Genomic DNA, 173586 nt, shown 5'->3' with positions numbered 1-173586 from the left:
GTAGTGGGCGTGCTTGTCCTCGACGAGGAAGCGCGCGTGGGCGGTCTGCGAGTGGAGGGCGTCGAAGGTGACCACCGTGCCGTGCAGGTTGAGCGGGGCAAGCAGGGGCTGGAAGACGGTGATCTCGTTGGTCGTGGCGTCCACCTCGCGCTGGGCGGTGACCAGGCCGGTCCCCGTCATCGCGGCGAGCAGATGGACCTGGGTGCCGTCGGTGCGGCGGGCACCGCGCACGGTCTTGCCGTCCACGGCGAGGGAGGGCAGGGGCCGCCGGTCGCTGTCGTTCACCTCCTGGCCGACGGCGCGTTCGCGCCCGGCGAGCCAACTTCCGACGGCTGTGTCCAGCGCGTCGCCGTCGATGCGTTGGAGGACACGACGCACGTGGCCTCGGCCGGGGCGACGGGGCCGCGGTCCGGCTCCCGGCATGGGCCACCGAGCCGGGCCAGGGCGTTGGGCGGGCGTCGGCGGCCCACTCCGCGATCGCGGCCAGGGACTTCGCTCCGGCCAGGACCGCGCACGCGGCCAGGGAGAGGACGAAGGCGAGCGGGTGGCGTCGGCCCTGGTCCCGGCGGGGATCGGGCACCTGAGCCAGGCAGGTCAGCAGGCCGGGGAGGTCATCGGGGACGGTCGGCGCGGTGTCGGCGAGTTGGCCCAGAGGGCGCGGGATGAGCGAGGATGAGCGGGCAGGCACGGTCTTCCGTCGTGGTGATCAGGGACTCGACACCTCATGATCACCGGAAGTCGTGCCTGCCTCCGCGTCAGCCCCCGCCGACCACCCCGCAGTCCTGCCCCAGCTCCTGAAGCCCCATCAACCCGGATGCACCGCCGGAACGACGCCGCCCTGCCCGCGTACCCCGTCGGTCACCGTCATCGTGGCGCCGACGGGGTACGCCCGTCAGCCGCGAGCGGAGTGCGACTTCAGCGGATGCGGTGCTTCCGCCAGAAGGGGCCGAGGTCCCTGTGCGTCATCGACTGTGCGGCCTTTTTGAAGCCGGCGGTGGTGGAGACGCCGTACCAGTGGTCGTGGGCGTACTTCTTGATCAGGCGCGCCATGGTGTCGGCCCCGAGGACGTGCTCCAGGTCGGCCAGGACGCAAGGGCCGATCCCGTACACGACCTGGAAGTACTCGCCATGGTGTGTAGACCAGTAGGCCATCGAGTTGGTGAGCGCGGCGGTGGCGCTCGGCCAGGAGCCGTCCGGCGAGCACTCGAACCCGTCCCAGTGGTAGTAGCGCGCGTTGGCGTACTGGGCGAAACTCTCGTCCAGCCAGGGTGAGTTGTACTCGTCGTTGCCCACGATGCCGTACCACCACTGGTGGGCGATCTCGTGGACGGCGGCGCCGCCCTCCTCCTCGGTGCCGAGGATGACCAGGCCGGGGTACTCCATGCCGCCGGCGAACCCAGGGGTCATCACGAGGTCGATCTCGCCGTACGGATAGCGGCCGAACTCCCTGCCGAACCGGTCGATGGCGGCGACGCCGTCCTTGCGGTTGAGGCGGACACCGGCGGCGGGCGTGTTCGGCGACCAGTACGACTTCACGCGCACGCCGCCGGGCGAGGTCTGGGTCGCGGTGCGGAACGGGCCCGCCGCCCATGCGAAGTCCCGCACCCGCTTGGCGACGCTGTGGGTGACCGTACGCCCGGTACCGCCGGGGCGGGTCCATGTGCTGCCGGTCGCCGGGACCTTGAGGGCGGACGGGTGGTCGAGGCGCACCCGGAAGTCGCTCGCCAGGGTGTAGAAGCTCTCGCCGTACGACACATACGGATCGAGGTGCCACCCCCTCGCGTCGTGCACGGCGAGGACCGGCAGCGCGTTGCCCAGGAAGCGGAACGCGCCTTCGCGGCCGAAGCGGTTGTTGCGTGCGGGCACGGTGAGGGCCACGTCGAAGGAGACGGCCGTCCGCTCGCCGCGTGCGAGCGGCCTCGGCAGAGCGATGCGCAGCGCCGTGCACTTCACGCCCGGGCGGCTCGGAGTGCCGCCGCGCACGTGGGAGACGCGGACGGGGGACGGTCTTCCCGATGTCCCGCAGCCGTCCTCGCCATTGCCCCACAGGCGTATGTACACCTCACGCAGGGGCCGGCTGGAGGCGTTGCGGAAGGACACCGTCTGCCGGCCCGCCCAGTGGGAGCCGTCGGCGTCGGCGCGCAGCTTCACGTCGTAGCTGGGGCGGTCGGGCGTAGCGGGTTCGGCCACCGCCCTCACCGCGGCGCCGGGCACCGGGCCGGACGGCGTGCCGGCCTCGGCCGCGGTGGAGCCCGCTGTCGCGAGCAGCGCGAGCAGGGCGACCAGCAGACGGCGACCGGTTCTTGAGGGGCCCGTGGGCGACGAAGGCAACGAAGGCATGGCAGACGACATGACGGATGACATGCCAGCGGATCTTGTCACAGGGTTCCCCACGGCCGACACAAGCCCGCGCGAAGAGGGGAGGTCGGCTCCGCTTGGGCGGCGAAAACGCCAGGGTACGCAGGGGATGTTCGCTGTACGCGCACAGTCAGGATCCCGGTTCAACCCATCCGCAGTTCATCCCCTTCCATGAGGCCTGGCCACGTGTTCCTGACCACCACCACCGGCACCCCCGAACGCCCCGCGACGACCTCGGCTTGCTTGCCCCGCTCAACCTGCACGGCACGGTGGTCACCTTCGACGCCCTCCACTCGCAGACCGCCCACGCGCGCTTCCTCGTCGAGGACAAGCACGCCCACTACATCGCGCTGATCAAGGGCGATCAGCCCACCCTGCACCAGTGTCTGAAGGCCCTGACATGGCGGGAAGTGCCCCTCCTGGCCATCGAGAACAAGATCCACCACGTCAGGGACACCACGTACGCCGAGGACGCCTCCCGTGTACGCACCGGCACCGCTCCACGTGCCATGGCGTTTCCTTTACGGAACGATGACGAGGGGGCGAGGCACAGCATGGACGCAGTGGTAGCGACCAGCTTGATGCGCATGGCCGCTGCAGACCTGTCGATGTCGCCCTGGCAGCGCCCCTCGGACGCCTATCTGGTCCAGCTGGGACTGGACGCCCTGGTGGCTGGCATTGAGGCTCCCTCGCTTCCCCTGCTTGCTGGGCTCGGGCGCGGTGAGCACGCCCAGGCCCGCGAGATGTTCGATCTTGTGCTGGAAGAATTGGGTCTACTGCCGCTGACCTCGGAAGATCTGGCCAAGGCGCGATGGACCGCGGCCCGTTGGTGGGCGGTCCAGATTGTGGCGCGCCAGCTCGATCCCCTACACGGAGCCAAACTGATCTGTGAGGAAGCCGCAGCCGAACTCGACTACCCCGACGTGCTGCAACCCATGGTTGATCTGGCGAGAGGAATCGACCTGCTGAACGACCAGACTCTGGAACAGCAGCGCTTTGACGAGGTCACCTCCGCAGCGCGAGACCTACTTGCCACAGACGCATACCGAAACACCAGCCTTTGAACGGCGTCGCATGACCCACTGTGACCGGTTCACGGAAAGCGAGCCAGAACCCCTTCCCGTGGACAGAGCCAGGACGGGCAGCGCCCTCCTGGAGTTAGCGGGCGCGGCGGGCGGCGGTGAGGAACCGTCGGATGGTCTCCACGACGGCGGCGGTGTCGGCCCGGAAATCGCGGCGGCCGGAACCGTCGTGCAGAACGACCGGATGGGGGGCGTCGGTGGCCCAGCGCGTGACCTGCGTCAGGAGCGGGGGCGCGGCATGAGGTTGACCGCGGCTGTGTCCTGTTCAGGATCTGCACCACCGAGGGCTGCCGTGAGGTGAGTTACGTGATGGGCAAGGCAGACACGACGAACCGCATGCCACTGCCGAAGTGGCCGAACGCTCAGGCGTCCGACGATGACGCGAGGGAGGCGGCGAACTCGTAGCCGGGGCTATCTCCAGCAAGCGCAGCGGCAGGCCGCAACGCTTAGTCGTGCAGACCTGCTTGCGGTCGAAGGACAACTGAGCTTCCTGGATCTGGGCACAAGAGGCATCGCGTCCGGCCCGATGCACTGTTCCGCGGTGGACTTTGCCCTACTTCCGGTCCGGCCTCGGGAATCAATGGACCCGTGGTTGGCGCTGAGATTGATCACGGGGGTGCCGGCCGCACCCCCTCGGCCACCCGCACAACATGTCGCACGACGCGCCGCCCGGATCGATTCCGGGCGGCGCGTCTCAACAGGGCGAACGTTGCCTAATACGGGCACTAGGCCTCCGTCCGGAGCCATGCCCAGGTATTGGCGCCGACAATGCCGTCGGCAGTGATCCTTTCCGCAGTCTGGAAGCGCTTCACAGCGGACTCCGTGGCAGCTCCGAAGTAGCCGTCCACGCCGGTGGAGCCCACCGAGTAGCCGTGGTAGATCAGCAGCGCCTGGACCTCCTTCACCTTCGCACCGGAGTCACCGCGGTCCGTGTAGGCGTTGCTGCGGTCGTAGCCGCAGAAGACCCCGTCGAGGGTTTCCTGGCAGTTCGCCGCCACCGCAGTCGGTGCTTGAGCGGTGCCGGGTGTGGCCAGAGCGGCACTGGCGGAGCCGACAGGGAGAAGGGCGGCGGCCAGTACGGCGGACGCAAGCAGGGAAAGTCTCACGCGCTGAGGCAACTACAAGTCCTTCGAACGGGGCGGGGCAGCCCGCCGCTGGATCGGTTGAGCGCGAACATATCCCTGTATCGGCCACCAAGGCAGAGCGCACTACGGCGTACGGGGGAGCGCGCGAAGCCCGGTCAGAAGCACCCGGCGCAACGGCTGAGCGTAAAGGCCCCGCCGCCCGCACCGTGCAGGCATTCGCCGACTGTCGGCTCGGGACGATGCCGTCCCGACCCTGATCGGCACCCGCGCCGCCGCCCCAACCGCTGTCCAGCCGTGATCAATCTCAGCGCCAACCACGGTTCATTGATCCCCGCGGCCGCAGTCAACCCAGCCACTCGGACTCGACCGGGTCGTCCCGGGACACGTTCTCGACGCGTCTCACCAGCCCACAGGCGACCCGGATCAGACCGTGATGGGTAGACGGGACCTGGACTACTGCATCGAGGCCGGATGGCTTGTGCCCGTCAGCCACGTGCACCGCCCGGTGTGGTCAGGCGACCGCGGTCACCGGAAGGTGGTCGAAGTGCCGAGGTACCAGGTCGGGGATCTGGACGCGCTCAAGGGCATTTCCTTCGTACAGCGGCTTGCTGCCGCCGAAGCGCGCCAGGGACGTGCGGCAGGCTCCAGGACTGCTCGCTGCGGGCGCCGCCGTGCCAGTACACCGTGTTGAGGTGGGTGCGCTCGTCGAGCAGGCAGCTGTTCAGACGAAGGCGACCGTGTCCGGGTCGCGGGGCCGGTCGGAGCGCAGGTCCACGATCAGCGCCCGGGCGCGGGAGGCCAGGGTGAGCGCGGCGCTCAGCGGTTCGGCGGCCCACTCCAGCGGAAGCGGCATCGGTGCCGGCTCCCCCACGGCGACCCCAGGGCCGAGCAACTCCAGCCGGGGTGTACCGCCCGGCGAGGTGTCGAAGTCCCGGCGCATGGCGTCCCGGGTGGCCGCCCCCTCGGCAACGAGGTACAGGCCGACCGCCGCAAGTCCTTGAGGCCGCCGACGCCGAACGCAGGCAAGAGGGGTGGGCTCATCTGGCTGTGGCCCGGCTCGCCTTCTCCCAGTCCCATGGTTCGGCTGGGGCCCCGCCGGGTTCGCGGCCCCAGCGGAACTCGTCGGAAGTCTCCGGATCACGGCGGAAGTCGGTGAAGCGCCCGGCGGCTACCAGACGTCGCAACAGGTGATCGGCCTGATCCGCGGCGCCTGCGGCGCGGAGCTGCTGCACCAGGAACAACACGTCGTCCCGCATGTGGTTGTGAGCGTAGCTGATGGAGACGTGGGTAGCGGGGTCGCGGGCGAGGAGCCGGGTGACGAGGTCGCCGGTCGGTAGGGATTTGAGGAGAAGAGCGGCGCCGTACGCGTCGTCAAGGGGGGCGCTGGTGGCCGCGCGGGACGCCAACTGGACGGAGATGTCCTCTGCGCCGATTTCGCGCAGCTCGGCGATCAGGGCGGCGACCGCGTAGGTGTCGGCGAGCTCGACCTGCTCGGCGGGGTCGCGCGCCAGCAAGAGCTCCAGATGGGGTACCGGGTTCGGCACCACGACGCCGCCGCCCACGGACTCGATGTACTGAAGGGACGAAAGCAAGCCTCGCAGCCGTGCAGGGTCACCCAAGGGAAACTCCCGGGCGATGCGCTGCGCCAGGGTGTCGTACTGCTCGTCAGCGCCCAACCGGCGCAGCGCACCCAGCAGCCCTTCGGCGGACTCGACCGTGGTGTGCGCGGACGGGTTCCGCGAGAGCAGAGCGGTGACATAGTCAGGGGCGTCGTTCATCGCCAATGCTCCGAGCAGGTTGGCGAGCCCGAGCGCGGGGCGCAGATCCACTCGGGTGGCGGGGACCCGGTTCAGCAGGTCCGGAACTCGGTCCCGAGCCCCGGTCGCACGGAGAATGAACAACACGCGAGCGAGGGCGCCGGGATCGCCGGTGTCCGCCAAAGCAGCCATGCGCGCGTGCAGAACCGCGATCTGCTCATGGGCGCGGACCCGCTGCAGGGCATCTGCCAGGGCCTCCAGGCCGCCCTCACCGTCGTCGCGGACGTGTTGGGCCGGGTTGCGGAGCAGCAGGACGTGGATCGCCTCGCTTGCACCGAGCGCTTGGAGTTCGTCGAGGACGCAGGCAACGGCCTTAGGGGCGTCGACGTCGGTGAACGACACTTCGGCTGCAGCACGGGCCGCGAGGGTTGCGGCGTGTTCGTGGGCGCCGACGGCGCTCAAGGTGCCGAACACCGAGTTGCGGTACAGGAACCTGAAGGTGACGGTGGCGGCACCCCGCCGGGCAAGGTGGTCGACCTGTCCGGCGGCGCCGAGTCGATGCAGCGTGGATAGCAATTCGACCAGGCCGTAGCGGTCGGCCGCGTCGACATGTGAGGCAGGGTTACGGGCGAGCAGCAGGTCGACCTGGTCCTGTGCGCCGAGCTCGTCCAGTGTGCTCAGCAGTCGTTCGACGGGCGACGGGCGGTCGAGCGGGGCCCGGGACGCCGGGTTGCGGGCCAGCAGCGCCGTCACCGCCTCCGAGTCGGCGGAGCGCAGCAGCGCATCGACGTCGTAGGCATTGTCCAGCGAGCAGTACGCTGCCGCCCAGCGCCTCGGACGCGGGTCGTCGGGGCTCAGAGTGTCCATCAGCCGAACGGCGTTGACCGCCGCGCAGCCCATGTACCTCCGGTCCCGGTCGACGGTGCAACTGCCGCGTTCCGTCGCATGGACGTAGAGCCGGACTGCGTCGCAGAGCATGCCACGAGCTCGTGCAGCGTCGGCCAGCACCACCATCTCACCTGGGTCGGCACGCGTGGCCGCAGCCCAGAAGCCCTTGGGCGGCACCAGATCCGCAAAGAGCCGACGACCGAACTCATCGAGGTAGTCGGCCAGCCGGTACACGGGTCCACCGTGGCTTCTGTCGGCGAGGGGCGGCCGACTGCCTGAACGCGGGCGGATGCGGGTGACCGGTCCCCGTACGCCCTTGCACGGGGAGGATGTGTAGGCCAGGGCCTGTTCCACCCAGTCGTCGTCGAGCTGCTCCCACTCGATGTCGAGTAGATACGCCTGTGCGGCCGCCTCAAGAAGTGCACGGGGTAGGGCGTTGCCATGTCCCATACGGCGAAGATCCATCGCCGCACGGATGACTGCCTTGGGCGCCGGCGGGGCAAGGCTGAACCGCTCGATCAGCTCCGGACCGCCGGCCAGGTACTGGGTGACCTGTGCGGCATCGGCGCGTTCGGCCGCGATGGCCAGGCGGCCGTCTACTGCGGCGGCCTGCCGTAGGGCGGCCAAGTCGGCGCCGGTGAAGGCGTTGGGCACCTCGATCATCCTGTAGCCCAGCACCAACCGCACCTGCGAGCCGGGCCGCTGGAGCAAGGCCGCGTAGTCCTGGGGCCACAGCGTGCCCAGTACCAGCACCGGCGCCCGGGCCTGATCGGTGAGCAGGCTGCGCAGCTTGGCCGCGACCCGTTCCCCGAGCGCGCCGTCGCCCAGGTACTCCTGAGTCTCGTTCAACCACACCACAGTGCGTGGCCCCACACGGTCCAGCCCCTCGAGCGCCGCCTCCGGCCGAGTCGGATCATACGGATGCCACAAGCGCCACCCGCCCGCCTCCCGCAGCGGCTCCAGCGCCTCCCAGCAGGCCCGGGTCTTGCCGGTGGAGGATCCGCCCACCAGCACCGCTATCTGACTGGCACCGGTCCGAACGGCGTCGAGCACCGCGCGTAGTTGTGCGTCGTGCTCACGTCTCACGTAGGCCGGGAGCGGACCGAGTCCCGGTCCCTCGCCGACTTCGAGGCAGGGGTGAACCTCCAGGTCGTCCAGCACCAGATGATCAACGTACTCGGACATCGGCCGTCCCACGGGCCTGCGCCCGGACCGCGGAGCACGAACCGGCTGGGCTCGCTCTACCAGGTTTCGCCAGTGACCCTCGTCCGGGTGCTCGTCTCCGGCCCAATCGGACCACAACCGAACCAGCGCCCACACCGCGTCCGCGTCGTGAGGAACTTGAGCCTTCACGACGTCGTCCGGGACCCACTCGCTGATGGCCTGGCCCCGGAATTTGATCGAATAGGGCGGCCGGTCGAGCGCCTTTTCGATCTCGCGCTGTGAGAACGGCTGACCGGCCGCGTGTCTGCGAGTCTCGGCCCGACCCCGTAGCGCGCGCATCTCGTCGTACAACCTGCGCGCGTCCCCCGTGGCGATGACGGCCCCCTCGCTGCTGCCCGGCCTGGCCGCGCCCGGTGCGGGCAGTGCGGGCACGGCCTGTCGCCAGCAGCCTAGGGCGTTTTTGCCCGCTCCGCCCGCACTTCCGGACGGGCAGCCGGCTCCTCAGGCATGTTGCTCTGCGCACCGGTACAGGCCAGGCAAAACGAGGGAGTTATCCATGAAGAAGGACAACAGCACCGTTCGGCGGCTCGGTCGTGCCGCTATGTTCAGCGCCGTACGCGGTCTGGCCTCGGCGGCGGGAGCCGCGTTCCTGACATGGATCATCTGGTGGGCCGAGAGCCGCTGAAGACGAGCCGGGCGGGAGGCGCGTACGCGGGCATGCGGTGGCCCCAGAGTGTTGGCGCGCGGGCGGCGGTGAGGAGAGCGGCGGCCGCGGTACCGGGCCCGTACGGAGGGCCTGGCCCGGGGCGCGGAACTCCTCGGCCCGCCACGGCTCCAAAGGCCGCAGCTCGGCCCCGTCCCCCGGAGAAGTCGCGAACATAGCCATCCTTCGAAGTACGCCCGCGTATCCGACCGTTGGATCTTCGCACGCCGTCCGCGTGCTGCGGACGGTAGTGGAGGTTGCCATGTCATAGGGGGTATGGGGACTTGTCCGGCCGATCATGTGACTACTCCGTTCTCGAGTCCTGTCACCACAACCGCAGCGGCCCTGGTCATCTGGCTCCGCACGTGATCGTCCGGTGAGGCCTGGTCCTGCGCAGAGGCCCCCGTGCCGCGCAGCTCACCTCACGCCACCTCCAGGACCGCCTTTCCGGAGACACGACGCCCGCGGAGGGCCTCAGCGGCCTCGGCGAAGCGGTCCCAGGGTCCTTGCCAGCCAATCTCGATCGTGACGGCCCCCTCAGCGGCCAGCTCGGTGAGCACGGCCAGGTCCTCGCCGGCGTCGCCGTCGATGACGAAGGAGGCCAGCGATTTGGCCGGGCCGACGGTCGCATACGGCGGAAAGACCGCCGGCTCCCCGGAGGTCCAGCCGACGCTCTGCACGCTGCCCCCGGGAGCGAGCAGGTTCCATGCCGCGACCAGTTGAGGGCCGCCAACGCTGTCGATGACCACGTCGACCGGTCGCTGGAGTCCTTCCAGACCGATCAGCACCTCGTCGGCGCCCGCCTCGGCCAGCCCGTCCCCGCGGCCGGCCGAGCCCACGGACGCGATCACGTGGGCACCGGCCCGCGCTGCCAACTGGACGGCGAACCGGCCGACTCCGCCGGATGCGCCGGTGATCAGCACCCTCTTGTCCGGTCCGAGCCCGGCGGCCCGCAGCGAGCGCAGTGCCGCAACTCCGGCGACCGGCAGAGCCACCGCCTGCGCCAGGTCCAAGCCCTTCGGCACCTCGGCGAGCGCGCCCACGTCGATCGCGACGCGCTCGGCGAACGCCCCCGAGGTCAAAGCCACCACCCGGGTGCCCACCACCGGACCGGTTCCGTCGGCTGCGGCCCGAACGACCACTCCGGCGGCGTCCGCACCGAGCACCGCACCCACAGGGACCCGACCGGAGCGGGCGTCGTTGAGGTCACCGTAGTTCAACGAGGCGTGGGAGACGTCCACCAGGACCTGGCCCGGCCCGGGCACGGGGTCGGGCACGTCGGCGAGGCGGACGGCGGTGGATGCGGACGGATCGACGACGAGAGCGCGAACAGACATGCCATTCCCCCTTGGTTCACGACTTGTAACAGCACTCATCATCGATAACCTTGCTGCTCATCGGAAGGAGGCACTTCTATGTCACGCAGTCACACCCGTGTTACCGAAGCGCTGAGGGACGAAGCCTGCCCGGTCACCGAGGTACTCGACCGCGTGGCGGGCAAGTGGAGCATCGGGATCCTGATTGCCGCCGCCCACGGCCCGGTCCGCTTCACCGAACTCGAACGCGCCATCAACGGCATCAGCCGACGGATGCTCACCCTCAACCTGCGAAGGCTGGAGCGGGACGGCCTGCTCGTCCGCACCGTGTATCCGACCGTACCGCCCAAGGTCGAGTACAGCCTCACGCCCATGGCCCGGGAGCTTCACGCCTCGCTGACCGAGCTGGTGGGCTGGGCCGAGCGGCATCGGGCCGCCATCGCCGAGGCCCGCGCCGCCTACGACACCGCGGCGGAGCAGAGACCCGACGCCGACTGAACGAGCCCGGACCGGCTCACGGGCTCCTGCGATTCAGCGACAGCCGGCGGGGATCCAGGGCCTGTTGCGAAAGTGGAGCGTCTGTCAGACCTGCCTGGGATGCTCTGAGCATGGAGATGACAGTGCAGCTGACGATCGACTGTTCCGATCCGCAGAGAATGGTGGCCTTCTGGGCCGAGGCCCTGGGCTACGTGCCTGAGCCTCCGCCGGGCGGACACGCCACGTGGCGTGCCTACTGGGCGGCGGTCGGGGTGCCCGAGGAAGAGTTGCCGGCCGGTGCCGGGGATGTTCCGGAGTCGATCATCGATCCTGCGGGACGTGGACCGAGGGTGTGGTTCCAGGAGGTTCCGGAGCCGAAGGTCGCCAAGAACCGGTGGCACTTCGACCTGAAGGTCGGTGGGGGCCGTGACGTCCCACTGGACGTCCGCGCACAGAGGGTCAAGGCTACGGTGGAACGGCTGGTCAAAGCCGGTGCCACCGTGCTACGGATCAAGGACGAGCCGGACATGGGGCTCTACGCCGCCGCCATGCAGGACCCCGAGGGCAACGAATTCGATGTCGTCTGAGACCCGTTGACGGGGAACACCGAAAATGGCTCCGGCCGCCATTTCGTGCGTCTGCGGATCGCCCACCACCAGGATCGCTGTCTGCCCCCACCAAGGAGGAGTCAGGCCACCTGGCTCCTCACGGGGCGTCGACTCCGAACTACTCTTCGGCCCATGGCTTTGCGACCTGACGAGTTCTACGACCACGCGCTTGCCGCTGCGGATGGTGCGTGTCGGCTCCCGCTCGCGCGCATGACAGGGTGGGAAATCAGCCCGTTCGAACCGGAAGGACTGCGCGTCGCGCCCCTGCGACCTCCGGTTCTGCCTGAGCCTCCGCGACACGGCGAGGACCCGTCGAACTGCGCGGCGTGCCGTGAGCGAGGCGACGGGATCTGGTTCAACGACACTTGGCGGCTCACTCGGATCACGGGAGTTGGCGTGCCGCTGGTGCTCATGCTGCATCCGCTTGAGCACCATGACATGGCCGACCTGCCCGATGAGCTGGCAGCCGAGCTGGGGATCCTGTCCGCTCACATCGTCCGCCACATGCAGGCCCTGCCATACATTTCGCGTGCCCACGTCTACCGCATCGGAGATGGAGGCGCACACCTGCACATCTGGTTCTTCGCCCGGCCGGAGGGCCAGACCCAGCTGTACGGATCATGGATGCCCGTCTGGGACGATCTGCTGCCGGAATACCCAGCAGATGTCGCAGAGGCAGACGCGGCGATCGTGGCAGACGCATTGGTCGCCTCCATCGGGGGGCGTCGTTCGGCTGCCGGCGAATCCCCGCACGACTGATCTGCCGGCGGACCCAGCGCTCGATCTCGACACTCACTTGCTGACGTACGGTCATGTCCGGCAAGTCCCGTCACCGCCAAGCGGCTTGACCGACCGCGGGCGGTGATCGGCTCATCCCGTGTGGGCGCGTCACCCCACTGCTGCTGGCGTGTCCCGATGCCTCGCGGCGAAACTCACCGCCGAGGCTTCACCCGTCCGAGACGATCACCGGCCGTGATGCCGACTCCCAAGCATCGAACCACTACCGGGCAGGACGGCGGCGGTGGCGTTCATGCGGGACAGTTGAGCGGTGGACGTCCGGCTAGGGTGACCGGCATGCGTGAGATCGAAGGCGTCAGAGCCACACCCGGGGGACGTGTACGCGTCCAGTTCCATGACAACGGTTTCGTCGTCAGACGCGACCGGCTCGCCGGCCGCATCGCTGAAGCATTGCTCGGCGATACGGCCGGGTGTGTCACGGTCTTGGTGCTGCTCGCTTCGGTGGGCCTCCACAGCCTGCTGAACAAGGTCGGTGCGCCGCATGTCGTCGCCGTGGGTTGCCTCTGGGTGTTCATCATCTCGGCCTGCTACGCGGTGCTCCTCGCGGTGCTGCGGTGGGCGGCTGGGGTGGTGGGGAACATCGTGGTCTTCGTCATCGTCGTGGTGACCCTCCCGGGTCTGTTGTTTCCGGGGTATCGGCGGAAGGTGCTGCGCCGATGGCGTGGTGGCGGCCCGGAGTCCGAGGCGGGGTGGGTGCCTGCCACTGCCCTCGGCGGAGTGTGGCTGGGCCAGGAGGATCCGAGCACCGGCGCCGTGGTGACGCTCCAACTCGTCGACGGATCCGTCGTCGCCTACACCGCCTCGCCCGACAAGTCCCGGGAGCTGCATGGCGGGTTCGACGCGCTGCTGCGCACCCACCGCCCAGCACCCATGGCGATGCCGCATCAGCAATCTGCGCCAGGAGCCGTGCCGTACCAGTCCTGGCGTCCGGGGCCACCCCACAGCTGACCACGATCGGCGTCGCCGCGCGTGACAGTCCCGTCCTCGACTCCCCCCTTTTTCGGAACCGATACGACCATGTCCTTCTTCAGCAAGCGCCGTACCATCCGACTCTCCCAGGACCGTACGGCCGACAGCCCGTTCGGGCCGATACGTATCAGCTACAACTCCGGGCTGACCGTCATCGCGCTCGTCCAAGGGCCCGGCATGCCACCCGTCACGGTCGTGCCCGGCCGTGACCGCGGCACCCTCAGCATCAACCAGCAGGTGATCCCCACACGGCGCGGGGACGACAGCCGCTGGGCCCTGCGCCGCAGAACGCGCACCCGCACGGCCCTTGTGGGCGACCGCAGCTATGAGCTGCGGCCCATCGGGCTCTGCCGGGCCCGGCTCCTCCGAAACGGCACCCCCATCGCCGAAGCGCGTGGCACTCTGCGCTCGTACGCCTGTCTCCGTGACATTCCCGGCATCGACGCCAGGTTGACCTGGTCCCACGGCCTCGACCCCACCGACGTGGCGATCGGTCAGGCCATGGTGTTCGCCTTCGGCGCGGGCGCCCCCGGCGCACTCGGCTCGATCGTCTCCTTCTGCCTCGACGTGATCACCTGACGGACGACCTTGAAAGTTCAAGGACCTCTATCGCCTTGCCACGGCTGGTGCCGGCTACTCGTTCACGGCTGCGACCGGCACAGTCGCCTCGTAGCGGACGGAGAGCCTGTCGTACCTCGTGGCCACTGCACCTCGCCGTCGAATCTGGGCAGCCGGCCGCCGCGAGAGCCCGGCTTCTTGCGGTTACGTGCCCGGTCGGCCTTGTCCGGGATGTGCAACGGATGCCGCGTCGGCGCAGGTAGGCGCGGCTTCTGCGGGAGGCGTACGCCTTCTCAGTCCTCACGCGATCAGGCCGGACACGTGGTCGGCCCGGCCTGATCCGGACCTTCTCCAGCGCGGGTTCGAACTGCGGCGAGTCCCCGCGCTGTCCAACGGTGATCACGAAGGACATGGGCTTCTGTCCCTGCTCGACGGCCAGGTGCAGCTTGGTGGTGAAATCCGACCCCACAGCCCGCACTCAACAGGGGCGTCGCTCCATGGAACACCGGTACGAACCCGGAACCGCATACCGTCGATGAGCTGCCGCCGGGACCAGATGGGCGGCCGCCCTGACTTCCTCCCCCTTCGGCGACAACGGCTCCGACACCGCCCACTGCGTATCCGTGAGATCTCCCCGCGCGGTGACAGTGATCGTTCATCACTAAGAGCATGTCTTATGGGGGGAGTGCCGCGAGCTTCTTAGAGCAGGTCAGGGCTGCTGCGAGGCCAAGGAAGGCGACGAAGTGGGAGCCTTTTCGCTCATATCGGACGGTGAGGCGGCGGTAGCCGAAGAGCCGGGCGATCGACCTTTCGATCTTCCAGCGGTGCCGGCCGAGCCGTTCACTCGACTCGATGCCCCGGCGGGCGATACGCGGGATGATTCCGCGTTCGCGCAGCCAGGCGAGGTGCCCGGCGGAAGAGTACGCCTTGTCGGCGCGGAGTTTGACCGGTCGGCGCCGACGTGGGCCGCGCCGGGAGCGGATGGCGGTATGCCGCGGACCAGCGGCTTGAGAGCCTGGCCGTCATGCGTGTTCGCGCCGGACACAGCGACGGCGAGCGGGATGCCCTGGGCCTCGGACAGCACGTGCGGTTTGCTGCGCTTCCTGCCGCGGTCGACAGGATTCGGCCCGGCCAGCGCCCCCCCATTTCGCCCGCACCGACACCGCGTCGACGATGACCGAGGCCCAGTCCAGCTCGCCCCGGGCACCGAGTTCGTCCAGGACCGCCCGGTGCAGCCGCCGCCACAGCCCCGCCTTCGTGAGACATCCTCTAAGAGCGACCGAGCGCGTACAACAAGCCGGGTGTCTATCTCGCGCGCGCAACTAGGTTCTGTCTCTTTGGTCAGCGTCGGGCCCAGATGAGGATGCCCGCGACGTGCAGGGCTGCCTGGTAGGCAATCGCGAGCTTGTCGGTTCGTGTGGCCAGGCCGCGCCACTGTTCGAGGTGGTTGATGCACCGCTCGACGGTGTTCCGCTGCGTGTATGCCTCGCTGTCGAAGCCGGGCGGGCGGCCTCCGAGACGGCCTCGCCTCAGGCGGTGGCCAACCTGATCGGACGGCTGTGGAAGGACAACGCGGATACCCCGACGCCGCAGGTGGATACGGATGGCGCGTGAGGAATACGCACGGTCAGCCAGGACGGCGGGGCCGGGTTCGTGGCCTGCCCGGGCCGCTGCGGGGCACACGGATGCCGGACATCACCGTCTCGAAGGCGGGTGCGTCACCGGCCTGGCCTGCGGTGAGGGTGAAGGCCGGGGGTCGTGCCCGGCCGTCGGCGGCCAGATGAACCTTCGTGCTCAGCCCGCCGCGGGAACGTCCGACGGCGTGATCGGCGGGTTCGGCCCAGTCGGCTGCCCCTTTTTGAGTGCGCCAGCGGCGTGCTGATGGGCTCGGACGATGGTCGAGTCGACCGACACGGTCCAGTTGATGTCGTCCTCGGCATCGGCTGCGGCCAGGAGGGCAGCGAGGATGTGTTCCCAAGTGCCGTCGACGGCCCATCTGATCAGGCCCTTGTGAGCAGTCTGGAACGGGCCGAGCTCGTCCGGCAGATCTCGCCATGGCGAGCTGGTGCGGTACTTCCACGCGATGGCCTCGAGTGTGCGGCGGTGGTCGGCCCACCGCCGCCCGCGAACCGGATCGGCCGGCATCAGCGGCGCGATCCTTTCCCGCATCGCATCAGTGATCACCAATCGGACAGACACATTCAGTCAACTGAGCAACTGGCCAGGCGGACACGTGTTAGGACTGCCCATCCCGAGCCGGAAGTTCGGCGGCGGTAACAATGCTGCGGACGCCCAGGTCCGCCCGCCGGGCCGGGACCGTCTGGTCAACGACGACGGAGCAGCCGGCCCACCGCCCGCCGCACTCCTCGACCATCGACCGCACAGCCGACGCCTGGCTGCCCGTCTCGATCCAGTCGTCGACCAGCAGCACCCGGTCCTCGCGGCCCACCGCCGCCCGCTGCAGACGCAGCTCCTGGCGAGTACTGCGGTAGTCGGGGTCGCTGCGCCGGGTGACCTTCTTCCCGGGGAAGATCCCCTCGCCCTTGCGTACCGCGATGAAGCCGGCACCGAGCTCGACGGCCGCTGCAGCGCCGAGCAGGAAACCACGAGACTCGATGCCGCAGACGGCAGTGACGCCGTCTTCCCGGAACGGCCCGGCCAGTCCGCGGACCACCGCAGCAAGCGCCTCGGGGTCACGGAAGATCTGCCAGACGTCGGCGTGGCCGTCGATCCAGCGGAAGCGTTCGAGGACTAGGCCGCGTGCGTGAGACATCATGATCGTGAGTCTGCGGACGGACTGGCAGTCCAGGCAACCGGATTCCCCGTTCGGGGAATACGGACTGGCGGGCGGCACTCCGCCTTCGCCGCGATCCTCATGTGAGCCCGATGCTGACCACAGAGACAGAACCTAGTCGGTCGGGCTGGTCGAGAGACACCGCAGACCGAGGTGGATCGTATCTCTCAGATGCGATCGCAGAGGCCGTGGACAGCTTCCTTCCTGCCCCGGCGCGGGCCTGGGTACTGACGGGCCGGAGGAGTCGTCACCGGCCCTGATGAAGGCGTCGTCGAAGGGCCGCACGGCCTAGGGGCACCGTCACCGGGTCGATGGCGGTGCCCACCACGGCGCCGGCGCCCTGTCGCCTGGCATGGGTTGCCCGGGGCCGCGGAAGGCGGTGAGCCGCTCGCGTCACGCGGTGGCGTAGTCGGACAGGGCGGGTTCCAGCAGGCCGAACGCTTGGGCGGCTTCGACAGCGATGATGCGAGCGATCTCGTCGTCGGGCTGCCCGGCGAGGGTGAGCGTCTGGATGCGGTGGAACAGCACGCGGTGGACGGTGCCCAGCAGGCCGGCGGCGGTCTGGACGGTGATGTCGTCGGGGCCGGTGCCGGTGACCTCGGCCAGCGCCTGAGCGAGGTGGTGTTCGCGCTGCTCGTGCAGGCCGTGCAGACAGGTGGTCAGGGTAGGGCTGTCAGCGACCATGCGGGCGAACTCCCGGCCGGAGAATCCGGCGACCGGGTCCTGGGCGACCACGGCGTCGTCGAACGCGCGGCGCAGTGCGGCCAGCGCTGATTCGCCCGGGTGCCGGGCGGCGACGGCGTGGGCCAGGGAAGTGGCGAACTCCTCCTGGTGGTCCAGGGCCAGGTCTTCCTTGCGAGCGAAGTAGTTGGTGACGGTCTTCTTGGCGACGCGGGCGGCAGCGGCGATCTCGGCGATGGTCGTCCGTTCGAAGCCCTGCGCGATGAACAGCCGGGTGGCGTGGTCGGAGATGACCTGCCGCGTCTCCTGCTTCTTCGCCTCCCGCAGCCCGGTGACCGGGGCGGATGTCTGAGTGGCCATGGAGCAATCTTACCGTCGTAGCATTTTTACCTTGACCCCTTCAGAAGTCTCAGGCTAAGTTTACAACCGTCGTAAGTTTATGCCGATTAAACGCCCCGTGCCGTCCCGCCCTACCCAGGGAGACCCCGTGCAGTTCACCGCCTCCACCGTCTCGCTGACCGTTGACGACGTCGCCGCCTCTCAGGCATTTCTCTCCACCCACCTGGGCTACACCGTCCAGCAGGCCGCCGAGGGGTTCGCCTCCCTGTCGCGGCCCGACGCCGTCGATGTCGTCCTGCTCGCACGCGGTATCGAGGGGCTGCCGCCCGAGCAGCGCGACCGTCACGCCGACGGCCTGATCCTGGCCTTCACCCTCGACAGCGGCCTGGAAGAGCAGGAGAAGCGACTGCGCGACGCCGGAATCGAGATCACCATGCCGCTGCGTCAGGAGCCCTGGGGCGAGCGCCTGTTCCAGGTCACCGACCCCAACGGCCTGATCATCCAGTTCGTCGAATGGTCCACCCCCGAGCACGGCTGACCCGCCCGGAAGGTGGTGGCCAGGACGTCGACACCGCGCGCACATTCCTGGCACCGCGAACCGTTCGGTGCACTCGCGACGGCCGCGGTGCGGAGTGCCGGTCAGCCGGCAGCGGGATCAGCCGGTCGGCCACTCCGGAGCGGTGATTCCGGCGAGGATGAGAGCGATGCCGGCAGTCTGCTGCTGGGCGCCGGAACTCACCGCCCTGATCACGGAAGGCGAGACCGCCCCGGTCCCGCGCGCCCTGCACGCGCTGCCGGTCGACCACCGCTGGGACCGCGTGCCCGGCGTGACGCCGCTCGGCGACGCCGCCCACCTGACGGCCCGGCCCGGTGAGGGAGCCGGCCTCGCCCCGTACGACGGCCCCGAACGCGGCGACGCGAAACCGGCGTGGATCCGGCCGCTGCCGAAGCGACGGTCATCGAGCGGGCCCTCGACCGGTGGACGCAGCGTCGGCCGGTGACCGGGGACAGGAAAGCTCCCACCTGACCTCGCCCTCATGCCAGTGACCGGTGGGGGCCAGACCGACTGCGGCGGCAACAGCGGCGGATGCCCGGTGATCTGGATGGATGTGGGCGCGGATCGCCTGCACGCCTTGCTCCTGCAGCCAGACGACCAGTCCGCGCGCCGCCTCGGTGGCGATGCCCCGCTTCTGCCACGGTGTTCCGACCACCCAGGCAACCTCGGCCGCATACCCGTGCTCAGCAGCAGTGATCGTCGCCTGCACCGTCCCGGTCAGGCATTTCTCCTCGCGGAGCCTGATCACCCAGTTCCACCACCTCTGGGAGGGATCGGGTGAGCCGGCCACCAGGCGTTCATACCGTGCTCGCAACGCCTGCGGGGAGTGCGGGGCACCGCCGATGAAGACGTGCAGAGCCGGGTCGGAGAGCACCTCGGCCATCTCGTCCGCGTGCTCGACGGCGAGCGGCACGAGGCTCAGCCTGCCGGTCTCGAGAGCCCCGAGGTCCATGGCGTTCACCCTGCCTCCTGTCCCACCGCTCTGAGTCGCATCGCGGTGGACCTACGTAGTGAACTGCGTGATTGCACGGATGCGGGGACACGCCCCGTCCAGCGTACGGTGCACCGGTGAGATCCACATCGCCAACGGACCGAGGCCATCTCATCGCTGGACGGCCGAGATCCTGGCGTCGGAGAGGGACCTCCACAGGTTTTGTACCGGATTTGTGCGCCGCACACGTCAACAGGGCCCCGCTGGAAGCGACTTCGGCGGACCACTTTCGACAACAGGGGAGATTCATATGCGTATACAGGTCAGAGCCGCCGCTGTTTCCGGTGCCGTCGTGGTGTCCGCGCTCGCTCTTCCGGCAGCCGCCCACGCGGCGGAGCGTCCGGGAGCGTCGGCGAAGCTCGGGGCGTTCGCCGCGGAGAGCGTCCACCCGGACACGTCGCTGGGCAACATCACCTTCTCGAAGGCCGTCATCAACGGCGGCCAGGACATCGTCCTCGGGGTCGCCACCCGCAAGTCCGTCACCGTCACCTATACCGCGACCAGTTCCAGCGGCGTGGCCCTCACGGAAGCCTTCCTCTGGCAGGGCACCGACCCCTCCAGCACGGACACCATCACCGGCTCCCTGGGCACCGACGACGACCCCAGCTGCACCGAGTCGACCACCCGGACCGGCGTCTACAGTTGCAAGGCCGTCTTCCACATCAACGCGGCCTCCGATCTGAAGAAGAACGGTGCCGCCGGAACCTGGAAGCTGTTCCTCGGCGGGTACGACCTCTACGCGAACGCCAGCTACAACGACGACGTCGCCACCACCAAGATCAAGAAGGCTGCCCAGCTGACCCTCGACGCCACGCCCGAGCCGGTGCAGAAGGGCAAGGCCATCACCGTCACCGGCCGGCTGAAGCGCGCCGACTGGAACGCCGGCACGTACTCCGGCTACTCGGGGCAGAAGGCGCTGCTGCAGTACCGCAAGAAGGGCAGCCGCACCTACACCACGCTCAAGACGGTCACCAGCGGCACCGGCGGCTCGCTCAAGACCACCGTCAAGGCCACCGCCGACGGTTACTACCGCTTCTCCTTCGCGGCCAGCACCACCACCGCCGCTTCCACGTCGGCCGGCGACTACGTCGACGTCAAGTAGCTGCGGCGCAGGGGCTTTGGCCGACACATGAAACACGGCGCGCCAGTGGTGCTGTAGGGACGACGCCGCCGGGCTGACTCCGCCCGCGCCCGGCGACGGACGGGCGCCGGCGGCGGGCGGTCCGTGCGGCGTCCCCGGGCGGCACCCGAAGTCGCTCGGTTCGGGGACGCCGCGGGCCGACTACACCTCACCGGTGGCGAACAGCTCCAAGTGCCCGCACTTGGGGCAGCGGAACGCCTCGATCTGCCGCCGGGGTCGGCCCAGCCGCTTGGCACCCCCGAAGACCCCCCGCTCCAAGGCACCTTCGATCCAGCGCGCGTACCCGCGCGAGTGCTCGCCGGCGTCCTCGATGAAACCTTCCATCAGGCCGACGGTGCCGCAGTGGGTGCACGTGTGGTTGCTCATCCGGCAAGTGTAGGACGGAGTCCGAGCGGCATCCGGACCGGCGGCGGGCCCAGCGGGTGGCCGCGCATGTCTTGCCTTTGGATGAGGTGCAGGGAATGCTGTGTCGGCCGCGATCCGCACCTAAATTGACATGCCCTTGACAATCTAGGGAGAGCCGGACATGTTCTTCCTGCCACGGCGTAGCCGATCCACCCCTCACACACCCCGGCGCCTCACAGGCACGATCTCCGCGCTCGGTGCCGTCCTTGCGGCGCTGAGCGTGGCCACCACCGCCGCACCGGCGTCGGCCTTCGACCTGCCCTGGTGGCCGGGGCCGTCGACGCCCGCGTTCAACAGCCTCACCAGCGTCAGCAACCCGGACTGGATGCGCCAGATCCCCGACTCGACCGGTCTGGGCCAGATGCCGATCCCCGGCACCCACGACACCATGGCCGTTCACGGCGGCGCACTCGCACCCTGGTACTACCAGACCCAGGAGAACCACGGCGACAGCGCCGACACTCTGACCGCCCAGCTCGATGCCGGTATCCGCGCCATCGACATCCGCGTCCGCATCGTCAACGGCAACACCGCCTTCGCCATCCACCACACGAACGTCTACCAGAACGCCAACCTCGACGACGTGCTCAGCAAGGCGCGGGCGTTCCTCACCGCCCACCCGCAGGAGACCGTCCTCATGAGCCTGCACGGCGAGTGCGACGGCGACACGACCGAGGGCGGCACCGGGGGCCTGCAGATCGGCAAGTGCGTCGACGATCCGTCCAACGCCACGGGCGCCGACCGCGTCCGCATCTTCGGCACCTACGTGGACCGCTACCCGGGTCTGTTCTACGCCCCCACCGTGACCGGCACCAGCACGGCCGACACACCCACACTCGGTCAGGTACGCGGGCACATCGTGCTCACCGGCTTCAGCGGCCCCCGAGGACAGGTGTACAGCGGATTCGGGCTCACCCGGTTCCTGCCGACTCCCTTCATCCCGTGGAACGAGTGCAACCTGGACACCAGGTGGTCGCTGGTCACGGCCAGTCTCCAGCAGGTCGCCGCCGACAGGACCAACACCATGGGGAGCACCGGGTTGTCGGCCAGCTGTCCGCCGTTCGGCGCAACCTACACCCAGGTGGCCAACGGCTACGGTGGGAAACAGGGCATGAACCAGCGGCTGCTGGACCACCTGCAGACCCACCCGGGTCACACCGGCGTCATCAGCACGGACTGGCCCGGCGGCCGGCTCGTCGACGCCATCATCAGCCACAACACGGCCGGCGGCACCGCGGTGCCGTAACGCATCCTCAGAACCCGGGAGCGGCGCCCGGCCCCCACCGGGCCCATGAGGACCGAGCGCCCGCCCCCGTCGGGCCCCGCTCAACCGACCGATCAGCTCAGTCCCACTGCTCGGCCGCGAGCGAGCTCACCGGCTGCGGCTTGCCGATGACGGCCAGCGCGATGAAGAAGTTGATCTGACCGATCGCGATCGTCAGGGTGGCCAGCGCCTTCTCGTCGTAGTGCTTCGCCGCCTCCGCGTACAGCTCGTCGGAAACCCGCTCCTTCCCACACTGCGCCAGCTGCAAGGTGGCCTCCACCAACGCCAGCGCGGCCCGTTCGGCCTCGCTGAAGTACGGCGCGTCCTGCCACGACGACACGGCCGTGATGCGCTCCTCGGACACCCCGGCCTTCCGCAGGAAACCCGTGTTCAGAATCGTCAGGTAGGTGTTACCCACGATCTGTCCCGCACGCAGATGCACAAGACTCATCGTGGTACGCGGCACCGAACGGTTACCCGTGGCCCGGAACAGGGCCGCGCTGACGTCAGCCAACTCGGGCACGAACTCAGCAGGATTCGGCATCCGGGAGATCGAGGGGTTCGAGGGGTTCGTCATGACCGCACTCCTTCACATCGGCTTCGCATCGGCCTGGTCGGCGACTTCACAGCACTGACGGACCGACCCACCCAGATGTGACGGCCATCCGGAGGATTTTTCTCCGATGCGCCCCGGCGGACCGCGATCCGGCCGTGGACCACCGATCCGGGACCCGGCCGGTGTGTCGCGGTGGTGCCCGGACGGTGCCACGGTATGCACAGGGGAGGGGGTCTCTCGGAAGCCGGACGAAGAAGGCGGTGGCGGCGATGGAACTCCCGCTGGTTGTGGGCGTCGACGGATCGGAGTCCAGCCTGCTGGCGGTCGACTGGGCTGTGGACGAGGCGGCACGGCACGGGCTGCCGCTACGTCTGATCCACGCCTCCCTGTGGGAGCGGTACGAGGGAACCCAGCCGGCGCTCGGCACCGACCGTCCCGCGGGGACGGACATGGCGCAGCACATCATCGCTTCCGGCGTGGAACGTGCCCAGCTCCGCAATCCCGAGGTGAAGGTGTCGGGCGACGTACTGCACGATGACGCCGTGTCCGTCCTGCTGCGGACGGGGCCCGAGGCGTTCGCCCTGGTCACAGGTGCGCGTGGGCGTGGCGAGGTCGCCGGGCTGCTGCTGGGGTCGGTCAGCCTCGCGGTGGCGGCCCGCGCGGTGTGCCCGGTCATCGTGGTCCGTGGCGCGGTTCCGAACCGGCAGGGATCGTTCGACCGTGTCGTGGCAGGGGTGAGCGACTCGGCGGGCGGCGTGAGCGCCGTACGGTTCGCCGTCCGCGAGGCGGAGAAGCGCGGCTGCGCCCTGACGGCCGTACGGGCCTGGCGGACCCCGGCCCAGGAGCCCGTGGACCGTGTGGTGATCGCCGACGACGATCCCCGTCTGGGTGAGGAACGGGCCTCAGCCGGTCTCGACGACGCCCTGCGCGAGGCCACACGGGAACTCCCGGCCGTCGACATCCATCGCCGACCGGTCGAGGGCCCCGCCCACCGGGTGCTGCTGCGGGCATCGGCCGAGGCCGACCTGGTCGTCGTCGGCGCTCGCCGTCAGCGGGGACAGCCAGGCCTGCAGCTCGGTAGGGTCGCGCACGCCCTGTTGCACCGGTCGGACTGCCCGGTCGCCGTGGTCCCCGAGTCGGCCTGAGAGCTCATGGGAGCGGACGAGGTACGACCTGCCGTCGACGGTGTCGGTCACGGTTCCTGCTTGACCGGGAGTTCCAGGCGAAGTCGGTAGCCGCCGTCGGGGGTGGGACCGCAGGTGACGGTCCCGCCGAGGAGGGCGGCGCGCTGGTGCAGGGCGATGAGGCCGTAGTGCGCGCTGGGAAGGGGCAGGGCGGGCCGGGTCGGGGCGGTGTTGCTGATCGTGACGCGGACGGTGTCGCCCTCGAAGCAGGCGCGTACGTCGGCGGTGGCCCCCGGGGCGTGTTTGCGTACGTTGGTCAGCGCTTCCTGGATGGTGCGGTAGACGGCGCGCTGGAGAGTCGGCGGAAGGTCGCCGGGCAGGTCCGTCGTCAGCTCCGTGTCGATGCCGCTGGTGTCGATCAGCCTCCGCAGGTCGGTCAGGGACGGCTGGGGGGTGAGTTCCGTGGGCCGGTTGTGCGAGCCGCGCAGCACGTTGACCATGTGCCGTAGTTCGTTCAGTGTCTGCACGCTCAGCCGGCGAATCGTGGCCGCGGCCTGCTTGGCCTCGGCGTCCTGGGTGGCGACCTGCAGGGCTCCGGCCCGCACCGCGATGAGGCTCACCTGGTGGGAGACCACGTCGTGCATCTCGCGGGCCAGCTGTGCGCGCTCCTCGGCCAGGACGGCCTGCGCGCTCAGCCGCCGTTCGTGGTCGCGCGCCTGGGAGATCTCGGTGAGCCGCAGCGACAGGTCACGCCGCGCCTGGACGAGCTGGCCCAGGAAGACCGGGGCGGCGGCTGTCGCCGCGGTGTAGCCGAGGGTGATCAGGGCCGAGGGATTCCACAGGTCGAGATGCGGGGACGGCGTCCACCGGGTCATGTCGCTGAGCGTGTACGCCATGGCGCACACGGCCAGGAGCGTGCGGCGCCGGGTGATCGTGGCCAGGGTGTACAGCGCCGCCAGGGAGGCGAAGATCGCGTCGGAGAGGAGGACGGAGGGCAGGGTGAGCAGGAAGGTGAGCAGCGGGAGGCGGCGGCGCAGCAGAAGGAGGCTGGCGGCGGCCAGGGCGACCGCCATGCGCAGTGGCTCGTCCGAGGTGACATGGACGAAGACGTCGAGCAGTGCCGCACCGAGGAGGGTGGCATCGCGCAGTGCGGTGGCCAGGGGGCGGGACATCATCCCGGCTCCAGGCTTCGGGGCTGTTTCAGAAGGCCCGCGCGTTCGGCGACCAGCGCCGCCTGGACGCGGCTCGAGACCTCAAGCTTGGTGAGGATGGCGCTCACGTGGTCCTTGACCGTGCCGGTGCCCAGGTGCATCCGCGCGGCGATGTCGGCGTTGGACAGTCCCTCGGCGATCAGGACGAGCACGGCACGTTCGCGATCGGTCAGTCGGTCCAGGCTGCGAGGGGCGGGTCCCTGTCCGCCTGCCTCGAGGTATCCGTCCACGACGGCCCTGGTGACCTTGGACGACAGCACGGTGCCGCCGTCGGCCAGGGCGCGCACGAGGAACGGCAGCTCCACCGGGTCGGTGTCCTTGAGCAGGAAGCCCGCCGCTCCGCAGCGCAGGGCCGTGGCCACGTAGTCGTCCATGTCGAACGTCGTGAGCATCGCCACCACAGGAGGCTCCCGCAGCCGGCGCAGATCGGTGAGGACGGAGAGTCCGTCCACGTCCGGCATGCGGATGTCCAGCAGTACGACGTCAGGGTGGGTCTCCTGCGCCGTGCGGACCGCCTCCGCGCCGGGAACGGCCGCCACGACCTCGATGTCGTCCGCGGCGTCCAGGATGCACCGGAAGCCCGTACGGATGAGGGCCTCGTCGTCGACCACCAGTACCCGGACCACGTGTGCTCCCGTTCGCCTTCGGATCACTGTCCGTGGTACCACGCCGGCAGGCGCTCCGCTTCCGCACGCGAAGAGGCCCCGGGTGGCGGGGCCGGCACCAGCCGGTCGGCGGGGACGTTTCGGACTCCTGCCGGATGGCTACGGGAGGAGGGTTCATCAACCCTGAACTACATGGCGCCGAACGTGGCGACCGCCCATGGCCTGCGACGTCGAGCCGGTGGGCATGCCAAGCCGCACGCTGCCGCCGGAGGGACGTCATCGCGACCCGGCGGGCCGGAAAGGAGCGGAGCACCATGACGATCCGCCTGACACTCGTGTGCGCGCGCCCCGCAGACACCTTCGCGGACGCCGTCTTCGGCCACGCGCTGGACAGCGAGTACGACCCGCAGGGGGCGGGCGCCGCGCCGGCATCGCTTCGCCCGCACTCGTGGGCCGTGCGCTCACCTTCGAGCGGCTCCGCGCTGACCGCCGCGGCCCTGGGCCTTGCGGCCACCTCGGAGCCCGTACTGCGCGACCTCGACTACGGCGCGTGGCGCGGCGGCGCAGTGGCCGACATCGTCGCCGCGGACCCGCACGGATACAGTGTCTGGCTCACCGACCCGGATGCGGCGCCGCATGGCGGAGAGACCGTACGCCAGCTCTGTCGCCGGGCCGCGGCCTGGCTCGACGGTCTGCCCGCGCAGACGGACGCTGCCCTGGTCATCGCCGAACCCGCCGTCATCCGGGCCCTGCTCGTGCATGCTCTGTCCGCACCGGCCCGTGCCTTCTGGACACTCCGGGTGCCGCCCCTGTACACCGTATGTCTCACTCGGCACGGTGACCGCTGGCACATCCGGTCGGCCGACGCTCCGTCCGACCAGGGCGTGGTGTGGCGCGCGCCCCTCCCCCGGCGTCCGCTGTCCGGGCACGGGCGACCGGTGAGTCGTCGCGGGACGTACGCCTGCGGGCACAGAGCCACGTCGTTCGGGGGCGATGGCTCTCAACGGCGGGGAACCGCGGCCTGACGTGATCGCATCCCTGTGACGGCGATGTACGCAACCTGTCACAGGGCTCGTACCGCCAGGTGCCGCGGCTTCCCACGAAGCCCCGTCGGATGGGATGTTTACCGGCCGGAGCGGCCCGAAGTGGGCCGCCGGGAGGGATCGGGGTAGACACCTTGACGCACCGACGACACCGCGCCGGCAACGACAGAACCGCCGGAACGGCTCGAAGAACCGGCACGGCCGGTGACATCAGCTCACCGCGGCGCCGCCTGGCGGCGGTGGCCGCGACGGCGCTCGCCATGGCCGTACCACTGACACTCGGCGCCGCGGGAGACGCCGGGGCGGCGGTGGACCACTCGATCGTCTTCGCCCGCTACACCGCGACCGCGCCCGTCGAAGACCTCTACGCGGTCTCCCCCGGTGGCGGTGCGCCCGTCAAGCTCACCCACACGGCCGGCGTCAGCGACGTGATGCCCAGCTGGTCCCCGGACGGCAAGCGGGTGGCCTTCGTGCGCTATGGATCCGGTGGCGCGATCGACGGCATCTGGACGATGACGAGCACGGGCAGCGACCTGAAGGCCGTCCCCGGTACGAAGGGTGCCTCCGACCCCGCCTGGTCCCCGGACGGCAAGCGGATCGCCTACGACAAGCCGGTCGGCACCCAGCGCGAGATCTATGTGGCCGACATCGACGGCACCCCCGCCACCCGGCTCACCCACACCGCGGCGGACGACCTTCATCCGACATGGTCCCCGGACGGCAGGTACCTGGCGTTCAACCGCGCGGACGCGGGCGGACACAGCAGGGTGATGCGCATCCGGCTCTCCACCCTGGCCCAGACGGCGGTCACCGCCTCCGACTCCCACGACTGGGCCCCCGACTGGTCGCACGGCGACCGAATCGCCTTCAGCCGCGTGGACTCCTCGGGCTTCGCCCGCCTCTACCTCGTCCGCCCCGACGGCACCGGACTGCACCGGATCACCACGGCCCGCCTCAACGACAAGAATCCCTCGTGGTCCCCGGACGGCAGCCGCCTGGTCTTCACCAGGGGCGGTGGCGACGACGCGGACCCCGAGCACCTCTTCCTGGTACGGGCCGACGGCACCGGACTGACCCAGCTGACCAAGACCGACTCCCATGACCTGGAGGCCGACTGGCGCCCGTGAGGCACCCGTCAGCGGCCGGCCCGGCCGGGCCAGGCCAGTGACCTGAGCCGGATTCCCTGCCTGTTTCTGTGACATGGGGCCTCCCTCGTCCGCTGCGGCCTTCACCGACGGCCGCGGCGGACGAACCGCTGGGAGGGCTCACCACCGACACTCAGGTGCACGAGCCGACCTCGGTGGAGATGTCGGGCTCCAGCACCGCGCCCTGGGGCTTCAGTCGGTGCACACCACGACAGCATAGAGCTGCCGCACTTCCGGATCCTCCGATCGCACACTGATGCTCTGGCCGAAGTGGGTCACCGACGAGGTGACCAGCTCGTTCACCGTGTCGGTGTGGTACCCGCCCCCGGCCTCCTCGCTCGCTGAACCCCTATCGGCCGAACTCTCCTCCGAGATCGGCCCACCCGTGGTTGAGCCCGGACCACGCGTTGTCGAAAAAGTTCCCGGCTGTGTCGTATCCATAGCTCCACCAGGAGTTCCGGACGGATTGACCGGTGAAATTCAACCGGAAGAGGTCGATCTTGGTCGCCAGATACTCCTCAGCTGCTTGTGTCGGGCCCGCGACCGCGGCAGGCACGGCAAGCGCACCTGCTACGAAAGTCCGCCTACTCAGCATCCACGAGTCCCTCTCGACTCCGACCAGCCGGTAAGTGGTCGCCGAATGACGGTGTTTCACCGACATCTCACGGACGACACTTCATCCCCCGCGGCCGGATTCCCTACTCGCCCCGCGCAGAACTGTCCTGATCCCGTTCACGCACCCCGGCCCCCGAGAGAATCGAACACAGGCGGATCCGGCCCCGAGCCGTGGCGTGAATACTCGCCGCTGCCATCTGAGATGATTTGACGATGATTCTGGTGACTGGCGCGAGCGGGAACGTCGGAACGGCTCTCCTCGCTCGTCTTCGTTCCGATGGCGTGGCCGCGCGGGCGGCTTACCGTGATCCGCGCACCACGGCTCAGGTGATCAAGGCAGGCGGTCAGGCGGTGACGCTCGATCTGGACATGCCGGACACGATCGGTCCCGCACTCGACGGCATCGAGACCGTGTTCCTTCTCGGCGCGACGAGCCCCGCACAGACGACGCACGAGCTCAACATGCTGGCAGCCGCCCGTGTGGCGGGTGTCCGGGTGGTCAAGCTGTCGGTCTGGCGGGCCGACGAAGGGCTCTCGCCCATCGCCCGGCTGCATCAGCCTGTCGAACAGGCGCTGGTTGCGTCCGGGCTGCCCTGGACGATCCTGCGGCCCAACTTCTATCTGCAGAACTTCCTGCGCCAGCCGTCCATCCGCGAGGCCGGGGAGTTCAGCTTTCCGTTGATCACCGCGCCCATCAGTTTCATCGACATCGGCGACATCGCCCGTGTCGCGGCGAAAGTTCTCGCCACCGAAGGCCATGACGGCTGCGTCTATGACCTCACCGGGCCGAAGGCGCTGACCTACACCGAAGCCGCCGATGAATTCTCCGACGTCCTCGGCAAACCGGTGCGCTACGTGGGCCTGCCGGACGCCGAAGCGCGGGCGGCCATGCTGCGGCGCGGGATGCCGGGGTTCTCCGTCGACGCGCTGATGGGAGTTGCCCGCGCTTACCGCACCGGCGGTGCCGAGACCGTCACCCCCACCGTGGCCGACCTCACGGGCCGTGCGCCCCTGGGCTTCGCCGATTTCGTGCGCCAGAACCGTCACTTCTTCGACTGACCATGGCCCTCGTCCGGTCAGCCCCTGACCACCGCTCGGACGGGATAGGGCGCCGGGCTGACGTCGATTTCCTTCATGTACCCGGAGTACAGCCGGTAGCGGCGCCGTGCCTCGCCATGGCGGCCGGCCTCCGCCAGTCGGCAGACCAGGGCGAGGTGGGTGTCCTCGTCGTAGGGATCGCGCTCCAGCAGTCGGAGCCTGTAGTGGATCTCCGCGTACGTGTCGCGGTTCTCGGCAGCCGCCGCCGCGAGCCTGGCGAGCAGTTCCGCATGGGCCGCCTGGGCTTCCTCCCGTAGCGCCGTGGCCCACTCCGCGTAGGGATCGTCCGCCAGGACGTCGCCGCGGTACAGGCCCTCTGCGGCGGTCAGCGCCGCGAAGGCGTGCTCGGCCGACCGCTCGGCGACACCCAGCGCATGGCGTGCGGTGGCCAGGAACTCCTGTACGTCCACGTGCAGCCGGGCGAGGCCCACCACCTCCTTGTCCGCGACGATGAAGTGGTCCTGTGCCATCCGCCGCTGTGGATCCAGGACCAGGCGGAGGATGGACAGGGCCACCGACAGCCGGTTTCCGCACCGGGCCGGATCCTGTTCGGGCCACAGGGCCTCCATCAGCAGCTCGCGCGGTGTGGGCAGGCCTCGTCTGGCGACCAGGAGCTTGAGCAGGTCCCGTGCCTTCTTCGACTGCCACTCCTCGGCCGGGACCGGGCAGCCGTCCCGGACGACCTGGAAGCCGCCCAGCACCCGTACGGTCGCCGACGGACGCAGGCTTGCGGCCGCCCGGTTGAGCAGCCCCGCCGCGTCGCCCGCACCGGCGCCGACCCCGAACTCGCCCAGCAAGGCGGTGGCCTCACGCACCCGTGTCGCGCCGGCGCCCTCCAGCCGCGCCCGCGCGACGGTGACCCGGGCCACGGCGATCGGACGCTGCGCGGTGGCCCACATCGCCTCGGCGTCCCGCAGCAGTCCTTGCCGTGTACCAGGGTCGGCGGCACACATCGCCTCCAGTTCCAGCACTTCGGCGAACACCGCCCGGCAGCCCTGCGCGCCCGGCTCGTGCGCCGCCTGCCAGGCCGCCTCGACGGCCGCCTCACGGCGCCCGCCCGACAGGGCGATCCAGCCGCCCGCCAGCAGGGCACGGATCCGCGGCGGGCCGGCGCAGCCCTGCGCGGCCCGGGACGCCAGCACCGCCGCCGACTGGGGTTCGCCGGCCCCCCGGGACACGGCGAGCCCGGTCAGGGCCGAGGACAGCGTCTGACGGTCGCCGGACTGTTCGGTGAGGACCACGGCCTCCTGGTAAGCCGCCCGGGCCGGCCCCAGGTCACCGCGTTCCCGGTGGACGTCGGCGACACCGAGCAGCGCCTGCGCTCCCACGGCCAGGCCCATGCCGTCCCCGAGCCGGTGGTATTCCATGAGCACACCGGTGAACTCCGCTGCGGCGCGGTCGAGTTCGCCGAGCGCCAGCAGCGCGGCGGCCCGGCGGCACCGCGCCGACAGCACCAGGGGAACCGTGAGGGCGGCGTCCCCGTCGGCCACGGCCAGTGCGCTGTCCAGCTCGGCGAGTACCTCGCGGGGCTCCCCCCGCTCGATCCGCTGCTGCGCCGTGCCCGTCACCGCCAGCAGCCGCAGCAGGGGGTCGCCCACCGCACGGGCGGTGTCCTGCGCGCACTGCCGGTGGTGCTCGGCGGCCGCACAGCGGCCGTCCGCGGCCGCCACGACCGAGGCCGTGGTACGCACCGCCACGCAGGCGTACGGATCACCGCAGCGGTCCAGCGCGTCCACGGTGCGTCGGGCGAGGGCCTGGGCCTGTCGTAGCACGCCCCGGGCGCAGTGGGCGGCGGCGGCCCAGGCCGCCGCCGTGATCTCCTCCGCCGTGCGCAACTCGCCGGAGGTCAGGCGCCGGTGGGCGGCCACGGCCCGTTCCGGTTCGCCGAGCAGCTGGTAGACCGCGACCAGCCGGCCGTCCGTGCCGGCGCGGTCGCGCAACAGGCGTGCGACCGCCGTACATCGTGCCTCCTCACGGTCGGGTGACCGGTGCCGCGGTGCTGCCGTCTGTGTGGTGGTCATCCTCGCCCCCTCCGCGCCGCCCGCCGCGGCGCTGCCACGCTCACCGCGACCCGGCACCGCCGGACCGCCCCGCGACGAGTGTGCTCGGCCGCGCGCGGGCGGCGAATCCGGGCGCCCTCTGTTCCTGTATGGAGGTTCTCCGCCATTCCGGACGGAGGCATGCGTGCTGTACAGCGCAAAACGGTCAAGCGACACTTGATCCATGGCGGTTGAGGACGCACGGGGCATGCGTGTCCTGGCGGTCAGCGGTGGACTGGGGCTGCTCTACGCCGTTGCGCTCGGGGCCGGGCTCGCGGCCTCGCGGACGCTTCCCTGGGCTCTGGGAGCGGTGCTGCCGTGTTATCTGGCGGGGCTGTCGCTGTGCTGGAAGGCGCCGGGGCATCCGGTCGCACGACGGTTGCTGGCGGTGGGATCGTGGGCGGCCCTGGGGCTGGTGGTGCGGTTCACCGTGGCGTTCCTCGGCTCCGCTGCCGGCTGGGTCCCGGGGCCGGCCGTCAGCTGGCCGCTGCTGTTGCTGGCGCGGATGGTCGACGTGGTGGCGGCCGTCATGGTCGCCCGGCTGCTCGCGCTGCTGCCGGACGGACGCGAGCACCACCCCTACGAACGCGTCGCGCTGCGCTCTCTGTGGCTGCTGCTCGCGGCTCCCCTCGTGGTGATGCTGGTGCCGATGCCCCTGTGGCTGCGGCTGCGGCTGCTGGTCCAGCCGGAGGCATGGATGCCCGCGGTGGGGGCGGGTCTGTTGGTGGTGCGGTCGGTGCTGGACACACGGCGGTCCGGTGCCCGGAACGCGGGCCGGTGGCGGACGGTCGCGGCGGCGGCCTTCGCCCTGTTCGCCGGACGCGGCTCCATGAGGCTGTTCCGGATGTGGCAGGGAGACGACGGGCCGGCGTACTTCATCGGCTGCGCCCTGGGCGCGTTGCCCTACGTCGTGGTCTCGGCGGGTCTGGTGTACGGGGCGTTCCGGCACCGGCTGCCGGGACTGGACTTCACCGCCCGGCGCTCCACCGTCTACGGACTGCTCTGGACCATCATCGGCGGATGGTACCTGGGCATGGTCACCGCCCTCGGGCTCACCGCGAGCCAGTACCTGCCCATCAGCGCGGCGGTCCTGGTCGCCGTGAGCGTGACGATGCTGTGCCAGCCCCTGCGCCGGCAGGCCAACCGGCTGGCCGCGCGACATGTGTTCGGGGTGCGCCCCTCCAACTTCGAACTGCTGGTGCAGTTCGGCACGACCCTTGAGCACGCCTACGACCTGACGCTGCTGGCACCTCAGCTCGCCGTCAGCCTGCAGGAGTGGCTGGATCTGCGCTGGGTGCGCGTCGAGTTGGGCACCTCCGGGCCGGGCCGGCTGCCCTCTGCCGACGGGACGGCGGGTGTGCCGCCCGACGGCGCGGGCTCGTCACGGACCAGGGTGGGGCTCTGCTACGGCGACGACGCTCTCGGCTTCATCGAGTACGGGCCCAAGGACGAGGGCCGGTTCACCCCCGAGGACCGTGACCTCGTGGAGACCCTGGCCCGGCAGGCGGCGCTCGCGGTGCACAACGCACGGCTGAACGCCGAACTCTCCATCCGTATCGAGGAAGTGCAGCGTCAGGCCAGCGAGCTCAACGCCTCCCGCACGCGGCTCGTGCAGGCCCAGGACACCGAAAGACGCAGGATCGAACGCCAGCTCCACGACGGGATCCAGCAGGAACTCGTCGCGCTCGTGGCGAAGCTGCGGCTCGCCCGCAACCAGCTGTGCCGCAACGGCGACACGGTGTACACCACCCTCACGGAACTGCAGGACGACGCCTGCCGCGTCATCGACGGGCTGCGCGAGCTCGCCCACGGCATTCATCCCCCCGTGCTGACCGACCAGGGCCTGGCGGCGGCCGTGATGTCCCGGGCCCGCAGGCTGCCGATCCCGGTGACGGTCGAGATCGAGCCGTCCGTGCGTCCGGCGCGCTTCACGCCCGACATCGAGGAGGCGGCGTTCTTCCTGGTGTCGGAGGCGTTCACCAATGTCCTCAAGCATGCCCGGGCGGGCCGTGTGACGGTGCGGATCGGACGCGCCGGCGGATCGCTGCTGCTGGACGTGAGCGACGACGGGGTGGGGCTGTGCCCGACGACCGGGCCGGGCTCGGGGCTCACCGGGATGCGGGACCGGATCGAGGCGGTCGGCGGCGAACTGTCCATCATCAGCCGGCCCGGTGACGGGACCACTCTGCGGGCACGTATCACCGAGACGCGACGGGAGACCACCGATGTCTGAACCGATGTCCGGCAGGATGCGCGTGGTCATCGCCGAGGACCACTACCTGGTACGCGAGGGCACCCGACGCCTGTTGGAGGACACCGGCGAGGTCGTCGTGGTCGCGGCCGTCGGCACGGCGGACGAACTGCTGGACGCGGTGCACCGGTTCCGTCCCGACGCCGTGATCGCCGACATCCGGATGCCTCCCGACCACCACACCGAGGGCATCACCGCCGCCCACGCCATCCGCGCCGCCCACCCGGGCATCGGCGTGGTCGTCCTGTCGCAGCACGCCAACGAGCAGTACGCCTTCGCGCTGTTCCAGCACGGCACCGACGGACTGGCCTACCTGCTCAAGGAACGCATCGGCGAGCTGGAGGAGCTGCTACGGGCCCTGCGGGAGGTCGCCGCCGGACGTTCTGTGATCGACCCGCGTATCGTGGAGGTCCTGGTGGGCAGTCTCACCCGCACCACGGACGCGCCGTTGTCGCAGCTGACACGCCGGGAGCTCGATGTGCTGCGGCACATGGCCCAGGGCAAGAACAACCGGTCCATCGCGGAGTCCCTGTCACTGTCGGAGTCGACCATCGAGAAGCACGTCAACTCCACCTTCGCCAAGCTGGGCCTGGCGGAGGAGACTCAGCTGCACCGCCGTGTCACCGCGGTGCTCACCTACCTGCGGTACGGCCCCGAACCGGCACCGTGACGGTCCGCCCGCCGGCCGCCGCTCCCGCACACCTGCCCCACATCGACCCGCTGGCCCCGGCCGACGGTGACCTCGGTGCTCCCCACACGGTGTCCGGCCCGGTCCGCACAGGTCAGCGTGTACGCCTCGGTGGGGCCGTGGACCGTGGGCAGCGGTGACCGGAAGTCGACCCGGCCCGTCCAGGCGTCCGGGCTGGCGGGGTCGGCCTGCTGGAAGTCGACCACCACGGCGGTGTACCGGCCGGGCGGCGGGTCGAACATGACGACCTGCTGGGAGTCGGTGTCGCCCACCACCGACTCGCCCACCGTCTTCCCGGCCGGGTCCAGGACGTACAGGTCCCATTCGGTCTTCCGGGACCGCCAGTTGATCGACACGGTCATTCTGCCGTTGTCGGCCCGTGGCGGTCCTTCCACGGTGAACGGGACCCGGTCCGCCGCCGGATCGGTGGGGTAGTCGGTGTTCACCGGAGGCAGGGCGGACGGGTGGCCGAGGAGGAAGGGCGGCTGGACGGGTGCCTGCGGCTCCCTTCCGTACCGCCCTGCCACGTAGGGCCGGGTGGAGGGGTTGACCGACCAGGTGAACCCGCCGCCCGGGGCGAGAAGCGTCGAATCGAGCGTGTCGGCCACCGTGAGCGGCGGCCCCTGCGAACCGTCCGGCCGCCGGACCGGCGAGGTGGGGGTCCGGAAGGACTTGTGCAGCCGCAGCCGGTATCCACGCGGCGCCGTTCCCGTCACCGTGGCGTGCGCCGCCGGGTCGGCGGTGTCGGCGAGCATCTCCAGCAGCGCCGCGCGGTTGCCGCCCTTGCCCGCCCCGGCCGCGGGCGCCGTACCGTTGTACTCGGCCACCACCCCGTCCGCGTAGGGGGGATGGGCGGTGCGCGGGCCGATCTCCAGGGTCAGGCCGAACCCTCCGGTGGCCCAGTACGACCAGTCCTCCGTCATCCCGGTCGCCTCGTACAACTCCCGCGCCGGGATGCTGCGGTAGCCGTTGTGGGAGGCCAGCCGGTCGCTCAGGGCCCGGTACGCCGGTTCGTCCAGCGGCGGTTGGGTGTCGTTGGAACCCGGCGGGCGCACCACGAGGTCGCCATAGGTGTGCAGGCTCACCAGGTCCGTGACCTGCCGGGTGGAGACGAGGGAGCGCACATCGCGGGTCTCGGGCTCGGAGAAGGGCGCCGAGCCGCGGTAGTGGTCGTCGTCCCACAGGGGGGAGGCCCCGGCGCCGCCCCAGAAGCCCGCGTAGTTGCGGTTGAGGTCCACCCCGCGCATCCGTCCGGCCTGGTTGGCGGAGCACGGCCCCGTGCGGTACTCCGGCGGCGAGTCCCCGGCCTCGCAGTTCTTGCGCTTGTCCTCGTAGTCGAAGCGGGAGAAGTCGCCCTTGGGTGCCGCTGTGCGGGAGACGGCGAAGCCGTCGGGGTTGACCACCGGCACGATGACGCTGCGGGTCCGGCGTACCAGCGCACGGATCCGGGGATCGGTGCGGTAGCCGGAGGCCAGCTCGTACGCCCACTCCATGGCGATCTCCCCGCTGGGCCACTCGGAGGCGTGATGCAGGCCGAGGGTGAGCATCACCGGCTTGCCGTCCTCGGTCCGGGCCGGGTCGGTGGACACTTCCACCCCGGACACCTCCCGCCCCTCGGCGGTGAGGTAGGGCAGTGTGATCGACGTGACCAGGGATGGATGGGTACGGGCGAGTTCCTTCAACTCGTACTGGTACTCGTACAGTTGCCGATACGTGGTGCGGCCGGAGGGCAGGGCGGAGGGGGGCGTCGGCGGGGTGGCAGCAGGGCGAGCGGGAGCGGGCTGCCCCTGCGCGGGCACGACCTCGACCTCCAGCGAGACCGTGCGGGCCCGTCCGGCATAGCGGCAGCCCTGCACCACCAGCCGCTGCCCTCGGGTGACGGTGCCCTCGGCCAGCTCCCGGCTGTGCGGCCCGGAGGAGGCGTCGACCAGGGTCCCGGAGGCCTTGTCGAACACGGCCAGGTCCCAGTCTCCGGTCGCGTCGCCCCGTAGTGTCAGCCGCGCCCGCAGCACACCGTCCGCCGGCGTCGTCACCTCGCGCACCGAGACTCCTGGAGCACCCGGGCGGAGGACGGCCGAGTGACAGGGCCTGGACACGGCCCGGTCGGTGGAGAGCACGGCCCGGTCAAGGGAGGAAGGTCCGGACGCCGGCGTGGGCGTCGGTGCCAGCAGAGCGGCCAGGACGACGGCTCCCGCCGGGGCGGCGAAGAGCGGCCTCAGTGCCCTGCCGTGGGCCCGTCGTGTCCGCATGGTCTGCCCTTCCCGGTGCCTGGTCGGTGGTGTGGGTCGGTCACCGCCCCCGTCGGAGCGAGGGCGGTGACCTGGTTGCGGCCGCAGCCGTCAGAAGGTGCTGCAGCACGAGCACCGCGTCGGCTCGGGCCAGGCGCCGCTCTCGGGCTCCTCCTGCTCCAGAACCTGCAGGGCGTTCACGTCGAACTCCATTGCCATTCACCTCCTTTCGTCATCGCGGGTCGTCGGCCGGTGCGGGAGCGGCATGGGCCACCTCCGCGCCGGAGTCCTCGGGTCCGGCTGCCGTCAGCGCCCGCGGCAGCCACATCCGCGGGCCGCCGTGCGCGAGGCGCGTCAGGAAGGCGACCACTCCGGAGAGCCCGGTGTTGAAGTCGGCCCAGACGGCCGTGCCCGTGTCGTCGGGGACGACCATGCGCCCGTCCCGGACGACATGGCGGACATGGATGCCCGCCGCGAGCTCCTCGGCCCAGCCCCGGTATGTGCCGTCACCGGTGGTCTGAGCGAGGTCGAGCAGGAACTCGCCGTCGCCGGCGAGGCCGTGGCACTGGGTGGGCCCTTCGTGCCAGCGGGTGCGGCGCACGGCCACGGCCGCCTGCCGTGCCACCGTCAGAAGATCCTCGTCGCCGGTCTCCTGCCAGGCGTGCAGCAGGAAGGTGCCCGCCCCCGAGGAGCCGCTGCACCAGTGGGTTTTGCGCGGGCTGCCCGGCTCCCCGGTCCGCCAGTACGCCGCCCCGTCCTCCACCTCGGCCACGCCGAGCAGCGTCCGGGAGGCCTCGACGGCCAACTCGGCGTACGCGGCCGTGCCGGTGGCCCGTGCGGCTGCCAGGAGGAAGGCGCCGACACCCGCCACGCCGTGCGCGAACCCGTAGTGGGCGAGGTCGTCGGAGCCTGCCAGCACCTCCCGGGGAATGGGCCACAGCAGCAGCCCGTCCCGGCGCGCCGCCAAGGCCGCCACCGCCTCGGCCGCCCGCCGCGCCCGGTCCAGGAACCGCGGCTCCCCGGTGGCCTCCCAGAACCGCAGCTGGGTCAGCCCGGCCCCGGCCACACCGTGGCAGACATCCGGTACGGGTCCCTCCAGCGGCGTCCCCTCGGCCAGGCCCATGGCGTGTGCCAGCAGCGCGGTGTCCTCCAGCAGCCCGGCCGCGTCCAGCAGCGCCCAGGCGGTACCGGACCGCCCGTAGTACAGCCCCGGCAGACAACGCGGTTCGCGCCCCACCAGCCCGCTGATCCAGTCCGCCGCCGCGCGCACCGCCGCACGCAGGGCCGGCTGCGGTTCGAGCCGATGGGCGTGGACCAGGACGCCGAGCACTCCTGCGGCGCCGTGCTGGACGTTGAACGGGTCCGACGCGGTGCCGACGGGGCCGGAGGGCCACAGCCGGTCGGAGCGCCGTGGGTCCATGGTGGCGAGCAGATGGTCGAGACCGTCCGTGACGAGCTGCTTGAGCTCGCCCTCCCCGATGGACCGTGACACCGGAGCCGGACCGGACGGCGCCCGTTCGGTGTCCGCCTCGCGCAACCGGTGCAGGACCTCGTCCAGGGCGGGACGTGCCGCTGGGTCGTCGTCGAGCAACGCCCGTACGAGCGGGGCGAGGCGACGCGCGGCCGGGTTGCCCGCCGACAGCCGTGCCAGCCAGGAGGCCAGCCGCTCCTTCTCCGCGCCGACGCCGCCGTCACCGGCGGCGAGGAGCGGATCCACTCCGGTGGCCAGATAGAACAGGGTGGCGCCGAGACTGTACAGGTCGGACTCGATCCCGGGCGCGAGATCGATGCGTGCCGCGTTGACCTGCTCGGCCGCCGCGTACCCCGGGGTGTGGACGCGCAGCACGGGTTCTCCCGGCCGGGCGAGCGTCTCCAGGTCGACCAGCCGCAGGATTCCGTCGTCGGTGACCATCACGTTGTTGGGGTTGAAGTCCCGCAGGACCCAGCCCCTGTGGTGTACCGCACGCATCATCTCGGCCAGCCGGCGGGCCGTGGCGAGGGTCTCGTCAGGATCGGGTCCCCATGTGTCGCCGTCGTCGAGGGGCAGCCGGTCGAGCACCCAGCGGCGCAGAGTGACACCCGTGAGGGCTTCCTGGACCAGGAACAGGTCACCCTGCTGCTCGAACACGGCCACCGGGCGCGGGGTGAAGCCGCTGTCGGCGAAGTCCTCCAGCATCCTCGCCTCGTGACGCCGTAGATCGCGGGCGTCACCCCCGGCGAGCGTGGCCGCCGCGTGACGGCGCGCCTGCTTGATGACGACCGCGTCCCCGGTGTCCTGGTCCACGGCTCGGTAGACACCCCCGGCGTAGGCGTGCCGGATCACCGCGCGCACCAGGAACCGCCCGTGGAGCAGCACCGGTGCGGGCTTGGGTGGTTCGGTGCCCCGTTCGGGCGCGAACGGATCGCGTGGGGCCCACGGCGGCGGAGCGAACCAAGGCCGGCGGCTGTCGCGGACGAGTGCACCGTCCGGGGCGATGAGCATCGCGGCGCGCATCCCGTCGCCGTCCAGCGTGCTCACCCCACTGAAGACGCCGTACCGGTAGTGCACCAGGCTGTGGGGGAAGCACGGACGGTCGGACAGGATGCCCGGCCCGGGCAGCCCCAGGGTCGCCCGGTGCAGCTCGCCGGCCAGGTCCCGCAGCCAGTCGTCGTCGCCTTCCGGGTAGACGGTGAGGAACTTCCCGCCGCCGCCCCGCTCGTAGTGCCGGGAGATCAGCTCGCCGGCACGCTCAAGGGTCCCGGCGAACTTGAACCGGCAGCCGCGGCGTACCAGCACCTCGGCGGCACGCGACAGGACGACGGGGGCCGACAGCGGCGTCGCCGAGAGGTGCAGCTTCCAGCCCTGTGCCTGTCGTGACTCGCGCGGCGGGGAGACGTAGCACCAGAAGTCCCCGGCCCGTACCCGCCACTCGCCGAGAGGGCCCGCGTCGCCGTCCCCGGCGCGTGCGAGTACCGCTGTGACGACGTCGAACAGCACCGTGTCCTGGTTCATGTCACCTGCCTCCGTTCGAGCCGGCGGGACGGACGGTCAGGTCGGGGCGGCGGGTGAAACGGGCGCGGTCGGCGTCCGTGCCGAAGCGGTGGTCCATGAGCCGTACCGCTTCCGCCCAGTCGGCCATGGTGCGGACCGCGGACAGCGTGCGGGTCACGAACGGGTCGTCCCACCGCTGTAGAGCCCGCCGCCAGAGCACGTCCACCGGCTCGTCGAGGACGTTGCCGACCGTGCCCTCGTACACGGGCATCGCCCGCACCTCGCCGTCCGGCTCCACCTGGATGACCTGGAAGCCCAGCCCACGCGCCACCTGGTCGGGAGCCATCCGCAGTTCGAGGTTGTCCGAGGTGAGCACCAGCACGCCCGGCGGCGCGAGAGCGGCGAGACGCGTCCGCTCCTGCTCGCTGCCCAGTCGGCGCACCTGCTCGTCGTCCGGCAGTTCCCGCTCGACGAATCCGGGCCGGCTGGCGAGCCCGGCGGGAATCACCGCCTGGAACGACAGGATCCGCATCTCGGGGAAGCGGGGGGCGATCCGGGTGCAGAACGCGTCGAGGTGGTCGGCGTTGCTGCGCACGACGACGCACTCGGTGCCGAACTGAAGTGGTTTCAGCCCTTGACCGCGGCGCGCACGGGAGACCTCGTCCAGCAGTTCCAGCGTGCGCAGGGCCCGGTCGAACGATCCCGCCCTGCCCCGGATCGCGTCGTGCACCTCGGCGTTCGGTCCGTCGAGGCTGACCACGAAGCGGTAGCACACGTCCGCGAGCCGTTCCACCATGGCCCGGGTGACCGGCCAGCCCCCTGTGTAGAGGAGTACCTTGACGCCGCTGTCGGTGAACCGTCGGGCGACCTCGTCGATCCAGGGCACCATCAGCGGCTCGCCGCCGCCGAGCGACACCACGCCCGGGCGCAGCGCGACGATCGCGTCGGTGATCCGCAGCATCCGGTCTCGGTCCGCCTGCCGGGTGGGGCGCCGGCCCGACTCGGAGTAGCAGTGCGTACACCGCAGCGGGCACGCGTAGGTGATGTCCCAGATGACATCCCTGGGACCGTCACCCGTCTGTGCCGTTCGGTCCATCGTCGCCTCCGGCGTTGCTGTTCCTGCCTTGGCACCATCCTGGCCGGGGGTCTGTCGGTGGCCTTAGTCCCGTCTTGCGGTCGTCGCCGGCCGTCGGCCGGCAGGCCTGCGAGGTGTGGCACCGGCTGCGTCGTGCGGGCGTATGCCCTCCATGTCGAGCGTGGCCCGCCTCAGTCGGGAAGCTCGACGGGCTCTGCGAGTACGACGTCCGCCGCCCGCTGAGCTCGACGGGGACAACATCCGAATCCGCGCCCCTGCAGGGCGACACGGCCTTCTGGTAAGCCCAGTGCGCGAAGATCGAGCGAGCCGCCGGAGCAGCGGTCTCGGGCGGGTGACGTCGCCATGAGGCGCGGTGGGCCAGCACCGGCGAGCCCGGAGTTTGCTGTCTGAAAGGGTGCCGTATCGTAGCGGCCCATGTGGCCAGGAGAGCAGTCGTCGGGGAGCGGGCGGAATCCGCAGCAGCCCCCGGTCGGACACCAGTCGAACCCGTACCAGCAGCCTGCGCAGCCGAACCCCTACCAGCAGCCTGGCCCCGGCCCGTTCCAGCCGAACTCCTACGGGCCGCCTCAGCCCTGGCAGTTGCCCACCCAGCCCAGCGGCCAGGCACCCGTGCCGCCGCCGACGGGCGGCCGCCGGAACCGGGGCGGACTCGTCGCCGTCATCACCGCGGCAGCCGTCGTGCTCGCGGCCGGCGTCACCGGATTCCTCGTGCTCGGAGGGAACAAGCAGGACGGTCCCGGCCCGAAGCCGACCGACACCGCGTCGCCCTCGCAGAGTTCCGCCAACCCCAGGGGAGACGGCACCCGGACCGCGACGATCAAGGGCTGGCAGGTCGTGACGAATCCGACCCAGGGAATCGCCTTCGACATCCCGCCCCGATGGGAGATCCAGTCGGCCGACTGGGTCACCTACGTCTCCAAGGACGGCGATCCGGACGACAAGCCGCTCATCGCGATACGCAACGTCGCGATGCTCCAGAAGAAGTGGTGCTCCTCGGACGACAACCGGGACGGCACGCCGGCGGACACCCCCCTGGCCCAGGTGGGCACGAGGGGCAACAACGGTTACCGCAGCACCCGCGAGATAGCCGGTTCCGACCCCAAGACCTGGGTTTACGGGGGGTACACCCAGCCGGACAAGTCGAAGGCGAAGGCCGGGGCCGTCGAGGCGTTCACCACCAACTCGGGCCTCAAGGGCACTCTTGGCACCGCGTGGTCCGCGGGTGTGAAGAAGTCGAAGAAGTGCACCACGGACGGCAAGGCATGGACCTTCGCCTTCAAGAACAGTGCGGGGGATCTCGTCTCCTGGTCGTTCTTCGGCGCCAAGAACGTGCCCGCCGAGGTCCCGGACGCGACCGTACGGAGGATCGCCGGCACGGTACGGCTCTACAAGGCGCCGTCTGACTCCTGAGGCAACGTGGCGGGCGCGTCAGGCCTCCCGCCGAAGCCGAACAGGCGCTTCACCTGGAGCACGGTGCCCCAAGGTGCGCGCCGCGGGCCGAACAATGGCCGGGCACGCCCTACTTGAGCGGTGGAGACGCTGCGTAGCGTGGCTGGTCCGGAAGCGGCTCAGCGGGGTGAAACTGTGGCGGGACGTCGTGAAGTGCCGGTGGATCCCGGAGCGGGCCCGGTGCAGCGGTTCGCGTTCGAGTTGCGCAAACTGCGGGCGGAGGCGGGCGGGATCACCTACCGCGTGCTGGCGCAGCGGGCCGGGTACGGGCCCACGACGCTGTCGCAGGCAGCGGCCGGCGACCGGTTGCCCACCCTGTCCGTGACGTTGGCCTACGTGCGGGCCTGCGGGGGCGACCCGGCGGAGTGGGAGGCCCGCTGGCGGCAGGCCGTGGACGAGGTTGCCGCCCTGGGTCCCAGGGACGGCGACGAGCGTGGGGAGCCTCCGTACAAGGGGTTGGCACGGTTCGAGGCGGGCGACGGCGGTCTGTTCTTCGGCCGCGACCAGCTCACCACCGAGCTGCTGGAACTGCTGCGTCGACGGCGGTTCGCGGCGGTGTTCGGCCCGTCCGGCAGTGGTAAGTCCTCCCTCCTGCGCGCCGGCCTCATCCCCGCCCTCCAGCACACCCAGGACCCCGGCCTGCGCCTGGCCGCGATCCGCATTCTCGCTCCCGGCGACCGTCCGGCCCACACCCACGCCCGCGTGTGCGAGCCCGGCGACACCTCGGCCGGCGCCGGCACCGCGGCGGCGGACACGCTCATCGTGGTCGACCAGTTCGAGGAGGTCTTCACCCTCTGCCAGGACTCCGGAGAGCGTGCCCGTTTCATCGACATGTTGCTGGCCGCCCGTCGGCCCGAGAACCGGCTGCGGGTCCTCATCGCCGTGCGCGCCGACTTCTACGGCCGCTGCGCCGAGCACCGCGACCTCGCCGACGCCCTGCGCGACGCCCACCTGCTCGCCGGTCCCATGAGCCCCGCCGAGTTGCGTGAGGTCGTCGTCGGACCCGCTGCCGCCGCCGGCCTGACCGTGGAACGGGCTCTGACCGCCCGGCTGGTCCAGGAGGTGGCCGACGCCCCGGGTGGCCTGCCCCTGTTGTCGCACGTGCTGCTGGAGACCTGGCGCCGCCGCCGTGGCAAGGCACTCACCATGGGGGGATACGAGGCTGCGGGTCGCCTCGCCGGCGCCATCGCCAAGACCGCCGAGGACGTCTACCGCCGGTTCACCGAGGAGCAGTCCGGCGCGGCACGCCGCGTCATGTTGCGCCTGGTCGCCCCGGGCGATGGCACACCCGACACCCGCAGGCCCGCCGAGCGGCGAGAACTGCAGAACATCGGGGGACCCACGACCGCTCAGGTCCTGGAGGCCCTCACCCGCGCGCGACTGCTCACCCAGGACGACGACACCGTGGACCTGGCCCACGAGGCCCTGCTGACCGCCTGGCCACGGCTGCGCGGCTGGATCGAAGCCGACCGCGAACGCCTGCGCACCCACCGGAAGCTGACCGAAGCCGCCCGGGCCTGGGAGGATTTGAGCCGCGACCCGGGTGCTCTGTATCGCGGCAGCCGCCTGACCACCGCCCACGAGCACTTCGGTCAACAGCACCGCGGGGACTTGACCGAACTGGAACACGCCTTCCTCACCACCAGCCTGCAGGCGCGCGAGCACGAGGAACACGCCGCCGCGCGGACCACCCGACGTCTGCGCACCCTCACCGCGTCCCTGTCCGTCCTGCTGGTCCTGGCAGTCGTCGCCGGGCTGGTCGCGTGGCAGCAGAGCCGGATGAGCGACCGGCAGAGGCACGACGCGGATACCGCACGGCAGGTGGCCCTCTCGCGTCAGCTCGCCGCACAATCCGCCGGTCTCGTCGGCACAGACTCCGACCTCGCTTCCCTGCTGGCCATCCGCGCCTACCGGACCAGCCCCACGCCCGCAGCCCTCGAAAGCCTCTACGCCGCCGCCGCGGTTCCCCTGCGGTACCGGCTTCCGGCCCGGCACGGGGCTGTGACCTCGGTGGCGTTCAGCCCGGACGGGCGCACACTCGCCACCAGTGTCGAGGGCCGCGACGGCGCGGTGCGGCTGTGGGACACCGGGACCGGACGTCTGGAAAGGAGTCTGACCGGGCACCCCGCGTGGGTGTGGGCCATGACCTTCAGCCCGGACGGACGGACCCTCGCCACCGCCGCGCTCGACCACGGGGTCCAGTTGTGGAGTCCGGCCACCGGCCGCCTCCGCACCGGCCTGCCCGGCCCCAGAGACGCCTTCTCCCTGGCCTTCAGTCCTGACGGCCACACCCTTGCCACCGCCGGCGACGACCGTGGGGTGGAGCTGTGGGACACGGCATCGGCTCACCTGCGCAGGACCCTTGGTCCACCGACCAGCGAGATGCTGTCGGTGGCGTACAGCCCGGACGGGCGCACCCTCGCCACCGGCGGAAAGGGCCACGAGCTGAAGCTGTGGGACCCGGTCTCCGGCCGTCTCCGAAGGAGCCTGCCGGCGCAGCCGTCGGGGGTGTCTTCCGTGGCGTTCAGCCCCGACGGGCGCACCCTCGCCACCGCTGGTCCCGACCGCACGGTCCGCTTGTGGGATCCGGCCGACGGCCGCCTCCGCACCGGTCTGCCCGGACCTGCCGATGACACGGCTCCCCTGGCGTTCAGCCCCGACGGGCGCACCCTCGCCACCACCGGTCCCGACCACACGGTACGACTGTGGGACACCGCCACCGGCACCACACGGACAACGCTCACAGGTCACACGGACACCGTGCTCGCAGTGGCTTTCGGCCCGGACGGGCACACCCTCGCCACCGCAGGCCGCGATCAGAGCGTGCGCCTGTGGGACACGGCGGACGGCCCGAACCGTGCCGTCCTTCCCGGGCCCCCGGGGCAGACACCCTGCGTGGCGTTCGGTCCGGACGGACAGACCCTGGCCGCCGCCGGCCCGGGCCATGGGGTGGACCTGTGGAACACGGGCGACAGACGCCGTCGCAGGACGCTGACGAACGGCCTGAAGGACGTGACGTGGGTGGTGTTCAGCCCCGACGGACGCACCCTCGCCACCCTCGGCCGCGACCGAGGAGTAGGGCTCTGGAACGCGGCAGCCGGACGTCTGCGCAGGAGGCTGTCCGGCGACACCGGTGACGTGTTCCGGATGGCGTTCAGCCCGGACGGCCGCACCCTGGCCACCCGTGGCGTGGAGAGGGGGGTGGAGCTGTGGGATGCCGGCACCGGGCGCCTCCGCACCACGCTGCCCGAATTCGTCGACGGCACCGGCTCGTTGGCCTTCAGCCCCGACGGGCGGAGCCTGGCCACGGGCGGCGACAACGGTCCGGTGCGCCTGTGGGACACGGCCACCGGCCGCCTGCGCACCCATCTGCCCGGCCACGCCGACAGCGTGGAGTCGTTGGCCTTCAGCCCCGACGGACGCACCCTCGCCGTCGCCGGCGACGACGGCACGGTACGGCTGTGGGACACGAAGACCAGACGTGTGCGCACAAGCCTGCCCGGCCGCGCCGCCCCCGGCTTCGCGATCGTGTTCAGCCCGGACGGACGGACCCTGGTCACCGCCGGCAGCTCCGCCAGCACCGTACGGCTGTGGGACGCCGCCACCGGAAACCCGCTCGCCACACTCGCCGGGCACACCGGCACCGTCCTGTCGGTGGCGTTCAGCCCGGACGGGCGCACCCTCGCCACCGCCGGCGGCGACCGGACCGTACGGCTGTGGAACGTCCTCCTCCCCACCCCCGCCGCGGCCATCGGCAAGCTCTGCCGAGCCCTCGGCCGCGACCTCACCCCGCAGGAACGCTCGACGTATCTGCCGGACCAGCCGCCCCATCCCACGTGCCCGGCGTGAGCCGGAACCCGGTGAACGACCACTCCCCGGCGCACTCGCGGCCGCGCACGCGTACGCCGAAGGGCACGGGACGCCGTGCGCGCGGCTCCGGAAGAACCGCCTCCGGCCATTGATTGCTCGCCGGGACGCACTGCCGAACAATGCGCCGATCCGCTGGGATCAGTCGTACGAACCCACGGCACGCGTCCCGGGAGTGAACGGCGGACGCCTGCGGGGCTCGGTGGAGGCACAGGTGCGGTCGGACGTCATGGGCCCGCTGGTCCGCACCGGTCGCTTCCGCTCTCGTCGAGCAGACACCGAAGGGAACTTCACATGCTGAACCCCGCCCGCCGGACGCCGGTACGGCGCCTTCTCGTGACCGCAGGGGCGCTCGCCGCCGTGGCGCTGTCCACGGCCCCGTCGGACGCCGCGCAGCCTGCGTTGCGGTCCGCGCCGGCCGACTGCCCCAAGTACTACTTCTGCGGCTACAAGGAGGCCAACTTCCAGGTGCTCGGATTCAAGTACAAGGACTGCAAGAGGCACGAGATCCCCGACGGCATGGGCAGCGGCGGCTCCTGGTACAACAACCAGAGCCGGTACACCGTGACGGAGATGTTCGACAAGGGCAAGTACCGGATCTTCACCACCGACGGCGCCCCCTCTTCGGACCCCCACGGACGCTGGAAGCCGGTCTGGTACGTCCAGAACATCTGCTGAACGCACATCTGGCGAACCCGTCGGGACCCGGCCGAGACACCGGCACCGGTCACCAGCCGGAGGGTCCCGGTTGACTCTCACGGCTGCTCCTGCGCGGGGGGCAGGAGCAGCCGGCCCCACCGAAGCGGACGCCCGTCCTCCTCTACGGCAGGCCGGCGCGCTTCGCCATCACGTGCAGCGCCTCGGCCAGCGCCTTCCGTTGCTTCTCCGTCAGCCCGGCCATGAGCTCCTCGTCCAGGGTCCGCGCCATGGACGTGCAGCGGTCGAGCAGGCGCTGCCCCTCCTCGGTGAGTGTCAGTACCTGCCGTCGACGGTCCCGCGGATCCCGGACCCGCTGAACCGCGCCGAGATCCTCCAGGTGGTCGGCCAGCGACACCATCAGACTCGGCGCGACCCCCATGCGCGCGGCCAGTTCCTGCTGGGACGCCACGGCAGCACGGCCGAGCGCGGCCATCAGGCCGACGTGCTTGGGTTTGAGGCCCAGCCCCTCGATCTCCCGTGTGAACCGGTCGGTGACCACCGTGCCGAGAGTGCCCAGCCTGAACACCACGGTCGAGGTCAGGCCCGAGGCATCGCCGGCCGTCGCACCCATAGCTTCGTTCATGCCGAGAATGGTAGCCTCCCCCAAACCATTCAGGACCAGAATGATTCATGGGGAGGTACAACTCGCCTACGGAGCCCGGGCGATCCCCCTCGCCGCCGTCACCCTCGCCCTGTTCGCCATGGGCGACCAGCAACGGCGAGAGGTGACCTCCGCCGATCAACATGGGTTTCCCGACTCGCGTACGGTGCGCCGAAGTTCGGCCGTGTGGACGCCGGGCGGGCGCTCACGGGCCAGTGCCCGGGCGTCGGCGAGGGCGGCGCCGAGTGGCGCACGACGGTGACCCGGCCACCGTCGGGCCACTTTCCGTCGATATGGCACCCTGCGGGCTCAAAGAGACAGATCCTGGCCCTGCCGCCCCTCGACAGTCGGGCGCCGGCGCCATGGGCCGCGGGCAGCGTCACCGCCGGACGTCAGGGCGCGACGCAGCGGAAAGGCCGTGAGCAGCACGAAGATGCCGAAGAGGGTGATCGGCAGCAGCCCGACCGGCCGCAGGTATGCCGCGGGATGCGCCAGCACGGCTCTCCATTCGGTGTCCCAGTTGCCGACCAGGTCCGCGAGCATGACCGGGGCAGCGAGCAGCGGTCCACCCGGGCGGGCCCGAACGATCGACAGGGCGACCAGCGGATCCAGCAGCAGGAGCGCGTGGAAGAGCAGTTGGATGAGCAGGGGCGCGTAACTGTAGGCGTGCAGCCCGCCGGCCGCCAGAGAGTACGCGTGCCAGCCTGTCCCTTCGAGGAACCCGATCACGTACGCCGCCGCCACGCATCGGACCCACACCGGACGATCCCCCCATCCCATGAGGGTCACCATATAGCGATCCGGCCCCCGGTGGCGCCTGCTGGAACGGACGGCGATGCAACCATACGGCTCGGCCAGGTGTCCCCCATGGTGAAAGTACTGTCCCCTTCACAGAAAGATCGGGGGGCGACATGCAACACCACTCCCGCCGTGCGGTCGTCGCCGCCGGCCTCCTTCTCACCGCCGCCTGTGCCACGGTTCCCGCCTCGGCCGCCACCCGGACCGGGGGCACCGGGCAGGCCCCGGCGACCTCGCTCGTCGTCGACGCCCGGTGGGGCGGGCACTGCACCTTCGACCGGCTCGTCATCGACGTCCGCGGCGCCCTGCCCTCCGTCACCGTGAGCCCCGTCAGGGAACTGCGCTACGACCCCTCCGGGAAGGCGGTCCCCCTTCCCGGCGAGCACTTCCTGCAGATCAGGCTCTCTCCGGCCGCCGCGCACAACACGGCGGGATTGCCGGTCTATCAAGGACCCCGGCTGGCGAAGATCCGGCTTCCCCAGCTCAGGGGCCTCGCCCTGACCGGTGACTTCGAGGGCGTGGTCGGCTTCGGGGCCGCCTTCCACGCCAAGCCCGTCTACCACGCCTTCAGGCTCCACTCCCCCGAGCGTTTCGTCCTGGACGTCCGGCACGCCAACCGTTGTCCCTGATCCCAGCGTCGGTCGTGGTCGCGTTCGAGGTACGCCGGGAGTGCGACCACACCGCCGTCCGGTGTGCTCGTCCACGGGCCCGCACGCGTCCCGGCCGGTCCTTCAGACCGGGCTCGACGGGTTCACGGCCGTCGAGGACCGGGGCGGCCAGGTGCCTGATGAGAGGATGCCGAGCACATAGGCCCGGGCGACCAGCGCCGGACGGGTCGCGGCGTCGAGGAGAACGCGCAGCCTGCTGAGGTGGTAGTCCAGGGTCTGCCGTGAGAGGTGCAGCGTCGCCGCGATGTCCGCGTTGCTGTGCCCGGCCGCCAGCAGGGCGAGGATACGCACCTGGGCCGCCGTGAGGTCCGGTCGGTGCTGGTGGCGCAGGCCGAGGTGGGTGCCGACGACCCACACGCCGGACACACCGCGGGTCCTGCCGCACACGGTGCTCAGATGGAGACGGACCCGGCGCTGCCAGCCCTCCTGATCGACGAGTACCGCACAGGTGCGCGCACTCCGGCGCCGGCCGCTGATCAGGTCGTCCCAGATCCGGTGCAGGGCGCTCCGTTCGGGGTTCTGCGCGAGCAGGGTGTCGGCCGGCAGGCCTATCAGGTCCGGGAGGCGGACGCGCAGGACGTCGGCGACCGCGGTACCGGCCTCGCTCACCCGTCCGTCCGGGGTCAGCCGCAGGCAGAGCAGTCCGCTGTGGTCGCGCAGGGCCTGTAAGTCGGCCTCGGCCTGGTGCCGTTGGTCCAGCACCCGGGTGTAGTCGGTGACGTCGACGTAGATGCCCGCGACGCAGCGTGCCGCGCCCCAGCGGACGGGAAAGCGGTAGCCCGCCGCGTGCCCGGGGCACCCGTCGACGCGCCGGTAGGTGAGGCTGTGCCGTACGGGCCTGTCACGGGTGAGGACCTCCTGGTCCAGGGCGAGGAACCGGGTGATGTCACCGGCTTCGTCGACTTCGGCGAGGTGGCGGCCGATCACGGCGTCGCGTGTGGTGCCGTACAGGTGGGCATAGGCGTGGTTGGCCCATACGTAGCGGCCTGTGGCGTCGCGCACGAACGCCGCGGCCGGGGCCAGGTCGGCGAACGTGGCGTAAGGGTCGTCGTCCGGCCGGTCGTCCACCTCGATCGCCACTCCTCTGCTGCCGTGCCGGCCCGGTCCGTCCCCGACGTCGGGCCAGTGCACATCGAAGGTCCGGCCTTCGAAGCACGTGCGGTAGGGGCCGTAGCCGGGCGGTCCGGACAGGCCGCCGCCGTCCGCGAGGAGGGCTTCGAGGAAGCGGCGGGTGGTGCGCTGGTCGTCGAACGCGGCACCCCCGCTGTCGACCACGCTCATGCCGCTGTCGGCTTCCCACCAGGACACCGCGAGGGGCGCGAGCAATGCCTTGAAATCAGCCTCGTCCACGGTCCAACTCCTTCAACCCTGCACCAACATCACTTTGGGTGATACCTCATGCGTATCCCGTAGCGGATGGGGCATGCGAGGGGGCAGCCGCTGCGGCTGCCGCGTCGGCGGGCTAGCGCACGGCCGGGGCTGCCCATGGCATCAACGGGCGTGGACAGTAAGGCATTTGCCTGAGTGGTTCGCGGATCTCGGCGTCCTGGAGCCGGGACGGTGCTGGTTCGCTTGAGGGAGACGGCGTGACGGTGGTCGAGGTACTGACGCAGCCGCGGACCACGGACGGGCAGCGACCCCGGCCCGTCCGATGACATCAGAGGAGTTGGAGTTCCGTGAGCAAGGTGCTGTACGTGCATGCCAAGGGCGGGCCCCCGGTGGGTCATGCCCTGACGCGGGTGGCCGCGAGGTCCGCGGTGCACCTACTGGCCCTCAGCGAACTGCCCGCCCCCGTGGCTCATGACGCGGCGAGGCTGTGCGCATCGGTCGTCGCCGCCGTCGACGCACCCGGTGGCGACCTGGTCGAGCTCATCACCACCCGAGCCCGGGAGGTGGGGGCGGATGCCGTCCTGACCTTTTCGGAGTACGCGGTGGTCGCGGTCGCCGAGGCGTCGCGGCGGCTCGGCCTGAAGGGCGCAGGGCCTGCCGCCGCCCTCGCCCGGGACAAACGCCTGATGCGGGCCGCGTGGGAGCGTCGCGGCATACCGCAGCCGCGGTTCCGCTCCGTCACCAGCGCCGCCGAACTGGAGCAGGCGACCATCGAGTTGTCATGCCCACTCCTTTTGAAGGCGGCCTGGAGCGCCGGCTCGACCGCGCACCAGATCATCGAGCGGCCCGGGGACGCCCTGGACGCCTGGCAGCGGTCGCGCGCGGTGATGGCCGAGTCCGCGCTGCTCGGATTCGCGGAACTGCACGTCCCCGGCGCCTCGGAGGACTTCATCGTCGAGGAGATCGTCAGCGGTTGCGCCGAGGAGTGGTTCGACGGCCCCGGCTGGGGTGACTACGTCAGCGTCGAGGGTGCGGTCGTCGACGGCGTTTTCCGCCCGGTCTGCCTGAGCGGGCGGATGCCGACCGTGGCGCCCTTCACCGAGCGCGCCGGCATCACCCCCGCCGCCGTGCAGAGCGAGGCCCAGCGCACCATCGTGGACCTCGCCCGGCGCGCCGTGGACGCCCTGGGCCTGGAGAACTGCGGCACCCACACGGAGATCAAGCTGGGCGGGGAAGGCCGTATGTGGGTCATCGAGACGGCCGCGCGGTTCGGCGGGGCGATGACGGTGCCGCAGATCGAGGAGGTCTTCGGCCTGGACCTGGCCGGTATGTTCACCGACCAGCTGCTCGGCGGCTCACCCGGCTGGCCCGCACGGGCGTTGACGCCCGAGGACGCGACCGGCGCGGCCGGATCGCTGGTGGTCCTCGCCGTGCAGGCCGACGGCAGCCCCTGGCCCCGCCGCCATCGATGGGACTCCTCGGCGGTCGTCCGTTCGGCGCCGGTCGGCGCCGGCAGCACGCTGTCCGTCGTCCGCGAGAGCTCCCTGCCGGACGGATGCCCCGTGCCGGTCTACGACCCCGCCGCCGGGGCCAACACCATGGCGGGACTGTGCCTGTTGTCGGCGGACCGGCCGCAGTCCGTCGTCCGTGACTTCACCGCCCTGGTCGACGCGCTGCCGCGCATCCTGCCGACGGACGTCACCGAGGGGGCCCGGCCATGACACACGCACCGCGCGCAGCCGGGGTCCCCGACGTGGCGGGCGATCGTACCGTGGTCGGCGGCAACCTGTCGCTGCCGTTGTTCCGCGCGCTGTCCGGCGTGCTCGCCGGGCACCCGTACCTGAAGGTCGTGGTGGACAGGGCCGAGGACAGCTGGCACCTGCTCGACACCCGGGTACACCCCTTCCACGTCGACTACATCGCCACGCGCATCCTCGGTATGAGGCCGGACGAACTCGACAAGGATCTCGACGCGTTCAACGCCTCCGTGTACATGGCGCCTGACCGCCGCTTCCTGCTCGGGGTGCTGTCCCTGCACAGCGACGAGGACACCGACGGCTCCGAGCGGCCCTTCCTGGTCCTGGAGACGACCGAGGCGGACACCATGCACGCCGCACTGCTGGAGGAGTTCTACCACTACGTCCGCACAAGGGTGGACGGGCGCCTCCCGCTGCTGCTGAAACCGGCGAACCACGGTCAGGAGCACGAACTCGCCTCGGTCAGCGAGGCACGCGTACCGCGCATCCTCAGCCAGGAGCTGTTCGGCAACCGGATCCGGACCTGCCTCAATCCGGGCGTCGCCGAAGGCCGGCTGCGCTACTTCCGCAGTCCGGAGGAGTACCGCGCCGCCGCACAGCCCGGCTGGGCGGACATCGTCGCGATGTCCTGCCTGCCCGATGACATACCCCGGGTGGCCGGGTTCATCAACACGGCGCCCACCACGCCGCTTTCGCACACCAACGTCCTGGCCTCGGGCTGGGGCATCCCGAACGCCATCGTCCGTGACCTGGACGCTCTGGTGCGGCGAGAAGGACTGGACGGCGCCTGGGTGCGCTACCGGGTGTGCGAGGACGCCGTCACCCTGGAGAGGCTGTCCAGCGCCCCGGTGCTGGAAAGGCCGGTCTGGCACCAGCAGCGCATCCGCATCGACGCGCCCCTGCTCGACGAGGCGCCGGTCATGGCGCTGCACCGGCTGCGGCGCTCCGACCGCGACAGTTACGGCACCAAGGCCGCCAACCTCGGCGAACTGCACCACGTCCTGGACAGCCGCACGGCGGACCTGACCGCGTTCTACGCGCGTCCGCGGCCGCCGCGGCCCGATCTGCTCACCCACCTGGCCTTACGGCTGGGGGAGCCGGGAGCACCCGTGGAACGGCTGCAGGCCGCGGCGGCCGAACGCGTGGCGGGCACCGTCCGGGCGCCCGAGGGGGTGGCACTCCCGTTCCGCCTGCACCATCTCTTCCTGACCTCGTCGGCCGCGCTCCAGCAGGGCATCGGAAAGCTGAAGATGGCGCTTGAGCTGGAGGCGCTCGACGTGATCGACTCGCTGTGTCTGGACCTGCAGCGACTGATGCACAGCACACCGATCCCCGACGAGGTGGCCCGGGCCGTCACCGGCGCGGTGCCGGGTCTGCTGGCCGACGGGCGTCGTCTCGTGGTGCGCTCGTCCTCCAACGCCGAGGACCTGCCGGGATTCTCGGCGGCCGGGATCTACGACTCGGTGACGACGGTGCGCGGCGAGGAGCAGTTGATGGACGCCGTGCGGCAGGTGTGGGCATCACTGCTGTCCCCGCGCAGCGTGCGTCTGCGGCACGAGGCCGGCATCGTGCTGGACGACACCTACATGGGCGTGATCATCCAGGAGTATGTGCCGGCCGGCCTCGGAGGTGTGCTGGTCACCTGCAATCCGACCCGGCGCGAGGACTTCCGCAACGTGTACCTCAACTGCACGACCGGTTCGCCCGAGCGGGTGGTCGACGGCAGGGTCCTGCCCCACCAGTACCTGTACAACACGGTCGAGGGCGGCGGGCGCACGGTGGACGTCGGCTCGGCGGGTGAGGACCTCCCGGCGGACACGCGCACGTCGCTGGGGGAACTGGCGCTGGCCGGGCGCCTGTTGCAGTCCCACTTCAGTGCGGGCGACCCCGACGACGCCCTGGACATCGAGTGGCTCATGACCGCTGAGGGGGCGTTCCATCTGGTCCAGATCCGCCCCTACGCCCGGTGAGGCGCGCCGTGTCCTCGCTGTGGCCCCGTTCTCCGGATCCGCGGATGACCCCGGCCGCCCGCCGCATCATCCGCCTGAACAACGGGTTCCAGCTGCTGTTCAACCTGTTGTGGTGGATGCCCGTGTTCTACGCCTACCAGCGTGCCGCGGGCTTGTCGGACGGCCAGATCTTCGGCATCCAGAGCATCTACTACGTCGCCTTCTGCCTGTTCGAGGTGCCGACGGGGGTCGTCGCCGACCGCGTCGGTGCCCGCAACTGCCTGCGCGCGGGTGCGGTGGTCATGACGGCGGCGAACATGGTGCCGGTGCTGACCCCCTCGTACACCGGCTTCCTCGTGCACTTCCTCGCGATCGCCGCGGGTCGCTCCCTGACGTCGGGCGCGGCGAGCGCCTGCCTGTACGACGGGCTGCGGGCCGAAGGAGCGGACGCCCACTACCTCAGGGCGGAGGGGACGGCACGTGCCCTCGGGCTCGCCGCCAAGGTCGTCTGCTGGCCGCTCGTCGGACCGCTGATGTCCGTGGCTCCGCAGTCCCCGTACGTGCTCAGCGCGGCGAGCGCGGCCGGCTCTCTCGGCTGCGCACTCGCCCTGCCCCGGATCGCCGCTGCTGGTACGGGCGACGGGCGGGGCGCTCCCCGACGGCGGGGCGGAGCCCTGCTGCGTGACATGCGGGCCGCCCTGCGCGCCCTTCGGTCGTCACCGTGGCTGGCCCTGCTCATGGTGCAGGGCGTGGCGGTCTTCACGCTGTCGCGGATCTGCCAGGTCAACCTGTTCCAGCCGGTGCTCCTCCAGCACGGCATCGCGGAGAGCACCCACGGCGGTGTCCTCGCGGCGATGACGGTCGCCGAGGCGGTGGCCTCCGCCCGGCCCCAGTGGCTGAGCCCGCGCCTGTCGCCCGCGGCCTGGGTGTCCCTGCTGAGCGTCCTGCTCGCCGCCGCACTCGCGGGCACCACCGTCGGCGGCCCCTGGGCCGTGGTCGGGCTGTTGTGCGCGTTCGCCGCGATCACCGGGTTCGGCTATCCCGTGCAGCGCAAGCTCATCAACGACGCCATCCCGAAGGGGGCGCCGCGTGCCACGCTGCTGTCGGTCGAAAGCATCGTGGACCGTGGTGTGTGTGCGGTGGCCGCCATCGCCGCGGGCGCGTATCTGGCGGCGGGCCGGCTCGACACACTGCTGTGGCAGTCCGCCGCCGTCACCTGCGTGCTGATACCGGTGCTTCATCTGGTCCTGCACCGCATGAGCCCGCTGTCCCCCGCGCGGGGGACAGGTGGAGAAGGTGCCGGCGTGGTCTCCGCCGCAGCGGGCACACGGCCGGCGGAGGAGCCCGTCGCACTGCCCGTCGACGAGGGCGTGGCGCCGCACCCCTGATCCGGGGGGGTGTCCCGCTCCGGCACGGCTCGGGACGGCAGCCGGGATGAGTCCCGGCTGCCGCCCCTGGCCTGCGGTGGGTCAGCTCACGTTGACCGCGGACCAGGCCGCCTCGACCGCCTTGTACTCGGTGCTGGAGGCGCCGTAGAGGTCGGACGCCGCCTTGAGGGTGCCCGTGCGGGCGCCCTTGTAGTCGGTCGTCGAGGTGAAGTACGTGGTCAGCGCCTTGTACCAGATCTGCAGCGCCTTGTCCCTGCCGATACCGGTGACTTTGGAGCCGTCCTTGGTGGGCGAGTCGTAGCTCACGCCGTTGATCGTCTTCGCGCCGCTGCCCTCCGACAGCAGGTAGAAGAAGTGGTTGGCGACGCCGGACGAGTAGTGCACGTCCAGGCCGCCCACACTGGAGGACCAGTAGTCGGCGGAGCCGCCGTCCTTGCTGGGCTTGTCCATGTAGCGCAGCGGCTTGCCGTCGCCGTTGATGTTGATCTTCTCGCCGATGAGGTAGTCACCGACATCGGTGGAGTTGTTGGCGTAGAACTCCACGCCGGTGCCGAAGATGTCGGAGGTCGCCTCGTTCAGGCCGCCGGACTCACCGGAGTACTCCAGGCCCGCGGTGTTGGCGGTGACGCCGTGACTCATCTCGTGCCCGGCGACATCGAGCGCGGTCAGCGGGTCGGCATTGCCCTCACCGTCGCCGTAGGTCATGCAGAAGCAGCTGTCGTCCCAGAACGCGTTCACGTACGAGTTGCCGTAGTGGACCCGCGAGTAGGCGCCGACACCGTCGTTCTTGATGCCGCTGCGGCCGAAGGTCTTCTTGTAGAAGTCCCAGGTCTCCTGCGCGCCGTAGGCGGCGTCGGCGGCGGCGGTCGCCGCGTTCGAGACCTTTCCGTCGCCCCAGGTGTCGCTGGACTGCGAGAACAGCGTGCCGGTACCGGAGGTCGCGTGGTCGAGGTTGTAGGTCTTGTGGCCACCACGCGAGGCGTCGGTCAGGGAGTACGACGACCCGGACTGCGCCGTCGTCAGGTCCACCTTGCCGCTGTACTGGGTGTTGCCGACGCCGGTCTCGATGCCCTGGTACTGGAAGAGCTTCTTGCCGGTGGCCGCGTCGGTGATGACGTGCAGCTGGTTCGGGGTGCCGTCGTCCTGCAGACCGCCGACGACCGTCTCGTAGGCGAGCACGGGCTTGCCGCTCACGGCCCATATGATCTTGCGCGGAGCCTGGTCCGCGGCTGTCTTCGCCGAACCCGCCGTCTTGGCCAGGCCCAGAGCCTGCTTCTCGGCCTGGGCGGCGGCGAACCGCGGCTTGAGCGAGGCCACCTTGATGGCCGCCTTGGTCGCTCTGGTCACACCCTCGGTCTTGCCGGACTTGGCGGTGTGGACGACGAGGTCGCCGCCGAGCACCGGCAGGCCCGCGTAGGTGCGCTCGTAGCGGGTGTGGACGGTGCCGTCGGCGTCCTTGACGACGTCCTTGACGACCAGCTTCTCCTTGGCCCCCAGGCCTATCTGCTGGGCGGTCGCCGCGGCGCCGGCCTGCGCCTTCTGGATCAGGGAGGTGCGGGCGGCGGCCGACAGCGTGACCGGAGCCGCGGTCAGGCGGGAGGCGCCGTCGGCGGGCTGGGCGGTGGCCGTGGTGGTGAGCGTGGTGCTCATGAGTGCCGCGGCTGCGGCGACGGCAGTGGCCGCGGCCAGTGCGGTACGCCGGTGATGTGTGTAACGGGAGGTCACACAAGCTCCTTTGTGGGGGGAATGTCCGGCCGGTATGGGGCCGACCGGGACAGTTGTGGACGTTGTCTTGCTCGTGCGGCAGTGGGAGAGAGACTGCCATGAATGACATGCTCATGTCATCCGGTTCAAGGTGGTGTTGATGACAAACCGCCAATCCGCGAACGAGGACCGAGGCCGCGCACATACCGTGCCGCGGCATGGGAGAACTCCCCTCGGCGGTCGGCCTGGCAGGACACGATGTGTCACTCACGGACCGCCCGTTCCCACGCACGGAACGGCACGGCTGAAGGACTGGGCGGCGACACACACCCTCTCGGGCGGGCAGCCGGCGCAGGTGTCGAGCGGGAACGACATGGCCGACTTCTCACCGTCGGCACCGCACCGACCCGCGGAGCAGGTTTCGGCACCGGAGCGCCACACCTCACGGAGAGACCATGTGCTCCATGGCGGCCTCGGTGACATCGGGACGGTGGTGTCGTCGTGGACCGGAGTCGCGGGAGTCGCCGCTCCTCGCATGCGGCGTTCCCACGGCGAGGACGGCCGGCTCAGCGCGGGCGGCCGCCCTCACAGGGGGGCGCGGGGGGCTCACCCGGGAAAGGAGCGGCACCTGCCCTGATCGGGAGCAGAGCGGTGGCGGGCAGCCCGAAAGCGGCACTGTGCATGAAGTCTCCATGGAACGTGGGGGGTTGGAGATACACCTACGAGAAAACCCCAGCCCCGGCAGCATCCGCTACGCGCGTGGACCAGATACGACAACTCCCCCACCCCGCCTTCACCAGCAGAGCACACACTGAGTGAGGCAGACCGGACCGTACTCGTGGACCGGGCATGAGGACTGGGCGCCCTGCACGCGTTCCCCCTGGTCAGCGGCGCTCGTTGGACGTTCCGCCGAGGGCGTCCCGCGTGCCTGGTCGGGAAGGCACATTGCACCCGGAGAAGTTGACAGCTGGGATGGCCCAGGTCAGGGCGGCGAGGTTGCTCCCGGGCACCGGAAAAGGGGAAGGAAACAGATGGTCTCCATGCTCGACGGCTGCACGCCCTGGCCCGAGGAGTTCGTCGACCGCTACCGGGCGGTCGGGCACTGGCGCGGCTTCACGCTGGACGACCTGCTGCGCGGCTGGGCCCTGCAGTACGGACCGCGGACCGCGCTCGTGCACGCCGATACCCGGATCACGTACGCGAACCTGAACCGGCGCGTGGACCGCATGGCCGCCGGATTCCGGTTGCGCGGTCTTCGGCCCGGGCAACGGGTCGTCGTCCAGCTGCCGAACGTTCCCGAGTTCGTCATCACCGCGTTCGCGCTGATGCGCGCCGGTGCGGTCCCCGTGTTCTGCCCGGTCTCACTCCGCGCGCCCGAGGTGTCCCACGTCGCGCGGGTCACCGAGGCCGCCGGCTACGTCGGTCCGTCGACGTACCAGGGCTTCGACCACACGGCGATGGCCGCGGACATCGCGGCCCAGGGGCCCTTCCTGCGGCGGGTGTTCACCCTGGAGACGGCCACCTCGTTCCCGTGCGGCGGTCTGAGGACCGACCCGTCGGGCTGCCACTACTTCCCGCTGAGCTCCATCGACGCCCCGGCCGAACGGCCCCTCGCGCAGAGCGCCGGCCAGGTGGCCTTCCTCCTGCTCTCCGGCCGCTCGACCACCGCCCCCAGGCTCGTTCCGCGCACCCACGACGACTACGCCTACCAGGCGCGGGCAGCCGCCGAACTGGTGTCACTGACCGAGAGCGACGTGTATCTCGCCGCACTGCCCGCCGCGTTCAACTTCGCCTTCGGCTGCCCCGGCATCGTCGGCACCCTCTCCGTCGGCGGCACCGTCGTCCTGGTCGAGAACCCGGAACCCGCCGAGTGCCTTCCCGTCATCGACCGGGAGCGGGTCACCGTCACGTCGCTGGAACCCGCGGTCACCCAGTCGTGGCTGGACGTACTGCCCACGCTCCAGGCCGACTTGGACGGTCTGCGTCTCCTCCAGGTCGGTGGTGCGCCCTTGCACCGGGCGACCGCCGAACGCATCGGCCCGGAACTGGGCTGTCGCCTGCAGCAGCTCTTCGGCATGGCTGAGGGACTGCTCACGCTCACCCGGCCCGACGACCCGGACGAGACCGTGCTGACCACGCGGGGCCGCCCGCTCTCGCCCGACGACGAGATCCGCGTGGCCGACGCCGACGGCAAGGACGTGCCCGACGGGGAATCCGGCGCACTCCTCACCCGGGGCCCGTACACCCTGCGGGGCTACTACCGGGCGCCCGACCACAACGCACGCGCCTTCACCCCCGACGGCTACTTGCGCACCGGCGCCGTCGCGCGTCGCACCCCGGACGGCAACCTGGTCGTGACCGGCCGGTGCAAAATCGGTACCCGGGCGGGCTCATCGTCGCGATCATGGAGCGGTCACAGTGCCGCGACCACCGAGGAGCCCCTCGTCATGCCCGTGCCCGCCGATCCGACGGTCCTCCACCCGATGCCCGAGCAGCCGCGGGTGGTGCTGCTCAAGCCGCTGGTGAAGTCCCCGCTGATCGAGGTCGGAGAGTACTCCTACTACGACGACCCGGACGACGCGACCGCGTTCGAGACACGCAACGTGCTCTACCACTACGGGCCGGAGAGGCTGGTCATCGGCAAGTTCTGCGCGCTGGGCACGGGGGTGCGGTTCATCATGAACGGTGCCAACCACCGCATGGACGGGCCCTCGACCTTCCCCTTCCCCACCATGGGCGGCTCCTGGGCCGAACATTTCGACCTGCTCACCGGCCTGCCCGACCGAGGTGACACCGTCGTCGGCAACGACGTCTGGTTCGGCCACGGCACCACGATCATGCCCGGAGTACGGATCGGACACGGAGCGATCATCGGCACCGGCGCCGTCGTCACCGGCGACGTACCCGACTACGGCATCGTCGGCGGCAACCCCGCCCGGCTCATCCGCACCCGCTACGACGACCGGGACATCGCCCGGTTGCTGGCGGTGGCCTGGTGGGACTGGCCCGCGGAGCACATCACGGAGCACGTACGGACCATCATGTCGGGCAGTGTCGCCGACCTGGAAGCCGCCGCCCCGCACACCCCGTGACCCGGAGGCCTGCTTGCCAGGCCCGCCCCTCGGCGGGGACGGCCTGCCGCTGGCCACCTCCTCCGCCGCGCGGCCCTCGGCGGCACGCCGGAAAACGGAAGCTCGGGTTCTATGGCGTCGGTCACAGCGCTTCGCCCATAGAGGGGCACGCTTAGTAGAGGCGATATGGCAGACATTCAAGCATTTGTCCGTCTTGGTCTGGATGTGGCTCCCGCCGCGCGTCCTGGGATTCCCCCGGTCGGCCCGCACACGCCCGTCGCCCCATGATGTAAGGCTTCTGACGCCGCGCCAGCTTTCCCTCTCGCCCCCTCCGTGCGGACCGGAGGCCCGTACACAGCCCTGGCGAGGTTCCGGGACCTACGAGGCGATGTAGTGGCGGGGACCCGTTGCGCTCCCTGTCGAGCCGTTCTAAGAATGACGACCCACAGGACGTCGCCGCAGTTCGGAACCGGTGTTCACACAGAGTCGACCGCACACCGGGGGCTCGGCGTCACCGAGTGAGTAGGAGCCCCCCACATGAAGTCGTCCCGAACGTCCGCGAGACTCCTCGCCCTCGCTCTCGGCCTGGGTCTGGCCTCCAGCGCGCTGGGCGCGGCGGTGCCCGCCAGCGCCCAGACGGCCGAGGCCCCTTCCGGTGCCACCGGTACCTCCGCGGCGCAGTACACCGGGTCGGTCGAGGAGGCCGCGAACAACAAGGCGTTCCTCGAGGCCGTACTCAAGTCCGTCGCCGAGAAGCGCGCCGCCCAGCCGAACGCGCGGGCGGTGACTCTCCACTACAACGCCTCCCAGGCACCGAGCTTCCGTTCGCAGATAGCGAGCGCCGCCTCGATCTGGAACAGCTCGGAGTCCAACGTCAAGCTCCAGGAGACGTCAACGGGTAGTGCCGACTTCTCCTACCGCGAGGGCAACGACCCGCGCGGTTCCTACACCTCCGCCAACGGCCACGGAAGCGGCGTCGTCTTCCTCGACTACACCCAGAACCAGCAGTACGACTCGGTCCGCGTCGTGACCCACGAGACCGGGCACGTGCTGGGTCTGCCGGACGACTACGGCGGGCCGTGCAGTGAGCTGATGTCGGGCGGCAGCGCCGGCCCGTCCTGCACCAGCCGTTACCCGAACGCCACCGAGCGTTCGCGTGTCGACCAGCTGTGGGCCACCGGCCTCGCGCATGCCCCGGGCACGGCCCCCACCGGGCCGCCCGCCGGCGGTGTCGCCGGTGGGGGCGGGCAACCGGTCAGCGGCGGTGCCCAGGTCCCCGGCACGCCCGCGATCACCCCGCCGGCACCCGGACCCGTACTGATCCGTATTGGCTGATCCACGGCAAGCCGCCGCCTCCCCGACCGCGTCAGCCCGCGCCGAACGCCCCGCCCGGGGCTGTGGGCGACGCGGCTGAGGGTCTGGCGTCGCGCGGCGTCTCACGCGAAGCTGGGCGGACACATCGGTGTGCGGCGGTGCTGGTCCGGGGGAGGCGCTGTGCGAAGACCGTACGGGGTGTCGGCGGCAGCGGGCCTGCCGGTGGGGCTCGGGGGCGGCGCCCTGCTCATCCTGAGCCTGCGGAGCTACGAGGCCTGGGCGTACCCGCGCAGCGACAGCTGGGTGGTGTACGGCGCGCTGATCGGGGGCGCCCTGGTCGGCCTGGTGGCCTGGGCGGCGACCGGCACGGAGTTCAGCGGCGCGGGATGGGTCATGGGCCTTGCTTTCGTGCTGCACTGCTTCTGCGGAACCATCCTGGCCGAGCAGCAGGCGCTGCACGACCACGGCCGCGAAGCGACGGTCACCTTACGGACGGAGCACGCGCACCGCGACTACAACGACATCGGCGTGCAGACAGGGATCTCGTACACCTACGGCGTGGCCGTCCCGCCCGGTCTGCCGCACCGCCCGCTTGACACGGCGGGGTCCCGACTGGCGCCGGGGCAGCGTGTTCTGGCGACCGTCGACCTCAAGGGGCACGCGGACTGGCAGCTGGGCGGCCGCCCGAACGTCAGCCACTTCACGGCCTCGACGGTGCGGGGCTGCGAACTGCTGATCCTCGTGGCCGGCACCGCTCTGGGGGGCGTCGGTGGGGTCATGCTGCGGGAACACCTGCGCAGCCGCCCGCGGTCCGGCGGGCCGGATCGGCAGCGCACCGGCACCACCACACAGGACGTGACGGCGACCACCGACGGTGCCACGGACTGACCTGGGCCGCCCGGGACGGGAGCGCGGCGGCCCGGATGTCTGGGATAGCGTCCCTCTCACTCCGGAACAAGTGAGAGGGACGTCGTGCAAGTCGAGGTACGCGGGCAGCGTGGCCGCCGGTGGGTCGCCTTCGGGTTGATCGGGTTCGGGTCGCTGTTCTTGGTCATCGGGCTGATCCTCGCGGGGCTGTCGGTCTCGTTCCTGACGGATGCGAAGCGTGCCCGCGGCACGGTGGTCGCCCTGGAGTGGCGCACCGACCACCACAGCACGTCTCACGGGAGGCGGGTGAACGACAAGCCCATGGCCTACCCGGTCGTCAGGTTCACGTCGGCGGATGGCACACCGAGGACGTTCCGGGACCCCACGGGTTCCAGCCCACCGGCGTACGAGAAGGGTGAGCGGGTCGAGGTTCTCTACCGGGCGGACTCCCCCGAGGACGCGCGGATCAACGGGTTCGCCTCGCTGTGGCTGCTGCCGCTGATCTTCAGCGGGCTCGGACTGGGTGTCGCGGGGGTGGGGACGATCATCGCGGTGGTGACTCGGAAGCGTTCCCGGGCTGTGCATCCGACGCGGCCGATCTCCGCACCAGCCGTACCGCGAAGGTAGCGGCACGTCGAACGCCGGCCCGGGGCCACGGAGTGCCGGCCCGACGGGGGCTTCCGTCAACTGTCCACGGTTCCAACTGAACAGGTGGTTTCTCCCGCCACTCCCTGTATCGGCGTTTTTCCGCCGGGCGTATGGAGAGCTATCGGTCGATCGCCCTCCCTACGAAGGAGAACACCATGCGTGTACGCCCTGCTCTCGCCGCCGCCGCTCTCGCCGCCACCGCAGTCCTCGGTGGGGCAGGCGCCGCAGCCGCTGACGCCGGGACCCAAGGTGTTGCCTGGGGCTCTCCCGGGGTCCTGAGCGGAAACCTGATCCAGGCACCCGTACACGTGCCGGTCAACGCATGCGGCAACAGTGTCTCCGTCGTCGGGATCCTGAACCCCACGTTCGGCAACACCTGCGCGAACCTGTAGGCCCGCACGGCCCGCCCGCACTCAGGTGTCGGAGCTGAGCCAGACGCGAAGGGCCCACCACAGGTGGGCACAGTGGACGAGGGAACCGGTGAGCTCGTGGCCTGTGAGGTCCCGCAGGCGGCGGAGGCGGAACTTCACCGTGTTCGGGTGCACGTGCACGGCGGAAGCCGTGGGCCCGATGCGGGCACCGTGGTCGAGATAGGCCACGGCCGTACGGGCGAGCTCCCGGTGGAAGGGGTCGGCCGGGTCGAGGGCGGGCAGGAGTTCCGCTGCCAGCAGGCGGCCCAGTTCGGGTTGCGCCGCGAGGGCCGTCGGCAGCGCCAGCGCCGTCAGCTTCCGCGGGCCGCCCTCCGTGGCGGCCCGCAGCGCTCGGCGGCACACCTCGTACAGGCCGGGCAGGCGCGCGGGTGGCACGGGCGGCGAGACGACCAGCGGCGGCAGGCCTGCGGGCAGCTCGGGCATGTGGTGCAGTACGGCGGCGAGCGTTCCGTCGACCATGCCGGTCAGCCCGGCAGACCCGAGTACGGCCTCCACGTGCCGCGCCGTCGTAGGGTCGCTGATCTCACTCACCACGCAGTGGTAGGCACGGCCGGGTTCCAGTGGCCGGTCCACCGGCTCGCCGCGCAGGAGCGCCCGCAGCCGCTGGGCGGTGCTCTCCCGGGCCGTCCTGGCCAACTCCAGCTCGGTGATCCGGTGGGCGTGGACCATCCGGTGTTCCAGGGCCGTGGTGATCGTGTCGATCCGGGTGACCGCGTCCAGCAGGGCGTCGGCTGTCATCTCGGCGGCCCGGCCGCGCTCCACGACCGTCCGCACCAGCCAGGACCGACCGGCCTGGAAGCCGTCCAGCAGCGCGGCGACCGGCACGCCTTGCAGGGCCCGGTCGGTTCCCAGCCGGTCGGCCGCGGCGAGGTCGTCCTCGTCGGGCCCGCCCCGCACCAGGGCGGCGGACACGGCTTCGAGGACGGCCTGCGTGTGCCGCCTGACCTCGTGCTCCGGCAGTGCACCTACCTGCGGCGACCTGGCACGCGCGGTGGCCACCGCCTCCTCCAGCAACGACCGGTCGTCGCCGGCCAACCGGATCAGTTCCTGCACGCCCTCGCTCGTCACCCCGCCATTGTCCGCGACGCACAACGCCACGCCGTCCCGCTGGCCCATCGCTCCTGTGCGCGAGGCCCGGCGCTCTGGTTGGGTTGCCCAGGTGGCCGGAAGTGCGAAGTGAGCGCGAGGCCCGGCAGCATGGGAGACACCAGATGAATCTCGCCCACTGGATCACCGGTGGCACCAGGATCGAGCTGAACGGCCACCACCTGTTCGTCCGCCAGGACGGAGAAGGCATACCCGTCACGCTCCTGCACGGCTTCCCCACCTCTTCGCACGACTGGGCGATGACCGTCCCGCACCTGGTCCAGGCCGGATGCCGGACGACCACGCTCGACCTGCTCGGATTCGGTCAGAGCGACAAGCCCCGCCACCACCGCTACTCCGTCCACGAGCAAGCGGACCTGGTCGAGGCCGCCTGGGAACGGCTGCACATCGGCGAGACCGCACTGGTCGCCCACGACTACGGTGTCTCGGTCGCCCAGGAGTTGCTGGCTCGTGCCCCCGGCCGTGTCACCCGCACCGCCCTGCTGAACGGCGGCCTCTACGCCGACCTCCACCGCCCGATCCCGCTCCAGCGCCTCCTGCACAGCCGCGTCGGCCCGCTCCTGGCCCGCCTCACCGACGAGAGGAGATTCACCGCGAACCTGCGCAGCGTCCTGGCCAAGCCCGTCCCGGACGAGCTTCTGCACGACATGTGGACGTCCGTCGTCCGAGACAACGGCCATCACCTGGCCCCACGCCTGTTGCGGTACATCGACGACCGCCGCACCCACTTCCACCGCTGGACCCGCTCCCTCGAACAGTACGAGGGCCCACTGCTGTTCGTCTGGGGTCCCGACGACCCCGTCAGCGGAGCCCACGTGCTGGATCGCCTCCGCCGACGACTCCCCCACGCCGCCTTCACCGTGCCGGCCGGCATCGGCCACTACCCGCAGGTCGAAGCACCCGAGGAGACGGCACGGGCACTGGCCGCCTTCCTTGCGGTCTAGGCCGCTTCCGCCGGCTCAGCGCTCGGAGCGGACGAGAACGCCTGCCAGGTGGCACACGTGCGCACAGACGTTGCACCCAGGTGATTTCCTCCATGAACAGGCCGTATCGGTGCCGCCGTTCGCTAGGGTCATGGCACCGGCCGCCGTCGTGCCACCCCCGTCACCGGGACGGTTGGCCGTCGGCCATGAGGAGCTCGTATGCACTACTACGACCTCGGCAGCCACGGACGGCGCGTGACGACGTCGTCCACCGAGGCGCAGACGTGGTTCGACCGTGGGCTGAACTGGACGTACGCCTTCCACCACGAGGAGGCCGTCCGCTGTTTCGAGGCCGCCGCCGCGGCGGATCCCGACTGCGCCATGGCCGACTGGGGCGTGGCCTACGCGCTCGGGCCGAACTACAACAAGCCCTGGGAGGCTTTCGACGAGCGGGATCTGGGACGGTCGGTGGAGCGTGCGCACGCGGCCGTACAGCGCGCCCATGCCAAGGCTTCCGGCGCCAGCCCGGTCGAACAGGCCCTCATCGGTGCGCTGCGTGCCCGCTACCCACGAGCCCAGGCCCCGGATGTCGAGGACTGCTCCGTGTGGAACGCGGACTACGCCGACAGCATGCGGGCCGTGCACCGCTCGGCGGCCGACGACCTCGACGTGGCCACCCTGTACGCCGACGCCCTGATGAACCTCACGCCCTGGCAGCTGTGGGACATCCGCACGGGCGGTCCGGCCCGGGGCTCGCGCACCGTCGAGGCCAGGTCAGTGCTCGAACAGGCGATCACGACGGAGGCCGGCGCGCGCCACCCAGGCCTGCTCCACATGTACATCCACCTGATGGAGATGTCACCGACACCCGAGGCGGCTCTGCCCGTGGCGGACCGGCTGCGCGGTCTGGTGCCGGACGCGGGCCATCTCCAGCACATGCCGTCACACCTCGAAGTGCTCTGCGGCGACTTCCGCCGAGTGATCTCCGACAACACCGCGGCGATCGCGGCGGACGAGAAGTTCCACGCCAGGGCCGGGGCGATGAACTTCTACACCCTCTACCGGTGCCACAACTACCACTTCAAGATCTACGGTGCGATGTTCCTCGGCCGCTTCCAGGACGCGACGGAAACGGCGGACCGGCTCGAAGCGGCTGTGCCCGAGGAGCTGTTGCGTGTGGAAAGCCCGCCCATGGCGGACTGGCTGGAGGGCTTCCTCGCGATGCGGGTGCACGTACTGATCCGCTTCGGACGCTGGACCGACATCCTGCGCCTTCCGCTGCCCGCCGACGCCCAGCTGTACTGCGTGACCACGGCGATGCTGCGCTACGCGCGCGGGATCGCCCTGTCGGCCACGGGCCGCATCGACGAGGCCGACACCGAACGTGCCCTCTTCCACGACGCGGCCTCCCGTGTCCCGCAGACCCGGACGCTGTTCAACAACACCTGCGCGGACATCCTGGCTATCGCCGCGCAGATGCTGGACGGAGAGCTGGACTACCGCAAGGGGAGGTACGAATCGGCCTTCGCGGCGCTGCGCCGGTCGATCGAGCTGGACGACGGCCTTCCGTACGACGAGCCCTGGGGGTGGATGCAGCCCACCCGGCACGCCTACGGCGCACTGCTTCTCGAACAGGGCCTGCTCAAGGAGGCCGAGGCCGTCTACCGCGCCGACCTCGGACTCGACGACACCCTGCCACGCCCCCTGCAGCACCCGGGGAACGTCTGGGCCCTGCACGGTCTCCACGAGTGCCTCATGCGCCTCGGCAGGCGGGGAGAGGCGCGGATCGTGGCCCAGCAGCTGAAGTTCGCCGCCGCGATGGCCGACGTACCGATCGAAGCGTCGTGCTTCTGTCGTCTGGAGGCCTTCGCAGACCCCACGCCCCGGCACGGCTGCTGTACCGGACAGCAGTGAGCATGACGGGGCCTCAGGGGAGCGGCCGGGCCGCTACCGGTCGGACCGGCCCAGCACGGTGCGGCAGTGTGCCCAGGCCGGCTCGGACAGCAGTGGCCGCCATCGGGTGAACAGGCCGAGCAGGTCCGCCCCGTGGCGTGAGCGGGCCTCCGGGCTGATGGCGGCGATGTCCAGCTCGTTCGCGGCGGTGAGCTCGGCGAAGTCCCGACGCGCTGCCAGGCTTGGATGCGTGTGCGTTCCGGTGAACCGGTCGACGAACGCGCCTGCGTCATCGGTCAGGCCCCGGTAGGAGGATGTGCGGTCGCAGGATGCGTAGAAGTAGACGAGTGCTTCCGCCTCGACGCCGATCGCCTCGACCAGTTCCGCCCGGCGTCCCAGGTCCAGCAGCGCGACGGGGAACCCGTCGGTCCCGTAGAACGCGTGACAGAGCCCGGCCGACACCAGCGCCGGACGAGCGCCCCAGGCGGCGAGAAGGGCGCTCACCCGCTTCAGGTGGGCCAGCAGTGTCCCACCGGGATGCTCGATCTCTTCGGCTCCGGCCGCCTGCAGGATTGCCAGCGCTTCTGCGGTCATCTCGACATCACCCGTCCGAACGATCGCCGTCTGATGTGAAGCATGCCCGATGGCAGGCCGCCGGCCGGCCGCTCACTTCGGGGCGGGGACAGCGGTCGCCTGCCGGTGCCGGGCCAGGCTTCGCGCGATCCGGCGTTCGAGCCCTGCCCGGCAGTCGGGCCACTCCTCCGCGGTGATCGAAAAGATCGCAGAGTCGCGCAGCCGGCCGTCCTCACCGGGCACCCAGGACCGGGACCAGTTCCGCAGCACGCCCTCGAACCGTGCGCCGGCCGCCTCTATCGCGGCCCGCGACCGGCTGTTACGCGCGTCGGTCTTCAGGTCGAGGCGTGCCACCGCCCAGTGCTCGAACGCGTGCCGGAACAGCAAGTACTTGGCCTCGGTGTTCACCCCCGAGCCCTGGGCCGACGCCGCGAGCCAGGTGAACCCGACCTCGATGGCGCTCAGACCTTCTCCGTCCAGCCACAGCCTCGGATCCCAGTAGGCCGTGGTCCCGACCGCCCGCCCTGACGCCCGGTCCACCTGCGCGTACGGGGCGAGCTTGCCGGCAGCGGCTCGCGCGAGCTGGGCATCGATGTACCCGTGGACCTCGTCCGCCGTGGGAACCCAGGTGAACCGGTACGAGCTGCGGTCCTCCTCCGCCGCCACCGCCAGGTCCGCCGCATGCCCGTGATCAAGAGGCTCCAGACGCACCAGCGCGCCTTCCAGAACCGGTCCTTCCAAGACGAAATCCATCGCTCGCCACTCCCGCGTCGGCACACGCTCGTATCCGGGCCGAAGGGCCCGAGCCCGCAGCGTTCCAGAAGCATCGCTCGATGTCGCGCGAATTCCTCACGCGCGTGGGAGGGAGGTGCTGCGCGGCGCGCTCCGCAGGCGCCACACAGCTCCCTCCTCATCATGTGCCGACAGGGCGTGTACGAGAGCCGGCGCGGCCCCGTCGGCCTGCACGGGCCGGTGAAGCAGCGGCGGATGGGAGGGTCCACCGGGCCACGGCACGAAAGGGCTGTGGCCGACGGGGAGTTCTCCAGTCGATCATGCAGGCCTGCCGGCCGGAGTCCGTGGCGGCGCTGCGGGACGTGCTCTCAGCCGCTCGACCGGCCGGGCAGGTCCGGTGCCCTGTCAGGAGTCGGCCGTGGTCAGCTGCTGGTCAGCAGTTGCCGGACGACGTATCCGGCGGAGTCCACGCCGGAGCTGCCTCCTTCGACCAGGGCCGCGACCGCCGTGTGGGAGTCGTACGCGGTCAGCCACCCGTTGGTGTGGTCCCCCTCTTCCGCTGTGCCTGTTTTCGCGCCGACACCCGGCAGCCCGCCGAGGCGCGGGGCCGCGGTGCCGGTGGAGGCCGCGCTGCGCATCATCGTCTGGAGGTAGCCCGCGGTGCGGCCGGTGATGGGGCGGGGGGCGCTCTGCTGGTGCTGACCCGGCAGGATGACGGGCTGCTTGAATCCGACGCCTCGCACGGTGGCCGCCACGGACGCCATGAACAACGGCGTGGCCGTGACCTTGCCCTGGCCTATGAACTGGGCTGCCTGGTCGCCGCCTTGGGCGTCGGCCGGGATGCTCGGATCGGTCGTGGCCACTCCGCCGCCGATGGACCAGCTGCCCATGCCGAAGACGTTGACGGCCTCGTCGTGCAGGGCGGAGGCGTCGCCGTTATGCACGAGATAGTGGAAGCCGTCCTTGATGAAGGAGGTGTTGCAGGACACCGTGAACGCCTGGGTGAGCGTGGAGCCGGGGTCGGCCCTTACGCCCGGGTCGTTGTGGAACAGCTGGCTGTTGGCCGTCAGTGAGTCCGTGCAGGGCGCGGGACTGTCCGCGGTGAGGCCCGCCTGGTCGAACAGGGCCGCCGAGGTGATGATCTTCATGGTGGAGCCCGGTGACTTGATGCCGTTGATGGCGATGTCGCCGTCGTCGCCCGTGTGCGCGATCGCGAGGATGTGGCCGTTGCTCCAGTCGAGCGCTACCGTACCGGCCGGCTTGTTCTGCAGGTGAGCGTCCGTCACCGCGTGCTCGGCCACGGTCTGCAGGCGGGCGTCGATCGTCGTCCTGATGACCGGGGTCCGGCCCTTGGAGAAGACCTCCAGCGTCTTGATCCCCGCGCCTTCGCCATCGACCACCGCGACACCGGTACCCGCGGCACCGCCCTTGGGCTTGACCTTCTGGCGGATGGTCGCCGCGATGTCCCGCAAGGAGGAGAACGTGGTCAGGTCGGTCTTGCCGTCGCTCGCCACCACCTTCGCCGAGCTCGCACCGGCGGGGAGCTTGCCGGCGGTGAGTGACTGGCCGTCACCGAGGCCGGGATAGAGCACCGAGTTGTTCCAGTGCACCGCCGGCACGCCGTTCGTGCTGCGTACCACCGCCGCGGCGCTGGGGTAGGTCCACGTGCCCCCCGCCACCTCGGCCCGCACGTCGAAGGTGACCTTGGTGGCGCCCGGTGTCACCGTGGACGGACCTGCCGATTCCACGTGGTCGAACGTCAGCTTCTTCAGACGCAGGCCGTCCTTGTAGGAGTGCAGCGCTCGCGTCGCCGTGGCGGGAGTGTCGGTGTCCCCGGCGGCCCCCTCGAAGCGCTGCTCGGACCAGCTGTCCAGGAAGGCACGCGTCAGCTTGACCGCTGTGGCGTCCGACGGAGGCGTGCTCGACAGCGTGGACGGGTCGAATGTGCGGGCCGTGTCGGGGCGGCCGTCCCCTGTTGCGCCACCGGTCAACCCGCGGACGAGGTTGTAGGTGCCGATTCCCCCGGCGACGAGCAGTGCCGTGCATGTCCCGGCTATGCCGAGCTTCACAGGTCTGTTCATGTGGGGATTCTGTCGTTTCGGGGCCGGGGTGGCCTGAGTACGCGTACTCAGGCCACACTGATCAACAAGCCCTACTCTTCGGCTGATCGACACACTCTTGGATGCGGGACCAAGCGGGGGAACACACATGACATATCGGCGTGCGGTGATACCGGCACTGGCCGGGGGCCTGCTGATCACGCTGCTGCTGTGGTGGGCGGGGGCGAGCGCGCAGGCGCTGGAACTGCGCGGCACGACGGGCGTGTTCGACGTTCAGTCCGCGGCCGAACTGCGAAGGTGGCTGCTCCCGTGGTCGTACGAACCCCCGACGGGGCTGCTGTCCGACGGGCCTGCGGCCACGGGCACCGGCGGCACCGCCTTGAGCGGGGGCACGCAGTACGCCGATCTGTACCACACCGCGATGCAGATCAGGTTCGTGGCGGTCTTCGTGTTCTTCGTGGCCGGCGCGCTGCTTCTGGTCCGCAGGCTTCCGCCGGTTCAGCGCCGTACGCCGGCCACCCTGCTCGCGCTGTGGGCCTGGGGCCCGGTGGCCGGAACGCTCGCCGTGACGGTTTCCGCGCCGTGGCTGATCGCGTCCGGGGGGCACGGCAGCTACCGGGTCCTGCCGCAGCTGGCGGTCGTGGTCGCCTCAAGCGGTCCGGTCGTCGTCTTCACGGCGTTGTTGACCGCTCTGCTCACGGTGTTCATGGCGCGCGTCACCGCGAAGGGTGCGGATCCGCTGCCCCGGCGGAGTGTGCCGCCTCGCGCCGCCCGCCTCGCCGCGAGCGTCGGGACCGCCGTCGTCGCGCTGTCGCTGGTGGTCCTGTCGTACCAGTCGGTGGCGGCTCGGATCCAGACCTCGTTCGGTGGTGGAGGGATGCTGTCCGAGCCGGGCGACCTGCTGCGCGAGTGGCTGCTGCTGGGCGGCTGGTCGGGCCCGGCGAGCACGCCGCTGGGCCACTGGCTGCTGTACCGAGCCGCCGACGTGGTCATGCTGGCGGTGGTGTGGTGGGCGCTGCGGCTGCTGCCCGGTCTGCTCACCCGGACCACGGTGCCGGCGATGGCGGTGGGCGCGGTCTGCGCGACCGTGCTGGGCCTGTTCGCGAGCCAGGTGCTGCACATGGCCATGGACGACACCGCCAGAGTGTGGGGATTCATGTACCTGTTCGCCGATCTCGGTGACGGCGTCCCGGCCGCGCTCACCTTCGGCGTCACGGCGGGAATCGCGGCCTTTGCGACCCTGCGACTGGCCGAGGGCCGTGGCGCGAGCCGGTCTGGAAGCTGAGGACGGCGGCAACGCCGGGCAGGGTGCTCCCGCGCCCGGCGGGCCGGCGTGGCATCCGGCGGGTTGTCGTGGAGCCACCTGCCGGCCGCCCGTCCCCGCAGCGGTCCCGGCCGGGAGGGGCGACGGGCCCGGCACCGGTGCGTCCGTTGTTCATGGTGCCGCGCGACGGGGCGTATACCGAAGGGGACTCGATGCCCTCCGAGGAGACCGCCTCAACGACCGGTCCAGGGCCTGACGCGGTGTGACTCATGTGACGGGATCCGGCGATCCGCGGCCGCGCCGGGTGGGCGCGGGTGGCGGAAGCGATGCCGCAGGCAGGCATCGGCGGGGCCCGAGGGCCCGGCCGCGTGCGCGCCGGGATGGTGTGTCACACCACGGCGAGCCGGTCCACGAGCAGCTCCAGCCTCTGCTCGGTGTACTCCGGCGGCAGCCGTCCCGACCGGGTGAGGGTCGCCACCCCGTGCAGGGACGCCCAGAACACCTCGGTGAACAGCCCCGGGTCGACGCCGTCCCCGGCGACCTCGCCCAGGCTCTCCAGCAGTGCGGCGAAGGCGTCCTTGAGAGGTTCCGGGGTGTCCTCCTGTGCGTACGCGAGACCGCCGTCGAGCTGGAAGAGGGCGTCGTAGACCGCCGGGTTGCGCGCGGCGAAGTCGAGGTAGGCGCGGGCGAGGGCGTACACCCGGGCGCGCGGGCCGTCCGCCGCGGCGGTCGCGGCCCGCACCGCCACGGCCATCTCGGTCGCGCCCTGGAGGGCGACGGCGCCGATGATCTCGCGCTTGCCGCGGAAGTGGCTGTAGAGGACGGGCTGGCTGTACTCGATGCGCTCGGCCAGCCGGCGTGTGGTGACGGCGTCCCAGCCCTGCTCCTCGGCGAGTTCACGGGCCGTCGCCACGATGAGGCGCTCGCGCTCCGCCCGTTCGCGCTGCTTGCGTTCCTGTACCGACATGATTCGATCCTAGCACCGCTAGACAATCGAGCGGCAGAAGCACTAGCGTTGCCTCATCGGCTAGCAACGCTAGACACCCGGGAGGGATCATCATGCTCAACGCGCTCGAGATCGTCACCACCGTGGTCGTCGGCGTGATGGTGGGGGTGGAGTTCTCCGTCGCCTTCGTCATGAACCGGATCCTCAACGCGCTCCCGGAAGACAGCGCCCAGCTCGGCCACGCCCACGGGGGCCGGATGCTCGGCGCCGTGATGCCGGTCTGGTACATAGGCTCGCTCGTCCTCGCCGCCATCTGGGCCATCGCCAGATGGCACCACCACGGCACCAGCCTCGTCGTCACCGCCGCCGCGCTGTTGATCCTCAGCGTGATCATGTCGATCCTGCTGCTCGTCCCGATCAACAACCGGAACAAGACGTGGACCCCTGACAACCGGCCCGCCGACTGGAAGCAGCAGCTGAACCGCTGGGAGCGCTTCCACTACGTCCGCGTCGCCGTCATCATCGCCGCCTTCGCCCTGCTGGTCACCGCCCTCACCTGAACCCACGGGCTCACCCGCCCGATCCGACCGACAGCGAGAGGAAGTGCCGAGAATGGCCGAGCGTCGTCTCCCTGCGGATACACAAGGGACGGCGGACAGTCAGCTCCTGATGAACGTCCCGGTCTGGGAGCCGGCCGAGGAGCTCGCCACGGCATTCGGGAGCCCGGAATTCCAGCGCATGGCGGCCGAGTTCCCCGACGACATCGTGTCGTAACCGCACGTCTTCGAGCAGATCGACGCATGACACGGCAGCTGTAGCCGGAGGAGGGCAGCCGCCGGAGAAGCCCTGCCCTCCCGGTCGCTCCAGCGACCACCACCAGGCTGACGAAGAACCCCAAGGAGAAGAACAATGTCGCTGAAGAAGATCAACACCATCCTGGCCGCCGCCTTCATCCTCTTCATCCTCTGGTTCGGGACGGAGTTCATCCTGAGCCCGGAGACGACGGCGCCGGGCTTCGGCCTGCCGAGCTGGCCGTCCGGCGACGGCGGCGGCTTCCTGATCGTCAAGGGAATCCGCGACGTCGTCCTGGCCTTGGTCCTGGGCATCCTGCTGGTGACGGGCCACCGACGGGCGCTGGGCTGGGTACTGCTGGTGGAGGCCCTCGCCGCGTACGGCGACATGGCCACCGTGCTGGCCCACCACGGCTCCGTGGCCACCGCGCTCGGCGTCCACGGCCTGACCGCGACACTGATGGTGGTCAACGGCCTGCTGATGATGCGCGAGACCCGCGAGGTCGCGGCCGCTCCGGCAACGCCCGCCCCGCAGCCCGCCTAACGCCGTCCCCGCTTCTCCGGCAGGGCGCCGCGCCGCCCTTGCCCGATACTCGTCGGCAAGATCATCCCTTGGCGCCCACCGCTGTTCCGCCGTGCCCGGGGCCAGGGCAGGGTCACGGACATGGCGGGCGGTAGGGGGAGCTCCCGACCAGACGGCTCCAGTCCTGCTGGGTCAGGGTTTGGCCCGTGGCCGCGCAGATCCGGCGGATGGCACGGCCGGCGTCGAGGTCCCACAGCCGTGTCGTTCCGTCGTCGCTCGCCGTCGCCAGAATGCGGTTCCGGGGGCTGAACACGGTGGTGCCGACGGTGGAGGTGTGGCCGATCAGCGCGTCACCCAGGCCGGAGGGGCGTGCCGGGTCGCTGATGTCCCACAGCCGGACCGTGCCGACCGTGGTCGCGGTGGCCATGGTGCGCCCGTCGGGGCTGAAGGCGATCGCGGATGCCGAGCGGTCGGCGTCGACGGGTGGTCCCAGTGGTCCGGGATGCGCCGGGTGGGCGGCGTCCCACAGGCGCACGAACCCGTCCCCCGCAACGGCGAGCAGGTGACCGTGCGGCGCCATGGCCACCGCATCACCGTCCAGCGCGTCGGTCGCCAGGACGACGTGCCGGGGGTCGCGGATGTCCCACAGCCAGATGGAGCCCCCGGACCCGGTGGCAAGGGTCCGGCCGTCCGGGCTGAGCTCCATGTCGGCAAAGTCGACCTTGACAGCCGTGCCCCGTCTCCGGGGCCGTAAGGGATCGTTCACGTCCCACAGCAGGAACTGCGGATCGTCGGCGGCGCCGAGCGAGGGGGTGCCCTCGTCCTTCTCGGCCAGGATGCGGCCATCTCGGCTGAAGGCCAGGGAGGTGATCATGTGGTCGCCTCGCGTTGCGATCCGGCCCCGGCGACGGGGATGCGCCGGGTCGGTGACATCCCACAGCCAGGCACCTCCACGGGGGCCGGCGACTGCGAGCAAGTGTCCGCCGGGCGCGAACACGGCGGCCCGCCCGGGCAGACTGCTCAGGGATCCGCCGGCGCCGGGATCGGCCACCTTCCACAACTGGACGCGTCTGAGACTCCGGCAGATCGTGGCCATGGTGTGCCCGTCGGGGCTGAACCCCGCGACAGCCGGCTTCGGGCAGCCCAGTTGGACAGTCGCCGGAAGACTCCATACCCGCATGGTCCCGTCATGCGTGATGAGCTGTCGGTGGCCGGGTCCGAAGAGCAGTGCGGTGCCGTGCGAAGACCGCTGCGCGAGAGGTTCACCGAGTCGTTGCGGCCTCTGGCCGTCGGCCATGCTCCACAGCTGTGCGCCGCTGTCTCCCGCGACGGCGGCCACGCGGCCGTCTGGGCTGAAGGCAACTGCGGTCGGTCCGCTGCCATCTGCGGTACGCAACGGCCGGGGCAGGCGTCGTGGCCGCTTGGGCCGGCCAACGTTCCAGAGCGGGACCTGCCCGTCGACCAGGGCGGTCGCGGCGATGCCCAGGGTCTGCCCGTCCGGGCTGAAGACGGGGCCGCCCTGATCGGTCAGGGCACTGAGCTCCTTGATCCGGGCCGGTCGCGTCACGTCCCACAGCCGCACGGCCTCGTTCTGTTCGAAACTCCCTGTCGCCAGCACATGCCCCCGCGGGCTGAACGCGGGTGCATCGCCCGGGAGGGTACGGGCGAGCCGCTCGGGGTGCCTCCCGTCGTGGACGTCCCACAGGTGGACGCGGTCCCCTCCGGCGGCGAGCAGATGTCCGTCAGGGCTCAACGCCATGGTGCTCGGGGACGACTCGCCGGGCATCCGGATCGTAGTGAGTCTCGTGGGGTGGAACGGGTCAGAGGTGTCCCACAGGCTGATCGAGGAGACGGTGTCGACAGCCAGCCGGCGTCCGTCCGAGCTGAGGGCCACGTCGTAGCTCTTCAGTGAACGGCCCACGCGCCGGGGATGGAGGAAGTCACGGGTGTTCCACAGACGCACCGTCCCGTCGGCTGTGGCGGTCGCCAGCAGCCGGCGGTGGGCGTCGGCCGCTACTTGGACGGTGTCCCTCCCCACGCCGTCGGCCTGACTGCCGTCGCCGGGAATCTCCGTGAACAGGGGGGTGTTCGCGTCGTTGATCACATGCGTGTAGGTGCGTGCCGACGGGTGCATGCGGTACGAGGCGATGTCCAACTGCGCTGCGAGCGAGATGTTCTGCACCCGTCCCGGCAGTGTCGTACCGCGCAGCTGGTCGGCCTCGGTGTCCATCCGGCGGGACACGGCGACCGCGCGCTCGGCACGTGCCGCGTCGCGCTGCCGGACGGAGACCAGGGCTGCGGCGCAGGTCACGAGCGTCAGTGCCGTCAGACCGGCCAGCAGGGTCTGCAGGCGGCGGGTGGTCCGCGCGGCTGCCCGTTGTTCGTCTCGGCGTGCCTTGAGGCTGGCCGTCAGGAACGCCGACTCCCGCGCGCTCAGGTCCTCCCGCCGGGTGAACGCCTCTTCGGCGTCCGACAGGCGTGTGCCCCGGTAGAGCGCGCCGGGGTCGTGGTCGAGCGCCTCCCACGTCCGGGCCGCCTCGGTCAGCCGGCGATGGATGCGCAGTCGCTCGCGATGCGTGTCGATCCAGCCGCGCAACCGGGGCCAGCTGGTGATGAGCGCCTCGTGGGCAAGGTCTACGGTGTCATGGCCGAGGGTGATCAGCCGGGCGCGGGCGAGGCGTTCCAGGACGGTCCGAAGGTCGGGGTCGGCCTCCAGTGGGAGATCCTCTCGGGCGAGGGGCCGGCGCGTGTCCTGCGTGCCGTCCCCCGGGCTGATCAGTCGGAGGAGTAATCGCTGTGCCACCTGGGCCTGGTCGGGGGTGAGCCGACCGTGGACGGCCTCGGCGGTGTGGGTGACGGCGCCCTGCAGACCGCCCGCCGCCTCGTAGGCCGCCAGGCTCAGGGCACGGCCGTTGCGGCGGTTCCAGGTCTCCAGCAAGGCGTGGGACATCAGCGGCAGGGCGCCTGGCTCACCCTCGACGTCGTCGAGAATGCGTGCGGTGAGAGCGCGTTCCACGATCAGGCCCGCGGCCTGGGCGGGCTTGGTGATGGCCTCGCGCAGCTGGTCGCGGCTCATCGGGCCGGCCAGCACCGTCCCGTCCTGCAGTACGGCGGTCAGCGCCGGGTGTTCGGCGCAGTGGCCGAGGAAGTCGGCGCGGACGGCGATGACGACGCGGAGCCGGCTCGCGGGGTCGGCGGCGGCCAGCAGGCGGTCGATGAACCGGTCGCGTTCGCCGCGGTCCGTGCACAGGGTGTAGAGCTCTTCGAACTGATCGATGATCAGCCAGGTGTCTCCGTCACCGGCCTTCGGCACCAGGCGCTGCTCGTGGGTGCGCAGCGGGTGCTCGCCGGGGGTGAGGACCCGCACGGCCAGTGGCCGGGGGTCCCCCCGGTCCGGGGCACGGAGGCGGGGGATGAGGCCGGCGCGCAGCAACGACGACTTGCCGCTGCCCGACGGACCGAACACCGCGCTGAACCGGCGGGATCGGGTCAGCGTGAGCAGGCGGTCGGTGAGGTCGTCGCGGCCGAAGAAGAGGTCGGCGTCGCCGGGTTCGAAGCGGGCCAGTCCGCGGTACGGCGGCGCGGCATCCGCGTCACCGGTGCGCGGCTGGGTCGCCGCTTCCGCGGCGGCCTCGCGCCACCGCGCCTGCCACAGCGTCTCATCGCCGCCGCAGGCCCGGACGTAGGCCAGCAGGACCGGGAGCGTCGGCAGCCGCTCCCCCGCAGCGGCCTGGGACAGGGTGCTCGCTCCCTGCCCTGTGCGCTGTGCCATCGCCCGGTAGGTCGGGCTTCCGGCTTCCGCCCGCAGTGTGCGTAACTCGCTCGCGAACCGCGCGACCGGACCCGCACCCGGATCGAGCGGGCTCTCTGGACGTCCTGCCATCGACGACTCCCCCTGTGGCCGCGGCGCATGGCTGGACAAGGTATGCCTGCTTGCAGCGCGAGGGCAATCCGCAGGCGTCTTCTGTGGGCATCGCCGGCCGCCGGGCCTGTGACCTGCGAAGTCTGCCATTGATCAGGGTGGCGGAACCGGCTGTCCGATCAATGCCGGGGCAGGAAGAGTCATGGCCCGGGTCCGGCTGCCGGCCGGCACGAGGGGAGCGGCCGGCAGCCAGGCCCCGCGGCGGCCGGGACGGCACCCGCCGGTCGCCGCTGGTGCGGACGCACCGGGCGGCGGCGTGCCCGCGACGCCTGCGCACGCGGCCGACGGCGGTGCGATCGGGTCGGCGCTCGCTCAGGCTGCCGCCGTGCACCGCCGTACTCCGCACACAGCGCTCCGCCGTCGGCTGTGCGTGGGACCGGACGGGCCCTGCCGCGGTCCTCGCGGGGTCAGATCCAGCGGTAGTTCGTGTCGTCCAGAGCGGGCAGGAAGGCCTGGACGACGTCGAGCGGCGCGGTGGGCGTGGTGAGTTCGGCGAGCGGGACCGGAGGGAACAGCGGCTTGCCGGCGGTGTCCTTGTAGTGGCTCCAGGTGAGGTGGCCCGCGCCGGCGGTGTCGTCGTGCTCGACGGTGCGCAGGCGGGCGCGGGTGGAGTCGGCGATGTGGACGCGGAAGACCAGGTGGAGCTTGCGGGGTGGGGTGCTGCCGGGGCGGGTGACCATCGCGTCCTGGATCCAGGTCAGTCGCGGGACGCCGATGGCATCGGTCAGGTCCAGGCCCAGCTCCTCGTCGAGTTCCCGTGCGAGGGCCTGTGGGATGGGTTCGCCGGGTTCGACGTTGCCGCCTGGCAGCGTGTACTGGTCCTGGCCGTTCCTGGTGCGGTGGATGAGGGCGATCTCGTCGCCGCTGAACAGGGCCGCGGCGACGCGGATCTTGATGCGTCCGAACGGTTCGGCGTCGGTCACCGGGAGGCTCTCCCTTCTCACGCGTGCACCTCGAAGCCGCCGCGGCCGTCGAACCGCACCTCGCGCACCCCGTCGAATCCGTCCGACCGCGACGGCTTGCGCAGCCGCTTCAGCGTGGCCAGGACGCCGACGTCCGGGACGCGCTCGCGGCCCTCGCGGACGGCGTTGCGTCGCAGCGAGCCGGCCACGTCGGGAGGGAACCAGTAGGCCGTCACCGTCGCCCCGTGGATGTGGGCCACCTCGATCAGCGGGGCCCACTCCTGTGGCGAGGGATTGGTGTTGTCCACCGCCACCGGCCGTTCGGCCGCCAGGTGCTCCGCCACCAGCCGCTGCTGCCTCACCTGCTTGTTCCTGGCGCCCCGCGGAAACAGATCCTTGCTGACCAGTGCGTACCGGTCGGACAGACACTGCGCGTAGAACGTGGACTTCCCAGAGGCCTGCAGTCCGACCAGCACGGCCACCTCTACTCCGGTCTCCATGCGAGCCACGGTGACACGCGGTCGGGGGAGGGACGAAACCTCGTGTCCGGCCGGCGGGCGCCCTCTGGTGGAGAAACGTCGAAAACGGGCACATCGGAGACGGCCCGCCGTCCGGCACACAAGTCGCGGGAGCACTTCTGGTGAACGTCGTGAGGGAGCGGCCATGGACCGCGCGGACAGCGTGACCGTGGGCGTACTCGGCTCCTACGGGGGCCGCAACGTGGGCGACGAGGCGATCCTCACCGCCCTGCTGGACCGGGTCCGGGCGGGGCGGCCGGAGACGCGCTTCGTGGTCTTCTCCCGCGATCCCGGACACACCCGCCGCGTCCATCCGGATGTCGAGGTCGCCGGCTGGGAGGGTCTGTGCAGGGAGGGTGTCTCCGCGTATCTGCGCCGGCTGAGTGCGCTGGTACTCGGCGGAGGCGGGATCCTCTACGACACCGAGGCGCGTCGGTGCCTGCGGATGGCCCGCACCGCACAGGATCTCGACGTACCCGTCTTCACCTATGCGGTGGGGGCCGGTCCGCTGACCGACGAGGTGGACTGCGCCCGGGTCCGTCCGGTGCTCTCCGACGCGGTCGAGGTCACGGTGCGGGACGAGGAGTCGAAACTCGTCCTCGAAGCGGCCGGACTCACCCGGCCCGTCTCCGTCACCGCCGATCCGGCGCTGCTGCTCGCCCCCGGTGATCAGGGCGGGGAACTCCTGCGGGCGGAGGCCGTGCCGCGCGGGGTCCGCCTGGTGGGGATGAGCGTACGAGAACCCGGGCGCGCGGCGGAGCATCTCGACGAGGACGGCTACCACCAGCTTCTGGCCGGTGTGGGCGATTTCCTCGTTCACCGGCTCGACGCCCACATCGTCTTCGTCTCCATGGAGCGCGGCGACATCAGGCACGCGCACGCGGTGGCGTCCCGTATGGCCTCGGCGGACCGCTGCACGGTGCTGCGCGGCGACTACGCACCGCAGCAGGTGCTCGACATCGTCGCCCCGGCTGGACCTCGCCGTCGGCATGCGGCTGCACTTTCTGATCTTCGCCGCGCTCTGCGGCATCCCGCTGCTGCCCCTGCCCTACGCGGGCAAGGTCTTCGACTTCGCCCAGCGGATCGGCGCGCCCGCCCTGCGCGGGGTGATCCGGGAGACGACGGGGCTGCTGCTGGCGGAAGTGGACCGTCTGTGGGACGAGCGGCCCGGTCGGGCCGCCGACACGGCCGCGCGTACGGCACAGCTGCGGCTTCGGGCGGCCGAGACCGCTGAGCGGCTCCTCGCCTGGCTGGAGGAGATCGCTCCGCACCACGTCGCCCGCGAGAGCACGCCGGTGCCCGCCTCCACAGCGGGCTGAAGCCGGCGGCCACCGTTCCCGAGGGAGTCACCGTGTCCTATCTGACGCCGCCCCGCATCCCCAGGAAGGTGGAGCTTCCGCCGCGTCAGGCCCTGCACGCGGGATCCCCCCAGGTGCTGGTGATCGGTGGCGGGCCGGCCGGCATCGGCGCGGCCCTCGGCGCCGCGAACGCGGGCGCCGAGGTGGTCCTCGTCGAGCGCTACGGCTTCCTCGGCGGCAACGCCACCGCGGCACTGGTGATGCCGCTGATGAGCTTCCACAACGAGGTCAAGCAGGCCGTGGCCGGCGACACCGCCCGCCTGCTGCCGCCCGACCACGGCGAGGGCGAGCCGGTCGTCGGCGGTGTGCTGTGGGTACTCCTCGACCAGCTCGTGCGCGCGGGCGCGGCGATCCGTCCCTCACCGGAGACCGGCTACACCGTGCCCTTCGACGCGGAGCTGTTCAAGCGGGTGGCCTACGAGCTGTTGGCGACCCATGAGGTGCGGACGCTCCTGCACGCCTTCGCCTCCGACGTCCTCAGCCTGTCCGACCGCGCCCGTGCGGTGTTCGAGACCAAGTCGGGCCCGCTCGTCATGGACGCCGACGTGATCGTCGACTGCACCGGGGACGGGGACATCGCCGCGGCGGCCGGGGCGGCGTACGAGGTCGGACGGCCCGAGGACGGCTGGACACAGCCCATGACGCTGATGTTCCGCATGGTCCGCTTCGACCACGAGGAGTTCACCGCCTACGCCCGCGCCCACCCCGACCAGTGGAAGGGCGTGCACGGGCTGGGGGACCTGGTCCGTGCCGCCACGGACGCCGGGAACTGGACCTGCCCCGCGAGGACATGCTCTTCTTCGCCACCCCGAACGCCGGCGAGGTGGCGGTGAACTCCACCCGGGTCACCGAAGTGCTCGGCACGAGCGTCTGGGACCTCACCCGCGCGGAGTTCACGGCGCACCGCCAGATGGCGCAGATCGCCCGTTTCCTGCGCGACCGCGTGCCGGGCTTCACCGACTCCTACGTCGTCCAGAGCGGCGTCCAGGTCGGGGTCCGTGAAACGCGCCGGATCCTGGGCGAGTACCAGCTGACCGGCGACGACGTGCTCACGGCGCGCAAGTTCGACGACGCCGTCGCGCGGGGCGCCTACCCGGTGGACATCCACAACCCGAGCGGGCGCGGCACCACGCTCAAGCGGCTGCCGCGCGGCGAGTCCTACGACATCCTGCTGCGCTGTCTCCTCCCCCCGCGGCCTGGACCGGGTTCTGGTCGCGGGCCGCTGCATCTCCGGCGACCACGTGGCGCACTCCTCCTACCGCGTGATGCCGATCTCGATGGCCACCGGGCAGGCGGCGGGCGTCTGTGCGGCCCTGGCGGCAACCCGGGGCCGGCAGCCCAGGGACGTCCCGGCGGCTGCGGTCCAGCGAGAACTCCGCGCACAGGGTGCAAGCCTCCACTGACACCCGCCCGCCGGACCGTCCTTCCCTCGCCTCCCGGGGTCAGCCCGCCCGGTGGGCTGGGGTGAACGTGACCGGAAGCCGCACCGGGCCGCGCAGACCGCCGGGCCGCCAGCTCAGCTCGGCCGGCGGCACGGCCAGGGCCAGGCCCGGCAGCCGGCGCAGTGCCGTTCCGATGGCGATCTGGCCCTCCAGCCGGGCCAGAGGCGCCCCCAGGCAGTAGTGGATGCCGTGTCCGAAGGCCAGATGGCCGTTGTCCTGCCGGGTGATGTCCAGCCTGTCGGGCTCGGCGAACCGAGCCGGATCCCGGTCGGCGATCGCGGACGCGACCAACACCGTCGCCCCGCGGGGGACGGTCACGCCCGCGATCTCGACGTCTTCGCGTGCGAAACGGGCGATGCCCGGGTTGACGGGGCCGTCGTAGCGGAGGAACTCCTCGATCGCGTGGGGCAGCAGCTCCGGACGTTCCCGCAGCAGGGTGAGCTGGCCGGGGTCGGCGAGCAGCGCGGCGATGCCGCCGCCGATCAGGTTGACCGTCGTGATGTACCCGGCCACCAGCAGCAGGAAGGTCATGGCGATCAGCTCGTCGTGGTTCAGCCGCTGTTCCTCGTCATGGGCGCTGATCAGCGCGCTGAGCAGGTCGTCCCCGGGCCGGGCCCGCTTGGTCTCCAGGTGCGTGGTCACGTATGCGCGCATCCGCTGCCACGCCTCGTTGACGACGGCCGGGTCGGGCATCCTCTCCCCGCGCACGATCATCGTGTCGGTCCACCGCTGGAAGTCGTGCCGGTCGTCCACCGGAATGCCGAGCAACTCGCTGATGACGGTGACCGGCAGCGGCAGCGCGAAGTCCGCCACGAGTTCGGCCCGGCCGGCCGGCAGCACCGCGTCGAGCAGCCGGTCGGTGATCTCCTGGACTCGGGGCCGCAGGTCGGCGACCCGGCGCGCCGTGAACGCCTTCGACACCAGGCGGCGCAGCCGGGTGTGGTCGGGCGGGTCGGAACGCAGCATGTTGCTCATCATCGATTCGCGCTCGAACTCGGGCAGCTGGGCGATGAGGCGGGGGTCCGAGGCATCGCGGACATCGCTGCTCAGCCGAGGGTCGGACAAGGCGGCCAGTCCGTCCTCGTAGCGGGTGACCAGCCAGGCGTCCAGGCCGCCGGCGATGACCGCGCGCCGGACCGGGCCGTCCTCACGGAGCTGTCGGTACAGCGGGAAGGGGTCCGCCACGAAGGCGGGGTCGTCGTACGGGAGAAGGACCGGCTGCTGGCTCATCATGCCTCCCGGACATGCGTCGACCGGCACGTGCAGCTGTGCTGACGTCCAAGGGCGTACACCCAGATTGTCCGATACGGCGGCGATCATCGCCCTCCTCGCCGACCGCACACCCGCGCCGCCCCGCGCCCCGATGCCAGCCGCCCGGTCCGCCCGACCGACTGGTGAGGTCGGCCATGATGCACGGCATGTCACTGCGGGGAACCGAGGCCCACCGGGACGACGACGCACTGCCCGCGCTGGTCCGGCGGGCCGTCGGGGCGGCGCGCGGGCACGGGTTCGCGTACTCCTGCAGACCCGAACAGGGGCGGCTGCTGCAGGTGCTCGCCGCGGGCGCACCCCACGGCATCGCCGAGACCGGGACGGGCTGCGGCGTCGGCCTTGCCTGGCTGGCCTCGGGCTCCCGTCCGGGCACCCGCCTGATCAGCGTCGAGCGGGACGCGGAACGCGCGCGCATCGAAGGGTACGGCCCCTACGACCTGCTCGTGCTGGACGGCGGAGGCCAGGCCAAGGGCGACGGGGCCGCGGACCCGGCGCGCCTGCTCGCCCCGGGCGGCACGGTCGTGATCGATGACTTCACCCCGGCCACCCCATGGCCACCCCGTTTCGACGGTGTACCCGACCAGGCCCGGCTGCACTGGCTGGAGCACCCGGAGCTCCGGGCCACTGAACTGCGCCTCGCAGCAGACCTCAGCGTGATCGTCGGCATGCGACTGCCGGACGACCGAGACTATGTCGTATAGCGGAAATATAATGCCGCGAAGCGGAAGAGTCTGGTTGTGGGGTGGGGTATGTGGCGCCAGGTGGGGATGCGGGTGCTCGGTCGCGGTGAGGCGTCCAGGGAGGGGCCGGGCGGGCGGGCGTCGACGCGTCCTCGCTGGTGGTCCTCGCCCGGCGGTCCGGGTTTCGGGGTGTTCGTGCTGCGCGGCGTGGCCCAGGTCGTGTTCCTCGACAGCGCTTGGGCAGGCGCCGTCTTCGGCCTCGCGCTGTTGACAGCGGACTGGCGGTACGGCACCTACGCCGTAGGGGGCGCCGTCCTCGGTACCGGCACCGCGCATCTGCTGGGGGTGGCCCTCGACCGGGTGCGAGCGGGGCTGGAGGGCTTCAACTCCTGCCTGACCGCGCTCTGCTGCGCGGTGTTCCTGGACCCGGGCAGGCTCTCCACGGCACTGCTCGCCGCCGCGGCCTGCGTCGTGGTCACCGTCGTCGCGGCGGCCGTTGTGCGGCTCCTGCACCTGTGGGCCCTGCCGGCGCTGACCAGCCCCTACTGCCTGCTGGCGGGCGCGATCACCGTGGCCGCGCCCGCGTTCGGGCGGATCTGGCCGCAGGGCGCCGCCGGCGCCGCGCTGCCCCACGCCGCCTCCGGATCCACCGTGCTCGCACCGGCCGACGTGGTGGCGGCGTTCTTCCGCAACGTGGCCCAGGTCTTCTTCCTGAACCAGTGGCACGCGGGGGCGCTGCTGCTCGCGGGCCTCTTCCTGGCGAGCCGGTCGGCGGGGTGGGTGGCCTGCGCCGGCAGTGCCACAGGCATCCTGACGGCCTGGGCGCTCGGGGTGCCGGCCGCGCGGATCACCGACGGGACGATGGGCTACAACGCCGTGCTCGTCGCGCTGGCGCTCTGCGGGGTGTTCCTGTCCCCCACTGCGGCGACGCTGTTGTACGCGCTGCTGGGCGCCGCGACGGCGACGACCATCACTCCGGCCCTCGCCCATCTGCTCACCCCGTCCGGCGGCCACCCGCTCACCTGGCCGTTCGTGCTGACGACTCTGGGCTTCCTGCTCGCCGCCCGCTCCTTCCCCCGCGTGACCGGCCGCCAGGATCCCGCAGCGGAACGGCCCGGACCGCCGACCCGTTCCGCTGCGGCCGGGCAACCCCAGGCGGGGCGGATCGGCTCCGGCTGACCGAGATCCGGCTCGGCCGCCGGCGGCACCCGCGGTCAGTTCCGTGCGCGGTTCTTGAGGTGGCGGTTGTCCCGCTCGCGTTCTTCGGCGTGGCGGGAGATCGCGCGGAGCAGTTCGCGCCGGATGTAGCCGGCGCCGCCGGCGCGGATGAGCAGCCAGTAGCAGGCGAGTGTGCGGCGCACGGTGGCGTCGGTGGCCTGCAGTCGGGTCTCTGCCGCCAGGAGCGTGCGCCCGTCGGGGAGCGGGGAGAGCTGGAAGCTCATCACCGCCTTGCCCCATCCGGGTTCGGCGAAGGCGGCGAAGCCCTCCGGGGTGGTGCTCGACTCGGGGCCCGGTACCGGGCGTGGGTACCAGAACTTGGCCACCTTGCCCGCGACGACCTCGCGGGGTTCCTCCTGGCCGAGCAGGGGCATGGGGGATTTCTGCAGGAGCGGGCCGGCGTCACCGGTCCGGCCGAGGTGACGGATCGACATGAGGAGCCGGGTGGCCGGCAGTTCGTCGTGGGTGACCGAGTGCAGTGCCGCCCAGACCGTGGTGGGGGCGGCTGCGATCTCGCGGGTGTAGCGGGTGCGGAAGTCGTAGGCAGGCAGCAGGCGGTCGATGATCCAGTCCATGACCACACTCCGTTGTAGACGGTGGCGTACAGAAACGTACTGTACGGTAGCGTCCAGAATGCTGCCGAGGAAGGTGCCTGATGCCACGTACCGCCCGCTTCAGCCGAGACGACTGGGCCGAAGCCGCTTTCCTGGTGCTCTGCGACAGCGGTCCGGCGGCTGTCGCGGTCGAACCGGTCGCAGCCAGGCTGGGCGCCTCCAAGTCCAGCTTCTACTGGCTGTTCGAGAACCGGCAGTCCTTGCTGGAGGCGGCGCTGGAGCGATGGGAACAGCATCAGACCGCGGCCGTGCACGCGGCGCTCTCCGCGGTCACCGACCCGGCTGAACGGCTGCGGATGCTCGTACGTCATGCCCATACGGCAACGCAGGGCGCGGATCTGGCCCTGCGGCTGCTGACCGAGTCGGCCGATCCGGTCGTGCGTCCGGTCGTGGAGCGGGTCACCCGGCGACGGCTGGCGATCATCGAGGCGGCCTTCGCCGAACTGGGCCGTCCCGCTGATCAGGCCCGGCATTTCGCGAGCATGACGTATGCGGCCTATCTGGGCCTGGCGGCACTGCGCCGGGTCGACGCCGCCCCCGCCGACCATGAGGAATACATCGCCGACCTACTGGCCGCCTTCGGTGTGGCACCGTAGGGCTTTTGGCGACGGCTCATGGGGGAGCCGAAATCCGCCGTCGTGACGTCCGACGTCGCCGCGCAGAATTAATCCACTCTCGTGAATTGTGCATCTGGCCGTTCGACGCCGGGCGCCACTAGCGTGATGCGAACAGTTGCCGGCCGTAAAGCGAGGAATTCCACGGCCGGTGTGCCACGGTCTCGCCGCACCGGGGCCATGGCATTCCGCACCACACCGTTTCTCCGCCTCCGCCCCCGAGTGTCGTGCCCAGGTGACCCGACGACGGAAGAGAAGGAATGGGAGAGGACGGCATGCCCGAGCAAGCCCCGCACCCGATGCGGCTGCCCCTGACCGCCGGACAGCACGGGATCTGGTTCGCCCAGCGACTCGCCCCGACGAACCCGACCTACATCACGGCTGAATACGTCGACATCCACGGCCCTGTCGACGTCGAGGCGCTGCGCGGCGCGGTGCGCCGCGCCCTGGCCGAGGCGCGGTGCCTGCACATCCGGTGCGGAGAGGACGGCACAGGCCCCTGGCAGATCGTCGACGTGCCCGAGGACATCCCCGTCACGCTCCTCGATCTGAGCACGGCCTCCGACCCGCAGGCCGCTGCCGAACAATGGATGCGCGACGACCTGGCCACCCCGATCGACATATACAGCGGACCCCTGTTCACAGAGGCCCTCCTGTCCCTCGGCGGGGACAGGCACTTGTGGTATCAGAAGTTCCATCACCTCGTCATGGACGGCTTCTCCCACTCGCTCATCGCCCGGCAGGTCGCCGACCTCTACTCGGATGTGACGTCCGGCCGGGAACCCGCCCCCGCCGACTTCGGACAGCTCCAGGATCTGGTGCGCGACGACGCCGACTACCAGGCTTCACCCGCGGCACGGACCGACCGGGAGTTCTGGCGGGCGACGATGTCGGGCGTGGAGCGTGTGCCGTCCCTCTCCGAGCGGAGAGCGGCCATGGCCCACAGTTCTCTGCACGACACCCACTATCTCCCGGAGCCGGACCTCGCCCGGCTGCGTACCGCGGCACGGTCCCTGCGCTCCCACTGGAACGGCCTGTTCATCGCCGCGCTCGCCGCGTACACCCACCGCGTCACCGGAGCGGAGGACATCGTCCTCGGCCTGCCCGTGACCGCGCGCAGGACACCGGCCGCGCAGCGCACCCCCGGCATGGTGTCCAACCTCGTCCCGCTGCGCCTGAGCGTCTCCCCCGGCATGACGCTGTCCGAGCTGGTCCGGCACGTCGTCGCCCAGACCCGGCTCGCCCTCAAGCACCAGCGTTACCGCTATGAGGACATCCGCCGGGACCTCGGCCTCCTGCACGACGGGGGCGCCCTGTGCGGGCCGCACATCAACCTGATGCCCTTCGACTACGACCTGGCCTTCGGTGACGCCGCCGCGGTCTCCCACGCCCTGGCCACCGGGCCGGTGGAAGACCTCACGCTCGCCGTGATCCCCCGCGAGGGCGGCCTGCGCCTCGTGCTCAACGCCAATCCGGACCGGTACACCTCCGCCGAACTCGCCGGACACCTCAAGCGCTACCTGACCGTCCTCGACACCTTCGTGACCGACCCCGAGCTCCCTGTGGACGACATCGACATCCTGGACCCGGCAGAGCGGCGGCAGTTGCTGAGCTGGGCCCGGTCCGGCGGCACCGCCGCGACCGCCCCGGGCGTCCTGCCCGGGGCGTTCGAAGCCCAGGCCCGCCGGTTCCCGGAGCGCACCGCGGTGACATGCGAAGGAACGGAACTGGGTTACGGGGAGCTCAACACCCGGGCCAACCAGCTCGCACGCCGCCTGACGGAAGCCGGGGCCGGACCGCACCGCCACGTGGCCCTCGCCCTGCCCCGCTCGCCCGACCTCGTCATGGCGCTCCTCGCCGTCCTGAAGTCGGGTGCGGCCTACATCCCGGTCGACCCCGACTATCCGTCCGACCGCATCACCCACATCCTCGGTGACGCGCGGCCCCAGCTGCTCGTCACCACCCGCGCGCTGGCCGCACGCCTGCCCGACGACGGTCGCCCGCGTCTCCTGCTCGACGACCCCGGCACCCGCGCGGCGCTCGCCTCGTACCCCTCACACGACGTCCAGGACACCGAGCGCACGGCTCCCCTGGCCGCCACGCACCCGGCCTATGTGATCTACACGTCCGGATCCACCGGCACGCCCAAAGGCGTGGTGGTGACGCACCGCAACGTGATGAGCCTGCTCTCCTCCACCCGGGGTCTCTTCGGCTTCGGCCCGGACGACGTGTGGACCCTGTTCCACTCCTACGCGTTCGACTTCTCCGTCTGGGAGATCTGGGGGGCGCTGCTGCACGGCGGACGGCTCGTGGTCGTCCCCGGAGCGGTGGCCCGGTCCCCCGAAGCCTTCCTCGCCCTGCTCGCCACGGAAGGGGTGACGGTTCTCAACCAGACGCCGTCGGCGTTCCACCAGCTCATGCAGGCAGAACAGGACGCTCCGGACCTGGCGGAAGAACTCGCGCTCCGCTACGTGATATTCGGGGGCGAAGCCCTGGACCTGGGGCGGCTCGGCCCCTGGTACGAGCGGCACACCGACGAGTCACCCCGCCTGGTCAACATGTACGGGATCACCGAAACCACCGTCCACTCCACCCATCTGCCCCTCACCGCGAAGCTGGTGGCGGACGACCCCGGCAGCGTCATCGGAGTCGGCCTGCCGAATGTGGAGGTGTACGTCCTCGACCGTGCCCTGCGTCCGGTCCCGGCCGGGATCACCGGCGAGATCTACGTGGGCGGGGACCAGGTGACGGACGGCTATCTCCACCGGCCCGAGCTGACGGAACAACGGTTCCTGCCGCATCCTTTCGGCCCTCCCGGGGCGCGCCTGTACCGGACCGGGGACCTGGCCCGCTGGCTGCCGGACGGCCTGCTCGAGTACCGGGGGCGCGCGGACGACCAGGTCAAGGTCCGCGGCTTCCGGATCGAACTGGGCGAGGTCGAAGCCGCGCTGAAGGCGCTGCCCGAGGTCGCCGACGCCCGGGCCCTCGTGAGCACCGACGCCGTCGGTGACGCGGTCCTGAGGGCCTATGCGATACCGGCCCGCGGCGCTTCCCCCGGGTCCGGGGCGTTACGCACCGCCCTCAGGGACACCCTGCCGGGCTACATGGTGCCCGCCTCCGTCGTCGTCATGGACGCGTTCCCGTTGACCGCGCACGGAAAGCTGGACCGTGCCGCCCTTCCCGCGCCCGCCCCGGCGGTCTCCCGGACACCGACACCGGCCAGGGATCCGCTCGAACGGCAGATCGCCCGGGCATGGAGCCTGGTGCTCGCCGGCACGGCCCCTGGCGACATCGGCATCGACGACGACTTCTTCGACCTGGGCGGCGACTCCTTCAAGGCGGTGAGGGCCGCGCGGGACATCGGCCATGACGCGTCGGCGATCGACGTCTTCAAACACCCCACGCCGCGCCGTCTCGCCGCGCATCTGCGCACGACGGCCCGGGAAGCCACGGTGGAGCGCTGGCTGCACACCCTGACACCGGCCAGGCCCGCGGCGCCGCGGCTGTCCCTGATCTGCATCCCCTACGGGGGCGGGAGCGCCACCGCGTTCCAGCAGCTCGCCACCTGCCTGCCCGCGGACGTGGAACTGCGCGCCGTCGCACTCCCCGGGCACGATCCGGCCCTGCCCGCAAAGGACGGTCCGGCGCTGCGGGAGGCGGCCAAGCGCCTCGCCGAGGAGATCACCGAGACCGTGAACGGCCCGTTCGCCCTGTACGGACACTGCGTCGGCACCGCCCTGACGATGCTCACGGCGCGGGAACTGGAGGACCGGGACAGCGCCCTGCGGACCGTCCACCTGGCGGCGGCCCTGCCGGACCCTGATCCCCGCCGCTCCCTGGCCGCGCTCGAAGCGCGGACCGATGACGCGCTGTACGCCTATCTGCGGTCCCTGGGTGGTTTCAACGGCGTCCTCGATGCCGGAGATCTGCGGCGCGTCCTGAAGCTGGTCCGCCATGCGATGGTTGAGGGAGCGGCCTTCCAGATCGAGGCCGTGGACCGGTGGGAGAAGCTGCGCACCCCGGTCCACGTCGTGGTCGGAGACGCGGACCCGGCGACCGCGGGGTACGAGGACGGCTACCTCGGATGGGGACGGTACGCGCACCACACGCGTCTGTCGGTGCTTCCCGGCGCCGGCCACTACTTCGTCAAGGACCGGCCCGAACCCCTTGCCGCGCTGCTGGCTGCCGCCGACGCGCACGCCGTGTGACGGTGCGGCGGGGGGACGGCGCCCCGCCGTGACGTTCCCGGGTGCGCACCACCGCCTCCTCGGGGTGGGCGGTGGTGCGCGACCCCTGGGCTGGTGACACGGTCCGGCCGCTGACGGCTCAACCCGCGCACGCTCTGGGCCGATCGCCGACCGGCTGCCTCAGAGTATGCGCCAGCGCGCGCAGCACCACGAGAAGACGCCGAACGCGGCCAGGCCGAGGGCGATCACGGCGAGCACCGACGGACCGGCCGGCAGATCACGGAAGGCACGCAGCGTGTCATCCATGCCCTTGGCCTCGCCGGGCCGGTGTCGGACGGCCGCGGTGACGGCGAACACACCGGCCCCGGCGAAGACCACACCACGCGCCACACCGCCGCTCACGCCGAGCAGGTCGGTGGTCCGCCGGGTCCTCGGCGACATGGCGCCGGTGCGCAGGGTCTGCCGGAACTTCCTGCGCAGGGCCCGTATCGAGATCACCAGTCCGGTGACCACCACAGCGGCACCGGCGACGCCCACCAGCCAAGGGCCGCCCGGCCATCTCAGGGCCATGGCGGTGACGTCGTCGGTGCGCCGGTCGGAGGACCCGCTGCCGCTGCCCCGGTCCCCGGCCGCGTAGGACAGCACCGAGGAGCACGCGAAGACGTAGAAGACGCACCGGCCGGCCGCCGCCGCACGCTTGGACGGCTTGGCGCCGTTCGGTCCCGCCGCGCCGAACACCGCCTCCGACAGCCGCCACAGCGCCATGCCGGCGAGCGCGGCACCCACCGTCGTCAGCGCCGCCGCCCCGAAGGGCTTGCCGGCCAGTTCCTCCAGGGCGCCGCCCCGGTCGGCCTGGCGCCCGCCCCCGTCCCGGCCGACGGCGATCTCCAGGGCGATCAGGCCCACGAGAACGTAGATGAGTCCGCGGGCGGCGAATCCCGCCCGAGCCGCCACGGCCATCGCCGTACCGTCCGCCGCGCGGCGCGCACGGCCCCGCCCCCGCAGTGCCCATGACTGTGCATCCATATATCGCCGTTGCCCCGGGTTCCGGGGGTGACACCTCGGCGGCTCTTCGGCCGCAATCCTGCAAGGACCTGAGTCGTGTTCCGGCCGCATTTCGTCGCGCCTCACCCATCGCTTTCCATAAGGCGCCCTTCACGGACATCCAACGAGCCGTTATGCACGGCCGACCTGATGTGACCACCGTCTCCGCAACCCGAGGAACCGAGGGGCTCCGCAATACGTCCACAAGCCCTCAACCCCTTTGTCCACATGGCCGGTTAGCGCAAGTCCGTCCCGCATGGTGAGATATCGTGGTGCACCGGACGCTCCGTTCACCACGGGAGCGCCGCTCTTTCACACCCTCAACGACACGGTCCAACCCGCCATGGGGGACCGGCTCCGTCGTACCTCGCCGGTGATGTACGTGCCGGCGGTTCACGCCTTCGAGCAGGAATTGATGCCCGTTCAAGCTTTTGCGGAACTCGTATGTTTCGCCCGCAACAACTCGCCTTTCTATCGTGAGCTCTACGCCCGGCTTCCCGAGCGCGTCACCGGGCTCACGGACCTTCCGGTGGTACCCCAGGCCGACTTCTGGCGGGCCAATTCGCCCCGCGACAACCGGCTGCTGACCGCGCCGCTGGACGAAGCGGTCGTCTTCCGCAGCGGCGGGACCACCGGATCGCCGAAGTTCTCCTACTACACCCGCACGGAGTGGCGGGAGTTCACGACCGCGTTCGGTGCCGGGCTGGTCCGTGCGGGGCTGCGGCCCGGTCACCGGGTGGCGGATCTCTTCTACGCGGGTGACCTGTACGCCAGTTTCAGCTTCGTCCTCGACTCGCTGCACCGCGCCCCCGTGGCCAACGTCCGCCTGCCCATCGGCGGCGCGGCACCCTGGGAGTCCACCGCGGCGACCCTGGAGGAGTTCCGGGTCGAGGTGGTCGCCGGTACCCCGACCACGCTGTGCTCGCTGGCCGAGCGCCTCAGCGGCGCCGGCCGCACACTACCGGACGTGGAGCTGCTGTTCTTCGGCGGGGAGTGTCTCTTCGGTGACCAACTCCCGTTGCTCCGGGCCGCGTTCCCGAACGCCGAGCCACGCTCCCTGGGGTATGCGAGCGTGGACGCCGGGCTCCTCGGCGAGGCCGTACCCGGCGATGATCCGCGCGTGCACCGCGCGTTCACCCCCTACACGGTGGTCGAGATCCTCTGCGACGAGACCGACCGGCCCGTCGAGGAGGCCGGCGTGCCGGGGCGGCTCGTCGTCACCGACCTGCGCCGGCGACTCATGCCGGTGCTCCGCTATCCGGCGGGCGACCGGGCCGAGTGGGTCGACCGGGCCGCCGGGACCTTCCGTATCCTCGGCCGCGCCGAGGAGGGCGTGCGGGTCGGTCCCGTCTCCCTGTACACGCAGGACGTCCACGACATCGTCAAGGCCGCCGACGTATCCGGCGAGGTGACCGGCCTGCAGCTCGTCGTACGGCGGCGGGACGGCCGCGACGGCCTGGTGCTGCGGCTCGCGGTCGCCGATCCGGGCCGGCGCCATGCCGGGCTGGGCGATGCCGTCGTGGCCGCGCTCCTCGCCCAACGCCCCTTCTACGCGACCGCGACCGCCGACGGGCATGTGAACCCGCTGACCGTCGAATGGGTGCGGCACCGGGACCTCGCGGTCAACTCCCGCTCGGGCAAGCTCGTCCGCGTCGTCGACGAACGGCCCCACTCGTGAGCGCGGCACCCGCGCGTGTGCGGCGCCTGCCCCTCGTCCTGCGCAATCCGTCCTTCGGCCGGGTCTGGGCCGGTCAGCTCCTCACCCAGGCGGCGAGCAGGATGTTCCAGGTCGGCGCGGTCTGGTGGCTCGTCGGCTTCGCCGGCGGTGCCCACCGCGGCCTCGCCTCGGGCATGTTCCTCATGGGGAGCACCCTGCCCGCGGTCGCCCTCGCCCCGCTGGTCGCGCGTATCGTCGCGCGTCACGCGCACCGGACGGTGCTGGCCGGCGCAGCCGCCGTCGCGGGCCTGATGGCGGGCACGGCGGCCGTCCTCTCGCACGCCGGAATGCTGCCCGGGGCCGCCGCCTACGCGATCGGGCCCGCGCTGGCCGCGTGCCAGGCGGTGTTCGATCCCTGCCTGACCACCTCGGTACCGGAGCTCGTCGAGGACGCCGACATCGAGTCGGCCACCGGATTCGAACTGTCGACCCAGTCCGTCGCCGGGCTGTGCGGGGGGCTGCTCGGCCCGCTCGTCGTCGACGCGGGCTCACTGGCCGCCGTCATCGCCGCGTGCGCCGCCGCGTACCTGCTCGCCGCCCTGCTGGTCGGCTCCGCCCGTTTCCCCCGGACCTCCCCCGTGTCCGGAGCCGCCGACGGGCCGTCTCCGGCACGCCGTACGCTGCGCCAGGTCCTGGCGGGGCTGCCGTTCATCCGTCGGGTGCTGGTCTGTTTCGCCGCCGCCAACGTCTTCACCACGGCCGTCTACGTCGTGATGCCGCTGTACACCCGGCAGGTGCTGCACGCGACCGGCTCGACCGTGTCCTCGCTGGAGGCGGCCCTCGGCGTGGGCACGCTGGTCGGATCCTTCAGCGGCGGGCGGCTGCCCGGCCGTCCGGTCGCCGTCGGCAGTGTGTGTCTCGCCGTGATGGCCACCGCCCTCGGTCTGCCGGGGCTGCTCGCCGGGTCCGCGTCGGCCGTCGTCTCGATGGCCGTGGCCGGCTGGTGCGTCGGTGTGATCGGTGTGCGGTTCGTCGCACTGTTCCAGCGACTGGTGCCCGCCGCCGACAAGCCGGGGTTCTTCGCGGTCATGCAGGCACTGCTGGGTGCCACCTTCCCCGTGTCCTCCCTCGTCTTCGGCGCGCTGGGCGACCACCTGGCGGCCCGTTCGCTCTGCCTGGTCCAGGGCGCGGGTCTCGTGCCGGTGGCGCTGGCGCTGTGGTGGCTGGGCCGCCGGTCCGACGCCGAAGCCCCGCGGACGCCCGTGGTGCCGGAGCCGACGGGAGTGGCGTCGTGACCGCCGTCCTCTCCCCCGCCTCCGTCCAGGACATCGCCGAACTGCGGCAGTTGTACTTCGAGGTGTACGGGCACGGCTATCCGGTGCCGCTCGGCAGTGACCCGGTGGTCATGCGTCGGCTGATCGGCGACGGCACCGCGCACTGGCTCACCGCCCGCACCCGTGGCGGCGCGCTGGTGGGCTCCGTCGTCGTGGTGACCGAGCCGGGCAGCCGCATCGGCAAACTCGTCGGCCTCGCCGTGCACCCCGGCCATCGTGGCGGCGGGCTGGCCTCCCGGCTGACCGGTGCGGTGTGCGAGGAGGCCTTCGGCACGGGCCGCCTCGACTCGGTGTACGCCACCGTCCGTCTGGTCACCGAGGGTCCGCAGCACGTGGTCGTACGCAACGGTTTCCGGCCGCTGGGCCTGTTGCCGAACGCCGTCGAGGTCGAGGGGTGCGAGACCCTCGCGCTGTTCGCCCGCTACGCCGACGGTGTGCTGGAACACCGCGAGACGGTGACGAGCGTGCCCGCACGGCTGGTGCCGCTGCTGTCCGCCGTGTCCGCCGGCGTCGGCATCGACTGCGCCGGCACCCGGCAGGTCACCTCCCGCCCGGCGGTGGGAACGGCCACCGGTGCCGAGCCGATCGAGCTGATCACCGCCCCGGCCTTCGTGCGGCGCCGCTTCCTGGAGTTGTTCCCGCAGCCCGACGACCGCTTCTTCCCGCTGCACACGCCCAACGCGCTCCTGGTCGCCGCCGACGGCAGCTTCGAGGCGTACGCCGACCTCGACGCCGTGGCGGGAAGCTGTGCGCTCGTCGCCGTCCATCCGCGTCCGGCCGCGGTGGCCGGGGCCCTGGAGGCGCTGATGGCCGCGGTCACCCGGGCCGGCGCGGACTACGCCGAGGCGCTTTTGCCGCTGGCCGACACCGAGGCCCTGGAGGTGTTCCTCGCCTCGGGATTCGTCCCGAGCGCGGTCTACCCGGCGATGCGCCGCATCCACGACCGCCTCCACGACTACGTGGTGCTGTCACGGACCAGCCGTCAGATCGACTTCCGCAGCACCGCGGTCAGCCCGCTGCTCCAGCCCTACCTCGGCGCCTACCTGAGTGCCTGGACCGCCACCTATCTGCCCCTTCACGAGGTGTCCCGATGAAACCCCATCTCGCTCCCGTCGAGGTTCCCGACCCGGCGGCGCTCGGCCTTGTACAACGGCTGTGCGACCTGGCGGAGCCGTACGCCGACGGCCCCGTCGCCGACGAGCTGTTCGCCGCCGCCATGGGGCAGACCAACGCCTGGCACGCCCGCCGCTCCCCGTTCTTCGCCGCCCTGCTCCAGGACCCGGCCGAGACGCCCGCGCCCACCGTCGGCGAAGGGGTGCGCACCCCGCTGGTGCCCGCCGCCTTCTTCAAGCGTCACGAGGTGCTCTCCGTCCCGCGCGAGGAGGTGTTCCTGCATCTGACGTCCTCGGGCACCACAGGCCAGAAGTCGCAGATGTTCTTCGACGAGTGGACCATCCGCTCGGCGCAGCGCATGGTGGCCCGGATCTTCGACCACTACGGCTGGATCACCCCCGAGCAGCCGGTGAACTACCTGCTGTACAGCTACGAGCCGGCGCCCTCGCTGAAACTGGGCACGTCGTTCACCGACAACTACCTGTGCGACTTCGCCCCCGCCCGGCACACCACGCACGCACTGCGGCACACCGGCAGCGGCCACGAGTTCGACGTGCACGGCTGCATCGCGGCGCTCCGGCGCTACGCCGAGGACGACGTACCGGTCCGCATCCTGGGCTTCCCGGCGTTCCTGTACTTCACCCTGGAGCGGATGCGGGCGATGGGCCTGCCGCCGCTCACGCTGCCCGAGGGATCGCTGGTGGTGCTCGGCGGCGGGTGGAAGGGCCACGCCGACCGGCAGATCGGCAAGGAGGCGTTCTACGCCGAGGTCACCGAACGCCTCGGCGTGCCGGGGGACCGCGTGCGCGACACCTTCGGCTCGGTCGAGCACTGTGTGCCGTACATCGAGTGTGCGCACCACCGGCTGCATGTCCCGGTGTGGTCGCGTGCGGCGGTGCGCGACACGGGGACGCTGCGCCCGCTGTCCTACGGGGAACGCGGCTTTCTGCACCTGGTCAGTCCTTACATCACCTCCGTTCCCGCGCACAGCGTGGTGATGGGCGACCTCGCGTCGCTGCACCCGGGCGATGCCTGCCCCTGCCCGCTGCCCACCGACTGGTTCACCGTGCACGGCCGGGCCGGGGTGAGCCGCAACCGCAGCTGTGCGGTGGCCGCCGCCGAACTGATGAAGGGAATGTCGTGACCGCATCCGTATCCGCACACCACCCCGTACTCCACCTCTGGCAGGGGGAGTTCATCGACGACGAGGAGGCCGGCCGCCGGCTCGCCGGGCTGTCCGGGACGGCCGCGCGGATCCTGACGCGTCCGCTGCCCACCGACGTGGTGCTCGGCGCCTGCGCCGTGGTCAGCCGGGACCTGGGTGATCCGGCCTCCGCCCTGTACGGCCGCCTGGCCGAACACCTGCCCGCCGGCGAGGCCGCGGCCGTCCTGGCCGAGCTGGCCGGCGCGCTCACCCGGGAGGCCCTGGAACGCAAGCTGCGGCGGGAACTGGGCGGCCTGCGCCCGGAGCGGCTGACCCGGCCGGACGCCCGCACGACGGTGTACGAGGCCTGGGCGCCGGTCGGCCTGCTGGTCCACATCGCGCCGGGCAACGCCTCGGCCGTGGCACCGCTGAGCGTCGTGGAGGGCCTGCTGGCCGGCAACCTCAACGTGCTGAAGACCAGCAGTTCGGATTCACCGCTCGCGCTCGGTCTGCTCGCCGCGATCGGCGCCGCCGATCCCTCCGGACTGATCGCCGAACGCGTCATCGCCCTGCGCTTCTCGTCCTCGCGCCGCGCGTGGTTGGAGGCACTGTGCGGGCCGGCCGACGCGATCGCGGTGTGGGGCGGCGAGGACGCCGTGCGCGCGGCGGGCGAACTGGCGCCGCCGGGATGCCGGGTGGTCGAGTGGGGCCACCGGATCTCCTTCGCCTACCTGACCAGGTCCGCCGCGTCCGACGACGGTGTCCTCGACGCGCTCGCCGAGGACGTCTGCAGGCTCGAACAGCAGGCGTGTTCCAGCCCGCAGGTCGTCTACCTCGACACCGAGGGGGCCGACGGCGCCGGGGAACTCTTCGCGTTCGCCGCACGGTTCGCCGACCGCCTCGCGAAGGCGTCGGGCGCGCGACCGGCGTCCGCCCCGCCCGGTACGGCCGAGCAGGCGGAGATCACCACCGTGCAGCAACTCGCCCGGCTCGAACAGCATCTGGGCCTGACCCGTGTGTTCGCCGCCGAGGACGGTTCCTGGCGGGTGCTGGCCGACACCCGGTCCGCGCTCGACGCCTCCCCGCTGCACCGCACCGTCTGGGTGAAGCCCCTGCCCCGGCACACGGTCACCGCGACCCTGCGCCCCATGCGCCGCTATCTGCAGACCGCGGCGGTCGGCGGCGACCGCGCTGACGTGGCCGCGCTGTCCCGCGCGCTGTTCGCGGCGGGCGTCACGCGCGTCACCCCGGTCGGCTCCATGCTGGAGAGCTACGAGGGCGAACCGCACGACGGTGTCTACGCGTTGCAGCGCTACAGCCGCCGGGTGAGTGTGCGCGCCGCGGACGCGGGCTTCCGTACGGTGGCCTGCCTGGACGACCTGGTGGCGCCTCCCGTGCCGCCCCCCGCGCCGGACGCGCCGCTGCTGGGCAAGGAGGGCGTACAGCACGCGCTCGACGCCCTGGACCCACGCCACGCGCACCTGTACTTCCGCAGCGGGGGCTCCACGGGCGCACCCGCGCTGTCGGTGTTCACCTGCGACGACTACGACAACCAGATGCGCGCCGCGGCGCACGGACTGCTCACCGCGGGCTTCGACCCGGCCCGCGACCGGGCGGCGAACCTGTTCTACTGCGGCGGGATGTACGGGAGCTTCATCAGCTTCTTCTCGATCCTGGAGCGCCTGAACGCCACCCAACTCCCGATCGCCGCGGGCCCGGACCACGCCGCGGTGGCCGAGGCGCTGGTCGCCCACCGGGCGGACACCGTCTTCGGCATGCCGTCCTACCTGTGGCAGCTGTTCCACGCCGAGGCCGACCGGTTCCGCGCCCACGGCGGCATCCGCAAGGTCTTCTACGGCGGCGAGCACTTCACCGCCGAACAACGCAGGGTGCTCACCGACGACTTCGGGGTGGAGGTGATCCGTTCCGCGGCCTACGGGAGCACCGACCTGGGACCGCTGGGCTACCAGTGCGCGTCCTGCGACGGCTCGGTCCACCACGTGCTGACCGAGCTGCACTCGCTGGAGATCCTCGACCCGCACGAGGACCGGCCGGTGGCGCCGGGCGAGCCCGGGCGGCTGGTGTTCACCTCCCTGGCGCGGGCCGGCCAGCGGCTGGAGCGCTACGAGATCGGTGACCTGGGACGGGCGGTGCCGGGCCCGTGCGCGTGCGGCAGCCAGGTCCCTCGGCTGGAACTGCTCGGGCGCTACGGCGACGTCGTGCGTGTGGGCACCTACTTCGTCAACTACCGGCGCGTCGTGCGGGCACTGGAGGAACGGCTCGGCTATCACGGAGAGGCACAGCTGGTGGTGGCCCCGGGCGGCGGCCGGGAACGGCTGACGGTCCGGCTCGACGAGCAGTACGCCCCCGACCCCGAGGCCGTCCTGGCCGCTCTCACCGCCGAGGTGGCGGAACTCGCCTCGGCGCGGACGGAGGGGTTGCTGTCCCTCACCGTGCAGACGGTCCGGCGGGACGCGTTCCAGCGCACGGCGACCAGCGGCAAACTGCGCACGGTCGTCGACCTGCGCTAGCCGCCATACCGCGGGCGGCGGCCCGGTGTGCCGCCTCCCGCGGCGCTGTCGGTGTACCCCGGGCAGCGCCGGCGTGCACCGGCACAAGGCACGGGCAGGGTGCGGGGGCGCGGAGCGTTCGCCGACTGGCGGCGGGTGGTCAGTCGGCCGACCAGGCTCCGCCGAGGCGGCTGAGCCGGGCGGCCGCGGTGATGGTGGCGTGGATGTGGCGCTGGGGGGCTTCCGGCATGACGTGCATGGGCTTGAGCATCAGCACCGCCCCCCAGATCGCACCGTCCCAGATGACGGGGGCGGCGATCGAGTTCCACTTCGCCATGCACTCCTCGCGTCCCAGGGCGTAACCCTGGTCACGGATGTCCGCGAGCGAGGCGAGGAGCTCGTCGGCGTCCCGGATGACGCCGGGACCCGCTTCCTGTGGGACCGGGTCGGCGGCGACACGCTCCTGGATCTGGGCGGGGAGGTAGGCGAGGATCGTGCGGCCCGAGGCACCGGTGCGCAGCGACCGTGTGACGGACAGGACGTCGCGCGGTGTCATGCCGAGTTCGACGAGGTCGGAGTCCCCCACCGCCATGTCCAGGCACTGCCTGCCGGCTATGCCGAACGGGGCCCTCATGTACAGGAAGACCAGACCGCTGTCGGTCGCCTCCCGCAGTCCCCGCAGGACGTGGGTGGCCTCGTCACCGGAGAGTTTGTCCTCGGCGAGCGCGTGGAGCCCCAGGTCGGCGACCGTGCTGCCGAGCTGGTAGAGGCCTCGGTCGACCCGGACGAAGGTGCTGTTGTAGGTGCCGGCGGTCAGCATGCGGCCGGCGGTGGAGTCATCGAGATCGGCGGCCTTGGCGATCGCGGACAGCCGGTGGGCACCGGGGCCGAGAGTGATGAACGCCTGCTGCACCCGCATGAAACGGTCGGCGTAACCGGTCCCGCTGCCGCGCTGCCCACTCATCAGCCGTGCCCCCTTCGTCCCGCCCGCGCGCCCCTCGTTGGACACGCGGCCGTACCGGTGTTGGTCTCACCGGTAGGTTCTGGGCACTCAGGTTATTGGGTGACCGTGTCGAGGCTGAACTTGCCCATGCCGATCCTGTTGTTGAGCATGCTGTGCGCCTTGGCCGCGTCGGCCAGCGGGAAGGTGCCGCCACTGACGATCTTGAGCGCTCCGTTGCCGACGGCGTCGAAGAGCTGCCGCATGGACGCCTGCAGCGGGAGCGTCCGGTCGGTGTACAGGTGGGGCAGCCAGAACCCGGCCGCGGTGACGGACTTCTGGAGCAGCGTGTGCACCGGGATGTCGGCCAGCTCTCCCCCGGCGAAGCCGTACACGGCGAGTCGGCCGCGCGGAGCCAGCACGGCGAGTGTCTGGTGCAGCGTCCTGCCGCCGGTCATCTCCAGCGCCGCGTGCACCGGCCCTCCGGCCGCGTCCAGGATCCGCTCCGCCAGCCCGTCCTCGTCGGAGGAGTCGACGGCTGCCGCCGCCCCGAGTTCGAGGGCCAGCCGGCGCTTCTCGGCCGTGCCGGCCAGAGCCACGACGCGGGCGCCCGCCCGGTGCGCCAGCTGGACGGCCAGTGAACCCACGCCGCCGGCCGCGGCGGGAACGACGACCGTCTCCCCCTTGGCGATCCGGGCGACCGTGAAGAGGAGGTGGTAGGCGCTGTTCCCCTGCAGAGCCAGGGGCACCGCCTGTTCGTCGGTGATGTCCGGCGGGATCTCCCAGTGCAGCCTGCGGTGCACGGCGACCTTCTCCGCGTAGCCGCCGCCCTGCGTCAGCGCCACGACGCGCCTGCCGTCCGGCGTGGTGCCGACGACCTCGTTGCCGGGGGTGCAGGGCAGTTCGACCGGTGCGAGGTAGGTATTTCCGCGAACGTGGACATCTGCGTAATTAACGCCCGCGAGCCGTACATCCAGCAGGGTTTGTCCACGCGCGGGCTCGGGGTCGGGAACCTCTTCCAGCCGCAGGACCTCAGGGCCGCCGAATTCCCTCATGACAATGGCGCGCACGGTACTCCCTATCGACACGGGCCGGATGCGTACACCCACAGGCTAGGGCATCCATGGACCGGCTCCGACCTGGGAACCTTGCCCTATACACTTTTCTCACGAGCCGAGAAAGAGGGGTCCGTTTCTCGCCCCGCGAGAATGTTTAATATCGAACTTCTCGCGAGATGAGAAAGGGAATTCTCAAGTTGCGTTCAACCTTTCGAAGGCGTCATAGTGATGCCGCCCTCCTTTCTGCCGGACGTTCCGACGGGGGATTCGACGGAACAGCCGGCAACACGGGGGAGGAGGGCACTCAGCCACCCGGACCGGGGGTTCAACCGGTCAGGTGCCGCTGCAACCAGTCGGCGGCGGCACGGCGGAACAGGCGACGGTTGTCGGCTCGGAGGAATTCGTGCCCCTCCTCGCGCAGCGTGAGCAGCTCGGCGGTCACGCCCCGCTCCCGTGCCGCCCGTACGAACTGCTCCGACTCCCCCGGCGGCACATTGGTGTCGTGCTCCCCGTGCACGGCGAGCACCGGCGCGCGCAGCGCGTCGATGCGGCTCATCGGGGACAGGGCGTGCAGCAGTTCACGGTCGACGACCGGGTGACCGTACTTGTTGGCCGCCGACTGGGCGATCCAGGGTTCGGTGCCCTCGAAGAACGTCGCGAAGTCCGACATGCCGCACACCGCCACCCCCGTGCGGAACAGGTCCGGGTGCCAGACCAGCGAGGCGAACGTGAGATAGCCGCCGTAGGAGCGGCCCATGACGGCCAGTCGGGAGGGGTCGGCCGGGCCCGCGAGCACCGCGTGGGCGGCGCAGTCCGCCACGTCGTCGAGCGCGGCGAACCGGCCCCTGCCCAGGTCCGCGTCGACGAACGACCGGCCGTACCCGGACGATCCGCGCACGTCGGGGGCGAAGACGTCCAGTCCTCGGCCCAGGATCTCGTGGTACAGCGGGGAGAGGACCGGGCGCTCCTGGTCCTCGGGGCCGCCGTGCAGATGGATGACACAGGGCGCCGGTTCGCCCGGGCCGCGCCCCGGCGCACGGTAGTACCAGCCGTTCAGCGGCAGCCCGTCGCGCGCGGTGGGCCGGAGCGGGACCGGGCGCACCGGCGGCCGGCCCGGGGGTACGGCGTCCTCGTCCCGTGACGACCACGCCGTGCGCACCGAGGCCACGCCCTCGGGCAGCCACCAGATGCCGGGACGACGCCGGGATCCCGACAGGGCCAGCAGCAGCCCGGGGCCGGCGTCCACGATGCGGGTGACCACTTCGTGGGGCAGGGGCACGGGCCGGGGCGGACCGGTCGCCGCCCGGGCCGTACCGGACGGGTCCGTGTCGAGGATCTCCAGTTCGGTCATGCCCCGGACGTTCCAGGCCAGTACGACGGCGCCGCCGTCGTGGGCGCCCCGCAACAGCTCCAGGTCGCAGTCCTCGCGCGACACCCCGGCCGACCAGGCGCGCGGGTTGCCTTCCGGGTCGAGTTCGGCGGCGAGCAGGACGGCGAACTCCCGGTGGGCGTTGCTGCGCAGCCACAGGGTGTCGGCGCGGGGTGAGAAGCTCCCGATCCACGGGTCGCCGTCGGCCACCGGCACCACACAGGTCGTCACATGGTCGGTGGTGCGCAGCACCACCGCCTCGCGCCGCCCGCGGGGTCCCCGGCGCAGCAGCGCGAGCGCGCCGTCACGGCTGAGATCGCACACCCGCAGCGTGGCCGCGTCCTGTTCGACGGCGAGCAGGACGGGGGCGGCCACCCCGTCGGGGTCGATGAGGTAGGCCGACAGTCCGTCGCCGAAGCCGGCCGCGGGGGCGGTCCCGCGGTCGGCCGGGGCGCCGATCGCCATCGTCTCGGCGGTGACGGGGGGTGACGGCGTTCCGGGTCCACGGTCCCTGTGGGGTGGCGCACCGAGGAGTTCCGCATCGCCCATCCGGCCCTGCCAGTGGTCCGGCAGCCGGCCGGGTGCCGGACCGGGGCCGGCCTGATCGGGCTCGGCCAGGGTCTCCAGGACGGATACGGCGGTGGGGACCGCGACGGTGACCGCGATCGCCGAGCCGTCGTGTGCCCAGCAGCCCAGGTGGGCGGAGCTGCCGGGTTCGGCTCCGGCCAGGATGTGCCGGTCGGTGCCGTCGGGGCGTACGCACAGCACGTGGGTGAGCTCACCGCCGCCGGGGGCCGTGGTGTAGGCGATCCAGCGGCCGTCGGGCGACCAGGCGACCTCCTGGACGGGGTCCGGTCCGTCGTCGAGCAGACGCACCGCGTCGCCGTCGACGGGGCCCACCCAGAGCTGGGGTACACCACCCCGGTCGCAGATGAAGGCGACCTGCGTTCCGGCCGGGTCGGCCGAGGGGTACCAGCAGCCGTGCGCGATGAGCCGAGTCGTCGGGTCGCGCGGCCCCGAGGCGTCCGGCAGGGGGATGCGGGCGGGCGCGGCGACGGCGCGGCCACGCACGTCCGGGGCCGGTTGAGGCGGCTCGATGGTCCGCGTCGGGTGCACGGCGGGAAGCCGCCCGACAGCGGTCCCGTCCGTGTCGAGCGTGCGTTCCCTGAGGGGTTCCCCGGTCAGATTCCGTGCGTCTGCAGCCATATCTCCAGCAAAGCCACTTGCCACAGCGCGTTCGCTCCGCGCTTGGTGCGGTGTCGGTCGGGGGCCGCCAGGAGTCCGGCGACGTAGGAGTCCCGGAAGAGCCCGCGCCGCTTCGCCTCCGGCGCGTTGAGTGCCTCGCGCACCCTTTCCAGGACGGGTCCGGCCATGTGGGTGATCGCCGGGACCGGGAAGTAGCCCTTGGGGCGGTCGACCACCTCGTGGGGCAGCAGTTTGCGGCCGGCCTCCTTGAGGACGCCCTTGCCGCCGTCGGCCAGCTTCAGCTCCGGCGGGCAGGCGGCCGCCAGCTCCACCAGCTCGTGGTCCAGGAACGGCACGCGGGCCTCCAGGCCCCAGTCCATGGTCATGTTGTCGACCCGCTTGACGGGATCGTCCACCAGCATGACATGCGTGTCGAGCCGCAGGGCGGCGTCGAGCGCGGTCTCGGCCCCCGGCATCGCCATGTGCTCCCGGACGAACCGGCCGGAGACGTCGTCCGGCGGCAGCATGTGCGGTTGCAGCATCGTGGCGAGGTCGGCGTGCGGCCGGTCGAAGTACGTCTCGGCGTACCTCTGCGGCTCCTCCTCGCGGGCCACGGAAGCCAGTTCGGGATACCAGTGGTAGCCGGCGAAGACCTCGTCGGCGCCCTGCCCGCTCTGGACGACCTTCACGTTCCTGGCCACCTGCTCGGACAGCAGATGGAAGGCGATCACGTCGTGGCTCATCATCGGCTCGCTCATCGCGGCGACCGCCGCGTCCAGGGCCGTGGAGACCCTCCGCGAGGGCACCACCAGCTGATGGTGATCGGTGGCGAACTCGCGGGCGATCAGGTCGGAGTACCGGAACTCGTCCCCCTCGTCACCGCCCTCCGACTCGAAGCCCACGCTGAAGGTCGCCAGGTCCCGCTGCCCCTCGTCGGCCAGCAGAGCCACGATCAGGCTGGAATCCAGCCCTCCGGAGAGCAGGACACCGACCGGCACGTCGGCCACCATCCGCCGGCGCACGGCGGTGCGCAGGGTGTCCAGTACCAGGTCCCGCCACTCGGTGGGGCCCATACCCGCGTGCTCGGGGCGACGCGTGTACGACGGCTGCCAGTAGCGGTGCTCCGCGTAGGTGCCGTCCGGCTCGACGACCCGCACCGTGGCGGGGGCGAGCTTGCGCACCCCGGCCAGGACGGTGCGGGGCGCGGCGACGGTCGCGTGCCAGCTGAGGTACTGGTGCACGGCGGCGGGGTCCAGCGAGGTGTCGACGTCCCCGCCCGCGAGCAGGGCGGGCAGCGTCGAGGCGAAGCGCAGCCGTCCGGGTGTCTGTGCCAGGTACAGGGGCTTGATGCCGAGCCGGTCGCGTCCCAGGATCAGCCGGCCGGTGCGGTGCTCGACGAGGGCGAAGACGAACATGCCGTAGAACCGGTCGACGCAGGCGGTGCCCCACTGCTGGTACGCCTTGAGGACGACCTCGGTGTCGGAGGTGGACCGGAACCGGTGGCCGAGGGCCCTGAGTTCCGTGCGCAGCTCCGCGTAGTTGTAGATGCACCCGTTGAAGACGCCGGTGAGCTCCTGCTGGTCGTCGGTCATCGGCTGGGCCCCGCGCTCGGAGAGGTCGATGATCTTCAGTCTGCGGTGCCCCAGCGCCACGGCGTCCCGCGACCAGATGCCGTGGCCGTCGGGACCGCGGGCGGCGAGCCGGTCACTCATGCGTTCGACGGCCGCCAGGGCGGGCCGTGTGCCGTCGAAGCGCATCTCTCCGCTCAGGCCGCACATCCGCGTCCACCTCCCCGCTGCACGTACGGGTCACGCGGGCCGCGCGGCGAGAGGGTGCGCGCGGGCCCGCCCGGCGGTATGCGGTCGGGGCTCGTGGACACGGTGCCGATGCTCCTTGACGTCGAGAGCGGGTTACCGGGTGGGTGGGCGGGGGTTACGGGGTGGGTCGGCGGGAGGCGGGACTCCTTGTGCACACGTCAGCGGCGGGCGATTCTCGCCGGGTGGGCCCCGGAGGCCTTCCCGGTCGGCCGCCCCGGGGAGGCGACCTGGCCGGTGGGCGCGGCGACGGGCCGGCGACGCGGGTGTTCCTCGCCCCTGGTTTCCGCGATCGCCAGATCCGTGCAGGCCAGCAGGTCCTCCGCCGCGGCCGTACGGCGCAGGCGGTGGGCGGCGCTGCCGGCCACGAGCGCCCTCTCGGCGAGGTCCCGGACCGTGGGCCAGTCTCCGGCGGCCGCGAGCGCCGGGCGCACCCGTCCCAGCAGGCTGCGGACGACCTGGGCCGCGGGGGCCTCATGCGCGCTCGTGGGATCGATCAGGGTTCCTTCCAGGCCCGACCTCGCGGCGCGCCAGGCGGCGGCACGCAGCCACTCGTGGCGGCCTGCGCAGGCGGGGGTGCCCGTCGCCTCCAGCCGCTCCCGGGCTTCGGTCACCAAGGCGCGGAAGAGCCCGGCGATCAGAACGACCGTTTCCGCGCGCGGGCAGGCGTCGCAGATGCGCAGTTCGAGGGTGCGCTGGTGGGCGGAGGGCCGGATGTCGTAGTAGATCATCCCCGCGTCGCTGATGACGCCGGAGTCGACGAGGCACTGCACCGCCGCGTCGTAGGCGGCGGCGTCGGCGAAGCATCCCGGCGGTCCCGCGGTGGGCCAGCGCTGCCACACCATGGTCCGCCAGCTGGCATAGCCGGTGTCGGCGCCCAGCCAGAAGGGCGAGCTGGCGGACAGGGCCAGCAGCACGTGGAGCCATGGCGCCACCTCGCACATGACGCGCACCGCGATGTCACGGTCGGGGACGTCGACGTGGACGTGGGTTCCGCAGATCAGTTGTTCGTCGGCGACCATGCGGTACTCGTCGACCATGTGGCGGTAGCGGCGCCCTGCGGTCGGGCGCATGTCCGCCGTGCGGGCCAGCGGCACCGTTCCGGTGGCCACCACGGCCAGGCCGTGAGCGGTCGCTGCGGCATCGAGCCGGCGCCTGGTCCGCAGGACATCGCCGTAAAGGTCGTCCAGGGACGCGTGCACACCGCTGTTCGATTCCACCGTCGCCTGCTGCAACTCGGTCGTGAAGGTGGGCCCGGGTAGCTCTTCGAGCACGGTGTCGGCTCGGGGCACGAGCAGACCCGTCTCCACCTCGACGATGTGGAACTCCTCTTCCACTCCGATGCGAACGGTCACGACACTCCTCAGGTGACGGCGGGCGCCTTACTGCCGCGCCCGGGACCGACCCGTCCCACCGATCCACCGGCGGTGGGCTGTGCCCCTCCGACTTCCCACCCAGCCCATGACTAAGCAACGGGTGCTCTATAGAGATGTTCGCATCACAGATGAGCGGCAGCCACACGGGGCACCGCCACCCCGGAGAAACCGCACCCACCGCGTGGCGCGCGTCAGCCCGGCAGCCCCAGTTCTTCCAGGGAAGCACCGGTCGCCCAGCGCTGCAGCCGGCGGCCGTCCACAAGGTGGACGTCGCCCTGGCGGGAGGCCCACAGCAGGTCGGTGCGGCTGAAGCTGCCGGAGTGGACGATCAGCTGGATCGGGCGGCCGGCACCCGGCCGGTCCGTCTCGACGAGGGTTGCCTGCCAGTCCTGGCCTGTTTCGGCCGTCGCCGCGGAGCGGAACGAGACGTCGAGCTGGCGCCCCCGGCCGTCCCGGGCATGCAGGCGCCGCCTCCCTTGCTGCAGGGTCAGGTCGACCACGCGCCAGCCGTCGCGCTGCAGGATGCGCGCCGCCGCCTGGGCCAACCCCTGCTCATCGAGCAGGGCGAGCTCCGCCGGAAGGTAGCGGCCGCCGCGTCGGCGGACGACCGCCCGGCGGACCCGCAGGGCCACCACGGCGCTCGCGGCCAGCGGGAGGGCGCCGAGCACCAGACCGACGGCACCGAACGTGCGGTGCAGCCAGGTGAGCAGGCACACGGGCACGAGCACGGCCAGCCCGATGCCCGCGAACGCGGGGAGGACGTCGCGGAGTTCGGGACCGTACGCACCCCGCGCCCGCAGTTCGGAGACCGCCTGCTCGCGCCGCGCCCGGCGCGAACCGGGAACCGGCCGGCGCTGCCCTCGTATCGGCAGCTTCGGTTGCCGTTCCCTTGTCACCGGAGTCCACTCCCCACGCTCTCGTCCGTCTCCCTTGGTAGAGATATCCGGTGAACGCCTCCTCACGCCAGTGAGACACAGCCGGGGACACGAAGTTACCGCCGGCCCGCGGCGCGCGTGGTCACAGGCTCGTGAGGAGGCCGTCGAGCGGTGCGGGGACGCGGTCGGGGTCGAGAGCCTCGACGAGGACGCGGCCGTAGTGGACCTTGCGCCCCTTCTTCGTGCCGAGGAAGCGCCGCAACTGCTGCTGTGAGGTGCGGCCTTGCTGTGCGGGCTGGCGCAGGAAGGTCTGCAGTGAGCGCACATCGCCCTCCGCCCGGACCAGTTCCCGCACCCGGTTCACGCCCAGCGCGCGGATGAGCTCGTCCTCCAGATCCGCCGCGCAGACGAAGAACTCCTGCGGTGCCGCACCGGCCCGCTCCAGGCCGCGGGCGTAGTAGCCACGCTCCCGTTCGTCGCACAGGCCCGTGAGCCGGAGGCCCAGACCGTGTGGCCCGAGGAGGCGGGCGTAGCGTCCGACGCTCATCGCACCGCCCATCGCCAGGACGCAGACTCCTTCGGCCGCCAGGTTCCGGCCGCGGCTCGCGGCCAGCGCGTCGACGGCTGCGACGTCGCTCGGTCCTTCCAGCAGGACGGCCGCGCGGACGGGCACCTGCGCGGCCAGCTCGCGCGCGATGTCGCCGGGGCCGCCGGCCGCCCACGCGGTGACCGCCTCCCGGAACGACCCCATGTCCGCCATGGGACAAGTCTCCGCCCCTGCCGGCCCCCGCGCGAGGGAATTGCGGAGCGGGCTCTGCGGCAGCGCGGCAGGACGGTGTGTCAGTGGCCGGTCGCATACTGACGCCCATGCGGATGACGGAGCACACCCTCAAGCGGGCCTGGCAGCGGATGGCGGCGGGTTCCGACCTGCTCGACGACGCCATGCTCCCGCCCACCGGCACTTCTCCCGACCAGTGCGCACGGCGCGCAGGCGCTCACGACGGCCTCTTCCTCGTCCTGGACGAAGACGGCACCGTGCGCGGCCACCACGGCCCCTACCGGGAGGTCTTCGCCACCCAGGACCTCGACCAGGTGCTGTACTTCGCTGCCGAGGCGGCGGTCCGCGAGCTCGCCGAACACATCGTCGCCCGCTCACCGGGCCGAGGCCCGGCGACCAACCTCGTCACCGGGCAGGCGGGGATGCTGGACGAAATCAACCCCGCCTGGGGCGACAGATTTCGTGCCGGAGGAGTGGACGGTGCGCCTCCGGCACGGCCGTGTGAAAGGGACCCGCTGGAACGCCTCGCCTGGATCGCCCGTTCCTGGCACGAGCAGGACCCCTACACCACCCTCGCCTTCTTCCGCGGCGAGGACATCAGCGCCGAGGAGATCGCCCTGCTCCACGGGGCCGACCCCGGGCAGACCGCGGCCGGGACGTGTCTGTCGGACCTGCGCGGCATGGACGGCGACGGCCGCGACAGCTGGGAACTCGCCTGGCAGACCGTCTGCTTCGGACAGTCCGGCGACTGGGTGTTCCTGATGTACCACGAGACGCCACCCGGCACCCGGGCCGACAGCGCGGCGCTCGCGCGGCTGGGCGTCACCGAGACCGTGGAGCTCAGCGCCTGCGCGGCGAAGGCCATCTACACCTTCGACTACACGCGTGACGGCCGCCGCGTCGACGACGACTGGGGTGTGCTGGAACTGATCTGGTACGACCGGGGGCGCGCCCCGTACTACCGGGGCGGCCAACTCGACTTCCTCAACCGGGCCGTACGCCGCGCCGAACTCGACCACCCCGAGCTGACCGACGAGTTCGCACTGTACTTCCACGCGCTGGAGACGTCTCTCGGTCTGCAACTGCCCCAGCGGGCGATCGAGGAGGGATCGGTCCACGCCGCACGGTGGGCACGCCCGGCCCAGGCGGGCAACGGCGGCTAGGGAGCCTCCGCCAGGACGTCGGCCACCACGCAGCTGACGTTGTCCGGGCCGCCCGAGTCGTTGGCGAGGGCGACGAGTTCACGCACCGCCTGCTCGGGCTGCGTGGGTTCGGCGAGCACCCGGCGGATCCGCTCGGCGGGCACGACGGTGGACAGACCGTCGGAGCACAGCAGGTACCGGTCGCCCAGCCGGACGTCGTGCAGGCGCAGGTCCGGGGTGCCGTCGGCCCCCCGGCCCAGCGCCCGTACCAGCAGCGATCGCTCGGGGTGGGAGAGGGCCTCCTCCGGGCTGATGCGTCCCTCGTCGACCATCGCCTGCACCAGGGTGTGGTCGTGGGTGATCTGGAACAGCTCGCCGCACCGCAGCAGGTAGACCCGGGAGTCGCCGATGTGGACGAGGGCCAGCTGGGATCCGGTCCAGAGCAGCGCAGTGAGGGTGGTGCCGGCCGTCTCCGGGTCGGCACCGGTCCCGGCGACGCCGTGTACGGCCCGCTCGGCCTGTTCGACGGCGCCTTCGAGGAGGTTGAGGAGACTGCCCGCCGGGATGCCGGCGGTCTCCAGGGGCTTGAGCGCGTCGACGGCGGCGGCGCTCGCGCGGGCTCCGTGGCTGCCGCAGCCGTCGGCGACGGCGAGCAGGCGGGCGCCGGCGTAGGCGGTGTCCTGATTGCTCTCGCGGACGAGTCCCCTGTCGGACAGGGCGGCGTAACGGATTCCCAGGGGCTGGGCGGTCGGTGCCATGGCGGGGTCCTTCCAGGACAGGTGGCCGATGAGGAAGGTGGCCAGGTCCCGCCGTGCGGCGGTGTCGGCCTCCACGTGGGCCCAGAACGCGCGGATCTCCTGGGCCGCGGGGCCCGCCTCCAGCGTGCAGACGTGCTGGATGCGGGCCAGGGGCATCCCCAGGCGTCTGAGCCAGGCGACCAGTCGGGCCTGGTCCAGTTGTTCCGGTGCGTACAGGCGGTACCCGGTCACCGGGTCGACGCGAGCCGGGGGCAGAAGGCCGAGGTCGCCGTAGAGACGCAGTGCCTTCGGCGACAGCCGGGACGCCTTCGCGAACGCCCCGATGGTCAGCAACTCCATGCTCGCTCCTCCCCGTGTCGGGCGAGTCGCCCGACCTCAGCGATGCTGCGGCCTCCCCCAAGGTGAAGGTCAAGCGAGGCGGTACACCCCGGTGCTCGGTTCGCGGTGCCGGCGGATCGTCGGGGGTCGGTGCCGCGCTCGGTCGTCAGGACCCCGTGACGAAACGCCGAGCGACGGCCAGGGCCGCGGCCATGATGCTCAGTTGTGGGTTCACCTCCGGGCAGCTCGGCAGGAGGGAGCCGTCGGCGATCAGTACGCCGTGCACGCCCCGCAGGCGCCCCTGCGGGTCCGCCGGTGACCGCTCGGGGTCGGCGCCGGCCGCCGCCGTGCCCGTGGGGTGGAACGCGGACACATGGAGGCGGCGCGCACTCACCGTGTCGAGCAGTGCCTCCAGTTGGGCCGGGGTGCGGGCGCGCGGGGCGTGCGGGACGCCCGTGAGCACCTCCTCCGCTCCCGCGGCGAACAGCACCCGCCCCATGGCCCGCTGGGCACGCAGCAGCCGCCCGGCGTCGCGCTCCGCCAGGTCGTAGCGCAGCAGTATGCGGTCGCTCCCCAGGACGCGGCCCGAGGGCCGGTCGGCGATCATGGCGCCGAGGGTGGCCAACCGCTCCGTCCGCTCGATCTCGCGTCGCAGTTCCCGGCCGACGCCCGGCAGGACGAAGGAACTCATGCCGGGCGGCGCCGCGGTGGCCTCGATGAGGATGCCCTCGGCGCGCAGGTGCTCCACTCCGACGCTCTGCAGGACGCCCCGCCCGCCGGAGACGGGCCGGCTGAAGCGGCCCGCGACGCTGATGGCGGGGTGGACGCTCAGGTTACGGCCGAGCCGCGGGTGTCCCCCCAGACCGGAACGGCGCAGCAGCGGCGGCGTGTGCAGGGCCCCCGCGGCGACGACGACCAACGGGCTGAGGATCTCCAGTTCACTGCCGTCCGGGCGGCGGGCCAGCACTCCGGCGGCCCGTGGGCCGCGCGGCCCGTCGCGGTCGGTGAGGACACGCCGTACGCGGGCGCCGGTCACGATGCGGGCACCCGCCGCGCAGGCCTCGGGCAGCACGGACAGCTGGACGCTCTGCTTGGCGCCGGTGGGGCAGCCCACGACGCACTGGCACGAGCCCCGGCAGCCGGGGGCGTTGCGCCGCAGGGGCGCGGCGGCCCAGCCCAGCTGCTCGGCGCCGGCGAGTGCGAGCAGCCCGTTGTCGCCCAGGACGTCCAGCGGCTGGCGTGCCACCCGCAGAGCGCGTTCGACCTCGTCGAGCGGGGAGTCGAAGCCCTCGGCGGCCGCGAATCCGTAGTGGCTCAGCCAGCGGTCGACGACGTGGTCCGGAGGGCGGTAGCACGTGCCGGAGTTGACGACGGTCGTACCGCCGACCGCGCGGCCCACCGGCAGGACCAGCGGGGGGTTGCCGACGGCGATCGTCGCGCCGCCGTCCCGGTACAGGTCGATGAAGCGGTCCAGCGGAGGCCGCCGCGCGAACGAGGCGGTGGTGTGGTGCTCCCCCTCCTCGACCACGACGACGCTCAGACCGGCCGCGGCGAGCGTCCGGGCGGCCATCGCCCCGCCCGCCCCCGAGCCGACGACGACCGCGTCGGCGGTGGACCGCGTGGGCCAGTGCGCTGAGGGCGTGCAGTCGAGGGGCGGGTCCTTCGGGGCGGACGGCGGGGGTGCCGCGTCGTGGTGCATGGTCCGCTCGGTGCCGGCGGCCAGCATCACCGGCACCTTGACCGCGTCCAGCAGCGGCAGCAGGGCCCGGCGGGAGGCGAGCGACGCCATGACCTGCTGCCGCGCCGTCGGACCGAGTGCGGACAGTCGCCTGCCGGTACGGGCGACGGCGTAGGTGTCGACGGCCGCGGCGGCCGCGCGTACGGCGAGCCGTGCCGGAGCGGGCAGGGCGTCGAGCAGTGCCGCGACGCGCGGGGGCACGGCCCGGGTCCACCCGGCCGTGCCGTCGTCAGCGAGGACGGCCGCGACGAATCCTTCCAGGGCGGGGGAAGCCGGGGCTCTCATCGCTCGCCGACCTCCGCATGGGCGGTGCCCGACAACCGCCACAGGGCCTGCGTCCGCCATCCGCCCCGCCAGCGTTCCAGGTGCACTTCCGCGTCCGCCCGCTCGCTGTTGCGGCACACCGCGGCGGAGCCGTCCGGATCGGTGTAGTCCAGTGCCAGTGTCCGCTCCGGCGGCTGGGTCACCGTCACCCGGATCCGCTGGAGGCCGGCGCGGCCCCCGACCCGCCACCGGGGCAGTCCGATGTCCGCCCGGAACCGGCCCATGCCCGCCCAGCCCACGGCGGACCGCTCCGCTCTCCGCGGCCAGGTGCGACCGTGGTGGCGCAGGCGCAGGAAGACCAGCGGGGGCAGCCCGTCCAGGCCTCGCCGCATCGACACCGCGGCGACGATCTCCAGGACGTCACCGCCGCCCAGGTCGGCGTGGAGCCAGGCCCAGCGGCGGGCGTTGCCGTGGCCGTAGATGCGGGCGCTCGCGCCGGGTGCGTCGGTGAGCCGTAGTTCACCGGTGCCGTGGCGGACGGTACCGGTGTAGTGGGCACGGGCCGCGGGCAGCAGGTGTGCGGCCGGCAGCCACGGATGTCTCCAGGACCAGCGCGGAAAGGTGTACAGCGGCGGGCCCTGCGGCTCCTCCGAGAGGGCCCAGCGGAACGGGCCCGCCGAGCCGGTGAGGCGACCGGGCAGGGCACGGGCGTCCTCGGTGCGAAAGCCGTGGGACTGCGCCGTCCAGGGGGTGGGTCCGAAACGGGCGTGCTGCACCGGGCCGTCCTCGGGGAACAGGGCGGCCCAGCCGTGGGCGTAGGCGGGTGAGCCGTCGCTGGGCGCGACGACCTCGTGGTGCAGCCAGACGCCGGTGCCGGTCGCCGGGTCGGTCAGCGTGGTGTACCAGACCTCCGTGCGGCCCGGCCTGCCGTCCCAACGCGGCGCGGGATCGGGGCCGTCGGCGGGCACGGCCGTCCGGGGGAACCGGAAGCCGGCGAGGAAGGGCAGCAGGCCGGTGGCGAGGGGGAAGCGCAAGGTGCCCGCACCGGCGCGCGCACCGTCCTCGTACAGGGTGTACGGCAGTACGGTCATCGACGTCAGCGGACGCGTGAACGACACCGACTTCCAGCCGTCCAGCAGCAGGCGCCGGCCGTCCAGGTCGAAGCCCGCCCGGTAGCGGATCCTGCGGCGGGCCAGCGGCGAGATCTCCAACTCGCCCTCGATGCCACTGTCGTCGGCCCGTCCCGCTATCCGGATCCGTCCCGTCAGCCGTGCCCGCGTCGTCCGGTGGGGCAGCAGCACCCGGTCGGCGCGGGCCACGAGGTCGAGCCGCACGGGGCGGTCGTTCTCCTCGCCGGCCAGGCGTACGCGGCCCAGCATGGTTTCCCGGAACACCGTTCCGCGCGGGCTCACCGGGCTGTCTCCCCACGCCCCGCGGACCGGGCCAGGCCTTCGAGCATGATGCGCTCGGTCGCCGAGAGGTAGGCGCCGGCTGCGGTGCGTGCCGCTTCCGGGTCGCCGGCCGCCACGGCTTCGACCACGGGGGCGAGGCGGTCGTGCGCGGTGCGGGCGTCCTCGAAGGGCCCCACCAGGGCGGCGCGCACCGGCAGGTACGCGTTGAACAACGTGTTGGTCAGCAGGACGTAGACGCGGTTGCCCGTGGCCCGGGCCAGCGCCCGGTGGACCTCGGCGTCCGCCAGCTGTGCCGGGTCGCCGCCGTCCGCCGCCGCGACGGCCGTCAGCAGCCGGCGCAGTTCGGTGATCTGGTCCGCCGTAACCCGGGCCGCCGCCCGTTCCGCGATCGACGCACCGATGCTGCGGCGCACTTCGAAGATCTCGCCGATCCAGTCGGGGCTGTGGCGCACGAGCATCGGCAGCAGGTCCGCTCCGCCCAGGCGCAGGAAGTCCCTCACACGCGTGCCCACTCCGTGCCGTGTCTCCAGCAGGCCGGCGTGCGCCAGCCGGCCGAAGGCGTGCTTGAGCGTGGTGCGGGTGACCCCGAACCCGTCGGCGAGTTCCCGTTCGGGCGGCAGATAGCTCCCGGCCGGATGGCGCCCGGCGAGGATGTCCTCGCGCAGTCTCCTTTCCAGCACGTCGACGATCGTCTCGCGTGGCAGTGCTTCCACCCCGGGCCTCCAACGACAGTGGTTCAGTGGCTGAGCCACTCAACCAATGAAGACTCCCGCAGTCAATGCCCTTGAGAGAACGGGCCGTTGAGGCAATCCGCGGGGAGAAGCGTTGGCCGGCCGCGAGCCGGCCTGCCCGGCCGCGCTGGTGCCGACGCCGGTCAGGCCGGCCTGACACGAGACGACACGGCGCACCCGCGGCCCAGGCCGCCGCTGTGCGTCACGGCGTCATCGCCGCCCCGCGTACGGCGAACGGGGGCCGGATCGCCGCACGCCTGGGCCGGTGCCGCCGCTCGAAGATCACGGCGCGTACGCTCGTGCGCATGGTTGAGCATCGCATGGTCGACGTGAACGGCGTCCGGCTGCACATCGCCGAGCAGGGCGACGGCCCGCTGGTGGTGCTGCTGCACGGCTTCCCCGAGTCATGGCACTCCTGGCACCGCCAGTTCGGCCCCCTGGCCGACGCCGGCTTCCGCGTGGTCGCCCCCGACCAGCGGGGATACGGGCGCAGCGACCATCCCGACGAGGTCGACGCGTACAGCATCTTCCATCTGGTCGGCGACGTCGTCGGCCTGGTCCGGGCGCTGGGCGAGGAGAAGGCGTTCGTCGTCGGGCACGACTGGGGCGCTCCGGTCGCCTGGCACACGGCGCTGCTGCGACCGGACATGGTGCTCGGGGTGGCCGGTCTGAGCGTGCCGCCTCCCTTCCGGGGGACCCAGCCCCCGCTCGCCACCATGGACAAGCGGTTCGGCGGCCGCTTCTACTGGAACTACTTCAACCGCCCCGGCGTGGCCGACACCGAGTTCGGCAGGGACGTCCGCACCACGCTGCGGAAGTTCTTCTACTCGGCTTCCGGTTCCGCCCCGCGCACCGGCGGGGTGGAACAGCCGCTGGTGAGTCCCGGGCAGGGCTGGCTCGACACGATGACGGATCCCGAGGTGCTGCCGGAGTGGTTCACCGAGGACGATCTCGACGCGCTCACCGAGAGTTTCTCCGGCGGCTTCACCGGTGCTCTCAACTGGTACCGCAACCTGGACCGCAACTGGGAACTGACCGCCCCCTGGCACGGCGCCGTCGTCTCCCGGCCCGCCCTGTACATCTACGGTGACCGCGACCTCGTCCCGGCCTTCCCCGGCACACCCGAACTGATCGAAAAGCTCCCCGACCTGATGCCCAGCCTGTGGCGCAAGCCGCTCGAACTGGCGGGCTGCGGCCACTGGACCCAGCAGGAACGCCCGCAGGAGGTGAACGCGGCCCTCATCGACTTCCTCAGGGCCCATTCCTGAGCGCTTGAGAGGCCGGCCGCCGAGCGCCGGATCCACGGTTCCGGGATCGAAGACACCTACCGCTGATGGACGTCGACGGGCGGGCTGCTGCACGATGACGCAGAGACAGCTGATCGGCATCACCGCGTCACCGAACAGCCCCGTCCCGCGAAAGGGAAACCCGGGTGGCCTCTGGAAGGGAGCGGCCCGTTGTCCTCCTCCGCCTTCCGTACCGTTCCGGCCTGCGCCGATGTGGTGATCATCGGTGGCGGTGTCATGGGTGTGAGCACCGCGTTCCACCTCGCCGAGGCGGGTGTGCGGAACATCGTCGTCGTCGAGCGCGGCGATCTCGGCCACGGTAGTTCCGGCAAGCCGATCGGCGGCGTCCGCGCCCAGTTCTCCGATCCGCTCAACATCGAGCTGGGCAACCGCAGCCTGCGGGCCTTCCGGGACTTTCCCCGGCGGCCCGGCGCGCGCATCGGGCTGGATCCCGTCGGTTACCTGTTCCTGCTGGACGGCGCACAGCAGGCGAGCGCCTTCGAGGCCGCCGTCGAGCTCCAGAACAGCCTAGGCGTACCGAGCCGCATGATCAGCCCCGACGACGCCCAGCACCTGTGTCCCTACCTCAGCACCGACGGCCTGGTGGCCGCCGCGTACTCCCCCGCCGACGGGCACGCCCGGCCCGGCCCGGTCGTCCAGGGGTACGCGCGGGCCGCGGCCCGGGCCGGTGTCACCTTCGCCACCCACACCGCGGTCATGGGCATCGACAGGGCCGGGAGCCGCGTCACCGCCGTACACACCAGCCACGGCCGTATCACCTGCCCCACCGTCGTCTGCGCGGCCGGGGCCTGGTCGGCGCGGATCGGCGCCATGGCCGGCGTCGACCTGCCGGTGCGGCCCGTGCGACGGCAGGTCGCGTTCACCGAGCCGCTCACGCCGCCCGCTCCACGGGTCCCGTTCACCATCGACTTCTCCTCCACCGCCTACTTCCACAACAGCGACGACGGTCTGCTGTTCGGGCTGGCCGACCCGGGCCAGCAGGACGGCTTCGACACCACCTGGACGCCGGAGTGGCTGGAGCTGTTCCGCGCCGTCGCCCGCCGCCGCGCACCGGCGCTGGCCGGCATGCGGACGGCCGGGGGGTGGGCGGGCCTGTACGAGGTCACGCCGGACCACAACGCGCTCATCGGCCGCTCCGGCGAGCTGCCCGGCTTCCTGTACGCCACCGGGTTTTCCGGACACGGCTTCCTCCAGGCACCCGCGGTCGGTGAGGTGGTGCGGGACCTGTACCTGGAGCGCGAGCCGTTCACCGACATCTCCCCGCTCAGCGCCGACCGTTTCCGGCACGGCGCCGGCGTCCGTCCCGAAGCCCACGTGGTGTGAACCCCCTCCGGAAGGCCGAAGCATGTCGACGATCAGTCAGTGGCGCCTGCGGGCCGCCTTCGCCGCCCGGCTGTCGCGGATGTACGCGCAGGAGGTCCCCGCCTACAGCACGCTCGTGGACGTCTCGCGCGAGGTCAACGAGGACGTGCTGCGCGCGCGGGGACCCGACGCCGAGCGCCTGGGGTCCATCAGCCGGGTGAGCGCCGAGCGGCACGGCGCCATCCGCGTCGGCACGCCGCGCGAACTGCAGCAGGTCGCCCGCGTCTTCGCCGCCCTCGGCATGCACCCGGTCGGGTTCTACGACCTTCGGGAGGCCGCGGCCAGCGCCGTTCCCGTGGTCTCCACCGCGTTCCGCCCGGTCGACGGCGCGGAACTGGCACGCAACCCCTTCCGGGTGTTCACCTCCATGCTCACCCCCGGCGACCTCCGCTTCTTCGGCCCGGACCTGCGCCGGCGCCTCGAAGCCTTCCTCGCGGCCCGCGAACTGTTTCCTCCGGAGCTGCTCACGCTGGCCGACCGTGCCGCCGCCGAGCGGGAACTGCCCCGGCAGGAGGCCGAGCGGTTCCTGCAGCTCGCCGTGCAGGCCTTCGAGCTGTCCCCCGAACCGGTCGACAAGGCCTGGTACGAGACCCTGGAGCGGATCTCCGCCGTCGCCGCGGACGTCGGCGGCGTCCGCAGCACGCACATCAACCACCTCACCCCGCGCGTCCTGGACATCGACGAGCTGTACCGGCGCATGACCGAGCGCGGCATCGAGATGATCGACACCATCCAGGGCCCACCGGCCTGGAAGGGCCCCGACGTCCTGCTGCGGCAGACCTCCTTCCGGGCGCTGGCGGAACCCCGCGCCCTGCGCACCCCGGACGGCAGCGTCGTCAGCGGTGCCCTGCGGGTCCGCTTCGGCGAGGTCGAAGCCCGCGGCATCGCCCTGACCCGACAGGGACGCGCGCTCTACGACGACCTCCTCGGCCGCGTCGACGAGCAGGTGGCCCGGAACCCCTCGCGAGCCCGCGCCGACCTCGCACGCGCGGTGTGGGAACGGCACATGCCCGGCAGCGAGCAGGAACTCGCCGCCGGGAAGCTGGCGTACTTCACCTACCGTCCCCACCCCGCCCGGCCGCGCGACGGCAGCCCGCCGCCCACCGCCACCGGCGAACTGGTGCGGCAGGGCTGGATCACCGCTGAGCCCCTCGTCTACGAGGACTTCCTGCCCCGCTCCGCCGCCGGCATCTTCCGGTCCAACCTCGGCGGCGAGGGCACCCGCGACAACGACCAGCCGGGTACCGCCTACGACGCCGCCCGGCTCTCCGGCGCCATCGACCACGACGTCCTGGACCCCTACGCGCTCTACGAAGAGCAGCAGAACCGCTCCCTCGCCCACGTCGCCCGCGAACTCGGCCTCCCCCATCCGCCCGGCTGACGCCTCTCACCTTCGAGGACCACCATGACCAGCAGCGCACTGCCCAGCACGGACGACCTGCGCGCCCGCGCCCGTGCCGCCCTGAAGAACATCGGTGTCGACGTGCCCGAGGGCAACGACCTGCACGCCCGTACGCCCCTCACCGGCGAGCACCTCTTCGGGCTGACGGCCGCCACCGGCGCCGACACCGATGAGGCCGTCACGGCCGCCCGTACGGCCTTCCTCACCTGGCGCACCACACCCGCGCCACGCCGCGGCGAACTGGTGCGCCGCCTGGGCGAGTTGCTGCGCGCGCACAAGAGCGACCTGGCCGACCTGGTCACCATCGAGGCGGGCAAGATCCGCTCCGAGGCGCTCGGCGAGATCCAGGAGATGATCGACATCTGCGACTTCGCCGTAGGCCTGTCCCGCCAGCTGTACGGCCGTACGATCGCCTCCGAACGCCCCGGCCACCGGCTGGCCGAGACCTGGCACCCCCTCGGCGTGGTCGGCGTCATCTCCGCCTTCAACTTCCCCGCCGCCGTGTGGTCCTGGAACACCGCGATCGCCCTGGTCTGCGGCGACACCGTGATCTGGAAGCCTTCGGAACTCACCCCGCTGACCTCCCTGGCCTGTGACCACCTGCTCGCCCGCGCCACCGACGAGGCCGACGCGCCCCGGGACGTGCACCGCCTCCTGCTCGGTGACCGCGCCGTCGGTGAGAGGCTCGTCGACGACCCCCGCGTCGCCCTCGTCAGCGCCACCGGCTCCACCCGCATGGGCCGCGAGGTGGGCCCCCGCGTGGCCGCCCGCTTCGGCCGCAGTCTGCTGGAACTCGGCGGCAACAACGCCGCGATCGTCGCCCCTTCCGCCGACCTGGACCTCGCCGTCCCGGCGATCGTCTTCGCCGCGGCCGGCACCGCGGGCCAGCGCTGCACGACGCTGCGGCGCCTCATCGTGCACCGCGACATCGCCGACACCGTCGTCGAGCGGCTGACCGCCGCCTACGCCAGGCTTCCCATCGGCGACCCGTTCGACGACACCACGCTGGTCGGCCCGCTCATCTCCACGGGGGCGCTCGACGCCATGCAGCACACCCTCTCCCGCGTGCAGGCCCAGGGCGGCAGGGTCCTGGCCGGCGGAGGCCGGCGCCTGGCCGAGGCCGCGCCCGCGGCGGCCTACACCGAGCCGGTCCTCGTCCGGGTCGGTGAACAGACCGACGTCGTACGGGAGGAGACGTTCGCGCCGATCCTGTACGTCCTCACCTACGACACCCTTGAGGAGGCGATCGCCCTGCACAACGACGTCCCCCAGGGGCTGTCGTCCAGCATCTTCACCCGCGACCAGCAGGAGGCCGAGATCTTCCTGTCCGCGGCGGGCTCCGACTGCGGCATCGCCAACGTCAACATCGGTACCTCCGGCGCCGAGATCGGTGGTGCCTTCGGCGGCGAGAAGGACACCGGGGGCGGCCGGGAGTCCGGCTCCGACGCATGGAAGGCCTACATGCGCTCGGCCACCAACACCATCAACTACTCCAGCGCCCTGACCCTCGCCCAGGGCGTCAGCTTCACCGCACAATGACCTCGTGGATCAAGACAACCCGATCATCGTCGCCCTGGACTGCGACAACCGCGCCGCCGCCGAGAAGACGGTCGGCCGGCTGGGCGACGCGTGCCGTTTCTACAAGGTGGGCCTGGAGCTGCTCACCGTGGCCGGCCCCGACTTCGTCCGGCACCTGGTCGCGCAGGGCAAGGAGGTGTTCCTGGACCTCAAGCTGTTCGAGATCCCTCACTCGGTCGCCGCGGCGGTCCGCGCCGCCGGGTCCCTGGGCGTCTCCATGGTGACGGTGCACGGCATGGGCGGTACGGGCATCATGGCTGCCGCCGTCGATGCCGCCCGCGCCTTCCCGGACCTGCGGATCCTTGCCCTGACCGTGGTCACCAGCATGACCGACGAGGATCTGGCCGACATCGGCGTCGCCGACTCGGCCGAGGAGCAGGTGCTCAGGCTGGCCCGCCTGGCGGACGCAGCGGGTTGTCACGGGGTGATCGCCTCGCCCCAGGACGTCGCGGCCCTGCGCGGCGCACTGGGTGGCGATGCTCTGATCGTCACCCCCGGCGTCACCCTGCCCGGCGATGCTCCGGCCGACCACGCCCGCCCGGCGACACCGTCCGCGGCGATGGCCGCCGGCGCCTCTCACGTCGTCGTCGGGCGCGGCGTCACACGCGCCGCGGACCCGGCGGCCGCGTTCCGGCTCGTCCGCGCCGGCCTCCAGCCGTGAACGAGGGCTACGTGACGCGGCGCGGGTGATCGTTCCGGCGCATCCGGCCACCCTGCCGTTCCTCAGCTCGGCGCGGCGAAGAGCGGCGGGTTCAGGCGGGCGAATCCCTCCTGGCGCTCGTAGGGGAAGTACGGGTACGGCGCCGGCCGATGGCTCGCCGCATCGAGTCTCGCCAGCTGCTCGGGTGTGAGGCTCCAGCCGACGGCACCGAGGTTCTGGCGCAGCTGCCGCTCATCGCGGGCGCCGATGATGACCGAGGACACGGTGGGCCGCTGGAGCAGCCAGTTGAGGGCGATCTGCGGCACGGCCCTGCCCGTCTCCTCCGCGATCTCCTCCAGCGCGTCCACCACCCGGTAGAGGTCTTCGTCGCTGACGGGCGGGCCGTAGTCGGCGGTGCGGTGCAGTCGGCTGTCGTCGGGCAGCGGCACGCCGCGGCGGATCCTGCCGGTGAGGCGGCCCCAGCCGAGCGGGCTCCAGACGATCGCGCCGAGGCCCTGGTCCCGGGCGAGCGGCATGAGTTCCCACTCGTAGTCGCGGCCGATGAGGGAGTAGTACACCTGGTGGGCCACATAGCGCGGGTGACCGTGCTTCTCCGCGGCCGCGAGGGACTTCATCACCTGCCAGCCGGAGAAGTTGGACACGCCGACGTAGCGCACCTTCCCGGCCTGGACGAGCATGTCGAGGGTGGCCAGCACCTCTTCCACCGGCGTCCCGGCGTCGAAGGCGTGCAGCTGGAACAGGTCGAGACGGTCGGTGCCCAGCCGGCGCAGGGCGTCCTCGCAGGCGGTGATCAGCCGGGAGCGGGAGGATCCGGCGTCGCCCGGCCCGTCCCCCAGCGGCAGGCCGGCCTTGGTGGAGACGATCACCTGGTCCCTGCGGCCCTTGATCGCTTCCCCCAGCACTTCCTCGGAGGCGCCGGCCGAGTAGACGTCAGCGGTGTCGAACATCGTGATGCCGGCGTCCAGGCAGATGTCCACGAGACGGCGCGCCTCCCGGGCGTCGGTCGTGCCCCAGGCGCTGAAGAGCGGGCCCCGGCCCCCGAAGGTGCCGGCTCCGAAACTCAGCGCGGGAACCATGAGTCCGGACGCGCCCAATCGCCTGTATTCCATGTCAGACCCCTTCCGAAGTGGACAGCTAACGGGTCTATAGTTCCGTTAGCTGCCGCCAAGGTAGCAGGACCGAGCGATTAATGGAACTGGAGTACCGTTATGGCGGGCGAGAACGAGCCGGGAACCGTACGACCCGGAGGGCGCACGGCGCGTGTGCGGGAGGCGGTGCTGCGGGCGGCCGAGGACGCACTGACCGAACTCGGCTTCACCCACCTCGATCTGGCCGACGTCGCACGCCGCGCCGGCGTGGGCAAGACAACCGTCTACCGACGCTGGGGAACGGTGACGGGGCTGGTCGCCGACGTGCTGCTGGACATGGCCGAGCAGTCCGCGCCGCGCACCGAGACCGGCTCCCTGAGCGGCGACCTGAAGGCCAACGCCCGCCTGGTGCAGCGCACCCTGACAGACCCCCGGCAGGCGGCGCTGTTCAAGGCGCTGATCGCGGCGGCCACCGGCGACACGAAGACGGCCGCGGCCCTGCACCGCTTCTACGACATCCGCGTCGCGGAGTGGGCCCCCTGCGTCCGCCAGGCCGTCGAGCGGGGCGAGGTGCCCGCAGGCACCGACGCCGAGGAGGTGGTCCGCGCCGTCTCCGCCCCGCTGTACTACCGGCTGCTCATCGGTGGCGGCCCGCTCGACGAGGCCGCTGCCGACCGGGCCGCCGAGGCCGCCGAGGCCGCGGCGCGCGCGGGCGCGTACGTACGGGGCCGCGAAAAGCCCGCATGAAGGGCGCTCAGACCCGTGCCCCCGGTCCCGCCGGCCCTGTCATCCCGCCCCCGAGCGTGGTGGTGTCCTGCGTCCTGCGGTTCCAGGGAGCGCGATGGCGGCGGTGGCGGTGGGCGGCGCTCGTGGTCAGCATCGCCAGGCCCAGGCAGAAGAGGAGCGCCAGCGCGAGGCCCGAGCTGAACAGGGCCAGGCCGTTCATGGCGGCGATGTCGTGGCCGAGGACGGAGACCGTGTACTCGGGTCCGCCCGACATGTTTCCGATGATCGCCAGGGCGGTGAAGGCGCCCGTGCCCGCGAGAAGGAGCAGTCCGAGGAACAGCATCCGAGTCATCTCCTCAGGGAACGTCTGCCGACCGGACGGGTACCCGTGCCGGTCCGCGCCTACCCGCCGGATCCGAGGCTGAGCGTGCCGTCGGCCTCCATCCCGATACGGACGCCGTAGCTGATCCGGTCGAGGGTCGCGCGCAGCCAGGCGCGGTCCTGTTCCGCCGCGGGCTCCAGCCGCATCCGCCGCGCCTGCAGGGGGAACATCCGCATGCCGGTGGTGCACCCCGTGTCCTCGTCCACCGAGACCAGGTAACCCAGCCGGAGGTCGTCGCGGTACTCCTCGTAGCCCGAGATGCCCTCGTAGTCGTCGATGAAGTCGCCGCACCCGTAGAGGACGAGGCGGCCCCGGTACATCTCCACGGGCCGGGGGTGGTGCGAGGAGTGGCCGTGAACGATGTCGACGCCGCCGTCGACCAGGGCGCGCGCGAAACGCGTCTGCTCGCGGGGCACGAGATAGCCCCAGTTGGATCCCCAGTGCACCGAGACGACCACGATGTCGCCCGGCCGCTTCGACCGCCGCACACGCTGGACGGCCGCCTCGGCAGCGGCCGACGTCAGTTCACGGACGTACGCGACACCGGACCGGTCCGTGGTCGCCGCCCAGTCGGGCGGGATGCCGCTGGACAGCGCTCCGAGGGCGAGGACCACGATGCGGCGGCCGTGCCCCACGGACACCGCCACGGGCGCGTAGGCCTCGTCGGCGTCGCGTCCGGCGCCGACAGCCCGCACTCCGGTACCGGCGAGCGAGGCCAGCGTCTCTTCGAGGCCCCGCCGGCCGAAGTCCAGGACGTGGTTGTTGGCCAGCACGCACACATCGGGCCGGGCCACCGTCAGCGCGGGCAGGTTGGCCGGGTGCATCCGGTAGTGGACCGCCTTGCCGCAGGCGAACTCGTCACTTTCCGTGACAGCCGTCTCCAGGTTCACGATCCGGGCGTCCGGGGCGGACCGGTCCAGCAACGGCAGCGCCGCGCCCCACGGCCAGACGGGGTCGACGGGCGCGGGGACGGGACCGCTGACCGCCTCGGCCAGCTCCACGTACGTCCGGGCATCCGTCACGTACCCCTCGCGCAGCACCGGGCTTCCGGGATGCGGCAGGATCTGGTCGACGCCGCGCCCGAGCATCACGTCACCGCACAGGAACAGCGTCACGGCACCGTCGCCCATACCCCCACCCTAGGCTCGGGCATCCCCTTTCGACCGGTACAGGGCGCTGAGGTGCTCTCGCGGCGGACGGCCCCGCTCCGGTGCCGCCGGCGGGAAACCCGAACTGGCGGGCGAAAGGCGGACGTTGCCGCATAGGTTGTGCCGTGAAGGATCCCCGCCACGACCGAAAAGACGGACACGACTCATGACCGAGCCCTCGACGACGCCCGAAGCGACGACGCGGCAGAAGATCGACACATCGGTGCCGCACTCCGCCCGCATCTGGAACTACTGGCTCGGCGGCAAGGACAACTACCCCGTCGACGAGGCGGCCGGCGACGCGTACACCGCGGTCTACCCCGGCATCGTCACGATCGCCCGCAGCAGCCGCGCCTTCCTGCGCCGCACCATCACGTATCTGGTCCGTGAGGCGGGCATCCGGCAGTTCCTGGACGTCGGCACCGGCCTGCCGACCGCCGAGAACACACACGAGGTCGCCCAGCGGCTCGCCCCCGAGGCGCGGATCGTCTACGTCGACAACGACCCGATGGTTCTCGCGCACGCCCGCGCCCTGCTCTACTCCACCCCCCAGGGGGCGACCTCCTACATCGACGCCGACGTGACGGACCCGGACCGCATCCTCGCGGCCGCCGCACCGACACTGGACCTCGGCCGCCCCACCGCGCTGATCCTGAGCAACATCCTGGGACACGTCGCCGACCACGGGCAGGCCCGCTCCATCGCCACCCGGCTGATGGACGCCCTGCCCTCGGGCAGTCACCTCTGCGTCAACGACGGTTCCCGCGGCATCGACCCCGTCTTCGAGCAGGCCCAGGACTCCTACAACAGCAGCGGCGCCGTCCCGTACAACCTGCGTACCGTCGGCGAGATCACCGCGTTCTTCGACGGCTTGGAGCTCATCGAGCCGGGCGTCGTCCCGGTGACGCAGTGGCGTCCGGAGCCCGGCTCGCCCACTCCGGAGGTCATCGCCGAGCACGGTGGACTCGCCCGCAAGCCGTGAGCGGCGACCGGCCGGCAAAAGCCGTGGACGTCGCGTCTGCCACCATGATCGGATGGCGCGATGACATCGTTCTGGAGGGGCGAGCGGATACGCCTGCGCGGTATCGAGCCCGATGACTGGGCCGCGTTCATGGGCTTCACCGAGGACGAGGAGCAGCTGGGGGATCTGCTGAACCCACCGCGCTCCGCCGAGGGTTTTCGCAGCTGGGCCAAGGAGCAGGCTGTCGCCGCACCCGACGGCGACTGCTTCCAGCTCGCTGTCGAGGCCGTCGACTCCGGGGAGCTGGTCGGTGCTGTCGGCTCGTACCACGCCGACCCGCGCGCGGGCTGGTTCGAGTACGGCATCACGATCGGCGCGGCACACCGGCGCCAGGGGTACGCGGCCCAGGCGGCGGTGCTGCTGCTGCGGTTCATGTTCGCGGAGCGGCGTTTCCACCGGTGCGAAGCACGGATCTTCGCACACAACGAGGCATCGCTGGCGCTGCACGAGCGGCTGGGCTTCGTCGAGGAAGGCCGGCTACGCGAACGCGTCTTCCTCGCCGGCCGGCACCGCGATCTCGTCGTGATGGGCATGCTCTCCGAGGAGTTCGACCGACGGCATCCGGTGCCCGAGGCGCCCGCGTGGTCGTGAGCGGCGAGTCCTGCACGGCCCCGCGGCTCATGCGTTCCGGGCACAGTCGGCGGCCAGCCGCAGGCTCTCCTGTACCGCGTGCGGGATGTCGACGACCGGGAACAGGGTGTGCCGGACGGTGCGTGCGGCGTCGACGACGAGGATCAGGCGCTTGTGCCGCAGCCGGCCCGCACCACGGAAGGTCGGCAGTCGCAGGGCGGCGGCCAGTCGGTGGCGGGCGTCGGAGAGAAGGTCGTACGGGACCTGCTCGGTGCGGGCGAATTCCGCCAGCTCGTGAGGGAGTTGGGTGCTGACGCCGCGTACGTCCGCACCCGCCCGCCGGAAGTCGGGCCAGGCGTCCCGGAAGAGCCGGTTCTCCAGGGTGCAGCCGGCGGCGCCGGGGATCGGCTCGCCCCATTCGACTCCGGTACCGGGGTAGGTGAACAGTACGGTCGCGGCGCGGCCCGGCGCGGCCAGGGGCAGGTCGGCGCCCCGCGTGCCCGGCAGTTCGAGGCCGTCGGGCAGCCGGGTACCGGCCAGGGCGTGGACCCGGCCGTGCTCGGCGCTGTCCTGCGCCGCCGTCGCGGTGACGCTGCCGTCGCCCAGCACCCAGCGGTCACCCCAGTCCTGCATGGCGACGAGCAGGGGCAACAGCGCGACCCCGGAGTCGGTGAGCAGGTACTCGTGACGCACCGGTCGCCGCTGGTAGGGGCTGCGCCGCAGGACGCCATGGGCGACGAGCCGGCCGAGCCGCTCGGTGAGGACCTTGCGGGACAGGCCGATCTCCTCGGCGAGCGCGTCGAAGCGGACGTGTCCGCGGGCGACTTCCCGCAGCACCAGCACGTTCCACCAGTCCCCCAGGACCAGCGCGGCCTGGGCGATGCCGCAGGTCTCGTCAGCGGTGTGCATCCTCATGCGCCCATAGTAGGTTCCTTTTCGGGACTCACCGGGTCTCCCGGGGGAACCCGTCGCCGGATCTGAGGCCGAAGGGCCCCGGGGCGGGTCCGAGCGGCCCGTGGTGGTCCTGATCGGGCGCGCCCACGCTGGGAGGACAGGCCAGGAAGGGAGCCGGTGCGATGACCTCCGTCACGACCATGACCGCGGCCCTTGAGCCCGCGTACCGCGATCGGCTGATGAGCCTCGCTCGCGAGGTCTCCTTCGAGGCCGGAGTCAGGCTGTTCGAGGAGGGACGGCGCGCCGACCGCTTCTGGATCGTGCGCACCGGCACCGTCGCCCTCGACCTGCGTGTGCCCGGCCGCCGGGCCGCCGTCATCGAGTCCCTCGGCCAGGGCGAACTGGTCGGCTGGTCGTGGCACTTCCCGCCGTACCTGTGGCACCTGGGCGCCGAGGCGACGAGCCCGGTACGGGCCTGGGAGTTCGACGCCGAGGCGGTGCGGGTGATGTGTGCCGGGGACGCCGAGTTCGGCCGGGCGGTCGCCGTCTGGATCGGACGCGTGGTCGCCCAACGGCTGCACGCCTCCCGGGTCCGGCTGCTCGACCTCTACGCCCCCTACGGCAGCGGTGGTGCGATGTGACCGCCCGGTCCTGTGCGCAGGAGAGCATGGACGGCGGCGCGCACCGCGTGCGGGACGTGATGACCCGTGCCGTGGTCGCCGTGGGCCGCAAGGCGCTGTTCAAGGACATCGTCGAGCGCATGGAGCAGTGGAAGGTCGGCGCCCTTCCGGTGCTGGAGGGCGACGGCCGGGTCGTCGGCGTGGTGTCCGAGGCGGACCTGCTGCCCAAGGAGGAGTTCCGGGACAGCGATCCGGACCGGTTCACGCAGCTGCGCCGGCTGCCCAGCCTGGCCAAGGCGGGCGCCGTGTGCGCCGAGGAGCTGATGAGCAGCCCGGCCGTCACCGTGCACGCCGACGCCACGCTCCCCGAGGCCGCGCGCGTGATGGCGCTGCGGCTCGTCAAGCGGCTCCCCGTCGTGAACGCCGCGGGGGTGCTCGAAGGCGTGGTCAGCCGCGGGGACCTGCTCAAGGTCTTCCTGCGCCCGGACGACGACCTCGCCGACGAGATCCGGCGCGACGTCGTCGACCCCTTGTTCCCCGACCCGGTCGAGCCCGTGCACATCGTGGTCACCGAGGGCGTCGCGACCCTGACCGGGCGGGTCCGGGACGCCGAGCGGATTCCTCTCGCCGCCCGCCTGGCGCACGGCGTCGAGGGCGTCGTCGCCGTGGACTGCAGGCTCACCGCGGCCCGCGCCGAGTGAGCCACGGCACGCAGGAGCCGGGCGCGGCGGCCCGCGGTCGGTCCCCGACGGCGGAAGGCGGTCATCCGGCCGGCAGCGGGACCTGCCAGTCCAGGGTGGCGCCGCCTTCCGCGGGACGGGTCACCTCCAGCCGGCCGCCCAGCCGTTCCGCCCGCTCGGCCATGTTGGACAGCCCGCTGCGCCGGCCGCCGGGCGGGATGCCCACACCGTCGTCGGAGACCTTCAGACACACCTCGCGGCCGTCGGTCGTCAGCACGACCTGGGCCCGCTCGGCGTGGGCGTGCCGGGTGATGTTGGTGAGGGCCTCGGAGAGCACGGCCACGATGTGGTCGGCGATGTCGGGCGGCACATCGGTGTCGAGCAGGCCTTCCATGCGCACGCTGGGGGCGAAACCCAGCACGGGGGCGGCCTCGCCGACCACGCGGACGACCCGCGTGCGCAGTCCGCTGCCGGCCGCGCCCACGTGTGCCCGCAGCCCGAAGATCGTCGACCTGATGATCTTGATGGTCTCGTCCAGGTCGTCCACGGCCCGCAGCACCCGCTCGGCGGCCTCGGGATGCTCGATGAAACGGCCTGCGCTCTGCAGGGTCATCCCCGTCGCGAACAGCCGCTGGATGGCGAGGTCGTGCAGGTCCCGCGCGATGCGGTCGCGGTCCTCCAGCAGCGCGATCTGCTGGGCGTCCTGCCTGCGCTCGGCCAGCTCCATCGCGATCGCGGCCTGGGCGGCGAAGCCCTGCAGCATCTCGGTCTCCTTCTCCAGGAAGACCGGCCGGCCGAGCTCGCGGGCCACCAGGACCACGCCCCGTACCCCGCCCGCGCCCGTGCCGATCGGCACGGCCACGGCGGGACCGAGCCCGCCGAAGCGCGGCGGCTCAGGCGAGATCCTCGGATCATGGACGACGTCGTCGCTGGTGACCGGGGCCGCCGCGGCGTACGCCAGCCCCATCAGGCTTTCCTGCACGGGCAGCACCAGACCGCGGTGTGCCTCCGCGTCCACACCGACGGCGATCTCCACACTGAGCGACTTCGTGCTCTCCATGGGCATGGCGACCGCCGCGAGTGCCGAACCCGAGATCTCCCGGGCGCGCTCGGCGATCAGCCCCAGGGTGTCGGCGCGGTCGGTACCGGACATCAGGCTGTGGCTGATCTCGGCGTTCGCACGCAGCCAGCGCTCGCGCAGCCGGGACTCCTCGTACAGGCGCGCGTTGTCGATGGCCACGCCGGCGGCCACGGCCAGCGTGGACAGCACCGACTCGTCCTCCTCGTCGAACTCCGCGCCACTTCGTTTCTCGGTCAGGTACAGGTTGCCGAAGACCTGGTCGCGGACCCGGATCGGGACACCGAGGAAGCTGTTCATCGGCGGGTGGTTGCGCGGGAAGCCGTACGAGGCCGGATGCGCGGAGATCTTCGCGAGCCGCAGCGAATGCGGGTTCCGGATCAGCTCGCCGAGGATGCCGTGGCCCTCCGGGTAGGCGCCGATCTCGGAGATACGCTCCTCGGTGACGCCCACGGTGTGGAAGGCGGACAGCCGCGTGCCGTCCGGTCCGATCACGCCGAGGGCGGCGTACTCGGCGTCCACGAGTGCCGCGGCCGCTTCCACGATGGCGCGCAGCACCTGCGCCAGGTCCAGTTCCCGGCCGACCGAGAGCACCGCCTCCAGCAGGCTGTGCACGCGATTCTGCGTGCCCCGGACCGCGTTGATCCGGGCCTGCAGCTCCTCCAGCAGCTCGTCGAGCTTCAGCTGCGGCAGTCGTACGCGGGGCTCCTCCGGGCTTGCCACCACACCCCTCCAGCACATCGGCGCACGCCCGTGCACCGACGGGTCACCTCCACGGTATCGGTTCCACACGGGCGCGCTACGCCGGACCCGTGGTCGGACGGACCGGGAGCAGGGCCGTACGGCCCTTCCGTCCCCTCCCGGTCTCCCGGTTTGCTCGTCCCATGTCCCAGAACGACGCGGCCCCCGAGGCAGGTCACAGCACCCACCAGGCGGTGGTCGTGGCCGACGGCGCGGCCGGCGGAGCAACGGTTGTGTCCCTGCACGGCGAGATCGACCTGCTGACGGCTCCCACGGTGTCGGAGCGGCTCGACGCCCTCACCGCGTACCCCCGCCCCGACCTGATACTGGATCTGCGGCCGGTCACGTTCATCGACTGCGCGGGCCTGAGCGTCCTGTGCCGCGCCCGCAACCGGGCACTGGCCCGATGCGGCCGGCTCCGGCTGGTCGCGGTGAGTCCGGGCTTCTGCAGGATGCTGCGGGTCACGGGACTGGGGCACGTCTTCGAGGTGCACGAACGCATACCCCCGCACCCGTCGGCGCCCAGCGGACCCCCCTCCTGATCAGCCGACGGCACCGGGGGGATGTGAGTGGAGTTCGGGTACGACGGCCACGGGGCACGCCGTGTGGTGCAACACCGCGTGGGCGACACGGCCGAGCCGGCTGCCGACGTGACCGTGGCGTCGTCGGCCGACGACGAGCAGATCGGCCTCGCGGGAGACTGCCGCCAGCACGTCACGGGCCTGACCCTCGACGACGCGGCGGTCCACCTTCAGGTCGGCCGGCGCGTCCCGCAGCGCGTCCTCCAGCAACGCACCGGCCCGCTGCCGCTCCGAAAGCGCCGGTCCACCGGCGCCCGGAGGGTGACCGGAGAGCACATGCGCGGGGCGCCGCCAGGCCCGTACGGCGTCCAGGGGCACTCCGCGCAGGAAGGCCTCCTCGACGGCGAAGCGCACGGCCGAGCCGCTCGGCCCGTCACCGACGCCGAGCGCGATCCGGCCCTGCGTCCCGGAGCGGGCCTGGTCGGCGTGGTTGCCGCGCAGCACGATGACCGGGCAGTGCGCGTGCGCGGCGACCGTGAGGCTGACGGAACCGAGCAGCGCCTCGGCCACCCCGCCGCGGCCCCGGCAGCCCAGCACCACGGCGAGGGCGGTGCCGCTCACTCGTACGAGCCCGTGTTCCGGTTCCTCGGGCAGCACGTCGGTGGTGATCTTCACCTCGGGCCGGCGGCGCAGGGCGCGCTGCTCCGCCGCGCCGACGACGTCCCGCGCCATCACCTCCTCCAACGGCTTGCCGAGTTCCTGCGCCAGCAGGGCGCCTTCGTAGCGCTCCCAGAGGGAGGCGTAGACGAGCCGGAGCGGTGCCCCGCGCAGCGCGGCCTCGCCGGCCGCCCAGTCGACGGCGCGCAGGCTCGGCTCGGTGCCGTCGACACCGACGACGATCGGAAGGTCCATCGTGCTCACCACCCCAGCGACGGGTCATTCGTGCGGGACCACCGCCACCGGAGCGGTGACGTGGTGGAGGACGGACCCGATCACCTTCACGGCCGGGAGCCGCCGCCGGGTGCGCAGCATCCCGGCGGGCCTCCGGGGGACCTGCTCGCTCCCGTGCTGCCGGACGCCGGCGCCGAGCGGCGGGGCCTGGGCCAGGGGCTCGGGCGTCCGCTGCCGGACGGGCACGGTCCTCGGCGGCAGACCGCGGAGCCCCGCCTCGCGCGCCGCCCACTCGGCGGCGCGGCTCTCGGGCCGGTCGTCGGGATCTGCCGTGACGGCTCGGGGCATCGTCTCCACCTCCCGGGGCCGAGGCTCCGCTTCCAGCATGGTCGTGGTCTGCCCGCGGGGCCAGTGGCCGCACGGCCCTGTGCCGGACTGACCCGTCTCGCCGTCGTACCGCGTACCGAGTGGCGGCCGAACGGACCGCCCGGGGGCCTGGTGGCCCCTGGCTCGTGCGGTGGCACGGGCCCATGCTGAGAACGGACCGGCCGCCGCGGACCTCATGGAGTCCACCATGTACGGCACCCCGCACCTCGTCAGCGCTGCCACGCCTTCATGCCGACGGTGGTGGACGGAGCCGGACTGCTCGAACTCCAGCGTGACGGCCATGCGCTCAGGGGGCCGGTCGGCCCTAGTCCCTGCACCCCCTTGGTTGGATGATCAGCGTCGAGGACAGCCCGCTGTCTGTCCGTCCCCGGGAACGAGAGGTCGCCATGACCGAGACGCGCAGCTTCACGGAGCAGCACCCGATCCGTGTGTTCCTGCTGGACGACCATGAGGTCGTCCGGCGCGGACTGGCCGACCTGCTCGACGCCGAACCGGACATCGCGGTGGTCGGGGACGCCGACACCGCGGAGCACGCCCTCGTCCGCGGCCCCGCCGTGCGCCCGGACGTGGCCGTGCTCGACGTGCGGCTGCCGGACGGGGACGGGATCTCGGTGTGCCGGGAGCTGCGCAGCCGGATGCCGGAACTGGCTTGTCTCATGCTGACCTCGTTCGACGACGAGGACGCCCTGCTGGACGCCATCATGGCCGGGGCCTCCGGCTATGTGCTGAAGCAGATCAAGGGCTCCGACCTCGTCTCCGCGGTCCGTACCGTCGCCTCAGGACAGTCGATGCTCGACCCGGCGACCACGGCCCGGCTGATGCGCTCCCTGCGTACCGACCCGGCGGACGCCCCGTCGCTGCCGCCGGAGCTGGCGAGCCTGTCGCCGCGCGAACGGGACATCCTCGCCCTGATCGGGGACGGTCTGACCAACCGTGAGATCGGCCAGCGGCTGTATCTGTCGGAGAAGACCGTCAAGAACCACATCTCACGGATGCTGGCGAAGCTGGGCGTCCAGCGGCGCGTCCAGGCCGCGGTGCTCGCGTCCCACCTGGAGCCGCGGGCCTCGGGACAGGCCGTCTTCCACGGGGAGGACGGAAGGGCCCCTGGCGGGCGGTGAAGCCGGCCAGGGGCACTCGACGGGGCCGGTCCGCGTCAGCCGTCGGACTCCGACGACGGGAGGTAGGCACCCGGCACGTCATTGGGCGCGTAGATCTTCTTCTCCCCGGGGTACGGCTTCGCCCAGTTGTGCGTCTGGTACCACGTGAGGTGGTTCATCTGCGCGGGGTTGGCGAAGTCGGGGACGGCGTGGGGGCCGGTGAGGCGCTGCTTGGACTTCCATGCGTCCCACTCGGCCGCGAGCTGCCGCTTGTCCGCCGGCACCTTGGCCGCCGGCACGGCCGCCGCCTTGGGGTCCTGCGGAGCGGGGGTGTCCACGCCACAGGCGGGCGGGGTCTTCAGGCCGTCGGTCAGTGACGTCCGGTTGGGCAGCGCGGTGAACGGCGTGTAGTCCGGGCGCCGGGTGAAGGCCCCGGTCATCGGGCTGGCCGCGCTGTCCTTCTGGTTCATCGGGTGGATCCCGAGGATCTGCTCGATGGTCCGGATCATCGTGATCTGGGAGTAGTAGCGGCTGTCGACGGTGCCGTGCTGGGCCCAGGGGCTGATGATCTGGATCGGGGCGCGGTGGCCGTCGACGTGGTCGAGGCCAGCCTGGGAGTCGTCCTCGACGACGAAGATCGCCGAGTCCTTCCAGTACTTGCTGTGCGAGATCTCGTCGACCATCCTGCCGACCGCGAGGTCGTTGTCCGCCACCTGGGCCGCCGGGCTCGCCGGACCACCGGTGTGGTCGTTGGAGAGCCAGAACATGTTCAGGTTCGCCGGCCCGTTCTTCTCGAAGTCCTGTTTCCAGATCTGGTACTTGTAGATGTCCGGGACGTCGAGGTCGAACATCGGGAATCCGGGCGCCGACACGGCGTTGAGCGACGGGATCGCCGAGCCGGTCTGTATGGGGTAGGCGGTCGTCTGGCCGGTGGCGTCCATGTTCTTGGCGTCGCAGTACAGGTTCTGCCAGGACGCGTCGGCCGGCTTGCTCTCGATCGACTGGAACTCGCCGAAGTCCCGCACGGTCTTCCCGGCCGCCTGCGCACCGGTCCAGATGAAGCCGGACCTCTGGTGGCCGAGGGCGTCGTTCTCGGTGTCGTAGCTGCGCTGGTACTCACCGGCCGAGGACTCGGTGTACTCCGGGTCGTCGGCCTGCATCAGCCAGTTGTGTCCCTCGGCGGAGTTCGTGCCGATGTCGTACGTGTTGTCGTACAGGCCGAACTGCTCGGCCAGGGCGTGCTGGTTCGGCGTCACGTTCTCGCCGAACTGGGTCACCGCCGGATCGCCGTCGCCCTGCGACATGTCGCCGAAGACCTGGTCGTAGGTCCGGTTCTCCTTGACGATCAGGAAGACGTGCTTGATCGTCGAGGGGTCGCCGAGCCGGGTCGGGACCGGTACCGGCCAGGCGTGGCTGCGGCCCTTGGCCAGCTTGACCGAGCCGGGGGTCCAGCCGTTCTGCCGGAAGACCGTCGCCGTCTCGGCCCTGATGACGCTGTCGTCCGGCAGCGTGAACCGCTGCACGCTCGATGTCGTGTCGTGGGTGCCGTGTCCGGCGGGGTTGTTGGCGCGGCGGGCGTCGATGCCACGGGTGTCGGAGACCAGCACCTGGTCGCCGACGGTCGTGATCTCGGCCGGAAAGTAGTCCGTCGGGAGCAGGCCGACGTAACTCACCGGCTCCTGCGGGCTCCTGTACCGGTAGACGGCGACCGCGTTGGCGCGGCCGAGCGTCACCAGCAGGTGGCCGTCGTCGGTGAGCGTCACGGCGTTGGGCTCGTAGCCCACGGACGCCTCCGGCCACGGTTTGGTGGAGATGGTCTGTACGACCTTGTCGCGGGCGGTGTCGATGACCGACACGTCGTTGGTGGCCGTGTCGGTGACGAACAGTGCCCTGCCCCTGGCGTACAGCGCGGTGGGGTGCAGGCCGACGTCGATGCTCGTGGGGGCCGCGGCCGGGTTCGCCAGGTCGATGACGCTGACCGTTCCGGTGGTGGTGGCACCGGTCTGCGGGTCGGCCGGCACCTGGGTGCCGTACGAGTTCATGGTCGTGTCGCCGGACTGCGCCGGGCGTCCGCCCTCGTTGCTGACGTAGAGCTTGCCGTCGGCGATGACCATGTCCCGCGGGGCGTTGCCGACGGGCCAGCTCTGCTTGATCGCGCCGGTCGCCGCGTCGAGGGCGACCACCCGGTTCTGGCCGTTGACGGCGGCGTACACGGTGGAGCCGTCGGAGGAGAACACGGCCTGGCCGACGAGCGCGTGCTTGGATCCGTCCGCCGGGATGGTGACCGGCGTCGGGTTGGTGACCGTGCCGTCCGGGTTGACCGTGAACCTCGTGTAGCCGTCGGTCTGGCCCAGCCACAGCTGTGTGCCGTCGGGCGAGTACGTGGGGCCTTCCTGGCCTACGGAGTTGCTGCTCAGGCGCGGCGACGAGGAGGCGGCGGCGCCGACGAGCTGCTGCACCTTCCAGTTCTTCACGTCGACGATGGCCAGGGCGCTCCCCCCGTCGGTGACCGCGGCCGCGAGGTGGGTGCCGTCCGGGCTGACCGAGGACGACATGATCTTGCCGTTGTTGATGACGAGCCGGTCGCCGTAGGGGGCGATGTACTGGTCGCTGGAGACGACCTGGCCCCGGTCGGTCACCTGGCCGACCTGGTCGGTGCCGAACTGCCGTGTCTGGGCGTAGCCGATGCCTGCCGTGACGGCGAGCACGACCGCGGTGGCGCCGGCCGTGAGGGTGCTCCGGCGCCCGATGCGTCTGCCGCGCGGCGGTGTCCCGACGGAGCGGCGGTGCCGTGTTACCTGCATGGAGTCATCCCTTCGAGGTACGGAGAAGTGCGAGGTCGCCGTCGAACTGCCACAGCGGGTTCGGTGCGTCTCCGGTGGGGGTGCGCACCAGGAAGTAGCCGTTCACTTCCTTCGGTCCGTCGCCGTCGGCGACGAACCGCCCGTCCGAGGTGACGTCGAGCTGGTAGACGGCCGTCCCGGTGGCCTGGACGCCGGGGAGATGCCAGGAGACGACGCAGCGCCAGTCGTTGCCGGGTCCCTCGGCGGCGACCCTGACGCTGCCCTTGTTGCACGTCGCCGTGGCCTTCAGCTGCGCCTCGGTGACGGCAGGACGGTTGAGCTGCCAGGTCTGCATGCGATAGAGGTGCGCGAACTCCGTGGCGAGGGAGTGCTGCACCTTGGCCTGCGAGATCCCGGAGCCCGTGGCCCCGGTCGTCGCCGCCACGACGGCAACCGTCGCGGCGGCCAGCGCGGCGAGCGGCAGCAGCCCGGCGGTGACCGCGCGGCGCCCCGAGCCCTCGTCGGTCAGGCTGGTGAAGTCGCGCCGCAGGAAGAGCAGATACGCCAGCAAGGTCGCGGTCAGGGCCCACAGCAGGCTGACCACGATGCCGATCAGGAGTGGTCCCAGCTGGGCGGGGCCGGTGAACAGACCGTTCCAGGCGATGAACGCCCAGCTGGGCAGGGCGAGTCGCACGGCGACGGGCAGGGGCAGCATCTGGGCGAGCTGCATCACGAGGGCGACGATCGCCGGCAGCAGCAGTCCCATCGGGGACCGGCCGAGCACGATGGACCCGAGGAGGCCGATCCCGGCGAGGGCCAGCGTCGGGGCGAGCACGCAGGCCCAGGCGAGCAGCACCTTGCCGGCGGCGTCCCCCGGGGCCAGCAGGTGGCCGTCGAGGGCGACCAGCGGGTGGTTGCCGACCGCCACGAGCCCACCGAGCGTGCTCGATGCGGCCAGTCCGACCACGAGCAGCAGGATCACGGTGAGGCTCGCGAGCGCCTTCGCCGCGAAGATCCGACGGGGCGAGCGGACCGCGACCAGCAGATGGCGCCAGGTGCCGAGCCGGTCCTCGGAGGCGAACACGTCACCGGCGACCACGGATGTCAGCAGCGGGAGCGCCCAGGTGCCCGAGAATCCGAGGGTCACCAGGGGGCCGGCCCATCCGGTGGCGAGCATCCAGCGGCCGAAGAGGGTGTCCGAGGGAAGTGTGCTCTGCTGGCCCACGCCGGCGACGAAGAGTGCCGGTGCGATCCAGCAGGCGAGCACCAGCAGACGGATGCGCCATTGCGAGACGAGCTTGACCAGTTCGAAGCGGTAGCCGCGGGCCACGGAGACACGGCCGGCACCGGCGGTGGGGGTTGCGGCGGTCGCGGTCATCGGCCGGCCGCCTGCTGCTGAGCGCGGGTCTGCTGCGGCCGGGCTGCGGCGTCCTGTTCGGTCAGGGCCAGGAACGCGGCCTCCAGCGGCGACGTCACGGGGGCGAGTTCGCGCAGGGCGAGGCCCGACCGCACGAGCCGTGCCACCAGTTCGTCGACGGCGGGCACCAGCGCGCGTACGACGAGCGCCTCGCCTCGCTGGCCTCCTCCCGCGCCGCCGACCATATGGATCCCGGGCGTCTCGGCGGCCAGCCGGCGTGCTGCCTGGGGGTCGGAGGTGACCAGACGGTAGTCGAGTTCACGGTTCTCGGCGGCCAGTTTGCCCAGCGGACCGGAGAAGACGACCCGTCCGGTGGCGAGGATGGTGACCTCGGAACACAGCGCCTCCAGGTCGTCCATGCGGTGACTGGACAGCACGACACCGGTGCCCTGCGTCGCGAGCCGGCTCAGGACGCCGTGCACGTGCTTCTTGCCGGCCGGGTCGAGGCCGTTGGAGGGCTCGTCGAGCACGAGGAGCCGTGGCCTGGTGAGCAGGGCGGCGGCGAGGCCGAGCCGCTGGCGCATGCCCAGGGAGAAGCCGCGGACCCGGTCGTCGGCGACATCGGTCAGTCCGACCTGGTCGAGCACGTCGTCGATGCCTGCCGTCCGTGTGTCCTGACCGCGGAGCGCGGCCAGTGCGGTGAGGTTCTGCCTGGCGGTGAGCGAGGGGTAGAGGCCAGGTCCGTCCACGAACCCGGCGACACCGTCGGGGGCGGTGAACGTCCGGCCCACCGGCGCACCGAGGATCTCCAGCCGGCCGGTGTCGGCCACGGCCAGGCCGAGCAGGAGACCGAGGAGCGTCGTCTTGCCGGCACCGTTCGGTCCGACCAGGCCGTGGATCCGCCCCTGCGCCACATCCAGATCGATGCCGTCGAGTGCGACGACATCACCGAAACACTTGGTGATCCCGCGAGCCCGGACCGCGAGGAGTGAGTCGTCCATGAGCCCCTTCTTTCCGAAACCTCAAGGAGGCTAGGGAGAGCACACAACACCCACAGGGATTCCCAGTTGAACGCTCAGGGAACGGCACACAACAGCCGTTCGCCATGCCAATAGACGGTAAATTCCTTGACCGCCAAGGCAGTTGACGAAACGTCAGATGTCGGACGCGGGGCGAATGCCGCATAACGGCGCCCCTCAGAACACCGCCCGCACCTCTCCCACCTCGCGCCCCCCGCCCAGCACCGGTGCACGGCCGACGCGGTCCACGACCGGTGCCGTCATCCCCATGAGGCGCAACGCGCGGGCCAGGACCGGACCCAGGGCCCGGATGCCGCCGTCGTCGACCTTGAGGGCCAGCGAGCGGCCGTCGGGCAGCGCGAGGGCCTGGACCGCTTCCGCTCCGACCTTGGACAGGGCACCCGGTATCTCCCTCATGAGCCAGGTGTCGTGGCGTCGGGTGCCGGCGACGTACTCGGGGTGGGCGCGCATGGCATCGGCGACCCGCCGTTCGGGCGTGCCGGGCGCGGCGAGGACGTACGAGCGGAAGGCGCGGGCGAGCCCGGTCAGGCTGATCGCCATCAGCGGGGCCCCGCAGCCGTCCACACCGACGGCGGTCACCGGCTCAACGGCCGCCTCCTCCACGACCGTACGGATGAGCCGTTGCAGCGGATGGTCCGGGTCACGGTAGGACTGAAGCGGCCAGCCCCGGAGCGCGGCGGCGGCCAGCATCGCCGTGTGCTTGCCCGAGCAGTTCATGGCCACGCGGTCGCGCCGGCCGCCCGCGGCCAGGTAGGCCTCCTGCTCCCACTGGTCCAGCGGGAGGCCGGGCGGGCACTGCAGGTGCTCCGGGGTCAGCCCGTGCTCGTCGAGCATCGCTCGCACCAGGTCACGGTGGAAGGGTTCGCCGGAGTGGCTCGCGGCCGCCAGGGCGAGCCGCTCCCCCGCGAGGTCGAGGCCGGCCCGCAGCACACCCACCGCCTGCATCGGCTTGCTGGAGGAACGCGGGAAGACGGGGGACGTCACGTCACCGATGGCCAGCTCCACCGAACCGTCCGTCGCGAGCAGCACCACACCGCCCCGGTGCCGCCCTTCGACGAATCCGGAGCGGACGACCTCGGCGAGGACCGGGTTGCGGGGTGCGTCCGGGCTGACGGCCATGGCGGGCTGAGGCATCGGCGGATCACCTTCCGGCGGGGCATCGGTTCGCGTCACGGTACCCAAGTCCGCACGCAGGGTCCGCGACCGCGGGACGCCCGGTTCTCGTGCCGGTGCCGCCCCGATTTCACGTAACCAGTGAAGTCACCTTGACAGGTTAGACAGGGAGTGCTCGACTGGAGTACGTAACCGGTGAAAGTCGCTATAGAGGTTATAGACATGGCTCCCGCAGTCCACCACCGCACGGCCACCGTCAGCGGTCTCGACGTCTTCTACCGGGAGGCCGGCGACCCGACGGCACCCGCCGTGGTCCTCCTGCACGGCTTCCCGACCAGCTCGCACATGTTCCGCCACCTGATCCCGGCGCTCGCCGACCGCTACCACGTGATCGCCCCCGACCTCATCGGCTTCGGACAGTCCGCGATGCCGGCCCCGCAGGACTTCCCGTACACCTTCGACGCCCTCACCGAGGTCACCGCCGGCCTGCTGCGTCATCTGGGCGTCGACCGGTTCGCGATGTACGTGCACGACTACGGCGCTCCCGTCGGCTGGCGACTCGCGCTCCAGGACCCCGACCGCATCACCGCGATCATCACGCAGAACGGCAACGCCTACGAGGAGGGCTTCGTCAGGCCCTTCTGGGACGGCGTCTTCGCCTACACCGACGCCCCGGGACCGGACACCGAGGGCCCCATGCGGGATGCCCTGACCCTTGAGGCCACCCGATGGCAGTACGTGACCGGAGTCGCCGACCCCAGCCTGGTCAGCCCCGACAACTGGGTCCACGACCAGGCGCTGCTGGACCGCCCCGGAAACGACGAGATCCAGCTCAAGCTCTTCCGCGACTACCCCACCAACGTGGACCTCTACCCCCGGGTCCACCAGTACTTCCGCGATTCGCAAGTCCCGTTGCTGGCGGTCTGGGGCGCGAACGACGAGATCTTCGGCCCGGAGGGTGCCAAGGCGTTCAGCCAGGACCTGCCCGGCGCCGAGATCCATCTCCTCGACTCCGGACACTTCGCCCTGGAGAGCCACCTCGGGGTCATCGCCGGGCACATCCGCGACTTCCTCGGCCGCGTACGCGCCTGACATCCGCGAGGAACGTTCACCCGCGTGTCACTCGCGCCAGAACAGGTGGTGGGTCACACCGCTCGGGCTGGGCACGACATCGAGGTGGAAGCGGTCGGCAGCTCATCGAGGGGACTCCCAGAGTCCGCCGGGGCCGGCAGAACTCGTCGCCGCGCCGAAGCGGGGTCGCCGGACGTGGGCGACCCCGTTCGTTTCGCCGTGCCGGCGGCCGCGTCTCAGTTCAGCGTGAGGGCTGCGGAGTCGTTGCGGCTGTTCGGGTCGAAGGCCGGCCGGCGGGAGTGGGACGGATCCGGGCCCCAGACCAGCTGGACGCCTCCCCTGGCATGGGCGGCCACCTCGTCGACCCGGAGCGTCAAGCTGAACCTGGCGGTCTTCCCCTTGGGCAGGACGATGCTCGACGGGCCGCAGACGTAGGGACCGTGGGCCTCGGCCGTCGGATTGTTCTCCTGCCATGGGGCGCAGTCGGCCGAGTGGCCGACGGCGGTGGTGCCGGCCGGGAGCGTCACCCAGACGGTGGGCACGCCGTCACCGCCGCTGCGGTCGTACAGCGTCGCCGGACCATTGGCGGACAGCTGGAAGGCGAAGGTCGCGTTCTTGCCCTGCCCCGCCCGCGCACTGGCGCCGGTGACCCCGAAGTCCGCCGTGTTGCGGGCCCGGAGGGAGGCGATCCGGTAGTCGGTGACCTTGCCCGACTGCGGCAGCGAGACGGAGCCCGCCGGCGCCGAGGAGCGTCGGCCCGCCTTGATCACCTTCAGCTTGAGCGTGGAGCCGGTGCCCCACCTCCACCTGATGCCCTGACCGTCCGGCCAGCCCGGCTGGCCGAGGGGCGCGGTGAGCGTGTCGAGGTACGTGTACAGCGCGGCGGAGTTCACGCGCAGGCGCACCGGTGCGGCCAGGGCGGCCGTCTCTCCGATGCCGATCGCGCCCTTGGGATAGCACTCCGCGAAGCGGATGGTGCCGTTGGACCCGTACTTGCAGTTGGCGTAGTGGTCGGCGAAGTCGAGACCGGGCGAGGCGGCCAGGACCGTCTGGACTCCCTTGGCGGGACGGTTGCCCACGTTGCTGAACCGGACCGGTTCGGACACCGTGCTGCCGACCTTCAGGTCGGCGTGGTCGGTGAGGCTGTCGAGGCCGAAGGAGGGACCTCCCACCTCGACCCTGCCCGTGCCTCCCACGATCTCCGCGTGCGCGGAGCGCCCGGTGACCTTGTACGTTCCCGCCGCACCGAGCGCGGCACCCTTGAGCGGGGTCAGGGTCAGCCCGGTCATGGCACCCATGTGCGTGGTGGGAGAGGAGTCGGTCTCGAACATCTCCGAGCAGGTGGCCACCAGGCCCTTGGCCGTGCAGTTGTCCGAGAACGTCACCTTGGCGATCTTCGACAGGCCCCGGGCGTCCACGGTCAGGGTGGTGTCGTCCGCCTGCAGGTTCCTGGCCTTGGTCTGGAACTCCAGGTGCACGTCCGCCGTGGCGGGCGCAGCCGGCAGGGCGACCGGCGCGGGGGCGTCGAGGGTGATCACCGGCCGGCCGGTGACGGCGCCGGCCGGGCCTGCGCCCAGCAGTGCCGCGGCCAGGCCCGCGGCGGACATGAACACCGCGGCCGTACCGGTGAGGGATCTTCGTCTCATCAACGTCCTTTGGTCGGAAGGAGGTTCACGCGCACGGACCGCGTGATCAGGGGGACCCTAGCCCCTGTACACTCCGCGCTCACCACCGGCATCGTCCCTCACCGTGTTACGCCCCTGTGACACTGAACGGACAATTCGGGGAACCCGGCCTGTCAGGCTCGGTTTCGAGCAGAGCGGCAGGCGGTCGTGGTCTTCAGCGACCAGGACGAGGCCGGAGCGGCTCTGGCGTAGCTGCGCCCAACGACCTGACCTGTCGACGTTCCTGGGGGAATTCCGCCATGACCACCCGTACCCGCACCATGGCCGCCGCGATCGCCGTGGCCGCGGCCGTCACCGGCTCCGCGCTGCTGGGCGCCTCGGGCGCCGCCTCGGCCGCCACCAGCGCCTCGCACGGGACCCTGACCATCAGCAACGGCACGAAGGACGTGCTGATCGGCGGCCACAAGGTGAACTTCGGGGTACCCGTCCGGGACCTCGCCTGGTCCCCGAACGGCGCCAAGGCCGCCTTCATCGACGGCTCCGGCAATCTGGACATCGCCAACCCCGACGGCAGCGGGCGCGTCGTCGTCGCCAAGAACCCCGGAAGCCAGAACTGGTCGCACCCGACGTGGCAGGTGACCGCGAAGGACACCCAGAACAACATCCCCGCCAAGGACAACCTCATCTTCGCGGCGCGCGCGAACGGTGTCTCCCGGCTGAAGGTCATCTCCGCCAAGGCCGTCCACGGCACGCCCAAGACGCTGTCCCTGTACGGCGAGCCCGGTCCGGACAGCACGCTTCCGCAGACCGGCAACGTCTGGCCGAACGCGGCCGGACACTACGGCACCTCGGTGTACGCCAACGACCACACCGGCGACGTCTACATCCGCGACGACTACCTCCGCCAGCAGGGCAGCAAGCTCACCAAGGGCTCCCAGCCGGCGCTCTCCCCGAACGAGGAGGAGATCGTCTTCGTGCGCTCGGTCGCCGGCCACGACCACGTTCTCGTCGAGGACTTCATGCACGGCAACCACATCAAGGACCTCACGCCGCACGCCACGACCGACTACACCGAGCCGGCCTGGTCGCCCGACGGCAGGACCCTCACGGTGCGCACCCCCTCCGGCACGGTGACGCTGCCGGCCGACGGCACGGGTCACCCGACCAAGGTCACCTCGGCGGTCGGACTGGCGGCGTACCGCCCCTGACCTAGGACGGACGGGACGGGCCGGACGCGTCCGGGACGCGAGGTGCGGGTCACTTCGCGGTCCGGGCGAGTTCGGCCCGCAGTTCGTCCAGGTGCGCGTCGGACGTGTCGTGCGGCAGGAACTCGACGACGTCGAGGAAGCGGAAGAGCACCCGGCTGCCGGTGACGGCGTACTCGTACTCGCCGAACCCCACCACCGCGCCCATGGCGCCCCGGACGGCGCCCCGCACCACATGTGAGGTCATCTCGTCCGGCTCCGTCGCCGACGTACCGCGCCGGGCGTTGGGCCGGGCCAGATAGGGGCACACCATCGAGGCGTACAGCATGCACGCCCGGTGCCCCGGTCCTTCGAGGGTCGGCTCCAGATTGCGGTAGGGCCGCCCGGCGGCCAGCGCCTCGCCGATCGCCGCGCTCTCCGCGGCGCCCACCACACGCCACACCGGGCCCTGGGGCATCCCCTGGTTGCACACCGAGCACAGACGCTGCCGCGCGCATACCGCACTGCGTTCGTAGTCGGTCAGCGCGAACTGTGGCTCCTCCCCTTCCCAGGGAGTGATCGCCGGCACCGGATACCCACGAATGTCACGGGGGCGTGCCTCGACCGCCGCCGGCATGGGAACACTCTCGAATCGCACAGGCCATGCCTACCAGCCCCGACGGCTTCCGGCCAAGGCCACAGGAGACGAGCGACAGGGGGCCGCTCACCCGGACCGGTCGGATCGCGTAGGGGCACCGGGCGTGCGGCGACCGCCACTTGGCTCATTCCACCGGAGCCGGCAGCGCCCACGGCGGCCACGGGAACGCGGACGAGCCGGGGCCGGTCCGCTCGCGGCCTGTGCCCCGTGACGCGTGGGCCGCGGGTGGTTGACTACGCCGTATGGACCTCACGGATGACACGCCGTCGCCTGGGCCCGGCCCTGCCTCGACCGCCCGGGACGTGCCCCCGTTCGACCCCGAACTGGCCGTCGCGCTGGGCGGTCTGACACAGGAGGCCCGGGCGCCGTTCACCCCGGAGAACCTCGCGGAACGGAGGAAGCAGGACGCGGCGGCCCGGCCCAGGCCGACGCTCCAGGAACTGCGGGCCGGCGGCCGTTTCGAGGTGGAGGAACTGCGTGTACCGGGGCCGCCGGGCGGTCCGGACGTCACCCTCGTCAGCGGGCGGCCCGCCGGGGTCCCGGGACCGCTCCCCCTGCTGTACTACATGCACGGCGGCGGACTGGTCACCGGCAACGCGTGGTCCGTCCTGCCGCGGCTCCTGCGTGAATGGGCTGTCACCCTGGAACTGGCCGTCGTCTCCGTCGAGTACCGGCTGGCGCCCGGGGCGCGGTACCCGGCAGCGCTGGAGGACTGCTACGCCGGACTCGTCCGGGTGGCCGCGCACGCGGCGGAACGGGGCTTCGACGCCGGTCGTGTCGTCGTCGGGGGAAAGAGCGCCGGCGGCGGGCTCGCCGCGGCGCTCGCCCTGCTCACCCGTGACCGGGGCGGACCCGCGCCGATCGGGCAACTGCTGCTGTGCCCGATGCTCGACGACCGCAACGACACGTTCTCCAGTCACCAGATGGCCGGCGTCGACACCTGGGACCGCACCTCCAACGCGACCGCGTGGCAGGCGGCGCTGGGCGAGCGTCGGGGTGCCGCGGACCTGCCGCCCTACGCCGCTCCCGCCCGTGCCACGGATCTGTCCGGGCTGCCCCCGGCCTATGTCGAGGTCGGGTCGGCGGAGACCCTGAGGGACGAGGACGTCGCCTACGCCCAGGCGCTCTGGCGGGCCGGAGGCCAGGCCGAACTGCACGTGTGGCCCGGCGCCTTCCACGGCTTCGACACCTTCGCGCCGAAGGCGGCCCTCAGCCAGGACGCCCGTGACGCCCGCACCCGCTGGCTCCGGCGCATCCTCGCGCAGACGCGATGACTCCGTAGGTGACCAGGCCGTAGGCCAGGTGCGGGATCGCGTCCGCGGTCCAGTCGACGGCCGACCAGGTGCGCGGGTCACTGACGCCCAGGCGGGCGATCGGCGCGTCGGCCAGCGTCATCGCCAGGGCCCCGGTCAGCGCGCCGCCCAGCCACGCGGGCGGCCGTACACCGGCACGGTGGAGCAGCGAGACGACGGCGCCCGTGCCGACTCCCACGGCGATGCCGGCCAGGGCTCCCAGTCCGGACAGCCGGTTGCCCCGCCCCTCACCCTCCGGGAGCGGGTGTCCCGCTACGGTGGTGACCTTGTCCACGACGGCTTCGGGAGCGCTGCTCGAAGGCCGGCCGCGCAGTGCCATGTCCAGATAGGCCACGGCGTTCAACGCGGTGGTCCCCGCGGCCCCGGCTGCGCAGCCACGCCCGATGCTTCGGAACATGTGGCTCCGGGTCCCCTTCCGCAGCTCGCACCAAACGGTCCCGCATCGGCTGTCGGTGAGACGGTGCCGGCTGCGGGCACGACCCGGCGCCGTCCCGCCTCACCTGCGGCATGGTGCGGTTCACGGTGCCCGGGGGTCCGGCCCGGCCTCGGGACTGCCCCGGGGGATCCGGCGCAGGTCGGTCATCAGCGAGTCCAGCCACGACACGGTCGCGTAGTACAGGCGCGGCGCGCCCGGCGGCTCGGGGAGGGTCCCCTGGATGGCCGGATCGACCAGCGGGATCTGCCCGGTCGGGGTGTCCGCTCCGGGGTCCAGTGCCGCCGAGACCAGCAGCATCCGCCCGGCCACCCGCTCTCCCAGGCCGTTGACGGACTCGGCCGCAGCGGTACCCAGCCCCGTGAGCGGCGGCGTCAGCAGCCGGTCGGAGCCCCACAGGGTGTGGTGACCGGCCATCAGTGTGGCCTGCCAGTCCACGGAGCGCGGCCCGGCCCGGCGCGCCGGGCCGCCGAAGGGCGTCGGCTCGCTCTGGAACTGCGCGTACGCGGACTCGGCGAGGATGACCGCGCGCTGCAGCGACCGGTGACCGGGCCCTCCCGAGGAGACGACCACCACGCCGCCGCCCGCCACGCAGGCTCCGGTCGCCACCACGATCTCGGCCGCCCGGCGCAGTAGTTCCGCCGCCGCGTGGCGCAGCTCGTCGTGGGCGCCGCGCGGCCAGGCCAGCAGCCCGAAGACGGCGCCGATCGCGCTGCCGACCAGGACGTCCAGCATCCGCACCTCCGCCAGTCGCCACGTCGGCGGGGCCAGCTGGGCGAAGACCAGGGCCACGAGCACGGTGAACAGGCCCTGCGCCCAGCCGACGCCCTTGACCGGCCCCACCGTGAAGGCGAACAGCATCCACAGGGGCAGTACGACGGCGTAGACGGAGGTGTGGGGTCCGGCCAGGCTCAGCAGCCCGGCGGTGACGAGGGCTCCCGCCAGGGTGCCGGTGAGTGCCCGACGGATGGTGTGCCAGGTCTCGTCCATGGTGGTACGGGTGAGGGTGAGGGTGGCGAGCGTGGCCCAGAATCCGTGGGGCAGCGTGTCCACCCCCGCCACGAGCCGGGCGGCGGTCAGGGCGAGGGCGATGCGGACCGCGTTCTGGAAGAACACCGACCGGCGTCCCGCGTGGCCGCGCACCCGGTGCCACCACAGCATCGGCGCCCGGGCCCTGGCGTACCAGAAGCGTCCTGGCGTGATCCGCACCGCGGCGTGTCTGCCGTGCACCGCCAGGTCGGCCGCCGTGGCCATGGCGAGCGCGGCGTCGGCGATCTCCAGAGCGGCGGCGTGCCGGCGCAGCACGGCGGGCGGGAAGTCCGGCGTGCGAGCGGCCGCGGCCGCGGAACGACCAGGGGGATCCGGGGCCGCGGGCACGTCGGTCCCGGTGGGGTCCGGGGCCGCGGGCACGATGCTCCCGGTGGCGGCCGAGCCGCCCGGTGCGCAATCTCCGGTGGCGGCCGGGTCCCCGGCCGCGACCGGGCCCGCGGACACCGCGGACAGGCGTGCGCGTGCCTTGCGCAGGTCCTCGTACGCTGCCTCCGGCGACCGCCCGGTGGCCAGGCAGGACGCGGTCGCCGTGGCCAGCCGTGCCACGGCCCGCAGTACGGCGGTGACCTCGGGACCCGGATGCCCGTCCGGTGCGGCGGGCAGTTGCGCCAGGCGGCTGAGCAGGGTGCGCGTGGCCAGGCCGGTGTGGGCGAGGGCGCGGTCGCGCACCCCTGGTCCAGTCGGGCGTTCCGCCTCCGGCACGGTCAGGGACCGCAGCGACCGGCCGGTGTCCCAGGCTGTCCGGATGTCCGGGTCGGTCAGGGCGTACGGGGGTGCGGCGAGGAGGGTCGCGCAGTGCGCGGCCGTGTGCGCGGCGTGGGTGGCCCGCTCCCGGTAGGACGGCGGGCTGGGTTCGGGGAAGACGAGTGCCTCGGCGGCGATGAGGAGGGCCAGTCCGGTGGTGGTGCCGATGAGGCGCTCGCCGAGGGTGTCGGGGGCGTACGGCGGGAACGACGGGAGGATGTAGAGGAGTTGCAGGCCCGGCGCCGCCCCTGCCGGGCGCGGGCCGCCCACGGCGGCGAAGGCCAGCGCGAAGCCGACCGCCAGCATGCCCGCGACGGCGCTCCAGGTCCGCACCGAGAGGAAGGTGCCGACGACGACCAGCAGCCAGCACACCGGAAGCAGCCGCAGCATGGTCGCCGCTCGCTGCCGGCCGGTGCCCGGGATCTTGGCGAGTCCGCCCAGGGCCACGGTGGCGAACAGGGCGTACGTGGCCGCCACGGGACGATCGAAGCCGTAGCGGAAAAGGTAGAAGCCGGCCGCGGCGACCAGCGTCACGCGTACCGCCCGGCGGCCCGAAGCGGCGTAGTCCGGCGGAATCCGGCGGACCGGGACTCGACCCACTCCTCCAGAATCGCCCACCGTCGACAGCCCGGCACGCCGCGACCGGGTTCACCGGCGGGACGCGATCCCGGCCGTGCCGGCGCGTCAGCCCAGGGTGAAGCGGACCGGTGTGCCCGCCGCGGCCTGGGCGGCGACCGCCAGGGCCGCCTCGGCGACGACGCCGATCACCGGGTAGCCGCCGGTGGTCGGGTGGTCGTGCAGGAACACCACCGGCCGCCCGTCCGGGGGCACCTGTACGGCGCCGAGCACCATGCCCTCGCTCGGCAGCTCACCGGCCGACACCCGCGCCAGCGACGGTCCTTCGGTGCGCAGGCCGATGCGGTTGCTGTGCTGCGACACGCGGTACGTCGCCGAGGTCAGGGTGTGCAGCGCGGCGGAGGCGAACCAGTCGGCGCGGGGGCCGAGGCGCAGGGGCAGGGTCAGTTCGGTGGGCGGCGCCGGCCAGGGGGCGCCGGCGGGAAGCGCCGGCTGCCGGGCGGGAGTGCCCAGCGGGAGGACGTCCCCGTCGCGCAGGGGTGCCGGGCCGAGCCCGGAGAGCAGGTCCGCGGAACGGCTGCCGAGGACCGGCTCGACGGCGATGCCGCCGGCGACGGCCACGTAGGAGCGCACGCCCGACGTCACGGCGCCCACGTTCAGGACGGCGCCCGCGGGCACCCGTACGGGCACCCCCCAGGCCGCCGGCCGGCCGTCGACCGTCACCGGGCAGGGCGCGCCGCCGACCACGACGGTCACCCCGTGGTCGGGGCGCAGGGCGCAGCCGGTCAGGGTGGTCTCCAGGACGGCGGCGTCGGGGGCGTTGCCGAGGAGCCGGTTGGCCAGGTTCATGGCGGGGGCGTCCAGGGCGCCGGAACGGGGGACTCCCAGGTGGGCATGGCCGCGCCGGCCGCGGTCCTGGACGGTGGTGAGGGCGCCGGAGCGTACGACGGCGAGCTCGGCCTTCATGGCGTGCGGTCCTGGGGGACGAACCGCACCCGCGTTCCGGGGGTGAGCAGCGCCGGTTCCTCCCGGGTGAGGTCCCACAGGGGTGCCGGGTCCGGCATGGTGCCGATCAGCTGCCAGCCGCCGGGGGTGGAGCGCGGGTACACGGCGCTGTAGGGGCCGGCGAGCGCGACGGCGCCGGCCGGAACCCGGGTGCGGGGCGTGTCGCGGCGTGGCACGTGCAGTTCGGCGGGCAGGCCGGTGAGGTAGCCGAAGCCGGGGGCGAATCCGCAGAAGGCGACGCGGTAGGTGTACGAGGAGTGCCGGGTGGCGACCTCGTCGGCGCCGATGCCCCACAGGGCCGCCACGTGGGCCAGGTCCGGGCCGTCGTAGCGCACGGGGATGTCCACCATCGCCCCGTCGTCGGCCGCGTGCGAGGGCAGGTCCCAGCCGGCGATCCGGCGGGCCAGTTCCTCCGGGTCGGTGACACCGTCCAGGAGTACCGTCCGCGCACCCGGCACGATCTCCTCGACCGGTGGCAGGGTTCCCGCGGCGCGCCGTCGCAGGAGTTCGGCGTGGAAGGCTCCGGTGCGCTCGTCGTCCGGCAGTTCGACGAGCAGGGCGCGCCGCCCGGCGGGGCGCACCTCGGCGGAAGGGCTCTCGGTCATGCGAATGCCCTCACCTCGACTCCGGCCGCGTCGAGTGCCTCACGGACCCGCGCGGCGATCCGGGCGGCGCCCGGGGTGTCGCCGTGGACGCACAGGGAGCGGGCGGCCACGGCGGCGGTCGTACCGTCCACGGCTTCCACGGCCCGGTCCACCGCGAACGCCAGCGCGCGCCTCACCACCGCGTGCTCGTCGGTCACCACGGCGCCGGGCTCGCGGCGCGGCACGAGCGTGCCCGCAGGGGTGTAGGCGCGGTCGGCGAAGGCCTCGGGTACGGCGGTGAGGCCCGCCTCCTCGGCGGCGGCGAGCAGCCGTGACCCGGGCAGGCCGAGCACCGGCGGCGCCCCGCCCGCCAGGCGCACACCGGCCACCACGGCCGCGGCCTGTTCGGCGTCGTGCACGGTGCGGTTGTAGAGGGCGCCGTGCGGCTTGACGTAGGCCACCTCGGCGCCGGCGGCCTCGGCGAAGACCCGCAGCGCCCCGATCTGGTAGGCGATCTCGGCCGCCAGCTCGTCGCCGGGCACGTCCATGGCGCGGCGGCCGAAACCGGCCAGGTCGCGGTAGGAGACCTGAGCCCCGATCCGGACGCCGCGTTCGGCGGCGAGGTCGCAGACGCGGCGCATCACCGAGGGGTCGCCCGCGTGGAAGCCGCAGGCGACGTTGGCGCTGGTCACGACGGAGAGCAGGGCGTCGTCGTCGGTGAGGGTCCAGCGGCCGAAGCCTTCACCGAGGTCTGCGTTGAGGTCGATCACCTCTACAACGTAGGCGATTGTTGAACGATCCGACAAGGGATTGATTTTCCTGCCCACCCCTTGTTCGATCGTTGAACGATCCCCTAGGGTCCGGGCATCCCTCACGGATCCGGGGCCCCGGATCCGCGCCGCTCGGGCGTCCCGCCCGCTCACGCCTAAGGCAACCGTATGATCGTTCTCCTCGGCGTGGTCGTGGTGATCCTCGGATTCGTCACGCGCCGCAATCCCGTCCTCGTGGTCGGTGTCGCCGGTGTCTTCACCGGACTGATCGGCGGGATGAACCCGCTGGAGGTCCTCGCGGCCTTCGGCCGGTCCTTCGCCGACAGCCGCTCGGTCACCGTCTTCGCCGTCGTCCTGCCCGTGATCGGCCTCCTGGAGCGCTACGGCCTGCGCGAACAGGCCCGCAGACTCATCGGCCGGCTCGGCAGCCTCAGCGCCGGCCGGTTCCTCACCGTCTACCTGCTGATCCGTCAGATCACCGCCGCGTTCGGCCTCAACAGCATCGGCGGTCCCGCGCAGACGGTACGCCCGCTGGTCGCGCCCATGGCCGAGGCCGCCGCCGAGCGCACCGCGGGCGCCGCGCTGCCCGAGCGCCTGCGGGAGAAGGTACGTTCCTACGCCGCGTCGTCCGACACCGTGGGCCTCTTCTTCGGCGAGGACTGTTTCATCGCGATCGGCTCGATCCTCCTGATCACGGGCTTCGTCAACTCGACGTACCACCAGAACCTCGAACCCACCCAGCTGGCCCTGTGGGCGATACCGCTCGCCGTCTGCGCCTTCCTCGTCCACGGCGCCCGCCTGCTGCTCCTGGACCGGCAGTTGCAGCGGGAGATGGCGCTCGCCGCCGCCGAACACGACCTGCCGCTTCCGAAGGAGAACAGCAAGTGATCAAGGTCGAGTGGCTCTACTGGCTGGTGGGACTCGTCTTCGTCGTCATGGCCGCGCAGATGGCCGGCGACCGCAGCAACCCCAAGCGGTGGACGTCCGCCGCGTTCTGGGGCCTGCTCGGACTCACCTTCCCCTACGGCACCGGCGTCGCCAACGCCACCGCGAAGAACGGCGGCTGGACCCTGCCCGCCGAACCGCTCGGCGTCGCGGTCCTCGTCCTCATCGTGCTCGCCGGATTCAACTTCCTGGGCAGGGGCACGCCCGTCACCAGCGGCACCGAGGAACGCGAGGCCTCCGCGGCCCGGCTCGGCAGCAGGATATTCGTCCCTGCCCTGACCATCCCGCTCGTCGCCATCGTCTGTGCCTCGTTCCTCGACACCTCGGGCCTGTTCGAGACCGGCAAGGCCACCCTCCTCGGGCTCGGCGTCGGCTGTCTCGTCGCCCTTGTCGTCGGCATGCTGGTCACCGGCGAGCGCAGGCTGTCCGTACCGCTCCACTCCGGCCGTTCCATGCTGGAGGCGATGGGAGCCGCCCTGCTGCTCCCCCAGCTCCTCGCCGTGCTCGGCTCGATCTTCGCGCTGGCCGGCGTCGGCACCCAGGTCGGCAGGATCGTGCACGACGTCCTGCCGGACAACTCGAAGTACCTCGCCGTCCTCGCGTACTGCGTCGGCATGTTCCTGTTCACCCTGATCATGGGCAACGCGTTCGCCGCGTTCCCCGTGATGACCGCGGCGATCGGCTGGCCGGTCCTCATCGAGCAGCTGCACGGCAACCCGCCGGCCGTCCTCGCGATCGGCATGCTGGCCGGGTTCTCCGGAACGCTGTGTACGCCGATGGCCGCCAACTTCAACATCGTCCCGGCCACCCTGCTCGAACTGAAGGACCAGTACGGCCCCATCAAGGCCCAGATCCCGACGGCTCTTCCGCTGCTGGCCTGCTCGACCGTGATCATGGCGCTGTTCGCGTTCTGAGCCGACCGATGCCCCTCGTGGAGGAAGTCCCATGACCCGCGTGCTCATCACCGGTTTCGCCCCCTTCGACGGCCAGCGGGTCAACCCGTCCTGGCAGGCCGCCCTGCTGGTGGCCGCCGAGCCACCGGCCGGGCTGACGGTCAGCGCCACCGAACTGCCCTGTGTCTTCGGCACGTCCGTCGACACACTCCGCGACGCCATCCGCGATTCCTGCCCCGACCTGATCGTGTGCCTGGGCCAGGCGGGCGGCCGCCCCGGCGTCACCGTCGAACGCGTCGCCGTCAACGTCGACGACGCACGCATCCCCGACAACGCCGGCAACCAGCCCGTCGACGAGCCCGTGGTCCCGGGCGGTCCGGCCGCCTACTTCTCCAGTCTCCCCGTGAAGGCCTGCGTCGCCGCCCTGCGCGCGGCCGGCGTCCCGGCCGGCGTCTCCAACACGGCGGGTACGTTCGTCTGCAACCACGTCGCCTACGGCCTCGGCCACCTCCTGGCCACCGAATTCCCCTACGCCCGGGGCGGCTTCGTGCACGTACCCTGGGCGCCGGAACAGGTCACCGACGGCAGCGCCCCGGCTCTTGAGCCCACCACGGTCGCGCACGGACTGCGTGCCCTGCTGCTCGCTGCCGCCGACACCCCAGCGGGCCAGGACCTGAAGGTCACCGAGGGAGCCACACACTGACGCCGCTCACCGCGCACGCGGCCGGCTCCGCCGACCACACACGGGAGGAACCCCACTCGCCCGCACACCTCATGACGCCGCCGGACGAGGACGTACGGCTGAGCGCCGGTCACCGAGGGACTCCACGGCCACCTCACGCCCGCGGGCATCGGCCGGCGGCCACTCGCTCCGCGACCGGTCGCCAGGAGTGGAGCGGAGCGACGGCAGGCCCCTCACCTTCCTCGCGTCGTCCGCGCGGCGCAGCGCGATCGCCGCCGGGAAGTCCGACTCGGCCTCGAAGGCCGCGGCCTCGTCCGGAGTCATGCGACCAGGCGGGCGACCCGCGGACCGAGCAGCCCCTCGACCGCCGCCGCGGCGTGCCTGCCGTGCCCCGACTCGTCGGCCGGCACCAGACAGTGGCCGATGCCGTGGACCAGCCCGGCCGGCTGAAGCTCCTCGTCCCGCGGGTGGCTCACGGCGAGCAGGGCGGCGGCCTGGAGGCCGTGGTCCAGGATGTCCACCGGGTCGCCGGACCGGTCCGGGGTGTCCCAGACGTCCTCGCAGTCGGCCGGCAGGCCATGAGCGCGTCCACGGACGGGACGGGGTCGTACGTCATACGGCCACGCTGCCGCACCCAGGCGTACGGCAGGTGACGGCGGCTTGTACGGAGTGGTCCAGGGGGCCGAGCGGAGGTAGGCCGATCAGCCGCTCAGCACTCCGCTCATGCTGCCGGCCGGGACCGTGTCGCCGGGCCGAGGCGTCTTCACCGACACCGGTGTGCCGAGCCCGGACAGTCCCATCGTCACCTTCACCTGGGTGCCGGCCAGGTTCAGTGTCATGCGGGTCTGCACCAGTCGCCCACGGCCGTCGACCCACGCGTCGGCGAAGACCGGGAAGTCGTCCCCCAGGAGGTCACGGCCCTGGTCGAGCTTCGAGCGCACGTCCGGGGCCATCCTCAGCGTGAGGGTCTTGTGGTCGAGCGTCCCTCGGTAGTGCGCGGCCCGCACACCGTGGACGGTCTCCTCACCCTCACGGGAGACGCGTCGCATCGCGGATATCTGCCGCAGGACATGCTCCGGGTCGTTGACCGGGGCCCGGAGCGCGTAGTGCGCCACGGCCTTGTCACGGGGCATCACGCCCCACGTGCCGGCGTCGGGACCGGAGGCACCCCGGACGTACACCTTGCCGTCCGCGAAGACCTCGTCGAGGTGCGAGATGCCGCCCCCGGGAAAGTCGACGGCGAGGGAACCCCGGTCGCGACCGAAGTCGAACCCACCGGTGACGGTGAGCGCGTACTCCCGTCCCCCGCCGCCGATCTCGATGCGCTCGTGCAGACGGGCCGATGTCGTACCGGTCCGGGCGACGGCCGCGCGCACGGCGGCATCCGGAGCCGGGGAGGACGAGCCGGCCTTCGGCTTCGCGTCATCGGCACCGCTCGCGGAACAGCCTGCGCACAGCAAAGCGGCGACAGCGGCCAAGGGCAGGGCACAACGCATCGGCTCTCCGGAGGAAGTCGTGAACGAGCACGGCGTCAGATGCGTCGTTCGGCGCGTCCTGCGTGGCTCGGCATGGGGGCGCTGCCGGTGTTCCGGCCGACGCGCCTCACAGGGGACATTACAACGATCTTACTGTGGGACCGCAGGCAATCCGGGTGACCGGGCTCCGGGCATCCACGGGCGTCCTAGGTCGCCTGCGCCCTCGCCGGGACGCACAGGAAGGCGAGGACGGCGGCCGTGAGGTAGGCGAGGGCGCCGGCGGCCATGCTGACCCGCAGCCCGGTGCCGTAGCTGTGCGCCGTGGCCAGCAGGCTGCCGCCGAGTGCCACGCCGGTGGCGCTGCCGACCTGGCGGGTGGTGTTGAACAGCGCGGAGGCGGTTCCCGAGTAGGCCGGGGGTGCGGCACCCATCATGGTGGAGGTCGAGCCGGTGAGGGCGAAGGACGTACCGAACCCCGCGGCCATCATCGGCGCCACCAGCAGCGGGTAGGCCGGATCGGACCCGGCCGCGGCCCAGCCGGCCAGCCCGAGGGCGGCGAGCAGCATGCCGGCGACCACCAGCGGACGGTCACCCGTACGGCGGGCCAGCCGGCCCGACAGGACGGAGGCGAACATGGTCATCGCCACCGCCGGGAACAGGGCGACGCCGGTGCCCAGGGCGCTGTAGCCACGCTGGTGCTGGAACTCCAGGCTGGCGGTGAACACCATGCCGTAGAAGGCGAAGTTGAACAGCATGCCGATGACGGCTCCGCCGCTCATCGCACGCGAGCGCAGCAGCCGCAACGGGAGCGCGGGCGTCGCGGCCAGGCGCTCGCGGAGCACGAACGCGGCGGCGGCGAGCACGACCAGACCCAGCCCGGCGAGCACGGCGGGATCGGACCAGCCGCGCCGTCCGGCCTCGTTGAGCGCGGCCGTCAGGAGCGCCACCGCCGCCACCACCGCGCACTGTGCCGGCCAGTCCAGAGCCCGGTCGGTGCGCCTGGGTGAGCGCGCCACGTACCGGCGCGTCAGCACCAGGCAGGCGACGCCGACAGGCAGGTTGATGAGGAACACCCACCGCCAGCCCACCGTGGAGACGAGCAGCCCGCCGAGCAGTGGTCCGGCGGAGGCCGCGACGCCCGCCATCGAACCCCACAGCCCGAAGGCCCGCGACCGTGCGGACGGCTCCGGGTAGGACTGCTGGAGCAGGGCCAGGGAACCGGGCACGATCAGTGCCGCGCCGAGTCCCTCCACCAGCCGCGCCGTCACCAGGAAGGGGGCGCTCGGCGCGAGCGCGCACGCGGCGGAGGCGAGCGTGAACAGCCCCGCTCCCGAGCAGAAGACGCGACGGTTTCCCAGCCGGTCGCCCAGCGCCCCGGCACTGAGCAGGAAGCCGGCGAAGACGAGGGTGTACCCGTCGGTGATCCACTGGATGCCGGTGAGCGAGGCGGACATGTCGCGGCCGATCACCGGCACGGCGACGTTGATGATCGTCACATCGAGAATCACCATGAAGTACCCGGCGCAGACGGCCAGGAGCGGCGCGTAGGAGTTCCGCCCGGACAGCGGGGGCGACGCGCCCGAGGCTGCGGCCTCACCGTCCCTGCCCGACCCTGCGAACGGCACGTCCCGTACTCCATCCCGTCGCGCGGCCCTTGCACCGGACGTCACCGTAAGGGACGGACGGACGGCACCTGGGGAACCGGGCTGGTGTGCTGCGCCGACGGGGGCACGTCCGGCTACGGGAGAGCGGTCGGCGGCAGTTGGGCCGGGCTGACCCGTTCGCCCGGTAGGTCCGACGCGAACGGGCGAGCCGGCGCCGGGCCGGGCCGCGCGATGCCTCGTCCACCGCCGGTGCCGTCCCGTACCGACCCGGTCCGGACCGGCTGGACTGATGAAACGGGTTGCTCCATAAGGGGTGTTGCACGCGGTTGTGGCCCCCTGTGAGCGGCTGCTTCCTCGATGATCTCCGCGTCGGCGCTCGGCCGGCCTTGCGACGACGAGGAGTGGCCAGGTGTCGGACCGGAGTGTGGGCCGGAGGCGGCCGGTGGGGCGGCACGGTTGGTGGGCCGCGGTCTGTGCGGGGCTCACCCTGGCGCTGGGCGTGGGGCAGGGCACGGCAGCCGCAGCGGGCGCCCCCGCGCCACCGGTGCCGCACGGGAAGATCCTCACCGCCCCGTTGGGCGCCGTCGGCTCGCTCCTCCACCCGGACGCACCGCCGCCCGGGGCCGACGACTGGAGCTGCAAGCCCACGCCCGAGCATCCGCGCCCGGTCGTCCTGCTGCACGGGACCTTTGTGAACGCCTACGCCGACTGGGCCCTGACGGCCCCGTATCTGAAGCAGGCGGGCTACTGCGTCTTCGCTCCCAACTACGGGGGGCCGCCCGGTTCTCCGGTCAAGGCCACCGCGCACATCCCGGACTCCGCCCGGCAGGTCGCCGACTACGTCGACCGTGTGCTGAAGGCCACGGGGGCCCACCAGGTCGACCTCGTCGGGCACTCCCAGGGCGGGGGCGTGCTGCCCCGCTGGTACCTGCGGTTCGACGGCGGCACCGATCCCGCGCACCCGGACCGGAACAAGGTGCACAGCCTCATCGGCCTGGCGCCGTCCAACCACGGCACGACCGCCTCCGGCCTCGGCACCCTGACCACCGAGCTGGGGCTCAACCCGACCGTGTCCGCTGTCGCCGGGCAGGCCTACTCGGATCAGATGGCCGGATCCGAGGTGAACACCACGCTGGACCGGGACGGGGACACACAGCCAGGGGTCGCCTACACCGTCATCGCCACCCGGTACGACGAGGTCGTCACCCCCTACCCGCACCAGTACCTGACCGCGGGACCGGACGCGAGCGTGCGGAACATCCTGATCCAGGAGGTCTGCCCCAGGGACACCTCCGAGCACCTGTCGATGGCCTTCGACTCCAACGCCCTCCAGCTGGTGACCAACGCCCTCGACCCCGCCCACGCCCGTCCCGTCCAGTGCGGCCTCTCCCTGCCCGTACTCGGCGGCTGACACGAGGCGGACGCCGCCACGGACGGTCCGGGGTCGCGGCGCTCACCGACGGGCGTCCGGGCGGTTCCTTCCGAGGACCGCGTTGCTCGGTCGGGGTCCTGAGCGTTTCCCTGCCGTAGACCCCTATCCAAGGAAGTCCGGACATGCCCCGTCTTGCTCATATCGCCATGGTCGGCACGCCGCTGGTCGGCCATGCGCTGCCCAGCCTGGCGATCATCCGTGAGCTGGTGGCCCGCGGTCATCGCGTGACGTACGCCACCGCCGCCCCCGTCGCCGAGCTGATCGCACCCACCGGCGCCGAGCTGGTCGGCGTCACATCCACTCTGCCGGTCGCCGCCCGCGACTGGCCGCAGGACCCCATCGCCTCCGCCTCCCTCTTCCTCGGCGAGGCGATGGCCGTACTGCCACAGCTGCACGCCGCGTACGACGACGATCCCGCCGACGTCTATCTCTACGACGCCGGCGCGTACGCGGGCCGCGCGCTGGCCGAGGCGCAGGGCCGCCGCTTCGTCCAGCTGTCCGCGGCGCATGTGGCCTGGGAGGGTGCCCACGAGGAGATCGGCGCGGCACTGGCCCGGCTGCCGGGGGGACTCGCCCACCGGGCGCGGTTCGCTGCCTGGCTGGACCGGTGCGGTGCGGTGACCACGGACGTGGTGGAGTTCACCGGCCACCCGCGGCGCGTGCTGGCCATGGTCCCGCGCGCCATGCAGCCGCATGCGGAACGTGTCGACACCGAGGCGGTGACGTTCGTCGGCCCGTGTCACGGCGTGGGCCAGGAGCAGGACGGCTGGATGCGGCCGGCCGGTGCGAAGAAGGTACTGCTGGTGTCGCTGACGGGCTCGGCGTACCAGGGGGCGCAGGAGATCTACCACCAGTGTGTGGCGGCGTTCGCGGATCTCCCGGGATGGCATGTGGTGCTGCAGACGAGCAGTGGCGGCGCTCCGGGCGAGCGTGTTCCCCGCAACTTCGAAGTACGGCCGTGGGGGGCACCGCTGCCGATCCTTGAGCACGCGGACGTATGGGTGACGCACACCGGTGTGGGCAGCAGCGGTGAGGGCCTGTATGCCGGCGTGCCGATGATCGCGGTACCGAACGGGCCCGACCAGTCGCTCCACGCCGACCGGCTGGTCGAACTGGGCGTCGCCCGCCGGATCGACGGCGCTCACGTCACGGCGGCGACGCTGCGTTGCGCCCTGATGGAACTCATCGGCGATCCGCGGGTCGCGGCGCGCTCGGCATGGCTGTGGTCCGAGGTGCGCGCCGAGGGCGGCACGCGCCGGGCCGCGGATCTGATCGAGGACCAGCTGGTGGGGGACAGAGTCGGCTGACAGGGCACGACGGTCGTCGCGTCAGAGGGCGCGCCCTCGCGGTTTCAACGCGACCGTCGGCAACTCGGGCGCGGGCAGCGGGTCACCGTCGTAGCCCTGTACCGAACCGAACCGGTCCCCCGACATCCACGCGTCACGAGCCTGTACGACCTCCTCATGTGACCGGCAGACGAAGTTCCACCAGATGATGATCTCCTCCTCGAACGGCGTGCCGCCGAGCAGCACCGTCCGTGCGAGGCCGTCCGACTCGTTCGTCAGCGTCAACGCGCCGGCACCCGGGGGGACATAGCCCAGCTCCGCGGGACCGACCACGGTGCCGGTCAGGCACACCTCGCCCTGGTCGACGAGGAGACCGTGCTCGAAGCGGGGGTCCACGGCGAGGCTGAGGGTCGCACGGGGCTGGAGGGTGATCTCGGCGCCGAGCAGAGGCGTGAACGTCCGCACCGGGGAGACCCGTCCGGCGAGGGAACCGAGGAACACCCTGATCTCGGCCCCGTCGGCCAGGGCCGGCTCGGGCGCGTAGTGCTGGAAGTCCCGTTCGGTGTGACGGTGCTCCTCCGGCAGCGCCACCCACAGCTGCACGCCGTGCAGGATCGTCGTGCGCGGGGTGGACACCTCCGAGTGGGCTATGCCGTGCCCGCCGGTCATGAGGTTCAGCTCGCCGGGCCGCACGAAGGCGTGGCTCCCCATGCTGTCGCGGTGCTCGATCTCCCCGGTGAACAGCCAGCTCACCGTCTGCAGCCCGGTGTGCGGATGCGGGGCGACGTCCATGCCGCCCGTCACCGAGACGTCGTCGGGGCCGTAGTGGTCGGCGAAGCACCAGGCGCCGATCAGGGTCCGGGCGCGCTGCGGCAGCGTCCGCCGCACGGTCATCGCCCGGGGGCCGCCCAGCGGGACGTCGCGCGGGGTCAGCACGTCGACGCGCGCCGCCCCGGCCGGGCGCACCGCGTCGGCCGCTCCACCGCACCGCACCTCGGCCGGTTTCGTTTCGACGTTGCTCACCGTGGACCGCCTCCCGGAAGACTTGTTTGATATTCAACTATCATGCCACGACCGTAGCCGTTCGGCACGGGATCCTCATCCGTCCGGACCATCGCATGCCGGGCCGGCGCGCTGTCGCGGCACATCATGATCAGGTGCCGGAACTCTCCGGACCGTCATCTCTCCGGTGGGAAGGAAACCCTGCGATGGCCGACGAGCCGATCTTGGTACTTGCGGCAACGGGCGGACAGGGCGGGGCGGTGACCGACGCCCTGCTGGATCGCGGGGTCCGGGTCCGTGCCCTGGTGCGCGACCCGCGGCGCGCCGCGGCACGGGCCCTGGCGGACCAGGGCGTCGACGTGGTGGCGGGATCCCTGGGCGATCGCGACTCGCTCGCCGCAGCGATGCGCGGCGTGGCGGGCGTCTTCGCGTTCACCACCCCCTTCGAGGCCGGTCCGGAGGCGGAGGTGGACCAGGGACGGTCGATCCTGGCCGCGGCCGCGACCGCGCGTGTGCTGCATCTCGTGTTCAGCTCGGTCGCCGGGGCCGACCAGCACAGCGGCGTACCGCACTTCGACAGCAAGGCCCGCATCGAGGCCGAGCTGGCCCTGAGCGACGTCCCCCATACGATCCTCGGGCCGACGTATTTCTTCGACAACGCGCTGGGCGGTGCGGAGCGCATCGCCAGCGGGGTCCTCGAACTGCCGCTGCCGCCCGATCGGCCGCTGCAGCAGCTCGCCCGTCCCGACCTCGGCGCCTTCGCGGCGAACGTACTCCTCAACCCTGCCCGGTACGTCGGGCACCGCATCGAGCTCGCCGGCGACGCGCCCACCCCCAGCCGGATGGCGGCGGCGCTGGGTGCCGCGCTGGGACGGGAAGTCCGGCACGAGCAAGTGCCTCTGACAGCGATCACCGACCCGGACATGCACGCGATGTGGACGTTCCTCAACGGCCCCGGCTACCGCGTCGACATCGCCGCCCTGCATGCCGCGCATCCGGAGATCCGCTGGACCGGTTTCGCCGACTGGGCCCACAGCGCCTTCGCGTAGCGGCGTTCTCCCCGGCCTGTTCCGCGCTCTCGTGCCGGTCGGCGGTCCGCAGCAGGGGCGAGCGCTCTTCGAGCGGGCCGGCAGCCCGCGACGGGCCCGCTCCCGATGTCAGCCGGTGGCGGTGAGGTCCGTCCGCAGGACAGCCCGCCGCCCCCGCAGCTCGCCCCTCTCCATCCGGGCGTGGACGTCGGCTGCCGCGCTCAGCGGGAAGGCCTCCGTGCTCCGCGGGCGCAGAGCACCCCGAGCGAACAGGTCGTTGACGTACGCGGCCGCTGCGGCGAGTTCGTCGGGGGTCGCGTGCGAGATCACGAACCCCACGACGGAGCGGTCGTGGGCGTACAGCGCTCCGGCGGGCAGTACGGGGCGGGTCCGGATGCCGGCCAGCAGCACCACGCGGCCCCTCAGCGCGAGCAGTTCGACCGCGGTCTCCAGGTCGTTGACACCTGCCGTGTCCAGGTACAGGTCGAGTCCCGCCGGTGCCGTGGCGCGGATCTTCGCGGTCAGTTCCGGATCCCGGTAGTCGAAGACCTCGGCCGCGCCCAGCTCCGCGCAGTACCGGGCGTCCCGCGCGCCTGCCGTGGCGAGGACACGCGCGCCGGCCCGTACCGCCATGGTCACCAGAGCGCTGCCGACATTGCCCCCGGCGCCGGCGACCAGCACGGTCTCCCCCACGTGGAGCCGTCCGTGGACGAACAGGGCGAGATACGCGGTCGCCGCCGGATGCACCACCGCCACCGCCGCGTACGGGTCGACCCCTTCGGGCAGGTGATAGAGCCGGTCGACCGCCACCACCGCCTGCTCCGCGGCCGCGCCCTGCCGGCCACCGTGCCCGAGGCTGTTGCACCACACCCGGTCCCCGGCACGGAAGCCGGTGACGCCGGTTCCCACCTCGGCGACCGTGCCGACCAGGTCACGGCCCACGACGAAGGGAAGGGGCACCTGTGTGGGGAACAGCCCCGAGCGTACGAAGGTGTCCACCGGGTTGACCGGGGTGGCGAGGACGTCCACCAGGACGTCGGTGGGACCGGGGCGGGGAGCGGCGATCTCGCCGTACCGGATGACGTCGGCGGGCCCCAGCTCCTCGATGTACGCAGCACGCATGGCATCGCATGGTTTCACCGGCACCCCCGGAAACGGCGCAGCAGCCGAGGGACACAGCGCCGGACAACCCACACGGGCTCGCTTCGGCCGACCCGGCGATTCCAGGGCCCGGAGCGGGACGGTGGAAGCGCAGCCCGACCGGCAGCCGGTCAGCACCGCGCCGCGACACCCCCGCCCGCTCCGGAACACCCGCACGGCAGCCACGCCCATGACGTCTCAGCCACCCCACGGGACACCCCGGCCCGGCCAGGTCGTCACCAGCGCACCGCGGTGAAGTCGATGGGCTGTTGCCGCAGTTCCCGGGCACGTGCCGTCAGCCGCTGCAGTCGCCGGGCCATCTCGTCGGCGGGGAGCCGGCGGCGGTCGCCGTGGCCCGGCAACAGCCACTCGAAGCGCAGCCCGCCGACGGTCCGGGCCAAGGAGGCGGCCAGCTCGCTGATGGAGTACCAGGTGACACTCTCGACCACCTCGACGTCCCCCGTGGTGCGCGACCAGTAGAAGCTGTCGCCGCTGAAGCAGTAGCGCTCGTCCGCCACGAAGAGCACGCTGCCTCGTGTGTGGCCGGGCAGGGGGTGGGCGATGACGCCCTCGGCGATCTCGGCGGGGTCGGTGCCCCGCAGCACACGGTCGGCGTCCGGAGCGGCATCGAGGTCTCCCTCGTGGATCCACAGCCTGGCACCGAAGTGGTCGGCGTAGCTGCGTCCGTGCGCGGCGTGGTCGCGGTGGGTGAGCAGGACGTCGGTGACGGGGCCCAGCGACGCGTAGCGTGCGGCCAGCGCGGTGCTCCAGCGCGGGGTGTCCACCATCATCGCGGTGCCGCCGGGGCGACGTAACAGGTAGGAGTTGGCTCCCGCGGTCTCCCTGGAGTTGTGTCCGCACAGGAACACGGTGTCGTCCAGAGCCATCGGGAAAGGATCCAGCGCCGCGTCCAGCCGTCCGCCCGGAGGATGGATCGACCGTGTCTGGCAGGCATGGGCGGCGGCGTGCAGTTGTCGTACCTCGGTCCGGTCACGGGGCTGGCGCAGGACGGCCGCGCGTCCGTCGACCTCACCGATCAGATCGGGGGCGAGCTGTCGTGCGACGTCGCAGTTCGTGCACCGCTCGTCCACGTACCAGCCGTCCTCGAACCGTTCCTCGCTCATGGCGGATTCCTCTCGCATCGTGGCCGTCCGGCCCGGCTTCTCACTCTCCAGGGGTATCCCGGGCCGCGGGCAGAAAGGAAGGGGGTCCGGATCTTGCACTTGCGACATGGCGCTGCTCTGACCGGGCCGTCGACGACCGGTGTCCGTCTGATGCAGAGAGTGGGTCGCCCTGCCGCTGCCGATGGGCCCGCGCAGCCGGGACTTGAGGCGGTGCCGCGACTCCTCGGGCCCCGTGGGGGCGGCGAGGGCCGGAGCGGCCGACGCGGCTCCTCGCCGCGGTCGTCGTGATCCGCCCCACGGCCCGCCACCGCCCCAAGGCCGACGCCGTCCCCACCTGCGCCGCGCGGCCTCACCGGACGGCGCCCGCCCCGGCCTGAAGCATGCCGCGCGAAGTGGCTGCCCACGGTAGTGATCTTCGTGCCCTGGCACCGGCACGGCAGGAGCGGAAGGGGGTTTCAGCGGCAGACTGGAGGGGAGCGGCTCGCCGTGATGGCGTGCGACGACATTGGGAGGCCGCCGTGCAACTGGAAGAGTTCCTGACCCAGGTCCGCGACCGGGGGGAGTACCGCAGCCGGGAGGAGGCCGAGCACGTCTGCGAGGCGGTGCTGTGGGTGCTCGCGACCCGGATCGCTCCGGAAGAGGCCGACGAACTGGCGGCACGGCTGCCCGCCCCCCTGGGCGAGGCGCTGCATCTGGACCGAGGCCGCCCGGAGTCGTTCGACTGCGACGAGTTCCTCCGGCGCGTGTCCGTGCAGACCGGCGCCCGGCCGCGCACCGCGGAGTGGGACGCCGACGCGGTGTTGTCCACGGTCGCCGACGCGGTACCGGACGGGCAGATCCACCATCTCCTGTCCCAGCTGCCGACCCGCTACGCCGAGTACTTCGGAAGGTCGAACGCGCGCTGACAGGCGGCTTCCCGGACAGGCCCGCCCGTGCTGCCCGCCCCGGCCGGTCACGCGTCCCGCCGCGTGGCCTCTCCGGACTCGCGCGGGGCGCGCAGCTGGTCGTCGCACCACTGCCTGGCCGCCTCGGCGACGTGTTCCAGAGCGCCGGGTTCCCCGAACAGGTGGGTCGCCCCCGGCACGACGGAGAGGGAGTGCGGAGCCCCCAGGCGCCGGGCGGCCTCCTCGTTCAGCTCCAGGACCTGCTGGTCCAGGCTGCCGACGAGCAGCAGGACCGGGGCCCGCACCTGCCCCAGGGCCTCGCCCGCCAGATCGGGCCGGCCGCCTCGCGACACCACGGTCAGCACCCGGTCCGGGCGCTCGGCCGCGGCCACCAGCGCCGCGGCGGCACCCGTACTGGCGCCGAACAGCACGACCGGGAGGCCGCGGGTGTCGGGCTGCGTGTCCAGCCAGTCGATCGCGGCCACGAGGCGCCGGCCGAGGAGCGCGATGTCGAAGCGGTGCTCGCCGGTCAGGGCGTCGTGCCGCTCCTCCCGTTCGTTGAGCAGGTCCATCAGCAGCGTGCCGAAGCCGGCGGTGCGCAGCTCGGCGGCGACCATCCGGTTGCGCGGACTGTGCCGGGAGCTTCCGCTGCCGTGCGCGAAGAGCACCACGGCCCTGGACGCCGCCGGGACGACAAGGTCACCGGGGAGCGTGGCGTCGCTGGTGGGCACGAGAACCATGTCGGAGATCATCGGCTTCACTTCTTCCACGCCTGGCGGTTCGGCGGATCTCGACGACCCGGATGTCCCCCACCCCGCCTCTCCACCATATCGGCCGGACCCCGCTGCTGCCGGGTCGCCGCGAGCAGCGGTACGGGGTCGGCCGGTCACCTCGCCTGACGGGCGGCGCCTGCCCTGGCCGGCGGCCTGCGGGGACCGGCGGCCGGCGGCCTGCGGGGACCGGCGACGCCGTGATCCGGAGCGCGCGTGTAACTGCACATCGCCGTGCAGATACGGGATCCGGCCCCCTCGGTCCGCCGGGCTGAGTGCGTGCGGGCTTCGGGTCGTTCCGTTGCGCCTGCTGTGCGGTGCGCTCGCGCCCCTGTCCGTGCTCTGCGGCGCCTGCCGGGCGGCACTCGCCGACCGGCCGCCGTGACGGCCACGCTCATGGTTCGCACGGGCGGCGGGGACTCACAGATCCTTGCGCATGAGGACGCATGTCGTCTCGTACCGGCGGATCACACCGTCCGGTCCTTCCTCGTCCCATGCGTCCGGGGCACTGCCGTACGCGACGTACCCCAGACGCTCGTACAGGGCACGCGCCCGGGGATTGCCCTCCTCCACGGCGAGCTCGGCCCTGCGCAGGCCACGTTCCGCGATGCGCTGTTCGGCGGCCCGGATCAGCAGCGTTCCCAGCCCGCAGGACTGCACCGCCGGAAGCACGCCGAGCTGCCACAGGGTTCCGGCTCCCTCGGACACCTGGTAGTCGATGCCGCCGATCGCCACGGGCAGATCCGCCGGCGTGCACACGGCGAGGTAGTCCACCTCGCCCGCCGAGGCGCGCGCCAGCTCCCGCTCGACCTGACGCAGATGGTGGGCCGAGCCGGACCAGGTGCAGGCGGGCAGATCCCGGGGCAGCAGGTCCCGTACGCGGACGGGTATGACGACGGTCGTGTCGGCGGGGCGTGGGGGTGCGGTCGGCCCGGTGGATCCGGTGCGTTCGCTCTTGGTTGTCACGGCGTGAGCATGGCGTGCGCGGCGCCGGCCCGGCAAAGGATTTCTTCCCCACCCTCGTGGCGCGCGGACGGGCGGGCTTCGCTCCTCGGCGGCGGGCGCTGCACCTGCGGCGTCGGGGAACTCTCCTGCCGGAGCTAGCCGTTGACGTCCAGAGCCGTCCCGTAGAGCCGTTCCACCCGCAGGCGGATCACGATCCGGCGCTCGGCGGCCTGCTGCTCCAGGAAGGCGTCAGGGTCCTCCGGCTGCGCGGACGGCGGGATCATCGCGAGCAGTTCCCGCCCGACCGCGTCACCGGGCACCGTCGTGGTCTCGGAGACCTCGGCGGTGCCCTCGGCGACGGCGAAGGACCACACGTCGCCGCCCTGCACATGCAGCGCTGCCCGCGGGTCGCGTCGCAGGTGTTTCGCCTTCACACGGTCGGCCGTCGTGGACAGCCGCAGAATGCGGGCCTCGGGGTCCCAGGAGTAGAGCATGGTGGTCAGATGGGGATGGCCGCTCTGCTTCACGGTGGCGAGGGTGCCGAACCGCTGCTTGGCGAGCAGCTCGGAGAGGGCGTCGTCGGACAGGGGGCGGGGCGCGGGTCCATGGGTCATGCCGTGATCAACTCCGTTCCGCGTCACCGGTATTCCTGTCCCACCCCCGGCTCGGGCGACCAACGGGCCGGCCCGGCGCTGCGGAAGGCACCGCCCTCGGTGTCAGAGAGCGAGCAGCCCCGCCGCCGTCTCCCGGAAACCGCACGCCTCGAAGTAGAACGGGCGAAGGTCTTCCTCGAAGTCGGCGTGCAGCCACTCGCACCCGGCGGCGCGGGCCCGCTCGGCCGCCGTCGCGACGAGCCGGGTGCCGACTCCCCCGGTACGGCGGTGTTCGGCGACCACCGTGTCCAGGACGAAGGCGTGCGCGCCCCCGTCCCAGGCCACGTTGACGAAACCGACCAGCGTCCCGTCCTCCCAGGCGCAGACCCAGCCGAGGCTGTGGCGCCGCAGTCGCTCGCGCCAGTCGGTCCGGCCGGCCGGATGGCCGAAGCCGGCGGCGTGCAAGGCGTCGAGGGCCGCGTTGCCGAACTCGCCCCGCCACTCATAGGTGATCTTCATGTCCGGATCGTAGGGTCACGATGGCGTCGGCCGCTTCCAGGCCCGCACGCTCGGGGGTGACCAGGAGCGTGGTGCGGCAGCAGGTGGCGTCGAGGAGCCCGACATCGTCGGGCCGTCCCCGCCGAGCAGCGTGTCCCAGCCGTCGGACAGGGACTCGAACGGCACCTCTCCGAAGCGGCCCGCACGTTCCGAGAGTTCACCACCAGCAGGCCCTTGATGATCCACCGCCTGCCCGACCCGCGCCGCGGCCGCGGCTCGTCACAGCGGGCCCGCCTTCTCCTCCCCCACCACTTCATCGGCATCCATGGCCCTACGCGCCCCCGTACGCGCCGGATCCCGCCGAGAAGTTCCGTCATGCCCCTCCGGCGCCCCAGGCGGGCTGATCGTCCACCTCCCGGGGCGGCAGGAATGATTCCAGTCGGCGGTGGGCCGCAGACTGGAGGCATGAGCAGATTCGCAGAGGTCATCGTTCTGGCACGGGACGCCGAGGAGGTCATGGAACCGCTGACGCGCCGGAACCCCGACCGGGAGTGGCATCAGTGCTTCACCCGGGTCGACGACTCCGTCTTCGCCGGCACCGGCACGGGCTCACGGGAGTGCTACATGTGGGTCGTCCAGTTCGTCCGCCACAACTGGCGGGGACTGCTGGCGCATCTGGAAGCCCTGCCCTGGCCCGACCCGCACTCCGTCCAGGTCCTGGTCCATGACGAGGAGGACGACTGCTTCGGCCTGTGGATGCTCTACGACGGCAAGCTCACCGAGGTTCCTCTGCCGCGCACCACCCGTGTGCGGGATCCCCAGGTCAGCGTCACCGGCATGCTCGGCCGAACCGACCGGGGCTGACCGGCCCGGCGCCGGCCGACCGCCGGCCGCTTCCGAGAGCGGCCGAACCCCTCCTTGCGCTCCCGGATTTGGCCTGAGTGCACCTGCAAGGAACGCCCGCCGCGAGTCTACCGTCGGGGGGATGTCACGTACGCAGATCGGGGGTGCGTTCGGCCATGCGCGAAGCGGACATGGACGTGTACCGGGCAGGTACGCGGGAGTGGAGACGCCGGGTCACGGCGGTCCTTGTGGCACTGGTGGCCGTCGCTGTGGCGCTGGTCGGTACCGGGTCCGGCAGCGCGCCGCCGGCCCGGGCGGCCACGGCGGCCGGCCCCGGCGGGCCGAGCACACCCCCGTACACCAAGTGGGGGCCACCGCTCACGGTCCGCACCATCAACGGCCGTAAGACCTACATCGACGCCAACGGCGTGCCGCACGTGCTCGGTTCCAGCGGTGACACGGCGGACGCGGACCAGGCTCTCACCTTCATGAACCGCAGGCTCGCCAAGGACGGGCTGGCGTACGACCCCAAGACCAGGACCGGGTCCGAGTACCTCTTCCAGGACGAGACGAACCGCCTGGAGGAGAAGGCGAGTGTCGGCGACGGCGTGGCCGGCACCACCTCGGACATGATCAAGGTCACCTGGAGCGACGGCCGGCTGATCAGCGTCGAATCGGTCGACTCGACGGCCACCGTCCGCACCGGCGCCGACCCCGCCGACCTCGACTCGATCAGCAAGACCATCACCAACAAACTGCCTGGCGGCAGAAAGAGCCAGAGCGGCAACGTGGTCTTCACCGCGACCACGGAGGACCAGGCCAAGGCGGTGGCGGAACGGTTCAGGGGGAATCCCAACGTCCGCGTGATCCACCCCGGTTCCGGCTACGACAGCGGGGAACTGAACACCGAGGCCAAGGGGGTCAGGTCAGCGGCCGGCTCCGTCTTCGTCGGGCCGGGAGACTGCCCCGAGGGCCAGTCGCAGAGCGGGTTCCGGCGGTCCGGCGGCCCCGCCCGCGCTCGGTACGCCGGTTTCGCCGCACGCGGTGCCATCGGCTGCGGCGAGTCCCCGGCACCCCGCGCGGGCGGCCTGGCCAAGGGGCTCTCCGAGCCCGAACAGGCGCCCGGCGGAATCGACTTCTCCCAGCTGGAACTGCGGTACCTCGCCGATTCCGGGCCGCACGCGGGCGGACTGCGCTACGCGTTCCAGGCCCCCTCGGCCACGTCGCGGCACGGGAGCGCGCTGACGGGGCTGGCCCATGCCGCGCAGGCGTCCGACTCGTTCTTCACCTGGCTGGAACTGGAACCCTCGACTTTCTGGGTCAACCTCAACCCGAACGAGCCCGACCGCATCGTCGACTCCCGGCTCGGCCGGACCGACGCGGGACGGGTGCTGTTGCAGGCGGACCTGACGCTGAAGAAGACGACCGGCAAGCTGATCCACCCGGACAGCGCACTCGGCGCGGACTTCTGGCGAGGGCTCTCGGGGAACTGCATGTCGTTCCGCACATGGATCGTTCCGGCGCCGGCGACGGTGTACGTGAAGGGGGATGAGCTGTACATCCTCAAGTCACCGTTGAACGTGCAGATGGAGGCGCAGTACCTCAAGCAGCACGGCAGCTCGGGCGCCGTGTCGTGCCCCGAACAGGCCAAGTCCGTGCAGGATCACAACGAGGCGCTGTTCCGCCGGCTGATCCTGCCCAAGGTGGTCAAGGCGGTGAACACCGCGCCCGAGTACGCCGATCTGCGGCGCGTGTATCTCAGCCGGGTCGCCGCCGAGTGGTACCGGAAGCTCAGTCTGCGCAAGAGCACGATGTACGCGGGGCTGATCGACCAGGGGGACGTCAGCGGCCTCACGACGCGCGAGGACTGGACGCCGATCGACACCTTCCACGCATACGTACGGTCGTACACCAAGGGCGAGTTCAAGGTGACACACCGTACCCGCAAGGGCAACACCCTCTACACGAGGACGTACATCTACGGCGGTGTCGACTTCTCCCGGGTGCCCTTCGCCTCCGTGACCGATGCTCAGCTGAAGGCGTCTTCACCCACGCTGACGCGTGATGTGGGCCAGTCCCTGAGGGCGCCGACCACGGACAGGGCGAAGGGGCAGGTCTGGCTCGGCGGAGGGGTGCCGGTGGCCGCCCCGGGCGACGCGGCCTCGGGCGCGCCGGACAGCGGGGCGACCGCGGCACCGAACGCGGGGGCCGCCGTACCGCGGTGGCTGGTGGCTCTGGCCGTTCTCGCCGCGCTGCTGGTGCTGCGCCTGGCGGTACGCCGGCGACGGACCGGACGTCGATAGCACCGATCCTCGTGGCTTCGCGTGGACGTGGGGCCGCCGGGCCGCATCTCGCGCGGCCCGGCGGAAGGGGGTCCTGCCCGACGCTGACCGCCGGGCAGGACCCATGTCACTCGTGTCCGCCGCTAGTTGCGGCGTCCCGCGCGATCGTGGGTCACGGAGTCCCGGTCGGCGCCTGGCGCCGATGCGGAACCGCTGGATCCGGTGCCGACCACGGTCACCTCGGCGCGGTCGCCGTGTCCCGGCCACCACGCGGCGTGGCCGATCAGCGCGGTCAGGCTCGGGGTGAAGAACATCGCCATGACGAACGCGGCGACGGCGATGCCGAACGACACCGCGAAACCCATCTCGGTGAGCAGCGAGTTGCCCGCCAGCATCATCGTGGCGAAGGTCGCCGCCAGGATGAAGCCGGCCGCGGCGACGGTCGGACCGGCGTGCCGCAGTGCCATGCCCGCCGCCTCGCGCGGCTCGCGACCCTCGCGGGCCTCCTCGCGGAGCCGGGCGATCATGAGGATGTTGTAGTCGGTGCCGATGGCGACCACGAACAGATACATGATCACCGGGAGCATGAACATGAGACCCGAGTGCCCCTGACCCTCCTGGAAGATCCACACGGTGGCGCCGAGGGTGGCGCCGAACCCGAGGCCCACCGAGGCGATCAGGTACCAGGGGGCGACCACGCTGCGCAGCAGCAGGCCCAGGATGACCATGATGAGCAGGGCGGCCACCGGGAAGACGGTGCGGTAGTCGTGGTTGACCGCGGTGTTGATGTCCTTGAAGATCGAGGACATGCCGCCGACGACCGCCTCGGTGCCGTCAGGGGCGTTGGCGTGGGCGACGTCGCGCACCCGTCCCACCGCGTCGATCGCCTTGTCCGTGGACGCCTCGTACTTGAGGGTGACGGTGAAGTCCGCGGTCGTGCCGCCCTTGTTCAGCTGGGTCATACGGGCGGCCGCGACCCCGTCCACGGCCCCGAGCTTCTGGGCGTACGCGGCGAAGGCGGCCTTGTCCAGCGGCTTGCCGTCGGTGCTGGAGAGGTAGACGTCGGTGGGTGCCGCGGCGCCCGCCGAGTACGCCTTCTGCATCTGGTCCTGGACGACCATCGACTCCTTGGTCTTCGGCATGGAGCCCGAGGCCAGGTCGAAGGTGGCGTGGAAGTCGAGGGTGCCGAGCGACAGCACGAGCAGGATGAGGCCGGACACCCCGGCGGTCAGCGCCGGGCGGCGCTGCACGCTGCGGCCGAGGGCGGCGAACCGGGCGTTCTCCGGCTCCTTCTGCCAGGACTTGGAGGGCCAGAACACCTTCGGTCCGATGAGCGAGACCACGGCCGGGATCAGGGTCAGGCCCGCGACCAGGGTGGCGGCGACCGCGATGGCGAGCGCCGGGCCCATCTGCTTGAGGAAGCCCAGCGTGGACAGCACCAGCGCGAGGAAGGCGATGATGACCGCGCCCGCCGCCGAGGCGATGGCCTCACCGACCCGGTCGACCGCGTTGATCATGGCCTGCTTGGGTTCGTCACCCGCGCGCAGGCGTTCGCGGTAGCGGAACATCAGGAAGAGGAAGTAGTCCGTGCCCACGCCGAACAGCACGACGATCAGGATCGACGAGATCGAGCTGTTGGCCTGCAGGTCGAACAGCTTGGTGGCGTACGCGATCAGGCCGTTGGCGACGGCCGACACGAGGCCGATCAGCACCAGGGGCAGGATCGCCAGGATCGGTGCCCGGAAGATGATCAGCAGGGTCACCAGGATGATCACGAAGGTGCCTATGCCGATCAGCGCCTGTCCGCGCTTGGACGAGTCCTGCTGGTCCAGGGCCTGCGCGGCGGAGCCGCCGAGCTTGACGTCGAGATGTGTGCCCTTGGCCAGCGCCTTGACGTCGTCGCGCAACACCTTGGCCGCGTCCGCCTGTTTGGGCTGGCCGGCGTTCTTGCTGTCCATCTGGACCAGGGTCAGGTCATACCTGCCGTCCTTGGACGGCTGGCCGGGGACGACCTTCTGCACCTGATCGATGTGCTTGCTGCCCAGTTCGGTGGTGATCCGGGCGATGTCCTGCTTGTCGGCGGCGGTCAGCGTGCCGCCGTCGGTGCGCTGGTACAGCGCGATCGCGGAGGGCGTGAAGGCGCTGGGGAACGCCTTCTGCTGAAGGTCCGCCGCTTTGATGGATTCGTAACTCTTGGGCAGGAAGCTGCTCTCGTCGCTGTTCGAGGGCAGACTCGGAGCAGTGGCGACGATCGCCACCGCGGCGATCAGCCATGCCACGATCGTCCACACGGGATGTCGGACGACGGTGTTGCCAATACGTCGGAACATGCGGAAGGTCCTCCTGGACAGGAAGATCACCGCAGCCCGGGGAGCGGTCCCTGGCATCGGCGACCCCGAACGGCACGTGGGTGACGAGCCGGTCGAATGGTTGTCTTAAGGCCACATGGTAGTGACCGAATAAGAAGATCATCTCATCAGGTACCCCGGGTCACTCAACCGAGAATGAACGGGAGTTGGGCGGCGACGGCACCCCACTCGGCCTTCTCGGCACCGGTCGGCGTACGGCGTCCGGTACCGATGAGCAGGGCGTCCCGGTCGGAGAACGAGGCGGGGAACGCAGTCCCGGCGATCCTCTCCAGCGACGCGCGCACCGCCGCGAGGGTCTCGGCGGGCGGCTCCACGGCCGACGGCAGATGTGCGGTCAGGTCGAGGTGGTGCAGGGTCCACTCGACCACGTACGCGGACAGGTAGTCACCGGTGGTCAGCACCTCGCCGCGGGTGCCGACGCGGGCGGCCGGATCGGCGAGCCGGGCCGCACGGCCCGCGGCCGAACCGACGTCGTCCAGGTGGAACTTCAGCAACCTCGGCTCGCCGTATGCGGCGGCCAGCCGAGGGATCAGGGCGTCGAGCGGGTCCTCGCCGGTCGGCGGCTCGACAAGCCTCCAGTAGGTGACCGCGTCCACGGTCGGTTCGGTGTCGGCCGGAGTGACGAGGGTGATCAGGACGTCCTGGGCGTCGATGACCAGGTGGCACACCAGGTCCCTTACCAGCCAGCCGGTGCAGCCGGACGGCAGCTCGAAGTACTCGTCCGGGAGTTCGGCGACCGCGGTGAGCAACGCCGTCCAGGAGCGGGAGAAGAGATCCACCGCGGCAAGGTAGTGCGGGCGCGGCGGGGCGGACAAGCGAATTCGGACGGGCAGCGAAGGCGCCCGGACGTAAGCCGGAGCGAACGGCGGTGGTGGGCGGGCTCACCGCGCTGAGGGTGACAGCCGGTAGGAGCCCGCGAGGTCCCGCACCTCCACCGAGACGACCGCCTGCTCCTCCGCGCCGTCGTCGGTCGGCAGATGCTTGGCGAGCAGCGCCAGGACGCTCTCGGACAGGTGCGCCTTCCGCCTCTCGGGGCGGCCGGGCATGAGGCCGATCTCCACGTGCACGAAAGCGGTCTCGCCGCTCGG

At 71.7% G+C, this 173586-nt stretch carries 148 protein-coding genes and 6 pseudogenes (1 of these 154 running past the window's edge); 73 read left to right on the top strand and 81 right to left on the bottom strand.

Annotation, left to right across the window (positions count from 1 at the left end; genetic code table 11):
* From IE244_RS41945 to IE244_RS14835, 3 genes and pseudogenes are all read right to left on the bottom strand, one after another.
* Window positions 1-378: transposase (locus IE244_RS41945; protein ID WP_229854113.1), on the bottom strand; the 378-nt coding region annotated here is incomplete at its 3' end.
* Window positions 379-511: 133 nt separating this feature from the next.
* Window positions 512-580: pseudogene (locus tag IE244_RS43150) on the bottom strand (hypothetical protein); the annotation flags it as partial.
* A gap of 335 nt (window positions 581-915) precedes the next feature.
* Window positions 916-2340, bottom strand: a complete 1425-nt coding sequence (locus IE244_RS14835) for a M1 family metallopeptidase (RefSeq protein ID WP_229854112.1) — start codon at window positions 2338-2340, stop codon at window positions 916-918.
* Between the two features lie 95 nt (window positions 2341-2435).
* Between IE244_RS14835 and IE244_RS43145 the strand changes: the two genes are divergently transcribed.
* On the top strand, window positions 2436-3422 hold the full coding sequence (locus tag IE244_RS43145; protein WP_191873979.1) for a transposase: 987 nt from the start codon (window positions 2436-2438) through the stop codon (window positions 3420-3422).
* A 743-nt stretch (window positions 3423-4165) separates the two neighbouring features.
* Here the strand turns inward: IE244_RS43145 and IE244_RS14825 are convergent.
* The 3 genes from IE244_RS14825 to IE244_RS14815 all read right to left on the bottom strand — a co-directional run bounded on the left by IE244_RS14825 (window position 4166) and on the right by IE244_RS14815 (window position 8766).
* Window positions 4166-4546 (bottom strand): peptidoglycan-binding domain-containing protein, encoded by a 381-nt coding sequence (locus IE244_RS14825; protein ID WP_229854111.1) that lies wholly within the window; start codon window positions 4544-4546, stop codon window positions 4166-4168.
* A gap of 700 nt (window positions 4547-5246) precedes the next feature.
* On the bottom strand, window positions 5247-5465 hold the full coding sequence (locus tag IE244_RS41935; protein ID WP_229854110.1) for a hypothetical protein: 219 nt from the start codon (window positions 5463-5465) through the stop codon (window positions 5247-5249).
* Between the two features lie 97 nt (window positions 5466-5562).
* Window positions 5563-8766: an AAA family ATPase gene (locus IE244_RS14815; protein WP_191873978.1), complete on the bottom strand. Its 3204-nt coding sequence runs from the start codon at window positions 8764-8766 to the stop codon at window positions 5563-5565.
* 124 nt (window positions 8767-8890) lie between these two features.
* Between IE244_RS14815 and IE244_RS42770 the strand changes: the two genes are divergently transcribed.
* Window positions 8891-9019 carry a hypothetical protein gene (locus IE244_RS42770; protein ID WP_268252893.1) on the top strand — a complete coding sequence of 43 codons (129 nt, stop codon included), beginning with the start codon at window positions 8891-8893 and terminating at the stop codon, window positions 9017-9019.
* A gap of 440 nt (window positions 9020-9459) precedes the next feature.
* Here IE244_RS42770 and IE244_RS14810 read toward each other — a convergent pair whose 3' ends face one another.
* A complete protein-coding gene (locus IE244_RS14810) occupies window positions 9460-10374 on the bottom strand; it encodes a zinc-binding dehydrogenase (RefSeq protein WP_191873977.1) in 915 nt (304 codons plus the stop codon).
* A 78-nt stretch (window positions 10375-10452) separates the two neighbouring features.
* Between IE244_RS14810 and IE244_RS14805 the strand changes: the two genes are divergently transcribed.
* From IE244_RS14805 to IE244_RS14785, 5 genes are all read left to right on the top strand, one after another.
* Window positions 10453-10851: a winged helix-turn-helix transcriptional regulator gene (locus tag IE244_RS14805; RefSeq protein ID WP_191873976.1), complete on the top strand. Its 399-nt coding sequence runs from the start codon at window positions 10453-10455 to the stop codon at window positions 10849-10851.
* A gap of 110 nt (window positions 10852-10961) precedes the next feature.
* A complete protein-coding gene (locus IE244_RS14800) occupies window positions 10962-11417 on the top strand; it encodes a VOC family protein (RefSeq protein ID WP_191873975.1) in 456 nt (151 codons plus the stop codon).
* A gap of 153 nt (window positions 11418-11570) precedes the next feature.
* Window positions 11571-12197, top strand: a complete 627-nt coding sequence (locus IE244_RS14795) for an HIT family protein (protein WP_191873974.1) — start codon at window positions 11571-11573, stop codon at window positions 12195-12197.
* 315 nt (window positions 12198-12512) lie between these two features.
* A complete protein-coding gene (locus IE244_RS14790; protein ID WP_191873973.1) occupies window positions 12513-13184 on the top strand; it encodes a hypothetical protein in 672 nt (223 codons plus the stop codon).
* A gap of 69 nt (window positions 13185-13253) precedes the next feature.
* Entirely contained in the window at window positions 13254-13784 is a 531-nt protein-coding gene (locus IE244_RS14785; RefSeq protein ID WP_191873972.1) for a hypothetical protein, read from the top strand.
* 54 nt (window positions 13785-13838) lie between these two features.
* On the opposite strand, the pseudogene IE244_RS43140 reads toward IE244_RS14785, so the two are convergent.
* The 5 genes and pseudogenes from IE244_RS43140 to IE244_RS14760 form a co-directional block, all read right to left on the bottom strand.
* Window positions 13839-14415, bottom strand: a pseudogene (locus IE244_RS43140) (transposase).
* Between the two features lie 22 nt (window positions 14416-14437).
* The gene (locus IE244_RS43135; RefSeq protein ID WP_191874080.1) at window positions 14438-14746 is read right to left on the bottom strand and encodes a transposase; all 309 of its coding nucleotides are present in this window, start codon (window positions 14744-14746) and stop codon (window positions 14438-14440) included.
* 358 nt (window positions 14747-15104) lie between these two features.
* Window positions 15105-15962 (bottom strand): annotated as a pseudogene (locus IE244_RS14770) (IS5 family transposase).
* Between the two features lie 37 nt (window positions 15963-15999).
* Window positions 16000-16539 (bottom strand): phosphoribosyltransferase family protein, encoded by a 540-nt coding sequence (locus IE244_RS14765; RefSeq protein ID WP_191873971.1) that lies wholly within the window; start codon window positions 16537-16539, stop codon window positions 16000-16002.
* A 411-nt stretch (window positions 16540-16950) separates the two neighbouring features.
* On the bottom strand, window positions 16951-17598 hold the full coding sequence (locus IE244_RS14760) for a TetR/AcrR family transcriptional regulator (RefSeq protein WP_191873970.1): 648 nt from the start codon (window positions 17596-17598) through the stop codon (window positions 16951-16953).
* A gap of 127 nt (window positions 17599-17725) precedes the next feature.
* Between IE244_RS14760 and IE244_RS14755 the strand changes: the two genes are divergently transcribed.
* On the top strand, window positions 17726-18115 hold the full coding sequence (locus IE244_RS14755; protein WP_191873969.1) for a VOC family protein: 390 nt from the start codon (window positions 17726-17728) through the stop codon (window positions 18113-18115).
* 184 nt (window positions 18116-18299) lie between these two features.
* A pseudogene (locus tag IE244_RS14750) lies at window positions 18300-18506 on the top strand (FAD-dependent monooxygenase); the annotation flags it as partial.
* Window positions 18507-18533: 27 nt separating this feature from the next.
* Here IE244_RS14750 and IE244_RS14745 read toward each other — a convergent pair.
* Window positions 18534-19094, bottom strand: a complete 561-nt coding sequence (locus IE244_RS14745) for a GNAT family N-acetyltransferase (protein WP_373305743.1) — start codon at window positions 19092-19094, stop codon at window positions 18534-18536.
* Window positions 19095-19374: 280 nt separating this feature from the next.
* On the opposite strand from IE244_RS14745, the gene IE244_RS14740 reads away from it, so the two are divergent.
* Window positions 19375-20226 carry a hypothetical protein gene (locus tag IE244_RS14740; protein ID WP_191873968.1) on the top strand — a complete coding sequence of 284 codons (852 nt, stop codon included), beginning with the start codon at window positions 19375-19377 and terminating at the stop codon, window positions 20224-20226.
* Window positions 20227-20406: 180 nt separating this feature from the next.
* Here IE244_RS14740 and IE244_RS14735 read toward each other — a convergent pair whose 3' ends face one another.
* A complete protein-coding gene (locus IE244_RS14735) occupies window positions 20407-20631 on the bottom strand; it encodes a hypothetical protein (protein WP_191873967.1) in 225 nt (74 codons plus the stop codon).
* A 160-nt stretch (window positions 20632-20791) separates the two neighbouring features.
* On the opposite strand from IE244_RS14735, the gene IE244_RS14730 reads away from it, so the two are divergent.
* The gene (locus tag IE244_RS14730; protein ID WP_229854109.1) at window positions 20792-21916 is read left to right on the top strand and encodes a phosphatidylinositol-specific phospholipase C domain-containing protein; all 1125 of its coding nucleotides are present in this window, start codon (window positions 20792-20794) and stop codon (window positions 21914-21916) included.
* A gap of 97 nt (window positions 21917-22013) precedes the next feature.
* On the opposite strand, the gene IE244_RS14725 is transcribed toward IE244_RS14730, so the two are convergent.
* Window positions 22014-22511 carry a carboxymuconolactone decarboxylase family protein gene (locus IE244_RS14725; RefSeq protein WP_191873965.1) on the bottom strand — a complete coding sequence of 166 codons (498 nt, stop codon included), beginning with the start codon at window positions 22509-22511 and terminating at the stop codon, window positions 22014-22016.
* Between the two features lie 248 nt (window positions 22512-22759).
* Between IE244_RS14725 and IE244_RS14720 the strand changes: the two genes are divergently transcribed.
* Window positions 22760-23635 (top strand): universal stress protein, encoded by an 876-nt coding sequence (locus tag IE244_RS14720; protein WP_191873964.1) that lies wholly within the window; start codon window positions 22760-22762, stop codon window positions 23633-23635.
* 47 nt (window positions 23636-23682) lie between these two features.
* On the opposite strand, the gene IE244_RS14715 is transcribed toward IE244_RS14720, so the two are convergent.
* Both IE244_RS14715 and IE244_RS14710 read right to left on the bottom strand, forming a co-directional pair.
* The gene (locus IE244_RS14715; protein ID WP_191873963.1) at window positions 23683-24789 is read right to left on the bottom strand and encodes a sensor histidine kinase; all 1107 of its coding nucleotides are present in this window, start codon (window positions 24787-24789) and stop codon (window positions 23683-23685) included.
* On the bottom strand, window positions 24786-25451 hold the full coding sequence (locus IE244_RS14710) for a response regulator (protein WP_191873962.1): 666 nt from the start codon (window positions 25449-25451) through the stop codon (window positions 24786-24788). Before IE244_RS14710 ends, IE244_RS14715 begins: the two co-directional genes overlap by 4 nt.
* 293 nt (window positions 25452-25744) lie before the next feature.
* Here IE244_RS14710 and IE244_RS14705 point away from each other — a divergent pair, with 293 nt between their 5' ends.
* The 3 genes from IE244_RS14705 (at window position 25745) to IE244_RS14695 (ending at window position 29292) form a co-directional block, all read left to right on the top strand.
* Window positions 25745-26455 carry a histidine phosphatase family protein gene (locus tag IE244_RS14705; RefSeq protein WP_191873961.1) on the top strand — a complete coding sequence of 237 codons (711 nt, stop codon included), beginning with the start codon at window positions 25745-25747 and terminating at the stop codon, window positions 26453-26455.
* Window positions 26456-26607: 152 nt separating this feature from the next.
* Window positions 26608-27600, top strand: a complete 993-nt coding sequence (locus tag IE244_RS14700; RefSeq protein WP_191873960.1) for a beta-propeller domain-containing protein — start codon at window positions 26608-26610, stop codon at window positions 27598-27600.
* A gap of 846 nt (window positions 27601-28446) precedes the next feature.
* Complete coding sequence (locus IE244_RS14695) at window positions 28447-29292, top strand: SDR family oxidoreductase (RefSeq protein ID WP_191873959.1); 846 nt, start codon at window positions 28447-28449, stop codon at window positions 29290-29292.
* A 17-nt stretch (window positions 29293-29309) separates the two neighbouring features.
* On the opposite strand, the gene IE244_RS42765 is transcribed toward IE244_RS14695, so the two are convergent.
* Window positions 29310-31352: an AfsR/SARP family transcriptional regulator gene (locus IE244_RS42765; protein WP_191873958.1), complete on the bottom strand. Its 2043-nt coding sequence runs from the start codon at window positions 31350-31352 to the stop codon at window positions 29310-29312.
* 202 nt (window positions 31353-31554) lie between these two features.
* Between IE244_RS42765 and IE244_RS14685 the strand changes: the two genes are divergently transcribed.
* The gene (locus IE244_RS14685) at window positions 31555-33603 is read left to right on the top strand and encodes a GAF domain-containing sensor histidine kinase (protein WP_191873957.1); all 2049 of its coding nucleotides are present in this window, start codon (window positions 31555-31557) and stop codon (window positions 33601-33603) included.
* The gene (locus tag IE244_RS14680) at window positions 33596-34291 is read left to right on the top strand and encodes a response regulator (protein WP_229854108.1); all 696 of its coding nucleotides are present in this window, start codon (window positions 33596-33598) and stop codon (window positions 34289-34291) included. The genes IE244_RS14685 and IE244_RS14680 overlap by 8 nt, the downstream gene beginning before the upstream one ends.
* Here the strand turns inward: IE244_RS14680 and IE244_RS14675 are convergent.
* From IE244_RS14675 to IE244_RS14660, 4 genes are all read right to left on the bottom strand, one after another.
* Window positions 34258-36351 (bottom strand): M14 family zinc carboxypeptidase, encoded by a 2094-nt coding sequence (locus tag IE244_RS14675; RefSeq protein ID WP_229854107.1) that lies wholly within the window; start codon window positions 36349-36351, stop codon window positions 34258-34260. The two genes, IE244_RS14680 and IE244_RS14675, sit on opposite strands and share 34 nt — an antisense overlap.
* Window positions 36352-36648: 297 nt before the next feature.
* Window positions 36649-36750 carry an ALQxL family class IV lanthipeptide gene (locus IE244_RS14670; RefSeq protein ID WP_191873955.1) on the bottom strand — a complete coding sequence of 34 codons (102 nt, stop codon included), beginning with the start codon at window positions 36748-36750 and terminating at the stop codon, window positions 36649-36651.
* Between the two features lie 19 nt (window positions 36751-36769).
* Complete coding sequence (lanL, locus tag IE244_RS14665; RefSeq protein WP_191873954.1) at window positions 36770-39529, bottom strand: class IV lanthionine synthetase LanL; 2760 nt, start codon at window positions 39527-39529, stop codon at window positions 36770-36772.
* A 1-nt stretch (window position 39530) separates the two neighbouring features.
* Complete coding sequence (locus IE244_RS14660; protein WP_191873953.1) at window positions 39531-40604, bottom strand: radical SAM protein; 1074 nt, start codon at window positions 40602-40604, stop codon at window positions 39531-39533.
* A 414-nt stretch (window positions 40605-41018) separates the two neighbouring features.
* Between IE244_RS14660 and IE244_RS14655 the strand changes: the two genes are divergently transcribed.
* The 3 genes from IE244_RS14655 to IE244_RS14645 all read left to right on the top strand — a co-directional run bounded on the left by IE244_RS14655 (window position 41019) and on the right by IE244_RS14645 (window position 46598).
* Window positions 41019-42014 carry a DUF8017 domain-containing protein gene (locus tag IE244_RS14655; RefSeq protein WP_191873952.1) on the top strand — a complete coding sequence of 332 codons (996 nt, stop codon included), beginning with the start codon at window positions 41019-41021 and terminating at the stop codon, window positions 42012-42014.
* Between the two features lie 198 nt (window positions 42015-42212).
* Window positions 42213-45902: an nSTAND1 domain-containing NTPase gene (locus IE244_RS14650; protein WP_229854106.1), complete on the top strand. Its 3690-nt coding sequence runs from the start codon at window positions 42213-42215 to the stop codon at window positions 45900-45902.
* 312 nt (window positions 45903-46214) lie between these two features.
* Window positions 46215-46598, top strand: coding sequence for a hypothetical protein (locus IE244_RS14645; RefSeq protein ID WP_191873951.1), 384 nt, complete (start codon window positions 46215-46217; stop codon window positions 46596-46598).
* A gap of 142 nt (window positions 46599-46740) precedes the next feature.
* Here the strand turns inward: IE244_RS14645 and IE244_RS14640 are convergent, their stop codons facing one another.
* Both IE244_RS14640 and IE244_RS14635 read right to left on the bottom strand, forming a co-directional pair.
* Complete coding sequence (locus tag IE244_RS14640; protein WP_191873950.1) at window positions 46741-47202, bottom strand: MarR family winged helix-turn-helix transcriptional regulator; 462 nt, start codon at window positions 47200-47202, stop codon at window positions 46741-46743.
* A gap of 327 nt (window positions 47203-47529) precedes the next feature.
* Window positions 47530-48000: a hypothetical protein gene (locus IE244_RS14635; RefSeq protein ID WP_191873949.1), complete on the bottom strand. Its 471-nt coding sequence runs from the start codon at window positions 47998-48000 to the stop codon at window positions 47530-47532.
* Between the two features lie 131 nt (window positions 48001-48131).
* Here IE244_RS14635 and IE244_RS14630 point away from each other — a divergent pair, with 131 nt between their 5' ends.
* Complete coding sequence (locus IE244_RS14630) at window positions 48132-48647, top strand: AMIN-like domain-containing (lipo)protein (protein WP_191873948.1); 516 nt, start codon at window positions 48132-48134, stop codon at window positions 48645-48647.
* Between the two features lie 102 nt (window positions 48648-48749).
* On the opposite strand, the gene IE244_RS14625 is transcribed toward IE244_RS14630, so the two are convergent.
* Complete coding sequence (locus IE244_RS14625) at window positions 48750-50036, bottom strand: PAS domain-containing protein (RefSeq protein WP_191873947.1); 1287 nt, start codon at window positions 50034-50036, stop codon at window positions 48750-48752.
* A 326-nt stretch (window positions 50037-50362) separates the two neighbouring features.
* On the opposite strand from IE244_RS14625, the gene IE244_RS14620 reads away from it, so the two are divergent.
* Genes IE244_RS14620 through IE244_RS14610 form a run of 3 tightly spaced genes read left to right on the top strand, consistent with a single transcriptional unit; the run spans window position 50363 to window position 55109 of the window.
* Window positions 50363-51736: an ATP-grasp domain-containing protein gene (locus IE244_RS14620; protein WP_191873946.1), complete on the top strand. Its 1374-nt coding sequence runs from the start codon at window positions 50363-50365 to the stop codon at window positions 51734-51736.
* Entirely contained in the window at window positions 51733-53742 is a 2010-nt protein-coding gene (locus tag IE244_RS14615; protein WP_191873945.1) for a PEP/pyruvate-binding domain-containing protein, read from the top strand. Before IE244_RS14620 ends, IE244_RS14615 begins: the two co-directional genes overlap by 4 nt.
* A 44-nt stretch (window positions 53743-53786) precedes the next feature.
* Window positions 53787-55109: an MFS transporter gene (locus tag IE244_RS14610; RefSeq protein WP_229854105.1), complete on the top strand. Its 1323-nt coding sequence runs from the start codon at window positions 53787-53789 to the stop codon at window positions 55107-55109.
* A gap of 81 nt (window positions 55110-55190) precedes the next feature.
* Here IE244_RS14610 and IE244_RS14605 read toward each other — a convergent pair whose 3' ends face one another.
* Window positions 55191-56834, bottom strand: coding sequence for a M4 family metallopeptidase (locus tag IE244_RS14605; protein ID WP_191873944.1), 1644 nt, complete (start codon window positions 56832-56834; stop codon window positions 55191-55193).
* Window positions 56835-57844: 1010 nt separating this feature from the next.
* Here IE244_RS14605 and IE244_RS14600 point away from each other — a divergent pair.
* The 6 genes and pseudogenes from IE244_RS14600 to IE244_RS14575 form a co-directional block, all read left to right on the top strand.
* A pseudogene (locus IE244_RS14600) lies at window positions 57845-59062 on the top strand (AMP-binding protein); the annotation flags it as partial.
* Between the two features lie 198 nt (window positions 59063-59260).
* Window positions 59261-59905 carry a CatB-related O-acetyltransferase gene (locus IE244_RS14595; RefSeq protein ID WP_191874077.1) on the top strand — a complete coding sequence of 215 codons (645 nt, stop codon included), beginning with the start codon at window positions 59261-59263 and terminating at the stop codon, window positions 59903-59905.
* A 516-nt stretch (window positions 59906-60421) separates the two neighbouring features.
* Complete coding sequence (snpA, locus tag IE244_RS14590; protein ID WP_191873943.1) at window positions 60422-61219, top strand: snapalysin; 798 nt, start codon at window positions 60422-60424, stop codon at window positions 61217-61219.
* Window positions 61220-61378: 159 nt separating this feature from the next.
* On the top strand, window positions 61379-62086 hold the full coding sequence (locus IE244_RS14585) for a hypothetical protein (RefSeq protein WP_191873942.1): 708 nt from the start codon (window positions 61379-61381) through the stop codon (window positions 62084-62086).
* 84 nt (window positions 62087-62170) lie between these two features.
* Window positions 62171-62692, top strand: coding sequence for a DUF3592 domain-containing protein (locus tag IE244_RS14580; RefSeq protein WP_191873941.1), 522 nt, complete (start codon window positions 62171-62173; stop codon window positions 62690-62692).
* Window positions 62693-62868: 176 nt separating this feature from the next.
* The gene (locus tag IE244_RS14575) at window positions 62869-63105 is read left to right on the top strand and encodes a chaplin (RefSeq protein ID WP_191873940.1); all 237 of its coding nucleotides are present in this window, start codon (window positions 62869-62871) and stop codon (window positions 63103-63105) included.
* Between the two features lie 21 nt (window positions 63106-63126).
* Here the strand turns inward: IE244_RS14575 and IE244_RS14570 are convergent, their stop codons facing one another.
* Complete coding sequence (locus tag IE244_RS14570; protein WP_229854104.1) at window positions 63127-64212, bottom strand: helix-turn-helix domain-containing protein; 1086 nt, start codon at window positions 64210-64212, stop codon at window positions 63127-63129.
* Between the two features lie 143 nt (window positions 64213-64355).
* On the opposite strand from IE244_RS14570, the gene IE244_RS14565 reads away from it, so the two are divergent.
* Together IE244_RS14565 and IE244_RS14560 are read left to right on the top strand one after the other, a co-directional pair.
* The gene (locus IE244_RS14565; RefSeq protein WP_191873938.1) at window positions 64356-65195 is read left to right on the top strand and encodes an alpha/beta fold hydrolase; all 840 of its coding nucleotides are present in this window, start codon (window positions 64356-64358) and stop codon (window positions 65193-65195) included.
* 198 nt (window positions 65196-65393) lie between these two features.
* A complete protein-coding gene (locus tag IE244_RS14560) occupies window positions 65394-67088 on the top strand; it encodes a tetratricopeptide repeat protein (RefSeq protein WP_191873937.1) in 1695 nt (564 codons plus the stop codon).
* A 33-nt stretch (window positions 67089-67121) separates the two neighbouring features.
* Here the strand turns inward: IE244_RS14560 and IE244_RS14555 are convergent, their stop codons facing one another.
* The 3 genes from IE244_RS14555 to IE244_RS14545 all read right to left on the bottom strand — a co-directional run bounded on the left by IE244_RS14555 (window position 67122) and on the right by IE244_RS14545 (window position 70453).
* On the bottom strand, window positions 67122-67661 hold the full coding sequence (locus IE244_RS14555; protein WP_191873936.1) for a DUF6817 domain-containing protein: 540 nt from the start codon (window positions 67659-67661) through the stop codon (window positions 67122-67124).
* Between the two features lie 72 nt (window positions 67662-67733).
* The gene (locus IE244_RS14550) at window positions 67734-68393 is read right to left on the bottom strand and encodes a GNAT family N-acetyltransferase (protein WP_191873935.1); all 660 of its coding nucleotides are present in this window, start codon (window positions 68391-68393) and stop codon (window positions 67734-67736) included.
* Window positions 68394-68794: 401 nt separating this feature from the next.
* On the bottom strand, window positions 68795-70453 hold the full coding sequence (locus IE244_RS14545; protein ID WP_191873934.1) for a penicillin-binding transpeptidase domain-containing protein: 1659 nt from the start codon (window positions 70451-70453) through the stop codon (window positions 68795-68797).
* Between the two features lie 127 nt (window positions 70454-70580).
* Between IE244_RS14545 and IE244_RS14540 the strand changes: the two genes are divergently transcribed.
* Entirely contained in the window at window positions 70581-71717 is a 1137-nt protein-coding gene (locus IE244_RS14540; protein WP_191873933.1) for a hypothetical protein, read from the top strand.
* A gap of 367 nt (window positions 71718-72084) precedes the next feature.
* On the opposite strand, the gene IE244_RS14535 is transcribed toward IE244_RS14540, so the two are convergent.
* Window positions 72085-72663 (bottom strand): TetR/AcrR family transcriptional regulator, encoded by a 579-nt coding sequence (locus IE244_RS14535; protein WP_191873932.1) that lies wholly within the window; start codon window positions 72661-72663, stop codon window positions 72085-72087.
* 92 nt (window positions 72664-72755) lie between these two features.
* On the opposite strand from IE244_RS14535, the gene IE244_RS14530 reads away from it, so the two are divergent.
* The 3 genes from IE244_RS14530 (at window position 72756) to IE244_RS14520 (ending at window position 73977) form a co-directional block, all read left to right on the top strand.
* The gene (locus IE244_RS14530; protein WP_191873931.1) at window positions 72756-73202 is read left to right on the top strand and encodes an anthrone oxygenase family protein; all 447 of its coding nucleotides are present in this window, start codon (window positions 72756-72758) and stop codon (window positions 73200-73202) included.
* A gap of 52 nt (window positions 73203-73254) precedes the next feature.
* Window positions 73255-73416 (top strand): hypothetical protein, encoded by a 162-nt coding sequence (locus IE244_RS14525; RefSeq protein WP_229854103.1) that lies wholly within the window; start codon window positions 73255-73257, stop codon window positions 73414-73416.
* A gap of 135 nt (window positions 73417-73551) precedes the next feature.
* A complete protein-coding gene (locus IE244_RS14520; protein WP_191873930.1) occupies window positions 73552-73977 on the top strand; it encodes a DUF4267 domain-containing protein in 426 nt (141 codons plus the stop codon).
* 112 nt (window positions 73978-74089) lie between these two features.
* Here the strand turns inward: IE244_RS14520 and IE244_RS14515 are convergent, their stop codons facing one another.
* The 3 genes from IE244_RS14515 to IE244_RS14505 form a co-directional block, all read right to left on the bottom strand.
* On the bottom strand, window positions 74090-77728 hold the full coding sequence (locus IE244_RS14515; RefSeq protein ID WP_229854102.1) for an nSTAND1 domain-containing NTPase: 3639 nt from the start codon (window positions 77726-77728) through the stop codon (window positions 74090-74092).
* A 557-nt stretch (window positions 77729-78285) separates the two neighbouring features.
* Entirely contained in the window at window positions 78286-78801 is a 516-nt protein-coding gene (locus tag IE244_RS14510; protein WP_229854101.1) for an NUDIX hydrolase, read from the bottom strand.
* 17 nt (window positions 78802-78818) lie between these two features.
* Entirely contained in the window at window positions 78819-79280 is a 462-nt protein-coding gene (locus tag IE244_RS14505) for an ATP-binding protein (protein ID WP_191873927.1), read from the bottom strand.
* Window positions 79281-79443: 163 nt separating this feature from the next.
* On the opposite strand from IE244_RS14505, the gene IE244_RS14500 reads away from it, so the two are divergent.
* From IE244_RS14500 to IE244_RS43385, 3 genes are all read left to right on the top strand, one after another.
* A complete protein-coding gene (locus IE244_RS14500; RefSeq protein WP_308436263.1) occupies window positions 79444-80532 on the top strand; it encodes a polysaccharide pyruvyl transferase family protein in 1089 nt (362 codons plus the stop codon).
* 117 nt (window positions 80533-80649) lie between these two features.
* Window positions 80650-81489, top strand: coding sequence for an FAD-dependent oxidoreductase (locus IE244_RS14495; protein ID WP_268252890.1), 840 nt, complete (start codon window positions 80650-80652; stop codon window positions 81487-81489).
* Complete coding sequence (locus IE244_RS43385) at window positions 81447-82124, top strand: FAD-dependent oxidoreductase (RefSeq protein WP_444545078.1); 678 nt, start codon at window positions 81447-81449, stop codon at window positions 82122-82124. Before IE244_RS14495 ends, IE244_RS43385 begins: the two co-directional genes overlap by 43 nt.
* Here the strand turns inward: IE244_RS43385 and IE244_RS14490 are convergent.
* A complete protein-coding gene (locus IE244_RS14490; RefSeq protein ID WP_191873926.1) occupies window positions 82099-83328 on the bottom strand; it encodes a cytochrome P450 family protein in 1230 nt (409 codons plus the stop codon). The genes IE244_RS43385 and IE244_RS14490 overlap by 26 nt on opposite strands.
* A 188-nt stretch (window positions 83329-83516) precedes the next feature.
* On the opposite strand from IE244_RS14490, the gene IE244_RS14485 reads away from it, so the two are divergent.
* Together IE244_RS14485 and IE244_RS14480 are read left to right on the top strand one after the other, a co-directional pair.
* The gene (locus IE244_RS14485) at window positions 83517-84071 is read left to right on the top strand and encodes an O-methyltransferase (RefSeq protein ID WP_191873925.1); all 555 of its coding nucleotides are present in this window, start codon (window positions 83517-83519) and stop codon (window positions 84069-84071) included.
* A 48-nt stretch (window positions 84072-84119) separates the two neighbouring features.
* Window positions 84120-85229, top strand: a complete 1110-nt coding sequence (locus IE244_RS14480) for an urea transporter (RefSeq protein WP_229854100.1) — start codon at window positions 84120-84122, stop codon at window positions 85227-85229.
* A gap of 35 nt (window positions 85230-85264) precedes the next feature.
* Here IE244_RS14480 and IE244_RS14475 read toward each other — a convergent pair whose 3' ends face one another.
* Complete coding sequence (locus IE244_RS14475) at window positions 85265-85843, bottom strand: hypothetical protein (protein WP_191873924.1); 579 nt, start codon at window positions 85841-85843, stop codon at window positions 85265-85267.
* 80 nt (window positions 85844-85923) lie between these two features.
* Here IE244_RS14475 and IE244_RS14470 point away from each other — a divergent pair, with 80 nt between their 5' ends.
* Window positions 85924-86478 (top strand): TetR/AcrR family transcriptional regulator, encoded by a 555-nt coding sequence (locus IE244_RS14470; protein ID WP_191873923.1) that lies wholly within the window; start codon window positions 85924-85926, stop codon window positions 86476-86478.
* Window positions 86479-86771: 293 nt separating this feature from the next.
* On the top strand, window positions 86772-90704 hold the full coding sequence (locus IE244_RS14465) for a non-ribosomal peptide synthetase (protein WP_191873922.1): 3933 nt from the start codon (window positions 86772-86774) through the stop codon (window positions 90702-90704).
* 159 nt (window positions 90705-90863) lie between these two features.
* Here the strand turns inward: IE244_RS14465 and IE244_RS14460 are convergent, their stop codons facing one another.
* Complete coding sequence (locus IE244_RS14460; protein ID WP_191873921.1) at window positions 90864-91709, bottom strand: DUF1206 domain-containing protein; 846 nt, start codon at window positions 91707-91709, stop codon at window positions 90864-90866.
* Window positions 91710-92142: 433 nt separating this feature from the next.
* Here IE244_RS14460 and IE244_RS14455 point away from each other — a divergent pair, with 433 nt between their 5' ends.
* The 5 genes from IE244_RS14455 to IE244_RS14435 are packed head-to-tail and all read left to right on the top strand — an operon-like array spanning window position 92143 to window position 99506.
* Entirely contained in the window at window positions 92143-93405 is a 1263-nt protein-coding gene (locus IE244_RS14455; RefSeq protein WP_191873920.1) for a phenylacetate--CoA ligase family protein, read from the top strand.
* A complete protein-coding gene (locus IE244_RS14450; RefSeq protein ID WP_229854099.1) occupies window positions 93402-94679 on the top strand; it encodes an MFS transporter in 1278 nt (425 codons plus the stop codon). The genes IE244_RS14455 and IE244_RS14450 overlap by 4 nt, the downstream gene beginning before the upstream one ends.
* Window positions 94676-95812: a GNAT family N-acetyltransferase gene (locus tag IE244_RS14445; RefSeq protein WP_191873918.1), complete on the top strand. Its 1137-nt coding sequence runs from the start codon at window positions 94676-94678 to the stop codon at window positions 95810-95812. The genes IE244_RS14450 and IE244_RS14445 overlap by 4 nt, the downstream gene beginning before the upstream one ends.
* Complete coding sequence (locus tag IE244_RS14440) at window positions 95809-96975, top strand: LuxE/PaaK family acyltransferase (RefSeq protein ID WP_191873917.1); 1167 nt, start codon at window positions 95809-95811, stop codon at window positions 96973-96975. Before IE244_RS14445 ends, IE244_RS14440 begins: the two co-directional genes overlap by 4 nt.
* Entirely contained in the window at window positions 96972-99506 is a 2535-nt protein-coding gene (locus IE244_RS14435; protein ID WP_191873916.1) for an acyl-CoA reductase, read from the top strand. The genes IE244_RS14440 and IE244_RS14435 overlap by 4 nt, the downstream gene beginning before the upstream one ends.
* A 139-nt stretch (window positions 99507-99645) precedes the next feature.
* Here IE244_RS14435 and IE244_RS14430 read toward each other — a convergent pair whose 3' ends face one another.
* From IE244_RS14430 to IE244_RS14400, 7 genes are all read right to left on the bottom strand, one after another.
* Entirely contained in the window at window positions 99646-100449 is an 804-nt protein-coding gene (locus tag IE244_RS14430; protein WP_191873915.1) for an IclR family transcriptional regulator domain-containing protein, read from the bottom strand.
* A 92-nt stretch (window positions 100450-100541) separates the two neighbouring features.
* The gene (locus IE244_RS14425; RefSeq protein WP_191873914.1) at window positions 100542-101495 is read right to left on the bottom strand and encodes a quinone oxidoreductase family protein; all 954 of its coding nucleotides are present in this window, start codon (window positions 101493-101495) and stop codon (window positions 100542-100544) included.
* Between the two features lie 313 nt (window positions 101496-101808).
* Entirely contained in the window at window positions 101809-104058 is a 2250-nt protein-coding gene (locus tag IE244_RS14420; protein WP_191873913.1) for a prolyl oligopeptidase family serine peptidase, read from the bottom strand.
* Window positions 104034-105815 (bottom strand): N-acetylglutaminylglutamine amidotransferase, encoded by a 1782-nt coding sequence (locus tag IE244_RS14415; protein ID WP_191873912.1) that lies wholly within the window; start codon window positions 105813-105815, stop codon window positions 104034-104036. The genes IE244_RS14420 and IE244_RS14415 overlap by 25 nt, the downstream gene beginning before the upstream one ends.
* A 197-nt stretch (window positions 105816-106012) precedes the next feature.
* Window positions 106013-107206 carry a carboxylate-amine ligase gene (locus tag IE244_RS14410; RefSeq protein WP_191873911.1) on the bottom strand — a complete coding sequence of 398 codons (1194 nt, stop codon included), beginning with the start codon at window positions 107204-107206 and terminating at the stop codon, window positions 106013-106015.
* Window positions 107207-107418: 212 nt separating this feature from the next.
* Window positions 107419-108123 (bottom strand): hypothetical protein, encoded by a 705-nt coding sequence (locus IE244_RS14405; protein WP_229854098.1) that lies wholly within the window; start codon window positions 108121-108123, stop codon window positions 107419-107421.
* 121 nt (window positions 108124-108244) lie between these two features.
* A complete protein-coding gene (locus IE244_RS14400; protein WP_191873910.1) occupies window positions 108245-108862 on the bottom strand; it encodes a TOPRIM nucleotidyl transferase/hydrolase domain-containing protein in 618 nt (205 codons plus the stop codon).
* A gap of 107 nt (window positions 108863-108969) precedes the next feature.
* On the opposite strand from IE244_RS14400, the gene IE244_RS14395 reads away from it, so the two are divergent.
* A complete protein-coding gene (locus tag IE244_RS14395; RefSeq protein WP_191873909.1) occupies window positions 108970-110043 on the top strand; it encodes a hypothetical protein in 1074 nt (357 codons plus the stop codon).
* Here IE244_RS14395 and IE244_RS14390 read toward each other — a convergent pair.
* From IE244_RS14390 to IE244_RS14375, 4 genes are all read right to left on the bottom strand, one after another.
* The gene (locus tag IE244_RS14390; RefSeq protein ID WP_191873908.1) at window positions 110040-111119 is read right to left on the bottom strand and encodes a MerR family transcriptional regulator; all 1080 of its coding nucleotides are present in this window, start codon (window positions 111117-111119) and stop codon (window positions 110040-110042) included. The two genes, IE244_RS14395 and IE244_RS14390, sit on opposite strands and share 4 nt — an antisense overlap.
* 145 nt (window positions 111120-111264) lie before the next feature.
* A complete protein-coding gene (locus IE244_RS14385; RefSeq protein WP_191873907.1) occupies window positions 111265-113121 on the bottom strand; it encodes a GMC family oxidoreductase in 1857 nt (618 codons plus the stop codon).
* Window positions 113118-114512 carry a tocopherol cyclase family protein gene (locus IE244_RS14380; RefSeq protein ID WP_191873906.1) on the bottom strand — a complete coding sequence of 465 codons (1395 nt, stop codon included), beginning with the start codon at window positions 114510-114512 and terminating at the stop codon, window positions 113118-113120. Before IE244_RS14380 ends, IE244_RS14385 begins: the two co-directional genes overlap by 4 nt.
* Window positions 114509-115225 (bottom strand): FadR/GntR family transcriptional regulator, encoded by a 717-nt coding sequence (locus tag IE244_RS14375; RefSeq protein ID WP_191873905.1) that lies wholly within the window; start codon window positions 115223-115225, stop codon window positions 114509-114511. The genes IE244_RS14380 and IE244_RS14375 overlap by 4 nt, the downstream gene beginning before the upstream one ends.
* Window positions 115226-115563: 338 nt before the next feature.
* On the opposite strand from IE244_RS14375, the gene IE244_RS14370 reads away from it, so the two are divergent.
* The 5 genes from IE244_RS14370 (at window position 115564) to pyrF (ending at window position 121553) form a co-directional block, all read left to right on the top strand.
* On the top strand, window positions 115564-116511 hold the full coding sequence (locus IE244_RS14370) for an alpha/beta fold hydrolase (RefSeq protein WP_191874074.1): 948 nt from the start codon (window positions 115564-115566) through the stop codon (window positions 116509-116511).
* 189 nt (window positions 116512-116700) lie between these two features.
* Complete coding sequence (locus IE244_RS14365; protein ID WP_191873904.1) at window positions 116701-117873, top strand: NAD(P)/FAD-dependent oxidoreductase; 1173 nt, start codon at window positions 116701-116703, stop codon at window positions 117871-117873.
* Between the two features lie 22 nt (window positions 117874-117895).
* The gene (hglS, locus tag IE244_RS14360) at window positions 117896-119293 is read left to right on the top strand and encodes a 2-oxoadipate dioxygenase/decarboxylase (RefSeq protein ID WP_191873903.1); all 1398 of its coding nucleotides are present in this window, start codon (window positions 117896-117898) and stop codon (window positions 119291-119293) included.
* Window positions 119294-119317: 24 nt separating this feature from the next.
* Entirely contained in the window at window positions 119318-120853 is a 1536-nt protein-coding gene (gene amaB, locus IE244_RS14355) for an L-piperidine-6-carboxylate dehydrogenase (RefSeq protein WP_191873902.1), read from the top strand.
* 4 nt (window positions 120854-120857) lie between these two features.
* Window positions 120858-121553 (top strand): orotidine-5'-phosphate decarboxylase, encoded by a 696-nt coding sequence (pyrF, locus tag IE244_RS14350; protein WP_191873901.1) that lies wholly within the window; start codon window positions 120858-120860, stop codon window positions 121551-121553.
* 62 nt (window positions 121554-121615) lie between these two features.
* On the opposite strand, the gene IE244_RS14345 is transcribed toward pyrF, so the two are convergent.
* A complete protein-coding gene (locus IE244_RS14345; protein WP_191873900.1) occupies window positions 121616-122662 on the bottom strand; it encodes an aldo/keto reductase in 1047 nt (348 codons plus the stop codon).
* A 99-nt stretch (window positions 122663-122761) separates the two neighbouring features.
* Between IE244_RS14345 and IE244_RS14340 the strand changes: the two genes are divergently transcribed.
* The gene (locus IE244_RS14340) at window positions 122762-123388 is read left to right on the top strand and encodes a TetR/AcrR family transcriptional regulator (protein WP_191873899.1); all 627 of its coding nucleotides are present in this window, start codon (window positions 122762-122764) and stop codon (window positions 123386-123388) included.
* Between the two features lie 7 nt (window positions 123389-123395).
* Here IE244_RS14340 and IE244_RS41910 read toward each other — a convergent pair whose 3' ends face one another.
* Window positions 123396-123719 carry a hypothetical protein gene (locus IE244_RS41910; protein ID WP_229854097.1) on the bottom strand — a complete coding sequence of 108 codons (324 nt, stop codon included), beginning with the start codon at window positions 123717-123719 and terminating at the stop codon, window positions 123396-123398.
* Between the two features lie 50 nt (window positions 123720-123769).
* Complete coding sequence (locus tag IE244_RS14330) at window positions 123770-124879, bottom strand: CapA family protein (protein WP_191873898.1); 1110 nt, start codon at window positions 124877-124879, stop codon at window positions 123770-123772.
* Window positions 124880-125063: 184 nt separating this feature from the next.
* Between IE244_RS14330 and IE244_RS14325 the strand changes: the two genes are divergently transcribed.
* Window positions 125064-125879: an SAM-dependent methyltransferase gene (locus IE244_RS14325; RefSeq protein WP_191873897.1), complete on the top strand. Its 816-nt coding sequence runs from the start codon at window positions 125064-125066 to the stop codon at window positions 125877-125879.
* 60 nt (window positions 125880-125939) lie between these two features.
* Complete coding sequence (locus tag IE244_RS14320) at window positions 125940-126509, top strand: GNAT family N-acetyltransferase (protein ID WP_191873896.1); 570 nt, start codon at window positions 125940-125942, stop codon at window positions 126507-126509.
* 27 nt (window positions 126510-126536) lie between these two features.
* On the opposite strand, the gene IE244_RS14315 is transcribed toward IE244_RS14320, so the two are convergent.
* The gene (locus IE244_RS14315; RefSeq protein WP_191873895.1) at window positions 126537-127403 is read right to left on the bottom strand and encodes a winged helix-turn-helix transcriptional regulator; all 867 of its coding nucleotides are present in this window, start codon (window positions 127401-127403) and stop codon (window positions 126537-126539) included.
* Window positions 127404-127564: 161 nt separating this feature from the next.
* Between IE244_RS14315 and IE244_RS14310 the strand changes: the two genes are divergently transcribed.
* Window positions 127565-128023 carry a cyclic nucleotide-binding domain-containing protein gene (locus tag IE244_RS14310; RefSeq protein WP_191873894.1) on the top strand — a complete coding sequence of 153 codons (459 nt, stop codon included), beginning with the start codon at window positions 127565-127567 and terminating at the stop codon, window positions 128021-128023.
* A gap of 26 nt (window positions 128024-128049) precedes the next feature.
* Window positions 128050-128703: a CBS domain-containing protein gene (locus IE244_RS14305; RefSeq protein WP_191873893.1), complete on the top strand. Its 654-nt coding sequence runs from the start codon at window positions 128050-128052 to the stop codon at window positions 128701-128703.
* A 61-nt stretch (window positions 128704-128764) separates the two neighbouring features.
* Here the strand turns inward: IE244_RS14305 and IE244_RS14300 are convergent, their stop codons facing one another.
* Window positions 128765-130483 (bottom strand): sensor histidine kinase, encoded by a 1719-nt coding sequence (locus IE244_RS14300; protein ID WP_308436262.1) that lies wholly within the window; start codon window positions 130481-130483, stop codon window positions 128765-128767.
* Window positions 130484-130644: 161 nt separating this feature from the next.
* Between IE244_RS14300 and IE244_RS14295 the strand changes: the two genes are divergently transcribed.
* Window positions 130645-131043 carry an STAS domain-containing protein gene (locus tag IE244_RS14295; RefSeq protein WP_191873892.1) on the top strand — a complete coding sequence of 133 codons (399 nt, stop codon included), beginning with the start codon at window positions 130645-130647 and terminating at the stop codon, window positions 131041-131043.
* Here IE244_RS14295 and IE244_RS14290 read toward each other — a convergent pair whose 3' ends face one another.
* Together IE244_RS14290 and IE244_RS14285 are read right to left on the bottom strand one after the other, a co-directional pair.
* The gene (locus IE244_RS14290) at window positions 131044-131934 is read right to left on the bottom strand and encodes a universal stress protein (protein WP_191873891.1); all 891 of its coding nucleotides are present in this window, start codon (window positions 131932-131934) and stop codon (window positions 131044-131046) included.
* Between the two features lie 24 nt (window positions 131935-131958).
* Window positions 131959-132261, bottom strand: coding sequence for a hypothetical protein (locus IE244_RS14285; RefSeq protein WP_191873890.1), 303 nt, complete (start codon window positions 132259-132261; stop codon window positions 131959-131961).
* A gap of 425 nt (window positions 132262-132686) precedes the next feature.
* On the opposite strand from IE244_RS14285, the gene IE244_RS14280 reads away from it, so the two are divergent.
* Window positions 132687-133418, top strand: a complete 732-nt coding sequence (locus IE244_RS14280; protein WP_191873889.1) for a response regulator — start codon at window positions 132687-132689, stop codon at window positions 133416-133418.
* A 35-nt stretch (window positions 133419-133453) separates the two neighbouring features.
* Here the strand turns inward: IE244_RS14280 and IE244_RS14275 are convergent, their stop codons facing one another.
* The 4 genes from IE244_RS14275 to IE244_RS14260 form a co-directional block, all read right to left on the bottom strand.
* Window positions 133454-136201: a bifunctional YncE family protein/alkaline phosphatase family protein gene (locus tag IE244_RS14275; protein ID WP_191873888.1), complete on the bottom strand. Its 2748-nt coding sequence runs from the start codon at window positions 136199-136201 to the stop codon at window positions 133454-133456.
* 4 nt (window positions 136202-136205) lie between these two features.
* Window positions 136206-137558, bottom strand: a complete 1353-nt coding sequence (locus tag IE244_RS14270) for an ABC transporter permease (RefSeq protein ID WP_191873887.1) — start codon at window positions 137556-137558, stop codon at window positions 136206-136208.
* On the bottom strand, window positions 137555-138538 hold the full coding sequence (locus IE244_RS14265) for an ABC transporter ATP-binding protein (protein ID WP_191873886.1): 984 nt from the start codon (window positions 138536-138538) through the stop codon (window positions 137555-137557). The genes IE244_RS14270 and IE244_RS14265 overlap by 4 nt, the downstream gene beginning before the upstream one ends.
* A 195-nt stretch (window positions 138539-138733) precedes the next feature.
* Window positions 138734-139711, bottom strand: coding sequence for an asparaginase (locus IE244_RS14260; RefSeq protein WP_191873885.1), 978 nt, complete (start codon window positions 139709-139711; stop codon window positions 138734-138736).
* A gap of 201 nt (window positions 139712-139912) precedes the next feature.
* On the opposite strand from IE244_RS14260, the gene IE244_RS14255 reads away from it, so the two are divergent.
* Window positions 139913-140782, top strand: coding sequence for an alpha/beta fold hydrolase (locus tag IE244_RS14255; RefSeq protein ID WP_191873884.1), 870 nt, complete (start codon window positions 139913-139915; stop codon window positions 140780-140782).
* A 27-nt stretch (window positions 140783-140809) separates the two neighbouring features.
* On the opposite strand, the pseudogene IE244_RS14250 reads toward IE244_RS14255, so the two are convergent.
* Both IE244_RS14250 and IE244_RS14245 read right to left on the bottom strand, forming a co-directional pair.
* Window positions 140810-140905: pseudogene (locus tag IE244_RS14250) on the bottom strand (dihydrofolate reductase family protein); the annotation flags it as partial.
* Between the two features lie 92 nt (window positions 140906-140997).
* Window positions 140998-142407, bottom strand: a complete 1410-nt coding sequence (locus IE244_RS14245; protein WP_191873883.1) for a hypothetical protein — start codon at window positions 142405-142407, stop codon at window positions 140998-141000.
* Window positions 142408-142685: 278 nt separating this feature from the next.
* Between IE244_RS14245 and IE244_RS14240 the strand changes: the two genes are divergently transcribed.
* Window positions 142686-143594, top strand: a complete 909-nt coding sequence (locus IE244_RS14240; RefSeq protein WP_191873882.1) for a PD40 domain-containing protein — start codon at window positions 142686-142688, stop codon at window positions 143592-143594.
* 49 nt (window positions 143595-143643) lie between these two features.
* Here the strand turns inward: IE244_RS14240 and IE244_RS14235 are convergent, their stop codons facing one another.
* On the bottom strand, window positions 143644-144207 hold the full coding sequence (locus IE244_RS14235; protein ID WP_191873881.1) for a hypothetical protein: 564 nt from the start codon (window positions 144205-144207) through the stop codon (window positions 143644-143646).
* A gap of 263 nt (window positions 144208-144470) precedes the next feature.
* Between IE244_RS14235 and IE244_RS14230 the strand changes: the two genes are divergently transcribed.
* A complete protein-coding gene (locus IE244_RS14230; protein ID WP_191873880.1) occupies window positions 144471-145502 on the top strand; it encodes an alpha/beta hydrolase in 1032 nt (343 codons plus the stop codon).
* On the opposite strand, the gene IE244_RS14225 is transcribed toward IE244_RS14230, so the two are convergent.
* The 5 genes from IE244_RS14225 to IE244_RS14205 form a co-directional block, all read right to left on the bottom strand.
* Complete coding sequence (locus IE244_RS14225) at window positions 145438-145938, bottom strand: hypothetical protein (RefSeq protein ID WP_191873879.1); 501 nt, start codon at window positions 145936-145938, stop codon at window positions 145438-145440. The genes IE244_RS14230 and IE244_RS14225 overlap by 65 nt on opposite strands.
* A 120-nt stretch (window positions 145939-146058) precedes the next feature.
* Window positions 146059-148368, bottom strand: coding sequence for an FUSC family protein (locus IE244_RS14220; RefSeq protein WP_191873878.1), 2310 nt, complete (start codon window positions 148366-148368; stop codon window positions 146059-146061).
* An 84-nt stretch (window positions 148369-148452) separates the two neighbouring features.
* The gene (locus tag IE244_RS14215; protein ID WP_191873877.1) at window positions 148453-149310 is read right to left on the bottom strand and encodes a 5-oxoprolinase subunit C family protein; all 858 of its coding nucleotides are present in this window, start codon (window positions 149308-149310) and stop codon (window positions 148453-148455) included.
* Window positions 149307-149954, bottom strand: coding sequence for a 5-oxoprolinase subunit B family protein (locus tag IE244_RS14210; RefSeq protein WP_191873876.1), 648 nt, complete (start codon window positions 149952-149954; stop codon window positions 149307-149309). Before IE244_RS14210 ends, IE244_RS14215 begins: the two co-directional genes overlap by 4 nt.
* Window positions 149951-150703, bottom strand: a complete 753-nt coding sequence (locus tag IE244_RS14205; RefSeq protein WP_191873875.1) for a LamB/YcsF family protein — start codon at window positions 150701-150703, stop codon at window positions 149951-149953. The genes IE244_RS14210 and IE244_RS14205 overlap by 4 nt, the downstream gene beginning before the upstream one ends.
* A 168-nt stretch (window positions 150704-150871) precedes the next feature.
* On the opposite strand from IE244_RS14205, the gene IE244_RS14200 reads away from it, so the two are divergent.
* The 3 genes from IE244_RS14200 to pcp are packed head-to-tail and all read left to right on the top strand — an operon-like array spanning window position 150872 to window position 153244.
* A complete protein-coding gene (locus tag IE244_RS14200) occupies window positions 150872-151591 on the top strand; it encodes a DUF969 domain-containing protein (protein WP_191873874.1) in 720 nt (239 codons plus the stop codon).
* Entirely contained in the window at window positions 151588-152562 is a 975-nt protein-coding gene (locus IE244_RS14195; protein ID WP_191873873.1) for a DUF979 domain-containing protein, read from the top strand. The genes IE244_RS14200 and IE244_RS14195 overlap by 4 nt, the downstream gene beginning before the upstream one ends.
* 31 nt (window positions 152563-152593) lie before the next feature.
* A complete protein-coding gene (gene pcp, locus IE244_RS14190; protein ID WP_191873872.1) occupies window positions 152594-153244 on the top strand; it encodes a pyroglutamyl-peptidase I in 651 nt (216 codons plus the stop codon).
* A 69-nt stretch (window positions 153245-153313) separates the two neighbouring features.
* On the opposite strand, the gene IE244_RS41905 is transcribed toward pcp, so the two are convergent.
* The 4 genes from IE244_RS41905 to IE244_RS14175 all read right to left on the bottom strand — a co-directional run bounded on the left by IE244_RS41905 (window position 153314) and on the right by IE244_RS14175 (window position 156323).
* Window positions 153314-153547: a hypothetical protein gene (locus IE244_RS41905; RefSeq protein WP_229854096.1), complete on the bottom strand. Its 234-nt coding sequence runs from the start codon at window positions 153545-153547 to the stop codon at window positions 153314-153316.
* A complete protein-coding gene (locus IE244_RS41900; RefSeq protein WP_229854095.1) occupies window positions 153544-153744 on the bottom strand; it encodes a hypothetical protein in 201 nt (66 codons plus the stop codon). The genes IE244_RS41905 and IE244_RS41900 overlap by 4 nt, the downstream gene beginning before the upstream one ends.
* Before the next feature lie 180 nt (window positions 153745-153924).
* Window positions 153925-154719 (bottom strand): SCO4651 family lipoprotein, encoded by a 795-nt coding sequence (locus IE244_RS14180; RefSeq protein WP_506005167.1) that lies wholly within the window; start codon window positions 154717-154719, stop codon window positions 153925-153927.
* Between the two features lie 185 nt (window positions 154720-154904).
* Complete coding sequence (locus IE244_RS14175) at window positions 154905-156323, bottom strand: MFS transporter (protein WP_191873870.1); 1419 nt, start codon at window positions 156321-156323, stop codon at window positions 154905-154907.
* Between the two features lie 388 nt (window positions 156324-156711).
* Between IE244_RS14175 and IE244_RS14170 the strand changes: the two genes are divergently transcribed.
* Together IE244_RS14170 and IE244_RS14165 are read left to right on the top strand one after the other, a co-directional pair.
* Window positions 156712-157713, top strand: coding sequence for an esterase/lipase family protein (locus IE244_RS14170; protein WP_229854094.1), 1002 nt, complete (start codon window positions 156712-156714; stop codon window positions 157711-157713).
* A 143-nt stretch (window positions 157714-157856) separates the two neighbouring features.
* The gene (locus IE244_RS14165) at window positions 157857-159041 is read left to right on the top strand and encodes a macrolide family glycosyltransferase (protein WP_229854093.1); all 1185 of its coding nucleotides are present in this window, start codon (window positions 157857-157859) and stop codon (window positions 159039-159041) included.
* A gap of 21 nt (window positions 159042-159062) precedes the next feature.
* Here IE244_RS14165 and IE244_RS14160 read toward each other — a convergent pair whose 3' ends face one another.
* On the bottom strand, window positions 159063-160043 hold the full coding sequence (locus IE244_RS14160) for a pirin family protein (RefSeq protein ID WP_191873869.1): 981 nt from the start codon (window positions 160041-160043) through the stop codon (window positions 159063-159065).
* Between the two features lie 185 nt (window positions 160044-160228).
* On the opposite strand from IE244_RS14160, the gene IE244_RS14155 reads away from it, so the two are divergent.
* A complete protein-coding gene (locus tag IE244_RS14155) occupies window positions 160229-161071 on the top strand; it encodes an NmrA/HSCARG family protein (RefSeq protein ID WP_191873868.1) in 843 nt (280 codons plus the stop codon).
* A 108-nt stretch (window positions 161072-161179) separates the two neighbouring features.
* Here the strand turns inward: IE244_RS14155 and IE244_RS14150 are convergent, their stop codons facing one another.
* On the bottom strand, window positions 161180-162172 hold the full coding sequence (locus IE244_RS14150) for an NADPH:quinone reductase (protein ID WP_191873867.1): 993 nt from the start codon (window positions 162170-162172) through the stop codon (window positions 161180-161182).
* A 254-nt stretch (window positions 162173-162426) separates the two neighbouring features.
* A complete protein-coding gene (locus tag IE244_RS14145; RefSeq protein ID WP_229854092.1) occupies window positions 162427-163314 on the bottom strand; it encodes an MBL fold metallo-hydrolase in 888 nt (295 codons plus the stop codon).
* Between the two features lie 518 nt (window positions 163315-163832).
* Between IE244_RS14145 and IE244_RS14140 the strand changes: the two genes are divergently transcribed.
* A complete protein-coding gene (locus IE244_RS14140) occupies window positions 163833-164219 on the top strand; it encodes a DUF2267 domain-containing protein (protein WP_191873865.1) in 387 nt (128 codons plus the stop codon).
* A 47-nt stretch (window positions 164220-164266) separates the two neighbouring features.
* On the opposite strand, the gene IE244_RS14135 is transcribed toward IE244_RS14140, so the two are convergent.
* The 4 genes from IE244_RS14135 to IE244_RS14120 all read right to left on the bottom strand — a co-directional run bounded on the left by IE244_RS14135 (window position 164267) and on the right by IE244_RS14120 (window position 167025).
* A complete protein-coding gene (locus IE244_RS14135) occupies window positions 164267-164950 on the bottom strand; it encodes a dienelactone hydrolase family protein (protein WP_191873864.1) in 684 nt (227 codons plus the stop codon).
* Window positions 164951-165388: 438 nt separating this feature from the next.
* The gene (locus tag IE244_RS14130) at window positions 165389-165859 is read right to left on the bottom strand and encodes a GNAT family N-acetyltransferase (protein ID WP_229854135.1); all 471 of its coding nucleotides are present in this window, start codon (window positions 165857-165859) and stop codon (window positions 165389-165391) included.
* Window positions 165860-166068: 209 nt separating this feature from the next.
* Window positions 166069-166527, bottom strand: a complete 459-nt coding sequence (locus tag IE244_RS14125) for a pyridoxamine 5'-phosphate oxidase family protein (protein ID WP_191873862.1) — start codon at window positions 166525-166527, stop codon at window positions 166069-166071.
* Window positions 166528-166629: 102 nt separating this feature from the next.
* The gene (locus IE244_RS14120) at window positions 166630-167025 is read right to left on the bottom strand and encodes a GNAT family N-acetyltransferase (RefSeq protein WP_191873861.1); all 396 of its coding nucleotides are present in this window, start codon (window positions 167023-167025) and stop codon (window positions 166630-166632) included.
* A gap of 444 nt (window positions 167026-167469) precedes the next feature.
* Here IE244_RS14120 and IE244_RS14115 point away from each other — a divergent pair, with 444 nt between their 5' ends.
* Together IE244_RS14115 and IE244_RS14110 are read left to right on the top strand one after the other, a co-directional pair.
* Complete coding sequence (locus IE244_RS14115) at window positions 167470-167868, top strand: hypothetical protein (protein ID WP_191873860.1); 399 nt, start codon at window positions 167470-167472, stop codon at window positions 167866-167868.
* Window positions 167869-168023: 155 nt separating this feature from the next.
* Window positions 168024-170150: a hypothetical protein gene (locus tag IE244_RS14110; RefSeq protein ID WP_191873859.1), complete on the top strand. Its 2127-nt coding sequence runs from the start codon at window positions 168024-168026 to the stop codon at window positions 170148-170150.
* A gap of 122 nt (window positions 170151-170272) precedes the next feature.
* Here the strand turns inward: IE244_RS14110 and IE244_RS14105 are convergent, their stop codons facing one another.
* The 3 genes from IE244_RS14105 to IE244_RS14095 form a co-directional block, all read right to left on the bottom strand.
* Window positions 170273-172459 (bottom strand): MMPL family transporter, encoded by a 2187-nt coding sequence (locus tag IE244_RS14105; RefSeq protein ID WP_191873858.1) that lies wholly within the window; start codon window positions 172457-172459, stop codon window positions 170273-170275.
* Between the two features lie 164 nt (window positions 172460-172623).
* Window positions 172624-173277, bottom strand: a complete 654-nt coding sequence (locus IE244_RS14100; protein ID WP_191873857.1) for a maleylpyruvate isomerase N-terminal domain-containing protein — start codon at window positions 173275-173277, stop codon at window positions 172624-172626.
* A gap of 102 nt (window positions 173278-173379) precedes the next feature.
* Window positions 173380-173586: the 3' portion of a 5-carboxymethyl-2-hydroxymuconate Delta-isomerase gene (locus IE244_RS14095; protein ID WP_191873856.1), read on the bottom strand. The gene runs 159 nt beyond the window's last position; only the last 207 of its 366 coding nucleotides appear in the window; its start codon lies beyond the right edge, outside the window; the stop codon is at window positions 173380-173382.

The sequence above is a fragment of the Streptomyces filipinensis genome, assembly GCF_014649495.1.
GTDB lineage: Bacteria > Actinomycetota > Actinomycetes > Streptomycetales > Streptomycetaceae > Streptomyces > Streptomyces filipinensis.
Note: the sequence above shows the minus strand (reverse complement) of the source record. Positions and strands in the feature narration are given on the sequence as shown.

What these genes read in the sequence shown, in the direction of transcription:
- IE244_RS14835 (WP_229854112.1), bottom strand. Translation starts at nt 2,340, where the DNA reads ATGCCTTCGTTGCCTTCGTCGCCCACGGGCCCCTCAAGAACCGGTCGC.
- IE244_RS41935 (WP_229854110.1), bottom strand. Translation starts at nt 5,465, where the DNA reads ATGCGCCGGGACTTCGACACCTCGCCGGGCGGTACACCCCGGCTGGAG.
- IE244_RS42770 (WP_268252893.1), top strand. Translation starts at nt 8,891, where the DNA reads ATGAAGAAGGACAACAGCACCGTTCGGCGGCTCGGTCGTGCCGCTATG.
- IE244_RS14810 (WP_191873977.1), bottom strand. Translation starts at nt 10,374, where the DNA reads ATGTCTGTTCGCGCTCTCGTCGTCGATCCGTCCGCATCCACCGCCGTC.
- IE244_RS14805 (WP_191873976.1), top strand. Translation starts at nt 10,453, where the DNA reads ATGTCACGCAGTCACACCCGTGTTACCGAAGCGCTGAGGGACGAAGCC.
- IE244_RS14800 (WP_191873975.1), top strand. Translation starts at nt 10,962, where the DNA reads ATGGAGATGACAGTGCAGCTGACGATCGACTGTTCCGATCCGCAGAGA.
- IE244_RS14795 (WP_191873974.1), top strand. Translation starts at nt 11,571, where the DNA reads ATGGCTTTGCGACCTGACGAGTTCTACGACCACGCGCTTGCCGCTGCG.
- IE244_RS14790 (WP_191873973.1), top strand. Translation starts at nt 12,513, where the DNA reads ATGCGTGAGATCGAAGGCGTCAGAGCCACACCCGGGGGACGTGTACGC.
- IE244_RS14785 (WP_191873972.1), top strand. Translation starts at nt 13,254, where the DNA reads ATGTCCTTCTTCAGCAAGCGCCGTACCATCCGACTCTCCCAGGACCGT.
- IE244_RS14765 (WP_191873971.1), bottom strand. Translation starts at nt 16,539, where the DNA reads ATGATGTCTCACGCACGCGGCCTAGTCCTCGAACGCTTCCGCTGGATC.
- IE244_RS14760 (WP_191873970.1), bottom strand. Translation starts at nt 17,598, where the DNA reads ATGGCCACTCAGACATCCGCCCCGGTCACCGGGCTGCGGGAGGCGAAG.
- IE244_RS14740 (WP_191873968.1), top strand. Translation starts at nt 19,375, where the DNA reads ATGCGTATACAGGTCAGAGCCGCCGCTGTTTCCGGTGCCGTCGTGGTG.
- IE244_RS14735 (WP_191873967.1), bottom strand. Translation starts at nt 20,631, where the DNA reads ATGAGCAACCACACGTGCACCCACTGCGGCACCGTCGGCCTGATGGAA.
- IE244_RS14730 (WP_229854109.1), top strand. Translation starts at nt 20,792, where the DNA reads ATGTTCTTCCTGCCACGGCGTAGCCGATCCACCCCTCACACACCCCGG.
- IE244_RS14725 (WP_191873965.1), bottom strand. Translation starts at nt 22,511, where the DNA reads ATGACGAACCCCTCGAACCCCTCGATCTCCCGGATGCCGAATCCTGCT.
- IE244_RS14720 (WP_191873964.1), top strand. Translation starts at nt 22,760, where the DNA reads ATGGAACTCCCGCTGGTTGTGGGCGTCGACGGATCGGAGTCCAGCCTG.
- IE244_RS14715 (WP_191873963.1), bottom strand. Translation starts at nt 24,789, where the DNA reads ATGATGTCCCGCCCCCTGGCCACCGCACTGCGCGATGCCACCCTCCTC.
- IE244_RS14705 (WP_191873961.1), top strand. Translation starts at nt 25,745, where the DNA reads ATGACGATCCGCCTGACACTCGTGTGCGCGCGCCCCGCAGACACCTTC.
- IE244_RS14695 (WP_191873959.1), top strand. Translation starts at nt 28,447, where the DNA reads ATGATTCTGGTGACTGGCGCGAGCGGGAACGTCGGAACGGCTCTCCTC.
- IE244_RS42765 (WP_191873958.1), bottom strand. Translation starts at nt 31,352, where the DNA reads ATGACCACCACACAGACGGCAGCACCGCGGCACCGGTCACCCGACCGT.
- IE244_RS14685 (WP_191873957.1), top strand. Translation starts at nt 31,555, where the DNA reads ATGGCGGTTGAGGACGCACGGGGCATGCGTGTCCTGGCGGTCAGCGGT.
- IE244_RS14680 (WP_229854108.1), top strand. Translation starts at nt 33,596, where the DNA reads ATGTCTGAACCGATGTCCGGCAGGATGCGCGTGGTCATCGCCGAGGAC.
- IE244_RS14670 (WP_191873955.1), bottom strand. Translation starts at nt 36,750, where the DNA reads ATGGAGTTCGACGTGAACGCCCTGCAGGTTCTGGAGCAGGAGGAGCCC.
- lanL (WP_191873954.1), bottom strand. Translation starts at nt 39,529, where the DNA reads ATGAACCAGGACACGGTGCTGTTCGACGTCGTCACAGCGGTACTCGCA.
- IE244_RS14660 (WP_191873953.1), bottom strand. Translation starts at nt 40,604, where the DNA reads ATGGACCGAACGGCACAGACGGGTGACGGTCCCAGGGATGTCATCTGG.
- IE244_RS14655 (WP_191873952.1), top strand. Translation starts at nt 41,019, where the DNA reads ATGTGGCCAGGAGAGCAGTCGTCGGGGAGCGGGCGGAATCCGCAGCAG.
- IE244_RS14645 (WP_191873951.1), top strand. Translation starts at nt 46,215, where the DNA reads ATGCTGAACCCCGCCCGCCGGACGCCGGTACGGCGCCTTCTCGTGACC.
- IE244_RS14640 (WP_191873950.1), bottom strand. Translation starts at nt 47,202, where the DNA reads ATGAACGAAGCTATGGGTGCGACGGCCGGCGATGCCTCGGGCCTGACC.
- IE244_RS14635 (WP_191873949.1), bottom strand. Translation starts at nt 48,000, where the DNA reads ATGGGATGGGGGGATCGTCCGGTGTGGGTCCGATGCGTGGCGGCGGCG.
- IE244_RS14630 (WP_191873948.1), top strand. Translation starts at nt 48,132, where the DNA reads ATGCAACACCACTCCCGCCGTGCGGTCGTCGCCGCCGGCCTCCTTCTC.
- IE244_RS14615 (WP_191873945.1), top strand. Translation starts at nt 51,733, where the DNA reads ATGACACACGCACCGCGCGCAGCCGGGGTCCCCGACGTGGCGGGCGAT.
- IE244_RS14610 (WP_229854105.1), top strand. Translation starts at nt 53,787, where the DNA reads ATGACCCCGGCCGCCCGCCGCATCATCCGCCTGAACAACGGGTTCCAG.
- IE244_RS14595 (WP_191874077.1), top strand. Translation starts at nt 59,261, where the DNA reads ATGCCCGTGCCCGCCGATCCGACGGTCCTCCACCCGATGCCCGAGCAG.
- snpA (WP_191873943.1), top strand. Translation starts at nt 60,422, where the DNA reads ATGAAGTCGTCCCGAACGTCCGCGAGACTCCTCGCCCTCGCTCTCGGC.
- IE244_RS14575 (WP_191873940.1), top strand. Translation starts at nt 62,869, where the DNA reads ATGCGTGTACGCCCTGCTCTCGCCGCCGCCGCTCTCGCCGCCACCGCA.
- IE244_RS14565 (WP_191873938.1), top strand. Translation starts at nt 64,356, where the DNA reads ATGAATCTCGCCCACTGGATCACCGGTGGCACCAGGATCGAGCTGAAC.
- IE244_RS14560 (WP_191873937.1), top strand. Translation starts at nt 65,394, where the DNA reads ATGCACTACTACGACCTCGGCAGCCACGGACGGCGCGTGACGACGTCG.
- IE244_RS14555 (WP_191873936.1), bottom strand. Translation starts at nt 67,661, where the DNA reads ATGACCGCAGAAGCGCTGGCAATCCTGCAGGCGGCCGGAGCCGAAGAG.
- IE244_RS14550 (WP_191873935.1), bottom strand. Translation starts at nt 68,393, where the DNA reads ATGGATTTCGTCTTGGAAGGACCGGTTCTGGAAGGCGCGCTGGTGCGT.
- IE244_RS14545 (WP_191873934.1), bottom strand. Translation starts at nt 70,453, where the DNA reads ATGAACAGACCTGTGAAGCTCGGCATAGCCGGGACATGCACGGCACTG.
- IE244_RS14540 (WP_191873933.1), top strand. Translation starts at nt 70,581, where the DNA reads ATGACATATCGGCGTGCGGTGATACCGGCACTGGCCGGGGGCCTGCTG.
- IE244_RS14535 (WP_191873932.1), bottom strand. Translation starts at nt 72,663, where the DNA reads ATGTCGGTACAGGAACGCAAGCAGCGCGAACGGGCGGAGCGCGAGCGC.
- IE244_RS14530 (WP_191873931.1), top strand. Translation starts at nt 72,756, where the DNA reads ATGCTCAACGCGCTCGAGATCGTCACCACCGTGGTCGTCGGCGTGATG.
- IE244_RS14525 (WP_229854103.1), top strand. Translation starts at nt 73,255, where the DNA reads ATGGCCGAGCGTCGTCTCCCTGCGGATACACAAGGGACGGCGGACAGT.
- IE244_RS14520 (WP_191873930.1), top strand. Translation starts at nt 73,552, where the DNA reads ATGTCGCTGAAGAAGATCAACACCATCCTGGCCGCCGCCTTCATCCTC.
- IE244_RS14515 (WP_229854102.1), bottom strand. Translation starts at nt 77,728, where the DNA reads ATGGCACAGCGCACAGGGCAGGGAGCGAGCACCCTGTCCCAGGCCGCT.
- IE244_RS14505 (WP_191873927.1), bottom strand. Translation starts at nt 79,280, where the DNA reads ATGGAGACCGGAGTAGAGGTGGCCGTGCTGGTCGGACTGCAGGCCTCT.
- IE244_RS14500 (WP_308436263.1), top strand. Translation starts at nt 79,444, where the DNA reads ATGGACCGCGCGGACAGCGTGACCGTGGGCGTACTCGGCTCCTACGGG.
- IE244_RS43385 (WP_444545078.1), top strand. Translation starts at nt 81,447, where the DNA reads ATGCTCTTCTTCGCCACCCCGAACGCCGGCGAGGTGGCGGTGAACTCC.
- IE244_RS14490 (WP_191873926.1), bottom strand. Translation starts at nt 83,328, where the DNA reads ATGAGCCAGCAGCCGGTCCTTCTCCCGTACGACGACCCCGCCTTCGTG.
- IE244_RS14485 (WP_191873925.1), top strand. Translation starts at nt 83,517, where the DNA reads ATGTCACTGCGGGGAACCGAGGCCCACCGGGACGACGACGCACTGCCC.
- IE244_RS14480 (WP_229854100.1), top strand. Translation starts at nt 84,120, where the DNA reads ATGTGGCGCCAGGTGGGGATGCGGGTGCTCGGTCGCGGTGAGGCGTCC.
- IE244_RS14475 (WP_191873924.1), bottom strand. Translation starts at nt 85,843, where the DNA reads ATGGACTGGATCATCGACCGCCTGCTGCCTGCCTACGACTTCCGCACC.
- IE244_RS14470 (WP_191873923.1), top strand. Translation starts at nt 85,924, where the DNA reads ATGCCACGTACCGCCCGCTTCAGCCGAGACGACTGGGCCGAAGCCGCT.
- IE244_RS14465 (WP_191873922.1), top strand. Translation starts at nt 86,772, where the DNA reads ATGCCCGAGCAAGCCCCGCACCCGATGCGGCTGCCCCTGACCGCCGGA.
- IE244_RS14460 (WP_191873921.1), bottom strand. Translation starts at nt 91,709, where the DNA reads ATGGATGCACAGTCATGGGCACTGCGGGGGCGGGGCCGTGCGCGCCGC.
- IE244_RS14455 (WP_191873920.1), top strand. Translation starts at nt 92,143, where the DNA reads ATGCCCGTTCAAGCTTTTGCGGAACTCGTATGTTTCGCCCGCAACAAC.
- IE244_RS14440 (WP_191873917.1), top strand. Translation starts at nt 95,809, where the DNA reads ATGAAACCCCATCTCGCTCCCGTCGAGGTTCCCGACCCGGCGGCGCTC.
- IE244_RS14430 (WP_191873915.1), bottom strand. Translation starts at nt 100,449, where the DNA reads ATGAGTGGGCAGCGCGGCAGCGGGACCGGTTACGCCGACCGTTTCATG.
- IE244_RS14420 (WP_191873913.1), bottom strand. Translation starts at nt 104,058, where the DNA reads ATGGCTGCAGACGCACGGAATCTGACCGGGGAACCCCTCAGGGAACGC.
- IE244_RS14415 (WP_191873912.1), bottom strand. Translation starts at nt 105,815, where the DNA reads ATGTGCGGCCTGAGCGGAGAGATGCGCTTCGACGGCACACGGCCCGCC.
- IE244_RS14400 (WP_191873910.1), bottom strand. Translation starts at nt 108,862, where the DNA reads ATGGCGGACATGGGGTCGTTCCGGGAGGCGGTCACCGCGTGGGCGGCC.
- IE244_RS14395 (WP_191873909.1), top strand. Translation starts at nt 108,970, where the DNA reads ATGCGGATGACGGAGCACACCCTCAAGCGGGCCTGGCAGCGGATGGCG.
- IE244_RS14390 (WP_191873908.1), bottom strand. Translation starts at nt 111,119, where the DNA reads ATGGAGTTGCTGACCATCGGGGCGTTCGCGAAGGCGTCCCGGCTGTCG.
- IE244_RS14385 (WP_191873907.1), bottom strand. Translation starts at nt 113,121, where the DNA reads ATGAGAGCCCCGGCTTCCCCCGCCCTGGAAGGATTCGTCGCGGCCGTC.
- IE244_RS14370 (WP_191874074.1), top strand. Translation starts at nt 115,564, where the DNA reads ATGGTCGACGTGAACGGCGTCCGGCTGCACATCGCCGAGCAGGGCGAC.
- hglS (WP_191873903.1), top strand. Translation starts at nt 117,896, where the DNA reads ATGTCGACGATCAGTCAGTGGCGCCTGCGGGCCGCCTTCGCCGCCCGG.
- amaB (WP_191873902.1), top strand. Translation starts at nt 119,318, where the DNA reads ATGACCAGCAGCGCACTGCCCAGCACGGACGACCTGCGCGCCCGCGCC.
- IE244_RS14345 (WP_191873900.1), bottom strand. Translation starts at nt 122,662, where the DNA reads ATGGAATACAGGCGATTGGGCGCGTCCGGACTCATGGTTCCCGCGCTG.
- IE244_RS14340 (WP_191873899.1), top strand. Translation starts at nt 122,762, where the DNA reads ATGGCGGGCGAGAACGAGCCGGGAACCGTACGACCCGGAGGGCGCACG.
- IE244_RS41910 (WP_229854097.1), bottom strand. Translation starts at nt 123,719, where the DNA reads ATGACTCGGATGCTGTTCCTCGGACTGCTCCTTCTCGCGGGCACGGGC.
- IE244_RS14330 (WP_191873898.1), bottom strand. Translation starts at nt 124,879, where the DNA reads ATGGGCGACGGTGCCGTGACGCTGTTCCTGTGCGGTGACGTGATGCTC.
- IE244_RS14325 (WP_191873897.1), top strand. Translation starts at nt 125,064, where the DNA reads ATGACCGAGCCCTCGACGACGCCCGAAGCGACGACGCGGCAGAAGATC.
- IE244_RS14320 (WP_191873896.1), top strand. Translation starts at nt 125,940, where the DNA reads ATGACATCGTTCTGGAGGGGCGAGCGGATACGCCTGCGCGGTATCGAG.
- IE244_RS14315 (WP_191873895.1), bottom strand. Translation starts at nt 127,403, where the DNA reads ATGAGGATGCACACCGCTGACGAGACCTGCGGCATCGCCCAGGCCGCG.
- IE244_RS14310 (WP_191873894.1), top strand. Translation starts at nt 127,565, where the DNA reads ATGACCTCCGTCACGACCATGACCGCGGCCCTTGAGCCCGCGTACCGC.
- IE244_RS14305 (WP_191873893.1), top strand. Translation starts at nt 128,050, where the DNA reads ATGGACGGCGGCGCGCACCGCGTGCGGGACGTGATGACCCGTGCCGTG.
- IE244_RS14295 (WP_191873892.1), top strand. Translation starts at nt 130,645, where the DNA reads ATGTCCCAGAACGACGCGGCCCCCGAGGCAGGTCACAGCACCCACCAG.
- IE244_RS14290 (WP_191873891.1), bottom strand. Translation starts at nt 131,934, where the DNA reads ATGGACCTTCCGATCGTCGTCGGTGTCGACGGCACCGAGCCGAGCCTG.
- IE244_RS14285 (WP_191873890.1), bottom strand. Translation starts at nt 132,261, where the DNA reads ATGCCCCGAGCCGTCACGGCAGATCCCGACGACCGGCCCGAGAGCCGC.
- IE244_RS14280 (WP_191873889.1), top strand. Translation starts at nt 132,687, where the DNA reads ATGACCGAGACGCGCAGCTTCACGGAGCAGCACCCGATCCGTGTGTTC.
- IE244_RS14275 (WP_191873888.1), bottom strand. Translation starts at nt 136,201, where the DNA reads ATGCAGGTAACACGGCACCGCCGCTCCGTCGGGACACCGCCGCGCGGC.
- IE244_RS14270 (WP_191873887.1), bottom strand. Translation starts at nt 137,558, where the DNA reads ATGACCGCGACCGCCGCAACCCCCACCGCCGGTGCCGGCCGTGTCTCC.
- IE244_RS14265 (WP_191873886.1), bottom strand. Translation starts at nt 138,538, where the DNA reads ATGGACGACTCACTCCTCGCGGTCCGGGCTCGCGGGATCACCAAGTGT.
- IE244_RS14260 (WP_191873885.1), bottom strand. Translation starts at nt 139,711, where the DNA reads ATGCCTCAGCCCGCCATGGCCGTCAGCCCGGACGCACCCCGCAACCCG.
- IE244_RS14255 (WP_191873884.1), top strand. Translation starts at nt 139,913, where the DNA reads ATGGCTCCCGCAGTCCACCACCGCACGGCCACCGTCAGCGGTCTCGAC.
- IE244_RS14245 (WP_191873883.1), bottom strand. Translation starts at nt 142,407, where the DNA reads ATGAGACGAAGATCCCTCACCGGTACGGCCGCGGTGTTCATGTCCGCC.
- IE244_RS14240 (WP_191873882.1), top strand. Translation starts at nt 142,686, where the DNA reads ATGACCACCCGTACCCGCACCATGGCCGCCGCGATCGCCGTGGCCGCG.
- IE244_RS14235 (WP_191873881.1), bottom strand. Translation starts at nt 144,207, where the DNA reads ATGCCGGCGGCGGTCGAGGCACGCCCCCGTGACATTCGTGGGTATCCG.
- IE244_RS14230 (WP_191873880.1), top strand. Translation starts at nt 144,471, where the DNA reads ATGGACCTCACGGATGACACGCCGTCGCCTGGGCCCGGCCCTGCCTCG.
- IE244_RS14225 (WP_191873879.1), bottom strand. Translation starts at nt 145,938, where the DNA reads ATGTTCCGAAGCATCGGGCGTGGCTGCGCAGCCGGGGCCGCGGGGACC.
- IE244_RS14215 (WP_191873877.1), bottom strand. Translation starts at nt 149,310, where the DNA reads ATGAAGGCCGAGCTCGCCGTCGTACGCTCCGGCGCCCTCACCACCGTC.
- IE244_RS14210 (WP_191873876.1), bottom strand. Translation starts at nt 149,954, where the DNA reads ATGACCGAGAGCCCTTCCGCCGAGGTGCGCCCCGCCGGGCGGCGCGCC.
- IE244_RS14200 (WP_191873874.1), top strand. Translation starts at nt 150,872, where the DNA reads ATGATCGTTCTCCTCGGCGTGGTCGTGGTGATCCTCGGATTCGTCACG.
- pcp (WP_191873872.1), top strand. Translation starts at nt 152,594, where the DNA reads ATGACCCGCGTGCTCATCACCGGTTTCGCCCCCTTCGACGGCCAGCGG.
- IE244_RS41905 (WP_229854096.1), bottom strand. Translation starts at nt 153,547, where the DNA reads ATGACTCCGGACGAGGCCGCGGCCTTCGAGGCCGAGTCGGACTTCCCG.
- IE244_RS14180 (WP_506005167.1), bottom strand. Translation starts at nt 154,719, where the DNA reads ATGCGTTGTGCCCTGCCCTTGGCCGCTGTCGCCGCTTTGCTGTGCGCA.
- IE244_RS14165 (WP_229854093.1), top strand. Translation starts at nt 157,857, where the DNA reads ATGCCCCGTCTTGCTCATATCGCCATGGTCGGCACGCCGCTGGTCGGC.
- IE244_RS14155 (WP_191873868.1), top strand. Translation starts at nt 160,229, where the DNA reads ATGGCCGACGAGCCGATCTTGGTACTTGCGGCAACGGGCGGACAGGGC.
- IE244_RS14150 (WP_191873867.1), bottom strand. Translation starts at nt 162,172, where the DNA reads ATGCGTGCTGCGTACATCGAGGAGCTGGGGCCCGCCGACGTCATCCGG.
- IE244_RS14145 (WP_229854092.1), bottom strand. Translation starts at nt 163,314, where the DNA reads ATGAGCGAGGAACGGTTCGAGGACGGCTGGTACGTGGACGAGCGGTGC.
- IE244_RS14135 (WP_191873864.1), bottom strand. Translation starts at nt 164,950, where the DNA reads ATGATCTCCGACATGGTTCTCGTGCCCACCAGCGACGCCACGCTCCCC.
- IE244_RS14125 (WP_191873862.1), bottom strand. Translation starts at nt 166,527, where the DNA reads ATGACCCATGGACCCGCGCCCCGCCCCCTGTCCGACGACGCCCTCTCC.
- IE244_RS14120 (WP_191873861.1), bottom strand. Translation starts at nt 167,025, where the DNA reads ATGAAGATCACCTATGAGTGGCGGGGCGAGTTCGGCAACGCGGCCCTC.
- IE244_RS14115 (WP_191873860.1), top strand. Translation starts at nt 167,470, where the DNA reads ATGAGCAGATTCGCAGAGGTCATCGTTCTGGCACGGGACGCCGAGGAG.
- IE244_RS14110 (WP_191873859.1), top strand. Translation starts at nt 168,024, where the DNA reads ATGCGCGAAGCGGACATGGACGTGTACCGGGCAGGTACGCGGGAGTGG.
- IE244_RS14105 (WP_191873858.1), bottom strand. Translation starts at nt 172,459, where the DNA reads ATGTTCCGACGTATTGGCAACACCGTCGTCCGACATCCCGTGTGGACG.